The following is a 229,735-nucleotide window of genomic DNA, read 5'->3' as shown; positions in this document are numbered from 1 at the left end:
GCGCCGTAGCCGATCAGCAGCGCGATGTGGTGCACCTCGCGCACGTCACCGGCCTCGACCAGCAGACCCACCTGGGTGCGCTGCTTGGTGCGGATGAGGTGGTGGTGCACGGCGGAGGTGAGCAGCAGCGACGGGATGGGCGCGTGCTCGGCGTCCGAGTGCCGGTCGGACAGGACGATCAGACGGGCGCCGTCCTCGATGGCGGCGTCGGTCTCGGCGCAGATGTCCTCGATCCGGGCCGCGAGGGCGTCGCCGCCGCCGCTGACGCGGTAGAGGCCGGAGAGGGTGGCCGCCTTCATGCCGGGCATGTCGCCGTCGGCGTTGATGTGGATGAGCTTGGCCAGCTCGTCGTTGTCGATCACCGGGAAGGGCAGCGTGACGCTGCGACAGGACGCGGCGGTCGGCTCCAGCAGGTTGCCGGCCGGGCCCAGCGAGGAGCGCAGCGAGGTGACGAGCTCCTCGCGGATGGCGTCCAGCGGCGGGTTGGTGACCTGCGCGAACAGCTGGGTGAAGTAGTCGAAGAGCAGCCGGGGGCGCTCGGACAGGGCCGCGATCGGCGAGTCCGTACCCATGGAGCCGAGCGGCTCGCCGCCCGTCCTGGCCATGGGCGCGAGGATGATGCGCAGCTCTTCCTCGGTGTAGCCGAAGGTCTGCTGGCGGCGGGTGACCGAGGCGTGGGTGTGGACGATGTGCTCGCGCTCGGGGAGGTCCTCGAGCTCGATCTCACCGGCCTCCAGCCACTCCTGGTACGGCAGCTCGGCGGCGAGACCGGCCTTGATCTCGTCGTCCTCGATGATGCGGTGCTCGGCGGTGTCGACGAGGAACATCCGGCCGGGCTGGAGGCGGCCCTTGCGGACGACCTTCGCCGGGTCGATGTCGAGGACGCCGACCTCGGAGGAGAGGACGACGAGTCCGTCGTCCGTCACCCAGTAGCGGCCGGGGCGCAGACCGTTGCGGTCGAGCACGGCGCCGACCTGGGTGCCGTCGGTGAAGGTGACGCAGGCGGGTCCGTCCCAGGGCTCCATCATCGTGGAGTGGTACTGGTAGAACGCGCGCCGGGCGGGGTCCATGGAGTCGTGGTTCTCCCACGCCTCGGGGACCATCATCAGCACGGAGTGCGGCAGCGACCGGCCGCCGAGGTGGAGCAGCTCCAGCACCTCGTCGAAGGACGCGGAGTCGGAGGCGTCCGGGGTGCAGACGGGGAAGATCCGGTCCAGCTGCTCGGCGCCGAAGAGGTCGCTCGCGAGCTGGGACTCACGGGCACGCATCCAGTTGCGGTTGCCCTTGACCGTGTTGATCTCGCCGTTGTGCGCGACGAAGCGGTACGGGTGGGCGAGCGGCCAGCTCGGGAAGGTGTTCGTGGAGAACCGCGAGTGGACGAGCGCGACGGCCGTGGCGAGGCGCCGGTCGGACAGGTCCGGGAAGAAAGGTTCCAGCTGGCCTGTGGTCAGCATGCCCTTGTAGACGATCGTGCGCGCGGAGAGCGACGGGAAGTAGACGCCGGCCTCGCGCTCGGCGCGCTTGCGCAGGACGAAGGCCTTGCGGTCCAGCGCGATGCCCGTGCAGGCACCCTCGCCCTCGGCCGCGTCGGCGACGAAGAGCTGCCGGAAGGCGGGCATGGTGGCGCGGGCGCCGTTGCCGAGCAGATCCGGGGTGACCGGGACGTCACGCCAGCCGAGGACCTTCAGACCCTCTTCGGCGGCGATCGTCTCGATACGTGAGACGGCCTGGGCGTCATCATCGGCCGGGAGGAAGGCGATACCGACGGCGTACGAACCCGCTTCGGGGAGTTCGAATCCGCTGACCTCACGCAGGAAGGCATCGGGAACCTGGAGCAGGATGCCCGCACCGTCACCCGAGTCGGGCTCGGAGCCGGTGGCACCACGGTGCTCGAGGTTGCGCAGTACGGTCAGCGCCTGCTCCACCAGCTCATGGCTGGCCACACCGGTGAGGGTGGCCACGAACCCGACGCCGCACGCGTCGTGTTCGTTACGGGGGTCGTACATCCCCTGGGGGGCGGGGCGACCGTCCATGGGCGACCAGGCGTCGGAACGCATCGGCTCTCCCGTCGTCGTCGTGGCATATGCAAGTACCGAGGGACGACGTTGGCCCTCCGCGAAATTTCGTGCAGGTTACATGATGGAATGGTTCTCGAAAAGTGGATAGCGCATTCCAGCATGCGGACACCGCGCGTAGCGGTCGAGGTGGGTCGCCGTCGGACAGATCGGTATCCGCAGGACCATCGCAGAGCAGGCTTCGTTGCCCGCAGCGCTTTCGGCTCATGCCCGGTGGTTAAGGACTCGAAACCGCCGAGTTACGGCTACTTATGTAGCGCCTTGCATAGTGTCTCACCGGAAGCGGAATCCGCGGTGGGGATGTGCGTCACAGCGAGATGTCTTCCCGGTGGTGTGGGATACCCAGCCTGACACGTCCCGACCCGGATCGACAGGATACAAATCGGTCACGGCGGGTCATTCGGGGCGGCGGGGCGGTCGCGGGCGGGAGAGCCGAGGCAGAGCCGGGAGGGCCCGGCGGGGCGGGAGAGCGAGAACAGCCCTCGCGCAGGGCAGGGCGGGCCCGGGGCGCGGGGCGGGCACCACCCCGCCGGAGACGGGCCGAGGCCGGGCACCACCCCGCCGGAGACGGGCTAGACCGCGGCACCGAACAGCGAGCCCAGGCCGTAGGTGAGCGCCGCCGCGGCCCCGCCGAGCGCCAGCTGCCGCAGGCCGCTGAACCACCAGCCGCGTGCCGTCACGCGGGAGACGACCGCGCCGCAGGCGAAGAGGCCCACCAGCGCCAGCAGGACCGCCGGCCACAGCGCCGTCGCGCCGAGCAGATAGGGCAGCACCGGCAGCAGGGCACCCAGCGCGAACGATCCGAAGGACGAGACGGCGGCGACCGTCGGCGACGGCAGATCGTCCGGGTCGATGCCGAGTTCCTCGCGGGCGTGGATCTCCAGCGCCTGCTCCGGGTCCTTCGACAGCTGCATCGCGACCTCACGGGCGAGTGCGGGCTGGACGCCACGGGCGACATAGAGCGCCGCCAGCTCCTCCATCTCGTCCACCGGGTGCTTACGCAGTTCGCGCCGCTCGACGTCCAGCTCGGCCTGGACGAGCTCGCGCTGGGAGGCGACGGAGGTGTACTCCCCCGCGGCCATCGAGAACGCTCCCGCCGCCAGCCCGGCGAGCCCGGTGATGACGATGGTCTGCTGCGAGACGGCACCACCCGCGACACCGGTCATCAGCGCGAGGTTCGAGACCAGTCCGTCCATCGCGCCGAAGACCGCGGGGCGCAGCCAGCCGCCGTTGACATCACGGTGGGTGTGGTTGTCGCGATGCGCCTCGTGCAGTGTCGCGGCGTTTTCGATGATGGACACAACTCTCCCCTTCAACCTTCTCAGCAGCGGAAACAGCGGGTCCGCTCCCCCTTCGACACTGTCGAACATACGCATCATGTAAGGGGCGCGCCAGCAAGGCAGGCCGTACTTACCTGGGGGTGCGGGATGGCGGTTCGGGTGACAGAGGCGTTTCTCAGACTCGTCCCGGGCCGCGTGTGGCACAGATGCAGGAACCGCCGGTGCACGCGAAAGGGGCCCGCCCCGTGGAGTTGGTTGCATGCGATCCCGCTGATCCCTCCGAGCGCGCGCCCGGTACGGCTCCCGCCGCGCCGGCCGTCCCCGCCTCCGTGCTGCGGGAGCGGGCCCGCGGCGCACTGCTCGGTCTGGCGGTGGGCGACGCGCTGGGCGCGCCCGCGGAGAACATGCGGCCCTCGGAGATCCGCGCCCGGTGGGGCCGTATCGAAGGCTTTGTGAACGACGACCCCGCGGGCACGGACGACACCGAGTACGCGATCTTCTCCGGGCTGCTGCTGGCGCGGCACGGCTCGGCCCTGACCGTCACCCACGTCGAGACCGCGTGGCACCACTGGATCGCCGATCTGGACGAGGGTCCGTTCCGGGGAGCGGGGTTCAGCGAGCGCGGCACCCTGGAGAACCTGCGGCGCGGGCTCGCCGCCCCGATCTCCGCCCAGCACCGGCACGCCTGGAGCGACGGTCTCGCGATGCGGGCGGCTCCCTTCGGGGTCTTCGCCGCGGGGCTGCCGGCCGAAGCGGCCCGGCTCGTGGCGATCGACGGCTCGGTCAGCCACGACGGCGAGGGCATCTACGGCGGGCAGGCCGTGGCCGCGGGGGTCGCGGCGGCGATGACCGGCGCGGGCCCCGCCGGGGTGATCGGCGCCGCGCTCTCGGTGATCCCGATGGATTCCTGGACGGCACGATCCCTGCGCCGCGCGGTGGTGACGGCCCAGCGCAGCCAGGGTGACCCCCTGGCCACGGAACGCGCGGTGCGCTCGGCGGTGGTGATCGGCGGCTACCCGTGGACGGACCTGGCCCCGGAGGCGGTGGGCCTGGCCTTCGGCGCGTTCGCGGCGGCCCGCGGGGACTTCCGCGCCTCGGTGCTGACGGCGGTCAACATGGGCCGCGACGCCGACACGACCGCGGCGGTGGCGGGGGCACTGGCGGGAGCGGTCTCGGGCGCGGCGGCCATCCCCACCGCCTGGGCCTCGGCCATCGGCCCGGTACGGGGCAGCTGTCTCCCGTCGATGAAGGGCCACCACGTACTGGAGATCGCGGACCTCCTCACCCCCGACGACCCGCAGGCGGCGTGATGACACTGACTCCACCGACGAACGACGCGTCGATCCCCGACCCCGATCCGGCCCCTGCGCCCGCGACCCCGCCGGCTCTGCCCCCGGTGGGCGGGACGGTGCTGCCGGCCCATCCGGCCGGTGGGCACGGGTCCCGGCACGCACAGGCCGCGGCACCGGAGGCGGCGGCCACGACCTTCGGTATGGCCGTGCTCGAACATCCGGCCGCGCCGGACACCGGCACGGCCACCGATCCGTATCTGCTCGCCCTCGCGGACGCGCCGGTACCGGCCGCACCCGCGTCGTCCGGCGGCACCGCCGTACTCGACCGCCCGGCCGACGCGCGTCCTCCGCAGGGCCTGTGGAGCGGCGCCACCACGACGGGCGACACCGGCACCCCCACGCCGGGCGGCCGCGACCCCGGTCCGCCCGGCGGGGACAGCGAGCGAGCGCCCGCACCGCACCGGACACGCCGCGTCGCCGTCCGGCCGGTCGAAGGGCTCCTCCTCGGGCTCGCCGCGGGTGACGCGGCCGGTTGGCCCGCGGCGCGGCACCGGGCGGCGCGGATGCCCGAGTGGACCAGGCGGCTCACCCGCGAGCTCGACACCTTCGCCGAGCAGAACTCGACCACCACGCTCCCCGTGCCCATCGCCCTCAACCAGCCCCCCGAGCCCCTTCGTCTCGGTCCGTCCGACGACGCCGAGTGGGCCGCCTTCGCCGCCGAGACCGTGCTCATCGGCTCGGGGCACCTCTTCGCCGGGCTGGCTCCCGGACGCCGGATGCGCGCGGCCGTCGACCTCGCCTGGAACTCCCTCGCCGGCGAGGTGGCGGCCGCCGCCGACCGCGCACCCGAGGTGGAGTCCGCCGTGCTGCCCCTGCGTGCCCGGATCTCCGTACGCGCGGGACTCGGCAACCTCGCCACCGGGCTGCGCCCGCCCGCCACCGGTCACGACAACCCGCACTACTTCGACGACGCCGCGTGTGTACGCGCCGCCGTCCTCGCGGTGGTCCACCCGGGCGATCCGGCGGCGGCCGCCGAGCTCGCCGAGTTCGACGCCCGCTACACCCAGGACGGCGACGGGGTGCACGGCGCCCGTGCCATGGCGGCGGCCATCGCCGTCGCACTCGGCGGCGGCGGGGTCGACAACTGTGTGGACGCCGCGCTCGCGGAACTCCCCGAGTCCACCGAGATCGGCCGCAACGCGCGCCACGCGGTCAAGCTCGCCCGCGACGCGGACGCCGCCTTCGACCTCGTACCGCTGCTGGAGCACCAGATCGTGGACCACGTCTACAGCTACGGCGTCGCCGCGGCCGAGACCGTGCCCGTCGCTCTCGCCGTCGCGACGGCGGCCCGCGGCCGGGTCGCCGAGGCGGTACCCGCCGCGGCCTGCCTGTCGCGGGTGGCCGACTCCGCCCCCGCGCTGGCCGGCGCGCTGACCGGTGCGCTCGGCGGGGGCGACGCCGTGCCGGCCAGCTGGCGGGACGCCTGCCGGACCCTCGCGGGCTGCGCCCTCCCCCGTCTCGCGGGCACCGATCTGGTGGAACTCGCCGGGCTGCTCGCAGACACGGAACTGACGGCCCCGGGTGGACAATTCCGACATGACGACGACACTCGCGACGCTCACACTCGATGACCGGATCACCGGCAGCCTGATCGGCGCGGCCGTGGGCGACGCGCTCGGCGGCCCGGTCGAGGGGTACACGCCCGAGCAGATCACCGAACGGCACGGCGGCCGTGTCCACGGCATCGTCGGCCCCTGGAACGGCGACGACTGGCGCACCGCCCGTCCGATCGCGCCGTACCACAAGGGCGACGGCCACGTCACCGACGACACCCTCATGACGCACGCCCTGATCCGGGTCTACGGCACGGTCCGCGACCATCTCGACGCCTACGCCGTGGCCGACCACCTGGTGCCGGACCTGCTCTCCACTCCCCGCTGGATCCCCGAGCTGGAGGCGGAGGCGCTCCCCCTCCAACGGATCTTCCTCGCCGAGAAGTGGCTCGTGGCCCGCATCCACTACGGGCACCACGACCCCCGCGAGGCTGGCAGCGGCAACATCGTCAACTGCGGTGCGGCGATGTACATGGCACCGGTGGGACTGGTCAACGCGGCCAACCCCGCCGCGGCCTACGCCGAGGCGCTCGACATCGCGGGAGCGCACCAGTCCTCGTACGGACGGGAGGCGGCGGGCGTCTTCGCGGCGGCGGTCGCCGCCGCGTGTCTTCCCGGGGCGACCCCCACGTCCGTCGTCGACGCGGCCCTGGCACTGGCGAAGGACGGCACCCGCTCGGCCATCGAGGCGGTGGCCGAAGTCGCCGCGCGGCACACGGACTTCGAGTCGGCGCTGGCGCCGCTGCGTACGGCGGTCGCTCCCTTCGACACGGTCGGTCCGGACTACCGGGCGCCGTCCCTCGCCGCACGACGTCCCTCCCGGCTGCACTCCATCGAGGAACTCCCCGTCGCCCTGGGCATGCTGCTGGTCGGCGAGGGCGACTACCGCCGTACGGTGCTGGGCTCGGTGAACTACGGCCGCGACTGCGACTCGATCGCCACGATGTCCGGCGCGATCGCGGGCGCTCTCGGCGGCACCGCGGCGGTACCCCATGACTGGGCCAAGACGGTGGCCGAGGCCAGCCGCCTCGATCTGCACGCGCCCGCCCGGGAGCTGACCGCGGTCACCCGGGAGGTCTTCGCCCGCGACACGCGGCGCCGCCGGGCACACGAGTCGGCGTTCGCCGCCCTGACGGACGCCCGATGAGCGACGCCCTCCGACTGACCTGGGTGCAGCCGGAGGATCTGCTCGGCCACGAGCTGCGCCAGGCGGCCGAGGACGGCCGTGACGCGGGAGAGGTCACCGCCGCCTGGCTCGCGGCGGGCGGCTCCCCCGCGCCGCCCGCGGCCGGTGCCTCCGCCGTCCCGGCCTCCCCCGAGCTGCGCACCCTGGCACTCCGGCTGCTGGACGAGCTGTCCGCGGTCCCCAGCCCGCTGGCCGCACAGGAGCCGACCGGCCTCGCGGCCATCAAGGCGGCGTGCCCCAACTGGCCGACGGGCCCCGGGGACCCGCTGCCCACCATGGCGCGTGAGCCGCGCGCCTCCCTCACGACGGGTACGACAGGTACGACAGGTACGACAGGTACGACAGCCACGACAGGGCCCGGCTCCCGGCCTGCCGCACCGGACGACGCTGCCGCCTCGCTGCCCGACACCCCCGCCGCTGTGCACGACCCGCGGCTCCCGGACCGTCTCCACGCGGCCTGGCTCGGCCGCGCGGCCGGCTGTCTGCTGGGCAAGCCGGTCGAGAAGCTCCCCCTCCACGCGATCCGTGCCATCGCCCGCGCCACCGGCAACTGGCCTCTCCGCACCTGGTTCACCGCCAAGGGCCTGCCGGCCGAACTCGCCCGTGCCCACCCCTGGAACCGCCGTTCCGCCACCACCTCACTGGCCGAGAACATCGACGGCATGCCCGAGGACGACGACCTCAACTACCCCCTGCTGAATCTGCTCCTGCTCCAGCGGTACGGCCGCCGCTTCACCACCGCGGACGTCGGCCGGCTCTGGCTCGACGAACTCCCCGCGGGCCGCACCTTCACCGCGGAACGCATCGCCTACCGCAACCTCCTCTCCGGACTCGAACCTCCGCTCACCGCCTGCCACCACAACCCCTTCCGGGAGTGGATCGGCGCCGCCATCCGTGCCGATGTGCACGGCTGGACACACCCCGGCGATCCCGGGGCCGCCGCCGAACAGGCACATCGCGACGCCACGCTCACCCACACCGCGAGCGGCGTCCACGGCGCGATGTTCGTCGCGGCGGCCGTCGCGACCGCCGCCGACGGCGCCGGTGATGTGCACCGTGCGCTCGCCGCCGGGCTGACCGTCGTACCGCCCGCCTCCCGGCTGGCCCACGCCGTCCGCCTCGGTATCGACACCGCCCGCGCCGAACCCGACTTCGCTTCGGTCGTGGACCGGCTCCACACCGCCTACGGCCAGTACCACTGGGTCCATGTGCTGCCCAACGCCGCCCTGCTCGCCGCCGCGCTGACCCATGCGGACGGCGACTTCGGCGGCTCCATCTGCCGTGCTGTCTCCGGAGGTTGGGACACGGACTCCAACGGAGCCACCGCCGGTTCGATCGCCGGTCTCCTCGCCGGCCGGCCCGGTGAACTGCCCGACCGGTGGACCGCCCCGCTCAAGAACCGGCTCTCCACCTCCGTCGCCGGCTTCGACGGGACGGGCTTCGACGCCCTCGCCCACCTCACGCACCAGGAGGCACTCCGCCCATGACCGGCATCGTGGTGCTCGGCAGCACCAACATGGACCTCGTCGCCTATGTCGCCCACGCACCGAAGCGCGGAGAGACCGTCACCGGACGGGAGTTCCGGACGGTCCCCGGCGGCAAGGGCGCCAACCAGGCCGTCGCGGCCGCCCGTGCCGGTGGCGACGTCGCGATGATCGGTGCGGTCGGCTCGGACGACTTCGGCGCGGCCTTGCGGCAGACGCTCGTCGCCTCCGGCGTCGACGTCGATCTGCTGCGCACCTCCGAAGGCCCGTCGGGCACCGCCCATATCGTCGTCGACGACGAAGGCGGCAACGCCATCGTCGTCATCCCCGGCGCCAACGGCACGCTCACCGCCCTCGCCCCCGGCGACGAAGCCCTCATCGCCACCGCCGACGCCCTGCTCCTCCAGCTCGAACTCCCGCTCAGCGCCGTGCTGGAGGGGGCCGAGGCCGCACGCCGGCACGGGGTGCGCACCGTGCTCACCCCCGCCCCCGCCCAGCCGCTGCCTCCCGAACTCCTCGCCGCGACCGACCTGCTGGTACCGAACGAGCACGAGGCGGCCACCCTCACCGGCGTCGCCGACCCGCGCGCCGTGGCAGAAGCGCTCCTGCGCCAGGTCCCCGAGGTGGTGATCACGCTCGGCTCGGCCGGCTGCCTCCACGCAAGCCGCCACTCGCCCCCGCTCGTCGTCCCCGCCCCCGTGGTCACCGCCCTGGACACCACGGCGGCCGGCGACACCTTCGTCGGCGCCCTCGCCGTCGCCCTCGGCGAGGGAAAGCCCGTCGAGCAGGCCCTCACCTGGGCGTCCGCCGCCGCGGCGCTGTGCGTCCAGCGCGCGGGCGCCTCGACCTCCATGCCGTACCGCTCCGAGATCGACGAGGCCTCATGACACCATCGCCCGCACCCTCCCCGATGCCCCTTCAGGGGCTGCGCGTTCTCGATCTGGCCACCCTCTTCGCCGGCCCGCTCGCCGCCACCATGCTCGGTGACTTCGGCGCGGAGGTGATCAAGGTCGAGCACCCCACCCGGCCCGACCCGTCCCGCGGCCACGGCGCCGCCAGAAACGGCGTGGGCCTGTGGTGGAAACTGCTCGGCCGCAACAAGCGCACCATCACCCTGGACCTGTCCACCTCCGGCGGCCGCGAGACCCTGCTGCGCCTCGCCGCCACCGCGGATGTGATCGTCGAGAACTTCCGCCCCGGCACCCTGGAGAAGTGGCAGCTCGGCTGGGAGGAACTCAGCGCGGTCAATCCCCGTCTCGTCCTCACCCGCGTCACCGGCTTCGGCCAGTTCGGCCCCTACTCCCACCGGCCCGGGTTCGGCACCCTCGCCGAAGCGATGAGCGGTTTCGCCTCCATCACCGGTGAGGCCGACGGCCCGCCCACGCTCCCTCCGTTCGGTCTCGCCGATTCCATCGCCGCTCTGGCCACCTCCTTTGCCGTGATGACCGCGCTCACCGCCCGTCAGACCACGGGCCGCGGCCAGGTCGTCGACATGGCGATCATCGAGCCGATCCTGACCGTCCTCGGCCCCCAGCCGCTCTGGTACGACCAGGTCGGCTACGTCCAGACGCGGACCGGCAACCGCTCCGGCAACAACGCGCCCCGCAACACCTATCGCACCGCCGACGGCCACTGGGTGGCCGTCTCCACCTCGGCCCAGTCCATCGCCGAGCGCGTCATGACCCTGGTCGGCCGCCCCGATCTGATCGACGAGCCGTGGTTCACCACCGGAAGCGGCCGCGCCGAGCACGCCGACATCCTCGACGACGCGGTCGGCGGCTGGATCGCCGAGCGCAGCCGGACCGAGACCATGGAAGCCTTCGAGAAGGCCGAGGCCGCCATCGCGCCGATCTACGACATCCGCGATGTCATGGAGGATCCGCAGTACCAGGCGCTGGACACCATCACCGAGGTCCCCGACCCGGAACTCGGTCCGCTCCGGATGCAGAACGTCCTCTTCCGCCTCTCGGAGACACCCGGCTCCATCCGCTGGGCCGGCCGCCCGCACGGCGCCGACACGGACGCGGTCCTCACCGAACTCGGCCTGACCGGGGCCGATATCAGCGCACTCCGCACCCAGGGCGCCCTATGACCCCGCTCACCTATCTCTACGCACCCGGGGACCACCCCGACGTCGTACTGAAAGCTCTCGGCTCCGGCGCCGACGTCGTGATCATCGACCTCGAGGACGCGGTTCCCTCCGACCGCAAGAACTACGCCCTGGCCGCCACGGCCGAACTCCTGGCTCTCCCCCAGCCCCTGCCGGTCCATGTCCGCATCAACTCCCCCCAGGACATCGAGACCCTGACCGGTCTCCCCGGCCTCTGTGCTCTGCGTGTTCCCAAGGTCGCACACGGCACTGACATCCGCCGGATCGCGGACCGCGCACCCGGTGTCCCCCTCCACCCGCTGCTGGAATCCGCCGTCGCGATCGAGCACGCCTACGACATCGCCGCCGCCCATCCGGCCGTCCGAGGCATCTCGCTCGGGGAGGCGGACCTCCGCGCCGACCTCGGCGTACGGGACGGCGCCTCGCTCGACTGGCCCCGCTCGCGCATCGTGGTCGCCGCCCGCGCTGCCGGTCTCCCGCCCCCGTCGCAGTCCGTCTTCCCGGACATCCGGGACCTGGACGCGCTCTACGCCTCCTGCACACACGGCCGTGCGCTCGGCTTCCTCGGCCGGGCGGCCATCCATCCCCGCCAGCTCCCCGTCATCGAGCGGGCCTTCCTGCCCACCCCCGAGGAGATCGAGGCGGCGGAGGAGGTCGTCAAGGCGGCCGCCGGGGACGCGGGGGCGCTGGCCCTGCCGGACGGCCGTTTCGTGGACGCCGCGATCGTGGCGGCCGCCGAGCGCACGCTGTCCATCGCCCGCCGGGAGACGTTCTGACGCCCTGACCCTCTGACGCCCCGACACCGGCGACAACCTTCCGGCATACGACGAGGCCGCCGGGACCCGATCGGTCCCGGCGGCCTCGTCGTATGTCGCTGCGGTCAGCCCTTCTTGGCCGACCCCGCATCCGCGTCGGCGTCCCTGACGGTGTCCCCGGCGTCCGCCGAGTCCTCCGGGGTCGACTCGTCGCCCGGCTCCTTGTTCTCGACGGCCTTCTCGTCGGCCGCGTCCGCGCCGTCCGTGCCCGGCTTCGAGCGGTCCGGCTCGACGATCTCCTCGCGTCCCGGCCGCACCCGCGCCGAGATCACGATGTACGCCACCGCCAGCGCGAAGACGATGATCGCGGTCCACACGTTCAGCCGCAGGCCCAGGACGTGGTGCGCCTCGTCGACGCGCATGTACTCGATCCAGGCGCGGCCCGCGCAGTACGCGGCGACGTAGAGCGCGAACGCCCGCCCGTGGCCGAGCTTGAAGCGCCGGTCGGCCCAGATGACCAGCAGCGCGACACCGATGCACCACAGGGACTCGTACAGGAACGTCGGGTGGTACAGACCCGCCTCGCGGTTCGCACCCTCCGTGATCTTGAGGGCCCAGGGCAGATCGGTCGGCTTGCCGTACAGCTCCTGGTTGAACCAGTTGCCCCAGCGGCCGATCGCCTGCGCGATGGCGATGGCCGGCGCGAGGGCGTCCGCCCAGGCCGGCAGCGGGATCCCGCGACGGCGGCAGCCGATCCAGGCGCCGACCGCGCCCAGCGCGATCGCGCCCCAGATACCGAGGCCGCCCTCCCAGATCTTGAAGGCGTCGACCCAGTTCTCACCGTCGCTGAAGTACAGCTGGTAGTCGGTGATCACATGGTAGAGCCGGCCGCCGACCAGGCCGAAGGGCACCGCCCAGACAGCGATGTCGGCCACGGTGCCGGCTTTGCCGCCTCGGGCGATCCAGCGCTTGTTGCCGTACCAGACGGCCACGAAGACACCGATGATGATGCAGAAGGCGTAGCCGCGCAGCGGGAGCGGTCCGAGATGGATCACTCCGGTCGACGGACTGGGAATGTAGGCAAGTTCCATGGCAGACCCGACGCTACCCTGCCGGGTGGGAGACACGGCAACCCACCCGGCAACGTCCTGATAACGAGCGGCGTGCCGCGGCGCGGCCCCGCCGGGCGGTCAGGACGACGGGCTGGGCGCCGGCGCGGACTGCTGGGTGCCCGGCTTCTTGCCCTTGTTCGCCTCGGTGACCCACTTCTTCAGGTTGGCCGGGGAGATCTGCTCGCTGCCCTTGGCCGGGAAGACCGACTCGCCGTTGAGCAGGACGGTGGGCGTCCCGCGGAAGCCGCCGTTCTGGAAGGCCGTGTTGGACTTGGCGACCCAGCTGTCGTGCTTGCCGTCCTCGACACAGCTGCGGAACCCGGGGGTGTCCAGCCCTTCGACCTTGCCCGCGAGCTCGATCAGCCGGTCGTTGTTGCCGAAGGCGTCGTCCGGCTCCGGCGGCTGGTTCTGGAAGAGCACGTCGTGGTACGGGGCGAAGTCGCCGACATCCTGGGCGCAGGCCGCGGCATTGGCCGCACGCAGGGATCCGCTGCCGCCCATGTTGCCGTCGATGATGGTGGCGAGGTGGTACTCGACCTTGATCTGACCGGCCGCGACGAGCTCGTGGATCGTGTCACGGAAGAGGTTCTCGAACTGCGCGCAGACCGGGCAGCGGAAGTCCTCCCAGATCGTGAGCGTGGAGGGCGCGTCGTCCGCTCCCACCGGGATCGCCAGCCGGTCCTTGCCCTGCACGCCGGCGGGCGCGAGGAGCGGGCCGGCCTGGGAGCCGCTGTCCTTCTTCGTGCCGGAGTTGGCAGCGATCACTCCGACGACGGCCGCGAGTCCCAGCACGGCCACCACCGCCGCCGACACGATCAGCACCCGGCGGCGCTTCTCACGTGCCTTGTGCTGCTCACGTTCCTGCTGGAGCCGCTCGCGCGCGGTCCTCTTCCGGTCCTGGTTCTTCTCACTCACATCCCGCAAACGAACCGGGGAGGCACGTGAGCGCCTCCCCGGTCCAGATCCACTCGTACGAGCGAGCCGTACGAGAGGGATGACCCCGGCTACCCGGCCTGCCCGTCCCTGCGCACGCCCCTGGCCAGCTCCGCTGCCAGCTCACGGACGGACGCGAGGCCGGCGGCGGTGTCGGGGGCGTCGAGGATCCGCTTCACGAACGCGGACCCGACGATCACCCCGTCGGCGAACGCGGCGACCTCGGCGGCCTGCTGTGCGTCGGAGACCCCGAGGCCCACGCAGACCGGCAGTTCGGTGGTGGCCCGGGTGCGGCTCACCAGGTCCTGGGCCTGTGCGCCGACCGACGCGCGGGTGCCCGTGACCCCCATCAGCGAGGCCGCGTACACAAAGCCGGACCCAGCTTCGGTGATCCGCGCGATCCGGGCGTCCTTGCTGCTCGGAGCGACGACGAAGACGGTGGCGAGAGAGTGCTTCTCGGCGTGTTCGCGCCACAGGCCGGACTCCTCGACCGGCAGGTCGGGCAGGATGCAGCCCGCGCCGCCGGCCTCGGCGAGCTCGGCGGTGAAGCGCTCGACGCCGTAGCGGTCGATCGGGTTCCAGTACGTCATCACCAGGACCGGCTTGCCGGTCGCCGCGTGCGCCTCGCGGACCGTGCGCATCACATCGGCGATCTTGACGCCGCCGCGCAGGGCGATGTCGTCGGCGGTCTGGATGACCGGTCCGTCGAGGACGGGATCGCTGTGCGGCAGCCCCACCTCGACGACGTCCGCGCCGCCGTCCAGGACGGCCTTCACGGCCTCGATACCGCCGTCGACGGTCGGGAAGCCGGCCGGGAGGTAGGCGATGAGCGCGGCACGCCCCTCGTCCTTGGCCCGCGCCAGGGTGTCGCTCAACAGCTGGATGTTGCCGCTCACTTCGCGTCCCCCTTGATCTCGCCCTCGCCGTTCTCGGCGGCTGTGTCCGCCTCGACCACGGCGTCCGCCTCACGGTCGTAGAGCCCGAAGTAGCGGGCGGCGGTGTCCATGTCCTTGTCGCCGCGTCCGGACAGATTGACGACGATCAGGCCGTCCTTGCCGAGCTCCCGGCCGAGGTCCAGCGCACCGGCCAGCGCGTGCGCCGACTCGATCGCCGGAATGATGCCCTCGGTGCGGGACAGCAGCCGCAGCGACTGCATCGCGGCGTCGTCGGTGACCGCGCGGTACTCCCCGCGCCCGCTGTCCTTGAGGTACGCGTGCTCGGGACCGATGCCCGGGTAGTCCAGTCCGGCCGAGATCGAGTACGGCTCGGTGATCTGGCCCTCCTCGTCCTGGAGGACGTAGCTGCGCGAGCCGTGCAGGATGCCGGGCTCGCCCGCGGTCAGGGTGGCCGCGTGCTCGCCGGACTCGATGCCGTGCCCGGCGGGCTCACAGCCCACGAGGCGCACACCGGCGTCCGGGATGAAGGCGTGGAACAGCCCGATCGCGTTGGAACCGCCGCCGACGCAGGCGACGGCCGCGTCCGGCAGACGGCCGGCGCGCTCCAGGATCTGGCGCCTGGCCTCCACGCCGATGACCCGGTGGAAGTCGCGCACCATGGCCGGGAAGGGATGGGGGCCCGCGACCGTGCCGAAGAGGTAGTGGGTGCGGTCGACATTGGCGACCCAGTCGCGGAACGCCTCGTTGATGGCGTCCTTCAGGGTCCTGCTGCCGGACTTCACCGGGATGACCTCGGCGCCCAGCATCCGCATCCGGGCGACGTTGAGCGCCTGGCGCTCGGTGTCGATCTCGCCCATGTAGACGGTGCATTCGAGGCCGAACAGGGCGCACGCGGTCGCGGTGGCGACGCCGTGCTGGCCGGCCCCGGTCTCGGCGATGACGCGCGTCTTGCCCATGCGCTTGGTGAGCAGCGCCTGGCCCAGCACGTTGTTGATCTTGTGGGAACCGGTGTGGTTCAGGTCCTCCCGCTTGAGGAAGATCCGCGCACCGCCGGCGTGCTCGGCGAACCGGGGCACCTCGGTCAGCGCGCTGGGGCGGCCCGTGTAGTTGACCATCAGGTCGTTGAGCTCGGCCGCGAACGCCGGGTCCGTCTTGGCCTTGTCGTACTCGACGGCGACCTCGTCGACGGCGGCGACGAGGGCCTCGGGGATGAACTTGCCGCCGAAGGCGCCGAAGTAGCCCTGGGCGCTGGGGACCTGACCCTCGGGGTCCGGGATGAAGAAGTCAGAAGACATCCGACGTACTCCTCAGAAGGGGCTGACGCCCCTGAAGTCTGGGTGTGCAAGGGGACACGTTATGCGCGCGCGCCGCTGTGACCGGGTTCCGCACCGGACCGACGCGCCGCAACCGGCGGTGCGAGGTCAGGACGCAGGGGCCCGTCCGGCGATCGAGGACACCGCGAGAGCCGGGACCGGGGGCTTCACCCCGGGAAACCGGCACCGTCGGACGTCAGTCGCGCGCGCCGTCCCCGCGCCATCGCATCCCGTTGACCTGGCCCGGCTCCGAACCGATGACGTACCGCACGCGCCGGCCGTGCACCCGGCGTGCGGGGGCGCGGCAGCCGCGGGGCTTGCAGCCCCGGGCCAGACGGGCGTACGGGTCACGGGCCGCGGCGAGCGCCGCCCGTGCCGCGCGCACGGCCGCCGTCGACGTCCCGGGACGCGTGGGCGTCCGGTGCGGCGCGGCGGTGGTGCGGGCGGTGGTCATGGCGGGTGTCAGTTCCTGCCGTGCCGCAGCGCCGGGTGGGCGCCCGCGGCGACGAGGTCGGCGACGGCCGCCTTCGGGTCCCGGCCGGTGACCAGGGACTCTCCGACCAGTACGGCGTCGGCACCCGCGTTGGCGTAGGCGATCAGGTCGTGCGGACCGCGCACACCGGACTCGGCGACCTTGACGATGTGGGACGGAATCTCGGGGGCGAGCCGTTCGAAGGTGCCCCGGTCGACCTTGAGCGTCTTCAGATCGCGGGCGTTGACCCCGATGATCTTCGCACCGGCGTCCACCGCGCGCTCGACCTCGTCCTCGTCGTGCACCTCGACCAGCGGCGTGAGCCCGATCGACTCGGCGCGCTCGATGAGGGAGACCAGGGCCTCCTGCTCCAGAGCGGCGACGATCAGCAGGATGACGTCGGCGCCGTAGGCGCGGGCCTCCCACAGCTGGTACGCCGTGACGATGAAGTCCTTGCGCAGCAGAGGTACGTCGACCCGGGCACGGACGGCCTCCAGATCGGCGAGCGAGCCGCCGAAGCGGCGCTCCTCGGTCAGGACGGAGATGAGGGCGGCGCCCCCGGCCTCGTAGTCCGCGGCGAGCGCGGCGGGGTCGGCGATCGCGGCCAGCGCGCCCTTGGAGGGGCTGGAGCGCTTCACCTCGCAGATCACCTGGACGCCCTCGCCGCGCAGTGCGGCGACCCCGTCCTTGGCGGCGGGAGCCTTGGCGGCGCGCTCCTTGAGCTCGTCGAGGCTGACGCGCGCCTGCCGCTCTGCGAGGTCGGCGCGTACGCCTTCGATGATCTCGTCGAGCACACTCACGCGAGCGGCCCCCTTCCGGGACGGTGATGGTTCAGGATCAGCCATGTCGATGGTATCCGCAGGAGGCCCCCGGCCTCGCATCCGGTTGACGCCTGTCCCACTACCTGGGACTTCGGCGGCTCCCCGGCACCGGCCGGGCGGCCCCTCACGGGGCCAGCGCAGAGCCGAACGGCAGGTTCCGCACCACGCTGAAGACCAGCAGTACGGCGCCCAGCGACCACCACCACACGGGGGCGACGGCGATCCGCATCGGCACACCGCGGACGGCGCGAATCAGCCACAGGGCCATCACCACGGCGAAGACGCCGTAGCCGACGACGGCCACGGCGTTGGCCCCGAAGGCCGCCGCCAGATCGCCGTGGGCGAAGGCGTGGGCGCTGCGCAGACCACCGCAGCCCGGACAGAGGATCCCGGTGAGCCGCAGGAGCGGACAGACCGGGTAGTGACCTGGTTCGTTGGGGTCGACCGCGCCGACGTAGGCGAAGGCGGCGGCGACTCCCGCGAGGGAGGCCACGGGGGCGGCGAGACGTCGCGCGAGCGGGGCTGGCCCGGGAGCGCGAGCGGGTGTCGCGGGAGAAGGCATGGCGTCCACCCCGTGATTGTCTCCGTCGGAACGCAAGGGCGCAGCCCGGCCCCGGCCGGTCTGCGCCCTTGTGTCGTGAGGTCCTGGCGGTGTCAGGCGGAGGTCTGCGCCGAGGCGGGCTGCGCGGGGGCGGTGGCCGCCTGCGCACGGGCCCGCTCCGCGGCGGCCTTCTCGGCCTTCGGCATACCGAGACCGGCGGCCCTCATCGCGAGGCCGACCAGACCGCCGGCGACGACGACGCCCATGCCGGCCCAGAAGCCGAGCGGGTTGGCCGCGACCATGAAGACTCCGGCGATGCAGAAGCCGATGAAAGCGATGATGACACCGGTCCAGGCGGCCGGGGTGTGTCCGTGGGCGCTGCCCGCCATGAGTTGCTCCTCGTTGCCGTTGCTCTGTGGTGAGCTGTTGCTCGATGGTGAGCCGGTAGCTCACCCGCCATTGTCCCGTACGCCGTGTCGTGCCCTGTGCCAGGGGTGGCGGTCACGTCTCGGCCCCGGGAGGTCATGTCCCGCGGGTCGGGTCCTCGCCGCGGTCCAGTGCCTTCCAGAGGTCCTCGGGGCGGTCGGGGTCGACGACCGGCGCCTTGCGGGGCCTCGGGGTGCCGTCCCGCTCGTAGCGGCCCGACATGGCGGGCCACTGCCTGCCGTAACGGAGCGCGAGCAGTCCGGCGAGCAGGATCAGCAGACCGCCGGCCGCGGTCACATAGGGCCAGGCGGTATGGGTGAGTGCGCCGACCGTGGCGGCGGTGTCGCCGGTGGTCTTCGCCGCCTTCTCGTCCAGGGCCGCGCTGTCGGACGCGCCCAGGAAGGCGGTGACGGCCGCACCGGCGCCGCTGAGGGCGAGCAGCGCTGCCACCAGGAACCGGCCGGCCCTGCGGACGGCGAAGACCGCGACCAGCGCGGCCAGACCGACGATGGCGAGGGCGGTGGGCACTCCGGTGACGTCGCTGCCGTCGGCGTCGAGCGGCACACTGCCGCCACCGACGGCCGCCGTGCCCTCGGCCCAGATCTGGCCGGAGGCGAGCAGGACGACGGTGGCGCCGGCGGCGCCGAGAACAAGTGCTGCGCCGAGGCTGCGGCGGCTGCTGTCGGCGGACGCGGCGGATGCCGATTCGGCGCGGGGCTGGGGTACAGGTACAGCACTCACGACCCCTACTATCCCTTACCGCCCGGTGTGGCCGTTCAGCCGGTTGGCCGTATGGACGGCGCGAAGCACCGCGGCCGCCTTGTTGCGGCACTCGGTGTCCTCGGCGACCGGATCGGAGTCGGCCACGACACCCGCTCCGGCCTGCACGAATGCGGTTCCGTCGCGCAGCACGGCGGTACGGATGGCGATCGCGGTGTCCGAGTCGCCGGCGAAGTCGAGATAACCGACACATCCGCCGTAGAGCCCGCGCCGGGAGGGTTCGAGCTCGTCGATGATCTGCATCGCGCGGGGCTTCGGCGCTCCGGAGAGGGTGCCGGCGGGGAAGCAGGCGGTGAGCACGTCGAAGGCGGTACTGCCCGCGGCGACCCGGCCGGTCACGGTCGAGACGATGTGCATGACGTGGGAGTACCGCTCGATCGACATGAAGTCGACGACCTCGACGCTGCCCGGCTCGCAGACGCGGCCGAGGTCGTTGCGGCCGAGGTCGACGAGCATCAGGTGCTCGGCGCGCTCCTTGGGGTCGGCGAGCAGTTCGTCGCCGAGCGCCTGGTCCTCCTGCGGGGTCGCGCCGCGCGGCCGGGTGCCCGCGATGGGGTGGACCATGGCGTGCCCGTCCTCGACCTTGACCAGGGCCTCGGGGCTGGATCCGACGACGTCGAAGCCGTCGAAGCGGAAGAGGTACATGTACGGGCTCGGGTTGGTGGCCCGCAGCACCCGGTAGACGTCGAGGGCACTGGCCGCACAGGGGGTCTCGAACCGCTGCGAGGGGACGACCTGGAACGCCTCGCCGGCCCGGATCCGCTCCTTGATGTCCTCGACGGCGGCCTGGTAGTCGGGCCCGCCCCACGGGACGGTGAAGTCGGGGAGCTCGGAGGGCGGCAGTACGGCGGGGGCGGAGGCCAGCGGCCGCGCGAGGTCGGCCTCCATGGCGTCGAGCCGGGCGACGGCGTCCGTGTACGCCTCGTCGACACCGGTGTCGAGGTCATTGTGGTTGATCGCGTTGGCGATCAGCACGACGGTGCCGTCCCAGTGGTCGAGCACGGCGAGGTCCGAGGTGAGGAGCATCGTCAGCTCGGGGAGCTTCAGGTCGTCGCGCTCGCCCGGACCGATCTTCTCCAGCCTGCGGACGATGTCGTAACCGAGGTAGCCGACCATGCCGCCGGTGAAGGGCGGCATGGCGGACGCCGGGTCACTCGTGTGGGTCCCTGCTACGCCGCCAGGCGTAGGGGTGGGGGTCCCTCCCACGCCGCCAGGCGTAGGGGTGGGGGTCCCTCCCACGCCGCCAGGCGTAGGGGTGGGGGTCCCTCCCACGCCGCCAGGCGTAGGGGGAGTGTGCAGGGTCTCGACGGTGGCGCGCAGGGCGGCGAGCGGGTCGCCGTCCGTGGGGACGCCGACGGGCGGGGTGCCGAGCCAGTGCGTGCGGCCGTCCCGCTCGGTGAGGGTGGCGGCGCTGCGGACCCCGACGAAGGAGTAGCGGGACCAGGACCGGCCGTTCTCGGCGGACTCCAGCAGGAAGGTGCCGGGGCGTTCGGCGGCCAGCTTGCGGTAGAGCCCGACCGGGGTGTCGCCGTCGACCAGGAGCCTGCGGCTGACGGGGATGACGCGGCGGTCGGCGGCCAGCTTCCGGAAGGTGTCGAGATCCATGGCGGCTGAGCCTACTTGCCGAGCGGGAGCACGTCGGCGTCGAAGCAGGTGCGGTCGCCGGTGTGGCAGGCGGCCCCGATCTGGTCGACCTTGACGAGGATGGCGTCGGCGTCGCAGTCCAGGGCGACGGACTTGACGTGCTGGACGTGGCCCGACGTGTCGCCCTTGACCCAGTACTCCTGGCGGCTGCGCGACCAGTAGGTGCACCGGCCGGTGGTCAGCGTGCGGTGGAGGGCTTCGTCGTCCATCCAGCCGAGCATCAGCACCTCACCGGTGTCGTACTGCTGGGCGATGGCCGGGAGGAGCCCGCCGGCGTCGCGCTTGAGGCGTTCGGCGACGGCGGGATCGAGGGAGCTGGCGGGGACACTGCTGGTCATACGCCCATTGTGCCGTGTTGCGGGCGCGCGCTGGACGGTATGTCCACTGGGCGGACCGTGTGCCGCCGCCGTAGGCTGGCGGACATGTCGACCCATGCGAAGCGTGAACGACTTCTGCTCGCCGATCTGTTGGAGGCGGCGGGCCCCGATGCCCCCACTCTGTGCGACGGCTGGACGACCCGGGATCTCGCGGCCCACGTGGTGGTGCGTGAGCGGCGGGCCGACGCGGCCGGCGGGATCATGATCCCGCTGCTCAGGAGCCGGCTCGACCGGGTGATGGCCGAGTTCACGGCCAGGCCGTACGACGAGCTGATCCGGCTGATCCGTACGGGACCGCCGCGGATGTCGCCGTACGGGATCAAACAGGTGGACGAGGCCGCGAACACCGTCGAGTTCTTCGTGCACGCCGAGGATGTGCGCCGGGCGCAGCCCGACTGGACCCCGCGCACGCTGGACCGGGTCTTCGAGGACGCGCTGTGGTCGCGGCTGGAGAAGGTGGCCCGGCTGCTGGGCCGCAAGGCCCCGGTGGGCCTGGTGCTGCGGCGGCCGGACGGTCAGACCGCGGTCGGTCATCGCGGCGCGCCGGTGGTCACGGTCACCGGTGAGCCGGGTGAGCTGACAGTCTTCGCCTTCGGCCGGCAGGACGCGGCGCAGGTGGAGCTGGAGGGCGACAAGGACGCGGTGACCCGGCTGCGGGACATGGGCCAGCTCGGGATGTAGCGGGGTTCTCGCGGTCCTCGGGGTTCTCGGGGTGTAGCGGTATCAGCGCACGAGTTCGGCGCGGCGGACGGCCGGGGTGAGGAGCCCGACGGCCGCACCCGTCATGCTGACGGCGCCGAAGGCGAGGAAGACGGGCACGGTGCCGAAGCTGTCGGTCGCGAACCCGAAGAGTGGGTACGCGAGCGGGGCGATGCCCACGCTGCTGAGCGCCATGACCGAGCTGACCCGGCCGAGGTAGGCCGGGTCGGTCGCGCTCTGGATCAGCGCGACCGCCAGTCCCCCGCAGACGCCCGCGAACAGGCCCGTGGCTCCCGCGAGGGCGACGGCCGTGACGAGTCCGGGCGCCAGCGCCAGTGAGCCGAGGGCGGCGCTGCCGACGACGAGGGCCGCGATCTGGACCGCCCCGGCGCGCGGCAGCCGGCGGGCGACGGTGAGCAGCAGGGCGCTCGCTCCGGCGCCCACCCCGAAGGCGCCGACGATCCAGCCGACGCCCGAGGGACCCCAGCCGCGCTCGTCGGCGAGGAGGACGAGACCGACGTTCAGCGGCGGGATGGCTCCGAGTTCGCTGAGGGCTCCGGAGAGAACGAGCGGGCCGATCAGAGGATGGCGGCGGATGTGGCGCAGTCCGCCCCGCAACTGCTGCCAGGGGGTTTCGCCGCGGTCCTCGCCGATGCCCCCGGGCAGCGGTGCGATCCGCACCGCGACGAGCAGGACCAGCGAGAGTGCGAACAGGCCGCCGGCGACACCGAAGGCGGCCCCGGGCCCCCCGGTGCCCATCGCGAATCCGGCGAGGGGCGGGCCGGTGGTGGTGCCGACGCGCTGGACAAGGGCGCGCAGTCCCTGGACGCGTACGAGCTGCCCGGCATCGGTGATGCGGGGCGGCAGAGCGCCGACCGCGGGCATGAACAGGGCGTCGACCGCGCCGAAGACGAGGGCCGCGGCGATCAGCAGCCACAGGCCGGGCGTGGCAAGGGTAAGCGCGCCGGCGACGGCGAGGATCACGGCGCAGCGGACGGCGTCGGAGGTGATGACGACCCGGCGCGGGCCGAAACGGTCGGCGATCACTCCCCCGCCGAGCATGAGGAGCGCTCTGGGCACGGCTCCGGCGGCCATCACCATGCCGACCTGGGCAGGCCCGGCGATCTGGGCGGCGGCCCAGCCGAGTGCGAGGAAGTAGATGCTGTCGCCGACGAGGGAGGCGGCGTAGGCGGCGAGCCAGCGCAGGACGTTGCCGTCGCGGTGGGCGGCGGGGGCCGGTATGCCGGGGCTGGACGTCTCGGTCACGGTCGCGGTCACTCGGGCTCCTTCGGGCAGGCGGACGCCGGTGTCGACACGGGGCGTCAGGGGCGGAAGGGGAATCCGTACATGTGGACCGCGACGTGTTCACGCCCGGCCGTGTCACCGCTCTCCTCGGCGGCGCGCCCCCGGTCGGTCCAACGGCGCATCAGCTCGCCGATCTCGTCGGCCATCTCCTGGAGTTCCGCGGAGGTGAGGCGGGGCACGTATTCAGAGCTGAAGGCGGCGTCGGTCCACTCGTCGGGCCAGGCGGCCAGCTGGTCGAGGTAGGCGGCGTACCGCTCGGTGCGGGTGTCGACGAGCCGGCGGATGACGGTGCCGGCGACCGCCGCACCCTCGGGGCCGTCGAAGTCCGAGGTGCGGAAGGTGAATCCCCGCTCGGTGGAGAGACGCCACCAGCGCTCGCGGCCGTCCTTGCCCGCGTCCGGCGCCTCTTCGATGAACCCGTGCTCGGCCATCTTGCGCAGGTGGTAACTGACCAGCGAGACGGCCTCGTCGACCTGGTCGGCGAGGTGGGAGGCAGTGGCCGTGCGGGCCGTGTAGAGGGCGCGGTAGAGCTTGATGCGCAGCGGGTGTGTGAAGACCTTGAGGGCCTCGACGTCGGTGATGCGCTGGGTCTCGTGGTCGGCCATGACCCGACCGTAGATACGAAAGAGAAGTTGCGCAATAAGATTTGCGCAACTTCTCTTTCGTATCGCAGGCCCTGATGGGTCAGGGGGCCGGTGTCACCAGCGCACCGGCAGCTTCCGTACGCCCCTGATCAGCATCCCCGGCATCCAGGGGAGGTCCGCCACGTCCGCGTCGAGCGCCAGTCCGGGGAAGCGCTCCAGCAGTCCGCGGATCGCGATGCGCCCTTCGAGCCGGGCCAGCGGCGCGCCGAGGCAGTAGTGCAGACCGTGCCCGAAGGCGATGTGGCCGCGAGCGTCGCGGCGAATGTCGAACCGGTCCGGGTCCTTGAAGCGCGCCGGATCACGGTCGGCGTCCGCCATCGCGATCAGCACGGTGGAGCCCGCCGGGATCGTGACGCCCTCCATCTCCACGTCCGCGAGGGCCAGTCGGTCCGTGCAGGCCTCCACCGGGCCGTCGTAGCGGAGCATCTCCTCGATCGCCCCGTCGAGCAGCGAGAAGTCCGCACGCAGCGCGGCGAGTTGGTCCGGATGCGCGAAGAGCGCGCGCATACCGTTGCCGATGAGGTTGACCGTCGTCTCGTGCCCCGCGATGAGCAACAGGACGGACATCCCGATGAGTTCGTCCGGCGAGAGCCGGTCGCCGCCCTCGTCGACGGCGTGGATCATCGCACTGAGCAGATCCTCACCCGGGTCCCGGCGCTTGGCCGCGATCAGCTCCCGGAGGTAGGCCGTCGTCTCCTGGTAGGCCTGCGCCTCCGCCTCCGGACTGGTGCGCGCCACCATCTCGTTGGACCAGCCGCGGAAGGCGTCGCGGTCCATCCCGGGCACGCCCAGCAGCTCACAGATGACGGTCATGGGCAGCGGAAAGGCGAACGAGGCCACCAGGTCGGCCCGCCGCTCCTCCGTCGCCGTCATGGAGTCCAGCAGTTCGTCGGTGATCTGCTGGACGCGCGGGGCGAGCGCCTCGATGCGGCGCGGAGTGAACTCCCGTGCCACCAGCCGCCGCAGGCGGGTGTGGTCCGGCGGGTCGGACATCAGCATGTGCGCGAGCGCCGGCTGGTCCTGGTCCGTGTTCACGATCTGGGTGATGTCACCGGACTTCATCCAGTCCCGGCTCAGCCGGGGATCGGTGAAGGCGGTACGGCACGCCTCGTACCCGACGACGAGCCACAGCTCCTCGCCGTCGGGAGCGCGCACGTGATGGACGGGCCCCTCCGCGCGGAGCCTGGCGTAGACGGGATACGGGTCGCTGACGAAGTGCGGACTGATTTCCGCGAGATCGGCGATGGGCCGGGTCACCATGCTGTTCCCCCTGTTCATCATGGGTCCAACGGCACGCTAACCCGGCCCACAGGAGGGACGGACGCCAGTTTTCGGACAGTTTGTCCTGCGTCTCGGACAGTTCGCCCGACGGCCCAGACCACGGTCCCGGACCGTCGCCCGGCGTCAGCGCACGGGGTGACCGGATCCGCGCAGGGCCTCCTTCACCTCGGAGATCCGCAGATCGCCGAAGTGGAAGACGGAGGCCGCGAGGACGGCGTCCGCGCCGGAGTCGACCGCCGGGGCGAAGTCCGCCAGCCGGCCCGCGCCGCCGCTCGCGATCACAGGCACGGTGACATGCCTGCGCACCGCCGCGATCATCTCGGTGTCGTAGCCGTCCTTGGTGCCGTCGGCGTCCATCGAGTTCAGCAGGATCTCGCCCGCCCCCAACTCGGCGGCCCGGTGCGCCCATTCGACGGCGTCGATACCGGTCCCCTCACGGCCGCCGTGCGTGGTGACCTCGAACGAACCGGACGCGGTACGCCGGGCGTCCACCGACAGCACCAGCACCTGCCGGCCGAAGCGCTCGGCGATCTCACGGATCAGCTCGGGCCGGGCGATCGCCGCCGTGTTGACGCCCACCTTGTCGGCGCCCGCCCGCAGCAGCTTGTCGACGTCCTCCGCCGAGCGGACACCGCCGCCGACGGTGAGCGGGATGAAGACCTGCTCGGCGGTGCGCCGCACCACGTCGTACGTCGTCTCCCGGTTGCCCGAGGAGGCGGTGATGTCGAGGAAGGTGAGCTCGTCGGCGCCCTCGGCGTCGTACAGCTTCGCCATCTCGACGGGGTCGCCGGCATCGCGCAGGTTCTGGAAGTTGATCCCCTTGACGACCCGTCCGTTGTCCACGTCCAGACAGGGGATGACACGGACCGCGAGGCTCATCCGGCACCTCCCCGGTACGCCTCGACCTCCACCTCGACGACCAGGCTCGGGTCGACGAAGCCGGAGACGATGAGCATGGACGCGGCGGGGCGGACCTCGCCGAACAGCTCCTTGTGCGCGCGGCCGACGTCCTCCACGTCACGCGCGTGCGTGAGGTACATCCGCGTCCGCACCACGTGCTCCCGGCCGAGGCCGAGTTCCTTCAGCGCGTCGATGGCGACACCGAACGCGGTGACCGCCTGCTCGTAGGGGCCGCCCGCGGAGATCTGGCCGCCGACGGTCGACGTACAGCCGGAGACGAGGACCAGGCCGGTCGGCAGCTCGACGGCGCGGGAGTAGCCGAAGGACTCCTCCCACGGGTTCTCCGAGGCGAGACGGCGTACGGAATCGGTCATGCCGACACCGCCGCGAGCGCCTCTTCCAGCGTGAACGCCTTGGCGTACAGCGCCTTTCCGACGATCGCGCCCTCGACACCGGCGGGGACCAGCGAGGAGAGGGCCCGCAGATCGTCGAGCGAGGAGACGCCGCCGGAGGCGACGACCGGCTTGTCGGTCGCGGCGCAGACGTTCTTCAGGAGCTCCAGGTTGGGGCCCTGGAGAGTGCCGTCCTTGGCGATGTCGGTGACGACGTACCGCGCGCAGCCCTCGGAGTCGAGGCGGGCCAGCGTCTCGTAGAGGTCGCCGCCGTCGCGCGTCCAGCCGCGGCCGCGCAGGGTCGTGCCCCGGACGTCCAGGCCGACCGCGATCTTGTCGCCGTGCTCGGCGATGACCTTGGCGACCCACTCCGGGGTCTCCAGGGCGGCCGTGCCCAGGTTGACCCGGGTGCAGCCGGTGGCGAGGGCCGCGGCGAGCGAGGCGTCGTCGCGGATGCCGCCGGACAGCTCCACCTTGATGTCCATGGCGCGCGCGACCTCCGCGATCAGCTCGCGGTTGTCGCCGGTGCCGAACGCGGCGTCCAGGTCGACGAGATGCAGCCATTCCGCGCCCGAGCGCTGCCAGGCCAGGGCGGCCTCCAGGGGGGAGCCGTAGGACGTCTCGGTGCCGGACTCGCCGTGCACCAGCCGGACGGCCTGTCCGTCGCGGACGTCGACTGCGGGAAGGAGTTCAAGCTTCGGCATTACAGCGTCTCGATCCAGTTGGTCAGCAGCTGGGCGCCGGCGTCGCCGGACTTCTCGGGGTGGAACTGGGTCGCCCACAGCGCGTTGTTCTCCACGGCGGCCACGAAGCGCTCGCCATGGGTGGCCCAGGTGATCTGGGGGGCGCGGATGGCGGCGTTGGTGACCTCCAGCTCCCACTCGTGCACGGCATAGGAGTGCACGAAGTAGAACCGGGTGTCGTCGTCGGTGCCGGCGAACAGCTTGCTGCCGGCCGGTGCCTCGACGGTGTTCCAGCCCATGTGCGGGACGACGGGCGCCTTGAGCGGGCCGACCGTGCCGGGCCACTCGTCGAGGCCCTCGGTCTCCACACCGTGCTCGATGCCGCGGCCGAACAGGATCTGCATGCCCACGCAGATGCCCATGACGGGGCGGCCGCCGGAGAGCCGGCGGCCGATGATCCAGTCGCCGCGGGCGCGCTTGAGGCCGTCCATGCAGGCGGAGAACGCGCCGACGCCCGGGACGAGGAGTCCGTCGGCGTTCATCGCCGTGTCGAAGTCACGGGTGATCTCGACGTCCGCGCCGACCCGGGCCAGCGCCCGCTCGGCGGAGCGGATGTTGCCGAATCCGTAGTCGAAGACGACGACCTTCTTCGGAGTGCTCATTCCCAGATCCCCTGGATCCGCAGGACACCGGCGACCAGGCACATCGCGGACCCGATACCGAGGAGCACGACGAGGCCCCGGGGCATGTCCTGCTTGATGAAGGAGTACACACCGCCGGCGAGGAAGAGCCCGACGACGATGAGAACGGTGGAGAGGCCGGTCACAGGGCGCCCTTCGTGGACGGGAGGATGCCGGCCGCGCGCGGGTCGCGCTCGGACGCGTAACGCAGGGCGCGGGCCAGCGCCTTGAACTGGCACTCCACGATGTGGTGCGCGTTGCGGCCGTACGGCACGTGCACGTGCAGCGCGATCTGGGCCTGCGCGACGAACGACTCCAGGATGTGCCGGGTCATCGTCGTGTCGTACTCGCCGATCATCGGCGCCATGTTCTCGGGCTCGGTGTGCACGAGGTACGGACGCCCCGACAGGTCCACGGTGACCTGGGCGAGGGACTCGTCCAGCGGCACGGTGCAGTTGCCGAAGCGGTAGATGCCGACCTTGTCGCCGAGCGCCTGCTTGAAGGCGTTGCCGAGCGCGAGTGCGGTGTCCTCGATGGTGTGGTGCGAGTCGATGTGGAGGTCGCCCTCGGTCTTCACGGTGAGGTCGAACAGCCCGTGCCGGCCCAGCTGGTCGAGCATGTGGTCGTAGAAGCCGACCCCGGTCGCGACATCGACCTTCCCGGTGCCGTCGAGGTCGATCTCGACGACGACGGACGTCTCCTTGGTGGTGCGTTCGACCCGTCCTACGCGGCTCATGCGCTCTGCTCCTTCTTGCTGCGTTCCTTCATCAAAGCGCGAACCGCATCGAGGAACGCGTCGTTCTCTTCGGGGGTGCCGGCGGTGACCCGCAGCCATCCGGGTACGCCGTTGTCACGGACCAGGACGCCGTGGTCGAGGATCTGCCGCCAGGCCTCGTGCGCGTCGGGGAACCGTCCGAACTGCACGAAGTTGGCATCGGACTCGGTGACCTCGTACCCGATGGCGAGCAGCTCTGCGACCAGGCGGTCGCGCTCGGTCTTCAACTGCTCGACGTACCCGAGCAGGGTATCGGTGTGTTCGAGGGCGGCGAGCGCGGTGGCCTGGGTGACGGCCGACAGGTGGTACGGCAGGCGGACCAGCTGGACGGCGTCGACCACGGCGGGATCGGCGGCGAGATAGCCCAGGCGCAGTCCGGCGGCGCCGAAGGCCTTGGACATGGTGCGCGACACCACGAGATTCGGCCGGCCCTCGATCAGCGGCAGCAGCGAGGGGCGGTGGCTGAACTCCACGTACGCCTCGTCGACCACGACCAGGGACGGCTTGGCCGCCTGCGCCGCGTCGTACAGGGCGACGACGGTCTCGGCATCGACCGCGGTGCCCGTGGGGTTGTTGGGCGAGGTGATGAAGACGACGTCCGGCCGGTGCTCGGCGACGGCCTCCCGGGCCGCCGCCACGTCGATGGTGAAGTCGGCGTGGCGCGGGCCGGAGATCCAGGCGGTGCCGGTGCCCCGGGAGATCAGACCGTGCATCGAGTACGAGGGCTCGAAGCCGATGGCGACACGGCCCGGCCCGGCGAAGGTCTGGAGCAGTTGCTGGATGACCTCGTTGGAGCCGTTGGCCGCCCAGACGCCCGCGGCGCCCACCTCGTGCCCGGTGGTGCGGGTGAGATAACGGGCGAGCTCGGTGCGCAGCTCGACGGCGTCCCGGTCGGGGTAGCGGTTGAGGCCGCGGGCGGCCTCGCGGACCCGCTCGGTGATCCGGTCGACCAGCGCCTCGGGCAGCGGGTAGGGGTTCTCGTTGGTGTTCAGCCGGACGGGCACGTCCAGCTGGGGCGCGCCGTACGGGGACTTGCCGCGCAGCTCGTCCCTGATGGGGAGATCGTCGATGCCGGTCACTTCTGCGGCACCTTCCAGCCGAAACGCGCCTTCATGGCGGCGCCGTGCGCCGGCAGGTCCTCGGCCTCGGCCAGGGTGACCACGTGATGGGTGACCTCGGCGAGGGCGTCGCGGCTGTAGTCCACGATGTGGATGCCGCGCAGGAACGACTGGACGGACAGTCCCGAGGAGTGGCAGGCGCAGCCGCCGGTCGGCAGCACGTGGTTGGAGCCCGCGCAGTAGTCACCGAGGGATACGGGGGCCCAGGGGCCGACGAAGATCGCTCCGGCGTTGCGGACGCGGGCGGCGACCGCGGCGGCGCCAGTGGTCTGGACCTCCAGGTGCTCGGCCCCGTAGGCGTTGACGACCCGCAGACCCGCCTCGATGTCGTCGACCAGGACGATCGCGGACTGCTTGCCCCCCAGGGCCGGCAGGATCCGGTCGACCACGTGCTTGGTGGCCGCGACCTGCGGCTCCAGCTCCTTCTCGACCGCGTCGGCCAGCTCCGGGGAGTCGGTGACCAGCACCGCGGCGGCCATCGGGTCGTGCTCGGCCTGGCTGATCAGGTCGGCGGCGACGTGCACCGGGTCGGCGGTGTCGTCGGCGAGGACCGCGATCTCGGTCGGGCCGGCCTCGGTGTCGATGCCGATGCGTCCGGTGAAGTAGCGCTTGGCGGCGGCGACCCAGATGTTGCCCGGGCCGGTGACCATGTTGGCGGGGGCGCACCCGTCGGGTCCGGAGGTTCCGTACGCGAACATCGCGACGGCCTGGGCGCCGCCGGCCGCGTACACCTCGTCGATGCCGAGCAGCGCGCACGCGGCCAGGATCGTCGGGTGCGGACGGCCGCCGGCCGGGTCACCGTCGAAGCGGGGCCTCTGCGGAGGGGAGGCGAGCGCGATCGACTCGACGCCCGCTTCCTGCGCCGGCACGACGTTCATGATCACGGAGGAGGGATAGACGGAACGGCCGCCCGGGGCATAGAGCCCGACGCGCTCGACGGGCACCCACTTCTCGGTGACCGTGCCGCCGGGGACGACCTGGGTGATGTGCTCGGCGCGGCGCTGCGCCCGGTGCACGATCCGGGCGCGCCGGATCGACTCCTCCAGCGCGGCCCTGACCTCGGGGTCGAGCTGCTCCAGCGCCTCGGTGAGCGCGGCGCGGGGCACCCGCACCTGCGTCAGCGTGACGCCGTCGAACTTCTCCGCGTAATCGATCAGCGCCGCCGTGCCCCGATGATGCACGTCCTCGCAGATGGGCCGCACCTTCTCCAGGGCGGCTTCCACGTCGAACTCGGCACGGGGCAACAGGTCACGCAGAGCAGCGCCCTCGGGGAGGGCGTCGCCGCGCAGATCGATTCGAGAGATCACGCAGACAATTCTCTCAGACCGGGTCCGGCCTCCGATCGTCCGTATCAATGGCTGATACACGCCACTCTTTTTGACCATGACCACATGCGTTCAGTTGGTTACTCAGCGGGAAGAACAGCTGTACGAGCCAAGGAAGCGGAGGAGCGGCAGTGACCGAGCCGCTGGACGACGGTCCTCCCGACGGGCTGAGCCCGCCCGAGGAACGCATGTGGAACGCCTTCCGGAACGGAAGCACATACGACCTGAGCGATCCCAATCCCCTGTTGAACGACCCCTTCTCGCCACGCCCCTGGGGTCCCGACCGCAGCGTCCGCGCGTCCATCGTCGCCCGGCTGCTGCTGAGCGGACCGACCGCCCGCCCCGGACGGGTCGCCGCGCTGAAGCTGCGCGGGATCCAGATCACCGGCACCCTCAAGCTCGCCGGCGGCAGCATCGCCCCGTACGTCGAGCTGAACGGCTGCCGCTTCGAGAATGAACTGCTCATGCCCGAGGCGCACTTCACCACCGTGCGCATGGTCGGCTGCGCCATCCCGCGGATCGAGGCGGCCCGGCTGCGCACCGAGGGCGATCTGCATCTGCCGCGCTGCCGCGTCGAGCACGGCATCCGGCTCACGGACGCCCAGATCGGCACCGACCTGCTGATCAACCAGATCCATGTACGGCCCGACCGCAGGGGCCGGGCGATCACCGCGGACGGCATGTCGGTCGCGCAGGACTTACAGGCGGAACTGATAGAGACCTACGGCGAGTTCAGCCTGCGCGGCGCGAAGGTCGGCGTCTCGCTCAGCCTGCGCGGCAGCAGACTGCGGGCCGCGGGCGAGCGCCGGGCGCTGAACGCACCCCAGCTCAGCGTGGAGCGGACGCTCTACATGACGGGCGCGTGGGTCAGCGAGGCCACCGGCAACCAGGGCGCCACTCCCCCGTTCGGCACCCCTCGGGGCAGCACCGCGGGGCGCGGGACGAGACTTCAGCCGTTCGAGTGCCGGGGCGGGGTGCGTCTTGATGACGGCCGCTTCGGTGACGCGATCGATCTGAACCGTGCGCGGTTCGTGCTGAACGCGCGCGAGGAGCTGTCACTGCGCCGGATCGTGACACCCGAGCTGCGGTTCAGCGCCGAGCGGCCCGAGGAGGGCCGGGTCGTGCTGAACGGCGCGAAGGTCGTCACCCTGATCGACATGGCGGTCAGCTGGCCGGGCCCGGGAGGACTCGCGATGGGCGGGTTCGTCTACGAGAACCTCGTCCCGTACGAGGAGTTTCCGCTGAGCAGACGGCTGGAATGGGTGGCCTCGGCGACCCCCGAGTACTCCCCCGAGCCGTACGAACGCCTCGCGACCGTGCTGCGCAACAGCGGCGAGGACGAGGACGCCCGGGAAGTGCTGCTCGCCAAGCAGCGCCGGCGCCGCGAGACGCTGCCGCTGGCCGGGAAGCTGTGGGGCCTGCTCCAGGACTGGACGGTGGCGTACGGCTACCGTCCCGGCCGGGCCGCGCTGTGGATGGCGGTGCTGTGGGCGGCCGGCACGATCGCCTTCTCCCAGGTGGAACCGGCACCGATCAAGTCCGGGGAGCATCCCGAATGGAACGCCCCGCTGTACGCGCTGGATCTGCTGGTGCCGGTGATCAATCTCGGCCAGGACGGCTACTGGCTGCTTGACAGCCGCTGGCAGTGGGCCGCCGCCGCGCTGGTGCTGTTGGGGTGGATTCTCGCCACGACGGTCGCGGCCGGCGCGTCCCGTCTTCTGCGGCGCGGCTGAGTCACTTTCTTTACGCTCTCTTGGCTTCCGTCAGGACAACCATCCGGCCGCCACCAAAGCTTCACAGCAATCCTCTGGCGCCGCCCCCACCTGCGGTTTTCAATGGTCCGCACCATGTCATTGCTTCGAGTCCTGATGCGCACCGCACGGAGGGTCCGCACCGCCCCGCGGATCGCCCACGGTCTGCCGCCCGACCAGGCGGTTCTGCTCGACGCGCCCGACGAACGGCTCAGCCCTGCCCTCGTGGCGGCAGCGTTCGGGGAGTGGGAACCGGCCGCCAAACTGCTCGCGACCACACGGGAATCAGCCGATTGGGAGGACCGGGACCGCTACGTTCTGCGGCTCGCCGCCTTCGCCCTGAACCGGGACGAATGGCTCACTTCCTGGCTCGCCGTCGCGCCCCGCGACCCGGACGCGCTGGTCCTCAAGGCGGAGCTGGCCGTCCGCAGGGCCTGGGAGTCACCGGCGCGCGCCGAGCGGCTGCGCGAGGTCGGCCCGCTGCTGGACGCGGCGGCGGAGGCGGACCCGGACGACCCGGTGCCGTGGCGGATCGCCCTGGACCACGCGCGGGGGACCCATGCCACGCACACGGCCTTCGAGTCGCTGTGGGAGCAGGCCGTCCGCCGCTCCTCGCACCACTACGGATGCCACGTCGCGGCCCTGCAGTACCTGTCCGCCCAGTGGTACGGCTCGCACCGCGAGTGCTTCGACTTCGCCGAGCAGGCCGCGGCCGACGCACTGCCCGGGTCCCTGGTGCAGGCCCTGCCGGTGCGGGCGGCCTTCGCGCAACTGCTGAGCGGTGACACCAATTCCGTCCAGGACGACCGGATCGACGCGGCGGCCGATCTCGCGGTCGCCCTCTCGGCGGACTACGAGCCCGGCGACCCATGGCCCGCGGAGGTCCGCAACCTGACGGCGTACGTGCTGGCGGGGCGGCGGCGCTGGGAACCCGCGCTGGAACAGTTCCGGCTCATCGGGCCGTATGCCACATCCTTCCCGTGGAACCACCTCTCGGACGATCCGCTCGGCCGGTTCCTCGACGCACGGGACGCGGTACGGCTGCAGATCGCCTCCTCGAGACCTCTGCGGGCAAGGGCCGGACGAAGCGGGTCCGCGGACCATTAGGCTTGACCGTTGTGACCACCGCACGTCTCCCTCTCTTCCCGCTCAACTCGGTGCTGTTCCCGGGTCTCGTCCTGCCCCTGAACGTGTTCGAGGAGCGCTATCGCGCCCTCATGCGCGAACTGCTGAAGACGGACGAGTCCGAGCCGCGCCGCTTCGCCGTGGTCGCCATCCGCGACGGCCGGGAGGTCGCGCCGACGCTGCCCGGGATGCCGGACCAGACCGCTGTGCCCGAGCGCGGCCCCACGGCGGGCTTCGGCGACGATCCCGTCCAGGCCTTCCACCCCGTGGGCTGCATCGCCGACGCCGCCACCATCCGTGAGCGCGACGACGGCAGCTTCGAGGTGCTCGCCACCGGTACGACCCGGATCCGGCTGCTCTCGGTCGACGCGAGCGGCCCTTTTCTGACGGCCGAGGTGGAGGAGCTCCCGGAAGAGACCGGGGACGGCGCGGGAGCGCTCGCCGAGGGTGTGCTGCGGGCCTTCCGCAGCTACCAGAAGCGGCTGGCGGGGGCCCGCGAGCGCTCGCTGTCCACGGGAGCGGACCTGCCCGACGAGCCGTCGGTGGTGTCCTATCTGGTCGCGGCGGCGGCCGTGCTGGACACCCCCGCGAAGCAGCGGCTCCTGGAGGCGAAGGACACCGCGGCGCGGCTGCGCGAGGAACTGACGCTGCTGCGCGCGGAGACCGCGGTGATCCGGCATCTTCCGTCGCTGCCCGCGGTCGATCTGACGCGGGCGCCGACGAGCCCCAACTGAACAGGAGCCCCTCGACGTGGCGAAGAAGCCCAGGAAACCGGGCGGCACGCCCGCGACGGTCGCGCTGACCGCGGCGGGCACGGAGTTCACCGTGCACGAGTACGCCCACGACCCGGCGTCCGCGTCGTACGGCGAGGAGGCGGCCGAGGCGCTCGGTGTCTCCCCCGACCGGGTCTTCAAGACGCTTGTCGCGGACGTCGACGGCGAACTGACGGTCGCGGTGGTGCCGGTGGCGGGCAAACTGGATCTCAAGGCCCTGGCCACGGCGGTCGGCGGCAAACGCGCGACGATGGCGGACCCGGCGGCTGCGGAACGCACGACGGGGTACGTCCGTGGCGGGATCTCGCCGCTGGGCCAGCGCAAGCGCCTGCCCACCGTGCTGGACGACTCGGCGGCCGGCCACCCCACGATCTGTGTCTCGGCGGGCCGCCGCGGCCTGGAGGTCGAACTCTCCCCGTCGGACCTGGCGGCCCTCACCTCCGCGGTGCTGGCACCGATCGGCCGCGCGTAGGGGCTCGACGGCAGGGGCCTCCTCGACCAGGTCCTGTCCGGGCGATCTTCGAGGATCAGCCTGTGGCGTCAGATGCGGTGCATCGCACGGCGGAGGATCGTCCTCGTACTGGGCGTACTCGGGCGACTCCGACAACACAGCGAGGTGCCGTAGCTGTCGTCACAGGCCCGACAAGATCGCCCGGACAGGGCCTCGGACCATCCGTACGCGGAAGTCCGATGTGGAGGTACATCCTCATGTCCAAACGCACCCGCAAGCGCAAGTGGCGCACCCGTAAGTCCAACCACGGCCACCGCCCGGCGTGACGGTCGCGCCCGTGCCGCGGAGGGTGGCCCTCACGGCCGCCCGCTCGCGGCGCGGGTGCGCTGCGGCTTCCGTGTGACCGACGGCGGATCAGACCCCGGGATCAGGCACCGTGGGCTCCGGCCGGGTCCACGGCCCCGGGTCGGGCCCGCCCGGCGAGGCCGGATAACCGGCCACGCATCAGGCCCCGGTCAGGCGCCGTGCCGCGGACCGGACTGCGGTGCGTGCTGCGCGCCGCCCTCAGGGCCTTACGCGTCCCACTCCGGCTCCACGTCCCGCGGGCCGAACAGTGCCGTCAGCGCCAGGTGGACCACCATCGCCGCCACCGGCCACGCCAGCAGCGCCCCGTGCGCGTTCAGCTCCAGCGGTGCGTCGAAGACGACCCCCTTGCCGACCTCGCGGGCGTGGGCGACCACGTCGTCCGTGGGGCCGAGCCATGTACCGATGCCCCAGGCGAGCAGTGAGCTGAGCAGACCGCCGACGGCGAGCGCCACCACCAGCGCGATTCCGCCACGCCTGCGCAGCAGGAAGAGCACCGCCGCGCTCACCGCGCCGAAGGCGAGCGCGAGCAGGGCAAACGTTCCGTCTGCTCCCATCGCCTCTTCGCCCTCGGTGTCCCGCAGGAACACCGCCTTGCCGTCGGAGATCAGCGGCACCCTGGGCGCCAGCCACAGCCACAGCAGGCCCAGTGCCACACCCGCGACCGCCACCGCGACCAGCACCACGGCGCTGTCCCGCAGATCCGTCCTCAGGTCCGGGTCGTCGGGGTGCGCCCCCTCGTGACCCTCGGCCCCGTGGTGCGGGTACGCGGGTACGGGACCGGTCGGCGGCGTCTGCCACGGATCGTTCGGGGAGGGCTGATGCGGCGGTGTCAGCGGTGCAGTCACACCGCCATCGTGCCAAACGTGTTCGTCCGGCGCCTCACCGGACCGCCGCCCGCCGATAGGCCCACGTCGCGACCGTGAGCGAGACGACGCCCACGAACGCGCAGACCGCGAGGTCGAGCGCCACGACGGCCCAGTCAGGGCTCGCCTCGAAGGTCCTGGCAAGGGCCTCGACGCCGTACGTCGACGGCAGCAGATCACGCGCGTACGAGATCGGCCCCGGCAACCGGTCCGCCGGCAGCACTCCCAGCAGCAGCGCGGCCGACATGCCCAACTGCCCGAGCAGTGTGGCGAATTCCTGGCGCGGTGCGAGCAGGCCGAGCGCCGCACCGAGACCGGCGAGCGCGGCCCCGCTCAGCGGGATCACCGCCACGAGCACCCACAGATGCGTCATGGGCAGCTGGAACAGCACGCTGCCGGTGACGGCGGTGACGATCGTGCCGGGCACGGTGAAGGAGGCGTACGCTCCGGCCGCCCCGAGCACCACGGCCGCGGGCGGCACCGGCAGGGTCGCATAGTGGTCCAGACCACCGGTGGCGCGCAGCTGCCCGAAGTACTGGGCGAGCAGATTCAGCGCGACGAACGCGACGACGAGGACCGAGGAGCCGGCGACGACGGCACGCGCCTCGGCACCGCCGTCCACGACCCCGCGCATCAGGACCATGATCCCGACGGACTGGAACGTCGCCACGAAGAGGAGCGGGATCCTGGCCACCCGTGCCCGCGACAGCTGCGCGCGGTACACGGCACCGAGAGCCGGCAGCAGCCGGGCCCGCGGTGCGAGAGGCGCGGCGGGTTCGGCCGCCGCGCTGTGGACCCTGATCTGTCCGGTTTTCCCGGACACCGCCTCCGCGGGAACGATGCTCACGCTTTGACCAGCCCCTTCGTCGCGTTCCCCCCGAGCGCCAAGTACACGTCCTCCAGGCTGGGCGTCGTCAGCGTGAAGTCGTCGAGTGCGGCGAACGCCGCTCCCCCCGTCACCGCGGCGACCGCGGCCCGCGCCTCGTCGGGCGCCAGTCGCAGCACCCAGCGGCGCCCCGACTGCTGCGCGGAGCCGCGCAGCGCGGCGACCTCGGGCACGTCCAGCGGCGCCCGGTCCCGCCACACCAGCTCGACCCGCACCTCGCCCGCCACCCGTTCCTTCAGCCCGCCCGGGGTGTCGCAGGCGATCACCCGGCCGCGCTCCAGGACGGCGACGCGGTCGAGGACGGTCTCCGCCTCGATCACGTTATGAGTTACGAGCACGACCGTCGTTCCGTTCACGGCCCGGCGCCGGTCGACGGCCGCCCACACCGCGCGGCGCGCGACGGGGTCCATACCGGTCGTCGGCTCGTCCAGGACGAGCAGCGGGCGCTCACCGACCAGCGTGGCGGCGAAGCAGGCCAGCCGGCGCTGCCCGCCGGACAGCTTCTTCAGCGGGCGTCCGGCGAGCGCGGTCAGCCCGAGCTCCTCCAGGACGGAGTCCCGCTCGGCCCGGGCGTCCCGGGTGGTCAGTCCGCGCAGCCGCCCGGTCGTCTCGGCGGCCAGCGCGACGGTCAGCTCGTCCAGCGCGGTGGACTCCTGCCCGAGGTAGCCGATGAGCCGCGCGGCCCTCTCGGGGTGGCGTACGAGATCGTGGCCGAGCACCTCGACGCTGCCCGAGTCGGGCCGCATCAGACCGGTCAGCTGGCGCACGAGGGTGGACTTGCCGGCGCCGTTCGGGCCGAGGAGACCGAAGATCTCACCGCCCCGGACCTCCAGGCTGATCCCGTCCGTCGCCCTCACCTCGGGCGTCGCGGGAACCCCCCGCCGGGCGCGCACGGCGGGGTACGTCTTGACCAGTCGCCGCACCACGCACACCGTACTCACGAGGTACGAGACTACGGGGTCGCCGGGGCTACTCCCCGGCCGGGGCGTGTTCCGCCGCCGCCCGGACGTCGATCTCCCGCCAGAATCCGGCCCGGATCGCATAGCGGTCGTGTTCGTCGATCTGGTCGTCCTTGTGCGCCAGCAGACCGAAACGTGCTGCGTAGCGCAGCAGTTCTCCGTCGATGCGGTGCGGGATCCGCGGGTACATCGTCGACAGCTTCTGCACATGGCCGGCCTCCGGCAGTCGCGCCATCCAGCGCCGGGCGAACACCTGACCGACCTCGAAGGGGTCGCCGCCGACCGTCGTGATGTCCTCCTCGCGATCGGCCCAGCGCTGCTCGGCGCTGGTGAGCTGAGCCAGCGTCGGCAGCGAGGCCGTCTCCGGCGGCTCGCCCAGCGCACCGCCGGCCCGCTCGACCCAGCCCTTGTCGGAGGACCAGCGCAGGGTGGCGTTCGCGGGGTGGTGCGGGGGGTGCGGCCCGGGGGCCCGCAGACTCGCCAGGTCCTTGGGCGTGGGCACGCCCTTGGAGGAGGCGGCGGGGGCGGGAGGGGCCGCGGCGCCGTTGTCGGTGGGCTCGGGCGGCGCGCCGTTGCGCGCGGCCTCGGCGGCCCGCTCCTGGGAGGCGGCGAGCGCCGACTCGGGCAGGGGTGCGGAGAGGATCGCCGCGATCTCCGGCCGCGGGACGGGGGGCGGCGCGCAGACGCCGGTGAGTTCCTTGGCCCGTACGGCCCCGGTGATCCAGGCGCGGTCGAGCACCCGCCGCTCATCGGCTTCGGCGACGAGGTCCTCGGACTGGTTGTAGTCGCCGTCGGCGGCCTGCACCGCCCACAGGTGCACGGCCACGCCGTGCTCCTTGGCGGACATCAGGCCGGGCAGCAGATCCCCGTCGCCGGTCACCAGGACCACGTCGGAGCATGCGCGATTTCTGGCCAGTTCGGTGAGCTCGGCGTGCATGGCCGCATCCACGCCCTTCTGCGCCCAGCGTCCGTCGCTGCGGGTCAGTGCGCCGAGCCGGACCGTCACCCGGGGCATCACCCGCAGCCTGCGGTGTTCGGGCTGCGGCACACGGTCGGGGGCTCCGTCGAACCAGTAGATACGCAACAGGGGGCGCTCGGTATCGGCCTCGGCGAGTTCGCGAAGGCCTTGAATAAGTGCGGAATGGTCGACAGTGATCCGGGAACGCGCCGGTTCCCCGGCAAGCAGGCTCGCGGCGGCGCCCAGCAGATATCCGGCGTCAACCAGGACAACGCAGCGGTCCACGCGTTCCACCTTCTTTCGGGAACTTCGGGAAATTCGGGAACGTCGGAATGCAAGAAGACTCCGGACCGGAAAAAGGTTCCGGACCGGGGATTCTCGCGGGTTTCCTTCGAGTCTGCCCGACCACATGAGGCTTAACGGCCGGAACTCGATCATCGGCGTGGCGGATCCCGTGTCAAGGCCTGTGACATGGGGTCTTTACCCACCGCTATGATCCAAAATGCGGCGTATCGTCCTGTATGTGAGTCTGATCGCGGCCCTGGCCCCTAGATCCCAGTGGAGGCACACCATGGCCAAGAACAAGAATCGCAAGGGCGGCCAACAGGAGCGCGCGGCGTCCCCGGCGGAGCGTGGCAACGAGCAGGCGAAGACCACCGCCTACGAGTCCCAGGCCCGCCCGCAGTCGCAAGGCCAGGGCAGCCCGGCGGACGTTGCCCGTAAACATCAGCGGCGCTTCGGTCACAACTGATCGGCCCGCATCCAGCGGAAGGGGCGCGCCCGTGACGACGGGCGCGCCCCTTCCGGGTGTTCGGGCACGAGGCCCCGGATGCGGTGTCAGCCCGCCAGGCAGGACGGACCGAGCAGCACCTTGAGGTCGCCGAACAGGGCCGGGTCCGGCTGCACACGGTGCCGGTCGAGCCGCAGCACCGTCGTCTTGCGCGGCCCCTGAAGCTTGATCCGTACCTCGGTGTTGCCCTTGTGATGGCTGAGGATCTCGCCGAGCCTGCTCACCATCGGCGGGGTCACCTTCACGGTGGGGATGGTGACGACGACCGGGGCGTTGGTGCCCGCGGACGACAGGTCGGGAACCATCAGTTCCATGGCGACGAGCCGCGGAATGTCCTCACGCTTGTCGAGCCGTCCCTTGACGAAGACGACCGTGTCCTCGACGAGCTGGGTGGACACCAGCTGGTAGGTCGCGGGGAAGAACATGCACTCGATCGAACCGGCCAGGTCCTCGACGGTCGCGATGGCCCAGGCGTTGCCCTGCTTGGTCATCTTGCGCTGGAGGCCCGAGATGATGCCGCCGATGGTGACGACCGCGCCGTCCGCGTGCTCGCCGCCGGTGAGCTGGGAGATCGCCGCGTCCGTCTTGTCGCTGAGGACGTGCTCGATACCGAAGAGCGGGTGGTCCGAGACGTACAGCCCGAGCATCTCGCGCTCCTGGGCGAGCAGATAGGACTTGTCCCACTCGATGTCGGAGAACTCCACGTCGAGACCGAAGCCGGGCTCGGAACTGTCCTCCGCGTCGCCCATGCCGCCGAAGAGGTCGAACTGCCCCTCGGCCTCCTTGCGCTTGACCGCCACCACGTTGTCGATCATCGGCTCGTGGTGGGCGACGAGGCCCTTGCGGGTGTGGCCCATCTCGTCGAAGGCGCCGGCCTTGATGAGGGACTCCACGGTCCGCTTGTTGCAGACGACCGCCTCGACCTTGTCGAGGAAGTCGGGGAAGGTCGTGTACTTCCCCTTGGCCTTGCGGGAACGGATGATCGACTCGACCACGTTCGTACCGACGTTGCGGACGGCGGAGAGGCCGAAGAGGATCACGTCGTCGCCCTGCGCGGCGAAGTTCGACTGGGACTCGTTCACATTGGGCGGCAGCACCTTGATGCCCATGCGGCGGCACTCGTTGAGATAGACCGCGGACTTGTCCTTGTCGTCCTTGACCGAGGTGAGCAGCGCGGCCATGTACTCGGCGGGGTAGTTCGCCTTGAGGTACGCGGTCCAGTAGGTGACCAGGCCGTATGCCGAGGAGTGCGCCTTGTTGAACGCGTATCCGGCGAAGGGGACCAGGACGTCCCACAGTGCCTGGATCGCCTCGTCGGAGTACTTGTTCTTGCGGGCGCCCTCCTGGAACAGGACGAAGTTCTTCGCCAGTTCCTCGGGCTTCTTCTTGCCCATCACACGGCGGAGGATGTCGGCCTCGCCGAGGGAGTATCCGGCGATGATCTGGGCGGCCTTCTGGACCTGCTCCTGATAGACGATCAGGCCGTAGGTGACGCCGAGGACCTCCTTGAGAGGCTCCTCCAACTCCGGGTGGATCGGCGTGATCTCCTGCTGCGCGTTCTTGCGGAGCGCGTAGTTCGTGTGGGAGTTCATGCCCATCGGGCCCGGGCGGTACAGGGCCGAGACGGCGGAGATGTCCTCGAAGTTGTCGGGCTTCATCAGCCGCAGCAGCGAGCGCATCGGGCCGCCGTCGAACTGGAAGACACCCAGCGTGTCACCGCGGCACAGCAGTTCGTACGTCGTGGGGTCGTCCAGCGGGAGGGCGAGCATCTCCAGATCGATGCCCTTGTTGGCCTTCACCATCTTGATGGCGTCGTCCATGATCGTGAGGTTGCGGAGGCCGAGGAAGTCCATCTTCAGCAGACCGAGCGACTCGCACTGCGGGTAGTCCCACTGCGTGATGGTCACACCGTCGGTGTGCCGCACCCAGATCGGGGCGTGGTCCACGATGGGCTCGCTGGACATGATGACGCCGGCGGCGTGCACACCCATCTGCCGGACCAGGCCCTCGACGCCCTTGGCGGTGTCGATGACCTTCTTCACGTCCGGCTCATTCTCGTACATCCCGCGGATCTCGCCGGCCTCGCTGTAGCGGGGGTGCGAGGTGTCGGTGATGCCGGACAGGTCGATGCCCTTGCCGAGGACGTCCGCGGGCATCGCCTTGGTGAGCCGGTCGCCCATCGCGTACGGATAGCCGAGGACCCGGGCGGAGTCCTTGATGGCGTTCTTCGCCTTGATCTTGCCGTAGGTGCCGATCATGGCGACCTTGTCGGCGCCGTACTTCTCGGTCACGTACCGGATCACCTCGACGCGCCTGCGCTCGTCGAAGTCGATGTCGACATCGGGCATGGAGACGCGCTCGGGGTTGAGGAACCGCTCGAAGATCAATCCGTGCTCGATCGGGTCGAGGTCGGTGATGCCCATGGCGTACGCCACGATGGAGCCGGCCGCGGAGCCTCGGCCGGGGCCGACCGCGATGCCGTTGTTCTTGGCCCACATGATGAAGTCGGCGACCACGAGGAAGTACCCGGGGAACCCCATCTGGATGATGACGTCCATCTCGTACTCCGCCTGCTTCTGGCGGTCGGCGGGGACGCCGGAGGGATAGCGGCGCTCCATGCCGCGCCGCACCTCCTCCTGGAACCAGGTGACCTCGGTGAAGCCGTCGGGGATCTCGAACTTCGGCATGAGGTTCTTGGCCTCGAACATGCCGGTCGTGTCGATCTGCTGGGCGACCAGGAGGGTGTTGGCGCACCCTTCCTGCCAGGCGTCCGAGGAGTCCACCGCGTACATCTCGTCGGTGGACTTGAGGTAGTAGCCGGTGCCGTCGAAGCGGAAGCGGTCCGGGTCCGAGAGGTTCTTGCCGGTCTGGATGCACAGCAGCGCGTCGTGCGCCGTCGCCTCGTGGGAGTAGGTGTAGTGCGAGTCGTTGGTGACCAGCGGCGGGATGCCGAGCTTCTTGCCGATCTCCAGCAGGCCGTCACGGACCCGGCGCTCGATCTCGATGCCGTGGTCCATCAGCTCCAGGAAGTACCGGTCCTTGCCGAAGATGTCCTGGTACTCCGCGGCCGACTTCAGCGCCTCGTCGAACTGGCCGAGGCGCAGCCGCGTCTGGAGCTCGCCGGACGGGCAGCCGGTGGAGGCGATCAGCCCCTCCGACCACTGGGCGATGGTCTCCTTGTCCATCCGCGGCCACTTCTGGAGCCAGCCCTCGGCGTACGCGTCGGAGGAGAGGCGGAAGAGGTTGTGCAGTCCGGTCTTGTTCGCCGCCCAGATCGTCTTGTGCGTGTAACCACCGGAACCGGACACGTCGTCGCGCTTCTGGTGCGGCTGGCCCCACTGGATCTTGCGCTTGTTCCGCCGGGACTCCGGGGCCACATAGGCCTCGATCCCGATGATCGGAGTGACCTCGGCCTTCTTCGCCGAGTGGAAGAAGTCGTACGCCCCGTGGAGGTTGCCGTGGTCCGTCATCGCGATGTGCGACATGCCCATTTCGTTGCACGCGTTGAACATGTCCTTCAGCCGCGCGGCACCGTCCAGCAGCGAGTACTGGGTGTGCACATGCAGGTGCGTGAACGGCGGCTTGGTCACGGCGGGGGCCTCCGGGGAACGGCGAGTGGCGGGTAACGGACGGTCTGGGGGGACAGCGTGGAAGTCTACGACTCTCCACTGACAATCGCGGGGCACTCCCGAGTACCTTCGAGCGTTGGAGGGGCGGAAGCACTGTCCCATTTGTCATGCACCAGGAGGCACCCAGCGATGTCGGTACCGCACACCGCCGAGGTCACGGCCGAACAGCGCGGTGAGCAGATCCTCGCCGTATTCGGGACCGCCTTCGGCGAGCTCCTGGCCGCCGATCCGGCCGCCTTCCGGGTCAAGTTCCGGAAGATGGCGGCCTCCGCGTTCGCCTTCTACCGCGGCACCGCCTGCCTCTTCTACCACGACCTCGAGCGGGAGCAGCACGGCGGTCCGTACCTGGACGAGTGCACCGGCAGGGTGTGGATCCACGGTGATCTGCACGCCGAGAACTTCGGCACGTACATGGACGCCAACGGCCGGCTGATCTTCAACGTCAACGACTTCGACGAGGCCTATGTCGGCCCCTTCACCTGGGACCTGAAGCGGCTGGCCGCGTCCCTGGCCCTGATCGGCTACACCAAGGCCCTCAGCGACGAGCAGATCACCGAGCTGGTGCGGATCTACGCCGCCGCCTACCGCGAGCGCATCCACGCCCTGGCCGCCGGCGCCAAGAACGACGAGGTGCCGCCCTTCACGCTGGACACCGCCGAGGGCCCGCTGCTGGACGCGCTGCGCGTGGCCCGCTCGCTGACCCGCTTCGGTCTGCTCGACTCGATGACGGAGATCCGGGACTTCGAGCGCCGCTTCGCCTCCGGCGGGGGCACGATCGAGCTGGACGCGGCGACCCGGTACAAGGTGCTGGCGGCCTTCGACGGCTATCTGGAGACGCTGCCCGAGTCCAGCCTGACCCGCCCCGACTCCTACCGGGTCAAGGACGTGGTCGGCCGGCGCGGCATCGGCATCGGTTCCGCCGGTCTCCCCTCGTACAACATCCTGCTGGAGGGCAACAGCGACGCCCTCGAGAACGACGTCGTGATCTACATGAAGCAGGCGCAGACCCCGGCGGTCTCCCGGCACATCGACGACCCGTCGGTGCGGGAGTACTTCCAGCACGAGGGTCACCGCACGGTGATCTCGCAGCGCGCTCTCCAGGACCACGCCGATCCGTGGCTGGGCTGGACCGAGCTCGACGGCGCCGGCCAGTTGGTCGCCGAGGTCTCGCCGTACGCGGTGGACCTGGACTGGTCGGACATCGACGACCCGGAGGAGATCGCGGCGGTCGTCGCGGACCTCGGCCGGGCCACCGCCACGATGCACGGTGCCGCCGACGACGAGAGCGGTCATTCGCTGGTGCCGTTCTCCACGGAGCGGGCCATCGACGCGGCGATCGCTGCGGACGAGGACGGTTTCGCCGATCTGCTGGTCGACTTCGCGCACGGCTACGGCTCCCGGGCGCGCAAGGACCACCAGATCTTCGTGGACCTGTTCCGCAACGGCCGGATCCCCGGTCTGTAGGGCGCTCCGCCCCGCGACCGGATCCGTTAAGAACCCTCTCAGGGAGCCATGGGAGACTCCCCGGTGATGAATCTGTCGGGTGTGCAGCTCAGGGGGCTGCGGGCAGCGATCTTCACGGCACTGGTCGTGACGCTGTCCGCCGCCTCCCATGTGCTGCTCTCCCGCTCCCCGCTCCCGTGGACGACCCTCGCCGGGATGTCGGCGCTCGTCTTCGGCGTCGCCTATCTGCTGTCCGGGCAGGAGCGCGGCTTCTGGCGGATAGCGGGCCTGCTCGTCCCCCTGGAGCTGGCCGCGGACACCGTCTTCACCGCCGGCCAGGACGTCTGTTACGGCCCGGGCGGCGGACCGGTCGCCGGTTCGCTGCGCACGGTCGGCTTCGACGTGCTCTGCGGCGGCAGTGTGGGCAGCGGGCTGCCGGGGGTGGCCTCGGCCGACCCGGGCGCGGCGAATCTGCTGCACTCCGCCGACCCCGCCGTGCCCTGGCTGCTGCTCGCCGCCCATGTCTCGGTCGGCCTGCTCGCCGCGGCCTGGCTGCGGCGCGGCGAGTCCGCGCTGGCCGGCCTCGTCCGGGCGGTCGGCGCCCTCGCGTTCCGGCCGCTGCTGCTGGCCGTCGCCGCGGTGGGGGCGACGGAGCGCTCCGGGGGCACCGGCGCCCGGCGCGCACCCGTCCGGGCCGCACGGGCCCGCGCGCGGCTGCTGGTGCATTCCGTCGGACGAAGGGGACCACCGGACTCGGCCGCGGTTCTCGCCTGAGCCCACAGTCCCCCTTCCGGTCTCCCGGACTTCCCGTTTCCCGGTATGTCCCGGTTTCCGTGTCCCCGGCGTTTCCCCGTATCCGCGGATACGACATCCCACGGAGTGAAGAACCATGAGTGCACGTAACAGCCAGGCCAACAAGGCGGCGGCCCGCGAGCGGCTGCGCCAGGAGCGCGAGCGCCAGGCCAAGAAGGACAAGACCCGCCGCCAGCTCATCGTCATCGGCTCGACGATCGTGGTCCTCGCGATCGCGGGCGGCGCCGGATACGCCGTGATGCAGGCCAACAAGCCGGATCACTGGGAGTCGGTGAAGGACGAGAAGACCGTCACCGCGCCCAAGAACACCGAGGGCACGAACGGCACGACCGTCGTCATCGGCAAGCCGGCCGCGAAGAAGACGCTGGAGCTGTACGAGGACTCCCGCTGCCCGGTCTGCGCGAGCTTCGAGCAGGCGGTCGGCGAGACGGTCGCCAAGGACGTCGCCGACGGCACGTACAAGCTCAAGTACGTCGGCGCCACCTTCATCGACAACGCCGACCAGGGCGAGGGTTCCAAGAACGCGCTGAGCGCGCTCGGCGCCGCGCTCGATGTCAGCCCCGACGCCTTCACGGCGTACAAGGCCGCTCTGTACTCGGCGAAGTTCCACCCCGAGGAGAGCCAGGACAAGTTCGCCAAGGACTCCTACCTCCTGGAGATCGCCGACTCCGTCCCGGCGCTCAAGTCCAACGCCGAGTTCAAGAAGAACGTCGAGGACGGGACGTTCGACGCGTGGGCGATGAAGATGTCCGCGACGTTCGACAAGAGCGGTGTCGGCGGTACGCCGACGCTGAAGATGGACGGCAAGAAGATCACGGCGGAGGGCACCGACAACCCGCCGATGACCGTGGAGCAGTACCGGACCTCGCTCGACAAGGTGCTGAAGGGCTGATCCGCGCGGCTTCACGGCCCGCCCCGCGGGCCCGGTGACCGAAGTGTCCCGGGCGGCCGGGCGGCCGTTGGGGAACGCGCCGGTGGACCGCTCCGGATGGGCGGGCGCACTTTGACAGTTCGCTCGCCCATTCGCCTTACCGGTCAGTAGTCTGATCGGCCGTGACCAGTCGAACCCCGTCAACTCCCAGCCGCCGCACGGTCGTCAAGGCCGCTGCCGCCACTGCTGTCGTCGCTGCGCCCGCCATAGCGGTCGCCGCCTCCGCCTCCGCCTCCGCGGCCACCGCCGCGCTTGCGCCGGCCTTCCTGCACGGCCTCGCCTCCGGTGACCCCCTGCCCGACGGCGTACTGCTGTGGACACGTATCACCCCCACGCCGGAGTCCCTCCCGGGCTCGGGCAAGGGCCCCGACACCGCGGTCGGTTGGGAGGTCGCGGAGGACAGCGCCTTCACCAAGGTCGTCGCCCGTGGCACCACCACATCGACGGCCGAGACGGACCACACCGTCAGGGCGGACGTCAGGGGCCTGCGCCCGGCGACCGCCTACTGGTTCCGTTTCACCGCCGGCACCACCGTGTCCGCCGTGGGCCGCACCCGTACCGCTCCGGCAACCGAGGCCGCCACGTCCGGGGTGCGCTTCGGCGTGGTCTCCTGCGCCAACTGGGAGGCCGGCTACTTCTCCGCCTACCGGCACCTGGCCGCCCGCGCCGACCTGGACGCGATTCTCCATCTCGGCGACTACATCTACGAGTACGCGGCGGGCGGTTACCCGGACGCGGAGTACGGCGTACGGCAGCACTCCCCCCGGCACGAGATCCTCACGCTCGCCGACTACCGGCTGCGCCACGCCACCTACAAGACGGACCCGGACCTCCAGGCGCTGCACGCCGCGCACCCCGTGGTCGCGATCTGGGACGACCACGAGATCGCCAACGACGCCTGGTCCGGCGGCGCCGAGAACCACACCCCGGGTACCGAGGGGGACTACGCGGCCCGTGCGGCCGCCGCCCGGCGGGCGTACTTCGAGTGGATGCCCGTGCGCGCCTCCACCGAGGGCACGGTCTACCGCAGGCTCCGCTTCGGCAAGCTGGCGGATCTGCATCTGCTGGATCTGCGGTCCTTCCGCTCGCAGCAGTCGTCGATCGGCAACGGCGGTGTGGACGACCCGGACCGCACCATCACCGGCCGTGCCCAGCTGGACTGGCTCAAGGCCGGACTGGCCGGCTCCGACGCCGCGTGGAAGCTGGTCGGCACCTCGGTGATGATCTCGCCGGTCGCCTTCGGAGCGCTGCCGGCCCATCTGCTGGAGCCCATCGCGGAGTTGCTCGGTCTGCCCAAGGGCGGCCTGGCGGTCAACGCCGACCAGTGGGACGGCTACACCGACGACCGCCGGGAGCTGCTGGCGCACCTCACGCAGCGCGGGATCAAGAACACCGTCTTCCTCACCGGTGACATCCACATGGCTTGGGCCAACGACGTTCCGGTCAAGGCCGCGACATACCCGCTGTCCCAGTCCGCCGCGACCGAGTTCGTCGTGACGTCGGTGACCTCGGACAACCTGGACGACATCCTCCATGTCGCACCGGGGACGGTCTCCGTCGTCGCGCAGGCGGCGGTCAGGGCCGCCAACCGCCATGTGAAGTGGCTGGACATGGACAGCCACGGCTACGGCGTCCTCGACGTGACGGCCGAGCGTTCACAGATGGACTACTACGTGCTGTCCGACAAGAAGAAGCGCGAGGCGACCGCCACATGGGCCCGGTCGTACCGGACGCTGAACGGCACGCAGAAGGTCGAGCGGGTGAACCAGCCGGTGCGGTGAGGAACTCGGCCCGCCGGTACCCGCGGCCCGGGAACCTACGGGTGAAGAACGAACCCTGTACGGGTGTGATGACGCAGAGCTGCTCTAACCTGACGCCATGCATGCGCCGGGGGACGTGATCGACGGGCGGTTCGAGCTGATCGAACCGCTGGGCAGTGGCGGTATGGGCACGGTGTGGCGGGCTCGCGACACCGTGCTCCACCGCGAAGTCGCCCTGAAGGCGGTGCGGTCGGAGGCCGGGACGTCCGGCGCCGTGCGGGAGCGGGTGCTCCGCGAGGCCCGGGCACTTGCCCGGCTCAGCCACCCCCACGTGGTGACGATCCATCACATCGTGGACGGCGAACCGCATCCGTGGATCGTGATGGAGCTGGTGCGGGGCACCACGCTCCAGGACCGGCTCGGCCGTGGACCCCTCGCACCCGTGGAGGCGGCGGGCATCGGCCGTCAGGTGCTCTCGGCGCTGCGCGCCGCCCACGCGGCCGGCATTCAGCACCGCGATGTGAAGCCCGCCAATGTGCTGCTGCGGGACGGTCCCGGGGGCGGGGCCGTGCTCACCGACTTCGGTATCGCCGCCCTCCAGGGCTCGGCATCGCTCACGGCCACCGGTGAACTCATCGGCTCCCCCGAGTACATCGCCCCCGAGCGCATCCGCGGCCGGGACGACGACCCGGCCTCCGACCTGTGGTCGCTGGGGCTCGTGCTCTATGTGTCCGTCGAGGGGCTGAGCCCGCTGCGCCGGGGAACGACCCTGGCCACGCTGGCCGCCGTGCTGGACGAGGACGTACCGCCGCCGGTGCGTTCCGGTCCGCTCGCACCGGTGCTGGGGGCACTGCTCGTTCGCGACCCGGCGGGCCGCCCCGACGCGCGGCAACTGGACGCGATGCTGGCGCAGGTGGAGTCCGGCATGCTGCCGCACTGGGCCGGCCCGACCATGACGGCGACCGCGCCTCCCCCGGTGATGCCGGGCCCGGTGCCCCCCGTCCCCACCCAGCTGGACAGTCCCAGGCCGACGGTGCCACAGCCCCCGCCGTTGCCGGACCGGCGAAGCGGCAAGTCACGCGGGGCCGTTGTCGCCGCCGTGATCGCGGTGGCGGTGGCGATCACCGCGGCGACCGCTCTGGTGCTCGTCCTGCGGGACCAGGGCAAGGACGAGGCAGGCGGCCGGGGCGGCCCGACCGGGTCCGCCGTCTCGACGCCGGCAGCGACGACGAGCGATCCACGGCCCACGCCGAGCTCCAGCCCCACCCGGTCACCGTCGTCCACGCCGACGCCCACACCCACACCGACACCGAGCAGCCCCGACGAGTCCTCGGACCCGCCCCGTCCGCCGGCCACCGGCGGCTGGATCGCCCAGCTCTACTCCGAGCCCCTCGGCTCCGGCACCGCCGCACGTGACGTACGCCTCGCGAAGGTCCGCGCCACCGTGCCCGAGGCCGTCTTCGTCCGCAGCGACGACTACGCCTCGCTGCGCCCGGGATTCTGGGTCATCTACGCACCCGGCCCCTTCGCGGACGGCCGGGCGGCGCTGGCGTTCTGCGCCGAACGCGGCAGGACGTCGCCGAACACCTGCATCGGGCGCTATCTGAGCACGAGTTCGGCCGACTACGGCCTCCAGTGCCGCCCCACGGCGGCCGGAGCCTCGGGCCGCTGCACCCGGCCCTGAATCCGCCCCCGCGAGCGGCCGGGCCCCAACATCCGCCCTACGGCGTGCCGTCCAGCGATTCGAGGAAGGCGAGAGCGATCCGCCAGGTCTGCTCGGCGGCCTCCTCGTCGTAGTCGGGCAGGTCCGGGTCGGTGTAGAGATGCCCGGCGCCGGCATAGCGGTAGACCTCGACGTCGGCTCCGGCCCTCCCCATCCCGAGATACCAGGCGGTCAGCCAGTCGTGCGGCTCGAAGGGATCGGGGTCGGCGACGTGCAGCTGTACCGGCAGGTCGTCGACCGCCGCGTTCTCCGCGATGTCGGAGGTGCCGTGCATCATCAGCAGCCCGCGGGCCTTCTCGTCGCCGAGCGCCAGCGTCTGCGCGACGGAGGCGCCGAGCGAGAAGCCGGCGTAGACGAGGCCACGGTCCGAGCGGGGCGCCGCGGCGAGAACAGCCCTTTTGAGAAGTTCGTCCTTTCCGATCCCGTCCTGGAAGGCCATGCCCTCCTCGGTGCTCCCGAAGGTCCTGCCCTCGAAGAGATCCGGGGTCCAGACCGTGTGACCTGCGGCTTCCAGGCGCTCGGCGGCCTGGCGCACACCGTGACGAAGGCCATACGTCGAATGGAAAAGCATGATGTCCATGCCGTCAGGTTACGTTCGTGGGCATGGAGAACGTGCTGCGCCCGTTGATCGTCATCGGTGGCTCGGTCGTCCTCACGCTGTTCGTGGGATGGCTGGTCGACCTGCTGCTGCGCCGAGAGGACACCCGCCACACCGAGACCCCGCTGTGGGGTCTGCTGCGCCGGTGCCGCCTGCCGCTGCAGGTCGTCCTGTGCACGGCGATGCTGAGAGCCACCTACCGCCAGGCGCAGATCGAGAGCATCCGCGAACACCACCGGGGCATCGGCCAGGTGCTGACCCTGGTGCTGATCGGCGCCTCCGCCTGGCTCGTCGTGCGGATCGCGACGGCCATCGTCGAGTCCACCTACACCCGTTACGCCGCGGCCACCCGCGACCCGGCCCGGGTGCGCAGGGTGCGCACCCAGGTGACCCTCATCCAGCGGGTCGTCATCGCCGTCGTCGGCGTGGTGGCCTTCGCGGCGATGCTGCTGACCTTCCCCGCCATGCGTGCCGTGGGGACCTCGATGCTGGCGTCCGCCGGTGTCCTCGGCATCGTCGCCGGTGTGGCCGCCCAGTCGACGCTGGGCAACCTCTTCGCGGGACTCCAGATCGCGTTCGGCGACATGGTGCGCATCGGCGACACCGTGGTGGTGGACGGCGAGTGGGGAACGGTCGAGGAGATCACGCTCACCTTCCTCGCCGTACGGACCTGGGACGAGCGCCGGATCACCATGCCTGTGTCGTACTTCACCAGCAAGCCGTTCGAGAACTGGTCCCGCGGCGGTGTGCAGATGACCGGCACCGTCTTCTTCCATCTCGACCACTCCACACCGGTGCCGGAGATGCGCGACAAGCTCCGTGACGTCCTGCGCGAGTGCCCGGCCTGGGACGGCCGCGACTGGTCGCTCGCCGTCACGGACACCACGCCCTCGACGATCCAGGTACGCGCGGTGATGACCGCGAAGGACGCGGACGACATCTGGACCGTGCGGTGCGCGGTGCGCGAGCAGCTGATCGCCTGGCTGTCCGACCAGCATCCGTACGCGCTGCCGCGGATCGCCACCGCCCACGCCGTGGAGCGGGAGGAGAAGCCGGCCGAGCTCACCCAGGACCAGATCGCGCCGGAGGAGGGCACTCCGCGGACCGGCCGCGGCTGACCCACGGGGTGTCCGGGCACGAGAACCCCGGCTGACATCCGAGCACCCTGCGCCGGGCGTCCCGGCCCTCAGTGCCCGCGCTCGGCGCCACCGTTGACCTGGATGACCTGGGCCGTGATGTGGCCGGCCGCCGACGAGGCGAGCCAGCGCAGGGTCTGCGCCACATCGCCGGGGTGACCGATGCGCCCGGTCGCGGTCTCCGCGACCAGGGCGCTTCGGCGCTCCTCGGGGAAGTCGCCGCCACCGAAGAACTCGGTCTCCTCGACGAACCCCGGTGCGACGACGTTGACCGTGATCCCGCGCGGTCCCAGTTCGCGGGCGAGCTTGAAGGCGTACGGATGCAGCGCGGCCTTGGCCGCCGCGTACGGAGCGAGGCCGGACCCCCGGTACGCCGCGATCGAGCTGAGGAACAGCACCCGGCCCCCGGGGGTGGCCAGATGGCCGCGGGTGGCCTCGGTGAGCAGGGCGGCCGTGAGGGTGTTGAGCCGGAAGTTCACCGTCCAGTCGCGGGCGACGGCCTCCAGCGGGTCGTCGTCGTACGCGGAACGCTGCTCCAGACGTCCGTTGCCGCCCGCGCTGTGCACGAGGACGTCGACGGTGCCGTACTCGCGCTCCGTGAACTCCGCGGCCTCCCGGGCGCCGCGCGGTTCGCTGAGGTCGACCGCGCAGTAGCGGGCGCCGGGGATCTGCTCGGCCGCCCGCGCGAGGACCTCTTCGCGCCGCCCGAGCAGCACCACCTGCTCCCCGTCGGCGGCGAAAGCCTCCGCCGCCGCGAATCCGATTCCCGTCCCGCCGCCACTGATCACCACGGTGCGCGCCATGCTGGGGATCCTACGAGCCCGCGGCGCTCAGCGGAGGCTGCGTACATCCAGGTGGCGCAGCACCCGGTCGACGATCTCGGGATCGGCTCCCGGTTCGTTGCGCGCCGACAGCACTTCGTGGCGGGCCGCCGACATCATCTCCCGCTGGATGCGCTGGACCATCTTCAGCCGGTCGAGCCGCTTGGTGTACCACTCGCGCCGCTCGTCCTCGACGATGTCGGGGCTGATCCGTGCCCCGATCTCGTAGGCCCTGCGCAGCAGCCGCTCGCTGATCTCCTCCGGCAGCTCCTCGCTGTCCTCGATCTCGCGCAGCCGGTGCTTGGCCGCCTTGGCGGCGCGCAGGGCGAGCCCGTGCTCCAGTTCCCGCTCGGCGTCCGAGTCGGACTGCACCCCGAGGCGCTTGACCAGCCAGGGCAGGGTGAGCCCCTGGAACACGAGGGTGGAGATGATCACCGAGAACGCGATGAAGATGATCTGGTCCCGACCGGGGAAGGCCTCGCCGCTGTCCGTGGTGAGCGGGATGGCGAGCGCCAGCGCGACGGTCGCCACTCCCCGCATCCCGGCCCACCACATGACGACGGTCTCGCGCCAGCCGACGGGGATCTCCTCGTCGAGGTCGCGTTTGTCGTGGAGGCGCTTGGCCAGCCAGGTCGCCGGCAGCAGATAGAACAGGCGTACGCCCACGACGACCGCGCTGATCGCGACGCCCCAGCCGAGCATCTCCCACAGCTGCCCCTCGGCCGTGCCGAAGACGTTGTGCAGCTCCAGGCCGATCAGACCGAAGGCGACGCCGGTCACCAGGGTGTCGACGATGTCCCAGAAGGTGTTGCCGGCCAGCCGGCCGGTCACGTCGTCGGCGTCCGCCGTGTGCTCGGCGAGGAACAGCGCCGTCGTGAGGACCGCGAGGACGCCGGAGCCGTGCAGTTCCTCGGCGAGTACGTAACTCGCGAAGGGCACCAGCAGCGACAGACCGATCTGGAGCGTGGCGTCGCCGAGGTAGCTCATCAGCTTGTTGGAGAGCCAGCCGAGCGCGAGCCCGACCGCGACCGCGACGACGGCGGACAGGACGAGCTCCCCGGCGGCCTCGGGCCAGGAGAACGTTCCGGTGACCGCGGCGGCGATCGCCACGTGGTAGAGCACGATCGCGGTGACGTCGTTGAACAGTCCCTCGCCCTCCAGGATGGACACCAGACGGCGGGGCAGCCCCAGCCGGCCGGCGACCGCGGTCGCGGCGACCGGATCGGGCGGGGCGACCAGCGCGCCGAGCGCCACGGCCGCGGCGAGGGGCAGCCCGGGGACGAGTGTGGTCGCTACGGCCGCGACGGCGGCCATCGTCACGAACACCAGGGCCACGGCGAGCAGCATGATCGGCCGGACGTTGGCAGCGAACTGACGCCAGGAGGTGCGCTGCACCGTCGCGTAGAGGAGCGGCGGCAGCACCAGCGGCAGGATGAAGTCGGGCGGGATCTCGACGTTGGGCACGAACGGGATGAAGGCCAGCGCGATGCCCGCCAGCGTCATCAGCACGGGCGCCGGAAGATCGAACTTGTCCCCCAGCGGTACGGTCACCACGGCCCCGAGCAACAGCGCGAGTACCAGCGCCAGTTGGTCCACGGTGCGAGAGCCTCCTGTTCGAGGACGGGAAATCCGGGGCGGCCTACAGCGGGCGGCGCATCGCCCGGTGGCCTATCCCCGCGTCCCAGAACTCCTCGCCGTACGCCACATACCCCAGCCGCTCGTAGAAACCGAGCGCGTGCGTCTGGGAATGCAGGTCCACCGCCACGAGGCCGAGCTCTCGCGCCGCGTCCTCGATGGCGTGTACCAGCGCCACCCCGACGCCCAGGCCCCGGGCCGCGGGTTTCACCGCGAGCCGGCCCAGCGAGCCGACCGACGTGTCGCCGCCGGTCCTGTCCGCGGCGGCCGGCCCGTGCAGCAGCCGGCCGGTGCCGAGCGGGGTCCCGTCGTCGGCCGTGGCCAGCACATGCACGGTGCCGGTGCCGATCTCGTCGAAGCTGTCGTACTCGATGTCGGCGGGGACCCGCTGCTCGACGACGAACACGTCCTTGCGGACCGCGAAGCAGGCCTCACGGTCGGCGGGCCCGTCGGCGACCCGCACCTGGAACCCGGTCGTCATGCGCTCTCCGCCGCGATCTTGTCGAGGGCCTGCTGGAGGTCGTCGGGGTAGGTGCTCTCGAACTCCACCCACTGCCCGTCGGCGGGGTGCTCGAAGCCGAGGCGGACGGCATGCAGCCACTGCCGGGTCAGCCCGAGGCGCTTGGCCATCGTGGGGTCGGCGCCGTAGGTCAGGTCGCCCACGCACGGGTGCCGGTGGGCGGCCATGTGCACCCGGATCTGGTGCGTACGCCCGGTCTCCAGCTTGATGTCGAGCAGGGAGGCGGCCCGGAAGGCCTCCATCAGGTCATAGTGCGTCACCGACGGCTTGCCCTCCGCCGTCACCGCCCACTTGTAGTCGTGGTTCGGGTGGCGCCCGATGGGAGCGTCGATGGTCCCGCTCATCGGGTCCGGGTGTCCCTGCACCAGCGCGTGGTAGCGCTTGTCCACGGTCCGCTCCCGGAACTGCTGCTTGAGCAGGGTGTACGCGCGCTCCGACTTGGCGACGACCATCAGTCCGGAGGTGCCGACGTCCAGCCGGTGCACGATGCCCTGGCGCTCGGCGGCGCCGGAGGTCGAGATCCGGTAGCCGGCGGCCGCGAGACCGCCGATCACGGTCGTCCCGGTCCAGCCGGGGCTCGGGTGGGCGGCGACACCCACGGGCTTCATGATCACGACGATGTCGTCGTCGTCGTGGACGATCTCCATGCCCTCGACCGGTTCGGCCACGATCTGCACGGGCGCGGGCGCCTGCGGCATCTCCACCTCGAGCCACGCCCCGCCGTGCACCCGCTCGGACTTGCCCACCACCGAGCCGTCGACCTGCACCTTTCCGGCAGCGGCGAGCTCGGCCGCCTTGGTGCGGGAAAACCCGAACATCCGGGAGATGGCGGCGTCGACGCGCTCGCCCTCGAGGCCATCGGGTACGGGCAGGGTGCGGATCTCGGGAAGCGTACTCACCCGTCGAGTATGCCTTGTCAGTCCTTGTGGACGGTCCCGTCGGGGTCCAGCCCCCGGAAGGAGAGGATCACGATGAGGATGCCGCCGCAGACGATCGCGGAGTCGGCGAGGTTGAAGACGGCGAAGTGTGCGGGCGCGATGAAGTCCACGACCGCACCCTTGAAGACGCCGGGAGAGCGGAAGATCCGGTCGGTGAGATTGCCGAGCGCACCACCGAGCAGCAGGCCGAGGGCGATGGCCCAGGGCATGCTGTAGAGCTTGCGCGCCAGCCGGGCGATCACGATGATCACCGCGGCCGCGATGACGGTGAAGATCACGGTGAAGGCCTCGCCGATACCGAAGGCCGCGCCCGCGTTCCGTACCGCCTCGAACTTCAGCAGATCACCGATGACCTCGATCGGCTCGTGGTGCTCGAGCTTCGCCACCACGATCATCTTGGTGACGAGGTCGAGCAGATACGCCACCACGGCCACACCGAAGAGCACGGCGATCTTCCGCCCGCGCCGGGGCGGCTCGGCGGGCGCCGCAGCTTCGTCGGCTCCTGCTGAATCCGGCGTACCGATGATGCGCTCCGCCTCTGCCACGTGAGTCCCTCAACCTAGGTGCCTGACTGAGCACGAGGGTACGGCACCGACCTGCCGCGCTCAGACCCGCCGTTCCTGCTTCTGCTTGCACTCCACGCACAGGGTCGCGCGCGGGAACGCCTGCATGCGGGCCTTGCCGATGGGGTTGCCGCAGTTCTCGCAGAGACCGTAGGTGCCGGCGTCGAGCCGCTGGAGCGCGCGCTCGGTCTGTTCCAGCATCTCCCGGGCGTTGGCGGCGAGCGCCAGCTCGTGCTCGCGCGTGATGTTCTTGCTCCCGGTGTCGGCGTCGTCGTCACCGGCGCCGTCCCCGGAGTCCCGCATGAGACCCGCCAGCGCCGCCTCGGACGTGGTCAGCTCGGCGTTCAGCCGGACCACCTCGCCCTCCAGCTCGGCCCGCGCCTCGGCGACCTCATCCGGCGTCCACGGGTCCTCGCCGGCCCGTACGGCCAGCTCTCCGGGCGCGGCCGTCACGGGTGCCCCGGGCACCGCCGTGGCACTGTTGCCGGCTCCCGCCGCGGTCTTCTTCGCTCGCACCGTCCTGGCTCCTGTCTGCTGTGCGGCCTCGGCCGCCCCCTTGGCCGCCGGTGCGGCCTTCTTCGCGGCCTTCGCGGCCATGGCCTTCTTCGCAGGTGCCTTCTTCACCGGCGCCTTCGCCGCCGGTGCGGCGGCCGTCTCCTTCACGGCCTTCGCCTTGTCCGCGGCGGTCTTCCTCGCCGCGGTCCTGCCGCCCGCCGTCTTCGTGGCGGACGTCTTCCCGGCCGCTGCCTCAGCGGCAGCCGCCCTCTTCGTGGCGGAAGCCTTCTTGGCGGGGGCGCTCTTGTCCGCCCCGGCCGATTTCCCGGCCGCCGCCTTCTTCGCGTTCGCCGTCTTCACGGCCGTCCTGTTCGCGTTCGCCGTCTTCTTCCCGGTCGCCTTCTTCGCGGTCGTCCTCTTCGCCGTGGCCTTGTCCTCGGGTGCCGCAGCCTGGTTCATGACGGTGCTCTTCTTCCCGCTCCCGCCCTTGGCCGCCGCCTCAGCGGCGGTGGATCTGCTGGACGCCGGTTTCCTCTCGGCAGTCTTCTTCGCCACCATGGCCGCGGCCCCTTCACATATTGTGATCTTGCACGCGAATCGTGCTGGGACGATAAATCGACCCCAGCTCCGCAGCAAACGGGGCAGACCGCCGCGCGGGCCCGCCCCGGCCTGCGGTGAGACGAACCTGCATCGGTTGTGCCCAGCTCCCCGCCGGGTAATCCGCCGACATCGGGCCGCCGGGAGCCGGTCGGGCGGGAGTGGCCATTCGGGTCACGCGCGGGGCGCCGCGACGGTGCCCTCGAAAACCGGTCGGACGTGCCTCGCGGCGGCCCGTACACTGGGCGGAGCGAAAGGCTTGGATGGGGACGAGTAGCGCCGTACGCAGCCATGAGCGACCCGGGGACGGTGAGAGCCCGGGGGCGAGCGCGATGTGAAGGATCACCCCGGAGCTGCCGGAAGAAAGCCGTGAGGCGAGTAGACCCGGCGTCGCGACCCCAATGAGGGGGCGGTGCGTTCCGCGCCGCCAAGGAGGGTGGTACCGCGGGAGCCCAGCTCTCGTCCCTCCGACGGAAGAGCAACTGTCCGCCGGAGGAGTTCGTAGATGGCACCCCCGCAGTACCGCCAGGTACCCGCCCAGGTCGACCTGCCCGCGCTCGAGCACGCCGTGCTCGACTTCTGGCGCGAGAGCAAGATCTTCGCCAAGAGCCTCGATCAGTCCGAGGGCCGCCCCGAATGGGTGTTCTACGAGGGCCCGCCGACCGCCAACGGCATGCCCGGCGCCCACCACATCGAGGCCCGCGTCTTCAAGGACGTCTTCCCGCGCTTCCGCACCATGCGCGGCTACCACGTCGGCCGCAAGGCCGGCTGGGACTGCCACGGGCTGCCGGTCGAGCTCGCGGTCGAGAAGGAGCTCGGCTTCTCCGGCAAGAAGGACATCGAGGCGTACGGCATCGCCGAGTTCAACGAGAAGTGCCGCGAGTCGGTGACCCGGCACACCGACGCCTTCGCGGAACTGACGAACCGCATGGGCTACTGGGTCGACCTCGACGACGCGTACCGCACGATGGACCCCTCGTACATCGAGTCCGTCTGGTGGTCGCTGAAGGAGATCTTCAACAAGGGCCTGCTGGTCCAGGACCACCGCGTCGCGCCCTGGTGCCCCCGCTGCGGCACCGGCCTGTCCGACCACGAGCTGGCGCAGGGCTACGAGACGGTCGTGGACCCCTCGGTCTTTGTCCGCTTCCCGCTCACCTCGGGCCCCCTCGCCGGCGAGGCGTCGCTGCTGGTGTGGACGACGACCCCCTGGACGCTGGTGTCCAACACGGCGGTCGCCGCGCACCCCGAGGTCACCTATGTGGTGGCCACCGACGGCAACGAGAAGCTGGTCGTCGCCGAGCCGCTGCTGGAGAAGGCGCTCGGCGAAGGCTGGGAGACCACCGGGGCGTCGTTCACCGGCGCCGAGATGGAGCGCTGGACGTATCAGCGCCCCTTCGAGCTGGTCGAGTTCCCGGCACCCGCCCACTACGTCGTGAACGCCGAGTACGTCACGACCGAGGACGGTACGGGTCTGGTCCACCAGTCCCCCGCCTTCGGTGAGGACGACCTCAAGGTCTGCCGCGCGTACGGCCTGCCCGTGGTGAACCCGGTCCGCCCGGACGGCACCTTCGAGGAGGACGTCCCGCTGGTCGGCGGCGTCTTCTTCAAGAAGGCCGACGAGGCGCTGACCGAGGACCTCCAGACGCGCGGCCTGCTCTTCCGGCACGTCCCGTACGAGCACAGCTACCCGCACTGCTGGCGCTGCCACACGGCGCTGCTCTACTACGCGCAGCCGTCCTGGTACATCCGCACCACCGCCATCAAGGACCGGCTGCTCGAGGAGAACGAGAACACCAACTGGTTCCCCGACTCGGTCAAGCAGGGCCGGTTCGGCGACTGGCTCAACAACAACATCGACTGGGCGCTCTCCCGCAACCGCTACTGGGGCACGCCGCTGCCGATCTGGCGCTGCGAGGAGGACCACCTCACGGTCGTCGGCTCGCGTGCCGAGCTGACCGAGCTGACGGGCACCGACCAGTCGGCGCTGGACCCGCACCGCCCGTTCATCGACGCGGTCACCTTCGACTGCCCGCAGTGCTCCGCCACCGCGACGCGGGTGCCCGAGGTCATCGACGCCTGGTACGACTCGGGTTCGATGCCGTTCGCTCAGTGGGGATACCCGTACCGGAACAAGGAGATCTTCGAGAAGCGCTACCCGGCGCAGTTCATCTCGGAGGCGATCGACCAGACCCGCGGGTGGTTCTACACCCTGATGGCGGTCGGCACGCTGGTCTTCGACAAGTCCTCCTACGAGAACGTCGTGTGCCTCGGCCACATCCTCGCCGAGGACGGCCGCAAGATGTCCAAGCACCTGGGGAACATCCTCCAGCCGATCCCGCTCATGGACCAGCACGGCGCGGACGCGGTGCGCTGGTTCATGGCCGCCGGCGGCTCCCCGTGGGCCGCCCGCCGGGTCGGTCACGGCACCATCCAGGAGGTCGTCCGCAAGACGCTCCTCACCTACTGGAACACGGTGGCCTTCCAGGCCCTGTACGCCCGCACGTCCAACTGGGCGCCGTCCGCGGCCGATCCGGCCCCGGCCGAGCGCACGGTGCTGGACCGGTGGCTGCTGAGCGAGCTCAACGCGCTCGTGGACCAGACGACGCAGGCGATGGAGTCGTACGACACCCAGCGCGCCGGCAAGCTGCTGTCCTCGTTCGTCGACGACCTGTCGAACTGGTACGTGCGCCGCTCGCGCCGCCGCTTCTGGCAGGGCGACAAGGCGGCCCTGCGCACGCTCCACGACGTGGTGGAGACGGTGACGCGGCTCATGGCGCCGCTGACCCCGTTCATCACGGAGCGGGTCTGGCAGGACCTGGTGGTCCCGGTGACGGTGGACGCGCCCGAGTCGGTGCACCTGTCCACCTGGCCGGCGGCGGACCTGGACGCGATCGACCCGGTGCTGTCCCAGCAGATGGCGCTGGTACGGCGGCTGGTCGAGCTGGGACGCGCGACGCGGGCCGAGTCGGGCGTCAAGACCCGCCAGCCGCTGTCGCGTGCGCTGGTGGCGGCGACGGGCTTCGAGTCGCTCTCCCCCGAGCTGCGCGCGCAGATCACCGAGGAGCTGAACGTCTCCTCGCTCGCCACCCTCGCCGAGGTCGGCGGCTCGCTCGTCGACACGACGGCGAAGGCCAACTTCCGGGCGCTGGGCAAGCGGTTCGGCAAGGGCGTGCAGGCCGTGGCCAAGGCGGTCGCCGAGGCGGACGCGGCGGCCCTGTCGCTCGCGCTGCGCAACGGCACGGCCACGGTGACGGTCGACGGCGAGACGATCACCCTCTCCCCGGACGAGGTGATCATCACGGAGACCCCGCGCGAGGGCTGGTCGGTGGCGTCCGACGCGGGCGCGACGGTCGCGCTCGACCTGGAGATCACCCCCGAGCTGCGTCTCGCGGGACTCGCACGTGACGCGATCCGCCTGATCCAGGAGGCGCGCAAGAACAGCGGCCTCGATGTGGCGGACCGGATCGCGGTCGTCTGGTCCTCGACGGACCCGTCGACGACGGAGGCGCTCACGGAACACGCCCCGCTGATCGCGGACGAGGTACTGGCGACGTCGTTCACCGCGTCGCCCCCGCCCGCGGACTTCGGCCCGCCCTTCACGGACGAGGGCCTGTCCCTGACGTTCCACCTGCGCAAGCAGTAACGGCCCTACAGGGAGGGGCCCGGGGCTTCGGCCCCGGGCCCCTTCGTGCTGTCGGGGCGACCCGCTGGGGGATGCGCAGCCCCCGGCCAACCGCGAGGCCCGGCGCCCACCGGCCCGAGCGTGCCGGCTCGTCGGCCACATCAAGCCCGGCGAGCGATCGAGACGCAACGGGCCCAGGGGCACGCCCGCACCAGCCCGACTGGGCCGGCTCGCCGGCCCACATCAGGCCGGGTCAGGCGCGAGGCGCGGCCCCGCAACCCCGGTCAGGCGGTACCAACCCGAGCAGGACCGCCGACCGCACCACGTCAAGCCCCGCCGGCGATTGAGGCGCAACGGACCCGGGCCCGCCGCACGGACCGACTCTCCAGCCCCGCCGGCAACTGAGGCGCAACGAGACACCCGCGGCACGCAGCCGGGCTCAGACCAACCACCCCCGGCACAACCACCGGCCCAGCCAACCCGAGCCCCGCCGGCGACTGAGGCGCAACGAGGACCAACGGCAGGCACCCCGGTCGCGACTGACCCCGCACAAGACAAGGGCCGGGCCCGGGACATGGTCCCGGGCCCGGCCCTCAGCCTGCCGACGGCTACGCGCGCTCCGCGCGACCGCCCGTCAGTTGTCGTCCTCGTCGATCAGGAAGCCCCGCATCGGCGACGGCGCCTGCTGCATCGGCTGCGGCGCCTGCGGCCGTACCGGTGCCATCGGCTGGGTCATCGCCGGGGACATCTGCTGCTGGCCACCGTACGAGGGCGGACCGCCCATCGACGGGTTGCCACCCATCGACTGGCCCATGGACGGGTTGCCACCCATGGTGTGACCCATCGAACCCGCGCCGGCCGAAGCCATCGACGGGGACGGCGGCAGCGACGCGGCCGCCGGGGTCCGCGGCGGAGCCAGCGAGTCGTCGGCCTGGGTCTCCAGCTGACGCAGCTGCGACTCCAGGTAGGACTTCAGACGCGTACGGTACTCACGCTCGAAGCCTCGCAGGTCCTCGACCTTGCGCTCCAGCGTGGCGCGGGCCGACTCCAGCGAGCCCATCGCGACGCGGTGCTTCTCCTGTGCGTCCCGCTCGAGCGCGTCCGCCTTGGCGCGGGCGTCCCGCTCCAGGCCCTCGGCGCGCGAACGTGCCTCGCCGACGATCTTGTTGGCCTCGGAACGGGCCTCCGCGATCGCCTGGTCGGCGGTCTGCTGGGCCAGCGAGAGGACACGGGCGGCGCTGTCGCCGCCGGGGCCCTGACCGGGCTGACCCATCTGCGGGCCGTGACCCATCGGGCCGCCCATGGGGCCACCCTGCATCGGACCGCCCATGGGGCCGCCCTGCATGGGACCACCCTGCATCGGGCCGGGGCCGTGCTGGCCCTGCGGGCCGCCGTGGCTGGGACCGGCCGGAAGCTGCGGAGCACCACCGGGCAGCTGGGGCGGGCCCATCTGCGGCGGCTGCTGCTGGACCGGCGGTCCGGATATGGCGGCGGGCACCGGGGCACCCGGGCCTCGGCCCTCCTGCTGCTCCGGCGGCTTGCGCATGCCCTGCTGCTGCTGGTTCTGCGCCGCCGCACGGGTCGCCGCGGCCAGCTTGGCGCGCAGGTCCTCGTTCTCGCGGAGCAGGCGGGTCAGCTCGGACTCGACCTCGTCGAGGAAGGCATCGACCTCGTCCTCGTCATAGCCTTCTCGAAGGCGGACGGTCGTGAACTGCTTGTTCCGCACGTCCTCGGGGGTCAGCGGCATCTCTTCTTCACCTCTACGTAGTCGTCGGCAGTCGGCAAGACCGTATCGCTCACATCAATTCCCCACGCTGTTCACGATGGAGATCAGGATGTAGACGATGATCATCAGAACGAAGAAGGACAGGTCGAGTGCCACGCCCCCGAGACGCAGCGGCGGGATGAACCGCCGCAGAAGCTTGAGCGGTGGATCGGTGACAGTGTAGGTGGCCTCAAGAACGACCACCATCGCCTTGCCGGGTTGCCATGAGCGGGCGAACTGGAAGACGTAGTCCATGACCAGCCGGAAAATCAGCACGATGAGGAAGCACATCAGCACGATGTAGATCACTTGTAGTGCGACGCCCATCCCGCGCTTCCCTCTCCCCTGGCTCTCTCGGTCCGGCCTCGCGGCCGGGTCGTTCCCGTGTCGTGTCTCAGCTCTGGTTGAAGAACCCGCCCTCTGCGATGCGGGCCTTGTCCTCCGCCGTGACATCGACGTTAGCAGGCGACAACAGGAACACCTTCTGCGTCACTCGCTCAATGCTGCCATGCAGACCGAAGACGAGTCCCGCGGCAAAGTCGACAAGTCGCTTCGCATCGGTGTCGTCCATCTCCGTGAGATTCATGATCACCGGGGTGCCCTCGCGGAAGTGTTCCCCGATGGTACGGGCCTCGTTGTAGGTCCGCGGGTGAAGAGTGGTGATGCGGTAGGGCTCCCGCTCGGACACGACCTTGGGCATGATCACCGGTGCGTTCTTCTCCAGGCTCGGACGTTCAGGTGTGATGGATGCCACGGGGGCAATTCGTGCCGGACGTCCACTTTCAGCGGGAAGCGGAACCGGCTCGCGCTGCGCCGGGGGCTGAACTGCCCGCACCGGCTCCTCCCGCTCCACCTGGTGCGGGGGTTGGTGCCGCCGGTGCTCCCGCTCGGGTTCCGGCTCGGGTTCGAAGTCGTCGTCGGGATCGAAACCCCGGCCGTCGTACCCATCGTCCTCCACGAGGCCGAGGTAGACCGCCATCTTGCGCATCGCGCCGGCCATTCTCTGAGTCCTCCGCTCTGTGGTGGATCGGCCTCGTCACCAAGTGCCCGCGATCCACTCGGCCTGCCCGCCATGTGGCGGGAATGACCATATTTTCTGCTGTGGTCCGACTTGCTTCGCGACGTTACCCGAGCCGGGGTCGGACTCCGAGTACCGCGGTGCCGACGCGTACATGTGTCGCTCCGGCCGCCACCGCCTCTTCGAGATCCGCACTCATCCCTGCTGACACCATGTTCGCAGCCGGATGCCCGGCGCGCAGGCTGGATGAGAATTCCATCATCCGCTCGAATGCCGCCCGTTGCCGTCCCGCGAACGGTCCGGCCAGCGGCGCGACGGTCATGAGCCCGTCGAGCCGCAACCCTGGCGCCTCGGCGACCGCGGCCGCCAACTCCTCGATCCCGTCGGGCGCGACGCCGCCCCGGTCACCCCGGGTCCCCGCGTCGGCGTCCAGCGCGACCTGGATCAGACAGCCGAGCTCGCGCCCCGCCTTCACGGCGGCCGACGAGAGTGCGCCGACCAGCTTCAGCCGGTCGACCGACTGCACCACATCGGCATAACTCGCAACAGAACGGACCTTGTTCGTCTGCAACTGACCGACGAAGTGCCACATGAGGTCCAGATCCGAGCAGGCCTCGGCCTTGGGGGCCGCGTCCTGGTCACGGTTTTCGGCCACATGCCGGACTCCGAGTTCGTGGAGCAGGCGCACATCACTGGCGGGGTAGGTCTTGGTGACGACGATGAGCGTCACCTCCTCCCGCTTGCGGCCGGCGGCCGCGCAGGCAGAGGAGATACGTTCCTCCACTGCTGCCAGGTTCGTCGCGAGTTCGTTCCTGCGGTCGGTCATGCGTCTGTCACTCCAGCCAGCCAGACATATCCGGCGAGCCGCCCGGTGGTGCGGTCCCGGCGGTACGAGAAGTGGTCCCGCGACTCCAGTGTGCAGAATCCGGACGCCTGCCGGTCGGCGACACCGAGGGCTTCGAGCTGGGCATGCACTCCGGCGGTCACATCGACGGCCGGGGTCCCCCAGCTCGTCTCCGACCAGGCGGCCGGTTCGGCCGCCGCCACCTCGGCGCGCATCTGCTCGGGTACCTCGTAGCACCGTCCGCAGACCGCCGGACCCGTACGGGCCACGATCCGCTCCGGTTCCGCGCCCAGCGATGTCATCGCCGCCACGGTGGCGGGCACGATCCCCGCGACCATCCCGGGGCGGCCGGCGTGCGCGGCTCCCACCACACCCGCGACCGGGTCGGCGAGCAGGACGGGAGTGCAGTCCGCGGTCAGGACGGCGAGGGCGAGGCCGCGACGGGCGGTGACCACGCCGTCGACCTGCGGGACCGGAGCGTCACCCCACGGCCCGTCGACCACGGCGACGTCCTTGCCGTGGACCTGGTTCATCCAGACGACCACGTCCGGGTCGAGCCCCAGCTCCTCGGCGGCGGCCGCCCGGTTCGCCCGAACGGCGGCGGGGTCGTCACCGACCGCGCCGCCGAGGTTGAGCTCCTCGTACGGAACGGCGCTCACCCCGCCCCACCTGTCGGTGAAGGCGAAATGGGCGCCGCTCGCGTGTATCGCGTCGTGCCGCACGGTCACTTCAAGAAGTCCGGTACATCCAGCTCTTCGGCCTGGGTGTCCGGGTACGGACGGGCCGGCGGGACCTGCGGGGAGGACGACGACGACAGGTCGTTCGCGACCGGGAGCGGCTCGGACTCCTCACGGACCGGAACACTGCCCAGTCCGGAGGACCGGGGCGAGTCGGTACCGCGGGCCGGGGTGGCCGGCGGCTCCTCACGCTTGTTCGAGGCCGACCCGAGAACGTTGTCGCGCTTGGTCGGCGGCTGACCGCCGTCGAAGCCCGCCGCGATGACCGTGACCCGTACCTCGTCGCCGAGCGCGTCGTCGATCACCGCACCGAAGATGATGTTGGCCTCCGGGTGGGCGGCCTCGCTCACCAGCTGCGCGGCCTCGTTGATCTCGAAGAGACCGAGGTCCGAGCCGCCGGAGATGGAGAGCAGCACGCCGCGGGCGCCGTCGATGGACGCCTCGAGCAGCGGCGAGGAGATCGCCATTTCGGCGGCGGCCACCGCGCGGTCGTCGCCGCGCGCCGAGCCGATGCCCATGAGCGCCGAGCCGGCCTCGGACATCACCGACTTGACGTCGGCGAAGTCGAGGTTGATCAGACCCGGGGTGGTGATGAGGTCGGTGATGCCCTGGACACCCGAAAGCAGCACCTGGTCCGCGGACTTGAACGCGTCCAGCACGCTGACCTGGCGGTCCGAGATGGACAGCAGCCGGTCGTTGGGGATGACGATGAGGGTGTCGACCTCTTCGCGGAGCTCGGCGATGCCGTCCTCCGCCTGGTTCGCGCGGCGGCGTCCCTCGAAGGTGAACGGGCGGGTGACCACACCGATCGTGAGGGCGCCGAGCGAGCGTGCGATGTTTGCGACGACGGGTGCGCCGCCGGTGCCGGTACCGCCGCCTTCGCCTGCGGTGACGAAGACCATGTCGGCCCCCTTGAGGACCTCCTCGATCTCCTCACGGTGGTCCTCTGCCGCCTTGCGACCGACTGCCGGATTGGCCCCGGCGCCGAGGCCGCGGGTGAGTTCACGGCCGACGTCGAGCTTGACGTCGGCGTCGCTCATCAACAGAGCCTGTGCGTCTGTGTTGATCGCGATGAACTCGACGCCCTTGAGACCGACCTCGATCATTCGGTTGATGGCATTGACACCACCGCCGCCGACACCGATGACCTTGATGACTGCGAGGTAGTTCTGCGGTGCTGCCACGTCGAAGGCCTCTCGCCTCGAGTTACGTGTCGTCACGGCGCGGTTCTCGTGCCGCGACGACGGATGCCGATGGGACGGTCCGAAACGCCGACCCAAACCCTAACGTTGAAGTTTAGGGTTACCAGTGTGTCCGTTCGCTGGACTCTTCCGAACAGGACACTAAGTCGACAAGTGGCGCACGTTCAATGAACACGCCGAACCTCCCGTTTTTCTTTTCACCCTATGTGATCAGCCGTTGCGATGACCAACCAGGGTGCTGGCCAGCGCAAATGTGCGTCAACTCCCTGACGCCGCAGGGGCGGTGGGCGCGCTCACGTCGAAGTGCCGGGCCGACGGCGCGGCTTTCATCAGCGCGGTGAGCGCGCGCGCCTTCGCCTGGCCGTCCGCGGAGCTCCCCCACACCACGGTGCGGTCGCGACTCAACTCCAGGGAGATGTAGTCGTATGAGCGCACTACAACGGTCCGGGTGTCCGTGGCGACTTTTCCGGGGACTTCGCTTCTGACGCGTACTGCCTCAGCGACAAGCCGGGCGGTCCCGAACCGGCGCAGACTCGGCGACCGCTCGGGCGACAATTGCAGCATGGGAACGGCTTTGGGAGCCTTGTCGACCGTGGCGAACCGAACGCCCTTCGCGTCCACTTCGACGAACTGATCGCCCTTCGCCATGAGCAGGACGGGCTTTCGTTCGGTCACCTTCACCGCGACGCCGTCGGGCCACGAGCGGGACACCTCGACCGAGTCGATCCGGGGAAGTCGCTTCAGCAGCCTGGCTTCAATGCTGCCCGTGTCGACGGAAATCAGCGGCGAGCCCATCGGGACGTCCGCCACGGCGATCACCTCGTCCGGCGAAAGAACGTCCGTGCCCGACGCCTTCACCTGCTCCACGCGCAGCAGATCGGACCCGTAGAGCGCCCAGACCCCGCCGCCGGCGAACAGGACGGCGGCGAGGGCGAGCAGCAGGGCCCGGCCGCTCAGGCGCAGCCGGCGCCTGCGGCGGCGGCCCGGGGGCGGGCCGGACGTCTCGCCCTTGGACTTCCAGGGCTTGCGTGCACCGCGCTCGGCGGTGGTCGGTCCGGCCACGCTCCCGGTCTCCTTCCGGCTGGGGCCCGGGGGTTGACCCGGGACCGGCGCAGGCTCACGCCTGCCGGCGTGCCGCCATCGCCTCGTACACCATGCCGACGAGGAGGTCGTCGGCGTCCCTGCGGCCGAACTCGGCGGCTGCACGGGACATCTCGTACAGCCGGTGCGGATCGGCCAGCACCGGAAGGACATTGCCCTGGACCCACTCGGGGGTCAGTTCCGCGTCGTCGACCAGCAGCCCGCCGCCGGCCTTCACCACGGGCTGGGCGTTGAGCCGCTGTTCGCCGTTGCCGATCGGCAGCGGTACGTACGCGGCAGGGAGCCCGACGGCGGAGAGTTCGGCGACGGTCATCGCGCCCGCGCGGCAGAGCATCATGTCGGCCGCGGCGTACGCGAGGTCCATCCGGTCCACGTACGGTACCGGGATGTAGGGCGGCATTCCGGGCATGTTGTCCACGCGCGGCAGTTCGTTCTTCGGGCCGACCGCGTGGAGGATCTGGATGCCGGAGCGCTGGAGGACGGGGGCGATCTGCTGGACGACCTCGTTGAGGCGGCGGGCGCCCTGCGAGCCGCCGGAGACCAGCAGGGTCGGCAGATTGGGGTCGAGACCGAACGCGGCGCGCGCCTCGGGGCGTACCCGGGCGCGGTCGAGGGTCGCGATGGAGTAGCGCAGCGGGATGCCGATGTAGCGGGCGCCGCGCAGCTTGCTGTCGGGCGTGGCGACGGCGACGCCCGCGGCGTACCGGGAGCCGATCTTGTTGGCCAGGCCGGGCCGGGCGTTGGCCTCGTGGACCACGATCGGGACACCGAGCCGCTTGGCGGCCAGATACGCGGGCAGGGCCACATAGCCGCCGAAGCCGACCACGCAGTCCGCCTTGGTGCGCTCCAGGACCTGCTCGGCGGCCTTGATGGTGCCGCGCAGACGCCCGGGGACGGTGATCAGCTCCGCCGTGGGCCTGCGCGGCAGCGGCACGGCGGGGATGAGCGCCAGCTCATAGCCCCGTTCGGGCACCAGCCTGGTCTCGAGTCCGCGCTCCGTGCCGAGGGCCGTGATCCCCATGGTCGGGTCCTGCCTGCGCAGGGCATCCGCGAGGGCGAGCGCCGGCTCGATGTGGCCGGCGGTCCCCCCACCGGCGAGTACGACATGCACCGAAATTCACCGCTCTCCGGACGGACGCCTCGTGACGCGCCGTCTCATCGTCTTCCATCTCACCCCTGGCCTCCGCACGGCCAGAGCCGCCTTCGCGGCGGGATCCTCTCGCGCGAAGGCGATCAGCAGCCCGACAGCGAACATGGACGGCAGCAGAGCCGACCCTCCGTAGGAGAACAGCGGGAGCGGGACACCGGCGATCGGCAGCAGACCGAGCACCGCACCGATGTTGACCACGGCCTGCGCCGTGATCCAGGTGGTCACACCTCCCGCCGCGTACCTCACGAAGGGTTCCTCCGTGCGTCCGGCAACGCGGATACCCGCATAGCCTAGAGCCGCGAACAGAGCGAGCACCGACAGCGTCCCCGCCAGGCCCAGTTCCTCCCCGGCGATGGCGAAGATGAAGTCGGTGTGAGGTTCGGGGAGTTGGCCCCATTTCTCCACACTTGCACCGAGACCGGATCCGAACCATCCGCCGGAGGCAAGAGCATAGATCCCGTGCACGGCCTGCCAGCACTCGCCCTGGGGTCCGAGGTCGATCGCCCCGATGCAGGAGAGCCGTGACATGCGGTTCTCATTGGTGCGGATCAGCATGAGGCCGACGAATCCGGCGACGCCGAGCACTCCGGCGAACAGCCGCGTGGGCGCCCCGGCCAGCCACAGCAGACCGAAGAGGATCGCGGTGAGGATGATCGCCGTGCCCATGTCGCCGCCGAGCATGATCAGCCCGAGCAGTATGAAGGCGACCGGGACGAGCGGTACGAGCATGTGCTTCCACTGGGTCAGCAGCCGCTTGTCCTGCTTGCGGGCGAGCAGGTCGGCCCCCCACAGGATCAGCGCCAGCTTGCCGAACTCACTGGGCTGGAGCTGGAAGGGGCCGCCGAGGTAGATCCAGTTCTGGTTGCCGTTGACCGCATGCCCTATCCCGGGGATCTGGACCAGCACCATCAGGAAGACGGTGCCCATCAGCAACGGGTAGGCCAGCGCCCGGTGCAGCTTGGACGGCATCCGGGAGGCGAGCAGCAGCAGCCCGGTGCCGATGACGGCGGCGAGGAACTGCTTGCGGAAGAAGTACGAGGCCGGCAGCGAGAGCTCCAGCGCCTTGATCATCGACGCGGAGTAGACCATCACCAGGCCGAGCACGGTGATCAGCAGGGCGCTGCCGAGGATCAGGTAGTACGCGGTCAGCGGCCGGTCCCAGGCCTTGCGTGCCTGTTCGTACAGCCGCCGGACGCCGTTGCCGCCCGGGGGCCGGGGAATGCCCGGCCCGGGGGCTCTGGCGGCGACAGGGCGGCGTGCCTTGGCGGTCCCGCCGCGCAGGGCGACGCCGGCCCTGCTGCGGGCCGCGCTCCGCGCGGCGGGGGCGGTGTCGTCGGCCGGCATGGTCGCTGTCCCCTCCAGTCGTGCCTGACGCGCTGCGAGCCTCCCGGAAGGTGTCCCGGGAGGCACGGCACGGCGCGGGGGTCGGGCCGGTCAGGCGCGCTCGGCGGCGAGTGCGCGGACCGCGTCCGCGAACGCCTCGCCTCGCTTGTTGTAGTTGGCGAACATGTCCATCGAGGCACAGGCCGGGGCCAGGAGAACCGTGTCCCCCGGCCGGGCGAGCTGCGCCGCCTCCCGGACCGCCGCCGACATCGCCCCAGTGTCTGTCCGGTCGAGGTCGACGACCGGGACCTCGGGGGCGTGTCGCGCGAGGGCTTCCCGGATGAGCGCACGGTCCGCTCCGACAAGCACGACTCCGCGCAGCCGCTTGGCCGACTTCTCGACGAGCTCGTCGAAGGTGGCGCCCTTCGCCAGCCCGCCGGCGATCCAGACGATCGGGTCGTAGGAGGCCAGGGACGCTTCCGCGGCATGGGTGTTGGTCGCCTTGGAGTCGTCGATCCAGGCGACCGAGTCGACGTCGGCGACCTTCTCGATGCGGTGCGGGTCGGGCCGGAAGGCGCGCAGTCCGTCACGTACCGCGGCCGCGGGGACGCCGTACGCACGGGCCAGTGCCGCGGCCGCAAGGGCGTTGGCGATGTTGTGCGGCGCCGGCGGGTTCACATCGGCGACCTCGGCGAGCTCCTGGGCCTGCTGCTGCCGGTTGTCGACGAAGGCCCGGTCAACCAGCAGGCCCTCCACGACGCCGAGTTGGGAGGGTCCGGGCGTCCCGAGGGTGAAGCCGATCGCCCGGCAGCCCTCCTCGACGTCCGCCTCGCGGACCAGGTCCTCGGTCGCCTTGTCGGCGACGTTGTAGACGCAGGCCACGGTGTTGCCCTCGTAGACGCGGCCCTTGTCGGCGGCGTACGCCTCCATGGAGCCGTGCCAGTCGATGTGGTCCGGCGCCAGATTGAGCACGACGGCGGAGTGCGCGCGCAGCGAAGGCGCCCAGTGCAGCTGGTAGCTGGAGAGTTCGACGGCGAGGACGTCGTACGTCTCGTCACCCGCGACCGCGTCGAGGAGCGAGACACCGATGTTGCCGACGGCGGCGGTCCTCAGCCCGGCGGCCTCCAGGATCGAGGCGAGCATCCGCACGGTCGTGGTCTTGCCGTTGGTGCCGGTGACCGCGAGCCAGGGAGCCGCGTCCGGGCCGCGCAGACGCCAGGCCAGTTCGACGTCGCCCCAGATCTCCACGCCGGCCGCGGCGGCCGCCAGGAAGAGCGGCTTGTCGGGCTGCCAGCCGGGCGCGGTGACGATCAGTTCGGTGCCCTCGGGCAGGGTCGCCCCGTCGCCGAGGCGCACGGTGATGCCCTGGGCCTCCAGCTCGGCCGCCTGCGTACGGGAACGCTCGTCGTCCCCGTCGTTGACGACCGTCACCACGGCCCCGAGACCGTGCAGCACCTTCGCCGCGGGGATCCCGGAGACCCCCAGACCGGCGACGGTGACGCGCTTGCCCTGCCAGTCGGGCGTGCTCACTTGTCGGCCGCCCAGCCCGCGTAGAAGAGACCGAGGCCGACGATGACGCACATGCCCTGGATGATCCAGAAGCGCACCACGACAAGGACCTCGGACCACCCCTTGAGTTCGAAGTGGTGCTGAAGCGGAGCCATCCGGAAGACGCGCTTGCCGGTCATGCGGAACGAGCCGACCTGGATGACCACGGACATGGTGATCAGGACGAACAGTCCGCCGAGGAGGGCGAGCAGGAGCTCCGTGCGGGAGCAGATCGCCAGACCCGCGAGGGCGCCGCCGAGCGCCAGCGAGCCGGTGTCACCCATGAAGATCTTGGCGGGCGAGGTGTTCCACCACAGGAAGCCGAAGCAGGCGCCCATCAGGGCGGAGGCGACCACGGCGAGGTCGAGTGGATCGCGTACCTCGAAGCAGGCACTGGGGTTGGTCAGCGTCACCGCGTTGGCGCAGGACTCCTGGAACTGCCAGAGGCCGATGAAGGTGTACGCGCCGAAGACCATCACGGACGCGCCGGTGGCCAGGCCGTCCAGACCGTCCGTCAGGTTCACGCCGTTCGACATCGCGAGAATCATGAACAGCGCCCAGACCACGAACAGCACGGGCCCGATCGACCAGCCGAAGTCCGTGATGAACGACAGCTTCGTGGAGGCGGGGGTGTTGTTGCGGGTGTCCGCGAACTGGAGCGAGAGCACGGCGAACGCGATGCCGACGATCAGCTGGCCGGCCATCTTCGCCTTGGCGCGCAGACCGAGCGAACGCTGCTTGACGATCTTGATGTAGTCGTCCAGGAAGCCGACGAGACCCATGCCCGCCATCAGGAAGAGCACCAGCACACCCGAGAACGTCGGGTCCTCGCCGGTGATCACCTTGGCCAGGGCGTACGCGATCAGCGTGGCCAGGATGAAGGAGATGCCGCCCATGGTGGGCGTGCCCTTCTTGCTGCCGTGGCTGCGCGGACCGTCGTCCCGGATGAACTGCCCGTATCCCTTGCGGGCCAGCAGTTTGATCAGCAGGGGTGTACCGATGAGCGTCAGAAAGAGCCCGATGGCTCCCGCGAAGAGGATCTGCCTCATCGGACGGCACCCTGCCCATCCGAGGATCCTGCCGCGTTCTCCAGCAGTGCCTGGGCGACCAGTTCGAGACCGACCGACCTGGAAGCCTTCACCAGCACGACGTCTCCCGGACGCAGTTCACTGCGCAACAGATCGATCGCCGCCTGCGCGTCGGACACGTGCACCGACTCCTCACCCCACGAACCCTCGTTATATGCGCCCAGCTGAAGCCAGGACGCTTCCCTGCCCCCGACTGCGACAAGCTTGCTGACGTTGAGCCGGACGGCGAGCCGTCCGACGGCGTCGTGCTCGGCGAGCGCTTCGTCTCCGAGCTCGGCCATCTGACCGAGCACCGCCCACGTCCTTCCCCCCTGTGCCTGTGCTGCTCCGCCCATGGCGGCCAGCGCGCGCAGCGCGGCCTTCATGGACTCGGGGTTCGCGTTGTAGGCGTCGTTGACGATCGTCACGCCGTCCGGTCGCTCAGTGACCTCCATGCGCCAGCGGGAGAGGGTGCCGGCCTCGGAGAGCGCGAGTGCGATCTCGTCGACGGGCATGCCCAGCTCATGGGCGACGGCGGCCGCGGCGAGCGCGTTCGACACGTGGTGCTCACCGTACAGCCGCATGGTCACGTCACTGCACCCGGTGGGGGTTTGGAGCGTGAAAGCGGGCTGACCTTGGTGGGTGAGCCGGACATTCTCGGCACGGATGTCGGCGCTCTCGGCCTCTCCGAAGAAGACCACCCGGGCCTTCGTCCTCGGGGCCATGGCCCGCACCAGCGGATCGTCGGCGTTGAGCACGGCCACGCCGCCCTCGTCGGCGGACGGAAGGTTCTCGATGATCTCGCCCTTGGCCTGGGCGATCTGCTCGCGGCCCCCGAACTCGCCGATGTGGGCCGAGCCCACGTTCAGTACGAGCCCGAATTTCGGCGGCACCAGGCCGGTGAGGTAGCGGATGTCGCCGATGTAGCGGGCGCCCATTTCGAGGACGAGGTGCTGGGTGCCCTCGTCGGCCCGCAGGGCGGTCAGGGGCAGGCCGATCTCGTTGTTGAGATTGCCCGCGGGGTAGACGGTCGGGCCCTTGCGCTCCAGGAGTTGGGCGATCAGGTCCTTGGTGCTCGTCTTGCCGGCGGAGCCGGTGAGCGCGACGGTCGTGGTCCCGAGGCGTTCGACGACGTGGCGCGCGAGCGCGCCCAGGGCGGCGGTGACGTCGGGCACGACGATCGCGGCTACGCCGACGGGGCGGGTGGCCAGGACGGCCGCGGCACCTGCGCCGACGGCCCGCTCGGCGTAGTCGTGGCCGTCGACCCGCTCACCGGCGAAGGCGGCGAACAGTGCGCCGGGCCCCACCTGGCGGGAGTCGATGACGACGGGACCGGTGATCCGCACCGCCGGATCCGGTATGTCGTGCGGCTGCCCGCCGACGATTTCGGCGATCTCGGCGAGGGAGAGAGCGATCACTTGGTCATCCCCGGGTGCTCTCGTTCCGCCCCGCCCTCGCGGGGCGAGCCCGCGGGAAGGGTGGCGCGGATGGCTGCGCGCAGGACCTCGCGGTCGTCGAAGGCGCGGACGACTCCGGCGATGTCCTGGCCCTGCTCGTGGCCCTTGCCCGCGATCAGCACGGTGTCGCCGGGCTCGGCGCGGCTGACGGCCACCGCGATGGCCGCGGCCCGGTCGGCCTCGATCAGGACGTCGCCGCGCTCGTGGATCGGCACCTCGGCGGCGCCGGCCAGCATGGCGGCGAGGATCGCCAGAGGGTCCTCGGAGCGCGGGTTGTCGGACGTCAGCACGGTGGTGTCGGCGAGACGGGCCGCCGCGGCGCCCATCGGGCCGCGCTTGGTCTTGTCCCGGTCTCCGCCGCAGCCGAGCACGATGTGCACATTGCCCTCGGTGACCTTGCGCAGGGAGCGCAGCACGGACTCGACCGCATCGGTCTTGTGGGCGTAGTCGACGACGGCGAGATACGGCTGGCCCTCGTCCACGCGCTCCAGACGGCCCGGCACACCGGGCACGGCGGCGATGCCGTCCGCGGCGGTCTGCGTGTCGATGCCGGCGACGGCGAGGGTGACGACGGCGGCCAGGGTGTTGGCCACGTTGAACGGTCCCGGCAGCGGGGCCTCGGCGCGGATCCGCTCGCCGCCGGGGCCCACCACCGTGAAGACCGAACCGACGGAGCTGATCTCGACATCCTCGGCATGCCAGTCGGCGTCGGGGTGGCCCTCGGCGGAGAAGGTGGTGACCGGTACGGACGCCTCCTTGATCAGCCTGCGGCCGTACTCGTCGTCGAAGTTCACGACGCCCGTCCTGCTGCGCAGGGGCGTGAAGAGCTGCGCCTTCGCCTGGAAGTAGTCCTCCATGTCGGAGTGGAATTCCATGTGCTCGGGGCTCAGGTTGTTGAAGACGGCGACGTCGAAGACGCAGCCGTCGACCCGGCCGAGCACGAGGGCGTGGCTGGAGACCTCCATGGCGACCGCCTCGACACCGCGCTCGCGCATGACCGCGAACAGCGCCTGGAGGTCGGTGGCCTCGGGGGTGGTGCGTTCGGACTTGATGCGCTCGTCGCCGATGCGCATCTCGACGGTGCCGATCAGGCCCGTGCTGCGGCCGGCCGCCCGCAGGCCGCCCTCGACGAGGTAGGCCGAGGTCGTCTTGCCGGACGTGCCCGTGATGCCGATCTGGAGCAGGTCGTTGCCGGGGTGCCCGTAGATCTCGGTGGCGAGCTCGCCCATCCGGGCCCGGGGGTCGTCGGTGACGAGGACCGGCAGTCCGGTCTGCTCCGCGCGCTCGGCGCCGGCCGGGTCCGTGAGGATCGCGGCGGCGCCCAGATCGGCGGCCTGGGCCGCGAAGTCGGCGCCGTGGAAGCGGGCGCCGGGCAGGGCGGCGTACACGTCACCGGGGCGTACGGCACGCGAGTCGTGCGTGATGCCCGTGACGTCCGCCGGATGCCCTTCGGGGCTCTTCACCCCCAGCCGGGAAGCCAGCTCCCCGAGGGGTGTCGGGTGGAGCCGTTCCGGACGGGGCGCTCCCGGCTGTTTCGCGGTGGCGTCCTGCGGGGTGTTTCGGGACTGATCAGCGTGTGGCACGGCGGTGAGCGTACCGGGCGCACCCTGTCCGGGGCTAAATGAGGGGGTGCCGCTGGCAGCACGGTGCGATGAGGGCGTTGTCACGGGTGGTTCCTCCGGTCATTCGCCGGGCTGGAAGGAGACGGGCAGCCGGGCGGGTTCGTTGCCGGTCGGCGCCACCTGCAGCGTCTTCAGCGCGAACTCCATGACCTGCTGGTAGATCGGGCCGCAGATCTGGCCGCCGAAGTAGCTGCCCTTCGTGGGGTTCTGGATGGCGCAGTAGACCGTGATTCGGGGCTTGTCGGCGGGGGCGAAGCCGGCGAAGGAGGCGGTGTAGCCGCGGTAGCGACCGGTCTCCGGGTCGACGCGGTTGGCGGTGCCCGTCTTGCCCGCGACCCGGTAGCCGGGGATACGGGCCTTGGTGCCGGTGCCCTCCTCGTTGCCGACGACCGACTCCAGCATGGTCGCGAGCGTCTTCGCGGTCTTCTCGCTGACGACCCGGGTCTTCTTGGGTGCCGGAGCCGGTGTGAAGCGCCCGTCGGGGCCCTTGGTGCCGCGGACCATCGTCGGCTCCACACGGACGCCGCCGTTGGCGATGGTCGAGTAGACGGACGCGGCCTGCATGGCATTGATCGAGAGTCCCTGGCCGAAGGGGATCGTGTACTGCTGCGAGGTCGACCACTTGGCGGGAGGCGCGAGGATGCCGGGCGTCTCCCCCGGGTAGTTCAGTCCGCTGGGGCTGCCCAGTCCGAACCTCCGCAGGTAGGAGTGGAGTACGCGGTTGGCCTGCGCCTGCGTCTTGCCGAGCTGGCCGGTCGCCAGGATGGTGCCGATGTTGCTGGACTTGGCGAGCACGCCGTTGAGCGTGAGGTACCAGGTCGGGTGGTCGATGTCGTCCTTGAAGAGCCGGTCCCCGCGGTGCAGCCGGTTGGGCACGACGACATGCGTGCCGGGGACGGCCGCCTCCTCCTCCAGCACGGCGGCCATGGACATGACCTTCGCGGTGGAGCCGGGCTCGTACGCGTCCTGGAGGGCCGCGTTGCCCATGGCGGCCGAATTGGCCTCGGAGAGATCGTTGGGGTCGAAGCCCGGCGCGTTCGCCATGGCAAGGACCTCGCCGGTCTGGGTGTCCTGCACTATCACGTAGCCGCGGTCCGCCGCGGACTTTTTGACCTGCTCGCTGATCGCGCGCTGGGCCGCCCACTGGATGTCCCGGTCGATGGTCAGCTCGATGTCCGAGCCGGGCACGGCCGGGGTCTCGTGGGTGCCGCCGGCGGTGGGCACGCGCCGGCCGCCGGACTGGGCGTAGGTGATCTTTCCGTCCTCGCCGGCGAGGGGCTTGTCGAGCATGGACTCGATACCGCCGCCGCCGTGGCCGTTGGCGTTGACATAACCCAGTATCCCGGCGGCGAGATCACCGTTGGGGTAGACGCGTCGGCTGCTCGGCTCCTGGAACACGCCGCCGAGCACATTGCCCCCGGGTCCGCCCTTGGCCTTGTCGGCCCTGGCCTTCTCGGCGAAGACGCCCTTGAGATCCTTGATCTGGTTCCAGACCTGAGGGGTCTGGCGGCGGGCCAGCACCGTGTAGCGGGACTTGGGTGTCCTGAGCTTCTTGGCGAGCTCGTTGGCGTCCTTGCCGAGGATCGGCGCGAGCAGTCCGGCGGCCTGTTCGGGCGCGTTGGGCGACTTGCTGTCCTCGGGCGTGAACATCTTCGGGTCGGCCGTGATGTCGTACGCGTCGACGCTCGTGGCGAGCGCGACTCCGGCCCGGTCGGTGATCTCTCCGCGCTCGGCGGCGAGCACATGGCTCAGGTAGCGGTTCTTCTCCGCCTTGGCCGCATACGCGCTCGCGTCGACCGCCTGCACCTGGAGAAGGCGTACGACGAAGGCCAGCATCACCAGGGTCAGTCCGAGGCTGACCAGCCTCAGCCGGGGGCGCGGACTGCCGAGCCGGATGGCGCTCGGGCCGGGCTTGGGCGTGCGCGGCCGGGGGCGTGCGGACGGCCGCCTGGAGGGCCCTGGCACCCGGCGGCGCGGTGGTTGCTGAGGAGGCACTGCGTCACCTGCCGGGGGGCGTGGGGGTCGGCTTCGCGGGCGGGTTCGACGGCGTGAGTGCCGCGGGGTCGGGGGCGTCGGGCGCCGTGCGGGGTACGGCTCCGGGCGGCTGCGCCCCGGACACGGGGGCGGAGGAGGCCGTCGCGGTAGACGGGGCCGCTGGGACGGCGACGGGGGACGGCGTGGGCTCGGTCGCCGGCAGCGGGGTCTCGGCGATCTCCAGGGGTGAGGGGGCGGGCGAAGGCCGGGCCGTCGCCTTGCCGGGCACGCCGCGGACCGTGCCGTCCGGATCGATGAAGGCGGGGTTGCCGCCCGGCACCATGCCCAGCTCGCGGGCCCGCCGCTCCAGCGCGTCCGGGGCGGAGTAACTGTCCACGTCCCGCTGGAGCGCCTGCTGCTCGTCGGTGAGCTCGGTGGTCTCCCGCTTGAGCTCGCTCAGCTCGAACGAGCCTTCGTTGAGGGAGGAGTTCAGCAGCAGCAGTGTGATGAGCCCACCGCCGAGGAGCACGACGACCAGCAGGACGAAGGGGGTACGTGCCGCGGTGCTCGGTCCTGCCGGCATCAGCCGGGCCAGCCGGGCGGCGCGTCCCTTCAGCTGCTTGGCCGCTTCGCTCACCGCATCCTCCCGATCGCCTCTCGACCTGTCCGTCCCCTCGGCACGGGCCCGGGGCGTGTTTGAGAAGGAACGCCGTCCGCCCGTAGGGCGGGCCCCGCGGCGTCCGGTGCGTGCCATCGCCGGGCGGAGGAGCACCCTCGTACGAGATGTACTCGGGCGACTCCGACAGCATCGCGCGAGTGCGTGCCGGCATCGCGCGAGTGCGTGCCGGCATCGCGCGAGTGCGTGTCGGCATCGCGCGGGTGCGTGCCGGGCGGCGCGGGACAGGCGGGATTTCGCGAGCACGCCCCAGCGGCCGTGGCCGGCCGGGCAGTCCCGTGCGCCTGCCTCACCGCACGTCCTCCCGGATGCGCTGCGCACCCCTCAGACGCGCGGGCGCGGCGCGGCGGTTCTCGGCGATCTCGTCCTCCGTCGGCAGTTCCGCGCCCCTGGTCAGCAGCTTCAGCCGCGGCTGGTACTCCTCGGGGACGACGGGCAGACCGGCCGGGGCCGTATTGGCCGCGCCGGCCGCGAAGACCTGCTTGACCAGCCGGTCCTCGAGCGAGTGGTACGACAGCACGGCGATCCGGCCGCCGACCGACAACGCCCCGACGGCCGCCGGGATCGCCCGCTCCAGCACGCTGAGCTCGCCGTTCACCTCGATGCGCAGGGCCTGGAAGGTGCGCTTGGCCGGGTTGCCGCCGGTGCGCTTGGCGGCCTGCGGCAGCGCGTCACGGATCAGCTCGACCAGACGGGCGCTGTTGCTGAAGGGCTCCTTCTCACGCTCCCGCACGACCGCGGAGACGATCCGCTTGGCCTGCTTCTCCTCGCCGTACGCCCGCAGGATCCGCACCAGCTCGCCGGCCGGGTAGGTGTTGAGCACCTCGGCGGCGCTCATGCCGGTCGTCTGGTCCATCCGCATGTCGAGCGGTGCGTCCTGGGCGTAGGCGAAGCCGCGGTCGGCCTCGTCGAGCTGCATGGAGGAGACACCGAGGTCGAAGAGGACGCCCTCGACGCGCGGGATGCCGAGGCGGCCCAGCACATCGGGGAGTTCGTCGTAGACGGCGTGGACGAGCGTGGCCCGGTCCCCGAAGGGGGCGAGCCGTTCACCGGAGAGCCGCAGGGCCTCCTTGTCCCGGTCGAGGGCGACGAGGCGCGCCTCGGGGAACCGGGTGAGCAGTGCCTCGCTGTGTCCGCCGAGGCCGAGGGTGCAGTCGACGACGACCGAACCCGGTCGCTCCAGGGCCGGGGCCAACAGGTCCAGGCACCGCTGGAGCATCACCGGGACGTGTCGGGTATTGCTCAAAGCGCCCTCTCAGGTCCGCCGCGGGCCTCGACCGACCGGCGAGCGGAGGGAGGCCGAGCCGTACGTGAATGCCGCACACGCGGGGAGACTCTTGGAAATGTGCAGGGTGTGAACGTGCAGGATGTGTCGGTGAACTGCGCGTCACTTTAGTCCACCGGCCCCTTCGGTCAATCAACCGGCTGGCGCGTCGCGCAGGGGTGACGCACCCGTCGCGCATGACCGCACTTCACCCGAACGGGCCCTTCCGTGTCCCCCCTGTGGGTTAGCTCACAACAAGCCCTGTTGATGTTCTTTGTCCCCTCTCACAGCAGGCCTCGAAGGCCTGTGCCCATTACCGTCATTGTCATGACGACTTCTGCTCACCACTCCGCCGACGCTGCGCGTACGGGTGGGACGGTCACCGATCGTCTCGTCGAAGCGAACCAGCGATACGCAGCCCGTTTCCAGGACCCGGGCATGGACGCCCGCCCCGTGCTCCAGGTGGCCGTCGTCGCGTGCATGGACGCGCGGCTCGATCTGCACGACGCGCTCGGACTGGAACTGGGCGACTGCCACACGATCCGGAACGCCGGCGGCGCGGTGACGGACGACGTCATCCGCTCGCTCACCATCAGCCAGCGGGCCCTCGGCACTCGCAGCGTCATACTCATCCACCACACGGGCTGCGGCCTCGAGTCGCTGACCGAGGACTTCCGGCACGAGCTGGAGGAAGAGGTGGGGCAGCGTCCGCCGTGGGCGGTGGAGGCGTTCCGCGACGTCGACCAGGACGTGCGCCAGTCGATGCAGCGGGTGCGGACCTCCCCCTTCCTGGTGCACACCGACGACGTCCGCGGCTTTGTCTTCGACGTGAAGCAGGGACTGTTGCGGGAGATCGACCCCGCGGTGTGACCGGACGAACACCCGGAGATAACACAGCAGATCCGGCAAATCCCTCCCAGTTGTCCACAGGCGAGTGACACGAAGCGGTAACGCCAACAAGAATGCGTCTGTGACACCCTTCCGGAACTTCCGGAGACCGGTGTTCGTGTTTTTGGTGGGCCGGGCCGTTCCATACGCACCGGCCCGTAGAACGGGCCGAGGAGGGCCGGGTGACGACCTATGACGATCGAGCGAGCCTCACAGATCTGACCACCACCGCGGATCGTGTCCGCAGGTCGGTCGAGGGTGTGATCGAGGGCAAGCCAGAGGTCGTACGGCTTTCGCTGACCGTGCTGCTCGCCGAAGGGCATCTGCTCATCGAAGATGTCCCGGGCGTGGGCAAGACGATGCTGGCCAAGGCGCTGGCGCGATCCATCGACTGTTCCGTGCGGCGTATCCAGTTCACGCCGGACCTGCTGCCGTCGGACATCACCGGTGTGTCGATCTTTGACCAGCAGCAGCGCGACTTCGAGTTCAAACCGGGCGCGATCTTCGCCCAGATCGTGATCGGCGACGAGATCAACCGTGCGTCGCCGAAGACGCAGTCGGCGCTGCTGGAGTCGATGGAGGAGCGCCAGGTCACGATGGACGGCAACACCTATGAACTGCCCAGTCCGTTCATGGTGGTGGCCACGCAGAACCCGGTCGAGATGGAGGGCACCTACCCGCTGCCGGAGGCACAGCGCGACCGTTTCATGGCGCGGGTCTCCATCGGCTATCCGAGCGCGGAGGCCGAGCTGCAGATGCTCGACGTGCACGGCGGTGTCTCCCCGCTGGACGACCTTCAGCCGGTGGCGCACGCGCACGACATCGTGAAGCTGATCGACGCCGTGCGCACCGTGCATGTCGCCGACTCCGTCCGGCGGTACGCGGTGGAGCTGGTCGCGGCCACCCGTAACCACCCGGACCTCAGACTCGGTGCATCGCCGCGTGCCACGCTGCATCTGCTGCGTGCCGCCAAGGCCACGGCCGCGCTCAACGGCCGGGAGTACGCACTGCCGGACGACGTCCAGTCGCTCGTGGTGCAGGTCCTCGCGCACCGTCTGCTGCCCACCGCCCAGGCCCAGTTGAACCGGCGCACCGCGGAGCAGGTCGTGCTGGAGATCCTTCAGCGCACTCCCGTGCCCACGGCCGAGGGCACGGAGACGTCCTACATCGCGGGCCGTCCGGTCCAGCCGCCGCTCTACGGCCAGCAGCCCGGCGCCCGGCGGCTGTGATGCCGGCCGAGGGCCCCGGTGCCACCGAGGGCAATGCCTCGGGCGGGGTGCGTGCGGCCCTGGGCGGGCTGACCACACGCGGCCGCTCGTTCCTCGCGGCCGGCATCGCCGCGGCGATCTGCGCGTACGTCCTCGGGCAGAGCGATCTGCTGCGGGTCGGCCTGCTGCTCGCCGTGCTGCCCCTGGTCTGTGTGGCGGTGCTCTACCGCACCCGCTACCGGGTCGCGGGCAGCAGGCGGCTCTCGCCGTCGCGGGTGCCGGCCGGTTCCGAGGCCCGGGTGCATCTGCGGATGGACAACGTCTCGCGGCTGCCCACCGGACTGCTGATGCTCCAGGACCACGTGCCCTACGTCCTCGGCCCGCGGCCCCGGTTCGTGCTCGACCGCGTGGAGGCCGGCGGACGCCGCGAGGTGTCCTACCGGGTGCGGTCGGACCTGCGCGGGCGCTATCCGCTCGGGCCGCTCCAGCTGCGGCTGAGCGATCCGTTCGGCATGTGCGAACTGACCCGCTCCTTCAGCGCGTTCGACACCCTCACGGTGATCCCGCGGACGGAGTCGCTGCCGCCGGTGCGACTGGCGGGCGAGGCCTCGGGGTACGGCGACGGGCGCCAGCGCTCCCTGGCGCTGGCCGGCGACGACGACGTCATCCCGCGCACCTACCGGCACGGCGACGACCTGCGCCGGGTGCACTGGCGTTCCACCGCGCGCTACGGCGAACTGATGGTGCGCCGTGAGGAGCAGCCCCAGCGGTCGCGCTGCACCGTGCTGCTCGACACCCGGCGCGGCGCCTACCAGGGGGCCGGTCCCGACTCGGCCTTCGAATGGGCCGTCTCGGGCGCCGCGTCCGCGCTGGTCCATATGCTCGAACGGGGCTTCGCGGTGCGGCTGTTGACCGACACCGGCAGTTCGGTGCCGGGCGAGGGCGCGGACGGGTTCGCAGGCTCGACCCAGGAGTCCGCGGACTCCGCGGGTCTGATGATGGACACCCTCGCGGTCGTCGACCACTCCGACGGCGGCGGGCTCTCCCGGGCGTACGACGTGCTGCGCGGCGGGAACGAAGGACTCCTGGTCGCGTTCTTCGGCGACCTCGACGAGGAGCAGGCGACGCTCGCCGCGCGGATGCGCCATCGCAGCGGCGCCGCCGTCGCCTTCGTCCTCGACAGCGGCACCTGGGTGACGAGCGGTGCCGTGGCCGGCGCGATCGACGAGCGGCTGCGGCTGCTGCGGGAGTCCGGCTGGACCGCGCTCGCCGTGGCGCCGGGGGCCCCGCTCGCCGATCTGTGGCAGCAGGCGGGCCATCAGCGCACCGAGTCCAGCAGCACGAACGGCAATTCTGGGGGTTGGACATGAGCGGTCGCGGACGGCTGGCGCTGTGCGCGTTCGCTGCCACAGTGATGGCATCGGGCGCGATCCTGCCGCTGATCGACACGGCCGGCTGGATGGTGCAGGCGGCGTTCCTGCTGGCCGTCCAGAGCGGCGCGGGCGCCCTGACCCGGCGGGTACCGCTGGCCAGGCCGCTCACGGTCCTCGTGCAGGCGCTCGTCGGACTGCTGCTGCTCACGGTGGTCTTCGCCCGGGACCACGCGCTCCTCGGCGTGCTGCCGGGCCCGGAGGCCTTCCAGCACTTCGGCACCCTGCTCTCCGCCGGCGGCGAGGACGTCGGGCGGTACGCGATCCCGGCGCCCGCGACCGACGGCATCCGCCTGATGGTGATCGGCGGGGTCATGGTGATCGGCCTGACGGTGGACGCCCTCGCGGTGACCTTCCGCAGCGCCGCACCCGCCGGTCTGCCGCTCCTCGCGCTCTACTCGGTCGCGGCCGGCCTGGCGGGCGGCGGCGCGAGCTGGCTGTGGTTCCTGCTGGCCGCCTGCGGCTATCTGGTGCTCCTGCTGGCCGAGGGCCGGGACCGGCTCTCGCAGTGGGGTCGGGTCTTCGGCGGAGCCGTGCCCGCACAGGGGCGCAGCGCCCAGGGTTTCGACCCGGCCGGCGGCAATCCGCTCGCCCCGGTGCGCACCGGGCGGCGGATCGGCGCTCTCGCACTGGGCGTGGCGCTCGTGGTCCCGGCGGCGCTGCCGGCCCTGGACGGCGGGCTGCTGGCCTCCACGGGCAACGGCACGGGCGGCGGGGGCGGCGGCACGATCAATGCGGTGAACCCGCTGGTCTCCCTCCAGGACAGCCTGCGGCAGCCCGACAACCGCGAGGTCATCCGCTACCGGACCAACGCACCGGACACCCAGGACCTCTATCTGCGGATCGTGGCGCTGGACCAGTTCGACGGCACGGCGTGGAAGACCTCGCAGCGCGACATCACCGATATCCCGCGCCGCCTTCCGCAGCCGGACGGTCTCAGCCCGTCGGTCGGCGCCACCGAGATCAGGACGAACATCACGGCCGCCGGTTCCTACCGGCAGAGCTGGCTGCCGCTCCCCTACCCGGCGACCGACGTGGACATCAAGGGCCGCTGGCGCTTCGAGCCCGTCGGCCGGACGGTGGTCGGCGACAGCGGCCAGTCGACCCGGGGCGCGAAGTACTCCGTCAGCAGCCTGATGGTGAAGCCGACGGCCGAGCAGCTCGCGAGCGCTCCGCCGGCCCCGGCCTCGCTGGTGCGCGAGTACACCAAGGTGCCCGACGTCCTGCCGGACGTGGTCGAGGACACCGCGAAGAAGGTCACCGAGGGCGCCGCGAACGACTACGAGCGGGCGGTGAAGCTCCAGGACTGGTTCGCCGTCGACGGCGGCTTCACCTACGACACCGAAGTCCAGTCCGGTACGGGCGTCTCCGCGATTTCCCGCTTCCTCCAGCAGAAGCAGGGATTCTGCGTCCACTTCTCGTTCTCCATGGCCGCCATGGCGCGGACGCTCGGCATTCCGGCACGGGTCGCGGTCGGCTTCACGCCGGGCAGTCCGCTGGCCGACGGCAGCATGTCGGTGGGTCTGAAGGAAGCACACGCCTGGCCGGAGCTGTTCTTCGAGGGCGTGGGCTGGACGCGGTTCGAGCCGACCCCGAGCCGGGGCACCGCACCCGAGTACACCCGTTCGGAGTCGCCGTCCGGCGGGCCGAGCAGCCCGACGCAGCCCGAGGCGACCGCCTCCACGGCACCCAGCGTCGCCCCGTCCGCCTCCGATCGCTGCCCGGCCCAGGCCCGGCAGCTCGGTGAGTGCGGTGCGGCGGCGCCGCAGGATCTGACCCCGCCCGGCGATTCGGGCTTCCCGTTGAAGACCACCCTGCTGGTGGGTCTGGCCGTGCTGCTCGGAGTGGGTGTGCCGCTGCTGCCGATGCTGTGGCGGCTGAGAGTCACCGCACGCCGGCTGGGCTCCGGCGGACGCACACCGGCCGACGCCGGGGCGCGGACCCTCGCGGCCTGGCTGGAGGTCACGGACACGGCCTGGGACTTCGGCATCCTGCCGGACGAGTCCCAGACAGCACGCAAGACCGCGGCCCGCATCGTGCGGCTCGGCGGTCTGGAGGGCGAGGCGGCGGACGGGGTGCACCGGATCGCGGGCGCTGTCGAGCAGGTGCTCTATGCCCCGGTGCCCAAGCCGGGCACGGGTCTGAGCGACGACGTGACCCGGATCCGGGAGGGCCTGCGGTCCGGAGCGAGCCGTGGGACCCGGCTGCGGGCACTGCTGCTGCCCCGCTCGACCGTACGAGTGGTCTGGGACCTCTCGGGCCGCTGGTCCTCGCTCACCAGCACCTGGCGCGGCAGCCGCTGGGCCCCTGAGCGGTGGGCGGGGATGCTGCGCCGTCCGTCGCGGCAGCGGGGCTGAGGACGCCCGGGCCGAGGGACAGCGAGAACGGGTGAGGGGCCGACGCTTCGGGCGTCGGCCCCTCACCCGTTCTCGACCCCGACGCATGCGCCGGGGTCATATTCAGGGGGCTGAGCACTCAAAAATCCGGCCCTGCGGGGACGGGATCGGCCGGGGAATTCCGGCACCGAGCCTCCGGCGCACAGGGCGTCCGCATGGCGATCCGGGACTCGTCCATCCGGGAGACGCAGCCGGGACTCAGCAAACGGGGATTCGGAGACGGCGATTCGGAGACGGGGACTCGGGGACGACGGAATTCGGGCCGCACGGACCCGAGGCACGCGAAGGCCGGAAGCACCCGCATCCGGGGCGCATCTGTCCGGCGCACGGGCGGGGGCCTGATCCACACGCCAAGCCCCGGGCCTTGCCGTCCCACCATGGCCGCTCACGCGAACAGTTCACCCGCTCGGTGACGCCCTCCGCGAGGTCCGCGGTGGTTCAGTGGCCCTGCTCGTCGCGGCGGCGCTGCCACCGCTGCTCGATCCGGTCCATCATCGACTTGCGCTGACGGGACTGGCGACGCGCGGTTGCGGGCGCGTCTCCCAGGGTCTGTTGCTCACCCGGTTTCGGCGCCTTGCGCCATCCGGTGACCGCCAGGACCGCACAGCCGAGCATGACGAGAAAACCCACCACGCTGATCCAGATCTGCTGCGCGACCATTCCGGCCATGAGGAGCGCGATACCCACCAGGAAGCCGGCGACCGCTTGGTAGACCCGTCGCCGGGTGTACGTACGCAGCCCGCTTCCCTCAAGCGCTGTAGCGAACTTGGGATCTTCGGCGTACAGCGCTCGCTCCATCTGCTCGAGCATTCGCTGCTCGTGCTCCGAGAGCGGCACGGAGTCCTCCTAGTCGTCGGCCGCGGGGGGCGACCGGTATGCGGCCCTTTCAGGATAGGCAGGGAATCGCCCCCGTGAAACCCGCCCTCTATGCCTGTTCACCGCCCGGGCCGCCATGGCGGCTTGGCTGCTGAGGCGTAGATTCCCCAACCGCCGATCCGTCATGCCGGATGGTGTCCCCCGATCATACGGGGCCGAGCCCACGATCGGGGGGTCTGTGGCGTACTCCATGTGCGGCTGCGCCGCTGATCAGCCGCGCTTCTCGCCCAGTACGTGCAGCTGGGTGGCGACCGAGTGGAAGGCGGGCAGCTCGGCCGCGGCCGCCTCCAGCTTGAGCAGAGCCTCCAGAGCGCGCGGCTCGGTGTCCACCAGGACGCCCGGAACGAGGTCCGCGAAGACGCGCACGCCGTGCACCGCGCCGACCTCCACACCGGCGTCGGAGGCCAGCGTGGTGAGCTGCTCCGCGGTGAAGCGGCGGGGCATCGGGTCCCCGTCGCCCCAGCGGCCCGCGGGGTCCGTCAGCGCCTGCCGGGCCTCGGTGAAGTGCCCCGCGAGCGCCCGGGCCAGGACGGCACCGCCGAGGCCTGCGGCCAGCAGGCTGATGATGCCGTCGGCCCGCAGGGCGGCGACCGTGTTCCGCACGCCTTCCGCCGGGTCGTCCACGTACTCCAGGACGCCGTGGCAGAGGACCGCGTCGTAACCGTCGCGCTCGACGACGTCGAAGAGGCCGTGCACATCCCCCTGGACGCCCTTGATCCGGTCGGCGACTCCGGCCTCCGCGGCCCTGCGCTCCAGCGCGAAGAGGGCGTTCGGGCTGGGGTCGACCACGGTGACGCGGTGGCCCAGCCGGGCGACGGGCACCGCGAAGGAACCGCTGCCGCCGCCGGTGTCCAGGACGTCCAGGCTGTCCGTCCCGGTCACCTTGGCCCGGCGGTCCAGAGCGTCCTTGAGGACCTCCCAGACGACCGAGGTGCGCAGGGCGGAGCGGGGCTGACGCGGTGGGGTCTTCCCACCGGGGGACGGGTCCGGCACGGCAGTTGACTCCTCGGGCGGTGCCGCCCCGGGCTGCTGGAACGCGGGCGGGGCGGGCGGTGAGCGATGACCGACGTCGATGAACGCACGACATCTCCCACCCTATTGCCTCGGCCGGACGTCCCAGCGCTGCGTCTCACCCCGCGGCGCCGGCCCTTTCCGCCTGCCGCTCCGTGGCCGTCTCACCCCGCGGCGTCACCCCTCCCCGGCGGCTCCGTCCGGGGCTGCGGCAGGGCCGGCTGGAGCACCAGCATCCGTTCCACCAGGCGCAGGAACATGGCCGCGTCACGCAGCAGGTCGTCGGCGTCGCGGGTGCTCGCCGCCCCCTGTATGCCCGCCTCGGCGCGTGCCCTGCGGGTGGCGCCCGAGGCGAACAGGATGCTCCACTCCGCCAGTTCGGGCGCTATCTCGGGGAGCACTTCCCAGGCGCTCCTGATCCGCCGGCGTCGTCGCTCGCTCGTCTCCGGGCGGCCCCGCGCGGCGAGCACCGCGGCGGCGGTGCGCAGGGCCGCCAGGTGGGCCGTGGCGTAGCGCTCGTTGGGCGTTTCGAGGGTGGCTGCCTCGTCCAGTCCGGTACGGGCCTGGGCGAGGAGGTCGAGGGCGGCGGGGGGCGCGGTGGCCCGCCGCAGGACGGGGTGCACGTCGCTCGCCGGTCCGGTCAGTGAGGGTGCAGGGCCGGTGGCGCGGCGCCGGGGTGCGGCTGCTGCGTAGGAGTTGGCCATGACGAACCTCCTGTCGTCGTGTGACGGCACTGTGGCCGTATGTGTCCATCGTGGAGGCCCCCACTGACAATCGGCCCTGACCTGCTCCTTTGCTTCGATCGTAGGTTCGGTAGTAGTTTTTGCACTGACTGGTCAGTTCAAAAGTTGAGGGAGGGCACGTGGACAGCCCGCACGGGGCAGCCGTCACTGCCGAGGACTTCGGGCTCGAGGGTCCGCGTGGCTGGGCCTTCCGGTCGGTCACCGTCGACGCGGAGCCCGGCTCGCTCATCGCCGTCGTGGGCCCGTCCGGTTCGGGCCGTACGAGTCTTCTGCTCGCGCTCACCGGCCGTATGCGTCCCACCGAGGGCAGCGCCGAGGTCGCCGGACTGCCGCTGCCCCGGAAGATGGCCGCGGTACGCAGGATCAGCGCGCTCGGCCCCGTACAGGGCGTCAGCGAGCTCGACCCGGCGCTGACCGTCGGCGAGCATCTGCGGGAACGCGCCCTGTTGCAGCGCCGTTTCGACGCCTCGCTGCGCGCCCTGCTGAGGCCGCGCGCCGAGCGGGCGAAGGAGGCACGCGACCGTGTCGACGAAGCGCTGGAGGCCGCCGGGCTGGACACGGCCACGCTCCCCAAGCGGGAACGCACCTCCGTACGCGATCTGGAGCGGCTGGAGGCGCTGCGGCTGTCCGTGGCCCTGGCGCTGATCGGCCGGCCGCGGCTGCTCGCCGTCGACGACGCCGACCTGAAGCTCTCCGACGCCGACCGGGCCGAGGCGTGGCGGCTGCTGCGCTCGGTCGCGGAGTCGGGCACGACCGTGCTGGCCGTGTGCAGCGAGGCGCCCGAGGGCGCCACCGTCGTCGTCGGCACCGGCCGAGGCACGGACAGTCCGGACGACGACGCTCCGGACGACGATGCTCCGGGCGACAGGCAGGACGACGGCATCCAGGACGACGGCAGCACCCACGAGGGGCCCGCCGACGACACCACCGACGGCAGCGCGGACACCCGGCCCACCGACGGCGGGGCCACGGCCGGCACCCACGACGACACCGGCACCGACCATGCCGGCACCCACGACGAGACCACCGTCGTGAACACCACCGAGGAGGGGACGGCCGATGCGCTCGCCGAAACTGGCCGCGCTTGAGCTCAAGCGGTTCGGCAGGGGGAAACTGCCGCGTGCCGCACTGGTCGCCGTGGTGCTGCTGCCGTTGCTGTACGGCGCGCTGTACCTGTGGTCCTTCTGGGACCCGTACGGCCGGCTGGACCGGATCCCCGTCGCGCTCGTCAACGACGACAAGGGCGCCCAGGCCGAGGGCAGGAAGATCTCGGCGGGCGACGAGATCACCAAGGGGCTGCGCGAGAGCGACGTCTTCGAGTGGCACGAGGTGAGCGCGGCCGAGGCCCGCGAGGGTGTCGAGGACGGCGCGTACTACCTCTCGCTCACCATGCCCCGGGACTTCAGTGAGCGCATCGCGTCGAGTTCGGGCAACTCCCCCGAGACCGGCGCCCTTCAGGTCCGCACGAACGACGCCAACAACTACATCGTCGGCCAGATTTCGCGGACGGTCTTCGCCGAGGTGCGCACGGCCGCGTCGACCGACGCGTCCCGCTCGTTCCTGGACCGCATCTTCATCTCCTTCTCGAGCATCCATGACGCGACGGAGAAGGCGGCCAAGGGCGCCGACCAGCTCAAGGGCGGTATCGGCAAGGCCAAGAAGGGCTCCAAGGAGCTCGCCGACGGCCTCGAGGACGCGAAGGACGGCAGCGGCAAGCTCGTCGGCGGTCTGTCGAAGCTCTCCAAGGGCGCGAGCGAGCTCGAGACCGGTTCCCGCAAGGTCGCGGGCGGCACCCAGCAACTCGCCGACAAGGTCAACGCGGTGGCCGCCGGCATCCGCCCGTACGTACGGGACGACGGCAAGTCGATCGGTGACGCGGCCCGTCTGGTCTCCGACTCCTCCCGGACCGTCCGCCACACCCTCGACCATCTGGTGAAGAGCGCCCCGGCCGCGGCCGCCCGCGCGCACAAGTCCGCCGACGAGCTGGAAGCGCTCCACCGCTCGCGCTGCGAGGACGCCCTGCTGCCGGACGCCGGTGCCTGCTCGGCTCTGGAGCGTGCCAGGGACGCTGCGAAGGACGTGGCGAAGGTAGCCGACGACGTCGACGCCGTGGTGAAGGACCACCAGGGTGACCTCAAGAAGCTCGACAGCCGGCTCGCCGATCTCCAGAAGAAGGCCGACGAGATCGCCCGGCGCTCGCCGCGGCTCGACGACGACCTGGAGTCGGCCGTCAAGAAGGTCAACGAGCTCAACTCCGGTGCCAGGAAGGTCGCTCAGGGCGCGGACAAGCTGCACTCGGGCCTGAGCACCGCACGGTCGGGTTCCACCGAGCTGGACACGGGCGTGGGCAGGCTCAAGAAGGGTGCCGGGACGCTGGACGGCGGTCTGTTCAAGCTGGCCGACGGTTCGGACGAGCTCGCGGGCGGGCTGAACGACGGCGTCGACAAGATCCCCGACTACAACAAGAAGGACCGGGACCGCCGTACCGAGGTGATGGCGGACCCCGTGAAGCTGGCGAGCCAGTCCCTGCACAAGGCGCCCAACTACGGCACCGGCTTCGCCCCGTACTTCATCCCGCTCTCCCTGTGGGTGGGCTCGATGGTGGCGTACATGATCATCTCGCCGCTGAACCGGCGGGCGCTCGCCGCGGGCGCCTCCGCCTGGCGGATCGCGGTGGCGGGCTGGCTGCCGGTGGTGGCCCTCGGCCTGGTGCAGGTCGTGGCGCTGATGTCGGTGCTGCACTGGACGGTCGGTCTGCAGATGGTCCACGCGGCCGGCACGGTCGGCTTCCTGGCGCTCGTCATCCTCTGCTTCGCCGCGATCATCCAGTGGCTGAACGCCCGGTTCGGGGCGGCCGGCCGGATCCTCGTCCTGGCGCTGCTGATGCTCCAGCTGACCTCGGCGGGCGGCACCTACCCCGTCCAGACCAGCCCGGCGTTCTTCAACGCGATCCACCCCTTCCTCCCGATGAGTTACGTCGTCGACGCACTGCGCCGGCTCATCACGGGCGGCGGGCTGGGCCCGGTGTGGGAGGCGAGCGCCGTCATGATCGCCTTCACTGCGGGTGCGCTCGCGCTCACCGCGATCTCCGCACGCCGTAAGCAGGTGTGGACGCTCGACCGCCTGCACCCCGAGCTGAGCCTCTGAAGGGGCGGCGGACCTGTGAGAATCGATGTCATGGACAGCAGTAGCACCAGACGCCGGGCGACCCGGGCGAAGCTCTACGAAGCCGCGGTGACGCTCATAGCCGAGCAGGGGTTCTCGGCCACCACGGTGGACGAGATCGCCGAGCGCGCCGGCGTGGCCAAGGGCACGGTCTATTACAACTTCAAGAGCAAGACCGAGCTCTTCGAGGAGCTGCTGCGTTACGGCGTCGGCCTCCTCACGGCATCGCTCCAGTCCGCGGCCGACGAGACGGCGGAGCGCGGCGGCACCAAGGTCGAGGCGCTGGACGCCATGATCCGGGCGGGCCTGGTCTTCATCGACCGCTATCCGGCCTTCACACAGCTGTACGTGGCCGAGCTGTGGCGCACCAACCGCGCCTGGCAGTCGACGCTCCTGGTCGTCCGGCAGCAGGCGGTGGCGGTGGTCGAGACGGTGCTGCGGGAGGCCGTCGAGAACGGCGAACTGAGCGAGGAGATCGACATCTCGCTGACCGCGGCAGCGCTGGTCGGGATGGTGCTGGTGGCCGCGCTGGACTGGCAGTCCTTCCAGCGGGAGCGGTCGATCGACGATGTGCACGCGGCGCTCTCACGGCTGCTGCACGGCCGGGTGAGCGGCCGCTGAGACCTCCCGGGGCCCTGCGGGGCTCGCCGGGAGCCCGATGCGACCGGAGACCGGACGGAATCACGCCTGTCGGGGGGCAGGCGTGATGCGACCGGCCGGTCGACGGGTGCAGGGAAAAGACGCCGGTCCGGCGCGGTTCGGTCTCCCGAGCCGTGCCGGACCGGCGTCCTTGTCCCCCGTGCGTCCCCCGTGTTCCCCCGGTTCCCCCGTGTCCCCGTTCCCCCGAGGCCCCCGTACCCCTGCGTCCCCCCGTGGTGCCGGACAACCCGTGGTCGACGGGTTCTCCGTCCTGCACCCCCCGTTCCGTCAGGGGAGCCGCGCCGTTCCGCCGCCCCGTGTCGGCGGTGCCGGCGCTGCGCCCCTTCCGTGGTCTCCACTCTTCCCTCTGCGCAGGTGGCGCCCCATCCGCCCGCCTACTCATCTCTCCCACTAGGTACGGGTACTCAGTCGTCCGCGCTCATCCCCACCCGCGGCGGCCCGCCTCTGGTTACGATCGCGTCCGTGTCCGTACTCCCTCTCGTCTTCACCAGCGGCTGGGCCAGCGGGATCAACGCCTATGCGGTGATCCTCCTGTTCGGCATCTTCGGCGCCACCGGGGTCTCCGACGAGGTGCCCGAGTCGCTCCAGCGCACCGACGTCCTGATCGTCGCCGGTGTGCTCTTCCTGTGCGAGGCGGTGGCGGACAAGATCCCCTATGTCGACTCGATATGGGACTCGGTGCACACCGTGATCCGCCCCGTGGCGGGTGCGGTCGTGGCCGCGCTGCTGGCCGGGGAGAGCGGGTCGCTGCCGGAGATCGCGGCAGGCGCCATCGGCGGCTCGACCGCCTTGATGAGTCATCTCGTCAAGTCCGGCACCCGGATGGCGATCAACACCTCGCCCGAGCCGTTCAGCAATGTCGCGATGAGCGTCGCCGAGGATCTGGGTGTCGCCGGGATCATCACCTTTGCCGTCTTCAACCCGGTGGCCGCGGCGATCATCGCCGCCACGCTGCTGGTCCTCGGCATCGTCGTCGTGGTGTTCCTGGCTTCCAGGATCCGCAGGTTCCTGCGCCGCAGAGCACAGCGGCGCGAGGAGAAACGACTGGCCGCCACGGTGGCCGGCCACCCACCGGGCTGAGTGTCACAGGCGGCCGATACAGTCCCTGACATGGCACGGATTGCGGTGATCGGCGCCGGGATGGGCGCCATGGCGGCTGCCGCCCGGCTGGCCGTGGCAGGCCACCGGGTGACGGTGTACGAGCGCTCGGCGACCTACGGCGGCGCGCTGGGCGCCTTCGAGCGCGACGGGTTCGTCTTCGACACCGGACCGGGTCTGCTGCATCTGCCCGCCGTCTGGCGGGACTTGTTCCTGAAGACCGGCAAGGAGCCGCTGGAGCGGTGCGTCGGCCTGACCGAGGTCGATCCAGCGAGCCGGCACCTCTTCGCCGACGGCTCCGCGGTGACCCTTCCGAATGCCTCGCGGGCCGGCATCGTCTCCGCGCTGGAGTCGGCGCTGGGCGCCGGGGCGGGTGAGCGGTGGGGCGACTTCCTCGGACGGGCGCGGGACGCCTGGGACCGCTCCCGCCGGCCGCTGCTGGAGGAGCCCCTGTGGGACGACTGGCAGGTGCTGGGCCGCGATCCCTACCCGGCCCTGCGGCAGCGCAGGATGCTGCGCACCCGGCAGGCCACCACCGTCTCCGAGGTCGGCGCCCTGGAGCTGGCCGACCCGAGGCTGGCCGCGCTCTTCGAGGGCTGCGCCCTGGCGTACGGCCTGGACCCCCGGCACGCCCCGGCGAGCGCGGCGCTGCTGCCGTACATGGAGCAGACGTTCGGCAGCTGGTATGTCGCGGGCGGCATGCGGGAGTTGGCCCGTGCGGTGTACGAGCGCTGTCTGGCCCGGAAGGTGGAGTTCGTCTTCGGGTCGGAGGTGACGTCGGTCCTCGTCCGGGACGGTCGCGCGGCCGGTGTCGAGCTCGCCGGGGCCGCGGTCGCCGAGGCCGACCAGGTGGTGGCAGGCGCGGACATCCCGCTTCCGGCCGGGCAGGAGCTGTGGGAGGACGGCGACGTGCGCCCGCAAGCGGGGCCCGGCGCAGGGCAGTTGCCGGGCAGGTTCACCGTTCTGCTGGGGCTGCGCGGGGCACGGCCCGCCGCGGCCGTCCACCGGAGCGTGGTCCACTCCCCCGACACCGGCGCGGAGGCGGCGGCCGTCTTCGGCGGCCGTCTCGCCGAGAGGCCCACGGTCACCGTGCTGCGGCCCGACGACCCGCGCACCCGCCCGGACGACGCGCACGAGGCGGTCACCGTCACCGCGACGGTGACCGGCCACGGCGGCGCAATCGACTGGAGGGACAAGGCCCTGCGCGAGCGCTGCGCGGAAGCGCTGATCGACGCCGCGGGCACAGCCGTCGAGGACCTGCGCGCGCGGGCGCTGTGGCACGAGATCCTGACGCCCGCCGAGACGGGCGGGCTCCCGGCGCCGTCGCTGGCCGGGCTGGGCGGCCGGTATCTGCATCCCGCGAACAGCACCCGGCTGCCCGGGCTCCATCTGGTCGGCGGACGCTCGCACCCGGGCGGCGGACTGGCACACGCCGGCATGTCGGGGGCACTCGTGGCCGGACTCATCGTGGAGGGCGCGGACTTCCGCGGCTCGCGGTAAGGCGCCGCGGACGCCGGGTAGGCAGGAGGCGCCGGCGTACGGCAGGCGGCGCCGGCTCGGAAGGTCCGACTGCCTCAGTAGCGGTACTGCTGCTCGTTGTACTCGTTGTCGTAGCCGTACGGCGACTGCTGTTCCCCGGGCACCTGCTGGTCGGTGTCCCGCTGCTGCGGCACCCACACCCCGCCGGGCGGAGTGTCGCTGTACGACGGCTGCGCGTAGTACGGATCGGTGTACTGCTGCTGCGGGCTGCCGAAGCTGTCGTAGTTCTCGTAGGTGCTGTACTGCTGGCCGCCCACGTAGGGGTCGGAGTACGCGGCGTACTGCTGCTGGCCGGTGCCGTAGTCGTACTGCCCGGTGAAGGCGTCCTGGCCCGTGGGCTGCTGGTCGTAGCCGTAGTACGGGTCGTACTGGCCGTCGGTCCGGCCCGCGGGCTGCCCGTAGTTGTCTGCGTTCTGGGCGTTCTGGTCCTGCTGCATCGCCGCGTAGGCCGCGTCGCTGTAGACGCCGTACTGCCCGGTGTCGTCGGGCAGCGGCTGCGGCTCGTAGACCGGCTCGGGGTCCAGGTCGGGGGCGGCGGGAGCCTCGTAGGCGAGGTCCGACACCTCCAGCGTGGGCTCACGCGTGGCGGCTTCGCCCTGCCGGCCACCGGACTTGCGGCGGCGGCTCGCGCCGGGACTGCCGCCGAGGGCCCACCCGGTGGAGAAGCCGCGGCGGAAGGAGAGCGTCACATAGGTCTGTCCGACGGCGAAGGCGATGGCACCGAGCGCGATCACGACCACGGACGGCAGCAGCACACCGAAGACGACACAGAGGAATCCGCCGAAGGCCAGCAGCCGCCAGCGCAGCCGCGCCTTGTACTGCAGCAGCACCTCGCCGAGCAGCCACAGCGCGACGATTCCGAACGCGACGTAGAGGACCGTCCAGCCCATGCCCGCCCCTCTCCTTCGGCCGCCGCCCCCGGTCGGGTCGGCTACGACCGATCACAACTGCTCGTGCAGTCCGAGATTCTCGTAGATTTCGAGCGTCGCCGTGGAGTTGTTGAGCGTAATGAAGTGCAGTCCGGGGACACCCTCGGAGAGCAGCTCCGCGCAGAACTCCGTTGCGAACTCGATCCCCATGGAGCGTACAGCCGCCGGATCGTCCTTGACCGTGAGGATCCTCTCTTTCAGGTCCTCAGGGATCGATGCGTTGCTGAGCTGGGCAAACCGCTCGAGCTGTTTGACGCTGGTGACGGGCATGATCTCGGGGATGATCGGGGTGGCGCAGTCCGCGGCCGCGACCCGGTCACGCAGCCGCAGATAGTCCTCGGCCCTGAAGAACATCTGGGTGATCGCGTAGTCGGCGCCGGCGCGGCACTTGTCGACGAAGTGCCGGGTGTCGGTCTCCCAGTCGGCGGACCGGGGATGCATCTCCGGGAAGGCCGCCACGCCGACACAGAAATCGCCCGACTCCTTGATCAGGCGCACCAGTTCGGCCGCGTACCGCACGCCGTCGGGGTGCTTGACCCAGTCGCCCATCGGGTCGCCGGGCGGGTCGCCCCGGACGGCGAGGATGTTGCGGATGCCGGCGTCGGCGTACTGGCCGATCATGTTCCGCAGCTCGGCGATCGAGTGGTTGACCGCCGTGAGGTGCGCGACGGGGGTGAGCGTCGTGTCCGCGGCGATCTGCTCGGTGGCCTTGACGGTGCCGGCGCGGGTGGAGCCGCCGGCGCCGTAGGTCACGGAGACGAAGCTGGGGGCGACCGCCTCGACCCGGCGCAGAGCGTTCCAGAGGTTGCGCTCGCCCTTTTCCGTTTTCGGCGCCCAGAACTCGAAGGAGTAGGACGTCCTGCCGGTCGCGAGCAGCTCACGCACCGTCCGTGCGTGGTCCGTCCTGGTGGAAGCTGTTCCGAGGGCCATACTCGCAGGTTATCCACGCCCAGGGGGTGACCCAACCGGAGTCCACCCATCGGACACCGATTGTTCGCCCTTGGCCTACTCTCCGCGCTCGCGTATCCGCTTGGCGAGATGGGCGGCGGCGGCCCCGGGATCGGCCGCCTCGGTGATCGCCCGGACGACGACGACCCGGCGGGCGCCCGCGTCGAGCACCTCGTCCAGATTGCCCGCGTCGATGCCGCCGATCGCGAACCAGGGCCGGTCGGTGCCCAGTGCGGCGGTGGAGCGCACGAGGTCCAGGCCGGGGGCGTGCCGGCCGGGCTTGGTGGGCGTCGGCCAGCAGGGACCGGTGCAGAAGTAGTCCACACCGGGCTCGACCGCCGCCGCGGCGGCCTCGGAGGCGGCGTGTGTGGAACGGCCGATGAGGACGTCGTCGCCGAGGATGGCGCGGGCGGCCGGGACCGGCAGGTCGCCCTGTCCCAGATGCAGGACCGCGGCGCCGATGGCATGCGCGACGTCCGCGCGGTCGTTCACGGCGAGCAGCTTGCCGTGCCGGCGGCAGGCGTCGGCGAAGACCTGGAGGTGTTCCAGCTCCTCGGCCGCTTCCATGCCCTTGTCGCGCAGCTGCACGATGTCGACCCCGGAGGCGAGCACCATGTCCAGGAAAGCGGCGAGGTCGCCCTGCTTCTTGCGGGCGTCCGTGCACAGATAGAGCCGGGCGTCGGACAGCAGAGCGCGAGCCGTGGACATGGCGATTTCCCCCCGGGGCGGGTCGGCGGTGTGCTGGCAGGACCCTTCGGCCCTGCCCGCACACCGCTTGATGGTGTCTTCAGGGCGTCAGACGGCGAGCGCCTGGGCCCGGCGCTTCACCTCCGTGCCGCGATTCTCGCTGAGCGCCTGCGCGGGGGTGCCGGGCAGGGTCGGGTCGGGGGTGAAGAGCCACTCCAGCATCTCTTCGTCGGAGAAGCCGTCGTCCCTCAGGAGCGTCAGGGTGCCGGAGAGGCCCTTGACGACCTTCTCGCCGCTGATGAAGGCGGCGGGAACCTGGAGCACCCGGTTCTCACCTCGGCGCACCGCGATCAGCTGGCCCTCCTTGACCAGCTGCCGGACGCGCGTCACCTCGACATCGAGCATTTCCGCGATGTCGGGGAGGGTGAGCCAGGCGGGGACGAGAGCATCGATCTTTGCGTCAATCTCGGTCACAGGACAAGCCTGCCATCTGGGACTGACAGTGGGTAGCGCTGCCCCGCACACGAACGCCCCGATCAGCCCGGAATCGGGGAGAATGCGCAGGTCAGCGAGGAACTGTCGGGAGAGAGCCTGCTCACAGCGAAGCGGCCTTCAGAGGGACCGAGGGGTCCGCGGCCGCCGTCGGATCCAGCCGTGTGCCCGTCATGACGAGTTTGCGGCCCTGTGCCAGATCGCGCGGCCTGCCCACCGCGAGCAGGGCGACGAGCGCACCGTCCCGCAGCCACAGCACCGACCAGGAGACGCCCGCCGGGTCGCCGCGCCACACCAACGTGTCGGCGACGGCGTGGTGGCCCACGTACTGCACGAACCGGCCGAACTGCTCGGACCAGAAGTACGGGACGGGGTCGTAGATCTGCGCGGGTTCGCCGAGGTCCTCCGCGATGACGTTGGCGGCGACCGTGCGCGGTCCCTGGAGGGCGTTGTCCCAGTGGTGCACGAGCAGCCGCTGCCCGTAGCGGGCGGACGGGAAGGAGGCGCAGTCGCCTACGGCGTACACATCGGGCAGCGAGGTGCGCAGATACTCGTCGGCGGTGATCGCGCCGTCCGGACCGAGCGCGATGCCGGAGCCGGTGAGCCACCGGGTGGCGGGCCGTGCGCCGATGCCGACGACGACGGCCCCGGCGGCGAGCCGTCTGCCGTCCGAGAGAATCACCGTGCCGGGCTCGATCTCCTCCACCCGGGAGCCCGTGAGCAGTTCGATGCCGTACTCCGCGTACCAGTCGGTCATCGCGGCGGCGACCTCGGCGGGCAGTGCGCCGGCGAGCGGGCGGTCCGCGGCCTCGACGACGGTGACCGCACAGCCGGCCTCTCGGGCCGCCGTCGCGAACTCCGCGCCGATCCAGCCCGCGCCGACGACCACGATGTCGTGCTGCCGGGCGAGCACGGGGCGCAGCCGGGCGGCGTCGTCGAGGGTGCGCAGCAGATGGACGCCGGGCACCGAAGCGGCCCCCGGCAGGTGGACGGGCTCGGCGCCGCTGGCGACGACCAGGACGTCGTACGGGACGGGCCCGGCCTCGGTGTCCAGTTCGTGCTCCTGCGGACGGACGCCCATCACCTCGCAGCCGAGCCGCAGCCCGATGCCGAGGGCCTCGAAGTCGACGTCGAAGGCCGATCCTTCCGACTTGCCGAGGAGGACGGCCTTGGACAGCGGGGGACGGTCGTACGGCTGATGGGGTTCGGCGCCGATGAGGGTGACCGGACCGGTGAAGCCCTGTTCGCGCAGGGCGACGGCGGTCTGCACGCCCGCCATCCCGGCTCCGACGATCACCACGCGCCGCGCCTGCTGTGTCTGCTGCTCGCTCACCCGTCAACCTTACGCATCCGGCGACCCCATCTGACAGCTCGTCAGGACAGCGGCTGCTCCACGACGCTCGTCCCGCTGCCCTCCTGCGACTCCCACTCCCAGCTCTCCTCCAGGCGCAGTCTGCCGTCCGGCAGCTCGGCGACCGTCGAGACACAGTGCCCGGACGCGGTACGGCCGTCCGTCTTCAACTGCACATAGCGGAAGTCGATCCGGTCCCCCTGACGGGTGCCCACCAGATGCCCGCGGATCACGTCGCCGCCCGCGTACTCGGCCCAGATGTGCCCGTCCCGCTCGTGGTACGTGAAGCGGGTACGGGTGCCGACCTGACCCGGAGCCTGGTCCGCGACCGGCACCAGAACGACTCCGTCGAGCGATCCCGCCATCGAACACACCTCCTGTACCGCAGGCCTTGGGAAGCCGTCGCTCCCTTAACCCGACACCGGGCCCGGGGTTAGGGTGGACACCGTAAGACACTCGCGGGAGTCCGGACGCACCGGGCTGAGAGGGAGGCTGGACGGCCTCCGACCGTACGAACCTGATCCGGGTCATGCCGGCGAAGGGAGGGGCTGGACGCCCATGTCGCGTATCCCAGGAACGCGCGCCTCAGACGTTCTCGTCGTCGGGGGCGGAATCATCGGACTTGTCACGGCCTGGCGCGCGGCCCAGCGCGGACTGGCCGTCACCGTCGCCGATCCGGAGCCGGGCGGCGGCGCGGCGCAGGTCGCCGCGGGCATGCTCGCGGCCGTCACCGAACTGCACTACGGCGAGCAGACGCTGCTCGCGCTCAACGTCGCGTCCGCACAGCGCTATCCGGCGTTCGTCGCCGAGCTGGAGGAGGCGAGCGGGCAGGGCGTCGGATACCGCGCCTGCGGGACCCTCGCCGTCGCGCTCGACGCCGACGACCGCGCCCATCTGCGGGAACTGCACGCCCTGCAACGGCGTTCCGGACTCGCCTCGGAATGGCTGACCGGCCGTGAGTGCCGGCGCCTGGAGCCGATGCTCGCTCCCGGTGTCCGCGGCGGTCTGCGGGTGGACGGTGACCACCAGGTCGACCCGCGCCGCCTCGCGTCCGCGCTGGTCACGGCGTGCGAGCGGGCGGGGGTGGTCTTCCGCCACGGCTGGGCGGAACGGCTGTCGGTCACGGGCGACCGGGCGGCCGGTGTCGTCCTCGCCGACGGGGAGGAGCTCACCGCCGACCAGGTGGTGCTCGCCGGCGGCAGCCTGAGCGGCAGGCTGAACGGGGTCCCGGCGGATGTGCTGCCTCCCGTCCGTCCGGTGAAGGGCCAGGTCCTGCGGCTGACCGTGCCGCCCGCGTACGCGCCCTTCCTGTCCAGGACCGTCCGTGCGGTGGTCCGCGGCAGCGACGTCTATCTGGTGCCGCGTGAGAACGGCGAGCTGGTCGTCGGCGCGACGAGCGAGGAGCTGGGCTGGGACACCACGGTCACCGCGGGCGGTGTGTACGAGCTGCTGCGCGACGCCCATGAGCTGGTGCCCGGCATCACGGAGCTGCCGCTCACCGAGACCCGCGCCGGGCTGCGCCCCGCCTCCCCCGACAACGCGCCGCTGCTCGGACCGACCGCGCTGCCCGGCCTGCATCTGGCCACCGGTCACCACCGCAACGGGGTTCTCCTGACGCCCGTCACCGGCGATGTGATGGCCGCGGTCCTGGTCTCCGGCTCACTCCCCGACGAGGCCCGCCCCTTCACCCCTCGCCGCTTCTCCGCCGTCTCCCAGGAGCAGCCCGCATGAACGTCTCCGTCAACGGCGAGGCCAGGGTGCTCGCCACCGGAACCACACTCGACACCCTGGTCACGGAGCTGACCCCCGCCCGGTCCGGCGTCGCCGCCGCCGTCAACGAGGCGGTGGTCCCGCGCAGCGCATGGGCGGGCACCCTGCTCGACGACGGCGACCGTGTCGAGGTCCTCACCGCAGTCCAGGGAGGCTGATCAGCCATGGCCGACGACCGTCTCACCATCGGTGACACCACCTTCAACTCCCGGCTGATCATGGGTACCGGCGGTGCGCCCAGCCTCGACGTCCTGGAACGCTCCCTGATCGCGAGCGGCACCGAACTGACCACCGTCGCGATGCGCCGGCTGGACGCGACGGTCCAGGGCTCCGTGCTCTCCGTCCTGGACCGGCTCGGCATCCGCGTCCTGCCCAACACGGCCGGCTGCTTCACCGCGGGCGAGGCCGTCCTGACCGCCCGGCTCGCGCGCGAGGCGCTCGGGACGGACTGGGTGAAGCTCGAGGTCGTCGCGGACGAGCGCACGCTGCTGCCCGATCCGATCGAGCTGCTCGACGCGGCGGAAACCCTGGTCGACGACGGATTCACGGTCCTGCCGTACACCAACGACGACCCGGTGCTCGCGCGGAAGCTGGAGGACGTGGGCTGCGCGGCGATCATGCCGCTGGGCTCCCCCATCGGCTCCGGCCTCGGCATCCGCAACCCGCACAACTTCCAGCTGATCGTCGAGCACGCGCGCGTGCCGGTGATCCTGGACGCGGGCGCGGGCACGGCGTCCGACGCGGCGCTGGCGATGGAGCTGGGCTGCACGGCGGTGATGCTGGCGTCGGCGGTCACCCGGGCGCAGGAGCCGGTCCTGATGGCGGAGGCGATGCGCCACGCGGTGGAGGCGGGCCGCCTGGCCCACCGCGCGGGCCGCATCCCCCGCCGCCACTTCGCCGAGGCATCATCGCCCCAGGAGGGCCGAGCCCACCTGGACCCGGAACGCCCGGCGTTCTGACGCGTACGGGAGGGTCTGTCGGCGGGGCCGCATGAGGCCCCGCCGGGATCGAGGCGGGGGGCGCACCAGGCCCGGGGGCCGCACCGAATCCGGCCGACGGTCGAGGCGGGCGGGGGCCACACCAAACCCGGCCAACGGTCGAGGCACGGGGACACCATCCAGCCCCGCCGGCGATTGAGGCGCGGGGGCCCGGGGGCAGCGCCCCCGCAAGGAGCCGCACCCACCCAGCCCGGCCCCATGCGGCGCAGGCGTCGTCCTCGAACGCCGGCCGGTCCGACATCGCCCTCCCCACGCAGGGCCAAGCTCAGGCCCCGCCGGTGATCGAGGCACAGGGACGACCTCCGGCCCCGCCGCCAATCGAGGCGCAGGGACGATTTCCCGCCGCGCCCGCGATTGAGGCGCGACCCCCCGAACACCGCACCCCCACCGCGCCCCGCCCCCGTCCCCCTCCGCCCGTCCGGCCCGCCGTCCCGCGTCGAAAGCCGGTCGCACCGGAGCGGGCCCGCACAAGCGCGTCTGCTGTCACAGCTCGGCTGCAGTACGGCCCCGGTCCCGCCCCGGGACGTCAGGGGTGTCCGAGGTGACTCGTAGAATCTCCCGCGTGGACACGACCCTCAAGGACCCCCTCGTCGGGCAGCTGCTCGACGGCCGCTACCGCGTCGACGCGCGTATCGCCGTCGGCGGTATGGCCACGGTCTACCGGGCGGTCGACACCAGACTCGACCGGGAACTCGCCCTCAAGGTGATGCACCCCGCCCTCGCGACGGACGCCTCCTTCGTGGAGCGGTTCATCCGTGAGGCCAAGTCCGTCGCCCGGCTCTCCCACCCCAATGTGGTGGGGGTCTTCGACCAGGGCGCCGAAGGTGCGTACGTCTATCTGGCCATGGAGTACGTGGCGGGCTGCACCCTGCGCGACGTCCTGCGCGAGCGCGGAGCGCTCCAGCCGCGGGCCGCGCTGGACATCCTGGAGCCCGTGCTCGCCGCGCTCGGCGCTGCCCACCGGGCCGGGTTCGTCCACCGGGACATGAAGCCGGAGAACGTGCTGATAGGGGACGACGGCCGGGTCAAGGTCGCCGACTTCGGCCTGGTGCGTGCGGTCGGCTCCGTCACCAGCACCACCGGCACCGTCCTCGGCACCGTCTCCTACCTCGCCCCGGAGCAGATCGAGTACGGCACGGCCGACACCCGCGCCGATGTGTACGCCTGCGGTGTCGTCCTGTACGAGATGCTGACCGGCGGCAAGCCGCACTCCGGCGACACCCCGGCCCAGGTGCTCTTTCAGCATCTGAACGAGGACATTCCGGCGCCCTCCGCGCTCGTCCCCGGCCTCGCCGTCGAGCTCGACGAGCTGGTCGCGAGTGCCACCGCCCGCAATCCCGAGATCCGCCCGTACGACGCGGTGGCGCTGCTCGCCCTGGTCCGTGAGGCCCGTGCCGCACTCGGCGACGACCAGCTGGACCTGGTGCCTCCGCAGGCGCTCCAGCAGGAGCCGCAGACGCACGCGACCGGCGCGGACGCGGGCCCCGATGAGCGTACGGACGTCATCCCGCGCGTGCTGCCCGGCGAAGAGCCGCAGGTCAATCACACGGCCCGGATGGCGATGCCGCCCTCCCCTCCGCAGCACCGCCCGGACCGCACCGGCCGCTCCCGTGTGCCGCGGCGCGGTGTGGTCGCGATCCTTGTCGCCGTCTTCCTGGTGCTCGGCGCCGGGGCCGGCGTCTGGTACATCAATTCCGGGCAGTTCACCCGCGTCCCGGCCCTGATCGGCAAGTCCGAGAAGGACGCCCGGCAGGAGCTCAAGGACGCCGGTCTCGATGTGAAGACCGTCAAACGCGACTTCAGCGAGACGGTCGACCGCGGCTCGGTCATCAACAGCGACCCCGGCACCAACGAACGCATCCGCGGCAACGGCTCGGTGACGCTGATCGTCTCGCGCGGCCCGAAGATCGTCAGGGTCCCCGACGTCGGCGGCGACCCCCTCGCCACGGCCGAGAGCAAGCTCAAGAAGGCAGGGCTCGCACCCGGGGTGGTCACCAAGGAGTTCAGCGAGGACGTGCCCCAGGGCCGTGTCGTCAGCACCGAGCCGGCGGCCGGTGCCCGGCGCAGCCCGGACTCCGCGGTCGCGATCGTCGTCAGCAAGGGCTCCCCCGTCGAGGTCCCGGGCGTGATCGGCGACTCCGTCGAGGACGCGACCGGCGAGCTGGAGGATGCCGGCTTCACGGTCAAGGTCGCCCCCGCGCAGGTCAACTCCCCGGAGGAGGCGGGCACCGTCGCCCGCCAGTCGGCGGCCGAGGGGGCCAAGCTGGCCTCAGGCGACACGATCACGCTGACCGTCTCCAAGGGACCGCGCTCGATCGACGTCCCCGATGTCGTCGGGATGAGCGTCGACGAAGCCACCGCCGAGCTGGAGGACGCGGGCTTCGAGGTGGACGTCGAGAAAGCCTTTCCCTTCCTGGGCGACACCGTCGAGAGCCAGTCCCCGGCCGCGGACGGCAAGGCGCCCGAGGGCAGCACGATCACCATCAAGACCAAGGGAATCTAGCCACAGATGCGCAACCCCGTCGGCGGCCACGTCCCCGTGGCCGGCGGACTCGCCAAGGTCGGTCTCGGATACGCGACGGAACTGCGGGCGGAGACCGTCCAGGTCTTCGTCGCCAATCCGCGGGGCTGGGCGACACCGCCGGGCAATCCCGCGCAGAACGAGCTGTTCCGCTCGGAGTGCGCCGCCGCGGACATGCCGGCGTACGTCCATGCTCCGTATCTGATCAACTTCGGTTCCCACACCGAGGCGACCGTCGAGCGGTCCGTGGACTCGTTGCGCCACTCGCTGCGCCGCGCCCGCGAGATAGGCGCCCTGGGCGTCGTCGTGCACACCGGGTCGGCGACGGGCGGGCGGCCGCGGGAGGTGGCGCTGGCGCAGGTGCGTAAGCGGATGCTGCCGCTGCTGGACGAGCTGACGCACGACGACGACCCGTTCCTGCTGCTGGAGTCGACGGCCGGGCAGGGGTTCTCGCTCTGCTCGCGGACCTGGGACTTCGGGCCGTACTTCGCGGCTCTGGACGCCCATCCCAAGCTGGGAGTCTGTCTGGACACCTGCCATCTGTTCGCGGCAGGACACGACCTGGCGGCACCGGGCGGTATGGCGCAGGCACTGGACCTGCTGGTGGAGACGGTCGGCGAAGGGCGCCTCAAGCTGATCCACGCCAACGACTCGAAGGATGTCGCGGGCGCCCACAAGGACCGTCACGAGAACATCGGCGCGGGTCACATCGGCGAGGAGCCGTTCCGGGAGCTCATGCGCCACCCGGCGACCGAGGGCGTACCGCTGATCATCGAGACCCCGGGCGGCAAGGAGGGCCACGCGGCGGACGTGGCCCGGCTCAAAGCACTCCGCGACTGACCGTCCCTGGCGTTCCGGCGCCCTGAACGACGACAGGCCCTGGGGACACGACCCCTAGAGTTCGGGGCCGTCCCCCGGCTCCTCCTGGTAGGAGTAGCGCTGCTCCCGCCAGGGGTCGCCGAGGTTGTGATAACCCCGCTCCTCCCAGAAGCCACGCCGGTCGTCGGTCATGTACTCCACGCCGCGGACCCACTTGGGCCCTTTCCAGGCGTAGAGATGCGGCACGACCAAGCGCAGGGGGAAGCCGTGCTCGGCGGTGAGCAGTTCACCGTCCTTGTGGGTGGCGAAGATCGTGCGCTCCGAGGTGAAGTCGGAGAGCCGCACATTGGCGCTGTAGCCGTACTCGGCCCAGACCATGACATGGGTGACGTTCTCGGCCGGCGGCGCGAGGGCGACCAGTTCGCGGGCGGGAACACCACCCCATTCGGCCCCCAGCATGCTGAACTTCGTCACGCAGTGCAGATCGGCGACGACCGACGAGAAGGGCAGCGCCGAGAACTCCTCGTGGTTCCAGCAGTGTTTGTCGCCGTCGGCCGTGGCGCCGAAAACCCTGAACTCCCAGCGGTCCGGCTTGAACTTGGGTACGGGCCCGTAGTGGGTGACCGGCCAGCCTCGCTGCAGTCGCTGACCCGGCGGAAGCTCGGACTCCTCTGATGCGCGGTATTCCCGGCTTTCCGGCTGACCCATGTCTTCAATGGTGACAGACCGCATGGGGTGGTCATGACCAGGTCTGGCCCGATTCGGGCAACTCCTACTAAGGAGGCACTTACTGGACGGGCTCACGGACGCGATGGAAGGATGCGGCCACTTGCCCCGGTACCAAGCGCGGAAGGAGCCTCTGCGATGCAGGGCGACCCCGAGGTCATCGAGTTCCTCAATGAGCAGCTGACCGCCGAATTGACCGCGATCAACCAGTACTTCCTGCACGCGAAGATGCAGGAGAACTTCGGCTGGACGAAGCTTGCCAAGTACACCCGGTCGGAGTCGTTCGACGAGATGAAGCACGCGGAAGTGCTCACCGACCGGATTCTCTTCCTCGACGGACTTCCGAACTACCAGCGCCTGTTCCACGTGCGCATCGGCCAGACGGTCACCGAGATGTTCCAGGCGGACCGGCAGGTCGAGGTGGAGGCGATCGACCGTCTGCGGCGCGGTATCGACATCATGCGCGCCAAGGGTGATGTCACGTCCGCGAACATCTTCGAGTCGATCCTCGAGGACGAGGAGCACCACATCGACTATCTCGACACGCAGCTGGATCTGATCGAGAAGCTCGGTGAGCCGCTCTACATCGCACAGCTGATCGAGCAGCCCGACAGCTGACGTACGCCGAGGGCCGCGGTCCAGGGCCCTCGCGGGCTCCGCGCGCCCCGGAAAGGCGGCAAGGCTAGGCGGCTTCGTCCAGCTCCGCGAGGCCGGCCGTGAGAGCGGGCTTGCCCTGCTCCAGCAGCTCACGCCGCGGGCACGTGCCGCGGCCGAGGATCGACTGGATCGTCCGCACGCACGAGCCGCAGTCGGTGCCCGCCTTGGAGGCGGAGGCGATCTGACGAGGGGTGCAGGCACCCGCGTCCGCGTGCTCCTTGACCTGCTTCTCGGTGACGCCGAAGCATGAGCATACGTACACGCGGTTCACCTCCAGGCCGGTCGGTCGTCTGCCTCCGATTGCTCGGTGAGGCTAACCTAACCTTACCCGCCGTGGCCAGCCTGGAAAAGCGCTGTGGGGCGCGGATCACATGGATCCGCGCCCCACAGTCGTACGCACAAGATCACTGGTCGCGGTACATCTCCGCGACCAGGAACGCCAGGTCCAGGGACTGGCTGCGGTTGAGTCGCGGGTCGCAGGCCGTCTCGTAGCGCTGGTGCAGATCGTCGACGAAGATCTCGTCGCCGCCGCCCACGCACTCGGTGACGTCGTCACCGGTGAGCTCGACGTGGATGCCGCCCGGGTGCGTGCCCAGGGCCTTGTGGACCTCGAAGAAGCCCTTGACCTCGTCGAGCACGTCGTCGAAGCGCCGGGTCTTGTGGCCGGACGCCGCCTCGAAGGTGTTGCCGTGCATCGGATCGGTCACCCAGGCAACCGTGGCACCGGACGCGGTGACCTTCTCGACCAGCTCGGGGAGCTTGTCGCGGACCTTGTCGGCGCCCATGCGGACGACGAAGGTCAGCCGGCCGGGCTCGCGCTCCGGGTCGAGCTTGTCGATGTACTGCAGGGCGTCGTCGACCGTGGTCGTCGGGCCGAGCTTCACACCCATGGGGTTGCGGATGCGCGAGGCGAACTCGACGTGCGCGCCGTCCAGCTGCCGGGTGCGCTCACCGATCCAGACCATGTGCCCGGAGGTGTTGTAGAGCCGGCCGGTCCGCGAGTCGGTGCGGGTCAGCGCGCCCTCGTAGTCGAGCAGCAGCGCCTCGTGGGAGGAGTAGAACTCGACCGTGCGGAACTCCGCCGGGTCGGTGCCACAGGCCTCCATGAAGTTCAGCGCGTTGTCGATCTCCCGCGCGAGCTGCTCGTAACGCTGACCCGACGGGGACGACTTCACGAAGTCCTGGTTCCAGGCGTGCACCTGGCGCAGATCCGCGTAACCACCGGTGGTGAAGGCGCGCACCAGGTTCAGCGTCGCCGCGGACGCGTTGTACATCCGCTTCAGGCGCTCGGGGTCCGGGATACGGGCCGCTTCGGTGAACTCGAAGCCGTTGACGGAGTCGCCCCGGTAGGTGGGGAGCGTCACGCCGTCGCGGGTCTCGGTCGGCTTGGAACGCGGCTTGGAGTACTGGCCGGCGATACGGCCGACCTTCACCACCGGCACGGAGGCCGCGTAGGTGAGCACCGCTCCCATCTGGAGGAGCGTCTTCAGCTTGTTACGGATGTGGTCGGCGGACACGGCGTCGAAGGCCTCGGCGCAGTCGCCGCCCTGGAGCAGGAACGCCTCGCCCTTGGCGACGGCTCCCATCCGGGCGCGCAGCTGGTCGCACTCGCCCGCGAAGACGAGCGGCGGATACGACTCGAGGTCCGCGATCACATCGCGCAGAGCCTCGGCATCGGGGTACTCGGGCTGCTGCGCCGCGGGCAGGTCTCGCCAGGTGTGGCCACCGGCGGGGGTGGTTTTAGCGTTCACGGTCACACCGCCCACAGTACGGGGTTGCCGCCGGGCCGTTTCCGTCCGCCCAGCAAATGAGACGAGAAGTCCAGCATTTCTCATGCGGTAGGGTTCCGGACATGCTGACGCACTCGATCCAGAACTGGTGGTGGACCGCACATCCGGCGGCCCACTGACTGATCGCGTGCGAGTAGGAATCGCGAAGGCCGCCCGAGGGGCGGCCTTCGGTGTTTCCGGGAATCGGCCGTTCCTCCCACTCGGAAGGAACACCGGATGCCCCTCGCCCGACTGCTGGACGACGACTGCCCTCCCTTCGCCCTGCTCCGCAGGCGCACCCCCGGCCGCGACCACGACACCGTCGAGGTACTGACCGGCTCGGTGCATGAGGCGCAGGCGCTCGCCGACATCCCCGTCACCGACCGCCCCTCGCTCGCTCTCGTGCCGTTCCGGCAGATCCGGGAGCGCGGCTTCGACGTGCGCGACGACGGCACGCCGCTGAGTGTGCTGGTCGCCGACGAGTACACGGAGATGCCGCTCTCCGAGGCGCTGGAGAGACTTCCCGCGCACCCGGTCCGGGTGGAGGGGGGTTCCTTCGACGTGGACGACACGGCGTACGCGGACATCGTCCGGCGGGTCGTCGAGGAGGAGATCGGCAGCGGTGAGGGAGCGAACTTCGTCATCCGCCGCACCTACACCGGCAGCATCCCGGGCTTCGGCCGGGCCGACGCGCTGGCGCTGTTCCGGCGGCTGCTGGCCGGCGAGCGCGGGGCGTACTGGACCTTCGTGGTGCACACCGGCGAGCGCACCCTGGTCGGCGCCAGCCCCGAGGTGCATGTGCGGATGAGCGGCGGGACGGTCGTGATGAATCCGATCAGCGGCACCTTCCGCTATCCCCCCGAGGGTCCGACCCCCGAGGGCCTGCTCCGGTTCCTGGACGACCGCAAGGAGCGCGAGGAGCTCTCCATGGTCGTGGACGAGGAGCTGAAGATGATGTGCACGGTCGGGGACATGGGCGGTGTGGTCGTCGGGCCGCGGCTCAAGGAGATGGCCCATCTCGCGCACACGGAGTACGAGTTGCGCGGTCGGTCCTCGCTCGATGTGCGGGAGGTGCTGCGGGAGACGATGTTCGCGGCGACCGTCACCGGGTCCCCCGTACAGAACGCGTGCCGGGTCATCGAGCGGCACGAGGTGGGCGGCCGCGGCTACTACGCGGGCGCGCTGGCCCTGATCGGTACGGACGCGGGCGGTGCGCAGACGCTCGACTCCCCCATCCTGATCCGCACGGCCGACATCGACTCCCGGGGAGCGCTGCGGGTGCCGGTGGGGGCGACCCTGGTGCGGCACTCCGACCCGGAGGGCGAGGTCGCCGAGACCCATGCGAAGGCAGCCGGTGTGCTGGCCGCGCTGGGGGTACGACCGGGCCGGCCCCCGGAGGACACCGAGCGGCCCCGGCTCGCCGACGACCCCCGGGTGCGCGCCGCGCTGGACGCCCGCCGGGCCGACCTCGCGCCGTTCTGGCTGCGGATGCAGGAGCGCAGCGCCGATCTGACCGGCCACGCGCTGGTGATCGACGCGGAGGACACCTTCACCGCGATGCTGGCGCATCTGCTGCGCTCGACGGGTCTCACCGTGACGGTGCGCCGGTACGACGAGCCCGGCCTCCGGGAGACGGCACTGCGTTACCCGGGCCCGGTGGTGCTCGGCCCCGGTCCCGGCGATCCGTCGGACGCCACCGATCCGAAGATGCGCTTCCTGCGGTCGCTCACAGCCGATCTGCTGCGCGATCACCGCCACGGCCTGCTGGGCGTGTGCCTGGGCCATGAGCTGATGGCGGCGGAACTGGGGCTGGAGATCGTCAGGAAGGACGCGCCGCACCAGGGGGCGCAGGAGCGGATCGACTTCTTCGGGCGGGAGGAGACTGTGGGCTTCTACAACAGCTTCACCGCACGGTGCGACGAGCGGACCGCGGCCGAGCTGGCGATGCACCGCGTCGAGCTGAGCCGGGACGAGGTGAGCGGCGATGTGCACGCGATGCGCGGGCCGGGCTTCGCGGGCCTCCAGTTCCACCCGGAGTCGGTGCTCACGATGGACGGCGCGGCGCTGACGGCGACGATGATCGCGGGCGTGCTGGTGGGCTAGTCCCGTCCGGGGGAGGACGGGAGTCAGGTCGCCGGGGTGGCCGTGCGGTGGGTGCGGAAGGTGCGCCGGTAGATGTCCGGCGGCACCCCGAGGGCGCGATGGAAGTGCCGGCGCAAGGTGGCCGCGGTGCCCATCCCGGTGCGAGCGGCGATGAGTTCGATGCTGTCGTCGGTCGTCTCCAGGAGTTCCTGGGCCCGGTGGATGCGCTGGGTGTGCAGCCAGCGCAAGGGAGTGGTGCCGGTGGCGGCGGTGAAGCGGCGGGTCAGGTTCCGGGTGCTCATGTTCGCCTGACGGGCCAGGTCGGGCACGGTCAACGGCTCGTCCAGCCGCCCGCTCACCCAGTGCAGCAGGTCCGCGAACGCGTGGCCGGTGTCGGCGACCGCCGGCACCGCCACGAACTGCGCCTGACCGCCGGCCCGGCGGGCCGGGACCACCAGCCGGCGTGCCAGCGCGTTGGCGACGGCGGCGCCGTGGTCGGCGGTGACGATGTGCAGGCACAGATCCATGCCGGCGGCCTTGCCGGCCGAGGTCAGCACGGTCCGGTCGTCGATGTAGAGGACGTCCGGGTCGACCTCGATACGGGGATAGCGGGCCGCGAGCGCGGCGGTGTGCTCCCAGTGCGTGGTGGCGCGGCGGCCGTCCAGTACGCCGGCTGCGGCCAGCACGAACGCCCCGGTGCACAGGGACACCAGCCGGGCACCCCGCTCATGGGCGGCGCGCACGGCGTCCACGAGGTCGGCCGGCGGGTCGGCCTCGACGTCGCCGCACGCGGGCACGATGACGGTGTCCGCATCCGCGAGGGCGTCGTAGTCGTACGGTGTGTCGAGCTTCAGCCAGCTGCCCAGCGACGCCTCCGTGGGCCCGCAGACGCGGAAGTCGTACCAGGCGTCGGTGAGTTCGCGGTCGACGCCGAACACCTCGCAGGCAGCGGCGGCCTCGAACAGCATGGCTCCGTCGTAGAGCGCCAGCGCCACGGATCTCATGTCCGAAAGTGTACGCATCTCGTCGTTTCGGCCACTCGTGGTCGGCGTCCGGGCCCGTGACCATGGCCGCATGACCACACATCACCGGACGGTCGCGGTCGTCGGGGCCTACGGACACACCGCCGCCTTCGTCGTAGCGGAACTGAGCCGACGCGGCGTCACCCCTCTCCTCGTCGGCCGGGACGCCGCCAGGCTGGCCGCCGCCGCCAAGGGCCGTCCGGGGACCGTGACCCGGGTCGTGTCCCTCGACGACCCGTCGTCGCTGGACCGCGCGCTGACGGGCGCGGATGCGGTCATCAACTGCGCGGGCCCGTTCGCCGTCACCATGCTCCCCGTCATCGACGCGGCCCTGCGCGCGGGCATCCCGTACCTGGACGTGGCCGCGGAACAGGCCGCGATCCTGGAGGCGTTCCGGCTGCGGGACCGGCGGGCCCGCGAGGCGGGGGTGGTGGTCCTCCCGGCGATGGCGTTCTACGGCGGGCTGGGCGACCTGCTGGCCGGTGCGGCGATCGGCGACTGGCCGGACGCCGACGAGATCACGGTCGCGATCGCCCTCGACAGCTGGTGGCCGACGGAGGGGACACGCAGGACCGCACGGAGCAACGCCGGGCGGAAGCTGGCCTTCACCGGTGGCCGCCTCACCGCGCCCGAGGACCCGCCCCGCTCGTACTCCTGGCGGTTCCCGGAGCCCCTGGGCGTCCAGCAGGTCGTCGAGCTCTCCACGGCCGACCAGGTCACCATCTCCCGCCATCTGCGCGTGCCGGAGATCCGGGTCTGCATCAACGAGGCGCCCCTGCGCGATCTGAGCGACCCGGCGACGCCCCCGCCCACGGCCGTGGACTCCGACGGGCGCTCGGCACAGACCTTCGTCGTCGACGTGGTGGCACGCCGGGGCGGCGCCGCCCGCCGAGCGACGGCGTCCGGCCGGGACATCTACGCGGTGAGTGCCCCCCTGGTCGTCGAGGCCGCGACGCGGATCATGGACGGCCGGGTCGACCGGACCGGGGTGGCCGCCGCGGGGGAACTCTTCGACGCGGCGGCCTTCCTGCGAGCACTCGAACCCACGCATCTGGTCTTCGGCGCACCTGACCAGGTGGAGCAGCCGGGCTAAGGGCTGTCCCGTCATCCCCGGTGGACCAGCGCGCGGCGTCAGATGCGGTGCATCGCCAGGCGGTGGGGGCACCCCCGCCGGAGGCTGGGGGAGGTCGTCCTCGTACCGGTCGTATGCGGGCGATCCGACAACGCAGCGTGGGGGCACCTCCCGTGCCCGAAGGGCTACGGAGGAGGGCCGTGGCTGTCGTCGGGCGCCCGCCGGGGATCGCGGGACAGCCCTCAGGTCGTACCGGGCGGCGCGGCGGGGACCAGGACGTTCTCGTTGCGCCGCCCCGCCGCGTAGTCGTCGACGTTCCGCACCGTCGCCTCGACGATCTGGCCGACGGCGTCCTCGGTGTAGTACGCCTGGTGCGAGGTGACCAGCACATGCGGGAAGGTGACCAGCCGCGCCAGGGTGTCGTCCTGGAGCGGCTCCAGGGACTTGTCGAGGAAGAAGAGCCCGGCCTCCGCCTCGTACACGTCGAGTCCCACGCCCGTGAACCGGCCCTTGCGCAGCTCCGTGACGAGTGCGTCCGTGTCGACGAGTCCGCCGCGGCTGGTGTTGACCAGGATCGCGTCGTCCTTCATCGCCCGCAGCGCGTCCCGGCCGATGAGGTGCTGGGTCGCGGGCAGCAGCGGCAGATGGAGGCTGATCAGGTCGGACGCGGCCAGCAGTTCGTCCTTGTCGACGTACCGCATGCCGAGCTCGACGCAGGCGGGGTTCTCGGCGATGTCCCAGCCGAGGAGGTTCATGCCGAAGCCGTGGGCGATCCTGGTGAACGCCTCACCGATCTTGCCGGTGCCGAGCACTCCTGCCGTACGGCCGCGCAGATCGCGGCCCATCAACCCGTCGAGACGGAAGTCGAATTCGCGGGTACGGCCCGAGGCGCGCACGATGCGCCGGTTGACGGCCATGGCCAGCGTCCAGGCGAACTCCGCGACGGAGTACGGCGAGTAGGAGGAGACCCGGGCCACGGTGAGGCCGAGCTCCTCGGCCACATCGAGGTCGATGTTGTTGAAGCCGGTGGAGCGCTGGGCGATCATCGAGGTGCCGCCGGCGGCCAGCAGTCGGAGCACGCGTGCGTCGAGAATCGCGTTGACGCTGGTGGAGATCGCCTCGTGGCCGGCCGCGATGGGCGCGGTGTCCTCGGTGAGGAAGACATCGAGACAGTGGATGTCGTGGTGTCCCGCGAAGGCCTTCTCCAGGAGTGGCTTCTCGTCGGCCTGCACACCGAAGGCAAGGATCTCCACGGACTCTCCCGGAACGCGTGACATAGGAGCTATGGGCCGGATATGGCGAATATACGGCCCACAGCCCAGCCGTGCCGGTCTGCGCGGGTGATCGAGGTACGGGCCGGACCGTCAGCCGAAGAAGACGCCGACCTCCTCGTAGAGCTTGGGGTCGACCGTCTTCAGCTTGGCGGTGGCCTCCGCGATCGGCACCCGCACGATGTCCGTGCCCTGGAGCGCGACCATCTTGCCGAAGTCACCGTCCCGCACGGCCTCGATGGCGTGCAGTCCGAAGCGGGTGGCCAGCCAGCGGTCGAAGGCGCTCGGGGTGCCACCGCGCTGGACATGGCCGAGGACCGTGGTGCGAGCCTCCTTGCCGGTGCGCCTCTCGATCTCCTTGGCCAGCCATTCGCCGACGCCGGAGAGCCGGACGTGCCCGAAGGAGTCGAGCGAACCGTCCTTGAGCACCGCGTCGCCGTCCTTGGGCATGGCGCCTTCGGCGACCACCACGATGGGGGCGTAACTGGCCTTGAAACGCGAGGTCACCCAGGTGCAGACCTGGTCGACGTCGAAGCGCTGTTCCGGGATGAGAATGACGTTGGCCCCGCCCGCCAGGCCCGAGTGCAGGGCGATCCAGCCGGCGTGCCGGCCCATCACCTCGACGACCAGGACCCGCATGTGCGACTCGGCGGTGGTGTGGAGCCGGTCGATCGCCTCGGTGGCGATGCCGACGGCGGTGTCGAAACCGAAGGTGTAGTCGGTGGCGGACAGGTCGTTGTCGATGGTCTTGGGTACGCCGACGCACTTGATGCCGTACTCGTCGTGCAGCCGGGCGGCGACGCCGAGGGTGTCCTCGCCGCCGATCGCGATCAGTGCGTCGACCTCCGCCTTGGCGAGGTTCTCCTTGATACGGCGGATGCCGTTCTCCGCCTTGAGGGGGTTGGTGCGCGAAGAGCCGAGGATGGTGCCGCCGCGGGGCAGGATGCCGCGCACGGCCGGGATGGCGAGCGGGACCGTGTCACCTTCCAGCGGCCCGCGCCATCCGTCGCGGTAGCCCACGAACTCGTACGCGTACTCCTGAACGCCCTTGCGGACGATGCCACGGATGACCGCATTGAGGCCGGGGCAGTCGCCGCCCCCGGTCAGTACTCCGACGCGCATGGAAAACTTCCCTTCGCCTGATGAGCCCTATGACCGTCACGCTAATGGTGATCCAGGTCACTGCGGGATGGGAGGGAAGGTCAATTCCTGTACGGGATGCGGTGTTTGAGCCGCGCCCCTCGTCCGGTTTCACTCGTACGAGGGTCGCCCCGGCGGCGGTACGTCCGCGTCAGGCGTCGTCGAGCCCTCGCTCGATCGCGTAGCGCACCAACTCGACGCGGTTGTGCAGCTGAAGCTTGCCGAGCGTGTTCTGCACATGGTTCTGCACGGTGCGGTGGGAGATGACGAGCCGCTCGGCGATCTGCTTGTACGACAGCCCCTTGGCGACCAGGCGCAGCACCTCGGTCTCGCGGTCGGTCAGTTGAGGAGCCTTCGGCTCGTCGCCGCCGGAAGCGGGAACGGGTTCGGAGGCGAGCCTGCGGTACTCGCCGAGCACGAGGCCCGCGAGTCCCGGCGTGAAGACCGGGTCGCCGACGGCCGTGCGCCGCACCGCGTCGGTGAGCTCCTCGGTACTGGCCGACTTGAGGAGATAGCCGGTCGCGCCGGACTTCACCGCCTCCAGGACGTCCGCGTGCTCCCCGCTCGCCGACAGCACCAGGACCCGCAGCCCGGGGCGGGCGCCGACTAGCTCCTTGCACACCTGGACACCCGGCATACCGGGAAGGTTGAGGTCAAGGACCAGGACGTCGGGGCCGGCCGCGTGGGCGCGGCGGACCGCCTGCGGGCCGTCGCCCGCCGTCGCCACCACATCGAATCCGGCGGCGGTCAGATCGCGGGCGACCGCGTCCCGCCACATCGGGTGGTCGTCGACGACCATCACCTTGATCGTCTGCTGGTCCGTCTGCTGGTCCGTCATGGGTGTGCCTTCCCCCGTGGAATCTTCAGTTCGACTTCTGTGCCCTGGCCCGGGACCGAGATCAGCTCGGCCGTGCCGCCCAGGTCCCGCAGCCGCCCGCGGATGGAGAGGGCGACACCGAGCCGGCCCTCGCCCTCCGCCTGGGCGAGACGGCCCTCGGGAATGCCCGGGCCGTCGTCCCGGACCGTCACGACGACCTCGTCCGGCCAGTCCTCGACGAGGATCCAGGTCCGGGCGTCCTGACCGGCGTGCTGCCGGACATTGTCCAGGGCGGCACCGACAGCGGCGGCGAGTTCGGTGGCGGAGGCCGCCGGCAGCAGCACCGGAGCGCCCGGCTCGGAGAGCGTGACCCGCGATCCGGCGTGCCGGGCGAGCAGCGACCGCAGATCGTACTCGTCGGGCTGGCTGTCCGGTTCGTCGTCCTCGACGGTGCGCACGACGGCGCCGAGAGAGGCGTCCTCGGAGGCGCGGGTCGCCGGCACCAGACCGCTGGAGACCAGCGTCCGCAGGGCGACTTCCTGCTCCCCCGCCATCCGTCCGAGGTCCGCGGCCTCACCGCCGATGGCGGCGCCGCGCCGCTGCACCATGGCCAGCACCTGGAGCACGCTGTCGTGGATGTCGCGGGCGAGACGTTCGCGTTCCCGCGTCGCTGCCTCGATCTCCAGCGCGCGGGCGAGGGTGCGTTCCGAGGCCCGGGCGACCTCGACGACGTATCCGATGGCGATGGAGGCGATCCAGACCAGGAGGACGTTGTGGAAGGTGTCCCGGCTCGGCTCGCCCCGCTCGATGATGTTGGCGACGGCGACGAAGGAGGACGCGACGGCGGCCCATCGCCAGCCGCCCTTGATGGCGAAGGCGAGGACGGAACCGGCGGTCCATATCGACGGCAGCGTGGGTCCGTCGATCTGCTGCGCATGGGTGTCGGCGAGCGGTGTCAGCAGGATGCCGGTGAGCGCGACAGTGAGGTCGGCGACGAGGAAGGGCTTGGTGCAGCGGGCGGCGCTGGAGACCTGGGGCAGCGTGGCCAGCGTCCAGACGCCCATCACCGTCAGGAACACGATCGCCACCCACGGGCGCTCGAACTTGTCGGGTATGAAGACGAGCAGCAGCACCGCGTAGATCATCGTCAGTACGCGATAGCCGGCGAGCGCACGCCACAGCGGCAGCTCCACCGACATCCGCACGACGCGTTCGCGCTTGACCATGTCCCCCCACCCCTGTCCGGTCCGGACGATGCTCGTCAGTGCCTCGACCGGCAATGTTTGCGCGACAGGGCAAAGCTTGCCGGGAACGGCACTAGGCCGCCGACCGGTCCGTCGTCTCCGCCTGCTGATCGGCCTTCGCCTTCGCCGCCGCCTTCGCCGCCTTCTCCGCGTCCGCGATCTGCCGCTTGGCGGCGGTGGCGTAGATGTCGACGTACTCCTGGCCGGACAGCTTCATGATCTCGTACATGACCTCGTCGGTCAGGGAGCGCAGGATGAAGCGGTCGCTCTCCATGCCGCGGTAGCGGCTGAAGTCGAGCGGTTCGCCGATCCTGATCCCCGGGCGCATCAGCTTGGGGACCACTTTGCCGGGCGGCTGGATCTTCTCGGTGTCGATCATGGCCACCGGGATGACCGGCGCACCGCTGGCGAGCGCCACCCGGGCGAGACCGCCCGGCTTGCCGCGGTAGAGCCTGCCGTCCGGGGAGCGGGTGCCCTCCGGGTAGATGCCGAACAGGCCACCGGCCTCCAGGACGTCGAGACCGGCCTTGATCGCCGCCTCGCCGGCGCCCCGCGCGCCCGAGCGGTCGACCGGGAGCTGGCCGACACCCTTGAAGAAGGCGGCGGTCAGCTTGCCCTTGACCCCGGGCGAGGTGAAGTACTCGGCCTTGGCGATGAAGGTGACCTTGCGGTCGAGCATCGTCGGCAGGAAGAAGGAGTCCGAGAAGGACAGATGGTTGCTCGCGAGGATCGCCGGGCCGTCGACGGGAATGTTCTCGAGGCCCTCCACCCAGGGCCGGAAGGCAAGCTTCAGCGACCCTCCGATGGAGAACTTCATGGCGCCGTAGATCAACTCGAATTCCTCCTGTTGCTGTCGAACAGACCTTAACCCGACGCAGGCCTCGGATCCCCGCGTCGGCGGGCTTACGGGCCTGGTCGGTGTCGGTCCGGTCGCGTACGGTGAGGTACACCCTTCGAGCTTCATGCACAGAACAGGAGACCCCGGTGCCGGTGCTTCCCGGAGCCGAGCCGTACCGCCACGAGGGCGGAGAGGTCGGCGTTCTTCTCTGTCACGGATTCACCGGCTCCCCCCAGTCGCTGCGCCCCTGGGCCGAGTTCCTGGCGGAGCGCGGGCTGACCGTGTCGCTGCCGCTGCTCCCCGGACACGGCACCCGCTGGCAGGACATGCAGCTCACCGGCTGGCAGGACTGGTACGCCGAGGTGGACCGCGAGCTGCGTGAGCTCGCCGGCCGGTGCAGCCATGTCTTCGTCATGGGGCTCTCCATGGGCGGCGCGCTCACCCTGCGGCTCGCCGCCAAGCACGGTGACGCGATCAGCGGTGTCGTCGTGGTGAACCCGGCGAACAAGGTGCATGGCCTCTCCGCCTACGCCCTGCCGGTCGCCCGCCACCTGGTGCGCACGACGAAGGGCCTGACGAACGACATCGCCAAGGAAGGCATGGACGAGGTCGGGTACGACCGGGTGCCGCTGCACGCCGCGCACTCCCTGCGCCGGTTCTTCCGGCTGGTCGACGGTGAGCTGCCGCAGGTGACGCAGCCGATGGTGCTGCTGCACAGCCCGCAGGACCATGTCGTGCCGCCGATGGACTCGGCCAGGATCCTCAGCCGGGTCTCCTCGACCGATGTTCAGGAGATCCTGCTGGAACAGAGCTACCACGTGGCGACGTTGGACCACGATGCGGAGCGGATTTTCGAGGAGAGTTACGCGTTCATCGGCCGGCTCGCTCCGAGTGTCGGGAAGAAAGGGAGCACCACCGGTGGCTGAGCAGCACGACGCGGACCGCGAGCCGCAGCCGATCGACGAGGAAGCGGCGTGGGCCGCCATCGTGGCGGGGTACGGCGACGAGCCGGTGGACCCGCCGGGCGCCAAGCCGTTCAAGTCGGTCGACGACCTCGCTCTGCTGGAGAGCGAGGTGAACGAGACGCCGAAGGCCGCCAAGGCCGAGCGGGAGCCCGATCCCGACCCGGACGCGGACGCGGACCAGCCCGCGCTGGGCAGCTCGGTCACCTTCGCGCCCGGCGTCGGCGGTCCCCGGGACTACGGTCTCGCGGAGGCCAAGGAGGACGACCTCGACGAGAGCGACGAGGGTCACTTCGTGCCGCCGGAGCCGCCGCCGCTGCCCGAGGCGGACGTCACCGCCAAGTTCGCCTGGCTCGCGGTGGTCGGCGGCCCGCTGCTGATGCTGGTCGCGGTGCTGCTCCAGTGGGACATGACCTGGTGGCTGACGACGATCTGCGTGGGCGGTTTCCTGGGCGGCTTCGCCACCCTGGTGGCCCGCATGGCGCACGGCGACGACGAGGACGAGGACGACCCGGGCCGCGGAGCGGTGGTCTGAGCGGTGCGGGTCCTCGCATCCGCGGTCCGAGGTCGTCGTCCCGCCTGACGGACGCGATCGTCAGGCCGGTCCCGTCCGTCAGGCGGGACCCGCCGCCGGGATTCTGAGCGCGGCCAGCACCGGCAGATGATCGGTGGCCGCGCTCAGGTCCGCCGCGGTGACTCCGGGCAGGTCCAGCGGCACACCGCAGCCGAGCACCTCGATCCCCGCACTGGCGAAGATCGCGTCGATCCGCTGGTGCGGACGGTCCGGCGTCGAGGTGTACTCACCGCCCCAGGGTGCGACCGCCCAGGCGTCCTGGAGCTCGCGGGCGAGCCGGGTGAAGCTCCGCCCGGTGGGCCGCTCGTTGATGTCACCGGCCGTGATCGTGTACGGCACGTCCATGGCGGCGAGCCGCTCCAGCAGCATCCCGGTCTGGGCCAGCCGCTCGTCCGTCTGCAGGCTCAGATGGCAGCTGAGCAGACCGACCCGGGCACCGCCGAACCGTACGACCGCGGTGGCGAAACCCCGCCGGTGCAGTCCGGGTGTCAGCGGCAGCAGCACGTCCTCCGTGCGCTCCACGGTCGCGCGCAGTGAGCACATCAGCAGCGGGCCCGCGGCGGTCGCGCCACCGCTGAGCACCACGAGATCGGTCCTGGCCGCGAGCCGCGCGGCGTGCTTGCGCCAGCGGAAGAAGCGCGGCGCCTCCTGGACGAACACGAGGTCGGGTTCGCAGGCCCGGATCACCCGGGCGAGCGCTTCCTCGTCGTCCCGCAGCGAGCGGATGTTGTAGCTGAGCACCCGGATCACGGCCGAACCGTCGGGTTCGGTGCGGGAGTTGGGCAGTGCGGTGATCGCCATGCCAGCACGATACGACGGTGCGGGGGGTGTTCCCGGGCACCGCCGCGAGCTGTGCGCGGCTGTCGCGGGACCGGCCGGCCACTCCGGCCCGTCCCGCGATCAGCAGCGGTGCGAAAGAGGCGGTTCTAGCCCTGTCGGGCCAGGTCCGCCGCGCCCACCAGGCCGGCCTTTCCGCCCAGTTGGGCGGCGAGGACCTGGGCGTGCGGACGCCACTGGCCGCCGATGAGCCAGCGGCGGAACGACTTGCGGATCGGGTCGAGGACCAACTCGCCCTCGTCCGAGACGCCACCGCCGACGATGAACGCCGAGGGGTCGAACAGCGAGGCCAGGTCGGCCAGACCGGCGCCCGCCCAACGGGCCAGTTCGCGGAAGGAGTCGACCGCGACCGCGTCGCCCTGCCGTGCGGCGGCGCTGATGTGCTTGCCCTCGATGCCCTCGATGGTGCCGTCGCCGAGGCCGAGGAGGATCTCCGCGTTCTCCGGTGTGGCGTTGGCGCGCTGCTTGGCGTACCGCACGAGCGCGCGGCCGGAGGCGTACTGCTCCCAGCAGCCCTGGCTGCCGCAGCCGCACAGCAGACCGTCCGGCACCACCCTGATGTGCCCGAATTCCGCGGCGACACCGAAGCGCCCGCGGCGCAGCTTGTTACCGATGATGATGCCGCCGCCGAGACCGGTGCCGAGGGTGATGCAGATGACGTCCTCGTGGCCCTGGCCGGCGCCGAAGCGGTACTCGCCCCAGGCCGCGGCGTTCGCGTCGTTCTCGACGACCACCGGCATGCCGACGCGCTGCTCGACCTTGTCCTTCAGCGGCTCGTGCCGCCAGTGGATGTTGGGCGCGAAGAGGACGGTGGCTCGCTTGTCGTCGACGTAACCGGCCGCCCCGATGCCGACGGCCTCGATGTCGTGCCCCTTGCCGGCTCCGGCGACGGCGGAGGAGATCGCGTCGACGATGCCTTCGGGGGTCGACGGGGTGGGCACCTTGTGCGTCTCGAGAATGGTGCCCTCTTCGTCGACCACGCCCGCCGCGATCTTGGTGCCGCCGATGTCGACGCCGATGGTGAGTCCCATGTGTCCCTCAGTTTTCGGTCGAGCCCCGCTACGGCAACCGTACCCGAGGGCGGGCGCCCGACCGGTCAGTCCAGGTCGATGTGCTCACTCGGTCCGGGCCCGTCGTCACGCGGGTCCTCGGCGTCCTTGGCCGTGCGCGGCTCCTGGGTCCAGCGGCGCTCGTGACCCTCGACCGCGGAGCGGTAGGCGGCCAGCAGCTCACCGCCCGCGGCGGCGAGGTGGTCGAAGATCTGGGGGTTGCGCTCGATCACCGGCTCGACCGCGGCCTTCGCCTGGTCGACCAGCTGCTGCACGGCGCTCTGGGCGGCCATGCCGGGCAGCGAGCTCTGGAACCCGGACACCTTGTCGGCGACGGCGTCCAGGAGGCGGCGCAGTTCCTCGGAGGCGGACCCGGTGGGCTGACCGTAGTGGGCGCGGCGTCGGGCCTTCTCCGCCTCGAGGTCCTCCGCGCACGCGTCGGCCCAGGCGTCGGCGTCGGCATCGACTGCGGGACGCTCGGTGGCATCACTCATGGCGTACTCCTGCACAGGCATGAACCGGCTGACCGGATGCGGGCTCTCGTACGCTCGACGTTACCCGAACGGCGGGTGCCCGTTCAGTGCCCGCGCGGCCACAGCTGCGGGTCCGGCGCGAAGCGGACCCTCAGCACACCGTCCGCGAGGGCCGCGCCCGCCACGGTGCAGCGGCGCAGTACGGACGGCAGCGGCAGGATCCTGCGGAACGGTCCGACGGTCAGCAGCAGTTCATCCCCCCGGCGGACCAGGCCGACGTCTCCCTTGACAGCGCCCGGCAGGTCCAGCGTCCAGACGAGGATTCCGTCGTCGGTACGGCGGTCCTCGATGCGCTGCCCGGGGCTGCCGCGGTCCGCGCCCGCGTCGGCACCGTCCTGCGATCCGCCGCTGTCCGGCAGTGAGAGGTCGCCCAGCAGGGCGAGGTCGGCGAGGCCGCGGGGGTCGCGGCCCGCGTGGGGAACTTCGAGGAGCGCGGTGCCGGGCGGCCACTCCTGCGACCACTCGTGCAGGCACTTCTCCTGCTGGGCCGCGAGGGAGGCGAGCCAGGTGTCGGCGGAGTGCCGCGGCAGGACCCGGTTGGCCAGCAGGGCCTCGACCCGCAGGCCGTGCAGGGCGAGTCCGCTGCGGGCGGTCCGCAGGGCGGCGGCGGCCGCCGGTCCCGGTTCGGCGACCACACGCAGGGCGGTGTCGCCGGACTCGATCACGCTCTGGACGAGGGCCAGTTCGGCGTCCCAGCGCGCGGCGGTCGCGTACAGCCACTGGGCGGGCATCGGGACACCCGCGAGCTGGGCGAGGACCGGGCGCAGGGCGCGGGCGGCCTGGCGTTCCTGCGGCAGCAGCCGGCGCAGATAGCGGCGCAGCTGCTCGGGCAGGACCAGCAGGGCGATCGTCTCGCGCAGCGGCGGCAGGTCGACGACGACCGTGTCCCAGTCACCGGAGGCGGCGACGGTCAGCGCCCGCAGGAGGGCGAACTGTTCGCTGCCGGGGAGTTCGGTGAGCTCCGCCTCTTCGAGCCGTGCGGCGCCGAGCAGGTCGAGCGCGGCCGCGCTGCGCTCCTGGAGCGAGAGGAATTCCGCCCGGAAGTCGGCGCCGGTGTCGACGCGGCCGGCCCAGAGGCCGTCCGTGATCTCCTCGGGCGCATCGGGGCGGCCGGTGACCGGGGTGCCGAGCACCTCGCCGGGGCCGGTGGAGAGGAAGAGCACGCGCTCGTCGCGCTTCGCCGCCGCGTGGGCGGTCGCCGCGGCGACGGTCGTACGGCCCGCGCCGCCGAGGCCGGTGACGAGGACCGTACGCATCAGGCGGTGGGTCCGCTCTCGACGCGCTTCTTCAGACCGGCCAGGGCGCGGTCGATGATGACCTTCTCGGCCTTGCGCTTGATCATGCCGAGCATGGGGATCTTGACGTCGACGGTCAGCTGGTAGGTGACCTCGGTGCGGTCGCCGCCGCCGACGGGGGCGAGCGTGTACGAGCCGTCGATGGCGCGCAGCATCTGGGACTTCACCAGCGTCCAGCTGACCTGGTTGTCGCCGTTCCAGGTGTACGCGAGCGTGTGGTCGTCCTTGATCGCACCGGCGTCCAGCACCAGCCGAACCTGCTCGGCGCGGCCCTTGCCGTCGGTGGCGAGGACTTCCGCCTCCTTCACCTCGCCGGTCCACTCGGGGTAGCGGGCGAAGTCCGAGATCACCCCCATCACATCGGCCGGCGCCGCCTCGATCGTGATGCTCGAGCTGGTGTGTTCCGCCATCGCTGCGGCTCCTCGAAGTGCGGGTACGGACCGGGGGTGGTGTGGTGTGCAGGCTATCGCGCCTCAGCAGGTCGGAATCCCAGGGCCCGTGCTCACCATTCCAGCGTCCAGGGACGGCCGGTCGAGGCGAAGTGCCCGACGTTCACGCACTCGGTCGCGCCGACGCGCATCCGCCGGACGAGCGGCTGGTGCACATGACCGAACAGGGAGTAGCGCGGCCGGGTGCGGTGGATCGCGTCCAGCAGGGCCCGGCTGCCGCGCTCGAAACGGCGGGCGACCGTGTCGTAGGTCAGCTCGGGGACCTCCGGCGGAATGTGCGAGCACAGGACGTCGACCTCGCCGAGCGCCTCGACCTTCGCCGCGTACTCCTCGTCGGAGATCTCGTAGGGCGTGCGCATGGGGGTGCGCAGTCCGCCGCCGACGAAACCGAAGACGAGGCCGCCGATCTCGACGCGTTCGCCGTCGAGGACGGAGACACCCGGGTGCGCGTACTCCGGCCAGAGGGTCGGCATATCGACATTGCCGTAGGTGGCGTACGTCGGGGTGGGGAAGACGGCGAACAGTTCGGCGTACTGGCGCCGTACGGCCGACTCGATGGCGCTCTCGCGATCGGTGGCGAGCTCGGCCCACAGACTCCGCCCCAGGTCACGGGCCTCGTCGAAGCGCCGGGCCGTGCGCAGTTCGACGAGCCGGTGGGCGTTCTCGGCGCCGAACAGGTCCGGGAAGATGCCGCGCGAGTGGTCGGCGTAGTCGAGGAAGAGGACGAGGTCACCGAGGCAGATCAGGGCATCGGCGCCGTCGCCCGCGGTGGCGAGATCAGCGGCGTTGCCGTGCACGTCACTGACCACATTGACTCGCATACCTCGCATGCCGATCACCCTAGGACGCCGCCGCCGTGACTGGGTAGAGGGGGCGGGACCAGCCGTTCTTCCGACCGCGCTCGGGGGTGGACTACTCTGCGCGAAGCACTGCCATACACGTGTGACGCAGGGAACATCTGGCCGGGACCCCCTATCCGGAACCGAGTACTGGTGGGTAACGTCCGGGCAGTCCAGTCGTGCTCACCCCCCAATGAGCACCTGCCCGATCTTGGACCGCAGCCGGTGCATCACACAGAGCCGTGGCGCCGGCGCCCGATGAGGAGCAGCAGTCTTGCGCGAGTTCAGCCTTCCGGCCCTGTACGAGGTCCCTTCGGACGGCAACCTGACGGATCTGATCCGCCGCAATGCCTCTCAGCATCCGGATGTCGCGGTGATGGGCAGAAAGGTGGCGGGAGCCTGGGCGGACGTCACCGCCCGCCAGTTCCTCCACGAGGTGCGCGCCGCCGCCAAGGGCCTGATCGCCGCCGGTGTCCGGCCCGGCGACCGGGTCGCCCTGATGTCCCGCACCCGCTACGAGTGGGTGCAGATGGACTTCGCCATCTGGAGCGCGGGCGCGGTCACCGTGCCGGTGTACGAGACGAGTTCGGCCGAGCAGGTCCAGTGGATCCTCGGCGACTCGGGCGCGGTCGCGGTGATCGTGGAGAGCGAGGCCCACGCGGCCGCCGTCGAGTCCGTACGGGACCGGCTGCCGGGCCTGCGTGACGTCTGGCAGATCGAGGCCGGCGCGGTCGACGCGCTGATCGCCGCGGGTGCCGGGATCTCCGACGAGGCCGTCGACGCGAGCAGCGCGCACGCCAAGGCGGACGACCCCGCGACGATCGTCTACACCTCGGGCACCACCGGCCGCCCCAAGGGCTGTGTGCTCACCCACCGCAGCTTCTTCGCGGAGTGCGGCAACCTCGTGGAGCGCCTCAAGCCCCTGTTCCGTACGGGCGAGAGCTCCGTCCTGCTGTTCCTCCCGGCCGCGCACGTCTTCGGGCGCATGGTCGAGGTCGCGGCCGTGATGGCTCCGATCAAGCTCGGCTGTGTCCCGGACATCAAGAACCTCACCGACGAGCTGGCCTCCTTCCGGCCGACGCTCATCCTCGGTGTGCCGCGGGTCTTCGAGAAGGTCTACAACTCCGCCCGTGCGAAGGCCCAGGCCGACGGCAAGGGCAAGATCTTCGACAAGGCGGCGCAGACGGCGATCTCCTACAGCCGTGCGCTCGGCACCTCCGAAGGCCCCTCGATCGGGCTGAAGTTCAAGCACAAGGTCTTCGACCGGCTCGTCTTCAGCAAGCTGCGGGCGGTGCTCGGCGGCCGCGGCGAATACGCGGTCTCCGGCGGCGCGCCCCTCGGCGAGCGGCTCGGACACTTCTTCCGCGGTATCGGCTTCACCGTGCTGGAGGGCTACGGCCTGACCGAGTCGTGCGCGGCGACGGCGTTCAACCCGTGGGACCGGCAGAAGATCGGCACGGTCGGACAGCCGCTGCCGGGCTCGGTGGTGCGGATCGCGGACGACGGCGAGGTGCTGCTGCACGGAGAGCATCTCTTCCAGGGCTACTGGCAGAACGAGTCGGCGACCGCGGAGGCGCTGGCCGACGGCTGGTTCCACACGGGCGACATCGGCACGCTCGACGAGGACGGCTACCTCGCGATCACCGGCCGCAAGAAGGAGATCCTGGTCACCGCGGGCGGCAAGAACGTCGCTCCCGCGGTCATCGAGGACCGCATCCGCGCGCACGCGCTGGTCGCGGAGTGCATGGTGGTCGGCGACGGACGTCCCTTCGTGGGCGCGCTGGTCACGATCGACGAGGAATTCCTGGGCCGCTGGGCCTCGGACCACGGCAAGCCGGCGGATTCGACGGCTGCCTCGCTGCGCGACGACGCCGAGCTGCTGGCAGAGATCCAGCAGGCGGTGGACGAGGGCAACGCGGCCGTCTCCAAGGCGGAGTCGGTGCGCAAGTTCCGCATCCTGAACGCCCAGTTCACGGAAGAGGCGGGACACATCACGCCGTCGCTGAAGCTGAAGCGGAATGTGGTGGCGAAGGACTTCGCGGACGAGATCGAGGCGATCTACCGCGGCTGAGGCTGTACGGGGGCGGCAGCCCCCGGCCCCGGCGGTCCGGCAGCCCGGGCAGCCGAACTTCCGTCCCCGCAGGCCGTGGCCTGCGGGGACGTCGCGTCTGCGGGGACGGCAGTGCGCCGGTCGGCGCGGCCGCCACCGGTCGGGTCACCCCGGGCGAACTCGGCGCCTGACAACACTGCGGGCGGGTTCTGCGGAGGCGTCGCGATCGGCGCACACGCACTCTGGGCAAGGGGCGAACGTCCCCGCGCGCGGCGGCGATCCGGGGCCATCGCGCCTGGCGGGCGACGTCACCTCCGACAGCGGCAGCCACGACCTCACACCCCCGCGCACGCCTCTCGCAGCGACCGGACGTCACCCGGGACAGACCCAACCGGTCCGTCCCGTCACCGCCGACCGCGGCGGGCCACGACCTCACACCCCCGCGGACGCCTCTCGCAGCGACCGGGCGTCACCGCGGAAGAACCCTGCGACAAGGCACATCAGCGCGCACGCACCCTGCGGAAGGGCGAAACATCATCCCCGCTACAGCAGCGTTCTGAGCTTCTCCGCCAGCAGGTCCCAGCGCCATTTCTCCTCGACCCACTGCCTGCCCCGCTCCCCCATCCGCGTCCGCAGTTCCGGGTCCTCCAGCAGCGTCACGATCCGGTCGGCCGCGTCCTCGGCCGAGCCGCCGCGTACCACCCAGCCCGTTTCGCCGTCGAGCACCGCGTCCGGGGCGCCGCCGGAGTCGCCCGCCACCACCGGCAGGCCCGTCGCCGACGCCTCCAGGTACACGATGCCGAGACCCTCGACGTCCAGGCCGCCCCTGCGCGTGCGGCACGGCATCGCGAAGACGTCGCCGGCGCCGTAGTGGGCGGGCAGTTCGGCCCAGGGCACCGCGCCGGTGAAGCGGACCGATCCCGCGACTCCGGTGTCCTGCGCGAGCTTGCGCAGGTCCTTCTCGTACGGGCCGCCTCCCACGATCAGCAGCACCGCGTCCGGCACCTTCGCCAGGATCGCGGGCATCGCGAGGATCAGGGTGTCCTGGCCCTTGCGGGGCACCAACCGGGAGACACAGACGACCACGGGCCGGTCGGTGAGCCCGAGCCGTTCGCGGACCGCTTCGCCGCCGGAGCCCGGGTGGAAGGTCTTCTCGTCGACGCCCGGCGGCAGTTGGACCATGCGGCCCGCCGCCTCGGGCGTGAGCGCGGCGGCGATGCGCGAGCGCGTGTACTCGCCCAGATACGTGATGGTGTCGGTGCCCTCACCGATCCGCCGCAGCAGTTGCCGGGACGCGGGGAGCTGGGCCCAGCCGGCCTCGTGCCCGTGCGTCGTGGCCACCAGCCGCTTCGCACCCGCCCTGCGCAGGGCGGGACCCATCAGCCCGAGCGGCGCCGCCGCCCCGAACCACACGGACTCGCAGCCGTGTTCCCGCAGGAGTCCGACCGCACGCCGGGTGACCCGCGGGGTCGGCAGCAGCATGGTCGTACGGTCCCGCACGACGGTGAAGGGCTGCTCCGCGTCGAAGGCCGCGGTCGCCTCCGCGCCCTCCTGCCCGCGCTTCCAGGTGGAGGCGTAGACGACGAGCCGTTCGGGGTCCAGCCGCAGCGCCATGTTGTGCAGGAAGGCCTGGATACCGCCGGGCCGGGGCGGGAAGTCGTTGGTCACGATCAAGGTCTTGTGCATCGTCCGCCGACAGTACCGAACGGCCCTGCCTCGTCGCTCCGGCACGGTCCCGCCCGGCATCATGAACATCCCTCATTTCCTTACGAACAGGGACGAGATGCTCATGGCGGACGCGGCCGGCACCCGGCTCCCCCTCGCGGTGTGGATCCTCACCAGGACGGCGCTGCTGCTGTGCGTCTTCAAAGTGGTCACGTTCCCCGGCCCCGACGTCACCACCGACGTCTCGGTGATCTACCAGGGCTGGTACGAGACGCTCACCAGCGGCACCTTCCCGCTGGACGACGTCACCTGGCAGTACCCGCCCGCCGCCGCGCTCACGATCCTCTCCCCCGCCGTGGTGCCCCTCCTCGGCTACGCCTCCGCCTTCTTCGTCCTCGCCGCCCTCTGCGACGCCGTCGTGCTCGCACTGCTGCTCCACGCCGGCGGACGGCCGGGCGCGACCCGGCGAGGTGCCTGGATGTGGGTCGGCGGGGTGGCACTCATCGGACCGACCGCGTACGCGCGCTACGACCTGATGGTCACCGCCGTCGCCGTGGCCGCGCTCGTCGCGGGAGCCCGCCGGCCCCGCATGCTCGGGGTGCTCGCGGGCCTGGGCGCCATGCTCAAGGTCTGGCCGGTCCTGCTGCTGCTGGGGCTGCCGCGCGGACGTGCGACCCGCCTTTCCTGGGCCGCCGCGGCGGCCACGGCGGCCGGCCTCACCCTGCTCTTCGTCGCGGCGATGCCCGGCGCCCTGGCCTTTCTCACCTCCCAGCGCGACCGGGGCACCGAGATCGAGTCGCTGGGGGCGCTCGTCTTCCACGGGGCGCGGCACGTCGGCTGGGACGGCCGGGTGGCGCTGAACTACGGGTCCGTGGAGTTCCTCGGCCCCTACGTCCCGCTCGTCTCCACGCTCGCGATGGTCCTCGGTGCGGGAGCGCTCGGCTGGCTGGTGCTGTGGCGGCTGCGGGCGCGGGAGTTCGGCCCCTCCACCGTGTGCGACGCGGCGTTCACGGCCGTGCTGCTGTTCACCACCACCAGCCGGGTGATCAGCCCGCAGTACATGATCTGGCTGGTCGGACTGGCCGCGGTCTGCCTCACCTTCCGGGCCTGCCGCATGACCCTGCCCGCCTGGCTGGTGCTGGCCGCGTGCGCGATGACGGTGCTGGAGTTCCCCGTCTACTTCGCGCTGGTGGTGGAGAGCGACCCGCTGGGCGTGCTGCTGCTGGCGGTGCGCAACGGTCTGCTGGTCGCGGCGACGGTGACCGCCTGCGTACGGCTGTGGCGGCACACGGTCCACGAGCCCGGCAGCCACGGGAGCCCGCCGCTGCGGCCCGCGCCCGACAAGGAGCTGCTCTCCTCCTGAGGCGCCCCGGAGGGAGCCGCCGTCAGCCCAGGCGCTCCCGCAGATAGCCCCGCCATGTCACCGTGAACTCCTCCGGCGAGGTCCCCAGCACGTCCTGCATCGCCTTCTCGACCGCGCTCGCCCGGTGCTCCTTCTCCCCCACCGCACGGTAGAAGGCGGTCAGCTTCCCCTCGCCCCATCTCTCGGCGATCAGCTCGCACGCCATCCAGCCGCTCTCGTACGCCCGCGCCAGCACATCCGCGTCCCCGCCGAAGGCGAAGTCCTTGTCGTCCGGCAGGGCGGCCGGGGTCTCGCCACCGCGGACCGCGCGCTGGAGTTCGGGCGCGGTCTGTCCGTCCGTGCGGGAGGTGCCGCGGTAGGCGACCCAGTCCGCGAAGCCCTCGGAGAGCCACATGGGAGTGGCCTTCGAGGTGTACGCACGGGTCGCCACGTGCGTCGTCTCGTGCGTGAGCACGACGGTCTGCCCGAAGTCACCGAGCACCCCGTACGCCTCGGGGTTGACGATCACCCGGTCCGCGGGGGCCTTGCCGGACACCCCGGTCTCGCCCGTGGTGACGGCCGCGATGCCGCGGTAGCCGGCCGCGGGCGCGCCCAGCAGGTCACCCATGGCCTCCAGCGAGGACGGCACGAGGACGACGACGCGCCGGGCCCACGGGGACGGCCAGGTGCCCGTGACGGCGGGCACCGCACGGTCGGCGGTCGCCGCGAGCGCCTTCTGCCGGACGGTGTCCTTGTCGACCGCGAGCACCAGGCTGCGGCTGCCGCGTACGACATGCACGTCGCCCTGCTGCCAGAGCTGCTGGGCACTCTTCCCGGCAGGGCGGTCGGCCTTCAGATACCAGCGGCCGTCGCGCCGGGTGAATTCGACAGTGCGGGCGGCGGTGACGGGCGCGGTGTCGTATCCGGCGATGCGGTAGCGGAGTTCGGCGTCGGCGACCGCGGTGGAGCCGTCGCGGCGAACGTCCCCGAGCCGGTACTCCCAGGAGCCGAAGGGGATGTCCGCCATGTTGCGGAACTGTCTGAGCTCGTCGGCCCGCAGGGCGCTCGCCTCGGTGTCCAGCGCACCGAGATAGGCGTTCTCGTCGTGCCCGAGGACGGCGGCGGCGCGGCCGTCGAGGGTGCGCTGGATCTCCCGGACGGTGCTGTCGGACGCCCCGGGACCGGCGCAGCCGGAGGTCAGCAGAGCGACGGCGAGGCCGAGCCCCGCCGCCATCCGTATCGCCCGGCGCCCGACGCGCCCGTGACCTGCCACCCTGTCGATCGTACGGAACGCGGAGCGGAAGCGGACGGGCCAGGACGCGGTCCGCGCCCCGGCGAGGAGCCGGCCCACCCGCGAAGTCGCCGCGGACGCGGCCGCCCCGGACGCCGGACCGGGCCCGGACGGCCGGCCGGGGCCCGGAGCGGGACCGGGCTCAGACGCGGGTGACCGACGAGACGGGCATCATGCCGACCGGGTCGTAGCGCACCGGGGCGCCGGGATAGGGCGCGTGCACCACCTGCCCGTTGCCCATGTACATCGCGATGTGGCTGGCGTCGCTGCGGTACGCCACCAGGTCACCGGGGCGGGCCTCGGAGAGGGAGACCTGGCGGCCGGCGTAGCGCTGCGCCTGCGAGGTGCGCGGCAGTCCGACGCCGGCCTGGGCGTACGACCACTGGGTGAGCCCCGAACAGTCGAATCCCGAGGGCCCGTTGGCACCCCAGACGTAGGGGCGGCCCACCGCGTTGCGGGCGGCCATCACCGCGGCGGCGGCCCGGGCCGAGGAGGGGGCGAGGCCGGAGAGCTCGGGCAGTGTGCCGCGTCCCGAGCGGGAGGCGCGGTCGAAGTCGGCGCGGTCCTCGGAGGACAGCGAGTTGAGCAGGCGCCGGGCCTCTCCCAGCTTGCGTTCGACGGTGCGCTTGTGACGAGCGACGGCCGCCTGGCTGCGCTCCAGTTCGACGAGGTCGCGAGCGGCTTCCGCACGCTCCTGGCCGAGTCTTCGCTGGGCCTGCTGGAGATCCCGCAGGGCGGTGGCCTGACGCTCGCTGATGCGGTCCAGCGTCGCGGCCTTCTCCAGATAGGTGTCGGGGTTCCCGGAGAGGAGCAGTTCGAGCGCCGGGTCCATGCCGCCGGAGCGGTACTGCGCCCCCGCGACCGAACCGAGCGCGCCACGCATCCGGTTGATGCGCTCCTGGCCCCGGGCGACGCTGTCCTGCGCGTGGCTCACGTCTTCGCGCAGCCGGTCGGCCTTCTCACCGGCCTTGTTGAACTGCTCGGTGGCCTTCTCGGCCTCCTCGAAGAGCCGGTCGACCGTGGCGCGCGAGGAGTCCGGCCCGTCGCCGGGATCGGCGACGGCCGCCGGTGCGGCCCCGAGCGCCGCAGCGGCCGTTGCCGCCGCGGCGGACAGTACGGTGACCCGGGCGCTGTGAGTGAGACCGGGCTGTGAGGACCGTCGATGGGACGCCACGAACCGCGCTCCCTTCCGCTGGACGAGGTGCACGAGGGATGGTGCGCGGCAGACAGTAGCCGGGCGATCACGCAGCGGCCAACGACCGTATCGTGCACAGACAGTGACGCCCCACCGGAGACCACAGGTCACCGGCGGGGCGCAGCGTCAGCAGGAGGTGCGGGAAATCGCCCGATTGGGCGTCAGATGCGCACGCCGAACTGGAAGGGCATGTTGTTGATGGACTCGTAGCGCACGTTGGCTCCGCTCCGCGGCGCGTGCAGCACCTGGCCGTTGCCCGCGTAGAAGCCGACGTGGTGCAGGTCGCCGTAGAAGATCACCAGGTCGCCCTGCTTGAGGGCGCTCTGGGAGTAGATCCGGGTGCCGGCGTTGGCCTGCGACTGCGAGGTGCGCGGTATGCCGACACCGGCCTGGGCGAACGCCCAGGAGGTGAGGCCGGAGCAGTCGAAGGAGTTGGGGCCGGAGGCGCCGTAGACGTACGGCGTACCGATCTTGCTCTGGGCGGCGGCGAACGCGGCGGACGCGCGCTGCGAGGCGGGCACCGCAGCACCGAGGTTCACACGCTCGCTCGCGCGGTCGGCGCGGGTCTCGTCGGCGGCGAGGGAGGCACGCTCCTGCGCGCTCAGGGAGTTCAGCAGCTTCTGCGCGGACGCGAGCTTGGACTGGACTTCCTTCTTCTTCGTGCCGAGCTGCTTGCGCGTGTCGGCCAGGTCGCCGAGCTTACTCTGGGCTTCCTTGCGCTGCTGCGCGAGGGTGCGCTGCTTCGTCTGGATCTCGGTGAGCGCCTCGGTCTGCTTGGCGCCGAGCTGGTCCAGCGCGGAGGCCTTGTCGAGGTAGCTGTCCGGGTCGGAGGAGAGGAAGAGCTGTACGGCCGGGTCGATGCCGCCGGAGCGGTACTGGGCGCTGGCCACCGAACCGAGGCCGTCCCGCAGGGTGTTGAGCTCGTCCTGACCGCGGGCGACCTTGTCCTGGATGGCGTCGACCTGCTTCTGGAGCTTGTCCTGCTGCTCCTTGGCGCCGTTGTACTTCTCGGTGGCCTTCTCGGCCTCTTCGTAGAGCTTGTCGACCTTTTCCTTGACGTCGCTCTTGCTCGGCTTCGGATCAGCCTGGGCGGCCTGGGAAGTGAGGGCGACGGCCGCTGCCGCGGTCGCGGTGAGCACGGTCACGCGGGTGCGGCTCGGCTGCTTGGGACGACGGTGGGACGCCACGCGGGCGAGCTCCTTCTTCCTCAGCCGCCTACCGGGCAGTGGGGGGTGAACCCCGGCTCCGCGCACACAGCTCCCCCGGGAAAAAGCTGACGTGCACAGAAGTGGCGGTTCCTTCGCTGTCACCCCGGATGGGTGATCAACCGCGCGAAGGTTCGAGGCCTGACCTTAGTGACCTTCTTGTGATCACTTCAAATCCTGTCGGGAAAAATGTTTGGCGCGGAGGGCATTCTTTACTCACATCACACGCGTTGTGATTGCCACTTGACGCAACGTTCCGCCGAGAGTGGAGCGAATCGGCGCAAGGGGTACGCAAGTTGCTCAGACGCGCGAAAGCCGCTTCAGCAACAAAACGGACGCGACCGGCCGGGCCCCCGCCTTCGCCACACCGTCGGCGACCTCGCGGTCGGTGGAGACCACCACGACGGGCCGGCCGGGCGGCTCCGCGCGCACCAGCTGGCGGATCAGCTCGTCGGCCGTCACACCCGGCTTGGAGAACAGCACGCGCACACCTCGCGGCGGTGCCAGCAGCACCGGGGCGGCCAGCTCGGCCCCGTCGAAGACACAGGTGATCTCGGCCCCGGTCTGCGCCGCGAGCATGGAGAGCCCGCCGAGCAGCCGCAGTCGCTGCTTCTCCAGCGGCATCGTCGGATAGCCGGTCTTGGTGACGTTGTAGCCGTCGACGACGAGATGCGCCTGCGGCAGTGCGAGCAGTTGGTCGAGCAGCGCGGGGTCGGTCTCAGACAGGGCCCGGGCCGCGATGTCCTTGGGCGACATCCGTCCGGGCTCGACCGCGTCGACCGTGTCCGCGGGATGCACGGACGCGGGCGGCAGGGCGAGTTCGCGGCGCAGCCCCTGCGCGGACTCCAACACGGTGTCCAGCAGCAGCCGCAGGCGCATGTCCTCGACGGAGCGCCCCTCACGGGCGGCACGGCGTCCGGCCTCGACCGCGGCCTCCGCCTCGCCGAGACGGGCCTTGAGACGTCTGCTCTCGCTCTCGGCGGCCGAGACCTGGGCCGCGGCCTCGGACCTGATGGTGTCGATCTCGGCGTTCACCCGGCGCAGCGCGGCCTCGCCGCGCTTGACGTCGCTCTGGGCGCTGCGCAGCTTGCGGCGAAGCGATTCGGCTTCCTTGCGGGCCGTCTCCAGCTCGGTGCGCAGCCGTTCGGTCTCGCTCTTGGTCAGACCGCGCGCCTCGACGAGTTCCTCACGCAGCCGCTCCAGTTCGCGCCGGCCGGCCTCGTCCGCACGCTCGGCGTCGGCGCGCTGCGCCTCCTCGCCGGCGGCGGCGACAAGTTTCACCCATCCGGTGGGCCGCAGAACGTAGGCGGCGGCCGCCACGTCGAGTGGATCGGCCGCCGCGGGCGGCGATCCCGCCGTCAACGCCCCGCACAGTTCGGGCTGCGCCTGGGTGAGCCGTTCCGCGATGCGCTGCCGGAAGACGGGGTCGCCCTCCAGGGCCGCGGCCATCGCGTTGCCAGCGAACTTGGCGCGGCGGGAGGGGGTGAAACGGGCGTACTGCCGCAACTGGGTGGGCAGTTCCGCGACGGTGAGCCCGCCGAAGGCGTCCGAGACCAGCGCCACGACCCGGCGCCGCACACCTTCCGGCAACGGCCGGTCGAGCGCCTCTGCGGCGTCACCGGCCGCACCGGCCGGCTCGGCGCCGCTGTCAGGCTGCTCCACGATCCGTCACCCCACTACCCGTTCGGGCCACTCCCTCAGGAGGCGGCGCCCGGCCTGTCCACCAGCTCGATCTTGTCCACCGCGTTGCACCAGCGGCAGCGCACCGACTCGATGGTCTCACTGACCACGTCACGCTCTTCGACGGTCGGCTCTCCGGCCAGGTCCAGATGGACGTACTCCACGACCTTCGACGAGCGCGTGACGTCGAAGCGGGTGAGGTTCCCGCAGAGCGTGCAGCGCCAGCGGGTCTGGTCCGTCGGCGAGGGAACCGTCGTCATCGTTCCGTCCTCGTTTCGTCGTGCGGATGCGGGTGCCGCGGTGCGCCGTCGAACTGCGGATGTACTCCCTGTAACCCTACGGCCTCGCGGGTACCCCGCGGCACGGCGAGGCACTCTGTACCGTTCCGGCCCGCTACGCCATGATCTGTCCATGATCGGTTGGCGGAGGGTGCGGGGCGCGGTGACCAGGCCCTCGGTGACGTACGGCCTGATCGCCGTCTGCTGCGTGGTCTTCCTCATCAGCCCGGTCTCGGGGCTGAACCCGTCGTACGGCACGGGTGACGCGTGGCTCGCGGCGCAGAGCGTGTACTTCGAGCGGTGGGGCGTGATCCCGGGCCGGCTGATGACCGGCTCCCCGGACACGCTGCTCACCCCGTTCACCGCGCTCTTCGTGCACGGGAACTGGCTGCACCTGCTCGGCAACATGCTCTTCCTCTACGTCTTCGGCGCGATGGTGGAGGAGCGCATGGGGCCGCTGGAGTTCGCCCTGTTCTACCTGGGCACCGGCGCCCTCGCCCTGCTCGCCTACGCGGCGGCCAACGCCGAGTCCGAGCAGACCCTGGTGGGAGCGTCCGGGGCGATCTCGGGGGTGCTCGGCGCCTTCCTTCTCCTCTTCCCGAAGGCCCGGGTCACCAGTCTCTTCCCTTTCCTCTTCTTCCTGCCGCTGCGTTTCCCCGCCTGGATCGTGCTGATCTTCTGGTTCGTCCTCCAGTGGCTGGCCGCGTCGGGGGCCGGCGAGGGCGGGCCCGGCGTCGCCTACCTCGCGCACGTGGTGGGCTTCGGTACCGGGTTCCTCTATGCCTGGGGGCGGTTCCGGCGTCCGGCTAGAGTGAAGGCCCCAGCAGCGGCCACCGAGGGAGAAAGCCAGCCGTGATCACTGCGATCGTGCTCATCAAGACCAGCGTGGACCGCATTCCCGAGATCGCCGAGTCCATCGCGGCGCTGGACAGCGTCAGCGAGGTCTTCTCCGTCACGGGCACCTACGACCTGATCGCCATGGTCCGCGTGGCGAAGCACGACGACCTGGCGGACGTGATCCCCGGCCGCATCAGCAAGATCCAGGGTGTCGAGGGCACGGACACGCACGTCGCGTTCCGTACGTACTCGCAGCACGACCTGGAGGCGGCGTTCGCGATCGGTCTGGACTCCTAGAGGCCATCGGTCCAGGCGCCCGGGGACGGGCCCCGGCACACGAAGAAGCCCGCGCCGTCCGGCGCGGGCTTCTTGCATGGTCGGTCGCTCAGACGGCGGGCACGCAGCGGCCGTCCTCGGTGCGGTACTGCCACTTCGCGCCCTCGCGCACCAGTTCCTTCACCGCACCGACGAAGCGCTCCACGTGCTCGTCGGGCGTCCCGGCGCCGAAGCTCACCCGGATCGCGTTCAAGGACGCCTCACCCGGCTGGGCCTCGGGGGCGCCGCACTCGCCCGGGTCCTGCGGGGCGCTGCCCAGCAGGGTGCGCACCAGCGGGTGGGCGCAGAACAGTCCGTCGCGTACGCCGATGCCGTACTCCGCCGACAGGGCAGCCGCGAAGTGGGAGCTGTTCCAGCCCTCCACCACGAAGGAGATGACACCCACCCGCGTGGGGGCCTCCCCTGCGGAACGCGAGGGGGACTCATCACCGAACAGCGACAGCACCTTGACCTCCGGCACCGTGGCCAGGCCCTCCAGGACCCTGTCGACCAGGTGCTGCTCACGGGCGACGAGGTTCTCGAAGCCGGCCTCGGTGAGCGCCTTGCAGGCCGAGGCGATGGAGTAGACGCCGATGACGTTGGGCGAGCCGGCCTCGTGGCGCGCGGGCGTCGTGTGCCACTCGACGTCCACACCGCCGTCGGCACGCCGTGCCACCTTGCGCGACGCACCGCCGCCCGCGAGGTACGGCTCCGCCTCCTGCAGCCAGTCCGCCCGGCCCGCGAGCACACCCGAGCCGAACGGCGCGTACAGCTTGTGTCCGGAGAACGCCACCCAGTCGACGTCCAGGTCCCGCACCGAGACGGCGTGGTGCGGGGCGAGCTGCGCCGCGTCCAGGACGATCCGCGCCCCGTGGGCGTGCGCCACTTCCGTGAGCTCCTTCACCGGCCACAGCTCACCCGTCACATTGGACGCTCCGGTCACACAGACCAGCGCCGGGCCGATGGGGTCGCGGCCGGCGAGCGCCTCCTCCAGCGTCCGCACCGCCTCGGCGTGGGTGCGCGGCGCGTTCAGATACGTCACCCGGGCATCGCCCCAGGGCAGCAGCGAGGCGTGGTGCTCGGTCTCGAAGACGAAGACGCGGCAGTCCGCCGGCAGCGCGGACGCCAGCAGGTTCAGCGAGTCGGTGGTGGACCGAGTGAAGACGACCTGGTCGCCCTCGCGGCAGTCGAGGAAGTCGGCGACCGTGACGCGGCTGTTCTCGAAGAGGTCGGTGGACAGCTGCGAGAGGTACCCGGCGCCGCGGTGGACGCTGCCGTAGTAGGGGGCGTACGCGGCCACGTCGTCCCACACGCGCTGAAGGGCCGGTGCGCTGGCCGCGTAGTCGAGGGCCGCGTAGGTGACCTCACCGCCGGTCACGAGCGGCACGGTCACGTCACGGCCGAGGACCGGCAGCGGCTCGGCACAGCAGGGGTCGGACCCGGCAGCGGCGACGGCCACGTCCGGGGAGAGGGCGGTGGCGGCAGGAGCGGTGGCGGTGTTCAGGCGTGCGGACATGGCGGTATCTCCCGGCAGGAAAGGCGAAATCGGCTTCAAGAACCCGGCGGTGCGGGGACCTCGACACACGGCGGACGCCGTGCGGAGGGTGTGCTGAAGAAGGGGCTGTACGCCCTATCGCATTCGCTTGCTCACGAGACTGCTCCCTTGAGGACCAGGACCCCAGGGTGTGCAGGGGTCCGCGCTTGCCACAGACCTCGCTGCCTGCGGCCTGGTCTTCACCCGGGGCACCCCGCCACGGACGGAGGGTTGCCGGACAGCGGGCCGGGGCCGTAATCGCTGTCACTCATGACCTTGGAGAGCATCCTGCCATACGACGCGGACACCGCAAGGGCGCGGTCCACCATCCGGACCGCGCCCTCGCGCGACGCATAACCGGTACTGCCGGCCCCGCCGGATCAGCCCACGTCGTTGGTGGCGGCCACCCAGCGCTGGAGCGCGTCGTTCGCCGCCCCCGAGTCGATGGCCCGGGCGGCCTGGGCGACCCCGGCCGCCAGTTGTTCGTTCAGCGTGCCGTCCGTCGGATCCAGCGCGACCAGGGCGGCCGCCGAGTTCAGCAGGACGGCGTCCCGCACCGGCCCGGTCTCCCCGCCGAGCAGCCGTCTCGCCACATCGGCGTTGTACGAGGCGTCGGCACCGCGCAGCGCCTCCACCGGGACCAGGTCGATGCCGATGTCCCGCGGGTCGAACGCCTCCTCGCGCACCGCGCCGTCCCGTACGACCCACACCCGTGAGGTGGCGGTCGTCGTCAGTTCGTCCAGGCCGTCGTCGCCGCGGAAGACCAGTGCCGACGAGCCGCGCTCGGCGAGCACCCCGGCCATGATGGGCGCCATCCGCGCGTCCGCGACCCCGGTGGCCTGCGCCCTGACCTGCGCCGGATTGGTCAGCGGGCCGAGGAAGTTGAAGGTGGTGCGGATGCCCAGTTCCTTGCGCGCCGCGGCCACATGCCGCAGGGCGGGGTGGAACTTCACCGCGAAGCAGAAGGTGATGCCCGCCTCCTCCGCGACCTCGGCCACCCGCTGCGGGGTGAGCTGGAGGTTGACGCCGAGCTTCTCCAGCACGTCGGACGCGCCGCTCGCGGACGAGGCCGCGCGGTTTCCGTGCTTGACGACCTTGGCCCCGGTGCCCGCCACGACGATGGCCGACATCGTGGAGATGTTCACCGTCTTGGCCCCGTCGCCGCCCGTGCCGACGATGTCGACGCTGCGGCCGGGCACCTGGATCAGGTTCGCGTGCTCGTACATGGTGCGTACGAGGCCGGAGATCTCCTCGACCGTCTCGCCCTTCGCCCGCAGCGCCACCGCGAACCCGGCGATCTGGGCGTTCGTCGCCTCACCGCTGAGGATGCGGTCCATCGCCCAGGCGGTGGCGTCGGCGCTCTGGTCGCGGTTGTCGAGCAGCGCGTTCAGCACACTCGGCCAGGAGTGAGCCGCCACGCTGTCGCCGCCGACCGGGGTCACAACGTTCATGGTCCACTCCTGGGTCCACAGCCGATAAGGGGATGCGTCCACCCTATCCAGCCCCGGAGACGGTGAAGGGCCCCGTCCGACGATTGGACGGGGCCCTTCACCTGCTACTGCCGGGAGGTGCCTTTGGCGCTGTGGCGGCGATGCACTCGCTTCAGGCGGTCAGTGGTGGCCGTGGCCGCTGCTGATCTCCCTGAACTCCTCGGGCGTCGGCTTGGGAATCTGGCTTTCCTCGCCGTAGTACGACTTGCTGAGCTTGACCCGCATCCGCTGGGCCGGGGTGACCTTGCGGCGGACCCCGTTCTCGTCCGTCTCCGGACCAAGCTCTTCGGGCTTGTACTGCTCGTGCGCGGTGAGCGCGTGCAGGTCGCCCTGGCTGAGCGGCTCGTGGACCTCGACGAACTCACCGTGCGGCAGGCGCTTGATGATGCCGGACTCGCGTCCGTGCAGCACCTTGTCCCGGTCGCGACGCTGAAGACCCAGACAGATCCGCTTCGTGACGATGAAGGCGATGACCGGTCCGGCGAAGAAGAAGATCCGGACGAACCAGGTGATCGCGTTGATCGACAGATGGAAGTGGGTCGCCCAGAGGTCGTTGCCGCCACCGATCAGCAGCACGAAGTAGACGGTCAGCCACGCCACACCGAAGGCCGTTCGGGTCGGGGCGTTGCGCGGGCGGTCCAGGATGTGGTGCTCGCGCTTGTCGCCGGTGACCCAGGACTCGATGAACGGGTAGACGGCGATCGCGACCAGCACCAGCGGGAAGATCACCAGCGGGATGAACACACCCAGGACGAGCGTGTGGCCCCAGGCGTTGATCTCCCAGCCTGGCATCACACGGATCAGACCCTCGGAGAATCCCATGTACCAGTCGGGCTGTGCGCCGGTGGAGACCTGGTCCGGCCGGTAGGGACCGAGTGCCCAGATCGGGTTGATCGAGGCGACCGCGGCCATAACCGAGATGACACCGAAGACCAGGAAGAAGAAGCCTCCGGCCTTGGCCATGTAGACCGGCAGCAGCGGCATGCCCACGACGTTGTTGTTCGTCCGGCCGGGGCCCGCGAACTGCGTGTGCTTGTGGTAGAAGACCAGGATCAGATGGCCCACCAGCAGACCGAGCATGATGCCCGGCAACAGCAGGATGTGGACCGAGTAGAACCTGGCCACGAAGTCGCCGCCGGGGAACTCCCCGCCGAACAGGAACATCGACAGGTACGTGCCGACGACCGGCACGGACAGGATCGCACCCTGCATGAACCGCACACCGGTGCCCGACAACAAGTCGTCCGGCAGCGAGTAACCGGTGAAGCCGGTGAACATGCCGAGGACGAACAGCAGGAAGCCGAACATCCAGTTGACTTCGCGCGGCTTGCGGAACGCGCCCGTGAAGAAGACGCGCATCATGTGCACCAGCATGCCGGCGAGGAACACCAGCGCGGCCCAGTGGTGGATCTGCCGGATCAGCAGACCGCCGCGGACGTCGAAGCTGATGTCCAGCGTCGAGGCGTACGCCTCCGACATCCGCACACCCTGCATCGGGATGTAGCTGCCGTGGTACTCCACCTCGTTCATCGACGGGTGGAAGAACAGCGTCAGATACACACCCGTGAGGATGATGATGATGAAGCTGTAGAGGCAGATCTCACCGAGCATGAAGGACCAGTGGTCCGGGAAGATCTTGCGCATGTTGGCCTTGGCCAGGGAGTAGATCCCCAGCCGGCCGTCCGCCCAGTCGGCAACCTTCTCGCCGGCCGGTGCCTTGCGCTTGGACTCTGCTTTGGTACTCATCCGCGCTCCCAGAAGGCAGGACCGACAGGCTCGTCGAAGTCGCCGAGCGCCTCGAGGTGGCCCTCGGCGTTCACACCGATCCGCAGCTGCGGAAGGGCGTGACCGGCGGGACCGAAGATGACACGGGCGCCGTCGGCGAGGTCGAAGGTGGACTGGTGGCACGGGCACAGCACGTGGTGCGTCTGCTGCTCGTAGAGGCTGATCGGGCAGCCGACGTGCGTGCAGATCTTCGAGAAGGCCACGATGCCCTCGTGCGACCACTCGAGCTCGCGCTTGTCCTTGATGTCCTCCGGCTGGATACGGACGATCATCAGGGCCGCCTTCGCGATCTCCTTCTGGAAATCGTGGCTGTCCTCCTCCAGGCCCTCGGGCATGGCGAAGGTCAGCGAACCGACGGCGACGTCCTCGGGACGCAGCGGCTCATTCGTGTTCATGTTGATGAGCTGCTTGCCCTTGGCCCACAGCGTCGAGCGCAGCTTCTTCTCGGGCAGCGGACCGAGGTCGCGCAGCAGCACCACACCGGAGAGCGGCAGCAGCGTCAGCGCACCGAACATCGTGTTGCGGATGAGCTTGCGCCGGCCGATCGCGGACTCCTTGGCGCCCGCCGCGAAGTCGGCCATGACCTTGGCGCGGACCTCGGGCCGTGCGGCGACGGGGTGCCGCTCGTCGACCATCTCCACGTCCGACATCAGGGTGCGGGCCCAGTGGACCGCGCCCGCGCCGATGCAGAAGAGGGCGACACCGAGCGTCATACCCAGCGCGAAGTTCAGCGCGCTGATGTGGCCGAGCGGCCAGATGTAGACGATCTTGTTGACCGGGAAGATGACGAACGACGCGATGAACGCGACCGTTGCCAGCATCGACAGCAGGAACAGGAAGGCAACCGTGCGCTCGGAGCGCTTGGCGGCCCTCTCGTCGATGTCCTGGATACGCGGCTTGTGGGCCGGCAGTCCCGGGTCGGCGAAGGGATCGGCGTCGTGCTTGACGACGGTGGTGCCCTCGTGTCCCGCGCCGTGCGCGGCGGCCTGCTCTGCGGGCAGGTTCTCTTCTGGATTCTCTTGGCTACTCATGACTTCTTGGCCTTAGCGGTGTGGGCCGCGACCCAGATGGCGACTGCGATCAGCGCACCCAGACCGAAGATCCAGCCGAACAGTCCCTCACTGACGGGGCCGAGGCCACCCAGGTTGAGGCCGCCGGGGCTCTCGGACTCCTCGCCGTTCACATTCTTGATGTAAGCGATGATGTCCCGCTTCTCCTGCTCCGGCATCGTCGTGTCGGGGAAGGAGGGCATGTTCTGCGGGCCGGTCTGCATGGCCTCGTAGATGTGCTTCGGGCTCACGCCTTCCAGGCTCGGGGCGTACTTGCCGTTGGTCAGCGCACCGCCCTCACCCGTGAAGTTGTGGCACTGGGCGCAGTTGGTGCGGAACAGGTCGCCACCCTTGGCGATGTCGGCACCCGCGGGGTTGTACTGCTTCTCGGTCGGCGTGATCGGACCGGCGCCGAGCGAGGCGATGTACGCCGCCAGCTGGTCGATCTCGGCCTGCGAGTAGATGACCTTCTTCTTCGGCACCTGGGCGCCCGGCTGCTGGGCCGGCATACGGCCGGTGCCGACCTGGAAGTCGACGGCTGCGGAGCCCACGCCGACCAGGCTCGGGCCGTCAGAGGTGCCCTGACCGCCGGTACCGTGGCAGCTGGCGCAGCCGACGGTGTAGAGCTTCTTGCCCTCCTCGATGGCGAGGGACTGGGCGGTTTCATCGGCCTGCGCCTTGTCCGCGGGTGCGAACGCGGCGTACAGCCCCCCAGTTGCCGCCAGCGCGAGGAGTAGGACGACGACCGCCGCCAGCGGATGGCGTCGTCGTGCGGAGAGCTTTTTCACGGATTACCCCGGTGTCAGGATCTTCTGCGTCGATGCTTCTGGACTGTGTCTGCTTCAGGCAGCGTGTGCCTGCGCCGTTTACTTGATCATGTAGATCGTGGCGAAGAGGCCGATCCAGACGACATCGACGAAGTGCCAGTAGTAGGACACGACGATGGCGGCGGTTGCCTGCTCGTGGGTGAACCTCCTGGCTGCGTACGTTCTGCCGAGAACCAGCAGGAAGGCAATGAGTCCGCCCGTCACGTGCAGACCATGGAAGCCGGTGGTCAGGTAGAACACCGAGCCGTACGGGTCCGACGAGAGCGAGAGGCCCTCGTGCTTGACCAGCTCGGTGTACTCGAACACCTGGCCGCCGATGAAGATCGCACCCATCACGAACGTGATCACGAACCATGAGCGGAGCTTCTTCACGTCACCGCGCTCGGCGGCAAAGACGCCGAGCTGGCAGGTGAGGGAGGAGAGCACCAGGATCGTGGTGTTGGTCGCCGAGAACGGGAAGTTCAGGGTCGAAGCCTTCTCCGACCAGAACTCGGCCCCCGTCACCGATCGCAGGGTGAAGTACATCGCGAAGAGGGCCGCGAAGAACATCAGCTCGGAACTCAGCCAGATGATGGTTCCGACGCTGGTGAGGTTCGGTCGATTGACCGACGGGTGCGCGTGCCCGGTTTCTACTGTCGTTGCTGTCGCCACGACCGACATTATGTCGGTCGCTTATCCCGCCCTCACTCCGGGGGGTGCCGTTCGGTGTGTCAGTGGCTCCCGTCCAGCCCGAACGGCCCATCGAAGCGGTGTCCGAACGGCTGTTGACCGGCTGTGGGACCGAGTAGCATCCGGCCCATCGGTTCCTGAGCCGAGCCGCCGTCGAATCGGAGGAAGAATGCAGCCGACCGCCACCGTGCTGGTCTACAGCGACGACGCCAACACCCGCGAGCAGGTGCGGCTGGCGACCGGACGCAGGCCCGCGACCGACGTTCCGCCGGTCGAGTTCATCGAGTGCGCCACGCTGCCCGCCGTACTGAAGCAGCTGGACCAGGGCGGCGTCGATGTCTGCGTGCTGGACGGCGAGACGGTTCCCGCGGGCGGTATGGGCGTGTGCCGGCAGATCAAGGACGAGATCTTCGACTGCCCGCCCGTGCTGCTGCTGATCGGCCGCCCGCAGGACGCCTGGCTGGCCACCTGGAGCCGCGCGGAGGCCGCTGTGACCCTTCCGGTGGACCCGGTGGAGTTCGCGGACGCACTGGCGGCCCTGCTGCGCGGCAGGCTGGCCGTGGAGGCCTGACGAGCCTGCCGCGTGCCGGTCAGACCTGGGGACGCAGCCGTGCCGTGTCGACGGGGTTCGTGACGGCACCGGTGCCACCACCGGCCACCAGGGCGCTGCCCGTGCGCCACTTGTCCCAGTCCAGGTTCCAGTCGCCGAAACCGTTGCCGAACGGGTCCATCTCGTTTCCGGCACTGTTGACGACCTTCACCACGTCGCCCTCGCGGACGGTATTGAAGAACCACTGGGCATTGCTGGTCGACATGCCCGTGCAGCCGTGGCTGACGTTCGCGGCGCCCTGCGATCCGACGGACCACGGGGCGGCGTGCACGTACTCACCGCTCCAGGTGACGCGTGTGGCGTAGTACACAGGCAGGTCGTACGACTCCGAACTGCCCTCGGCGATGCCGATGCTGGTGCCGCGCATCCGGACGAAGTACTCCTTGGCGAGCACGACCTTGATGCCGTTGCGGGTGGAGAAGCCGGGCTTGCCGGTGGTCACCGGAATGGTGTTGATCACTTCTCCGTTGCGCAGGACCGTCATCTGGTGCGAGGCCGCGTCGGTGATGGCTTCGATCCGGTCGCCGATGGTGAGCTTCAGGCCCTTCGAGGAGCCTCCGTAGAGCTTGTTGGAGACCTTGACGCCCTGGAGGTTGCTGGAGGCGCTCACGGTCGCTCCGGAGGGCCAGTACTCCTTCGGGCGGAAGTGCAGCTTCTTGTCGTCGACCCAGTGCCAGGCGCCCTCCACCGAGGGCTGGGAGTCGACCTTGAGCGCACGTTCGACGACTTGCCGGGCGGCCTTGTCCTTGACGGGGAGGCTGAGGTCGGCCGTGATGGGCTGACCGACGCCGTACGTGCCCGCCTTCGGGCCGAAGGCGACCGTCAGGAGCCGCTTGGCCGGGGCGGTCTCGAAGGTGAGGGTGCGGCTGCCGGGTGAGCCGTCGGAGTCCTCCGTGGAGACCTTGACGGTGTACTTCGCACCGGCCGAGAGCGGGGCGGTGGAGCGCCAGCGGCTGCCGTCCGCGGAGAGTTCGCCGGCGAGGAAGTGCCCCGAGCTGTCGATGACGGTCACATCGGTGATGCGGCCGCTGTCACCCTTGGTGGTGACTTCGAGTGGCTTGTCGGGGTCGACCTTCTTCCCACTGGAGTGGGGCGTGTTGAAGGATATCTGCTCCGCCGCGTCGAACGGTGCGGCGGAGAGCGGATGGGTGTCGGGTTCGCCGCACGCGGTCGCTACCGCCCCGAGGGACACGACCAGCAAGGTGCAGCTCAGAATGGTGCGAAACCGAGGCGTCTGACTCATAAGCACACGTTATGAAGATCAGTCGGTAGCGGCGCGCCGAGAGGCTGCAAATGGGCGGACCCGGGTCCCCCTCGCGAGTGAAGGGGATCCGGGTCCGCCCGTGCGTTGCTGACGCGGTGTTACTGGTTCTGGCTCTCACCGCGGTAGTACTCGAACACCCAGCCGAAGAGTCCGACGAGGATCAGCGGCGCCGAGAAGTACAGCAGCCACCAGCCCATCGCGACGGCGAGGAAGGCGAGCGCACCACCGACGGCCAGCGAGAGCGGCTGCCAGCTGTGCGGGGAGAAGAACCCCACCTCGCCGGCCTCGTCCGCGACGTCGGCCTCCTTGTTGTCCTGCGCCATCGCGTCGACCCGCCGGGCCGTGAAGGCCAGGTAGAAGCCGATCATGATGCTCAGGCCGAAGGCCAGGAAGAGCGCGGTCGTACCGGCCGGATCCTTCGACCACACGCCGTACAGGATGGCGACGGCGAGGATGAAGAAGCTCAGCCACAGGAACATCTTGCCCTGGATCTTCACTTCCCGACCTCCTTGCCGCCGAACATCTTGGTGTCCTTCTGGCCGGCGTTCTCGAGGGTCTCGAGAGCCGCGACCTCAGGGTGGTGGAGGTCGAAGGCCGGGGATTCGGAACGGATCCGCGGCAGGGTGATGAAGTTGTGCCGGGGCGGCGGGCAGGACGTGGCCCATTCGAGTGAACGGCCGTAGCCCCACGGGTCGTCGACCTCGACCTTCTTGCCGTACTTCGCGGTCTTCCACACGTTGTAGAAGAACGGCAGGACCGAGAGGCCCAGGACGAACGAGCTGATCGTGGAGATGGTGTTCAGCGCGGTGAAGCCGTCGGCGGCGAGGTAGTCCGCGTACCGCCGCGGCATGCCCTCGGCGCCCAGCCAGTGCTGGACCAGGAAGGTGCCGTGGAAGCCGATGAACAGCGTCCAGAAGGTCATCTTGCCGAGCCGCTCGTCCAGCATCTTGCCGGTGAACTTCGGCCACCAGAAGTGGAAGCCGGCGAACATCGCGAACACCACGGTGCCGAACACGACGTAGTGGAAGTGCGCGACCACGAAGTACGAGTCGGAGACGTGGAAGTCCATCGGCGGCGAGGCCAGGATGACGCCCGTCAGACCACCGAAGGTGAAGGTGACCAGGAAGCCGATCGTCCACAGCATCGGTGTCTCGAAGGACAGTGAGCCCTTCCACATCGTGCCGATCCAGTTGAAGAACTTCACACCGGTCGGCACCGCGATCAAGAACGTCATGAATGAGAAGAACGGTAGGAGTACCCCGCCCGTCACATACATGTGGTGCGCCCAGACCGTCACCGACAGACCCGCGATCGCGATCGTCGCACCGATCAGACCGATGTAACCGAACATCGGCTTACGGCTGAAGACCGGGATCACTTCGGAGACGATCCCGAAGAACGGCAAGGCGATGATGTACACCTCTGGATGGCCGAAGAACCAGAAGAGGTGTTGCCACAGCAGTGCTCCGCCGTTGGCCGCGTCGAAGACATGGGCGCCGAACTTGCGATCCGCCTCCAGCGCGAAGAGCGCGGCGGCGAGAACCGGGAAGGCGAGCAGGACCAGCACACCGGTCAGCAGCACGTTCCAGGTGAAGATCGGCATCCGGAACATCGTCATGCCGGGTGCGCGCATGCAGATGATCGTGGTGATGAAGTTGACCGAGCCGAGGATCGTGCCGAAGCCGGAGAAGGCCAGACCCATGATCCACATGTCGGCGCCGATACCCGGCGAGCGGACGGCGTCCGACAGCGGGGAGTAGGCGAACCAGCCGAAGTCGGCCGCACCGTTCGGCGTGATGAAGCCCGCGACGGCGATGATCGAGCCGAAGAGGTACAGCCAGTACGCGAACATGTTCAGCCGCGGGAACGCCACGTCGGGCGCGCCGATCTGCAGCGGCATGATCCAGTTCGCGAAGCCGGCGAACAGCGGCGTCGCGAACATCAGCAGCATGATCGTGCCGTGCATCGTGAACGCCTGGTTGAACTGCTCGTTCGACATGATCTGCGTGCCCGGCCGGGCCAGCTCGGCGCGCATGAAGAGCGCCATCACTCCGCCGATGCAGAAGAAGACGAACGACGTGACCAGGTAGAGCGTGCCGATGGTCTTGTGGTCGGTGGTGGTCAGCCACTTCACCACCACATTGCCGGGCTGCTTGCGCCGTACCGGCAGCTCGTTCTCGTACGAGTCGTCAGCTGCTGCGGCGGCACCCTGGGGTTCGTTGAGGATGCTCACAGTTGGTTCTTCTCCGCATTCCTGGCCGGGTCCGTCTGCTCAATGCCCGACGGGATGTAGCCGGTCTGCCCCTTCTCCGCCAGCTCCTTCAGGTGCTGCTGGTAGCGCTCCGGAGAGACCACCTTGACGTTGAAGAGCATCCGGGAGTGGTCGACGCCGCAGAGCTCGGCGCACTTGCCCATGAAGGTGCCCTCCTGGGTCGGAGTCACCTCGAAGGAGTTGGTGTGGCCGGGGATGACGTCCTGCTTCATCAGGAAGGGAACCACCCAGAAGGAGTGGATCACGTCACGAGAGGTCAGGACGAACCGGACCTTCTCACCCATGGGCAGCCACAGCGTCGGACCCGGGTTGCCGTTCTGCGGGTTCCGCGTACCGGGGATACCGGCGTCGTAGACACCGCCGGCGTTGGCCGGGAAGTCGTCGCGGAACCTGTCGGGGATGGCCTGCAGGTCCGCGGACGTCTTCGCGTTGCCTTCGGAGCCCGGGACGTTCTCGATGTAGTTGAAGCCCCAGCTCCACTGGTACCCGACCACGTTGATCGTGTGGGCGGGCTTGTCGGCCAGGGAGAGAAGCTTGGACTCGTCACGCGCGGTGAAGTAGAAGAGCACCGAGACGATGATGAGCGGAACGACCGTGTACAGGGCCTCGATGGGCATGTTGTACCGGGTCTGCGGAGGAACCTCCACCTTGGTGCGGCTGCGCCGGTGGAAGATGACACTCCACACGATCAGGCCCCACACCAGGACGCCCGTGGCGAGCGCTGCCGCCCACGAGCCCTGCCAGAGGGACAGGATCCGCGGCGCCTCCTCCGTGACCGGGGTGGGCATACCAAGGCGGGGGAAATCCTTGTAGGTGCAACCTGTGGCGGTTGCCAGGATCAGGCCCGCAGTCAGCAGCTGCGTCAGCTTCCGCCGCATCGGGCGCCGCGACATGGGGGTACCGCCCGCGCCCCCCAGGGCGTGGGGGAGGTCGGAGCCGTTGGGACTCACGTAGCGCCTTCCCGAGAGTCTCGGCCCGCGCGGCATGCCGCGGCCGTCTCGCTGGTCGGTCGCCGGCCCTGACGCGGGCAGGGGTTTGGATGTTTATGCGGACCAAACCCTACTGGACGCTATTTGGGGTCGCGCGGGGAGGGTGCCCAACGCGCCGTCCGACACCCCGAAGGGATGGAAAGCGTCCGGAATGCCTGCCTCCGGCGGGCATCTGACGCTCCTTCCGGGCCCTGGGGTTAGCGTGGCGACGTGCCCTACTTCGATACCGCGTCCTCCGCTCCCCTGCACCCGGTTGCCCGCCAGGCCCTGCAGGCCTCCCTGGACGAGGGGTGGGCCGATCCCTCGCGGCTGTACCGCGAAGGGCGGCGGGCCAGACTGCTGCTGGACGCGGCGCGGGCGGCGGCGGCGGAGGCCGTGGGGTGCCGCCCGGACGAGCTCGTGTTCACTCCTTCGGGGACGCGCGCGGTTCACCTCGGGGTTTCCGGGGCGCTCGCGGGCCGTCGGCGTGTCGGACGGCATGTGGTGGTCTCGTCGGTGGAGCACTCCTCCGTTCTGCACGCGGCCGGCGACACCGCGACCGAGGTGCCGGTGGACCGGGCGGGCCGGGTGGACCCCGCGGCGTACGCGGCCGCGCTGCGCGAGGACACCGCGCTGGCCTGTCTGCAGTCCGCCAACCACGAGGTCGGCACGGAACAGCCGGTGGACCGGGTCGCCGAGGTCTGCCGTGCCGCCGGGGTGCCCCTGCTGGTGGACGCCGCCCAGTCGCTCGCGTGGGGGCCGGTCGGCGGGGACTGGTCGCTGCTCGCCGCCAGCGCGCACAAGTGGGGCGGTCCCGCGGGGGCCGGGCTGCTCGTCGTGCGCAAGGGCGTCCGGTTCGCTCCCCAGGAGCCCGCCGACGAGCGGGAGTCGGGCCGGTCCGCGGGCTTCGAGAACCTCCCCGCGATCGTCGCGGCGGCCGCCTCGCTGCGGGCGGTACGCGCCGAGGCCGCGGAGGAGGCGGTACGGCTGCGGGCCCTGGTGGACCGTATCCGCGCCCGGGTGCCGGAACTGGTCCCGGACGTCGAGGTGGTGGGCGATCCGGTGCACCGGCTGCCCCATCTCGTCACCTTCTCCTGTCTCTATGTCGATGGAGAGACTCTGCTGCACGAACTGGACCGGGAGGGCTTCTCGGTCTCCTCGGGGTCCTCGTGCACGTCGAGCACCCTGACGCCGAGCCATGTGCTGCGGGCGATGGGGGTGCTGAGCGAGGGCAATGTGCGCGTGTCGCTGCCGCTCGGCACGACCGGGGAGGACGTGGACCGGTTCCTGGAGGTGCTGCCGTCGGTGGTGTCCGCGGTACGGGAACGGCTCGGCGCGCCGACCGCCACGGAGAGCACCGGGCAGGAGCCGTCCCTCGTGGTGGACGCGCTCGGGAAGCGGTGCCCGATCCCGGTGATCGAGCTGGCGAAGGTGATCGGCGACGTACCGCTGGGCGGCACGGTGACGGTGCTGTCGGACGACGAGGCGGCGCGGCTGGACATCCCGGCGTGGTGCGTGATGCGGGACCAGGAGTACGTGGGCGAGGAGACGGCGGAGCGCGGGACGGCGTACGTGGTGCGGCGACTGGTGTAGCGGCGCTTCGGCGGCGGTCGGCGCCGGCGGCCTGGCGGGACCCGGAGCCCCGGCCGGGCTTCGCCGTTCGGGCGCGGCGGCGCGGATTCCGACGGGCGAGCGGACCGGCGGGGCGGCGTGGGGGCCGGGCGAGCGGACCGGGCCGGGGCGGTGCTGTTTCGGCGGGCGCTCGGGAAACCGGTGTTCCGGAGAAACGGCGCTCCCCCCGGACCGCCGTCCGGGGGGAGCTCGACGTACTGACGTAACAGGGGACGGTTCAGCCCAGGTGGCCGCGGACCTCGGCCGCCGCCTCGTGGCCGTACGCCTTGGTGAAGCGGTCCATGAAGTGCGCCCGCCGCAGTGTGTACTCCTGCGTGCCCAGCGTCTCGATCACCAGTGTCGCGAGCATGCAGCCGACCTGTGCCGCGCGCTCCAGGCCCACGTCCCAGGTCAGGCCCGAGAGGAAGCCCGCGCGGAAGGCGTCGCCCACGCCCGTCGGGTCGACCTTGGCCTCCTCCTCGGCGCAGCCGACCTCGATCGGCTCGTGGCCGGCGCGCTCGATGCGCACGCCGTTCGCGCCGAGGGTGGTGACCCGGTGGCCGACGCGGCCCAGGATCTCCTCGTCGGTCCAGCCGGTCTTGGACTCGATGAGTCCCTTCTCGTACTCGTTGGAGAAGAGGTAGGTGGCGCCGTCGAGCAGTATCCGGATCTCGTCACCGTTCATCCGGGCGATCTGCTGCGAGAAGTCGGCCGCGAAGGGGATCTGCCGCGAACGGCACTCCTCGGTGTGCCGCAGCATCGCCTCCGGGTCGTCCGCGCCGATCAGCACCAGGTCCAGGCCGCCGACCCGGTCCGCGACCGACTTCAGCTCGATCTGGCGGGCCTCGCTCATGGCGCCGGTGTAGAAGGAGCCGATCTGGTTGTGGTCGGCGTCGGTGGTGCAGACGAAGCGTGCGGTGTGAAGGACCTCGGAGATCCTGACGGACCCGGTGTCCACGCCGTGGCGGTCGAGCCAGGCGCGGTACTCGTCGAAGTCCGATCCGGCCGCTCCGACCAGGATCGGCCTGGTGCCCAGCTGGCCCATGCCGAAGCAGATGTTCGCGCCGACACCGCCCCTGCGCACATCGAGGTTGTCGACCAGGAAGGAGAGGGAGACCGTGTGCAGCTGGTCCGCGACGAGTTGGTCCGCGAAACGGCCGGGGAAGGTCATGAGGTGATCGGTGGCGATGGAACCGGTGACTGCGATTCGCACGGCGATGCGCTCCAGGGGCGGGGGCGGATGACGCTTCACGCTACCGGTTGTCAGGCCGGGGCTGAAGGGCAGAAACTACCCGATAGTAGGGCTTTTTTCGCGGACCTCCCGATGCGTACGGTGCGGATATGACAAAGTCCATCGCCTCCCCCGCGCCGCTCGAGTCCGAGATCTCCCTGGCCCAGCTGCGCGGCGACTGCGCACGGATGGCTCCCCACTGGGTGGTGCCGGCCGCCAAGGCGGCCGCTCCGGTGTCGCCGTCCCGTATCCATGGTGTCGTCGTACCCGCCTCATCGGCACGGCTCCTGGACGCCATGTCTGAATACGGCGACTGAGTCCGGAGCACTCACCGCACGGCCCGTCGAGGGCGCAAGAGTCAACTCCGGGCGCTCCGGGGAACCGTGCGCGCCCCCGCTCCGTCTCATCGGTGCCCCCGTATCCCGGGGACACACGACAAGGAGCGATGCGGTGAGCAGCACGGAGAACACTCACGACAGCTCACGCCGCCGGCGTTCCCCGCTCGCTGTCGCCTCGGTGGCGGCGGCAGTACTGATCGCGGGTGGCGGCAGTGCGTACTTCGCGACGGCCGGCTTCGGCAGCGGCGACGACGGTGCGGACGCCAGAAGCGGTGCGTCCGGCAATGACGCGAAACCGCCGTTGCTCTCGCTGGACACTCCCCGGGACTCGGGCCCCGGGATCGCCCCGGGTGAGCCCGACCCGGGCGGCGGCACCGTCTACCGGGCCGAGGGCAAGCTCCCGGACGGCCCGGAGGAAGCGGCCGTGCACCGGGCGCGGGGTGCGGTCACCGCGGACGAGGTGACGCGCCTGGCGAAGGCGCTCGGCATCCCGGGCACACCCCGGCTCGTCGGGCCCGCCTGGAAGATCGGCGCGGACAAGGACGGCTCCGGCCGGATGCTGGAGGTGAACAAGCAGGCGCCGGGCACCTGGACCTTCTCCGCCTTCGGCACCGCGCCGAGCGGCGACAACTGCCTGAAGGGCAAGGCCTGTCCGTCCGGCGGCGATGCCGACACCGGACGGACCACCCCCGCCGGCAAGCCGGTGAGCGAGGCGGCCGCGAAGAAGGCCGCCGCGCCGGTACTCGCGGCGCTCGGTCAGAGCGATGCCGCCCTGGACGCACGCCAGTTGATGGGTGCGGTCCGCGTGGTGAACGCCGATCCGAAGGTCGGCGGACTGCCCACCTACGGCTGGACGACGGGTGTGCAGATCGGTGCGGACGGCCAGGTCGTGGGCGGTGGCGGGCAGTTGAAGAAGCCCGCGAAGAGCGCCTCGTACCCGGTGCTCTCCGCCGACGACGCCCTGAAGCAGCTGAACAAGGACGCCCGCGGCGACGGCACGGTCGGTATCGGGGGTTGCGCGACACCGGCACCGGTGGAGGGTGAGCAGAAGCCGGCGGCCCCGTGCGAGCCGAAGAGCGCGAAGCCTGCCACGCCGCAGCAACTGGCGATCGGCAAGGCGGTGTTCGGACTGGCCGCGCAGTACGTGGACGGTCAGCAGGCGCTGGTCCCGTCGTGGCTGTTCGCAGTGGAACCGGCCGGCGGCACAAGGACGTTCACGATCGCCCAGCCGGCGGTGGCACCGAAGTATCTGAAGCCGGCCGAGCCGCCGTCGTCGGCCAAGCCGCCGCAGCAGGACATCGAGCCGACCGCGCCGCCGAAGACAACGGCTCCGCAGTCCGAGCGCCGGGTCCAGTCGTACGCCGTGGACGGGCGGACACTGACGGTCACCTTCTGGGGCGGGGTGTGCAGCGACTACGCGGCGACGGCGACCGAGAAGGGCGGCGAGGTCACGGTACGGATCACCGAGTCCAAGCCGAACCCGGACCGGGTCTGCATCGCGATCGCCAAGGAGCTCACGGAGAAGGTCACGCTGGACAAGCCGCTCGGCGACCGGAAGGTCCTGGACGCGGACACGGGCAAGGCGGTGCCGCTCCAGGGGCGGTGACCGCCCCGCGCGGACACACGCCCTCGCGGACGTGGTGAGCGTGGCACGGCGGACATGACGAAGGCGGCGACCCTGGTGGGGTCGCCGCCTTTCGCATGGCTCAGCAGGCCGGGCTCCCGGGGCTCACGCCCAGGGACGCGTCGGTCCTAGCTGAAGGAGTCGCCGCAGGCGCAGGAGCCGGTCGCGTTCGGGTTGTCGATCGTGAAGCCCTGCTTCTCGATGGTGTCGACGAAGTCGATCGAGGCGCCGCCCAGGTACGGGGCGCTCATGCGGTCGGTAACGACCTTGACGCCGCCGAAGTCCTTGACGACATCGCCGTCGAGCGCACGCTCGTCGAAGAACAGCTGGTACCGCAGGCCGGAGCAGCCACCGGGCTGAACCGCGACGCGCAGCGCCAGGTCCTCCCGGCCTTCCTGGTCCAGCAGGGCCTTGACCTTGGCCGCGGCGGCGTCGGAAAGGAGGATGCCGTCGCTCACGGTGGTGGTCTCGTCCGATACGGACATCTGCTTCATCACTCCCGGGATGGGGTCTCCCCGCCGGAGGCAGGGGTACGGAGACTGCTTGCCGACGATTGCAACCGGCGCGGCCGCGGATTCATTCCGGACCGATGGACGTGTTTTGCCCTTTCATGCTCGCACACCGACGCACGGGCGGGCACGGGTCCGGGGTGAGGGGGTGCGTCACATCGACGCTATCGGCATCGTCAAAGTGACGTGAAGCAGTTATGATAGATAGCGTCAAACAGACGAGAAGGTCTTCCGGTGGCAGCCCAGGCTCCACTGGAGCGGCCATCGCCGCGCTCAACGCCCAAGAAGAAAGGGTGCGTGTCGTGACCACCGCCCAAGCCCGTACGGAACTCGACGTCCAGCCGACGCCGCTCGCCCTGCTGCTGCTCGGCCGAGAGGCCGACCCCCGGAGCGAACGCGGTGTGGAGTGCCCCGGTGACCTGCCCTCCCCGTCCGACCCGGACCTGGTGGAACGCGCCCGCGCGGCCAAGGAGAAGCTCGGCGAGAAGGTCTTCGTCCTCGGCCACCACTACCAGCGTGACGAGGTCATCCAGTTCGCCGACGTCACCGGCGACTCCTTCAAGCTGGCCAAGGACGCGGCGGCGCGGCCGGAGGCCGAGTACATCGTCTTCTGCGGTGTGCACTTCATGGCCGAGTCCGCGGACATCCTCACCACCGACGACCAGATGGTCGTCCTGCCCGACCTGGCCGCCGGCTGCTCGATGGCCGACATGGCGACGGCCGAGCAGGTCGCGGAGTGCTGGGACGTACTGACCGAGGCCGGCATAGCCGAGCAGGTCGTGCCCGTCTCGTACATGAACTCCTCCGCGGACATCAAGGCCTTCACCGGCAAGCACGGCGGCACGATCTGCACCTCGTCCAACGCCAAGCGGGCGCTGGACTGGGCGTTCGAGCAGGGGGAGAAGGTGCTGTTCCTCCCCGACCAGCACCTCGGGCGCAACACCGCCGTACGGGACATGGGGATGTCGCTGGAGGACTGCGTCCTCTACAACCCGCACAAGCCGAACGGCGGGCTGACCGCAGAGCAGCTGCGGGACGCCAAGATGATCCTGTGGCGCGGGCACTGCTCCGTGCACGGCCGCTTCTCGCTGGACTCCGTCGAGGACGTCCGCGCGCGGATTCCCGGCGTCAACGTGCTGGTGCACCCCGAGTGCAAGCACGAGGTCGTCGCGGCCGCGGACTACGTCGGCTCGACGGAGTACATCATCAAGACGCTGGAGGCGGCCCCGGCCGGTTCCAAGTGGGCCATCGGCACCGAGCTCAATCTGGTCCGCCGGGTCGCGAACGCGCACCCCGACAAGGAGATCGTCTTCCTCGACAAGACGGTCTGCTTCTGCTCGACGATGAACCGCATCGACCTTCCGCACCTGGTGTGGACGCTGGAGTCGCTGGCCGAGGGCAATCTGGTCAACCGGATCCAGGTCGACAAGGAGACGGAGAGCTTCGCGAAGCTGGCGCTGGAGCGGATGCTCGCCCTGCCGTAGGCGTGGGCCTGCACCGCGATCGCCGCAGGACGGCCACCGAGGGGGAAGGAGGCGCCCCGGTCACCGCGACCGGGGCGCCTCCGTGCCGTTGCAGATCAGCTCGGTGAGCTCCACCGGGCGGCTCAGCGCCACGAGGTGGCCGCCCGGCAGGTCCTCGACGGGCACTCCCGGCAGGCGCTCCGCGGCGATCCGCAGCTGGAACCCGAGCGGGAAGAACCGGTCGTCGCGGCCCTGGAGGATGCGGGTGGGGACGTCCGGCCAGGCCCGCAGCGGCCAGGGTTCGGCGAACAGCGCCTCCGAGGGGCCGGACGCCTCGCCGGACATCGCCTCATCGGTGGCGTCCTGGGGCACGTCGTGGAAGAAGTCGACGATCAGGTCGAATCCCGCGTCCGGGTCGCGCCCCTCTTCCGCCGCGAAGGCGCGTGCGGCCGCGTCCCGGCCGGTGTTGTCCCACCACTCCCCCGCGGTCTCACCGGGGGTCGGGATCATCGGATTGACCAGGATGAGCTGCTGGACGGGGATGCGCTCGCACACCAGGGGGGCGATGACGGCCGCGAGGGACTGGGCGACCAGGACCGGCCCGTCGTCGCCGGTGTCGCGGTCGCCGATCGCGTTCACGACGGCCGTGACATGCTCGGCGAGACCGGCGTCGAGGCCGCTCGGCAGATCGACGGCGACGGCGTCGTGCCCCCGCTCGCGCAGCATCGGCACGACCCGGTGCCAGTACCAGGCGCGGCCGTCGGCACCGGGGATGAGCACATACGTCGTCATGCGGAGCTCCTAGATCGTGTCCGCAGCGCCTGACAGCAGGCCGGCAGGACCATCGTGGCGTCTGTATACCCTGACCCGCATGTCCACGCTCTTCCTTTCCCCCATGCGGTTCTCGCCGCGGGAGATCTCCGAGGTGGTGGATCTCTACGCGAGCAACCCGGAGTACTGGCGGGAGGCCGGCGAGTACGACGCCGGGAACATCCCCGCCGATCGGGTCGAGACCGATCTGCGGGCGGAGGCCACTGCCGAGGGCGCCGAGATCCTGCTCGCCCGCGACCCGCAGGGCCGGCTCAGCGGGATGCTCTGCCTGCTCGGCCGCCATCCGGTGGACGGTCTGCCGTGGATCGGCCTGCTGATGATCCACGGGGACCTGCACCGCCGGGGCGTCGGCGGCGCGCTCGCCGACATGGCGGAGCAGCGGTTCGCCGACGACGGCCGCGAGGGCCTGCGGCTGGCCGTGCTGGAGTCCAACGAGCCGGCGCTGCGGTTCTGGGAGTCCCGCGGCTGGCAGGAGTGCGACCGCCGGCCGGACCTCGCGCACGGCCGGCCGTGCGTCGTGCTGCACAAGACGCTGCGCGCGTGACGGCCGGCCCGCCCGCGGCCGGCATCAGTCCCTGACCCGGGCCCGGAAAACGAGCCACCCGGCCCGGTCCCTCGCGGGGGCCGGGCCGGGGTGGCCGTGGTGAGGTGTTACGCGTTCGCCGGAGCCGGCTCGTCGGAGTTCTTGGCGTTCTTGGCGTCCTTCGCGTCCTTCGCGTCCTTCGCGTCCTTCAGCCATCCGGGAGGGCACACCCGTAGGCCCCAGGTCCCGACGATCCGCTTCACTCCACCCTTGGACGGACCAGACCCGATTCGTAGGCGATGACGACGAGCTGGGCCCGGTCGCGGGCGCCGAGCTTGGCCATGGCCCGGTTCACGTGCGTTTTCACCGTCAGCGGGCTGACGGCGAGGCGGGTGGCGATCTCGTCGTTGGAGTGGCCTCCGCCGACCAGGACGAGGACCTCGCGCTCCCGCACAGTGAGGGCCGCGAGCCGTTCCGAGTACGCCTCGGAATCCGGGCCGTCGTCCGAAGGGCCGCCCTGCGCGAGGAACTTGGCGATCAGGCCCTTGGTCGCGACGGGCGAGAGCAGCGCCTCACCGGCCGCAGCGATGCGGATGGCATTGAGCAGTTCGTCCGGTTCGGCGCCCTTGCCGAGGAAGCCGGAGGCGCCGGCCCGCAGCGACTGCACGACGTACTCGTCCACCTCGAAGGTGGTCAGCATGACGACCCGTACATGCGACAGTCCGGGGTCCGCGCTGATCATGCGGGTCGCCGCGAGACCGTCGGTGCCGGGCATCCGGATGTCCATCAGGACGACATCGGCCTTCTCCGACCGGGCGAGCGTGACCGCCTCGGCGCCGTCGGCGGCCTCCCCGACGACCAGCATGTCGGGCTCGGAGTCCACGAGGACCCGGAACGCGCTGCGCAGCAGGGTCTGGTCGTCGGCCAGCAGCACCCTGATCGTCATGTGTCCTCCCCCGTGCGGGCCTTGAAGGGCAGTATCGCCTGGACACGGAATCCGCCGCCGTAGCGAGGGCCCGCGCTGAGCGCGCCGCCGAGTGCGGTGACCCGCTCGCGCATGCCGAGCAGACCGTGACCGCCGCCGTCCGTCCGGCCGTCGGGCTCGTTGCCGTTGTCCAGCACCGTGACCTCCAGGGTCGGGCCGACACGGATCACGCTCACCTCGGCCTTGGCGTCCGGGCCCGCGTGCTTCTGCACATTGGTCAGCGCCTCCTGGATGATCCGGTACGCGGCGAGGTCGACGGCCGCGGGGGCCCGGTCGCCGTCGTCGGCACGGGCGACCTCGACGGGGAGGCCCGCCTGCCGGAAGGTGGTGACCAGCTCATCGAGCACATCGAGCCCCGGCGCGGGTTCGGTGGGCGCCTCCGGGTCGCCGGACTGGCGCAGCAGGCCGACGGTGGCCCGCAGTTCGTTGAGGGCCGAGCGGCTGGCCTCGCGCACATGCGCGAGCGCTTCCTTGGCCTGGTCGGGGCGCTTGTCCATGACATGCGCGGCAACGCCGGCCTGCACATTGACCAGGGCGATGTGGTGCGCGACCACGTCGTGGAGGTCGCGGGCGATCCGCAGCCGCTCCTCGGCGACCCGGCGCCGGGCCTCCTCCTCGCGGGTCCGCTCGGCGCGCTCGGCCCGTTCCCGTATGGCGTCGACGAAGGCCCGGCGGCTGCGCACGGCGTCGCCGGCGGCGGCCGCCATGCCGGTCCAGGCGAAGATGCCGACGTTCTCCTGCGTGTACCAGGGCGTCGAGCCGAACAGCATGGCCGAACCGGTGAGCACCCCCATGGTGAGCAGGCCGACCCGCCAGGTCGTGGGGCGGTCGGTGCGGGACGCGACGGTGTAGAGGGCGATCACGGCGCTCATCGCGACGGGGGCCGCGGGGTCCCCGAGGACGAGCTCGACGACGGACACCGCGGCGGTGAAGATCAGGACGCCCATGGAGTTGCGGCGGCGGAAGACCAGCGCGGCGGAGACCAGCACCATCAGCACCACGCTGCGCACCTCGGGGGTGCGGCCGCCGAACTTCGGGCCGTGCTCCCCGTTCGGGTCCGCGAACGAGCCGACGACCATGCACACCAGCACCGCGGCGGCCAGCGCTCCGTCGAACGCCAGAGGGTGCTCGCGGAGCCAGCGCTGGGTGCGGGCGAACCCGGTGGCGAGTGAGGTCACGTCGGGCAACGTTACGGCCCCTTGCGCGGGCGGTGTACGCCCCGGTGGGGCGGAGGGCCGAGGAGGGTCGCGGACGCGGTGCCGCGGCGGTCCGGCCCCCCGTGGCGCCGCGGCGGTCCGGCCTCCCGCGGCGCCGCGGGAGGCCGGCCTGCCGCACCCCCGCCGCGGGACGCGCAGACGGCACTGCCCCCCGGAGACCGGGGGGCAGTGCCGCTGTCGGAGTGCGCAGGACGGCCGGAGGCCGGACCGTCCGTCAGCCGGGGATCAGACCGTCGTCGCGGAGCAGCTTCCGTACGTCCTCGAGCGTCGCGTCGGGCGCCGGGAGAATCAGCTCGGACGGCTCCAGGGAGTCGTCCGGCAGAGGCTCGCCGAGCTCGCGGATTCTCTCCAGGAGCGCGTGGAGCGTGCGCCGGAAGCCGGGGCCGTCCCCGCTCTGCATCTCGGCGAGCAGTTCGTCGTCCAGCCTGTTGAGCTCGGCGAGGTGGCTGTCCGCCACGCTCACCTGGCCCTCCCCCATGATCCGTACGATCATGACGAGTCCCTACTGCTTGTCGAACTTCGGGGTGTTCTGCTGCGGAGCGGCGTCCTGCCGGCCGTCGCCGCCCTCGATGGCCTGCTGCGAGGAGGAGCCGCCGGCGAGCTCGGCCTTCATCCGCTGCAGCTCCAGCTCCACATCCGTACCACCGGAGATGCGGTCCAGCTCGGCGGCGATGTCGTCCTTCGCCATACCGGTCGGATCGTCGAGCGCGCCGGAGGCGAGGAGCTCGTCGATCGCACCGGCGCGGGCCTGGAGCTGCGCGGTCTTGTCCTCGGCCCGCTGGATCGCCTGGCCGACGTCGCCCATCTCCTCGGAGATGCCGGAGAAGGCCTCGCCGATCCGGGTCTGTGCCTGGGCGGCCGTGTACGTGGCCTTGATGGTCTCCTTCTTCGTACGGAAGGCGTCGACCTTGGCCTGCAGACGCTGGGCCGCGAGGGTGAGCTTCTCCTCCTCGCCCTGCAGCGTCTGGTGCTGCGTCTCCAGGTCCGTGACCTGCTGCTGGAGCGCGGCACGGCGGGAGAGCGCCTCGCGGGCCAGGTCCTCCCGGCCGAGCGCCAGCGCCTTGCGGCCCTGGTCCTCCAGCTTGGTGGACTGCCCCTGGAGCTGGTTCAGCTGCAGTTCCAGGCGCTTGCGGGAGGTCGCCACATCGGCGACTCCGCGACGCACCTTCTGCAGCAGCTCCAGCTGCTTCTGGTAGGAGTAATCGAGGGTCTCGCGCGGATCCTCGGCCCTGTCGAGGGCCTTGTTTGCCTTCGCGCGGAAGATCATCCCCATACGCTTCATGACACCGCTCATGGGCTTCGCGCGCCCCCTTCTGACGGACTAAAGCTCCAGCACTCCAACAGAACCCACAGTACGGGCCCTGCATCCATTACCGCACTGTTCAGGCGCGGATGCGCTCATCCCCAAGGACGACTGCTTCCCGGTCCGATCCGGCGCAAGGAGTAGGTGGCCATCAGGGAAACCTCGGGCAACGTCCGCTCTGTCCGGCTTGTCACCGGCTTCTGTCCCCTACAGACGCGCGGCGTTGCGGGATCGTTCCCCACCGGCGTTGGGTCCCTGCTCCGCACCCCGTACCCTTGGGCTTTGTGTTCCGTAGCCGTGCCAAGGAAGAGAAGGCCCCCACCGACAAGGTGACGGCGGACCTCTCCAAGCAGCCCCGCAGCCCCGAGGCCCCGAAGGGCCGCCCCACGCCCAAGCGCAGTGAGGCCCAGTCCCAGCGCCGCCGTGCCTCCACGGCGCCGGCCGACCGCAAGGAGGCCATGAAGCGCCAGCGGGAAGCCCGCCGCGCCGACCTGGCCAAGCAGCGCGAGGCCCTCGCGAGTGGTGACGAGCGGTATCTGCCCGTCCGCGACAAGGGGCCCGTGCGCCGCTTCGTCCGCGACTTCGTCGACTCCCGCTTCTGCATCGCCGAGTTCTTCCTGCCGCTCGCGGTGGTCATCCTCGTGCTGAGCATGGTCCGCGTGGGCCAGCTCCAGAACATCTCGCTGCTGCTCTGGCTCGGCGTGATCGTGATGATCATCATCGACTCGATCGGCCTGGTCTTCCGGCTCCGCAAGCAGCTCGCCGAGCGCTTCCCGGACGAGCCCAAGCGCGGCGCCGTCGCGTACGGCCTGATGCGCACGCTCCAGATGCGCCGCCTGCGCCTGCCCAAGCCTCAGGTCAAGCGCGGAGAGCGGCCCTGAGCACGGTCGGTTTCGAGGGAGGGGCGACCGCCTGGCTGAACGGCCTCAGCGGTCTGCGGAACATCGTGCGGCAGGAACTGGTCGCACGGCAGCTGGACGAGCAGATAGCCGGCCGCTTCCCGGTGGGACAGCGGCTGCGGATCCTCGACGTCGGGATGGGCCAGGGCACGCAGGCCCTGCGCCTCGCACGGGCCGGACACTCGGTGACCGGTCTGGAGTCCGACGCCGAGATGGTCGCCATGGCGCGGCAGACGCTCGCGACCGAGCCCGAGGGCATCCGTGAGCGGTTCCGCCTGATCGAGGGCGACGGCCGCGAGACGGGGGCGCACTTCCTGCCCGGCGCGTTCGACGTGGTGCTCTGCCACGGGGTGCTGATGTACGTGCAGGAGCCCGACGCCATGCTTGCCGGGCTCGCCCGGGTGCTGGCACCCGGCGGACTGCTCTCCCTGCTGGTGCGCAACGCCGACGCCCTGGCCATGCGCCCGGGGCTGGCCGGAGACTTTCCCGCCGCGCTGGCCGCCTTCGGCTCGGACTCCTACACCAACCGGCTGGGGCTGCCCGGACGGGCCGACCGGCTCGGCGCGCTGACCGCGACGCTGGCCGGGATCGCGGCGCCGCTGCACGCCTGGTACGGCGTGCGGGTCTTCACCGACGGGGCGGACAACGACGCGGACCTGCCGGCCCCCGAGGACCTGGACCGGCTGCTGGCCGCCGAGGACCGGGCCGGGCGGACCGAACCGTACAAGCGGGTCGCGGCGCTGCTGCACCTGTGCGGCGTACGCGGCTGAGCGGCTGAGAGCCGGCGCGGTGGGGTCGGGTGACCGTGCCGCGCGTCAGCCCGCGTCAGGAGCGGCACGCAGGTCAGGTCCGGGGGCCGTTTTCGCGTCCCCCCTTCTGTGACCACCGCAGAGACCACCGGCCCCATGACCGGTAAGCCCGCCCGGAGTTCGACCGGAACGTCCGACGACAAGCCCCCCGTGAAGCTTCCCGCCCGCCAGACCTGGCGGGCGCTGTACACCCACTTCCGCCCGCACCGCTGGACCGTCGCGCTCGGGGCGTCGTTCACGCTCGTCGGTACGGTCGGCGGGCTGGCCCAGCCGCTCGCGGCCAAGACACTGGTCGACCGGCTCGGCGAGGACGAGTCGATCACCGCGATCCTGCTGCTGCTCACCGGCCTGGTGGTCGTCGGCACCGCGATCGAGGCCGTCGGCGCGTACATCCTGGAACGCACCGCCGAGTCCGTGGTGCTGGCCGCCCGCCGCACCCTGATCGGGCGGCTGCTGCGGCTGCGGCTCCCGGAGGTGGAGCGCACCCAGCCAGGCGATCTGATGTCCCGGGTCACCTCGGACACCACCCTGCTGCGCGCCGTGACCACCCAGTCGATCGTCTCGGCGGCGACCGGCGGACTCGCCTTCGTCGCCACCATCGTGATGATGGGCGTGATGGACCCGGTGCTGCTCGGCGTCACCCTCGGGGTCATCGTGCTGATCGGCGGCTGCGTGGCCCTGGTGATGCCGAAGATCGCGCAGGCGACACGGCGTTCGCAGGAGGCGGTCGGAGAGATCTCGACCGTCCTGGAGCGGGCCTTCGGGGCCTTTCGCACACTGAAGGCCTCCGGCGCCGAGGAGCGCGAGACGGAGATCGTGGCGAAGGCGGCGCGGGAGGCGTGGCGGCACGGCATCCGGTCCGCGAAGTGGCAGTCGGTGGCGTGGTCGTCGGTGGGTCTCGCGGTGCAGGTGTCGTTCCTCGCGGTGCTCGGCATCGGCGGGGCGCGGGTCGCCTCGGGCGCGATCTCGGTGTCGACGCTGGTGGCGTTCCTGCTGTTCCTCTTCTATCTGATCGACCCGGTGTCCCGGCTGGTGGAGGCGGCCTCCCAGTACCAGGTGGGATCGGCGGCCATCGCGCGGATCGTGGAGGCGGAGCGGCTGGAGACGGAGGAGCTGGAGACGGAGGAGCTGGGGAAGGCGCCGACGGCCGCGGCCGTGGCCACCACCGGCCCGGCGTCCGTGGTCTTCGAGGACGTGACCTTCCGGTACCGCGACGAGCTCCCCTACGTCCATCACGGTGTCTCCTTCGCCGTGCCGGGCGCGGGCATGACCGCGTTCGTCGGCCCGTCGGGCGCCGGCAAGACGACCGTCTTCGGCCTGATCGAGCGCTTCTACGAGCCGACCGGCGGCCGCGTGTTCCTCGACGGACGGGATGTCCGGGACTGGCCGCTGACCCAGCTGCGCGCCGCGATCGGCTATGTCGAGCAGGACGCCCCGGTGCTGGCCGGAACGCTGCGGGAGAACCTGGTCTTCGCCGCGCCCGACGCGACCGAGGAGCAGATTCAGGACGTGCTCGTACGGGCCAGGCTGGACGCCCTCGTACGGCGGCTGCCCGACGGGCTGGAGACACTCGTCGGCCATCGCGGCTCCAAGCTGTCGGGCGGCGAGCGGCAGCGGGTGGCGATCGCGCGTGCGCTGCTGCGCCGGCCGCGGCTGCTTCTGCTCGACGAGGCGACCTCGCAGCTGGACGCGGTCAACGAGATGGCGCTGCGGGACGTGGTCACCGAGGTGTCCCGCGAGGTCACGGTGCTGGTGGTGGCCCACCGGCTGTCCACCGTGACGCTGGCGGACCGGATCGTGGTGATGGACGCGGGCAGGGTGCGGGCGGTGGGCACGCACGCGGAGCTCGTGGCGGGCGATCCGCTCTACGGCGAACTGGCGGCGACGCAGTTCCTGGCGTCGGCCCCGGGGGCCCCCTGATCGGCGGCGCACAGCGAGCTGCCCCGCAGCGGCAAAAGGGATACTCCGGACATGGATGCCTCCCCTCGCCGCCCCGGCCCCGCGCGCCGGCTGATGCTCCTGCTGACCGTCGTCGTGTGTGCGGCGGCGGCCGGCGGCTGCATGGCCATGTCCTCCTCGCAGCCGGAGAGCACCACGCGCGCGATGGCCCAACGCGACGGGGAGGACCTGCAGAGCGACTACCAGTCGGTGATCAGGGATTCACTGCCGTCGGTCGTGCAGATCCAGGCGGGCGACAGCCTGGGGTCCGGCGTCGTCTACGACACCAAGGGCCATGTGGTCACCAACGCCCATGTGGTGGGCGACGCGAAGTCGCTCCGCGTCACCATCGCGACGGGTGAGCAGACGCTGACGGCGAAGCTCGTCTCGTCCTATCCGCAGCAGGACCTGGCCGTGATCAAGCTGGATCCGGTGCCGGAGGGCCTGAAGCCGGCCACGTTCGGCGACTCGTCGAAGGTGGAGGTCGGGCACATCGTGCTGGCGATGGGCTCGCCGCTCGGTCTGTCGAGCAGTGTCACCCAGGGCATCGTCTCGGCGGTCGGCCGCACGGTCAGCGAGAGCGGTACGGGCGGGACCACCGGCGCGACGCTCGCCAACATGGTGCAGACGTCGGCGGCGATCAATCCGGGCAACAGCGGGGGCGCGCTGGTGAACCTGGACAGCGAGGTGATCGGGATCCCGACGCTGGCGGCCGTGGACCCGCAGCAGGGCGAGGGTGCGGCCCCGGGCATCGGATTCGCGATCCCCGCCTCCATGGTGAAGACGGTCGCCGACCAGATCATCGCGAACGGCAAGGTGACCGACTCCGGCCGCGCGGCGCTGGGCATCACGGCCCGGACGGTGCTCGACGACAACTACGAGCCCTCGGGGGCGGCGGTGGTGGAGGTCGTGAAGGGGGGCCCGGCGGAGCAGGCGGGCCTGCGCGTCGGGGACATCATCACCAAGGTGGGTTCGACCGAGATCACGACGGTGACGTCCCTGGCGGAGGCGCTGGCCTCGATGAACCCGGGCGACAAGGTGGTGGTGGGGTACCTGCGGGACGGTGACTCCCGCACGGCACAGGTCACGCTGGGGGAGGTCTAGCGACACGGCCCGGGGCCCCGCACGGGCGCCCCCCGGAGTGCGGGAGGCGCCCTCGGCGGCCGGAGGGCCGCCGGCGGTCAGTCGTTCGCGTGGAGGCTCATCGGCCCGTAGATCTTGGTGGTGTCCTCCGAGAGCACCACCTGGTCCGCGCCGCCCTCCCGGAGTTCCTTCCAGTACTCACCGATCCACGACTCCGCGTCCCCCTGCGTCGTGAACTCCTCCGGCTGCACCGCCGGCTGGACCTCCGTTCCGTCGGACTTCTCGAACCGCCACGTCCACGCCATGTCCGCCTCCCAGGGCCCATCAGTGATCTCTATCCTGCCCGCAGCGTAGCCGGGCGCGCACGCCCCGCGGTGACACGGGAGGATCAGAGGCGTGGAACTGACTCTGCTCGGCACCGGCGCGCCCGCCGGACTCCCCCGGCCCGACTGCCCGTGCGCCGTGTGCGCCACCGCGCGCGGGGCTCGCGCGCGGGCCGCGACCGCGCTGCTCGTGGACGGGGCCCTGCTGCTCGACCTCACCCCGGGCGCCGCGCTCGCCGCCGCACGTGCGGGGCATTCGCTCGTCGGCGTACGGCAGGTGCTGCTCACGCACCCCCATGACGGGCCCGCGGTCGATCTGCCCGCCGGGCTGCCCACGGCCGGGCGGGTGCCCGACGGCCGGGAGCTGACGCTGATCAGCGGGCACCGGGTGCGCGCCGTGCCGATGGACCACCCCGGCACCGGGTACGAGGTGACCTCGCCGGAGGGCGAACGCCTGCTGTATCTGCCGCCGTCCGGCGGTCCCGCCGGACTCGCCGAGGGGCTCGCCGCGTACGAGATGGTCGTCGCGGATGTCATCGGACGCCCCGACGCGATCGCCCGGCTGCGCGCCTCCGGGGCGATCGGCGCGACGACCGACGTCATCGCGGTCCACATCGACCACGACGTGCCCGGTGGTCCCGAGCTGGACCGCCGGCTCGCCGCCGCCGGCGCCCGGACCGTGCCCGACGGGACGACGCTGATCGTCGGCGAGTACCACGCCGTGCCGGACCTGCCCCGCCGCACGCTGGTGACCGGCGGTGCGCGCTCGGGGAAGTCGGTCGAGGCCGAGCGCAGGCTGGAGACGTTCCCCGACGTGGTGTACGTGGCCACCGGCGGGACCCGCGAGGGGGACACCGAGTGGGCGTCGAGGGTCGCCCAGCACCGGGACCGCCGCCCGGGAGCCTGGCGTACGGCGGAGACCTGCGATCTGGCGCCCCTGCTGAGGGAGGAGGGTCCGCCGCTGCTGATCGACTGTCTGTCGCTCTGGCTGACCGATGCGATGGACCGGGTCGGCGCGTGGGACGACGAGACCTGGCGGGAGAGCGGCGAGCGGGCGCTGCGCGAACGGGTCACCGAACTCGTCGCCGCCGTACGGGAAACGCCCCGTACCGTCGTCGCGGTGACGAACGAGGTGGGCTCCGGTGTCGTCCCCGCCACCCCGGCCGGCCGCCGGTTCCGCGACGAACTGGGCCGACTCAACGCCGCCTTCGCCGCCGAGTGCGAGCATCTGCTGCTCGTCGTCGCAGGCCAGGCCCTGGTGCTCCGCAGCTGACACCCACGAGCGGGAGACCCGCCGGACCGGAACCGGCGGGGGCCCCGGCCCGCCGCCGACGCGGCGGCGGGTGTCTGTACTGTTCGGCGAATGAGCAGGCTGAATCTCGATGACTTCTCCGACCTGATCGAGCGACCCGACAGCGGCATGCGGCGCGAGGCCGAGGAACGCAGGGAGCGGCTGATCGTCCCGCCCGGCGCTCTGGGCCGGCTCGACGAGCTGGGTGAGTGGCTCTCCGCCGCGCAGGGCTCCGTCCCGGTCAAGGCCGTGGCGCAGCCGCGCGTGGTGCTGTTCGCGGGTGATCACGGGGTCGCCGAACTGGGCGTCTCCGGGCGGGAGTCCGGGTCCGCGCACCGGCTGGTGCGTGCCGTGCTGGACGGCGCGAGCCCGGTCGCGGTGCTGGCACGCGGGGCCGGGGTCCCGGTGCGGATCGTGGACGCGGGCCTGGACTGCGACCCGGAGCTGCTGCCCGAGGACGTCGTACGCCACCGGGTGCGGCGCGGCAGCGGGCGGATCGACGTCGAGGACGCGCTGACGGCCGAGGAGGCCGAGCAGGCCGTCCGGCTGGGCATGGCGATCGCCGACGAGGAGGCCGACTCCGGCACCGATCTGGTGGTGCTGGGCGATCTGAGCGTCGGCGGCACCACGCCCGCCGCGACGCTGATCGCCGCGCTGTGCGGCACGGACGCCTCCGTGGTCACCGGCCGGGGCGGTGCGGGGATCGACGATCTGGCCTGGATGCGCAAGTGTGCGGCGGTCCGTGACGCGCTGCGGCGCGCCCGGCCGGTGCTCGGCGACCAGTTGGAGCTGCTGGCGGCGGTGGGCGGTGCGGATCTGGCCGCGACCACCGGGTTCCTGCTGCAGAGCGCGGTGCGCCGGATGCCGGTGATCCTGGACGGTGTGGTGTCGGCGGCCTGTGCGCTGGTGGGCCAGCGTGCGGCGTTCCGCGCGCCGGACTGGTGGCTCGCCGGCCAGGTGAGCGGCGAGCCGGCGCAGAGCAAGGCGCTGGACCGGATGGCTCTCAACCCGCTGCTCGACCAGGGCGTCACTGTGGGGGAAGGAACCGGGGCACTGCTCGCACTCCCCCTCGTCCGGGCCGCTGCCGCCCTCGCGGCCGAACTGCCGGAGCGTACGGAGCCGGTGGGGAGCGACACGGACTGATGCGTCGGTACGGCCGTCCCCGACCGGGCGGCCGTACCTCGCCCACCATGACCCGCGATGCCCCATATCATCGCGTTTCATGGGAGAGGTCCGTTTGTCCAGCGAAGAGGCGAACCGCGGCACGAGCCGGGGCGCCGACCGCTCCCGGCGGAGCGCGGCGTTCGCGGTCTGGTACCTGAGGGCGGTGACCTTCGTCAATGTGCTGAGCGCGGTCTGGGTCTCGCTCGGGCAGGACGTCCGCCGGCACAACGTCGACGACTACTTCACGCCCTATCTGCTGACCGCGGGCTTCGCGTCCGGCGCGTTCGCGCTGTTCCTGGCGGTCACCATGCGGCGCCGCAAGCGGGCCGCGTGGATTCTCAACCTCGCCCTGGCGGGCTCCTTCCTGCTGCTCCTCGCCCTGGCCGTCGCCGTCGACGCGGGTATCCGGGAGCATGCGCAGAACTGGGTCTCGCTCGCTCTCACCGCCGGCTTCGTCCTCGCGCTGCTGCTCGGCCGCGGGGAGTTCTACGCGAAGGGCGACCGCACCAACCCCCGTCTCGCCGCGGCCGTCGCGGCCGGCGGGCTCCTCGTCACCTCACTGCTGGCCGCCGCCCTCGTCACCGTCACCAATACGGCGGGCGGCGGATCCACCTTCCTGGAGCGCTGGCGCTACGGCACCATGCGGCTCGTCTCCCTGGCCGCCGACGACGCGCGTTTCCCGGAGATCGCCACGCCCGGCTGGGTCGATGTCACCGTCAACGTGCTGTCCACGCTGCTGCTCCTCGCCGTGCTGTACGCGGCGTTCCGCTCCCGCCGGGCCGTCGACCCGCTGACCGGCGAGGACGAGGAACGGCTGCGCGCGCTGCTGGAGCGCCAGGGCGACCGGGACTCACTGGGCTATTTCTCCCTGCGCCGCGAGAAGAGCGTGGTCTGGTCCCCCACCGGGAAGGCCGCCGTCGCCTACCGGGTCGTCGGCGGGGTCTCCCTCGCGTCCGGCGACCCGATCGGGGATCCGGAGGCCTGGCCGGGCGCGATCGCCCCCTGGCTCGCCGAGGCACGCGAACACGGCTGGATCCCGGCCGTGATGGGCGCGAGCGAGGAGGCGGGGACCATCTATGCCCGGCACGGCCTGGACGCCCTGGAGCTCGGCGACGAGGCGATCGTGGAGACTTCCGACTTCACCCTCGACGGCCGCGCGATGCGGACGGTGCGCCAGGCGTACCACCGGGTCGGGCGCGCCGGGTACTCCGTGCGCATCCGCCGCCACGAGGAGATCCCCGCCGAGGAGATGGACACCCTGCTCGCCCGCGCCGACGACTGGCGCGACGGCGCCACCGAACGCGGCTTCTCGATGGCGCTCGGACGGCTCGGCGACCCGGGCGACGGCCGGTGCGTGATGCTCGAATGCACCGACGGCCAGGGCGAGTTGCGCGCGGTCCTCAGCTTTGTGCCGTGGGGCCCGAAGGGGCTCTCCCTCGATCTGATGCGGCGCGACCGGGACTGCGAGAACGGCCTGATGGAGTTCATGGTCATCGAACTCCTCCGGAGCGCCGGTGACATCGGGATCGCCCAGGTCTCGCTGAACTTCGCGATGTTCCGGTCCGTCTTCGAGCGCGGCGCGAAGCTCGGCGCGGGACCCGTACTGCGGCTGTGGCGCTCGCTGCTGAGCTTCTTCTCCCGCTGGTGGCAGATCGAGTCCCTGTACCGGGCGAACGCCAAGTACCGGCCCATCTGGGAACCGCGCTTCCTGCTCTTCGAGAAGAGCGCCGACCTCCTGCGCATCGGCATCGCCGCGGCTCGCGCCGAGGGCTTCCTGGAGGCACCCGGACTGCCCCGGTGGATGCACCGCAGCCATCTCGGAACCGGGCGCCGATGACGGTCCGGGCGTTCGCCCGCCGGGAGTGGGGGTTGCTGTACGCGACGGTCCGGGAGGCGCTCGTCACCCGTAAGTGGCGGGCGGTTCCCCTGACCCTCGGGGCGGTGTGCCTCACGGCGGTCCTCCAGCTGGTGCAGCAGCAGTCTTGGGGCTACGGCCCGGTCCGCACGATCGGTTTCGTCCGGGCGGAGGACCCTGTGTGGGTGGCGCTGCTGCGCACCCCCCTGTCGCTGTTCGTGCCCGCGCTGGACCTTCCGGTGTGGGGTGCGCTCGGCCAGATCCTGCTGGTCTTCGGGGTCGCGGAGATCTGTCTGGGCCGGTGGCGGACGCTGGTCGTCGCGTACGTCTCCACGCTGGCCGGTACGACATACGCGCGCATCGGCATCGCACTCGGTCCCGACCACCTCGGCGGCGCCATCGGGCTGCCCGCCTCCGACGCCCAGGTCGTCGACACCGGCCCCTCGGCCGCCGTCGTCGGTCTCGCGGTCGTCGTCTGCGTGCGCTTCCAGGCCTGGTTCACGGCCGCCCTGGTGGTGCTCGCGATGATCGCCGAGGTGCTGGTCAAGAACAATCTCGCGGGCAAGGAGCATCTGGCCGCGATCGCCGCCGTCCTGGTGCTGTGCGCCGTCTCTGCGCTGCGCCGGCGCCGGGCCCGTCAGCGCTCGGTGATGGCGGGCCGGTCGGGAGCGCCCCCGATGAGGTCCTGCATCTTCCGGCGGGGCCGGTCCCAGCGGCGGTCGTGGCGGTAGGAGCGCAGTGTGGCCTTCGCCCGCGCCTTGGGCCGCTTCCGGTAGAAGCGGCGGGCCCACGGCGAGTTGGGTCTCGCCAGGCGGATCGCGCCGAAGATGGCCACGAACGGCACCAGGACGCTGAGGACGGCCATCCGCGCCTTGCCCTTGAACAGCGTGATGAGGACCAGCAGGAAGTTGATCACCAGGGTGGTGATCAACGACAGGCGGTCCTGGCGTTCGTCGGCGCTCATGTCGTTGACGCCGAGCGGTGAGAAGCCGCTGAGGATCAGCACGGCCAGGGACGCGACGAGGACGACCACCTCCACGCTCTGGCGTCCCTGCTCGCTCCAGTAGACGTCGTCGAGATGGAGGATCAGCGCGAACTCGTCGAGCACCAGCCCCGCGCCCATGCCGAAGACGACGGCCCAGATGTAGGCGCCCGCGCCGTACCGACTGCTGCCGACGGCGCCGAAGCCGCCGATCACCATGAGGATGACGCCGGGCACCACATGGTGGATGTGCATGCCGCCCGGCCGGACGTTGCGGAACGGCCCCTTCCCCGCCCGGATCATCCGCGTGATCACCCGGGTGATCAGAAAGGTCAGGATGAAGGAGGCCAGGGCGAGGAACATGGGCAGCTTCCCCGGCTCGACGATGTTGCGGTAAAACCAGTGACCCATGCCACCCGCTCCCGATTTGTGAGATATGCGCAATTTACCGTCTGTCGGGCCGGGCTACCCTTCGCCGGTGAACGATCTGGCCGGCCCGCGCTTCGCCCTCGGCACCCTGACCGTGTTCCCGGTGCGCGTCACGCGCTGGGACCGGGAGGCCGCCCGCGCCGGGATGCTCTGGGCCCCGGGGGCGGGCCTCGCCGTGGGCCTGCTCGCCGCCGCGGCCGGCGGACTGCTGTCCCTGCTCGGCTCCGGGCCGCTGCTCGCGGCGGTGGCCACGGTCGCCGTCCCCGCGGTCCTCACCCGCGGACTGCATCTGGACGGGCTGGCCGACACCGCCGACGGCCTCGGCAGCGGCAAGCCCGCCGACGACGCGCTGCGCATCATGAAGCAGTCCGACATCGGGCCGTTCGGGGTCATCACCCTGCTGCTCGTCCTGCTCGCGCAGGTCGCCGCCGTGTCCGCGCTGTACGGCGAGGGCTGGGCGTACGGCGCGCTCGGCGCTGCCGTGTCCGCCGTCACCGCCCGTCTCGCCCTCACCCTCGCCGCGCGCACCGGCGTCCCGGCGGCCCGCCCCGAGGGCCTGGGCGCGGCGGTCGCCGGGGTGGTGCCCGTACGCGGCGCCCTGGCCCTGGCGGCCGCGGTCACCGCGGTGTGCGCGGCGGCGGGTGCGGTGTTCGGTGTGACGGGAGTACTGCACCACGCGCTCGGGGTCCTGGCCGGCCTCGCGGGCGCCGAGCTGCTGCTGCGTCACTGCGTGCGCCGGTTCGGCGGGGTGACGGGTGATGTGTTCGGGGCGCTCGCGGAGACGGCGGCGACGGTGTCGCTGGTCGTGCTGGTGCTCGGCTGACGCAGCCGGGCAGCCGGCACAGCAGCCTCAGCAGGCGGGGGCCGGGCACCACGGCCTCAGCAGGCGCGGCGCCAGACACCCAGTTCGTACTTCTTCAGCATCGAGCTGAGCCTCAGCCGGCGGGCGTCCGGGCAGAAGTCACGGGTCGGCAGTTCGTACTCCACGTGGAAGACCGCCTTGCCCGCCCGTACGAACGGTGTCAGCAGGTCGCACTCGTCGTGCTCCGCGCACTGCTCGTTGACCGCGAAGTCGAAGTCCCCCACCAGCTCGGGAATCTGGTCGAGGTCGTTCTTCAGGCCGACGGCGAGTCCGCGGTCGTGGGCGAGACGGGCGATCAGACGGTTGTAGCGCAGCTGGTCGGCGGCGGTGAGGGGAAAGCCGGTGGCGTTGGCGTAGGCGTCCATGTTGTCGGGCTCGACCGCGTCGAAGCCCTTTTTCCGGCACATGTCCATGCGTTCGGCCATCAGGGGTCCGAGGACGTCCGTACGGCGGATGTCGAGCCAGCGCTCGCCCTCCCAGCCGTTGCCGCGGCCGAGTACGGACTTCGGGAATCTGCCCGCGTCGGGACGGAAGTCCTCCCAGGCGCCGGTCGAGAGGTAGCAGATGACCTTACGGCCGCGCCGGTGCAGGTCGGCGACCGCGGAGGCGGGGTGGTCGAAGCCGTCGATGTCGTACACCGGCACGTCCACGGCCGGGTCGAGCCGTCCACTGAGCTGCCACTGCCAGGCAAGGCCCGGCTCAGGCCGCCAGTGCCCGCCGGAGGGCCGGCCGTCCGGGTTCTCCGGGGCGTCCGGGGTGCTGGTGCAGCCGGCCAGGACGAGCAGCAGCATCACCAGAAGCAGGGCGGTACGTCTCACCGGGCCGGCTCCAGCGCGTACGGGAGGGTGCCCCAGGGGTGGGCGCCCGTGCCGGGGACGACGCAGTGCACCGCCGCGCTCGCGCGGGCGCCGGGCGGCGCGCCGTACACCAGATGGCAGAAGCGATCGGGCGGATGGCCCTCCGTCCAGGCCGGGACGTCGAGGGCGCGGTAGGAATCCCACGGGCCCTCGAAGGTGACGAGGAGATCGGCGAGATCGGCGTAGCCCGGGTCGGGGTGCACGCCGTGGTTGAGGACGAGGGAGGCCGAGCCGGCCGCGCGGGCGGCGACGGCCAGGCGCCGGTAGTGGGGCAGCGCCCCCGGGTCCGCGGACACCTGGTCGAGGAACGCGCCGTCGGTGCCGTACCAGTCGCGGTGGCGCAACAGGTCCCGGACGACCTCGGCGTGCGGGCGTCGGGCGTAGTCGGTGTCGGCGTAGCCGAGGACCCGCACGCCGGCCTCCCGCAGCCGCAGCGCGGCGGCGGCGAACGCCGCGTCGGGCGCCTCGCCGGGCCCGGACGCCGGGTTGAGCACCACGCCGTGCAGCCGCGGTGCTGCCGCGACCAACGCGTCCCAGGCGCCGGGCTGTTCGGCGGGATGCTCGTAGTACGGCACCAGCAGCGTTTTCACGACACCTCGTCCCTCATACGCGATGGGCGGTGGCCCGCCCCAGCAGAACACAGACGAGCCCGGCGAGGAGCGCCGCCGTGCCACCCGCGACGGCGAGGCCCACGACCTGCGGGCTGCCGAGGCCGGCGAGGAGCGCGACCGTCTGGGCAGCCGCGGCCGCGCAGCACACCGCGGCCGCCGCGACGACGGCCCCGAAGGACTGCATCAGCAGCCCCGTCCACAGCACGGTGCCGATGAGCAGCAGGGTGCTGAGGCGGGCTCCGGACAGCGCCGGCGCGTCGGGCCACAGCAGGGTCACCACGAGCGCGAGGACGAACAGCACGGCCAGGAACGCGGCGAGGCACTCGGCGAGGACGGCCGCGGCGCGGCGCCGGAAGGCGTGCGCCGTGGTGCTGGCGCGCAGTCCGGCGACGGCCCGTCCGCGGAAGCGGTGCAGAAGCCATTCGGCGGGCCCCATGCTGAGGGTCAGCGCGACGGCTGAGGGTGCGGCGACGACGGCGCCGGGGCCCTCGGCGAGGACGTCCCCGAGCGCGGTGTAGAGGACGAGCACGCCGGTACCGAGCCCGAAGAGTCCGTACGGTACGGACGCGCCGAGGCGCGGTCCGACGGGACGCGCGGGCCGCTCCACGGGCCGTCGCACGGGCGCCGGCAGGGCGGCACCGGCGCCGGGCATCACGAGGACGTCGGCACCGGGTCCGGTGTTCCCGGCCACCGGCCCGGCCGGACGCGCGCCGGTGCGGGCGAACGGCGGCCGCCACCAGGGCACCCCGTCGCCACGGCGGGACTCCGGTCGCGGGCGTCGCGGCCGCAGCAGGGCGGCCCACACGCGCGGGCCGCTCCCACCAGGAACCGGTGTCCGCGGTGTGCGGGCCAGGGCGACGGCCGCCAGAGCGACCGCCGCGGCCAGCGAGCACAGCAGCAGCGCCGTGCGCAGCGCGACCGGCAGATCGGAACGCATCGCCCAGACCGCGCCCGCCGTCATCGGCAACAGCGCGCACAGCAGGGCCCGTTCACGGCCGAGGACCAGCAGCACCGTCGCCGCCGACAGATACAGCGCCTGGGCGGCGGCGAAGGCGGCCGCCTGCCACTGGCCCGGCGACGCCGTCGCCACCGCCGCGCCCAGCAGCGCGCCTGCCGGGGCACCGAGCATCAGGGACCGTGCGGCCGCGCCCCGGTCCCCGAGACCGAGCCAGGAATAGGCCCGGTGCGAGAGCGCCTGGTTCCACACCCAGCCGGTCAGCGCACCGGCCAGCAGCGGCGCCAGGCTCGCTCCCCGCAGCAGCGGTGCGCCCAGGACGTACGCGAGGCCCGGCAGCGCGAAGACCAGTCCGCGCAGCAGACAGCCGAGCAGGCCCGCGTGCCACACGCCGGCCGCTTCCCGAGGTGGTTCGGGGAAGCTGCGCGGCACCCGGTCGTAGAGCTCCTCGGCGATCGCGAAGGAGTCCGGACGGCCGTAGGTGAGGCGGATGTGGTCGTCCGTCATGCCGTCGGACTCGAGGACGGCGGCGATCTCGTCGGGGTGCACCGCCCCGGCGATGACCTCCTCGAACCGTTCGGCCAGGTCGTCGAGCGGGTCCGCCGCGTGCGAACCGTTCCTGCGGGGCAGCAGGAGCGGAAGCGTGTCGGTGTGCTGTCCGGGCCCCTGCCACAGCGGCCCGCTCATCCGAGGGCCCGCCGGGCGCCGACCAGGTCGCGGGTGCCGGGCTGTTCGGCCGCTCCGGCCAGTTCGCGGTAGATGCGTCGGAAGCCGTCCACCGAGCGGCGCAGGGTGAACCGGTCGACGACCCGCTGCCGTGCCTGCCGTCCCAGCTCGGCGCGCCGTTCCGCGTCGCGCAGCAGCCCGAGCGTCGCGTTCGCCATCACCGCGGGCTCGCGCGGCGGTACGACGATCCCGGTGTCCCCGACGGCCTCCCGCACCCCGCCGACATCCGTCGACACCGTGGCGCGCCCGCACGACATCGCCTCGATGAGCGAGAAGGGGAACCCTTCGCTGATGCTGGAGAGCAGGACGACGCTGCCGGCCGCGTACGCGCGTGCCACATCGGTGACCCGGCCCTCCCAGGAGATGCCGTCCACGACGCCCAGTTCGGCGGCGAGCTTCTCCAGCCGGGTGCGGTACGCCTCACCGCCCGCGGGCACTCCGCCGAACAACCGCAGCCGCACGTCCGGGAGTTCGGCGCGCACCATGGCGTAGGCCCGGATGAGCGTCTCCAGGTCCTTGATGGGGTCGATCCGCCCGGCCCAGGAGATGGTGGGCACATCGGGCTCGGGGCCGCCCTGGGGAAAGGCGTGCGGGTCGACGCCGTTGTAGACGGTGCGGATGCGGTCCGCGGGCGCTCCGCCCCGCTCCTCCCACCGCCGGTTGTACTGGTTGCACGGGGTGATCAGGTCCGCCCGCCGGTACCCGAGGGTGTTGAGCTCCCGGTAGAAGCCGAGCATCAGGGCCTTCACGGGGGCGTGCTGGGCCTGGACCCGGTAGCCGAGGTAGCGCTCGCGCAGATAGATGCCGTGCTCGGTGAGCAGGAAGGGCACCCCGTCGTACAGCTGGGCGGCCAGGGCCGGCAGGGTGGCCAGCCCCGCGCTGACCGCGTGGGCGACCGAGTCGCCGGGTATCCGGACCGACAGCGGCCGCAGCGCGTGTTCCAGCAGGTCGGTGGCGGTCAGCGCGTCGTGCACGCTCGGCCGCGAGGCGGATATCTCCAGATGCGGCATGGTCCAGATCCACATCAGCGAGCGCAGGGCGGACTCCGAACGCAGTGCGGCCGAGAGCCGGCCCGCCCGGGCGTACGCGGTCAGCTCGTCGAGACTCTCGCCGAAGTCGCAGCCCGCGGAGGGGTCGAGCACCGAGAGCAGAAAGCGTTCGTGGACGTCGGTGAAGCGGCGGCGGTCGCGGCCGATGAGCCGCCGTCCGCCGGGCAGCGGCCCCCACAGCGGGAAGGCCGCGTGCCGGTAGACATTGGGCGGCAGTTCCCAGGTGACCGGCTCACGGCCGGTGCCGGTGAGGGCGACGACCCGGAAGTCCACCTCGGGCATGCCGCGCACGAGCTGGTCGCACCAGGTGGACACACCCCCGTGAACGTGCGGATAGGTGCCTTCGGTGAGCATGGTGACATGTCGGCCGCGGCTCGGCATGCGTGTGTCCCCCCAGTACTGCGGTCGTTCGGATGTGGCCGTGGTCCTGCGTCGGGCGGCCGCCGGTCGGTCCGGGCGGCCGCCCGTGGGTGATGGCTCGCGGATCAGGCGGTCGGCAGCTTCAGGGTGACGGCCGACTGGAGCAGCTCGGGCGCGGTCCAGGCGGAGCGCGTCCCCGCGTAGGCGGCGCCGAACACTCCTGTCCCCAGCACGAGTTGCTTGCGCGTGCCCTCGGGCGCGGTGATCGGCGCGGTCACTCCGGACGGCGCCTTGACGGTGACGGTGTCGCCGATGCGGTACGCGGTGACCTTGCCGTCGGCGACCGCCTTGTCCCAGGCGGCCCGGCGCTGGAGCTCGACGCCGACGTCACGCTGACGCGGGTTCACCAGCGGGGCGTTGTCCGCGTACAGGGCGCGGTAGTCGGCGAGGATCTTGTCGATGACCGGGTAGAGCAGGCGCTCCTCGGCCAGGTTCGACTGGTGCACGTAGTGCGGCCGCGGATCGCCGGCGACGACATGGCCGAGTGCGATGCGTGCCTCCTGCGGCACGATGTAGTCCGCGTAGCCGGTGGCCGTGTCGAGCGGCTCGGCCAGGCAGGTGGACGCGGGGTTGGTCTCGCAGACCCCGCTGCCGCCGTCGGCCTGTGATGCGTAGATCCAGTTGTACTCGTCGGCCATCTCGGCGGCCGTGCCGACGTTGTAGTACACGTTCATCGGGTGGCGCGGCACGGTGAGTGCGGATCCGACCGAACGCTGTGACGGCTCACGGGAGTTGTCGCTCGCGATCCACTTGACGCCGTTGTCGGCGAGCGCCCCGGCGAGGTTGGGGTTGTCCTGAGCCTGCTGCGGCAGGGTCTTCAGCCCGGAGTGCTCGCCCGTGACCAGCTCGGTGCGGTCGTAGGAGATGCCCTTGCGGGTGGCCCAGGTGTTGTTGTCGCGGATCTGCGCGGAGATCTCGGCGCGGCTCGTCCAGCGGATCGTGCCGGCGGCGTCCTTGGAGCACTGCCAGGGCACCACCGAGACGTCCTGCACGCAGCCGAGGAAGGGGTGCGTGTAGGTGTGGTTGATCCAGCGGTACTGGGCCCGGTCGGCGAGCAGTTGGGCGGTGAGCGCGTCGGTGCCGCCGTTCTCCGCCTTCCACTCCTCGCCCGCGCCGGCGTTGTAGACCATGTCGAGGGTGAAGCCGCTGGAGCGCTGCCACTGGGCGGCGTACTGCGCGTCGGCGGCGGTCATCCGGATGTCCGGGGTCTGCTCGCCCGCGCCGGTGCAGTCGATGTCGCCGGGGGTGCAGTTGCGCGCGGAGTCCCAGCGCGCGTCGGGCGCGAAGACGTCGTCGACGTGGACGGAGAAGTAACTGCGGCTCTGTCCGAGGTGGATGCCCTGGGTGAGCCAGTCGACCATGCCGCGGGCGAGAGCGCGGTACTGCTTCTGGTAGCGGTTGTAGGCGAAGGTCACCACCAGTTCGCGCCGGCCGTCGTGGGCGTACTCGCCGAGCAGGCTGCCGCGTGCGCCGCCGTCGCCGACAGCGGTGTCGAGATAGCTGGTGTAGCCCGCCCGCGGCTTGCCGGCCGCGCCGTAACTCTCCGGCACGAGCGGGGAGTTGTCCTCGAACGTGAGCGGTCCGTCGAGGTAGCCGAACGGTCCGGTGGAGCGTCCGGCCGCGGTCACCGAGGTCTGCACGCCGTCCAGGACGCCGACCCACCCGCCGTTGTCGGTGTACTCCAGACCCACCCCCGGGTGTGACCAGGTGTAGGCGTCGATCTGGCGGATGCCGAAGGCCGTCTCGTACGCGAAGAGCGCGGCGTTCTCGGCGGCTCCGGCGGTGGTGGTGGCCCCGAACGGGTCCTCGTCGGGGACGACGACGCCCTGGAACTTGGCGCGCGGCCTGCCACTGACGGTGTCACTGAGGAACGCGGCGTTGACGGTGGGCCGGTTCGGGTCGTCCAGGCGCAGCGTGCGGTAGGGCACGCCGGTCTCCTCGAGCTCCGAGACGATGGCCTCGACCGCGCCGCCCCCGTCGTCCACGACGAGCACCGTCAGATCGATCCGCGGCACCGGTGCGGCGACGGCCCCCGCCGCCGGAAGTGCCGTCACCAGCAGGCCGGCCGTGAGCAGCGCCGCGGCGGCTCTGCTTGCGCGCAGTCCAGTAGTGGCCATGTTTCTCCCCCCTCGCACGGTCGTCCGCCCATCCGAAATATGCGGAGAACCTGTGGAGATGATGCAAAGGAACCCCGCGCTCCCTTGCCTGAATGCAGCGAGTGTGACTGAGGTCTCGAAGCCTCGGGCCCAAACGTGAAACAGACGCCACGGATGAGTGAACTACTGCCGCCGTGAGCGATACATGTGACCGCGCGTAGGCTCTTGTCGGGCTGGGATGTCGACCCGTCCCTCTCTACGGCCGCTACGGCTCTGGATCTCAACGGAAGCGAGAAATCACCACCGTGACTGCTCTCACTCTCAGCACTGCCGGCGCTGCGACGCTGCGCGCCGACGCGCTCGTCGTCGGTGTCGCGAAGGGCGCCAAGGGCCCGGTCGTCGCGCCGGGCGCCGAGGCCGTGGACAAGGCGTTCGACGGAAAGCTCGCCGCCGTCCTGGAGACCCTCGGCGCCACCGGTGCCGAGGGCGAGGTGACCAAGCTCCCCGCGCCGTCCGGCCTCAAGACGCCGGTCGTCCTCGCGGTCGGGCTCGGCTCCGTCCCGGAGAAGGACGGGTCGTTCTCCGCCGAGTCGCTGCGCCGCGCGGCGGGTACCGCCGCCCGCGCCCTGTCCGGCTCGAAGAAGGCCGCCTTCGCCCTGCCCGTCGAGGCGTCGGAGGACGCCGAGGCCGTCGCCGAGGGCGCCCTGCTCGGCGCCTACGCCTTCACCGCCTACCAGGGTGGCGACAGCGACGCCAAGGACGGCAGGAGCGGCGTGAAGCAGCCGCTCGCCGAGATCGCCCTGCTCGGCGCCAAGCCGCGCGACAAGGCGTTCAAGGCCGCGGCCGAGCGTGCCATCGCGCTCACCGAGGAGATCAACCGCGCCCGCGACCTGGTCAACACCCCGCCGAACGACCTCACCCCCGAGGCCTTCGCCGCCGTCGCCACGGCGGCCGGCAAGGAGAACGGCGTCAAGGTCCAGGTCCTCGACGAGAAGGCGCTCGTCAAGGGCGGCTTCGGCGGCATCCTCGGCGTCGGCCAGGGTTCGCAGAACCCGCCCCGCCTGGTGAAGCTCTCCTACACCCACTCCAAGGCGGCCAAGACGCTCGCCCTGGTCGGCAAGGGCATCACCTACGACTCGGGCGGCATCTCGCTCAAGCCGGCCGGCCACAACGAGACGATGAAGTGCGACATGAGCGGCGCCGCCGCGGTGTTCGCCGCCGTCGTCACGGCCGCCCGTCTGAAGCTCGCCGTCAACGTCACGGCCTACCTCGCCCTCGCGGAGAACATGCCGTCGGGCTCGGCCACCCGTCCCGGTGACGTGCTGCGCATGTACAGCGGCAAGACGGTCGAGGTGCTCAACACCGACGCCGAGGGCCGTCTGGTGCTCGCCGACGCGCTGTGGAAGGCCTCTGAGGAGAAGCCGGACGCCATCGTGGACGTCGCGACGCTGACCGGCGCGATGGTGCTCGCCCTCGGCAACCGCACCTTCGGGATCATGTCCAACGACGACGCCTTCCGTACCTCGATCCACGAGATCGCGGAGGAGGTCGGCGAGCAGTCCTGGCCGATGCCGATGCCCGCCGAGCTGCGCAAGGGCATGGACTCCCCGACCGCCGACATCGCCAACATGGGCGAGCGGATGGGCGGCGGCCTGGTCGCCGGTCTGTTCCTGAAGGAGTTCGTCGGCGAGGGCATCACCTGGGCCCACCTCGACATCGCGGGCCCCGCCTTCCACGAGGGCGCGCCGTTCGGCTACACCCCGAAGGGCGGCACGGGCTCCTCGGTCCGCACCCTGGTGAAGCTGGCGGAGCGGGTCGCCGCCGGTGACCTCGGCTGACGTGACCTGACACGACGGACGCCGGCGGGGCTCCCCGGAGCTCCACCGGCGTCCGCGGCTGTGTGCCCGGCGAGGGCCCGCCGGTGTGCCCCCCGTAACACGGCCCCGGGTCCCGCCTTGCGGCAACAAGTGCGAAGATGGGTTCTCGGCAGGACAGGGCCCCCACCACAGGGCCGAAGAATCAAGCGGCCGCACACCAGCCGACCGGCCGGTCGTCCCCGGGAAGGGGAGACCCGGCGACCGGCACACATGCATGGAGGACGTGACGTGGCGAACGACGCCAGCACCGTTTTCGACCTAGTGATCCTCGGCGGTGGCAGTGGCGGTTACGCCGCGGCCCTGCGTGGGGCTCAGCTGGGCCTGGACGTCGCCCTGATCGAGAAGGACAAGCTCGGCGGCACCTGCCTGCACCGTGGCTGCATCCCCACCAAGGCTCTGCTGCACGCCGGTGAGATCGCCGACCAGGCTCGCGAGAGCGAGCAGTTCGGCGTCAAGGCCACCTTCGAGGGCATCGACGTCCCGGCTGTGCACAAGTACAAGGACGACGTGGTCAGCGGACTCTACAAGGGTCTGCAGGGGCTCATCGCCTCCCGCAAGGTCACCTACATCGAGGGTGAGGGCAAGCTGTCCTCCCCCACCTCCGTCGACGTCAACGGCCAGCGTGTCCAGGGCCGCCACATCCTCCTCGCGACCGGCTCCGTGCCGAAGTCGCTGCCGGGTCTGGAGATCGACGGCAACCGCATCATCTCCTCCGACCACGCGCTGGTCCTGGACCGGGTCCCCCAGTCCGCGATCGTGCTCGGCGGCGGCGTCATCGGCGTGGAGTTCGCCTCCGCGTGGAAGTCCTTCGGCTCCGACGTCACCGTCATCGAGGGCCTCAAGCACCTCGTTCCGGTCGAGGACGAGAACAGCTCCAAGCTTCTTGAGCGCGCGTTCCGCAAGCGCGGCATCAAGTTCAACCTGGGCACCTTCTTCGAGAAGGCCGAGTACACCCAGGACGGCGTCCGCGTGACACTCGCGGACGGCAAGACGTTCGACGCCGAGGTGCTGCTGGTCGCGGTCGGCCGCGGCCCGGTCTCCGCCGGTCTCGGGTACGAGGAGCAGGGCGTCGCGATGGACCGCGGCTTCGTCCTCGTCGACGAGTACATGCAGACGAACGTCCCGACGATCTCCGCGGTCGGTGACCTGGTCCCGACCCTCCAGCTCGCGCACGTCGGCTTCGCCGAGGGCATCCTGGTAGCGGAGCGTCTGGCCGGTCTGAAGACCGTTCCGGTCGACTACGACGGTGTACCCCGGGTGACGTACTGCCACCCCGAGGTCGCGTCCGTCGGCATCACCGAGGCCAAGGCCAAGGAGATCTACGGTGCGGACAAGGTTGTCGCTCTGAAGTACAACCTCGCGGGCAACGGCAAGAGCAAGATCCTCAAGACCGCGGGCGAGATCAAGCTCGTCCAGGTCAAGGACGGTGCCGTGGTCGGCGTCCACATGGTCGGTGACCGTATGGGCGAGCAGGTCGGCGAGGCGCAGCTGATCTACAACTGGGAGGCTCTGCCGGCGGAGGTCGCTCAGCTCATCCACGCCCACCCGACGCAGAACGAGGCGATGGGCGAGGCGCACCTGGCGCTCGCGGGCAAGCCGCTGCACTCGCATGACTGAGCTGTCCGTGCTGCCTGAGCCGTCCGCGCAGTCCGCGGACACCGGGCGCGACGACCACTTCCGCACGTCCCCTCGCTCGGCGCTCCGCGCGGGCCGGGGATACCCCATCGTTAGGAGCAACTGAAACCATGTCGGTTTCCGTAACCCTTCCGGCGCTCGGTGAGAGCGTCACCGAGGGCACCGTCACCCGCTGGCTGAAGGCCGAGGGCGAGCGCGTCGAGGCCGACGAGCCGCTGCTCGAGGTGTCGACCGACAAGGTCGACACCGAGATCCCCGCCCCCGCGTCCGGCGTCCTGGCCTCCATCAAGGTCGCCGAGGACGAGACCGTCGAGGTCGGCGCCGAGCTCGCCGTCATCGACGACGGCTCCGGCGCCCCCGCCGCCGCCGAGGCCCCCGCGGCCGAGGAGAAGCAGGCCGAGGCCCCGGCTCCCGAGCCGGAGCAGCCCGCGCAGGCCGCCCCGTCCACCGAGACCTCCGCCCCCGCCCCGGCGCCGACCGCCGAGGCCTCGTCCGGCGGTGGCTCGGCCGAGGGCACCGACGTGGTCCTCCCGGCGCTCGGCGAGAGCGTCACCGAGGGCACCGTCACCCGCTGGCTCAAGGAGGTCGGCGATTCCGTCGAGGCCGACGAGCCGCTGCTCGAGGTCTCCACGGACAAGGTCGACACCGAGATCCCCGCCCCGGCCTCCGGCGTACTGCTGGAGATCACCGTCGCCGAGGACGAGACCGCCGAGGTCGGTGCCAAGCTCGCCGTCATCGGTGCTCCCGGTGCCGCCCCGCAGGCCGCCGCCCCGGCGCAGCCCGCCCCGGCCCAGGAGGCTCCGAAGCAGGAGGCTCCGAAGCAGGAGGCTCCCAAGCAGGAAGCCCCGAAGCAGGAGGCCGCGCCCGCACCGGCGGCCCCCGCCGCTCCGGCGCAGCCCGCCCCGGCTCCCGCCGCGCCCGCTCAGCCGGCTCCGGCCCAGGCCGCGCCCGCCCAGGCGGCTCCGGCTCCCGTCACCCCGGCTCCGGCTGCTCCGGCCGCCCCCGCCGCCGGTGCCGCGAGCGACGCCTACGTGACCCCGCTGGTCCGTAAGCTCGCCGCCGAGAACGGCGTCGACCTGTCCTCGGTCAAGGGCACCGGCGTCGGTGGCCGTATCCGCAAGCAGGACGTCATCGCCGCCGCGGAGGCCGCCAAGGCCGCCGCCCCGGCGCCGGCCACCGCCGCTCCGGCCGCCTCCCGGGCGCCGAAGCTGGAGACGTCCCCGCTGCGTGGTCAGACCGTCAAGATGACCCGCATGCGCAAGGTCATCGGCGACAACATGATGAAGGCGCTGCACGGCCAGGCCCAGCTGACCTCGGTCGTCGAGGTCGACATCACCAAGCTGATGAAGCTGCGCGCCCTGGCCAAGGACTCCTTCGCCGCCCGCGAGGGCGTCAAGCTGTCCCCGATGCCGTTCTTCGTCAAGGCCGCGGCCCAGGCGCTGAAGGCCCACCCGGTCGTCAACGCCCGGATCAACGAGGACGAAGGCACCATCACGTACTTCGACTCGGAGAACATCGGCATCGCCGTGGACTCCGAGAAGGGCCTGATGACCCCGGTCATCAAGAGTGCGGGAGACCTGAACCTCGCCGGTATCGCCAAGCGGACCGCGGAGCTCGCGGGCGCCGTGCGCGCCAGCAAGATCACCCCGGACGACCTGGCCGGTGCGACGTTCACCATCAGCAACACCGGCTCGCGCGGTGCGCTGTTCGACACGATCATCGTGCCGCCGAACCAGGTCGCCATCCTGGGCATCGGCGCCACCGTCAAGCGCCCGGTGGTCATCAACCACCCGGACCTCGGCGAGACGATCGCGATCCGCGACATGACCTACGTCGCGCTCTCCTACGACCACCGTCTGGTGGACGGCGCGGACGCCGCCCGCTACCTGACGACGGTCAAGGCGATCCTGGAGGCCGGCGAGTTCGAGGTCGAGCTCGGTCTCTGACGCGAGCCCGCGCAGGCCGCCACAGGTCGGCGCAGGTCAGCAGTGACGAACGGCGCCCCGCCCGGAGAGATCCGGGCGGGGCGCCGTCGCGTTGTCCGAAGGCGCGGTCGCGTCGTCCGAAGGCGCCGTCGCGTCGTCCGAAGGCGCCGTCGCGTCGTCCGGGGGCGCGGTCAGAGGGCGCCGCGCTTGACGGCGCTCACGAAGGACGCCCAGCGGGCGTGCGCGAAGACGAGGGCGGGGCCGTCGGGGTTCTTGCTGTCGCGGACGGGGGTGACGTGGGTGAAGCCGTCGGCGACCTCGACACATGCCCCGCCCTCCCCGTTGCTGTAGGACGACGTCCGCCATATGGCTGTGCTCAGATCGGGGCTCATGGTGTCGTGTAGTCCTTCGCCGCCGAAGCGATCAGGGAGAGGGACGCCTTCGGCGACAGCGCGGCGGCCCGGACGAGATCGTATGACTTCTGGAACTTGGTCACCAGCGCCGGTTCGTCGATGAGTTGGCCGCTGTGCGCACTCTCGGTGTAGACGACGGCCGGAGAGTCGGCGAAGGTCATCACGATGGCCGTGCCGTGCGTCAGCGGGGGCGGGCCGGCCGCGAAGGGCAGCACCTGCACCATCACCCGGTGATGGTCACGGGCCTGTTCGGCGAGCTGCTCCAGCTGTTCACGCATCACGGACGGCTCGTCCACCACCACATGCAGAGCGGCCTCGTGGACGATGGCCCAGAGCTCCGGACCCGACGGATCGTCCAGGCGGCGCGCCCGTTCCAGCCGTACGGTGACGTGCCGCTCCACCACGTCGTCTGCGGCGAAGGGCTGCGTGGCGCGGGTGATGCCGCGGGCGTACGCCTCGGTCTGGAGCAGACCCGGGATCAGCAGCGGAGCGTACTCACTGATCGTCAGGGCCTCCTTCTCCAGCTCCGCGGCATCGGCGAAGTACTCGGGGTGCTTCGACTCCTGCGCCAGCCGGCACAGCCGCTGAAGGTGCTCCCCCGACCCCAGCACCCCGTCCAGCAGTCGCGACATGTCCTGCTGCGGTCGACGCTTCGCGGCCTCGAACTGGCCGATGTACGCGCCCGAGCAGAAGACCCGCTCCCCCAACTGCTCCTGCGACAACCGGTTCTCCTCGCGCAAGCGGCGAAGTTCCGCTCCGTAGAAGCTCCTTGGTGAGACGTACGGGTCCACATCCTTGGCCTGCGTCATGCCGGAAAGGCTAGCCATGAGCCGTCACTGTGCGCGTGCGTTCCCTGACAATGCGTCCGTACGGGAAGCCATGAGGTTCCGCTCCGGTAACCTCGGCCCCGGCCACCCATGAGGAGTTTCCATGACCCCGCCCGTCGTCCACTCGCTGCGCGAACAGATCCGCGAGCACATCGTGGAGGGGATCGTCAGCGGGCGCTGGAAGCCGGGCGAGCGCATCGTCGAGCGGCGGATCGCGACCGAGCTGGAGGTCTCCCAGACGCCGGTCCGTGAGGCACTGCGGGAGCTGGAGAGCCTGCGGCTGATCGAGTCCGCGCCGAACAAGGGCGTACGGGTCCGCAATCTCACCGCCGCGGACCTGGAGGAGAGCTACCCCGTGCGGGCGGGCCTGGAGCAGATCGCGGCCGAGCTCGCGGCCGAGCGGCTGGCCGACGACTGCTCGTGCCTGGAACCGCATGTGGCCGGGCTGTACGCTGCCGACCTGGCCGCCGACTCGGCCGCGCAGGTGCGGCACACGGTCGCCTTCCACCGGGAGCTGGTGCGGGCGGCGGGCAACGGTGTCCTGCTGCACACCTGGGAAGGGCTCGGCATCGAGGTGTTCACGGCGCTGTCGATCCGCTGGCTGGGGACGGTCCAGAAGTCCTACGCCGAGGAGCACGAGGCGCTCGTGGCGGCCTTCAAGCGCCGCGATCCACAGATCGGGACGCTCGTGAAGGCCCATGTGCTGGGCTGCGCACCGCGCGCCTGAGGGCTGTCCCGTCATCGCCGTTTGATCAGCGCGTGGCGTCGGATGCGGGTGCATCGCAACGCGACGGGGTCGTGGAGGGGTCGTCCTCGTACCGGTCGTATCCGGGCGATCCGCCAGCGCGGCGGTCCCCCTGCTCGAAGAGCTTGAGGGAGTGCCGTCGCTGTCGTCGTGCGCCCGCCGGGGACTGCGGGACAGCCCTTGACCCAGCCGAACGCGGTCGAAGTGTCTGAAATATCACCTTCCTGAGCGGCACAGCGTGCCCACTTTTGCGGCACCGGATGCCAATTTGGCCCGAAGCTTTGATCGATCATCGATCAGCGACTTACAGTTCACCTCGGGTCCACCGACCCTCCCCCTGACTTCGTCGGGGGACCCCAGGCCCCGTCCTGCCAGACAAGGCCCCTTTCTCCACCCCCCTCCTGTCCGGAAGGCGGCGATCATGTCCGACCCCGTAGGCAAGCTTCCGAGCGAGCTCGACCAGCTCCCGGACCGCGACGCCGAGGAGACCGCCGAGTGGGCGGCCTCCCTCGACGCCGTCACCGAGCACGCCGGCCCCCACCGGGCCGCGTACCTGATGCGCCGCACCCTCCAGCACGCCGAGACGGCCGGGGTTCCCGTGCCGCGGCTGCTGGAGACGGACTACGTCAACACCATCCCCACCTCCGCCGAGCCCGCCTTCGACGGCGACGAGGAGCTGGAATCCCGGATCACCGCCTGGAACCGCTGGAACGCGGCCGCCATGGTGACCCGGGGCTCCCGCCACGGCGTCGGCGGCCACATCGCCACCTTCGCCTCCGCGGCCTGGCTCTACGAGACCGGCTTCAACCACTTCTTCCGCGGCAAGGAGGGTGACGGCAGCGGCGACCAGCTCTACATCCAGGGCCACGCCTCCCCCGGCATCTACGCCCGCGCCTTCCTCGACGGCCGGCTGTCCGAGCAGCAGCTCGACCTCTTCCGCCAGGAGTCCGGCGGCAACGGTCTGCCGTCGTACCCGCACCCCCGCCGCCTGCCGTGGCTGTGGGAGTTCCCCACCGTCTCCATGGGCCTCGGCCCGCTCTCCGCGATCTACCAGGCGCGCTTCAACCGCTATCTGCACAACCGCGGGATCAAGGACACGGCGAACTCGCACGTGTGGGCGTTCCTCGGCGACGGCGAGATGGACGAGCCCGAGTCGACCGCGGCCCTCGCGCTCGCGTCCCGTGAGCAGCTCGACAACCTGACCTTCGTCATCAACTGCAATCTGCAGCGCCTCGACGGACCGGTCCGCGCCAACTTCAAGATCGTGCAGGAGCTGGAGGCCCAGTTCCGCGGCGCCGGCTGGAACGTCATCAAGTCGCTGTGGGGCTCCGCCTGGGACGAGCTGTTCGCCCTCGACACCACGGGTGCGCTCGTGCGCCGTCTGCGCGAGGTGCCGGACGCCCAGTTCCAGACGTACGCCACCCGGGACGCGGCCTACATCCGCGAGCACTTCTTCGGCGCCGAGCCCGCGCTCGTCGAGCTTTCGAAGCTGATCACCGACGACAAGATCGCCGAACTCTTCTTCACCTCCCGCGGCGGCCACGAGGCCCGCAAGGTGTACGCGGCGTACCGCGCGGCCGTCGAGCACAAGGGCGCGCCGACCGTGATCCTGGCGCAGACGGTCAAGGGCTACACGCTCGGCAAGGGCTTCGAGTCCAAGAACGCCAACCACCAGATGAAGAAGCTGACGACGGACGAGTTCAAGGGCATGCGGGACCTGCTCGGTCTCCCCATCCCGGACAGCGCGTTCGCCGACGGTCTGGTGCCCTACGGCCACCCCGGCGCCGACTCCCCCGAGGTCCGCTACCTCCAGGAGCGCCGCGCGGCCCTCGGCGGCCCCGCCCCGGCCCGCCGGGTGCGGGCCGTGGCACTGCCCGCCCCCGAGGAGCGCGGCTTCAAGGCGCTCGAAAAGGGTTCCGGCAAGCAGGAGATGGCCACCACCATGGCCTTCGTCCGGCTGGTGAAGGACCTCATGCGGGACAAGGAGACCGGCAGGCGCTGGGTCCCGATCGTCCCCGACGAGGCCCGCACCTTCGGTATGGAGTCGCTCTTCCCGTCGGCCGGCATCTACTCGCCGATGGGGCAGACGTACGAGCCGGTCGACCGCGACCAGCTGATGTACTACAAGGAGGCCAAGGACGGCCAGATCCTCAACGAGGGGATCACCGAGGCCGGGTCCATGGCCGACTTCATCGCCGCCTCCACGTCGTACGCGACGCACGGCGAGCCGATGATCCCGTTCTACATCTTCTACTCGATGTTCGGCTGGCAGCGCACGGCCGACCAGATGTGGCAGCTCGCCGACCAGCTCGGCAAGGGCTTCATCGTGGGCGCCACCGCCGGACGTACGACGCTGACCGGTGAGGGCCTCCAGCACGCGGACGGCCACTCGCATCTGATCGCGTCCACCAACCCGGCGTCGCTCAACTACGACCCGGCGTTCGCGTACGAGATCTCGGTGATCGTCAAGGACGGTCTGCGCCGGATGTACGGGCGGGATGCCGACGAGAACGAGAACGTCTTCTACTACCTGACGGTCTACAACGAGCCCAAGGTGCAGCCCGCGATGCCCGAGGGCGTCGAGGAAGGCATCCTGCGCGGTCTGTACCGCTTCAAGGAAGGCGTGCCGGCCTCCGCGGACGCGCCGCGGCTCCAGCTGCTGGCCTCCGGCACGGCGATCCACTGGGCCCTGGAGGCGCAGGAACTGCTGGCCGCCGACTGGGGCGTCACGGCCGATGTATGGTCCGCGACCTCGTGGGGCGAGCTGCGCCGGGACGCGCTGGAGGCCGACGAGGCCCTGCTCCGCGGCGAACAGCGCACCCCGTACGTCGCCCAGGCGCTGGAGGGCGCTCCGGGCCCGGTCCTCGCGGTCAGCGACTGGATGCGCCAGGTCCCGGACCAGATCAGCCAGTGGGTCGAGCAGGACTGGTCCTCGCTCGGCACGGACGGCTTCGGCCTCTCGGACACCCGCGAGGCGGCCCGCCGGCACTTCGGCGTGGACGCGCAGTCGATCACCGTCGCGGCTCTGGCCCAGCTCGCCAAGCGCGGCGAGGTACCGGCCTCCGCCGTGAAGGAGGCGCGGGAGCGCTACGGCCTGTAGCTCCCTGAGGCGTGTGCGTGCGAGGACCCCGGCGGAGCCACCCCCGCCGGGGTCCTCGTCCGTCCGCACGGGCGATGCTTGACCCTGACACCGTGTGAAGGCGTGCAGTGGGAGGCGTCATGTTCACCATCGGAGACTTCGCCAGGCACGGCCGTGTGTCGGCCCGCATGCTGCGTCACTACGACGCGATCGGGCTGCTGCGTCCCGCCCACACCGACCTGTACAGCGGCTACCGCTACTACACGGCCGCCCAGCTCGCCCGCCTCAACCGTGTCATCGCCCTCAAGGATCTCGGCTTCACCCTGCAACAGGTGCAGGAGATCCTGGAGGACAAGGTGGGCACGGAGGAACTGCGCGGGATGCTCGTGCTGCGACGGGCGGAGCTGGAGGAGGCGATGGCCGCGGCGGCCGCACGGCTGGCGCAGGTCGAGGCGAGGCTCCGGTCGATCGAGAGCGAGGGTTTCATGCCCACCGACGACGTCATCGTGAAGAGCATCCCCGCCGTGCGGGTGGCCGAGCTGACCGCCACCGCCGCGAGCTACGGACCCGAGGACATCGGGCCCGTCATCTCTCCCCTGTACGAGGAACTGTTCCGCCGCGTGGAGGCGTCCGGTGTGACGCCGACCGGACCCGGTATCGCCTACTACGAGGACGCTCCGGAGGGGAACGGCGCCGTGGTCGTGCACGCGGGTGTCACCGTCTCCGAGGCCCACCGGCCGGACCTGGACTTCGCGATCGTGGAGCTGCCGGCCGTCGAACGGGCGGCGACCATCGTGCACCGCGGCTCGATGCAGGGCGTCCTGCCGACCGCGCAGACACTGGCCCGCTGGATCGAGTCGGGGGGCCACATCTCGGCCGGCTACGCCCGCGAAGTGTCCCTGGAATGCCCGCCCGGCGACTTCGACGGGTGGGTGACGGAACTCCAGGAGCCGCTCGCCTGAGCTGGGCCATGATGGGGGCATGCGTGCTGCCCGGCTGATCAAGATGGTGCTGCTCCTCCAGGCCAGGCCCTCCATGACCGGCGCCGAGCTGGCCGAGGAACTGGAGGTCTCGGAGCGCACCATCACCCGTGACGCACTCGCGCTCTCGGAGGCCGGGGTCCCGGTCTACGCGGACCGCGGGCGGGCCGGCGGGTACCGGCTGATCGGCGGCTACCGCACCCGGCTGACGGGCCTCGGCCGCAGCGAGGCCGAGGCCCTGTTCCTCTCCGGGCTGCCGGGCGCGCTCAGGGACATGGGTCTGGAGGACGCGGCGTCCGCGGCCCGGCTGAAGGTGTCCGCGGCGCTGCTGCCCTCGGTGAGCAACGCCTCCGAGAGCGCGGCGCAGCGCTTCCATCTCGACGCCCCCGGCTGGTACCAGGAGCCCCGCACACCGCAGCTGCTCCCGGCGATCGCGGAGGCGGTCTGGGAGGACCGCCGCGTCCGGGCGGCGTACCGCCGTCAGGACGCCGAGGTGGAGCGGGAGTTGGAGCCGTACGGCCTCGTGCTGAAGGCGGGTGTCTGGTACCTCTGCGCTCGCGCGGACGGCACGTTCCGGGTGTACCGGATCGACCGGTTCTCCTCGGTGGAGGCGGACGGCTCGTTCTTCGAACGCGACGAGGACTTCGATCTGCCGGGGTTCTGGGAGAAGCGCGCGGCGCAGTTCGCGCGCTCCATCCTGCGGGCGGAGGTGGTGCTCCGGGTGACGGAACGCGGCGCCGCGCGCTTGCCGTACCTCACCGACCGGGCGGCGGCCGGTGAGGCGCTGGAGTCGGCCGGTCCCCCGGACGCGGAGGGCCGGCTGACCCTCACGCTGCCGGTGGAGAGCCATCAGGTCGCATTCGGCCAGCTGTTCGCACTGGGCCCGGAGGTGGAGATCCTGGAGCCGCCGGAGCTGCGGGAACAGTTCGCGGAGACGGCGGAGCGGACGGCCCGGCTGTACCGGTAGACCGCCCCGGCCGACGGGCGGACCGCCACCGCCCTCAGGACTCCTGCCGGTGGTCGTCTACCGGTAGTCGTCGATCGACGGCTTTCCGCCCGCCTGCTCCGCCAGCATGTAGCCCCACACGTCCGGCCGGCTCCCGTCCGCGTCCGTGAACCCGTACTCCCTCGCCAGCTTCCCGCTGTCGAGCGACATCCCGTTCCAGCGGGCCCTCTCCGGGTCCGCGGCCAGCGCCGCCACCCCGCGGCCGAGGTACAGCGGCGACTCCGACAGCGCCCAGTGCTCCTGCTTGTCGATCCCGTCCCGCCAGGTCTCCTCGGTGAGGCCGAAGATGTCGAGCATCTCCTCGGAACGGAGGAAGCCGGGCGTGACCGCCACGGCCGAGCACCCGACGCTCTTCAGCTCCTCGCCCAGGATGAAGGCCATCCGGATCGGCGTGTTCTTGGCCAGGTCGTAGAAGAAGTTCTCGCGGAAACCCTTGTTGGTCTCGGCGGTGCCGTCGGTCACCTCGACGACCAGGCCGCCGGGCTCGCGCACCAGCAGGGGCAGCGCGATGCTGCTGGTGATGATGTGACTGCGGGTGCCGAGGTCCAGCATCCGCAGACCGCGGTCCAGGTCGACGTCCCACATCCTGGTGTTGAAGTCGAGCAGGAAGTTCCCGCCCCAGACGTCGTTCACCAGGATGTCGAGGCGCCCGTGGTCGCGGTCGATGCGTTCGGTCAGCGCCCGTACCTGATCCGCCTCGAGGTGGTCGGTCGGCACCGCGATGCCGGTACCGCCCGCGGCGGACACCAGGTCCGCCGTCTGCTCGATGGTCTCGCCGGCCCGGCCCACCTCACTGACCTGCGTACGCGTGGTGCGGCCGGTCACGTACACGGTCGCCCCGGCGGCGCCGAGCTGTTCGGCGATGGCCCGGCCCGCGCCCCGTGTGGCCCCCGCGACCAGGGCGATCTTCCCGGCAAGTGTCTTCTGCGTCGTCATGATGCGACCGTCGCACGAATACCCGACACCTTCTGTCCGCCATTCAAAAGAGTCGGCATTTCGTGGCTCCGCGTGCGCAGCCCCCCGCCAACCACGATGCTGGACCCGTGATGGACGAGACGGAGTTCTGGGAGATCGTCGACAGCACCCGCGAACGCGCCGAGGGTGACCCCGAGGACCATGCCGATCTGCTGGTCGAGCGGCTGCTGCAGCTCGACCCGGACTCCGTGCTGGATTTCGCCCGGCACTTCGAGGCCCGCTACAACCGCGCCTACACCTGGGACCTGTGGGGCGCGGCTGCCGTGCTCCTCGGCGGCGCCAGCGACGACGCGTTCGACTACTTCCGCTGCTGGCTCATCGGCCAGGGCCGGGAGATCTTCGAAGCGGCGGTGCACGATCCGGACTCGCTCGCCGAGCTGCTGGAGGAGTTCGACGAGGACATCGACGGGGACGGTGAGGAGCTCGGATACGCGGCGGACGAGGCGTACGAGCAGCTCACCGGAGTCGTCGCACCGGACCTGGGGATCGCGCCGCAGACCGCGGAGCCCGCGGGCACCCCCTTCGACTTCGACGACGACTCCGCGCTGGCCGGGCGCTTCCCCAAACTCTGGGACCGCTTCGGCGACCTGTGAGAACCAGCCGCGGGCAGCGCTCTCCGGCCGGTCTCAGCGGAGGGAGCGGCCCATCATGACGTCGTCGGCATAGCGGCCGTCCAGCCAGAACTCCCCCGGCAGCACACCCTCGACCGCGAACCCCTCGGCCTCGTACAGGGCCCGGGCCGGCTTGTTGTGCCCGAGCACCCGCAGCGTGATGCGTACGGCGCCCTGCCGGCGTGCCAGCTCGCACGCCGCACGCACCAGGGCCCGCCCGGTCCCCCGGCCGCGGGCCCGGGCAGCGACAGCGAGGCCCTGTATCTGGCGCACGTGCTGGTTGCAGGCGAGCGGCGTGGGAGGGACGAGGCGGATGAAGCCGATGAGCGTGCCGTCGGCGTCCTCGGCGACGAGGAAGTCGCCGGGCCGGTGCTGGGCGTCGAAGAACGGTGCGTACGGAGGCATCGGTCGCGGCGTGACGGCGTGGAGCGTCGACCAGGTGTCCCGGTCGAGCCGGCCGAGAGCCTCCTCGTCGGTACGCAGCGCGGGGCGTATGTGCGACTCGGGCATGGAGGCAACTGTGTCACGGGGGTCGGCCGGGGCAGGATGAGGCCATGCGGATCGCGGTCACCGGCTCCACCGGACTCATCGGTACGGCACTTGTGCGCTCACTGCGCTCCGACGGGCACGAGGTGGTGCGCCTCGTGCGGCGGCCCGCGCGGAGCGGGGACGAGGTCGAATGGGACCCGCACCGGCAGTACGTCGACGCGGCGGGCCTGGTGGGCTGCGAGGCCGTGGTGCATCTCGCCGGAGCGGGGGTCGGGGCGCGCCGCTGGACGGACGCGTACCGCAAGGAGATCCGTGACAGCCGGGTGCTGGGCACGGCGGCCGTCGCGGAGGCACTGGCCTCTCTGGACACCCCGCCGCGGGTGCTCGTCTGCGGCAGCGCGGTCGGCTTCTACGGCGACACCGGGGACCGCGCGGTGGACGAGGAGGCCCCGCCGGGGGACGGTTTTCTGCCGAATCTGTGCGTGGAGTGGGAGGAGGCGGCGGCCCCTGCGGCCGAGGCCGGCGTACGGACCGCCTTCGCCCGGACCGGTCTGGTGGTCTCCCGCAAGGGCGGGGCGTGGGGACGGCTGTTCCCGCTGTTCAAGGCGGGTCTCGGCGGCCGGCTCGGCGACGGCCGGCAGTACTGGAGCTTCATCTCGCTGCATGACGAGGTCGCGGCGCTGCGGCACATCCTGGACACGGAGTCCCTGTCGGGTCCGGTGAACCTCACGTCCCCGCAGCCGGTCACCAACCGGGAGGTGACCGCCGCGATGGGGCGGGCGCTGCACCGGCCGACGGTCTTCACGGTGCCGTCGGCCGCGCTGAAGATCGCGCTCGGTGACATGGCGGGTGACGTGCTGGGCAGTCAGCGGGTGCTGCCGCGACGGCTGCTGGACTCGGGGTTCACGTTCGCGTTCCCCGGCATCGACGAAGCGGTCGGCGCGGCACTGAGGTAACGGCCCGCGGCGCGCCCGGAGTCCGAGCCCGGGGCCGCGGTGACGGCCCGTCGCGCCCCCCGGCGTCCGGGCGCGGGACCCGGCGCGCGACCTCCGCGGACGCGCGCCCCCCGCGCTACGGTGCCCCGCCGCATGCGCGAGCCGCGGTTCGGCCACCGCTGCCTACTCTCGACCGAACTCGGGTATCCCGGGAGCCTGTTGGGGGCATGAGCCTCCCACCAGCCGCGCCGACCTCGGGGAGGGGCACGTGCTCATCAGCACCGCTCACCATGCGGACGTCATCATTGTCGGGGCCGGTACAGCCGGCCTCTCGGCGGCTCATCAGCTCATCGCGGCAGGCCTCAGCGTCACCGTGCTGGAAGCCGCCGCCAGGCCGGGCGGCCGCATGGCCACCGAGGAGATCGACGGCTTCCGGCTCGACCGCGCGGGCCAGTTGCTCAACACCTCGTACCCCGAGCTGCATCGCACGGCCGGCCTCGGAGAGGTGGTCCTGCGGCCGTTCGCACCGGGAGTCCTCGTGCACAGCGGGGGGCGGCTTCAGCGGACCGGCGAGACGGTCCACCGGGCGTCGGAGCCGGGGAGTGCGGGACGGGGGTCGCTGCGGGCGGTACGGAGCGGGGCGGCTCAGGGGGCTCGGGGCACGGCGTGGGGGCCGCCGCACGCCCTCCGGGGCATAGGGGGCGCGTTCACGGTCGCGCGCGCCCTCGCCGGCGCCCCCAGGCCGCTGGACGAGGCCCGGCTCGGCGCGTCCCTGGCCCGGCTCGCGGGCACCTCCGTGGAACGCCTGATGGCCCGTCCGGAACGGACCACGGCCCAGTCGCTGGCCGCGCGCGGCCTCCCCGCCCGTACGGTCCAGGGCTTCCTGCGCCCGCTGCTGTCCGCGCTGCTCTGCGACCCGGAGCTGACGACGTCGAGCCGGTGCGCCGACCTGGCGCTGCGGGGCTTCGCCCGGGGGCGGATGTGCGTCCCGGAGGGCGGCGCGGCGACGCTGCCGGAGCGACTGGCCGCCGCACTGCCGCAGGGCACGGTGCTCACGGGCGTGCGGGTCAAGGACGCGTCGATCAACAGGGTCAGCACCGAGGACTACGGCGAACTGACCTGCCGCGCGCTGGTGCTGGCGACGGGGGCGCGGGAGGCGGCCGAACTGCTGCCGGGGCTGCGGGTGCCGGCGTTCCATCCGGTGACGGTGCTGCACCACACGGCGCCGTGCGCACCGCCCACGGGCTCGGCGCTGGTCCTCGACGCGGAGCGTGAAGGTCCCGTCTCGCACACCGCGGTGATGAGCGAGGTCGACCCGACACGGGCGCCGCGGGGCCGGGTGCTGATCTCCTCGACGGTGCTGGGCACGCCGCCGCCGTATCTGGACCGGCAGGTCCGCACGCATCTGGCGAAGCTGTACGGGACGCCGACGGCGGACTGGTCGCTGCTGGCGGTCCACCACGACCCGGCAGCGGTCCCGGCGATGCCGCCACCGCACGACGTCCGCCGCCCGGTACGTCTGCTGGCGGGCCTGTACGTGTGCGGGGACCACCGGGACACGAGCACGGTGCAGGGGGCGCTGCACTCGGGCCGGAGGGCGGCGGAGGCGGTGCTGCGGGACATGGGCGTCCGCGCGCCGGAACGGGCCCCGCTCCGCTCGGCGGCGTAGCAGCTGTCCCGCACGGTGTTGCTGGGTGCCACGATCACTGACGTGGACCTGCCGCGAGACACGGGAGATGGTCCCCGGTCGGCGCATGGGGACCATCTCGGCGCGGGAAGCGACGCTGGCTACGTGACCTTGAGCGTGAAGGTGTGGCTCGCGCCCAGCGGTGGAGAGAAGCTGTCCTTGATCGTGACGGTGACGTCGTAGTCACGCGCCGTATCGGGCAGCGTGCCGGTGATCTTGCCGGTCTTCGCGTCGCCGGCGAGCGACGGCGGCAGGCCGGAGAATTCCCAGACGGCCGGCTTGTTGTACGCCTCGGTCCCCCCGGAACCGGTGGGCTGCCACGCGAAGGGCGTGCCTTTGGGTTGCGAAGGCGGCGTCTTCGTCGTATCCAGAGTGGGCGGATGCTCCTCCGCCATAGCGGCAGGTATGCCGATCAGTCCGTTGGCCGCCGCCACCGCGACCCCGTCCACGACGGCCAGCACACCGTAGGCGTAGTTGACCTGCGGTTCGGCCCCGAAGAACCACCGGACGACGGCTCGGAAGAACTGGACGATGTCCGGTGTGTTCTGGAGTACCGCGCTGGCAAGCGCGCACTGCGCCAGCTGCTCGTTGGCGGGAGGATGTTTCTGGACGGCCGCAACACCGCAGCCGAGGCTGACCGAACCCACCAGGAGGTGAGCGATCGAGCCCTCGAAGATGTGGTGGGCCTTGTTGAGCACCGTCCCGAGGTTCTTGAGCAGCGTCGACCGGTACCCGATCTTCTCGATGAGATGACCGACCACGGTCAGACCCAAGTCCACGACGAGCCGGGCTGTCTGGACTCCCCAGGCGGCGGCCCCTTCCTTGTTCTCCCACTTGTAGTCGCCCATGATGGGAGGAATCGTGTAGACGAGTGACGCCAGCGTGAACACATCGGTCGCGGCGTTGATCAGCGCGACGGTGGAGATGACCGACTTCGGTGGCACAGGGTTGTCGGGTGCCGCGTACACAGGCATGTAGTAGTCGCTCACGCCTACGGTCAGCCCTTGCCCGACCATGCAGACGATCCCGAATCCGGCCTGAAGCCTGACCATCTGGGCGTTGAATTCCCAGTCGTCCTCCGCGGGGGTACTCGAGGCGTCGTAGCGCGGATCCCAGGGGGGCAGCGGGATCTCGGGGAAGTCGCCGCCTGGGAACGGCGGGTTGTCGACGCCGTGGATCAGTTTGTGGACGACCGTGTAGAAGAACGCGGCGATGAGGCAGACCAGCTTTCCGAGCGTCAGGTCGCCTGTGGGCTCCGTTCCGGTCGCCATCTTGCCCACCCACTTGTACAGGGTGTTCAACAGGGCACCCACGACAGTCGGGATGGGCAGGTCGAGGAGGTCCCAGAATTTCGCGCTGAGTTTCGACGAGACCTCGAGGAACTTGTCGGCAAGGTCCGACAGTGCGTGGATGGCCTTTTTGACCAGTGAGCGAACCGCTTCGACGACTTCCTCGAAGGCGGACCTGCCGGCGCCACTGCCGGAGTCGACTTCGCAGAATTTGTCGATCGCGTCGTAGAGCAGTTTGCCCTGCTCGATGAGGCTTTCCAGACTCGGCGAACCGAGGAGGGAGCTGAGCAGATCATTGATATCCGCGAGAGTGTCCTCGTCCTGCGGCCGCATCGGCGGGTCCCAGAGCGCCTTGAGTCCCGGATTCGCGGACGAGAACGTCTTGTTGTACATCCACGTGGCCTGCGGTGTACTCAGTTTGTCCTTCTCAAGAGGTGTGCCGGTGGGCGCCGTGGCTGGTGGGACCTTGTTCTGGAAGTCGTCCATGCGGGCGCCCTTGTACTCCGCCAGCAGGGAATCGAGCAGGGCGTCGAACCGGGCCTCCTTGTCCGCGAACCATCCGCGCGCCTGCGGGCGGAGATGGTCGATCGTCGAGACGGCGATCGGACCGAGGGACTTGAACGCTTTCTCGAGTGCTTGCGCGGTGTCCCAGATGTCCTTCAGAGCGAACAAGGACTTCAGCCAGTCGATGGCTCGCTGGACCGCGTCGGCGATCGCCTGGAACACCGCTTCCACGGCGCGCGCGGCCTGCTCCACCGTCTCCACGATGAATTCCCCGAGGGAGACGATGGCGTCGCCGACCCAGATGGCGAGCTTCACGACGGCATCGACGAAGATCTCGGCGATCTGCGTGGCGCCGGTCTTGATTCCCTCCCACACGTCACTCACCCAGCTCGTGACGTCGTCCCACCAGCCACCGTAGGACGGGTGGCTGTCGCGGTAGGCGTGGTAATCGTCGATCTGCTCCTGGGTGCGGAAGATCTGGAACGCCGGCCTGGAGGGATCCCAGAACTGAATGACGTAGCCCTTGACCTCCTGCGGTGCCCGGAAGCCCGCTACGGACATGCGGGGCAGCTTCTCGTCTCCCGTGGCCATGCCGTAGACAGCCTTGCAGTGCTCGACGACGGTCTGCGGTTCGAGCTGGTACTTGTCCTTGATCTTGTTCCAGTCGGCCACGAGCGGCTGTTGCTCCCCTCGGGCGTTCGTGACCTGGGCGTTGCGCAGCTCGTCCGCGTTCAATAGGCCGCGTTGCGAGGGGAGGGTGCCCTTGCCGGCCAGGTAGTCGCTGACGGGGGCGGAGAAGTCGATCGAGGTGTCGTTCGCGACACCCTCGGCATTGAGCACGATGACGGCGGGCGTGAGTCCGCGAGCCGCGACGGAGATGGAGGCCTTCCCCGTGGGCCCGGTCATGGACCGGGCGCTGCGTCCGGGCCCCACGAGGTACGAACGGCTGTCGATCTGCACCTCGACGAGAGTGTCTGCGGAGACGTCGACGGGCTGGTTGGGTACGGCGAACCCCGTCCCGTCGACCAGCGTGACGTCGGCGACGTAGTGGCTGACCAGGTGCGGGTGTTCGGTGGATGTCAGCCGCACCCGGTCCATGGCCCACTCACCGTTGACCAGGTCCTGCGTACAGATGCAGAAGGACTCGGACGGAAGCATTCCCTCCATGGTGATGAGCTCGTTGGGCCGGTAGTCCGGGTACGGGTCCAGGTGATAGGCCGCGACCTTGGCATGCAGGCCCACGGAGACGGTGGTGGCAGCGCCGGAGGTCGCGCGGGCCTCGGTCCACCGCAGACGCAGCGCGTCACCGTCCTGGACATATGCCTGCTGATGGATCACCTGCAGCGTGTTACGACTGTCGAGGCCGAAGACGTGCAGGGAGTTGTCGGCGTCCTGCCAGATCTGCGCGCGTACCAGTTGGACGGGGAGCGAGCCCGCTTCGACGCGGCTGTTGGGGGTCCAGTAGGTGAAGTGCAGCGACCCGTTGGGGTCGAGCCACGCCACACCCACATCACTTTGCTGGTTCATCTGCGGGAGCGCCGGGGCGTTCCAAGTGCCGCAGAACTTGCCGTAGATCGAGGTGTCCGGCTGCTGCCCCTGCGTGCCGGAGAAGCTCACGCGGATGGTGCGTTCCGCCGAGCCGCGGATGTCGCGCAGGTAGACGACGTGGAAGGGCTTGCCCTTTGTCGAGCGGGTGCTGACGAACCCTCCGCCGGCGATGGAGATGGTGTCGGGGGGCACGTTGGGCACGGTGCGTGTGACCGCCGTCCAGCCGTTGATCCCGTCGGAGCCCGGGGTCAGGAACGAGGCTGAGACGATGCCGATGACCAACTGCCTGTCCGTGCCGGATGTTTCGATGTGACCGGATATCAGCGTGGGTCCGGCATCGGGTGAGTAGCTCACGGCCAGGCCGAGTTCGCTGCGCGGCAGGTCGTTCAGCACGCCGGCCTCACGCACCCAGGCGCAGATGGGCTCGCCCTTGTCGGTCCGGCCCTTCTGGACGAGACGCAGAAAGAGCCAGTCGTCGGCGGCCCATGTAGGTACGCACGCCGCCCAGACGGTTCCGTCGGGGTGGACCACGGTCACGACTTCGTCGCACAGCGCCGGCTCGTCGGCAACCACGACCTGCTGCTGCTTCCAGCCGGTTTCGGAGGCGGCCGTGCGCGCGAGGTACGTGAGGTGGCCCTCGTCGTCGATGATGAGCGCTTCCTCACTCCCTTTGTTGAAGGGATTGGCGAAGAGCGCCTGCTGGTTGCGGCCGTCGCGCATGCTCACCGCACTGGCGACCACGGCATCTTCCATCAATTGCGTACTGACGGTGAAGCTGTTCGGCGTCTGCGCGGCGGCGGCAGGGTCGGACCGCTTCGAAGAAGAGGAGAGAAACGTTTCTACGCTCATGGCGTGCAGCTTCCGTGGAGTCGGCCCCAACCGGGCCGTGCAGGTAGAGCTGCCGGGCAATGCCCGGCCGGGGCCACAGAGGGCCGCTGGTCATCGGGACGGCCGGAATCGGTCGTCCAGCGCGCGTCGGCGACATACACACAGAAGGCACGCCATGCACCTGTTGCTCAGCAATGAGAGTGCTTGGTGCGCGAATCGCGGTATAGGACCGGTAGGTCCTTTTGTTCTAAATGACGGCCACTGGCGTGCGCAACCATTAACGCCCAGAAGTTCGAATATGCCGCCATTTCGCCATGGCGCTTTACTTTCAGATACATATTTACTGATTCACGAGTGGCAAAAGGCGCAAAAAGATAGAAAATGACCGAGGTGCGGCCGGAGCCGGTGAAGTCGTCGCCCCCGCTCCGCCGCCGGGGCTCCGCCCCGAACCCCGTGCCTCAAACGCCGGCGAGGCTGAACCTGCCCGACCACAAGCCCGTCCGGCGATTGAGGACACGTCCGCAGGACGTGCGGGCACACACCGACGCGCAGCCCCGTGCCGGGCCCCACCCCACATGCCGCGCCTTCACAAGGACGGCAACCCAGCCCGTCCGGCGATTGAGGACACGGCCACAGGACGTGCGGGCACACACCGACGCGCGACCCCGTGGCGGGGCTCCGCCCCGAACCCCGCGCCTCAAACGCCGGCGAGGCTGAGTTTGCCCGCACACCCGACGAAACAAGGGCAGGCGGCAACCCCAGCCGTGCCGCTACCCCAGTGTCGAGACCCGGTCCCGGTACCCCCGCACCGGCGCCGCGTCCCGGTACGGCTCCAGTCGGCGCTCGAAGTCGCGTACGTACTCCACCGCCCTCGCCGACCGCATCTCCGACGCCTGGAGCGCCGCCTCCGCGCCCAGCGCGCACGCCTGGTCCAGTTCGCCCAGGCCCAGCCGTGCCGACGCCAGCACCACCCGGCAGAACAGGCGGCTGCGCGCGAATCCCGGGGCGCGGAGCTGGAGTGAGCGTTCCGCGTGCTGGATCGCCGGGCGGTACTGCTGGAGGTCCCGGTGGCAGTGGCCCATCTCGTCGGCCAGCTGTGCCTCGTCGAAGGTCCGCGCCCAGTGCGGCACCTCGTCCCCCGGCCGCGCCGTCTCCAGCGCCCTCTCCGCCCGGACCAGCGCCGCCGTGCATGCGCGGACCTCGCCCAGGACCCCGTGCCCCCGCGCCTCCACCGAGTGCAGCATCGCCTGCACCAGCGGCGGCGCCGCCGACCCCATGCCCTGCTGGGCGACCCGGGTGAGCTGCACGGCCTCGCGCCCGTGGCCGAGGTAGACCGCCTGGCGGCTCATGGTGACCAGCACATAGGAGCCGTAGGCCCGGTCCCCCGCCGCCTGGGCGAGCCGCAGCGCCTGGACGAAGTAGCGCTGGGCCAGTCCGTGCGCCGCGATGTCGTACGAGGTCCACCCGGCCAGCCGGGTCAGATCGGCGACCGCGGCGAACAGGCGCCGCCCGGTCGTCTCGCCGTACGAGCCGCGCAGCATCGGCTCGGCCTCGTGCTCCAGGTAGCGCACCAGCGCCTGCCGGGCGTGCCCACCGCCGTACGCGTGGTCGAGCGTGCGGAACAGCTCGCCCACCGAGCGCAGCGCCGCGATGTCGCCGCCGGACACCCGCTGGCCGGGCCCGCGGTCGGCGGTGCCGCGCTGCCGCGGTACGGCGGACGTGCCGCCCTGGGCGGGCACCCTGGCGCCCGTCCCGTCGCCCCGCCCCACACGCTCGTCGGCCCGCCCGATCAGCCAGTCCCGGCTCGGCACGACCAGCCCCGCGGGCGTGAACGCGATCTTCCGCAGTTCCGCGTGGCTGCCGGAGTCCTTGCGCCACAGACCGCCGACGATGTCCACGGCCTCCTCGGGGGTCGCGGCGAACTCCAGACCCGCGTACACCGGCGCACAGGCGTCCAGGCCCAGGTCCTGGGCGGACAGCCGGCGCCCGAGGCGGCGGGTGAACACCTCGGCGATGAGCGCGGGCGTCGTCCCGCGCGGCTGCTGACCGCGGAGCCAGCGCGTCACGGACGTCTTGTCGTAGCGCAGGTCCAGGCCGTGCTCGAGTCCCAGCTGGTCCACCCTGCGGGCAAGTCCTGCGTTGGAGAATCCGGCTTCTGCGATGAGCGCGGCGAGCTGGCGGTTGGGGATGCGCTGCGATGGTCGTTCCGTCATCAGCTGTGCGGTCTCCTGCCTTCCGGGCCGGTCGCCAGCCCTCATGGAACGGCGTGAATTTAGCGGCCCATCGCGCCCGGACCGCCACCTTCGCCCCACATTCATCCGATCGTGTGAGGATTGGCGTCGATGCTGACAAGCACTGACGGCAGGCACCCCCGGGCGGCATTTCCGCGAGCCGCCGTACAGTGGCTGGGGCGCACATATGTGCACGGTGAAGGTTCTAGGGAGGCACTGCCGTGAGTGAGCTGCGGTTCGTCCGGCTGGGGTTCGGCGAGGACGCCGTCGAGTACCAGGAGGCATGGCAGAAGCAGCGCGAGGTCCATGCCGCCCGGTTCCAGGACGAGATCCCGGACACCTGTCTGCTGCTGGAGCACCCGCCCGTGTACACGGCGGGACGGCGTACGGCCGACAGTGAGCGCCCCCTGGACGGCACGCCCGTGGTCGACGTCGACCGCGGCGGCAAGATCACCTGGCACGGACCCGGCCAGCTGGTGGGCTACCCGATCCTGAAGCTGCCGCGTCCCGTCGACGTCGTCGCGCATGTGCGCCGGCTGGAGGACGCGCTGATCCGCGCGTGCGCGGAGTTCGGGGTGGAGACCAGCCGCGTCGAGGGCCGCAGCGGCGTGTGGGTGCTCGGCGACCCGGTGGAGCAGCGCCCTTCGCTCGGCGGTCTGTCGCTCGACTTCGACCCGCGGCTCGAGGACGAGGAGTTCGATCCCCGGCTGAACGGGCCCGAGTACGCCCCGTCCAACGCCGGCCAGCGCCGCGAGGACCGCAAGCTCGCCGCCATCGGCATCCGTATCGCCAAGGGCGTCTCGATGCACGGTTTCGCGCTCAACGTGAACCCGGACAACACCTGGTTCGACCGGATCGTGCCGTGCGGCATCCGGGACGCCGGAGTCACCTCCCTGGCCAATGAGCTCGGCCGGGATGTGACCATGGAGGAGGTGCTCCCCGTCGTGGAGAAGCACCTCCGGGCCGTGCTGGAGAACGCGGAGCTGCGGCCGAGGATCGTGGACGCCGCCCCGGATGTGACCGTGGAAGCCGCCGTATAGGGAATGCACCCCTGGGTCCGCGGGTTGGCCGGACGTAGGGCCGAACAATTGACGGGCGTACCCTGGTGTGCGCCGCAGAATCGAATGCCGCGCGATCGCAGAAAGGGGCGCCGACGTGTCCGCTGTCGCACCCGACGGACGCAAGATGCTGCGCCTGGAGGTCCGGAACAGCCAGACCCCCATCGAGCGCAAGCCCGAGTGGATCAAGACCCGGGCGAAGATGGGCCCCGAGTACACGCAGATGCAGAAACTCGTCAAGAGCGAGGGACTGCACACCGTGTGCCAGGAGGCGGGCTGTCCCAACATCTACGAATGCTGGGAGGACCGCGAGGCGACCTTCCTCATCGGTGGCGACCAGTGCACCCGGCGCTGTGACTTCTGCCAGATCGACACGGGCAAGCCGCAGGCCCTCGACCGTGACGAGCCGCGCCGGGTGGGCGAGTCCGTCGTCACGATGGACCTGAACTACGCCACCATCACCGGCGTCGCCCGCGACGACCTGGACGACGGCGGCGCCTGGCTGTACGCGGAGACCGTGCGCCAGATCCACACGATGACCGCGGAGCGCGAGGGCGGCCACACCAAGGTCGAGCTCCTCATCCCCGACTTCAACGCGGTGCCCGAGCAGCTGGCCGAGGTCTTCTCCTCGCGCCCCGAGGTGCTCGCGCACAACGTCGAGACCGTGCCGCGGATCTTCAAGCGGATCCGCCCCGGCTTCCGTTACGAGCGCTCCCTGGAAGTGATCACCCGCGCCCGCGAGGCGGGGCTGGTCACCAAGTCGAACCTCATCCTGGGCATGGGCGAGACCCGTGAGGAGGTCAGCGAGGCACTGCGGCACCTGCACGAGGCCGGCTGCGAGCTGATCACCATCACGCAGTACCTCCGCCCCTCCGTGCGCCACCACCCGGTCGAGCGCTGGGTGAAGCCGCACGAGTTCGTGGAGCTGAAGGACGAGGCCGAGGAGATCGGCTTCTCCGGTGTCATGTCGGGTCCGCTGGTGCGCTCGTCGTACCGCGCGGGCCGGCTGTTCGGGCAGGCCATGGAGCGCCGCAGCGCGGTCGCCGCCGGAAAGACGGGCTGACGGACCGGCCTCCGACGACGCCCGGACCGTGTGAAATCGGGCACAAGTGACTACCGCCGAGTAACGGCGAGTTCGACGCGGCTCGTACGCCCCCCGCAGGTCGGGACGGGTGTACGGGCCGCGTCAGTGTCCGCGGGCGGGGCGTAAAGGTTTCATCGGTGTTTGACCCGTCAGTCATGCGCTGGTAACACCAATCAGTGACTCTGGCTTTACGCACCGCACTCGGCGCTCCCCGGACAGCTCCCCGCATCCGGTCAGGGCGAGTCGCCCACCGCACCGCGCCGAGCACACCCGCACTCCGTCGTCACCCACCCCGAGGGGGACCGTCACCATGCAGGCCGCGCCAGTACGTCCCGTAAGCGCAACCGCCATCCCGTCCGTCACCGACGCCCTGCGCGCCATGGAGTCACTGCTCCTCGGCAGCGGGCAGCGCACCGCCCGGCGCAACGCCTGGACATCGGTCCTGGAGGACCGCCGCCGGGCCAAGGACCGCGTCGAGGCCCAGCACGTACTCGAGGCCGTGGCCGGACGCACTTCCTAGGCCACGTAAACTTCCCGGTATGGCGAGGAAGGCAAACTCTGACAGCGGCGAGTCCGCTGAGAACCCCGGGCGGCTCAAGCAGATCGCCCTGACGTACAAGATGACCCGGAAGGCCGACCCGAAGATCGGTCTGATCCTCGCGGGTGTGGGAATCGTCACCTTCGGTGTCCTCCTCGCGATCGGTTACCTGATCGGTCATCCCATCTATCTCGGAATCCTGGGCTTCCTGCTCGCCTTCCTCGCGATGGCGATCATCTTCGGGCGCCGGGCCGAGAGGGCGGCGTTCGGACAGATGGAGGGCCAGCCGGGTGCGGCGGCCGCCGTCCTGCAGAACGTGGGCCGCGGCTGGACGACGACTCCCGCCGTCGCGATGAACCGCAGCCAGGACGTCGTTCACCGGGCCGTCGGCAAGGCCGGCATCGTCCTGGTGGCCGAGGGCAACCCGAACCGGCTGAAGTCGCTGCTCGCGGCCGAGAAGAAGCGCATGGCGCGGATCGTGGTGGACGTGCCGGTGCACGACATCGTGGTGGGCGAAGGCGAGGGCCAGGTGCCGCTGAAGAAGCTGCGCACCACGATGCTCAAGCTCCCCCGCGTACTCACCGGACCGCAGGTCACGGCTGCCAACGACCGGCTGCGGGCGCTGGGCGACCTGATGAGCAACATGCCGCTGCCGAAGGGGCCGATGCCGAAGGGCATGCGGATGCCGCGCGGTGGCAAGATGCGCTGACGCGCACACGCGCGACGAACACGCAGAAGGGCGGCCGGGACATGTGTCCCGGCCGCCCTTCTTGCCTGCTCTGCTGTGTGCCGTGCTCGGCGTGCGTGCTCGGTGTGCCGTGCTCGGTGTGCCGTGCTCGGTGTGCGCTCTCTAGATGCGGACCTGCACGGCGCGGGCCAGGCGGTCGTGCAGTCCGCGGCCGTCCCGGTCCCAGATGAGGGCCGGGATCGCGAGGCAGAGCAGTACGGTCCGCACGGCGACCCGGACGAAGCCCAGCCGGCCGCCCTCCTCGGACACGACGCGCAGCCCGAGCAGCCGCTTGCCCGGGGTGAAACCGACCGTGCCCACGGTCAGCAGCCCCAGGGCGAGGAAGATGCCGAGAGCCCAGTTGCCGGCCGCCTGCCGGTCACCCTGGGCGAAGAGCCCGTATGCGATCAGGAGGCAGAGCCCCCAGTCGACGAAAAGGGCGCCGAAGCGCCGCCCGAGCGGGGCGATGGAACCCGGCCCCGACTCCGGCAGACCGAGCCGCCGGCCCCGGTGACCGAACTCGGCGCCCATGTCCTCGGCCGCCGCGCGGGGGCCGGACAGCCACGATCCGATTGCTTGCCTGTTGTCCACCCGTCCACGGTACTGCGCCCGCATTCGCGCCCTTCCGCCCGGGCCCCCGGCCGTTCCTCGCGGGCATGTCACTCTCTCGATCCACCCCGCCCGGTTAACTTGGGCGAAACAAATGGGTCATGCTGGAGAAATCCCGTCTGCCTAAGGTCGGGTCCCAGCGTGTGCCACCGCACTGGCCGCACAACCGAGCTGCAACCCCGCCCCTCCCGGGTCGGGAGTAGGAGGAGTTGGATGTTCCAGAACGCCGACGACGCGAAGAAGTTCATCGCTGACGAAGATGTCAAGTTCATCGATGTCCGGTTCTGCGACCTGCCGGGCGTGATGCAGCACTTCACGATCCCCGCAGCGGCGTTCGACCCGGACGACGAGCTTGCATTCGACGGCTCGTCGATCCGCGGCTTCCAGGCCATCCACGAGTCCGACATGGCGCTCCGCGCGGACCTGTCGACCGCCCGGGTCGACCCCTTCCGCCGCGACAAGACCGTCAACATCAACTTCTTCATCCACGACCCGATCACGGGCGAGCAGTACAGCCGCGACCCGCGCAACATCGCCAAGAAGGCCGAGGCCTACCTCGCGTCGACCGGCATCGCGGACACCGCGTACTTCGGCCCGGAGGCCGAGTTCTACGTCTTCGACAACGTCCGCTTCCAGACGTCGGCGAATGAGAGCTTCTACCACATCGACTCCGAGGCCGGCGCCTGGAACACCGGTGCGCTCGAGAACAACCGCGGCTACAAGGTCCGCTACAAGGGCGGCTACTTCCCGGCCCCGCCGGTCGACCACTTCGCCGACCTGCGTGCCGAGATCTCCCTGGAGCTGGACAAGAACGGCCTCCAGGTCGAGCGCCAGCACCACGAGGTGGGCACGGCCGGCCAGGCCGAGATCAACTACAAGTTCAACACGCTGCTGGCCGCGGCCGACGACCTGATGCTCTTCAAGTACATCGTGAAGAACGTCGCCTGGCGCAACGGCAAGACCGCGACCTTCATGCCGAAGCCGATCTTCGGCGACAACGGCTCGGGCATGCACGTCCACCAGTCGCTGTGGCAGGGCGGCGTGCCGCTGTTCTACGACGAGCAGGGCTACGCGGGCCTGTCCGACACCGCCCGGTACTACATCGGCGGCATCCTCAAGCACGCGCCGTCGCTGCTGGCCTTCACCAACCCGACGGTGAACTCCTACCACCGCCTGGTCCCGGGCTTCGAGGCGCCGGTCAACCTGGTGTACTCGCAGCGCAACCGCTCGGCTGCGATGCGTATCCCGATCACGGGCTCGAACCCGAAGGCCAAGCGCGTCGAGTTCCGCGCCCCGGACCCGTCGTCGAACCCGTACCTGGCGTTCTCGGCGCTGCTGCTCGCGGGCCTGGACGGCGTCAAGAACAAGATCGAGCCGGCGGAGCCGATCGACAAGGACCTCTACGAGCTGGCCCCCGAGGAGCACGCGGGCGTCCCGCAGGTCCCGACCTCGCTCCCGGCGGTGCTGGACGCGCTGGAGGCGGACAACGAGTACCTCCAGGCGGGTGGCGTGTTCACGTCCGACCTGATCGAGACGTGGATCGACTACAAGCGGACGAACGAGATCGCCCCGATCCAGCTGCGGCCGCACCCGCACGAGTTCGAGCTGTACTTCGACATCTAAGAACGCCGCAGGTCAGAGCGGGCTTCTGCTCTCCTGTGCGGTCTGTGGGCCGTCGGCCGCGCTTCCCTTGCGGGGAGGCGCGGCCGGCGGCCTTTTGCTTGCGACCAGGCGGTTGCAGCCCGGCCCGTTCGGCTTCACGGCGAAGGACCAGGCCATTCCAGCCCCGCCGGCGATTGAGGCGCGGGGACCGGGGCGGAGCCCCGCAACCGGGCCGCGCCTCGAACCCGACCCACCGCCCGGACTGTCCCGCATGCCCTGCGGGCATGTCCTCAATCGCCGGACGGGCTTGATGTGCGGCCCCTCGCCGGGCCATTCCAGCCCCGCCGGCGATTGAGGCGCGGGGACCGGGGCGGAGCCCCGCAACCGGGCCGCGCCTCGAACCCGACCCACCGCCGGGACCGTCCCGCATGCCCTGCGGGCATGTCCTCAATCGCCGGACGGGCTTGATGTGCGGCCCCTCGCCGGGCCATTCCAGCCCCGCCGGCGATTGAGGCGCGGGGACCGGGGCGGAGCCCCGCAACCGGGCCGCGCCTCGAACCCGGCCCCCCGCCGGGACCGTCCCGCATGCCCTGCGGGCATGTCCTCAATCGCCGGACGGGCTTGATGTGCGGCCCCTCGCCGGGCCATTCCAGCCCCGCCGGCGATTGAGGCGCGGGGACCGGGGCGGAGCCCCGCAACCGGGCCGCGCCTCGAACCCGACCCACCGCCGGGACCGTCCCGCATGCCCTGCGGGCATGTCCTCAATCGCCGGACGGGCTTGATGTGCGGCCCCTTGCCAAGGAGGCAAGCCGGGCCATTCCAGCCCCGCCGGCGATGGAGGCGCGGCCCCCTACCGGCTGGGGGTGCCGTCCGCCAGCAGACCCCTCAGTTCCGTCACCACCCCCCGCAGCTCCTCCGCGAAGCTCTCCATCTGGTCCGCCACCGCCAGGGGTGTGCTCAGGTAGAGGTTGAAGCGCTCCGGGAGCAGCACGTACGCGATGCCGATGCAGCGGCTGCTTGTCGAGCCGAAGCCGAAGTACTGGATGTTGGCCGAGGGTGCCGAGCTCGTGCTCAGGTAGTCGTCGCGCATCGTCAGCCAGCCCGGGGTGCGGTACAGCGCGGGCTGTTCCAGTACGCCCAGTTCCGCGCCCCGGCGGCGCTGGATCAGTTCCAGCTCCCACAGGTGCTGCTCGGGGACCTGGCCCGCCTGGGACTCCTTCGCGCGGGTCACATGCGCGCGGGCCGCGGCGTGGAAGGCGGCGCGACGGGTCTCCGTGTCCGTCGACGGGTCCTCCATCGTGTCCGTGAACGTGACCATCTCGGGAGTGACGACCCGCATCGCCTCGGTGCGCCCGTACCGGTACTGCCGGGTGGCGATCGACTCGTACGTGGCGCCCAGGTGCCCCTTCGCGCGCCGGTGGGCGAGCTGGTAGGCGACCTGGACGAAGGCGTCCGGCGACACCCCGAGAGCCTTCGCCGCGCTGCTGCCGAAGTCCTCGAAGGACACGGTCCTGGTGGCCGTTGCGGCCCCGTACGCGGCGAACGCCTCGGCGGCCGCCCGGGCCCGGTCGCGCTGTGCCTCGTCCAGTTCGAAGACGATGGGCTCCAGGGCCGGCAGGCCCTGCGGGCGGGCGCCGGACCGCCGGGACTGTTCCTCCGCCGGGGTGTTCAGCAGCGCGTCGACGAAGCTGAGGATGGTCGTCCCGTCGAGCTCGCAGTGCTCCACGTTGATACCGGCCCGGCCGTCCGCGAACACGATCAGGGACACGGCCTTGTCGAACCAGCGGTTGCCGCGGTCGCCGTACAGCAGCTCGTCACAGGCCTCCTGGATGTCCGCCGGGGCGAAGTCCTCGAGAGCGACGCAGAACAGCGCGGTCTCGATGTCGTCGAGGGCCGCCGCGTTGACGGGGTGGCCGGCGATCAGGGATTCGCGGGTGGCCGCCCACTCCGCGCGGGCCATGGTGGTGAAGTGACCCGCCGAGGTGTCGGCGTCGGGCTCGCCCCCGGCCTTCATGACGGCACACAGGCCCGCCTCGAGGTCCTCCAGGCTGTGCGGCGCACCGTCCGGCCCGAGCACCTCCAGCCGGAACATCGCGCCGCGGAAGAAGACGACGATGTGCCGGGCCGCGGACGGCCCCGGCCAGGCGTCGGTGTACGGGGCGCGGACGGAGTCCAGCTGCGCCCCGGGAATGCGGGTGGTGGAGAACAGGAAGGCGTTCTGCACCATCGACTGGGGCACACCCCGCTGCACCACCGGCTCGATCAGCCCCTGGTCGAGCTGCCTCTTGTAGTCGAGGGCCCCGGCGATGAGCCCGGCCGCGCGTTCCACCTGCGGCTTGTCGGAGTCCTGGAAGAGGAAGAAGAAGTTGGCGTTGAGGGCGATCCGGTCCCGGCGGCCCAGGTAGCGGTACGGCCAGAAGGTGTCGAGCCAGCTGTGCACGCCCTCGGCGGCGTCGTACTCCTCCAGGGCGCCGTGCAGGACCCGGCCGGGGCCGTCCGGGCGGAGGAACTCGGCCACCTCCGCCCGGGTCGCCTCCAGTTCGCCGGCGGACAGCAGCGGCGCGCACCAGGTGAGGAACCGCTCGCAGCTCGCCTCGAGGGCGGGCAGCGGTACCTGCGGCAGGCTCTCCTCCTGGGCGAAGGTCGCATTGCCTGCTGCTTCCTGACTGATCTTCACTTCTGTACTCGATTCAGATCGTGGTGGGCACGGGTGGTGTGTCCTGCGGCCGGGAGAGATAGAGCTGTGCGTGGAGCCAGCCTTCCGCCTCCAGGCCCCGCGCATCCACCCCCGCGGCCGACATGCCGTCGAGGACGAGAGCCTGCTCCTCCGGGGAGGCGAAACGGCGCTGTTTGAAGACCTCGTCGACGAGGATCGTCCGGTAGCCGAGGCCGTCCAGCGCGCGTTCGACGGAGTCGAAGGGGAACATCCGCAGCACGAAGTGGGCCATCCACGGCCGGCCGCCCTCCTGCGCCTCGACGACACGCAGCAGGGTGCGCTCGGTGACGTAGCCGAGGCAGCCGGTCGAGATCACCAGGTCGGTCCCGGCGAACTGGGCGCGCTGGCGGGGGGTCGGCTCGTTCCGTTCGAGGTCGGCGTGGACGGCATCGTCGAGGAAGCCGGACTCCCGGGCGTAGTCGAGCGCGGGCGCCGAGGTGTCGAGTCCGACCACGCGCAGGCCGTTGGCGGGCCGCCGCGACCGGGACAGCCCGCGGTCCCGTGCCACGAGTTCCTCCCGCGACCGCGTGTCCTCCTCGGCGGCGTCCCGCTCCTCGTCGCCGCAGTAGCGGGCGTACAACTCGTCCATGGTGGCGTCGTACTTGAGCAGCGCGGCGTTGATCCCGTACGAGCAGCCGATGTCCAGGACCTGGGGCACCTCGACGTTGCGGGCTTCTCGGTACTCCTTGATCAGCTTCTCGAAATAGGGCTTGGCCTGCTGGGGAACGCAGTAGCCGAGCGGGCGCAGCACGCTGAAGTAGGCGCGCGGATCCGGCTGTGTGTAGATGTGGTCGAGCGTGACTTTTCCGGTCGCGTCGAAACGCACAGGCATGACTCCTCGATGGGTCGCCAGGGGGAAATGCGCCGGGAAACGGCGGCGGTTCACCGCCCGCCGGGGGGGGCCGTACGCCGGCCGATCGGCCGATCGGCCGGCATCCGGGCCGTACGTCAGTCGAGCAGCCGGTCGCCGCGGACCGCCCGCCCCTCCGCCTCGATGTGCTCGGGCAGCACCCGGCCGAAGAGCTGGCGGGTCCTCGCCACGCTCCCGATGACGCCGGGCCGCTCGCTGTACGCGAAGATCGCCGAGTGGCGGGCGAGGTCGCCGCGCACGGGGCTGACGCGGTGCAGCGAGTAGCGCCCCTTGAACAGCTGGAGGTCGCCGGGCTGCAGCGGCAGCCGGCGGACGAGCCGCTCACCACGCCCCTGAAGCACGTCCCGTACGTCGTCGAAGCGTTCGTCCTCGGCGGACCTGATGCCGGGGCAGTACTCGAAGACGCCGCCCGCCTCCGCCTGCTGGGTCAGCATGCTCACGGTGAACTCGTTCGTGTCGAAGTGCCAGGGGTGTTCCATACCGGGCTCGACGACATTGAGCACGAGACCGGACAGCGGGTCCGCCAATTCGTGCAGTTCGGGGAGGCCGAAGCAGCGGGCGACGAAGGACTGGACGTCGGGATGGGTGTACAGCCGGCTGATGAGGGAGGCTTCGGGGACCCGGTCGCGGGCGACGAAGGCGTTGCCCCGCCGGAACGTGGTCCGGCCGGGATGCCCCTCCGGGAGGTCGGAGTCGACGGCGATGTTGTAGACGTTGACGGTCTCGACGTCGAAGTGGGCGCGGGGGGCGATGTCCGCGGACTCCTGCCGTAGCACGTCGCGCAGGTCGGCGCGGATGAAGTCCGTCAGGACGGTGCAGCCGGTGGTGGCGAGTTCGCGACGCGCGCGGGACACCACGGCCTGTCCTTCGGCGCCTTCGAGGTCGGACAGGGGGTAGCGGGCGGTGTCGACCACATGGCCGAGTGGCAGGGCTTCCAGGGTGCTCATTCGATCAGTCCCTCATCCTTGGTCCCAACTCACCTGAAGAGCAGCAGAGTTGAAGCTCCCACAGCACCGGCGGGTTGTCTGTGACTCGTCACACTGCGCAGAGGGGTGTGGCCGGGCGGTGAACGTGCCGGGAGTCGGCCGGGAGTGGAACGATCGTCGAGCGGGACGCTCTATGGTGGTCCGCATGTCTGCGCCTGACCTCATCCGTATCGTCTCCCGTTCCTCGCCCATGGCTCTGGCCCAGGTCGAGCGCGTCCGCGCCGAACTGACCGCGCTGCACCCCGGAATCCGTACGGAGGTCGTGCCCGTCACCACGTCCGGGGACCGCTGGATGGGGGACCTGGCCAAGCTTGGCGGAAAGGGCGCGTTCACCAAGGAGGTGGATGCGGCGCTGATCGCCGGGGAGGCGGATCTGGCGGTGCACTGCGTCAAGGACGTGCCCGCGGACCGGCCGCTGCCGGCCGGGACGACCTTCGCCGCCTTCCTGGAGCGGGACGACATCCGGGACGCCCTGATCCATCCCGAGGGGCTCACCCTGGACGAGCTGCCGGCCGGGACCCGGATCGGTACGTCCTCGGTGCGCAGGATCGCGCAACTGGCCGCCTCGCACCCGGAGCTGGAGTGCGTGCCGATGCGGGGCAACGCCAACCGGCGGCTGGAGAAGCTCGCGGCCGGGGACGCGGACGCGCTGCTGCTCGCGGTGTCCGGTCTGGAGCGCATCGGGCGTACGGACGTGATCAGCGAGGTCCTGTCGGTCGAGACGATGTGCCCGCCGATCGGTGCGGGAATCCTGGCGCTCCAGTGCCGTGAGGACGACGCCGCGACGATCGACGCGGTGAGCGGGCTCGGCGATCCGGCGGCGTACCGGGAGGCGACGGCCGAGCGGATGTTCCTCCATGTCCTTCAGGGCCACTGCAATTCGCCGATCGCGGGGTATGCGCGGGCGGAGCGCTCCGGGGACCTGTCGCTGCGGGCGCGGGTCTTCACCCCCGACGGCAAGCGGGTGCTGAACGCACACGAGTGGGCGGGCCCGCTGGACCCGGCGACGCTCGGGACGTCGGTGGCGGTCGCGCTGCTGCGGCAGGGTGCACGAGAGCTGATCGACGGGATCGCGCACTGAGGTCCCACCGGGGCGCGTGACGCAGGCGTACGCGCGGGGCCCGGCGCCCCGGCACGTACGGTGCCGGGCGCCCCCGCCCTCGTACGGCCGCGGCTCAGGCGTCGGCCGCGTACCGCCAGAACTCGCGCATCAGGGCCGGCGGGGTCGGCCCGCCCATCTCCCGCTGGGTGAGCAGGATCGAGACCGTACCGGTGGACGGCGTGATGTGCGCCGCCGTCCCGGTGCCGCCGACCCAGCCGTAGCGGCCCGGCACGTTCCAGGGATCGACCGGTGCGACGTCGACCGAGCCACCGAACCCCCAGCCCTGGCCTTCCAGGAACAGGTGGCTGTCCGCGCGCTGGGACGCCGTCAGATGGTCGGTGGTCATCTGCCGTACGGACGCGGCCGACAGCAGCCTGCGGCCGTCGGCGGTCCCTCCGGCGAGGAGCATGCGGCCGAAGGCGAGCCAGTCGTCGGCGGTCGAGACCAGTCCGCCCGCACCGGAGGGGAACGCTGGCGGGGTGCTCCACTGCCCGTCGGGGGCGTCGATCAGGTCGAGGCCGCCCGACTGCCCCTCCCGGTAGGCGGAGGTGAAGCGGCCGCGTTCGCCGGCCGGGACGGCGAAGGCGGTGTCGGTCATGCCGAGCGGGTCGAACAGCCGCGCCTGGAGGAACTCGGGCAGCGGCCGTCCGGCGGCGCGGGCGATCAGTACACCGAGGATGTCGGAGCAGGTGTTGTACAGCCAGGTGTCGCCCGGCTGGTGCAGCATCGGGATACGGGACAGGGCCGCCATCCACGCGTCGGGCCCGGCGACGGTCTGCGGCTGCGGCGGGCCCTGCTTGAGATCGCCGAACAGCGGGGCGACCGCGGGCAGGGAGAAGTCGGACGGGAAGCCGTATCCGGCACGGAAGGTGAGCAGGTCGAAGAGGGTGATCGGCCGGGCGGCGGGGACCACGTCGTCGACCGGGGCGTCCGGGGTACGCACGACGACCGGTGACGCCAGCTCCGGGAGCCAGGTACTGACCGGCTCGTCGAGTGCGACGACGCCGTCGTCGACGAGCATCATGGCCGCGGCCGCGACGACGGGCTTGGTGATCGAGGCGATGCGGAAGATCGAGTCCCGGGCCATCGGAGCGGTGCCCTCGGCGTCGACGGACCCGGCGGTCTCCACCTCGACCCGGTCACCGCGGGCCACCAGGGCCACGACTCCGGGCACCGATCCCTTGTCGACCTGGTCCTTCAGGATGTCGTGCAGGCTGGTCATCGCTCCGCCTTCTGTTCGCCGGGTGCCGTCGCAGAGACAGACTTCCATCGGGGCGGGGAATCATCGGGACACGTCGGAACACCCTTCCGCATTTTGCACTAGTGCGATCGCATGTTGCGGCTAGTACAAAATCCGGCTAGCGTCGGTGCGCATGCCTGCCACGATGCCCGCGCCCGTCACGCTGACCGGCCACCACGTACGCCTCGAAGCCCTCACCACGGCCCACCTCCCTGATCTGTTCGCCGCGGGTGGCGGTGACGACGAGGTCTGGCGCTGGCAGGGCGGGCCGACACCGCACACCCAGGACGCACTGGGCGAGAAGCTCGGCGCTCTGCTCGACAGCGCCGCGCGCGGCACGTACATCCCCTTCGCGGTCATCCACCGCCCCACCGGCCGGGCGGTCGGCTGGACCACGTACATGGACATCGACGTGGAGAACGAGCGTCTGGAGATCGGCTGGACCTGGTACGGCCGCGCCTTCTGGCGTACGGCGGTCAACACCGAGACGAAGCTGCTGCTCCTGGCCCACGCCTTCGAGGAACTGGGCATGGGCCGCGTCCAGTTGAAGACCGACCACATGAACCTCCGCTCCCAGAAGGCGATCGCGCGCCTCGGGGCCCAGCGGGAGGGAGTCCTGCGCCGTCACCGGCTGCGCCCGGACGGCACCTGGCGGGACACGGTCTACTTCTCGATCCTGGCCGACGAGTGGCCGGCGGTGAGAAAGGGGCTCGCGGCCCGCCTCTGAATCGATCGAAGGACGCCCGGAGACGACGAAGGGCAAGGAGAGTCCGACTCCTTGCCACTCTCAACATATAGCGCACCGGGGGGCTTGCGGCAAGGCCCCGGTCGTCCCGCAGAATGATCCGCCGAAGCCAGGACCTGCGGAAACAGCAGATGCGCGTGAGGCGCGCGGACGGCCGGAATCCAGTCTCGTTGAATGGGCGTTTCGATGATTGACGTGATCGTGGTCGGCGGCGGACCGACCGGTTTGATGCTGGCCTGCGAGTTGCGGCTGCACGGCGTGCAGGTGGTCGTGCTGGAGAAGCTGACCGAGCGCACCGGGGAGTCGCGCGGGCAAGGTCTGCACGCGCGCAGTGTCGAGGTGATGGATCAGCGCGGCCTGCTGGACCGGTTCCTCGCGGTCAGCGAGAAGTTCCGGGTCGGCGGTCTCTTCGGCGGCATCGTGAAGCCGTGGCCGGAGCGGCTGGACACGGCGCACCCGTACGGCGTCGCCACCCCGCAGCCGGTCACCGAGCGGCTGCTGGAGGAGCGCGCCGTCGAACTCGGCACCGACATCCGGCGCGGGTGCGAGGTCGTCGGGCTGAGCCAGGACGAGCACGGGGTGAGTGTCCAGCTGGCGCGTGAGGGCGCTCCCGCCCCTGAGGGTGCGGCCGAAGGGGGAGGCACGCACCTGCGCTCGCGCTATGTCGTCGGGTGCGACGGCGGGCGCAGCGCCGTGCGCAAGCTGCTCGGTGTCGGTTTCCCCGGTGAGCCCGCGACGGTCGAGACGCTGCTGGGTGAGATGGAGGTGACCGAGGATCCGGCGACGGTCGCCGCCGTCGTCGAGGAAGTCCGCAAGACCCACCTGCGGTTCGGCGTCGCCGCCCCGGACAAGGACGGGGTGTGCCGTGTCGTCGTGCCCGCCGACGGGGTGGCCGAGGACCGTGCGTCCGCGCCGACCCTCGACGAGTTCAAGAAGCAGCTGCGGGCCTTCGCGGGCACCGACTTCGGCGTGCACTCGCCGCGCTGGCTGTCCCGCTTCGGCGACGCCACCCGGCAGGCCGAGCGCTATCGCGTCGGCCGGGTGCTGCTGGCCGGCGACGCGGCGCACATCCACCCGCCGACCGGGGGGCAGGGGCTCAACCTGGGTGTGCAGGACGCGTTCAACCTCGGCTGGAAGCTGGCCGCGGCGGTCGACGGCTGGGCACCGGAGGGTCTGCTGGACAGCTACCACTCCGAACGGCACCCGGTGGGCGCGCGCGTGCTGGACAACACCCGGGCGCAGATGACGATGCTGGGGAGCGATCCGCGTGCGACCGCGCTGCGGGAACTGCTCGGGAGGCTGATGGACTTCGAGGAGGTGAACCGGTACGTGACCGGGATGGTCACCGCGGTCGAGGTCCGCTACGACTTCGGCGAGGGCCATGACCTGCTCGGCAGCCGGCTGCGGGACGTACAGCTGAAGCGCGGCCGCCTCTACGGGCTGATGCACGAGGGGCGCGGCCTGCTGCTCGACCAGACCGGCCGCCTCTCGGTGGAGGGCTGGTCGGACCGGATCGACCATGTCGTCGACGTCAGCGAGGAACTGGAAGCGCCCGCGGTCCTGCTGCGACCGGACGGCCATGTGGCGTGGGTGGGTGAGGACCAGCGGGATCTGGTGGACCGGCTGCCGCGGTGGTTCGGCGCGGCGGCGGGCTGACCGCGAGCCGCCGGCGGGGGCCTCGACTCGGCTCACGCCCCCGTGCCCCCGGTCGCGCGGCGGACCGAACGGGCTGACGCTGATTCCATGAGTGAGCCGAACGCGTGGCGGCAGTGGGACGGACCTCAGCACGCGGCACCACCGCCGGCTCCGCCCCGGAGACGGCGCCGATGGCCGTGGGTGGTCCTGGTGATCGTCCTGCTGCTGGGCGGCGGCTGTGCCGCATTCGCCGGCCTCTTCGTGAACAGCGTCTCCGACGAGGTCTCGAAGACCGTCCGCGTCACCTACGAGGTCACCGGCGACGCGAAGGACGCCGCCATCTCGTACACCACCTGGCGCGACGGGGACATGCTGACCAGCGAGGAGAGTTCCCGCGACCTGCCGTGGCGGAAGGTCGTCACGACCGAGGGGTTCATCAAGGGCGGCTCACTCAGCGTCACACTCGGCGCGGACGGCGGGCGTGCGACCTGTTCCGTGACCGTGGACGACGGGACACCCAGAACCGCGACGGCGTCCGGGCCCTTCGCGACCGCCTCGTGCGAGGGGTTCTGACGCCTGCGCCGCTTCCGTCCGGGCGGGCCTGCGCGCCGCGTGGACCGCGACCTCGATCGCCACCTCCGGGTCCGCTCCCCCGGGCCTCGCCCGTACGATCGGACAGCATGGGGATCACTGTGCAGAAACTGACGTACTACCCGGTCAAGGGCTGTGCCGGGACGGACGTCGAGTCCTCCCGGGTCGGGGATACGGGACTGGAGCACGACCGTACGTTCATGGCCGTCGACGCCGTCGCCGGGTCCTTCCGCAGTCAGCGGACGCTGCCGGCGATGGCCGCCGTCCGGCCCGAGATCGTCGACGGCGGCGGTGTGCTGCGGCTGTCGGCCGACGGGGTCGAGAGTCTGCTGCTGGACGTCGACCACGACGGTGAGCGGCGGCCGGTGAGCATGTTCGGGCGGGACATCGGGGAGGGCGCCGATCAGGGGGACGCCGTGGCCGAGTGGTTGTCCGAGGTGCTGGGGGCGAAGTCGCGGCTGGTGCGGGTGCCGCCGGGGTTCGACCGGGACGGGTGGGGCGAGACGCCCGGCAAGGTGGGGTTCGCCGACGCGCATGCCGTCCTCGTCGCCTCGCAGGCTTCGCTGGACGGTCTCAACGCACGGATCGAGGCCGCCGGAGCCGCCGCCGTTCCGATGGACCGCTTCCGGCCGAACATCGTGCTCGCCGGCTGCGACGCCCCGCACGCCGAGGACGACATGCGGCAGCTGGACATCGGAACGGCCCGACTCGCCTACGCCGTACGGGCGGTGCGGTGCGCGGTGCCGATGGTGGACCAGCTCACCGGGCTGCGGGCCGGTCCCGAACCGATCCGTACGCTCGCCGGGTACCGGCGTGAGCCCGCGTACGACAACAAGGTGAGCTTCGGCATGAAGGCGGCGGTCGTACGGCACGGCACGCTCGCCCTGGGCGACACCGTGGTGGCGACGACGACGGCGTCCGGCCCGGCTGCCTGACCTCACCCTGCTCCCACCGGCGTCAGCAGCGCGGCACCGGTTTGCTGTAGGTCGTGTTGCTGGCGTTGGACACGTAGTAGTCGGAGACGTAGCGGCCGTTCTCCGTACGGTTCCACACCGATGTCGTGCCGACGGCCGAGCCTGCCCGCTGGCAGTACACCCAGGCCAGTGACCCGTTCGCGAGGACCGCTCCGGCCGGGAACGACGTGCCGGGGCCGGTGCGTTCGGCGACACCCGTGGTCGTCTGGAACGGGTACGTGCACAGCGGCAGCGGGCGGCTGTAGCCGGTGTTCGACGGGGTGCTCACATAGCGGTCGGTGACGTAGGTGCCGTCGGAGAGCTTGTCCCACACCGGGGAGCCGCCGACAGCCGGACCGGGCGTCTGGCACACCACCCTCACCGTGGTCCCCGGCGGGTAGGACTTCGCCGCCGGATAGGTCGTGGACGGGCCGGTCCGGGCGTTCAGCGCGGTGGTGCTGGTGACGGAGTAGGGGTACGCCACGGTGGCGACGGGCGAGTCGAGCCGGTCGGTGTCGATGTTGATCGTGACACCGCCGTACGTCTCGTTGTGGCCGCCCTTGAACTGCTTGGCCCGCTGGTGCAGCGGCCACCGCACATCGGGGATGTTCGTCCAGCCCTTGAGCGAGTCGACCGAGTCGTAGCGGGCGATCCACAGCGCGTCGGGACGGGCGTACGAGGTGGACGTGTAGACGTCGGAGAGCTGCTTGGCCCCGAAGTTGAGGTTCATGTACACGCCCGAGACATAGCCGAGCCGGTGCAGCTCCTTCGTCCAGGCGGACACGAAGGCCAGCACACCGGTCCGGCAGGTGGCGTCGGTCTGGGTGTAGTGCTCGATGTCGTTGTAGACGGCGCTGCCGGGGACCATACCGAGCGCCTTCGCCTTGGCGACGGCGTCGGCCGCCGCCGCGGTGCCCTGGCCCCGGGCGGTCGCCGCGGCACGGCTGATCTTGGCGTCGGTGGGCTTGCCGCCGCACGGCGGCTGAAGTCCCTTGTAGATGGGCAGCAGACGCCATTGGAGCGCCGACACGGAGGCCACCCATGGAGCGGTGAGCTGCGGTTGGGCGCAGGTGCGGGTGATGCCCCCGATGTAGACGCCGACGGCGCGGTACGGGGAGGCCGTCCAGGCCTGGATGGCCGACAGCGGCGGTGCGGTGCAGGTGTCGAAGGCGAGTCCGGAGTAGCGCGTCGCGCTCGCGCCCGCCGGATAGGCGGCGGGCGTGGCCGGTTCTGCGGCTGCGGACGGGGCGAAGGCGAGGACGGTGCCGGCGACGAGTGCGCCGGCGGTCGGCAGGACGCAGAGTCTTCGGATTCCGGGAAGTCGGGGAAGGATGCGGGACGGGTGCGGCATGGCGGCCCCCCTGAACGGTTCGAACCGAGTGGCATCAGCATGCGCCGCGAGCCGCCAACTGTGCCCTCAGCTGCGCGCTTTGTTGCGGTAACCGGACAAACCGCCCTTGTGGGGCGGGAAAGAGCCCCGCCGTCGTCACCGGAGCGACGACGGCGGGGCCTTGGGGGTGGGCAGTGGTCGTGACGGACGTGACAGCCGTGGCGGTCAGCGTCCGTAGCGGATCAGCGCACGCACCATCCGGCACGTCGTGTCCGAGGGCTGGTGTACTCCGATCTGCTCCGCCGTCGCTCGTATCCTCGTGTTGTCCGCGGTCGCCGGGTGGTAGATGCCCGAGTCCAGCAGGGCGATCGTCAGCCGCATGGCCTTCAGGCGGCGGTTGTGCGTCACGTACCACTCGCGCGGCTGTCCGGCCGGCAGCGGCTTCCTCGTCGCCTGCGGGAACTCGGTGTCGGCGGGCTTCCTCATGAGTCTGGCTACAGCCATCGGCAACCTCCTGGCACGGTGGCGGGACCATCCCGAACTACTGTTCATTCTACTGGCCGCCACTGACAATCCCCCCTGGCCAGACGGTGTTTGAGGGGCTGGTGAGCGGTACCGTGGCGGGATGGAGATCTGGATCAATCCCGCCTGTTCCAAGTGCCGCAGCGCGGTGAATCTGCTCGACGCGGAAGGCGCTTCGTACACCGTCCGCCGCTACCTCGACGAGGTGCCCAGCGAGGACGAGATCCGCGCGGTCCTCGGCCGGCTCGGGCTCGAACCGTGGGACATCACCCGGACGCAGGAGGCGGAGGCGAAGGAGCTCGGGCTCAAGGAGTGGGCGCGGGAGGAGAGTTCGCGCGACCGGTGGATCGAGGCGCTGGCGCGGCATCCGAAGCTGATCCAGCGGCCGATCATCACGGCGGACGACGGGACGGCCGTCGTCGCGCGGACGGACGAGGCGGTACGGGACGCGCTGGGGCGCCACGGCTGAGAGCCGGTCGCGCACGGGCCCCGCGCCGCACGGCCGCGGGGCCGATCCGGGCGGCCAGGGCGCCCGTTCCACCCCCGGGCCCGCCGCACGGCCGAAGTCGCCCTCCGCGTACTGCCGTGGACCCTCCACACAACGGAACACCCCTCCGTACCGCCGAAGGCCCCTCTGCACCGCCTGAGGGCCCCTCCGTGGTCAGCGTTCGTCCGTGCCCGCCACCTTCCCCGTCGCCAGCGCGATCCGGTTCCATGTGTTGATGGTGAAGATCAGCGCCAGCAGCTGAGCCAGTTCCCGCTCCTCGAAGTGCTCGGCCGCCCGGGCGTACACCGCGTCCGGGACCCCGCCGTCGGCGACCAGCGTGACCGACTCCGTGAGCGCCAGCGCCGCCTGCTCCTTCGGCGTGAAGAAGTGCGCGGCCTCCCGCCACACGGCCGTCATGTGCAGGCGCTCCTCGCTCTCGCCGGCCTTGCGGGCGTCACCGGTGTGCATGTGGAGGCAGTAGGCGCAGTGGTTGAGCTGCGAGGAGCGGATCTGCACCAGCTCCACCAGCGTCGGATCCAGTCCCTCGCGTGCCGCCGCGTCGAGGCCGATCACGGCGCGGAACGCCTTCGGGGCCAGCTTGGCGAAGTTGATGCGGGAGGCGCTGCGGTTGATCTCTGTCGTCGTCATGTGTACGAATCTAGTGAGACAGAAGACCGGTGACAGGGTGCATTTTCATGGCAGATTCATGGGTCAATCCGGCGGAGATCCTGGGTGCCGACCTGCATCTGGAGCTCACCGGCGGTGGCAGCCGTCGTGCGGCCCTGATGCGTGCGCTGCGGGACGCGATCCGGACCGGGCGGCTCGCGCCGGGCACCCGGCTGCCGCCGTACCGCTCGCTCGCAGCCGATCTCGGTATCGCCCGCAACACCGTGGCCGACGCCTACGCCGAGCTGGTCGCGGAGGGCTGGCTCACCGCGCGACAGGGCTCGGGGACCCGCGTCGCGCATCGCACGGAACCGACCACGCCCGTACGCAGACCGCGCACCGCGACACCCGAACACCGGCCGGTGTACGACCTCATACAGGGCCGTCCCGATCCGTCCGCCTTCCCCCGCGCCGCCTGGCTGGCATCCGCGCGCCGGGCGCTGACCGCCGCACCGCACGACACGTTCGGGCCCGGTGATCCGCGGGGACGGCCGGAGCTGCGCGAGGCGCTGGCGGAGTATCTGGGCCGGGTGCGCGGAGTGCGGACCGACCCCAGCCGGATCGTCGTGTGCTCGGGTGCCGCGCACGCGCTGCGGCTTCTCGCGCAGGTGGTGGGCGGGCGGTGGGGCGTCGAGGAGTACGGACTGCCCTTCCACCACGCGCTGCTGACCGACAGCGGTGTGCGGACCGTCTCCCTGCCGGTCGACGAACACGGCGCGGACATCGCCCTGTTGGGCGGGGAACGGGCCGTCCTGCTCACTCCGGCCCATCAGTTCCCGACCGGCGGCCCGCTGCACGCCGAACGGCGCTCGGCCCTCGTGGACTGGGCACGGTCGTCGGGCGGTCTGGTCCTGGAGGACGACTACGACGGCGAGTTCCGCTACGACCGCCGGCCCGTGGGCGCCGTGCAGGGCTTGGATCCGGACCGGGTGGTGCTGATGGGGTCCGTGAGCAAGAGCCTCTCCCCCACCCTGCGGATCGGCTGGATGGTGCTGCCGCCGCAGCTGCTGGACGATGTCCTGGCGGCCAAGGGCGAGCGCGAGCAGTACTCCAGCGCCACCGAACAGCTCACGCTCGCGGACTTCGTCCGGTGCGGGGCGTACGACCGTCATGTCCGCAGGATGCGGCTGCGGTACCGCCGCCGGCGCGACCGGCTCGTCGCGCTGCTGACCGAACGGGCGCCGCAGGTACGGGTGACGGGGATCGCGGCCGGGCTGCACGCCGTACTGGAGCTGCCGCCGGGGACGGAGCGGGCCGTGGTGAAGGCGGCGGCCTGGCAGGGGCTCGCCGTCGAAGGGCTGGCCGACTTCCGCCGGCCCGGCGGGCCGGGTGAGGGGGCGGACGGGCTCCGGGACGGCCTGGTCGTCGGGTACGCCACCCCGCCCGAGCATCTGTACACGGAAGCCCTGGACGCCCTGTGCCGCGCGCTCCCGCCGGCCTGACGCGCGCTGCCGCCGGTGTGACGTGCGGCGGCAGGAACACCCCTCCCACCTGGCTCAACCTTAAGAAAAGTTAAGGAAGTTGCGGGTGAGGACCTTGAGTCGGACCGCCCGCCTACTCGTACGTAGGGGCACACGGAACCGACCCGACAGGAGTCCCACGTGTCCCGCAAGAAGACCCTCACCGGTAAGAAGAAGATCGCTCTGCTCGTCGGCGCAGCAACCGTCGTCGGCGGTGGGGCTTTCGCAATGACCGGCACCAGCCAGGCATCGGTCGCCTGCGACGGGCTCGTCACGGCCCTGCAGAACAACGAGCGGTTCATCGCCGACCAGCGCGCCACTCCGGACGCGCAGTCCGAGGCGCGTATCGCCAACCGGCAGGCCGTCATCGAGGAGATCAAACGAAAGCAGGCCGCCTCGGGTTGTGAAGTCGGCACAGGGGGCGGCGAGGCGGCCCAGCCGCCCGCGCAGCAGCCCCCGGCGCAGGAGCAGCCGCCCGCCGAACCGCCGGCGCAGGCCCCGCCGGCCGAGGAGCAGCCGCCCGCCGAAGGCGGCGGCGAGGAGGCCGGCGGCGGTGACGCCGGAGCCGTGGGCGAGGTCGTCTGCGCCGGTTCGACCGTGACGCTGTCCGGCGAGGCCGGCGAGCCCGCCGCCTCCAGCAACCAGTTCCCGATCGGCACCACGCTCAAGGTGACCAACCTCGACAACAACAAGTCGACGACGGTGAAGGTCGCGTCCCCCTCCGGCAGTTGCGCGCTGCTGAACAACGCCGCCTTCGAGCAGGTGCGGGAGCCGGGCAAGTTCCTGATCCGCAAGGCGCGCATCGAGCGCGTGGGCTGACCCGGCGCAGTCCGGGCCGGTGCCCGTCCGTCCTCCGGAGCTCTCCCCCGAAGCGTCCACGCGCTCCGGGTGACCGGAAGACCTGTTCCGCACTCATACGGTGGGGCGCTGCCCGCCCCCGCCTCCGGGAGTAGCGCCCGTGCGGAACGGGACAGGCGGACGCGGCACCGCCCGGGCCGGCGCGCGGGGTGACCCGAGGCGCCCACCGGACGAGCCGCGGTTCGCCACCCCCGACGAGCCGCGGCTCCCCACCCGTCAGGTCCCCTCACGGGAGCCGCGGTTCCCCCTCACGGGCCGGCAGCTGTGCCTCGGCCTCGGCGAGGATCTCGGTCAGCCGCAGCCCGAAGGCCAGGTCACAGCTGTGCGGCCGTCCCGTGCGCGCCGACTCCACCAGCGCGTCCAGCGCGGCCCGGAACGATCCGACCGCGTCCCCCCACTCCGGCAGCGAGGCCGTCCCCGGCTCGCCCACGAGATCGATGGTCACGCCCGACGCGCTCACCGGCGCGCTCAGCCCCAGAGTCGCCGTGCTCGAAGCGCCCGACGCGTGCCGCAGCACCAGGTGCACGGTGTCCTCGGGGCCTCGGGCCGCCGTCACCCGGGTCACGTCGCCGAGCACCGGGATCAGCACGGACAGCACATGCGGGCCGACGTCCCACAGCCCGCCCTTCTCGCGCCGCCAGGGCGAGGCGGCGTACGGGCTGTCGCTGTCGTGCGCGAACAGCGAACCGAGCCACCGCGCATGGGCCGTGTACCAGCCCTTCGCCGCGGCCCGGTCCTCGATCCAGGCCGCGGTCTCGGCGGCGAACCGCAGCGTGCAGAACACCACGGACGCCACCCCGGCCCGCTCGGCCGCGTCCGCCGTGGCCCGGGCTGTGGCCACATCCGTCGCCACCGGCTTGTCCAGCAGCAGATGGCAGCCGGCCGCGGCGGCCCGCGCGGCGAGCGGCGCCTGGATGTCCGGCGGCAGGGCGAAGGCCGCGATGTCGCAGGAGGCGAGCAGCTCGTCGGCGCCGTCCTCCCCCGTGTACGCGGCCGTGCCGTGCGCCCTGGCGATCACCTCGGCGGCCTCGGGCCGCCTGGCCCACACCCCCGCGAACTCGACACCGGGATGGGCGGCAAGGGCGGGCGCCTGGGTGCGCTCGGCCCACGGGCCGGCGCCGAAGAGTCCGATACGCAGCTGCTTCGCGGGGGTCGTCATGCGGCCCAGTGTGCCCGGCGGAGAGAAATTCCGGGGGAACGGAGTGGGAGCGGTGTTACGTTTCCGGTGCCGGCCGCGGGACTCCGGTGCGACTTCCGAGACATGCTTCTGACGCAGTGATTTCGCCGTTCGCATCCCCATTCCCCGGCCGGCTCCAGTGCTGGCGGGACCCGGGGGGAGACCATGGCGGACGCCGCCGAGACATCCGCCGATCTGGTCGCGGCCGAGGACGTACTGCTCTTCGTGAACGCGGCGATCACGGCGACCGGACAGCGGGAGTTCCGCTCGTCGGCCGGCGAGCAGCAGCTCTCCCTGTCCTTTCTGCACGAGTACGTGTGCACCAACTACCGGACCGTGTACGCGGCGGCGCTCGCTCTGGACATCAACGACCACAACGCGGCCTCGATCATCGAGCGACTGCTGCGCACGGCGGATGACGCCGACCGCCCCCAGAAGCTCGCCGAGGGCAGGCTGATCGCCGCGCGGCTGGCCTCGCTGCCGCCGCAGCGCGTGTACCGGCTGTTCCGCGCACTGCGCACCGCCAGGGTCAACAACCGCCGCACCCGGGCGATCCAGCGCGACTGGCTGCGGGCCCGCCCCGATCTCGGCCATGACGCGGTGAAGTACCGCAGCGGGCTGAGAGCGGCCGCACGGCACACGCATCTCTCCTTCGGGGCAGGCCCCCTGGACGAGGAGTACGGCGATTTCCTCTTCCGTCCCGGCCGGCGGATCCGGTACGAGGACGCCTTCCTGGACGCGTACCGGCGCGCCCACTACGAACGGGAGGCGGTCTACGAGCTGCCGTTCACCGTGGCCGAGGGCTTCGCCGCCCGGCACGGGATCCCCCGCGGGGTGTTCCTGGAGCGGATCGCGCCGCGGATGACACGGCTGGAGCGGCTGCGTACGCAGAGCTCCGGCACGACGGCGGATCTCGGCGTCATGCCGCTCACCCGGCTGTGCCTCTACGTCCTGTCGCTCACCCGGCAGGAGCGCGTGGACCGGCGGGCGGAGCTGACGGGTGCCCTGCGGGCGGCGGCGCTGCGGGCCGCGGGTCCGCACGCCGGTACCTGGGGCAGGGTGGCCGCCGTGCTGGACGACAGCTACTCGTCGTACGGCTCGGGGGTGAAGCGCCGCCGGCCGCTCGCCGTGGCGCTCGGATCGCACTTCCTGCTGGAGGCGCTGGCCGGGTCGTACCGCGCGCACTGGACCTCTGGTGCCGGAGATCCGCTTCTGGTGCGCCCGTGGGGGCCGAGCCCGGTCGGCACCCGCGTCCTCGACGCACTGGAGCACTCCCCCGACCGTCTGGTGATCGTTTCGGACGGCTGGGACAACGCGCCGCCCGGGCTGGCGGGCGAGGTGCTGCGCGTCTGGCGGACCCGCCTCGATCCGGACCGGCGCACAAGTGTCGTGCACGTGAACCCTGTATACGACGCGGACGGGTTCGACGTCCGCCGGCTCGCACCGGGCGTGCCGACGGCGGGCATCCGCGACGCGGAGGATCTGGCGGCGCTGGTGGAGATCGCGCAGTTCGCCGAGGGCCGCACACGGCTGGGCGAACTCCAGGCCTATCTCGACCGCCGCTGCGGCCAGTTCCTTCAGCGGCATCAGGAGGGGGCACGATGACCAAGCTGGACATGACCGGCCTGACCGCGGCGCCCGGCCAGACGTGGGGCGGCATCCGCCTGGTGCCCCTGCTGCGCGACAAGCCCGTGGACGGGCTGCGGCTGCGCCACGAGGTCTACGGCCCCGGATACGGCGCGGTGGAGACCGGGCCCCGGACGTCCTACCTCTCCTACGTCCCGCACGGCTTCGTCGCCGACTGGTCGGGCGACGGCAGCCGGTCGGCCACGTACGGCACCCAGCTGGGCGACGGCTGCCCGGTGACCATCCCCGTCCGCCCGTCACCACCGGCTCGCCAAGCGGCGTTCGGTGAAGGGCGTCAGCGAGCGGCGGCTGCGCTTCCTGCCGCTCCACCTCGCTCTGGACGGCTATCTGGCACTGCACTTCAACGGGCCGTCCGTCGTCTGGGACGAGTGGTCCCAGCAGGCCGTGCGCCGGGGGCTCTCCCCGCGCGCGGAAGCGGCCTGGGCCGGATGGCAGGTGCGTGGTCTCGCGGAAGCGCTGCGGCTCTTCGAGATCCACCCGGACCAGTGCGGCGTGCTGGTCTACGCGGCGGACTCGCTCGCCGCGGCCTTCGTCGTGCCGCACCCCGAGGACTACCGCGCCCTGCATCCGTCGCTGATCGAGGATCTGTACGGCGAGCTGGTGCACCAGTACGCCTTCTTCGGCGCCGCGGTGCCCGCCTTCGAGGCCAGGATCCGCGACAGCCGCCACCTCACGACGCTCGCCGATCTGCGGGCGGCCGCGCTGGCACAGGAGCGCAGCTGGACCGCGGCCCACGCCACCCTGTTCGCGAACCGGCTGCTCGACCCGTCGTACCTCTACGAACGGGGTTACCGGATGGAGTCGTTCGCGCTGTGGCGCTTCCTGCCCTCCTTCAGCCGCGGCGAGGCGGAGCAGCACATCGGCGAGGTCATCACGGACCACAAGGGCCGGGTCGCCTATCTGAAGACCTTTCGTCTGTCCGAGGCACAGATCCGCCGCGGCCACCTGCTGAACCGGCTGCACGACCACGACTGGCATCTGGGCCGAACGGCGCAGTCACTCGGCACCACCGAGGCCGATCTGGTGCGCAGAATCCGTGACGCGGGCTTCTCGTCCCTGCTCAAGCACGGGGTCGAGAGGGTGGCCAGGAGCTAAAATCCGGGCTCCACGGGGGGCGGCGCGCACGGGCGGCGCCCGCGGCAGGTGAGCGGCAGGAGCAGCCCGCATGACGCGCGTGTTCATAGCTTCGTCGACGGAGGGCCGGCCGTTCGCGCAGGCCGTGGCGGCCGTGCTGGCGCGGCAGGGGGTGGAGCCGCTGCTCTGGTGGAGCCAGCAGTGTTTTCCGCCCGGGATGACCCTGCTCGATTCCCTGCTGCGGCTGCTGAACGAGGCGGACGGCGCGCTGATCATCGCCACTCCGGACGACCGGACCACCCGGCGCGGGGCGACGAGCTACGCCCCCGCCAGCAACGTCCTGCTGGAGTACGGGCTGTTCACCGGTCGGCTCGGGCAGGCGCGCGTGGCGATCGTGACGGTGGGGGATCCCGATCTGCCCTCCGACCTCGGCGGAGTCGTCCATCTGCGGCTCGGCCCGCCGGACGCGCACCAGGACCCCTCGGTGTACGAATCGGTGGAGATCGAGCCGCGGATCGTGCCGTGGCTGCGCACCCTGGACGCGGTGAGCAGCAACGGCGCGCGGATCGCCGGTCTGCTCACCCGCCTCGCCCCGCAGGCCAAACCACGGGACCGGGTACGGCTCAAGGCACGGGTGCTGTGCGACCAGCTGGACTCGCGGGCCTTCCCCAAACTGCCCGAGCCGCAGGTCCTCGACATCCTGCGGCGCTACGCCCTCTCGTACGGGCGCGAAGAGCGAGTCGGGCATACGGTGAAAACGCCGGTGGCGGGCTATCTCGATCTGACGCGCGTCGCTCCGGAATCGCTCGACCAGCGGGTCCTGGCAGGCCACCTGGCCTACCATGTGGCCGAACTGGTCAGCCGAAAGGTCATGCGACCGACACTGCTCGCCGTTTCCAAGGTGGCGGCCACCGGTATTTTGAGCGCGGCAGCCGACTTGCTACCCTTCCCAGCCGTCTACGTAAGTCCCTACGGCCCGAACCGTGACAACCCCGTCGAGGGTTTTTACGAGAATGGCGATCGTGCTGTCCTGTTGCACGATGTGGCCCTGAGTGGACATCATCTGGTCGATTGCATGACCGCCCTGAGGTCAGCAGGCATCAATGCCCGACACATTGTTGCGCTCGCCGAACACGACGGTCAGAACGAGGCGCTCGATTCATTGCTCGAAGAAAACGGGATCATGATGCACACCGCCGTGAAGTTCACCCCAGGCACCGGACGCGGCCCGCAGGCGGTGGAGACCATCCAGCCCCTCGGCATCACCGGTGCCCCGGACGCGGAGACCACCCCGCCGTGCCTGTTGTGCGATGTGCTGCACGACGCCGACACCACGCCGTTCCGCGGCCTGTTCGAGCGTGCGGAGCTGCCGCGCGAGCTGCTGGCGGAGGCCGACGGCTTCGTGGTCGTCGCCGACGTCGCCCCGCTGACCCGGGGGCATGTGCTCATCGTCCCGGATGAGCACGCCCTGTCGATGTCCGCCCTGCCGGCCGCGTCGCTCGCGACGCTGGAAATGCTGCGCAGGCACGTCACCTCGGTCATCCGCGAGGGGTACGCGTCGGAAGTGGTCGCATTCGAGCACGGAATGTGCGACCCCACGGTGCGTTCCTCCTGTGGAATCGACCATGCGCATCTGCATGTCCTGCCGCTGG

General features: G+C 71.1%; 206 protein-coding genes, 1 pseudogene and 2 riboswitches (2 of these 209 running past the window's edge). Of the genes and pseudogenes, 85 read left to right on the top strand and 122 right to left on the bottom strand.

Going from position 1 to position 229,735, the window contains the following annotated elements; translation table 11 throughout:
* Together gltB and RPQ07_RS27710 are read right to left on the bottom strand one after the other, a co-directional pair.
* Positions 1-2,057: the 5' portion of a glutamate synthase large subunit gene (gltB, locus tag RPQ07_RS27715; protein ID WP_313946928.1), read on the bottom strand. It extends 2,518 nt beyond the left edge of the window; only the first 2,057 of its 4,575 coding nucleotides appear in the window; its start codon is at positions 2,055-2,057; its stop codon lies beyond the left edge, outside the window.
* A 590-nt stretch (positions 2,058-2,647) separates the two neighbouring features.
* A complete protein-coding gene (locus RPQ07_RS27710) occupies positions 2,648-3,376 on the bottom strand; it encodes a VIT1/CCC1 transporter family protein (protein WP_313946927.1) in 729 nt (242 codons plus the stop codon).
* Between the two features lie 224 nt (positions 3,377-3,600).
* Here RPQ07_RS27710 and RPQ07_RS27705 point away from each other — a divergent pair, with 224 nt between their 5' ends.
* From RPQ07_RS27705 to RPQ07_RS27675, 7 genes are read left to right on the top strand one after another with little or no spacing between them, the layout of a single operon-like run.
* Positions 3,601-4,665 (top strand): ADP-ribosylglycohydrolase family protein, encoded by a 1,065-nt coding sequence (locus RPQ07_RS27705; RefSeq protein WP_391839356.1) that lies wholly within the window; start codon positions 3,601-3,603, stop codon positions 4,663-4,665.
* Complete coding sequence (locus tag RPQ07_RS27700; RefSeq protein WP_313946926.1) at positions 4,665-6,278, top strand: ADP-ribosylglycohydrolase family protein; 1,614 nt, start codon at positions 4,665-4,667, stop codon at positions 6,276-6,278. Before RPQ07_RS27705 ends, RPQ07_RS27700 begins: the two co-directional genes overlap by 1 nt.
* On the top strand, positions 6,244-7,407 hold the full coding sequence (locus RPQ07_RS27695) for an ADP-ribosylglycohydrolase family protein (RefSeq protein ID WP_313946925.1): 1,164 nt from the start codon (positions 6,244-6,246) through the stop codon (positions 7,405-7,407). Before RPQ07_RS27700 ends, RPQ07_RS27695 begins: the two co-directional genes overlap by 35 nt.
* On the top strand, positions 7,404-8,933 hold the full coding sequence (locus RPQ07_RS27690) for an ADP-ribosylglycohydrolase family protein (RefSeq protein WP_313946924.1): 1,530 nt from the start codon (positions 7,404-7,406) through the stop codon (positions 8,931-8,933). Before RPQ07_RS27695 ends, RPQ07_RS27690 begins: the two co-directional genes overlap by 4 nt.
* Positions 8,930-9,817, top strand: a complete 888-nt coding sequence (rbsK, locus tag RPQ07_RS27685) for a ribokinase (RefSeq protein ID WP_313946923.1) — start codon at positions 8,930-8,932, stop codon at positions 9,815-9,817. Before RPQ07_RS27690 ends, rbsK begins: the two co-directional genes overlap by 4 nt.
* Positions 9,814-11,022, top strand: a complete 1,209-nt coding sequence (locus tag RPQ07_RS27680; RefSeq protein WP_313946922.1) for a CoA transferase — start codon at positions 9,814-9,816, stop codon at positions 11,020-11,022. Before rbsK ends, RPQ07_RS27680 begins: the two co-directional genes overlap by 4 nt.
* A complete protein-coding gene (locus RPQ07_RS27675) occupies positions 11,019-11,816 on the top strand; it encodes an HpcH/HpaI aldolase/citrate lyase family protein (protein WP_313946921.1) in 798 nt (265 codons plus the stop codon). The genes RPQ07_RS27680 and RPQ07_RS27675 overlap by 4 nt, the downstream gene beginning before the upstream one ends.
* Before the next feature lie 104 nt (positions 11,817-11,920).
* Here RPQ07_RS27675 and lgt read toward each other — a convergent pair whose 3' ends face one another.
* From lgt to hisI, 11 genes are all read right to left on the bottom strand, one after another.
* A complete protein-coding gene (gene lgt, locus RPQ07_RS27670) occupies positions 11,921-12,886 on the bottom strand; it encodes a prolipoprotein diacylglyceryl transferase (RefSeq protein ID WP_313946920.1) in 966 nt (321 codons plus the stop codon).
* Positions 12,887-12,985: 99 nt separating this feature from the next.
* On the bottom strand, positions 12,986-13,822 hold the full coding sequence (locus tag RPQ07_RS27665; protein ID WP_313946919.1) for a DsbA family protein: 837 nt from the start codon (positions 13,820-13,822) through the stop codon (positions 12,986-12,988).
* An 89-nt stretch (positions 13,823-13,911) separates the two neighbouring features.
* Positions 13,912-14,736 (bottom strand): tryptophan synthase subunit alpha, encoded by an 825-nt coding sequence (trpA, locus tag RPQ07_RS27660; RefSeq protein ID WP_313946918.1) that lies wholly within the window; start codon positions 14,734-14,736, stop codon positions 13,912-13,914.
* Positions 14,733-16,031: a tryptophan synthase subunit beta gene (trpB, locus tag RPQ07_RS27655; RefSeq protein WP_313946917.1), complete on the bottom strand. Its 1,299-nt coding sequence runs from the start codon at positions 16,029-16,031 to the stop codon at positions 14,733-14,735. Before trpB ends, trpA begins: the two co-directional genes overlap by 4 nt.
* Before the next feature lie 214 nt (positions 16,032-16,245).
* Complete coding sequence (trpM, locus tag RPQ07_RS27650; protein ID WP_413777785.1) at positions 16,246-16,503, bottom strand: tryptophan biosynthesis modulator TrpM; 258 nt, start codon at positions 16,501-16,503, stop codon at positions 16,246-16,248.
* An 8-nt stretch (positions 16,504-16,511) separates the two neighbouring features.
* Complete coding sequence (gene trpC / locus RPQ07_RS27645) at positions 16,512-17,321, bottom strand: indole-3-glycerol phosphate synthase TrpC (protein WP_313946916.1); 810 nt, start codon at positions 17,319-17,321, stop codon at positions 16,512-16,514.
* Between the two features lie 145 nt (positions 17,322-17,466).
* Positions 17,467-17,904, bottom strand: a complete 438-nt coding sequence (locus tag RPQ07_RS27640; RefSeq protein ID WP_313946915.1) for a DUF2752 domain-containing protein — start codon at positions 17,902-17,904, stop codon at positions 17,467-17,469.
* Between the two features lie 92 nt (positions 17,905-17,996).
* Complete coding sequence (locus tag RPQ07_RS27635; RefSeq protein ID WP_313946914.1) at positions 17,997-18,272, bottom strand: HGxxPAAW family protein; 276 nt, start codon at positions 18,270-18,272, stop codon at positions 17,997-17,999.
* A 133-nt stretch (positions 18,273-18,405) separates the two neighbouring features.
* Positions 18,406-19,050, bottom strand: coding sequence for a TIGR02234 family membrane protein (locus RPQ07_RS27630; RefSeq protein WP_313946913.1), 645 nt, complete (start codon positions 19,048-19,050; stop codon positions 18,406-18,408).
* Positions 19,051-19,065: 15 nt separating this feature from the next.
* Complete coding sequence (trpE, locus tag RPQ07_RS27625) at positions 19,066-20,694, bottom strand: anthranilate synthase component I (protein WP_313946912.1); 1,629 nt, start codon at positions 20,692-20,694, stop codon at positions 19,066-19,068.
* An 11-nt stretch (positions 20,695-20,705) separates the two neighbouring features.
* Complete coding sequence (gene hisI, locus RPQ07_RS27620; RefSeq protein ID WP_313946911.1) at positions 20,706-21,071, bottom strand: phosphoribosyl-AMP cyclohydrolase; 366 nt, start codon at positions 21,069-21,071, stop codon at positions 20,706-20,708.
* Positions 21,072-21,155: 84 nt separating this feature from the next.
* On the opposite strand from hisI, the gene RPQ07_RS27615 reads away from it, so the two are divergent.
* Positions 21,156-21,791 (top strand): TIGR03085 family metal-binding protein, encoded by a 636-nt coding sequence (locus tag RPQ07_RS27615; protein ID WP_313946910.1) that lies wholly within the window; start codon positions 21,156-21,158, stop codon positions 21,789-21,791.
* Positions 21,792-21,833: 42 nt separating this feature from the next.
* Here RPQ07_RS27615 and RPQ07_RS27610 read toward each other — a convergent pair whose 3' ends face one another.
* The 11 genes from RPQ07_RS27610 to hisD form a co-directional block, all read right to left on the bottom strand.
* On the bottom strand, positions 21,834-23,087 hold the full coding sequence (locus tag RPQ07_RS27610; protein WP_313946909.1) for an MFS transporter: 1,254 nt from the start codon (positions 23,085-23,087) through the stop codon (positions 21,834-21,836).
* A gap of 44 nt (positions 23,088-23,131) precedes the next feature.
* A complete protein-coding gene (locus RPQ07_RS27605; RefSeq protein WP_313946908.1) occupies positions 23,132-23,719 on the bottom strand; it encodes a helix-turn-helix domain-containing protein in 588 nt (195 codons plus the stop codon).
* A 93-nt stretch (positions 23,720-23,812) separates the two neighbouring features.
* Positions 23,813-25,018 (bottom strand): cytochrome P450, encoded by a 1,206-nt coding sequence (locus RPQ07_RS27600; protein WP_313946907.1) that lies wholly within the window; start codon positions 25,016-25,018, stop codon positions 23,813-23,815.
* 144 nt (positions 25,019-25,162) lie between these two features.
* Positions 25,163-25,918, bottom strand: a complete 756-nt coding sequence (hisF, locus tag RPQ07_RS27595; protein ID WP_313946906.1) for an imidazole glycerol phosphate synthase subunit HisF — start codon at positions 25,916-25,918, stop codon at positions 25,163-25,165.
* Positions 25,915-26,313 carry a RidA family protein gene (locus RPQ07_RS27590; protein ID WP_313946905.1) on the bottom strand — a complete coding sequence of 133 codons (399 nt, stop codon included), beginning with the start codon at positions 26,311-26,313 and terminating at the stop codon, positions 25,915-25,917. Before RPQ07_RS27590 ends, hisF begins: the two co-directional genes overlap by 4 nt.
* A complete protein-coding gene (gene priA / locus RPQ07_RS27585) occupies positions 26,310-27,035 on the bottom strand; it encodes a bifunctional 1-(5-phosphoribosyl)-5-((5-phosphoribosylamino)methylideneamino)imidazole-4-carboxamide isomerase/phosphoribosylanthranilate isomerase PriA (protein ID WP_313946904.1) in 726 nt (241 codons plus the stop codon). Before priA ends, RPQ07_RS27590 begins: the two co-directional genes overlap by 4 nt.
* On the bottom strand, positions 27,035-27,676 hold the full coding sequence (hisH, locus tag RPQ07_RS27580) for an imidazole glycerol phosphate synthase subunit HisH (RefSeq protein ID WP_313946903.1): 642 nt from the start codon (positions 27,674-27,676) through the stop codon (positions 27,035-27,037). Before hisH ends, priA begins: the two co-directional genes overlap by 1 nt.
* On the bottom strand, positions 27,673-27,840 hold the full coding sequence (locus tag RPQ07_RS27575) for a hypothetical protein (RefSeq protein ID WP_313946902.1): 168 nt from the start codon (positions 27,838-27,840) through the stop codon (positions 27,673-27,675). Before RPQ07_RS27575 ends, hisH begins: the two co-directional genes overlap by 4 nt.
* Positions 27,837-28,430 carry an imidazoleglycerol-phosphate dehydratase HisB gene (gene hisB / locus RPQ07_RS27570; protein WP_313946901.1) on the bottom strand — a complete coding sequence of 198 codons (594 nt, stop codon included), beginning with the start codon at positions 28,428-28,430 and terminating at the stop codon, positions 27,837-27,839. Before hisB ends, RPQ07_RS27575 begins: the two co-directional genes overlap by 4 nt.
* Positions 28,427-29,548, bottom strand: a complete 1,122-nt coding sequence (locus tag RPQ07_RS27565; protein ID WP_313946900.1) for a histidinol-phosphate transaminase — start codon at positions 29,546-29,548, stop codon at positions 28,427-28,429. Before RPQ07_RS27565 ends, hisB begins: the two co-directional genes overlap by 4 nt.
* Complete coding sequence (hisD, locus tag RPQ07_RS27560; RefSeq protein WP_313946899.1) at positions 29,545-30,894, bottom strand: histidinol dehydrogenase; 1,350 nt, start codon at positions 30,892-30,894, stop codon at positions 29,545-29,547. The genes RPQ07_RS27565 and hisD overlap by 4 nt, the downstream gene beginning before the upstream one ends.
* A gap of 149 nt (positions 30,895-31,043) precedes the next feature.
* Here hisD and RPQ07_RS27555 point away from each other — a divergent pair, with 149 nt between their 5' ends.
* The 4 genes from RPQ07_RS27555 to ybaK all read left to right on the top strand — a co-directional run bounded on the left by RPQ07_RS27555 (position 31,044) and on the right by ybaK (position 35,033).
* Positions 31,044-32,645 carry an oxidoreductase gene (locus RPQ07_RS27555; protein WP_313946898.1) on the top strand — a complete coding sequence of 534 codons (1,602 nt, stop codon included), beginning with the start codon at positions 31,044-31,046 and terminating at the stop codon, positions 32,643-32,645.
* A 102-nt stretch (positions 32,646-32,747) separates the two neighbouring features.
* Positions 32,748-33,770, top strand: coding sequence for a hypothetical protein (locus tag RPQ07_RS27550; RefSeq protein WP_313946897.1), 1,023 nt, complete (start codon positions 32,748-32,750; stop codon positions 33,768-33,770).
* Between the two features lie 11 nt (positions 33,771-33,781).
* Positions 33,782-34,522 (top strand): LON peptidase substrate-binding domain-containing protein, encoded by a 741-nt coding sequence (locus RPQ07_RS27545; RefSeq protein WP_313946896.1) that lies wholly within the window; start codon positions 33,782-33,784, stop codon positions 34,520-34,522.
* A 16-nt stretch (positions 34,523-34,538) separates the two neighbouring features.
* Positions 34,539-35,033 carry a Cys-tRNA(Pro) deacylase gene (ybaK, locus tag RPQ07_RS27540; protein ID WP_313946894.1) on the top strand — a complete coding sequence of 165 codons (495 nt, stop codon included), beginning with the start codon at positions 34,539-34,541 and terminating at the stop codon, positions 35,031-35,033.
* A gap of 551 nt (positions 35,034-35,584) precedes the next feature.
* Here the strand turns inward: ybaK and RPQ07_RS27535 are convergent.
* From RPQ07_RS27535 to RPQ07_RS27520, 4 genes are read right to left on the bottom strand one after another with little or no spacing between them, the layout of a single operon-like run.
* Positions 35,585-36,223: a DUF2567 domain-containing protein gene (locus RPQ07_RS27535; RefSeq protein ID WP_413777784.1), complete on the bottom strand. Its 639-nt coding sequence runs from the start codon at positions 36,221-36,223 to the stop codon at positions 35,585-35,587.
* 34 nt (positions 36,224-36,257) lie between these two features.
* Positions 36,258-37,088: an ABC transporter permease gene (locus RPQ07_RS27530; RefSeq protein ID WP_413777783.1), complete on the bottom strand. Its 831-nt coding sequence runs from the start codon at positions 37,086-37,088 to the stop codon at positions 36,258-36,260.
* The gene (locus RPQ07_RS27525; protein ID WP_313949042.1) at positions 37,085-38,059 is read right to left on the bottom strand and encodes an ABC transporter ATP-binding protein; all 975 of its coding nucleotides are present in this window, start codon (positions 38,057-38,059) and stop codon (positions 37,085-37,087) included. Before RPQ07_RS27525 ends, RPQ07_RS27530 begins: the two co-directional genes overlap by 4 nt.
* A 37-nt stretch (positions 38,060-38,096) precedes the next feature.
* A complete protein-coding gene (locus tag RPQ07_RS27520; RefSeq protein ID WP_313946893.1) occupies positions 38,097-39,329 on the bottom strand; it encodes an NYN domain-containing protein in 1,233 nt (410 codons plus the stop codon).
* 286 nt (positions 39,330-39,615) lie between these two features.
* Between RPQ07_RS27520 and RPQ07_RS27515 the strand changes: the two genes are divergently transcribed.
* Positions 39,616-39,795: a hypothetical protein gene (locus tag RPQ07_RS27515; protein ID WP_313946892.1), complete on the top strand. Its 180-nt coding sequence runs from the start codon at positions 39,616-39,618 to the stop codon at positions 39,793-39,795.
* Between the two features lie 86 nt (positions 39,796-39,881).
* Here RPQ07_RS27515 and dnaE read toward each other — a convergent pair whose 3' ends face one another.
* Positions 39,882-43,424, bottom strand: coding sequence for a DNA polymerase III subunit alpha (dnaE, locus tag RPQ07_RS27510; protein WP_313946891.1), 3,543 nt, complete (start codon positions 43,422-43,424; stop codon positions 39,882-39,884).
* A 168-nt stretch (positions 43,425-43,592) separates the two neighbouring features.
* Between dnaE and RPQ07_RS27505 the strand changes: the two genes are divergently transcribed.
* The 5 genes from RPQ07_RS27505 to RPQ07_RS27485 all read left to right on the top strand — a co-directional run bounded on the left by RPQ07_RS27505 (position 43,593) and on the right by RPQ07_RS27485 (position 50,094).
* Positions 43,593-44,927 (top strand): DUF2252 domain-containing protein, encoded by a 1,335-nt coding sequence (locus RPQ07_RS27505; RefSeq protein WP_313946890.1) that lies wholly within the window; start codon positions 43,593-43,595, stop codon positions 44,925-44,927.
* Positions 44,928-44,993: 66 nt separating this feature from the next.
* Complete coding sequence (locus RPQ07_RS27500) at positions 44,994-45,680, top strand: hypothetical protein (protein WP_313949041.1); 687 nt, start codon at positions 44,994-44,996, stop codon at positions 45,678-45,680.
* A 115-nt stretch (positions 45,681-45,795) separates the two neighbouring features.
* Entirely contained in the window at positions 45,796-46,611 is an 816-nt protein-coding gene (locus RPQ07_RS27495) for a DsbA family protein (RefSeq protein WP_313946889.1), read from the top strand.
* A gap of 161 nt (positions 46,612-46,772) precedes the next feature.
* A complete protein-coding gene (locus RPQ07_RS27490; RefSeq protein ID WP_313946888.1) occupies positions 46,773-48,431 on the top strand; it encodes an alkaline phosphatase D family protein in 1,659 nt (552 codons plus the stop codon).
* A gap of 97 nt (positions 48,432-48,528) precedes the next feature.
* Entirely contained in the window at positions 48,529-50,094 is a 1,566-nt protein-coding gene (locus RPQ07_RS27485) for a serine/threonine-protein kinase (RefSeq protein ID WP_313946887.1), read from the top strand.
* Positions 50,095-50,131: 37 nt separating this feature from the next.
* Here the strand turns inward: RPQ07_RS27485 and RPQ07_RS27480 are convergent, their stop codons facing one another.
* Entirely contained in the window at positions 50,132-50,713 is a 582-nt protein-coding gene (locus tag RPQ07_RS27480) for a dienelactone hydrolase family protein (protein ID WP_313946886.1), read from the bottom strand.
* A gap of 23 nt (positions 50,714-50,736) precedes the next feature.
* On the opposite strand from RPQ07_RS27480, the gene RPQ07_RS27475 reads away from it, so the two are divergent.
* A complete protein-coding gene (locus tag RPQ07_RS27475) occupies positions 50,737-51,849 on the top strand; it encodes a mechanosensitive ion channel family protein (RefSeq protein ID WP_313946885.1) in 1,113 nt (370 codons plus the stop codon).
* A gap of 68 nt (positions 51,850-51,917) precedes the next feature.
* Here RPQ07_RS27475 and RPQ07_RS27470 read toward each other — a convergent pair whose 3' ends face one another.
* From RPQ07_RS27470 to RPQ07_RS27445, 6 genes are read right to left on the bottom strand one after another with little or no spacing between them, the layout of a single operon-like run.
* Positions 51,918-52,670 (bottom strand): SDR family NAD(P)-dependent oxidoreductase, encoded by a 753-nt coding sequence (locus tag RPQ07_RS27470; RefSeq protein WP_313946884.1) that lies wholly within the window; start codon positions 52,668-52,670, stop codon positions 51,918-51,920.
* Positions 52,671-52,697: 27 nt separating this feature from the next.
* The gene (locus RPQ07_RS27465; protein ID WP_313946883.1) at positions 52,698-54,284 is read right to left on the bottom strand and encodes a Na+/H+ antiporter; all 1,587 of its coding nucleotides are present in this window, start codon (positions 54,282-54,284) and stop codon (positions 52,698-52,700) included.
* Positions 54,285-54,327: 43 nt separating this feature from the next.
* A complete protein-coding gene (locus tag RPQ07_RS27460; RefSeq protein ID WP_313946882.1) occupies positions 54,328-54,804 on the bottom strand; it encodes a GNAT family N-acetyltransferase in 477 nt (158 codons plus the stop codon).
* Positions 54,801-55,742 (bottom strand): RluA family pseudouridine synthase, encoded by a 942-nt coding sequence (locus RPQ07_RS27455; protein WP_313946881.1) that lies wholly within the window; start codon positions 55,740-55,742, stop codon positions 54,801-54,803. Before RPQ07_RS27455 ends, RPQ07_RS27460 begins: the two co-directional genes overlap by 4 nt.
* 17 nt (positions 55,743-55,759) lie before the next feature.
* Complete coding sequence (gene lspA / locus RPQ07_RS27450; protein ID WP_313946880.1) at positions 55,760-56,326, bottom strand: signal peptidase II; 567 nt, start codon at positions 56,324-56,326, stop codon at positions 55,760-55,762.
* Between the two features lie 60 nt (positions 56,327-56,386).
* On the bottom strand, positions 56,387-57,397 hold the full coding sequence (locus RPQ07_RS27445) for a TraR/DksA family transcriptional regulator (protein ID WP_313946879.1): 1,011 nt from the start codon (positions 57,395-57,397) through the stop codon (positions 56,387-56,389).
* Positions 57,398-57,941: 544 nt separating this feature from the next.
* Between RPQ07_RS27445 and ileS the strand changes: the two genes are divergently transcribed.
* A complete protein-coding gene (ileS, locus tag RPQ07_RS27440; protein WP_313946878.1) occupies positions 57,942-61,079 on the top strand; it encodes an isoleucine--tRNA ligase in 3,138 nt (1,045 codons plus the stop codon).
* A gap of 613 nt (positions 61,080-61,692) precedes the next feature.
* On the opposite strand, the gene RPQ07_RS27435 is transcribed toward ileS, so the two are convergent.
* The 16 genes from RPQ07_RS27435 to rsmH form a co-directional block, all read right to left on the bottom strand.
* Positions 61,693-62,805 carry a DivIVA domain-containing protein gene (locus RPQ07_RS27435; RefSeq protein WP_313946877.1) on the bottom strand — a complete coding sequence of 371 codons (1,113 nt, stop codon included), beginning with the start codon at positions 62,803-62,805 and terminating at the stop codon, positions 61,693-61,695.
* A gap of 54 nt (positions 62,806-62,859) precedes the next feature.
* Positions 62,860-63,150 (bottom strand): YggT family protein, encoded by a 291-nt coding sequence (locus tag RPQ07_RS27430; protein WP_313946876.1) that lies wholly within the window; start codon positions 63,148-63,150, stop codon positions 62,860-62,862.
* 67 nt (positions 63,151-63,217) lie between these two features.
* A complete protein-coding gene (locus RPQ07_RS27425; RefSeq protein ID WP_313946875.1) occupies positions 63,218-63,823 on the bottom strand; it encodes a cell division protein SepF in 606 nt (201 codons plus the stop codon).
* A 124-nt stretch (positions 63,824-63,947) separates the two neighbouring features.
* Positions 63,948-64,667, bottom strand: coding sequence for a YggS family pyridoxal phosphate-dependent enzyme (locus RPQ07_RS27420; RefSeq protein ID WP_313946874.1), 720 nt, complete (start codon positions 64,665-64,667; stop codon positions 63,948-63,950).
* Positions 64,664-65,413, bottom strand: a complete 750-nt coding sequence (gene pgeF / locus RPQ07_RS27415; RefSeq protein WP_313946873.1) for a peptidoglycan editing factor PgeF — start codon at positions 65,411-65,413, stop codon at positions 64,664-64,666. The genes RPQ07_RS27420 and pgeF overlap by 4 nt, the downstream gene beginning before the upstream one ends.
* The gene (gene ftsZ / locus RPQ07_RS27410) at positions 65,410-66,606 is read right to left on the bottom strand and encodes a cell division protein FtsZ (protein ID WP_313946872.1); all 1,197 of its coding nucleotides are present in this window, start codon (positions 66,604-66,606) and stop codon (positions 65,410-65,412) included. Before ftsZ ends, pgeF begins: the two co-directional genes overlap by 4 nt.
* A 276-nt stretch (positions 66,607-66,882) precedes the next feature.
* Complete coding sequence (locus RPQ07_RS27405) at positions 66,883-67,686, bottom strand: cell division protein FtsQ/DivIB (RefSeq protein ID WP_313946871.1); 804 nt, start codon at positions 67,684-67,686, stop codon at positions 66,883-66,885.
* Between the two features lie 55 nt (positions 67,687-67,741).
* A complete protein-coding gene (gene murG, locus RPQ07_RS27400) occupies positions 67,742-68,836 on the bottom strand; it encodes an undecaprenyldiphospho-muramoylpentapeptide beta-N-acetylglucosaminyltransferase (protein WP_313946870.1) in 1,095 nt (364 codons plus the stop codon).
* Between the two features lie 6 nt (positions 68,837-68,842).
* Positions 68,843-70,219: a putative lipid II flippase FtsW gene (gene ftsW / locus RPQ07_RS27395; RefSeq protein WP_313946869.1), complete on the bottom strand. Its 1,377-nt coding sequence runs from the start codon at positions 70,217-70,219 to the stop codon at positions 68,843-68,845.
* Positions 70,220-70,309: 90 nt separating this feature from the next.
* Complete coding sequence (murD, locus tag RPQ07_RS27390; RefSeq protein WP_313946868.1) at positions 70,310-71,728, bottom strand: UDP-N-acetylmuramoyl-L-alanine--D-glutamate ligase; 1,419 nt, start codon at positions 71,726-71,728, stop codon at positions 70,310-70,312.
* Positions 71,725-72,795 (bottom strand): phospho-N-acetylmuramoyl-pentapeptide-transferase, encoded by a 1,071-nt coding sequence (gene mraY, locus RPQ07_RS27385; RefSeq protein ID WP_313946867.1) that lies wholly within the window; start codon positions 72,793-72,795, stop codon positions 71,725-71,727. The genes murD and mraY overlap by 4 nt, the downstream gene beginning before the upstream one ends.
* Positions 72,792-74,231 (bottom strand): UDP-N-acetylmuramoyl-tripeptide--D-alanyl-D-alanine ligase, encoded by a 1,440-nt coding sequence (locus tag RPQ07_RS27380; RefSeq protein ID WP_313946866.1) that lies wholly within the window; start codon positions 74,229-74,231, stop codon positions 72,792-72,794. The genes mraY and RPQ07_RS27380 overlap by 4 nt, the downstream gene beginning before the upstream one ends.
* Positions 74,228-75,853, bottom strand: a complete 1,626-nt coding sequence (locus tag RPQ07_RS27375; RefSeq protein ID WP_313946865.1) for a UDP-N-acetylmuramoyl-L-alanyl-D-glutamate--2,6-diaminopimelate ligase — start codon at positions 75,851-75,853, stop codon at positions 74,228-74,230. The genes RPQ07_RS27380 and RPQ07_RS27375 overlap by 4 nt, the downstream gene beginning before the upstream one ends.
* 99 nt (positions 75,854-75,952) lie before the next feature.
* The gene (locus RPQ07_RS27370; protein WP_313946864.1) at positions 75,953-77,887 is read right to left on the bottom strand and encodes a penicillin-binding protein 2; all 1,935 of its coding nucleotides are present in this window, start codon (positions 77,885-77,887) and stop codon (positions 75,953-75,955) included.
* Positions 77,888-77,891: 4 nt separating this feature from the next.
* Positions 77,892-78,503, bottom strand: coding sequence for an FtsB family cell division protein (locus RPQ07_RS27365; RefSeq protein WP_313946863.1), 612 nt, complete (start codon positions 78,501-78,503; stop codon positions 77,892-77,894).
* Positions 78,504-78,831: 328 nt separating this feature from the next.
* Positions 78,832-79,788, bottom strand: coding sequence for a 16S rRNA (cytosine(1402)-N(4))-methyltransferase RsmH (gene rsmH / locus RPQ07_RS27360; protein WP_313946862.1), 957 nt, complete (start codon positions 79,786-79,788; stop codon positions 78,832-78,834).
* Positions 79,789-80,133: 345 nt separating this feature from the next.
* Between rsmH and RPQ07_RS27355 the strand changes: the two genes are divergently transcribed.
* From RPQ07_RS27355 to RPQ07_RS27340, 4 genes are all read left to right on the top strand, one after another.
* The gene (locus RPQ07_RS27355; protein ID WP_313946861.1) at positions 80,134-80,676 is read left to right on the top strand and encodes a carbonic anhydrase; all 543 of its coding nucleotides are present in this window, start codon (positions 80,134-80,136) and stop codon (positions 80,674-80,676) included.
* 200 nt (positions 80,677-80,876) lie between these two features.
* The gene (locus RPQ07_RS27350; RefSeq protein WP_313946860.1) at positions 80,877-81,923 is read left to right on the top strand and encodes a MoxR family ATPase; all 1,047 of its coding nucleotides are present in this window, start codon (positions 80,877-80,879) and stop codon (positions 81,921-81,923) included.
* Positions 81,923-83,272 (top strand): DUF58 domain-containing protein, encoded by a 1,350-nt coding sequence (locus tag RPQ07_RS27345; protein WP_313946859.1) that lies wholly within the window; start codon positions 81,923-81,925, stop codon positions 83,270-83,272. The genes RPQ07_RS27350 and RPQ07_RS27345 overlap by 1 nt, the downstream gene beginning before the upstream one ends.
* On the top strand, positions 83,269-85,689 hold the full coding sequence (locus tag RPQ07_RS27340) for a DUF3488 and transglutaminase-like domain-containing protein (RefSeq protein WP_313946858.1): 2,421 nt from the start codon (positions 83,269-83,271) through the stop codon (positions 85,687-85,689). Before RPQ07_RS27345 ends, RPQ07_RS27340 begins: the two co-directional genes overlap by 4 nt.
* A gap of 477 nt (positions 85,690-86,166) precedes the next feature.
* Here the strand turns inward: RPQ07_RS27340 and RPQ07_RS27335 are convergent, their stop codons facing one another.
* From RPQ07_RS27335 to RPQ07_RS27325, 3 genes are all read right to left on the bottom strand, one after another.
* On the bottom strand, positions 86,167-86,565 hold the full coding sequence (locus tag RPQ07_RS27335; protein ID WP_313946857.1) for a DUF3040 domain-containing protein: 399 nt from the start codon (positions 86,563-86,565) through the stop codon (positions 86,167-86,169).
* Between the two features lie 249 nt (positions 86,566-86,814).
* Positions 86,815-87,597, bottom strand: a complete 783-nt coding sequence (locus RPQ07_RS27330; RefSeq protein WP_313946856.1) for a class I SAM-dependent methyltransferase — start codon at positions 87,595-87,597, stop codon at positions 86,815-86,817.
* Between the two features lie 182 nt (positions 87,598-87,779).
* Positions 87,780-88,319 (bottom strand): SAV_6107 family HEPN domain-containing protein, encoded by a 540-nt coding sequence (locus RPQ07_RS27325; protein ID WP_313946855.1) that lies wholly within the window; start codon positions 88,317-88,319, stop codon positions 87,780-87,782.
* Positions 88,320-88,477: 158 nt separating this feature from the next.
* On the opposite strand from RPQ07_RS27325, the gene RPQ07_RS27320 reads away from it, so the two are divergent.
* From RPQ07_RS27320 to RPQ07_RS27300, 5 genes are all read left to right on the top strand, one after another.
* A complete protein-coding gene (locus RPQ07_RS27320) occupies positions 88,478-89,446 on the top strand; it encodes an ATP-binding cassette domain-containing protein (RefSeq protein ID WP_313946853.1) in 969 nt (322 codons plus the stop codon).
* Entirely contained in the window at positions 89,418-91,505 is a 2,088-nt protein-coding gene (locus RPQ07_RS27315) for a YhgE/Pip domain-containing protein (protein WP_313946852.1), read from the top strand. The genes RPQ07_RS27320 and RPQ07_RS27315 overlap by 29 nt, the downstream gene beginning before the upstream one ends.
* 30 nt (positions 91,506-91,535) lie before the next feature.
* Positions 91,536-92,144 carry a TetR/AcrR family transcriptional regulator gene (locus RPQ07_RS27310; protein WP_313946851.1) on the top strand — a complete coding sequence of 203 codons (609 nt, stop codon included), beginning with the start codon at positions 91,536-91,538 and terminating at the stop codon, positions 92,142-92,144.
* 501 nt (positions 92,145-92,645) lie between these two features.
* Positions 92,646-93,263: a DUF4126 domain-containing protein gene (locus tag RPQ07_RS27305; protein WP_313946850.1), complete on the top strand. Its 618-nt coding sequence runs from the start codon at positions 92,646-92,648 to the stop codon at positions 93,261-93,263.
* Between the two features lie 30 nt (positions 93,264-93,293).
* A complete protein-coding gene (locus RPQ07_RS27300) occupies positions 93,294-94,781 on the top strand; it encodes an NAD(P)/FAD-dependent oxidoreductase (protein WP_313946849.1) in 1,488 nt (495 codons plus the stop codon).
* 74 nt (positions 94,782-94,855) lie between these two features.
* On the opposite strand, the gene RPQ07_RS27295 is transcribed toward RPQ07_RS27300, so the two are convergent.
* The 6 genes from RPQ07_RS27295 to RPQ07_RS27270 all read right to left on the bottom strand — a co-directional run bounded on the left by RPQ07_RS27295 (position 94,856) and on the right by RPQ07_RS27270 (position 99,592).
* On the bottom strand, positions 94,856-95,710 hold the full coding sequence (locus tag RPQ07_RS27295; RefSeq protein ID WP_313946848.1) for a hypothetical protein: 855 nt from the start codon (positions 95,708-95,710) through the stop codon (positions 94,856-94,858).
* Between the two features lie 51 nt (positions 95,711-95,761).
* On the bottom strand, positions 95,762-96,679 hold the full coding sequence (gene metF / locus RPQ07_RS27290; RefSeq protein ID WP_313946847.1) for a methylenetetrahydrofolate reductase [NAD(P)H]: 918 nt from the start codon (positions 96,677-96,679) through the stop codon (positions 95,762-95,764).
* A gap of 75 nt (positions 96,680-96,754) precedes the next feature.
* Entirely contained in the window at positions 96,755-97,405 is a 651-nt protein-coding gene (gene thiE / locus RPQ07_RS27285) for a thiamine phosphate synthase (protein ID WP_313946846.1), read from the bottom strand.
* A gap of 87 nt (positions 97,406-97,492) precedes the next feature.
* A complete protein-coding gene (locus RPQ07_RS27280; protein WP_313946845.1) occupies positions 97,493-97,858 on the bottom strand; it encodes an Rv2175c family DNA-binding protein in 366 nt (121 codons plus the stop codon).
* 121 nt (positions 97,859-97,979) lie between these two features.
* Positions 97,980-99,209 carry an FAD-dependent oxidoreductase gene (locus RPQ07_RS27275; RefSeq protein WP_313946844.1) on the bottom strand — a complete coding sequence of 410 codons (1,230 nt, stop codon included), beginning with the start codon at positions 99,207-99,209 and terminating at the stop codon, positions 97,980-97,982.
* Between the two features lie 41 nt (positions 99,210-99,250).
* Positions 99,251-99,592 (bottom strand): hypothetical protein, encoded by a 342-nt coding sequence (locus RPQ07_RS27270; protein ID WP_313946843.1) that lies wholly within the window; start codon positions 99,590-99,592, stop codon positions 99,251-99,253.
* A gap of 83 nt (positions 99,593-99,675) precedes the next feature.
* A riboswitch (TPP riboswitch) is annotated at positions 99,676-99,788 on the top strand.
* Here RPQ07_RS27270 and thiO point away from each other — a divergent pair.
* The 5 genes from thiO to RPQ07_RS27245 all read left to right on the top strand — a co-directional run bounded on the left by thiO (position 99,786) and on the right by RPQ07_RS27245 (position 105,356).
* A complete protein-coding gene (gene thiO / locus RPQ07_RS27265; protein WP_313946842.1) occupies positions 99,786-100,958 on the top strand; it encodes a glycine oxidase ThiO in 1,173 nt (390 codons plus the stop codon). (Overlaps the previous riboswitch by 3 nt.)
* A complete protein-coding gene (thiS, locus tag RPQ07_RS27260; protein ID WP_313946841.1) occupies positions 100,955-101,155 on the top strand; it encodes a sulfur carrier protein ThiS in 201 nt (66 codons plus the stop codon). Before thiO ends, thiS begins: the two co-directional genes overlap by 4 nt.
* A gap of 6 nt (positions 101,156-101,161) precedes the next feature.
* Positions 101,162-101,956: a thiazole synthase gene (locus tag RPQ07_RS27255; protein WP_313946840.1), complete on the top strand. Its 795-nt coding sequence runs from the start codon at positions 101,162-101,164 to the stop codon at positions 101,954-101,956.
* 601 nt (positions 101,957-102,557) lie between these two features.
* Positions 102,558-104,498, top strand: coding sequence for a Stk1 family PASTA domain-containing Ser/Thr kinase (pknB, locus tag RPQ07_RS27250; RefSeq protein ID WP_313946839.1), 1,941 nt, complete (start codon positions 102,558-102,560; stop codon positions 104,496-104,498).
* A 6-nt stretch (positions 104,499-104,504) separates the two neighbouring features.
* Complete coding sequence (locus tag RPQ07_RS27245; RefSeq protein WP_313946838.1) at positions 104,505-105,356, top strand: deoxyribonuclease IV; 852 nt, start codon at positions 104,505-104,507, stop codon at positions 105,354-105,356.
* A 54-nt stretch (positions 105,357-105,410) separates the two neighbouring features.
* Here RPQ07_RS27245 and RPQ07_RS27240 read toward each other — a convergent pair whose 3' ends face one another.
* On the bottom strand, positions 105,411-106,043 hold the full coding sequence (locus RPQ07_RS27240; protein ID WP_313946837.1) for a sulfite oxidase-like oxidoreductase: 633 nt from the start codon (positions 106,041-106,043) through the stop codon (positions 105,411-105,413).
* Between the two features lie 156 nt (positions 106,044-106,199).
* Between RPQ07_RS27240 and bfr the strand changes: the two genes are divergently transcribed.
* Positions 106,200-106,679, top strand: coding sequence for a bacterioferritin (bfr, locus tag RPQ07_RS27235; RefSeq protein WP_313946836.1), 480 nt, complete (start codon positions 106,200-106,202; stop codon positions 106,677-106,679).
* Between the two features lie 64 nt (positions 106,680-106,743).
* Here bfr and RPQ07_RS27230 read toward each other — a convergent pair whose 3' ends face one another.
* Together RPQ07_RS27230 and RPQ07_RS27225 are read right to left on the bottom strand one after the other, a co-directional pair.
* Positions 106,744-106,989: a (2Fe-2S)-binding protein gene (locus RPQ07_RS27230; protein ID WP_313946835.1), complete on the bottom strand. Its 246-nt coding sequence runs from the start codon at positions 106,987-106,989 to the stop codon at positions 106,744-106,746.
* A gap of 133 nt (positions 106,990-107,122) precedes the next feature.
* A complete protein-coding gene (locus tag RPQ07_RS27225; protein ID WP_313946834.1) occupies positions 107,123-108,475 on the bottom strand; it encodes a class II 3-deoxy-7-phosphoheptulonate synthase in 1,353 nt (450 codons plus the stop codon).
* Between the two features lie 50 nt (positions 108,476-108,525).
* Between RPQ07_RS27225 and RPQ07_RS37825 the strand changes: the two genes are divergently transcribed.
* The gene (locus RPQ07_RS37825) at positions 108,526-108,627 is read left to right on the top strand and encodes a trp operon leader peptide (protein WP_365938861.1); all 102 of its coding nucleotides are present in this window, start codon (positions 108,526-108,528) and stop codon (positions 108,625-108,627) included.
* A 97-nt stretch (positions 108,628-108,724) separates the two neighbouring features.
* Positions 108,725-110,590, top strand: a complete 1,866-nt coding sequence (locus tag RPQ07_RS27220) for an anthranilate synthase family protein (protein WP_313946833.1) — start codon at positions 108,725-108,727, stop codon at positions 110,588-110,590.
* A gap of 23 nt (positions 110,591-110,613) precedes the next feature.
* Here RPQ07_RS27220 and RPQ07_RS27215 read toward each other — a convergent pair whose 3' ends face one another.
* On the bottom strand, positions 110,614-111,573 hold the full coding sequence (locus RPQ07_RS27215) for a helix-turn-helix domain-containing protein (protein ID WP_313946832.1): 960 nt from the start codon (positions 111,571-111,573) through the stop codon (positions 110,614-110,616).
* 70 nt (positions 111,574-111,643) lie between these two features.
* Between RPQ07_RS27215 and RPQ07_RS27210 the strand changes: the two genes are divergently transcribed.
* Entirely contained in the window at positions 111,644-112,684 is a 1,041-nt protein-coding gene (locus RPQ07_RS27210; protein WP_313946831.1) for a saccharopine dehydrogenase family protein, read from the top strand.
* Between the two features lie 221 nt (positions 112,685-112,905).
* On the opposite strand, the gene RPQ07_RS27205 is transcribed toward RPQ07_RS27210, so the two are convergent.
* The 5 genes from RPQ07_RS27205 to RPQ07_RS27185 form a co-directional block, all read right to left on the bottom strand.
* The gene (locus RPQ07_RS27205; protein ID WP_313946830.1) at positions 112,906-113,916 is read right to left on the bottom strand and encodes a 2-hydroxyacid dehydrogenase; all 1,011 of its coding nucleotides are present in this window, start codon (positions 113,914-113,916) and stop codon (positions 112,906-112,908) included.
* Between the two features lie 111 nt (positions 113,917-114,027).
* On the bottom strand, positions 114,028-115,056 hold the full coding sequence (locus RPQ07_RS27200) for a 6-phosphofructokinase (RefSeq protein WP_313946829.1): 1,029 nt from the start codon (positions 115,054-115,056) through the stop codon (positions 114,028-114,030).
* A 169-nt stretch (positions 115,057-115,225) separates the two neighbouring features.
* The gene (locus RPQ07_RS27195) at positions 115,226-115,912 is read right to left on the bottom strand and encodes a response regulator transcription factor (RefSeq protein WP_313946828.1); all 687 of its coding nucleotides are present in this window, start codon (positions 115,910-115,912) and stop codon (positions 115,226-115,228) included.
* A complete protein-coding gene (gene macS / locus RPQ07_RS27190) occupies positions 115,909-117,117 on the bottom strand; it encodes a MacS family sensor histidine kinase (protein WP_313946827.1) in 1,209 nt (402 codons plus the stop codon). The genes RPQ07_RS27195 and macS overlap by 4 nt, the downstream gene beginning before the upstream one ends.
* Before the next feature lie 91 nt (positions 117,118-117,208).
* Positions 117,209-117,967 carry a lysophospholipid acyltransferase family protein gene (locus RPQ07_RS27185; RefSeq protein WP_313946826.1) on the bottom strand — a complete coding sequence of 253 codons (759 nt, stop codon included), beginning with the start codon at positions 117,965-117,967 and terminating at the stop codon, positions 117,209-117,211.
* Between the two features lie 152 nt (positions 117,968-118,119).
* On the opposite strand from RPQ07_RS27185, the gene RPQ07_RS27180 reads away from it, so the two are divergent.
* Both RPQ07_RS27180 and RPQ07_RS27175 read left to right on the top strand, forming a co-directional pair.
* On the top strand, positions 118,120-118,899 hold the full coding sequence (locus tag RPQ07_RS27180) for an alpha/beta hydrolase (protein ID WP_313946825.1): 780 nt from the start codon (positions 118,120-118,122) through the stop codon (positions 118,897-118,899).
* The gene (locus tag RPQ07_RS27175) at positions 118,892-119,470 is read left to right on the top strand and encodes a hypothetical protein (RefSeq protein ID WP_313946824.1); all 579 of its coding nucleotides are present in this window, start codon (positions 118,892-118,894) and stop codon (positions 119,468-119,470) included. Before RPQ07_RS27180 ends, RPQ07_RS27175 begins: the two co-directional genes overlap by 8 nt.
* Positions 119,471-119,548: 78 nt before the next feature.
* Here RPQ07_RS27175 and RPQ07_RS27170 read toward each other — a convergent pair whose 3' ends face one another.
* From RPQ07_RS27170 to RPQ07_RS27145, 6 genes are all read right to left on the bottom strand, one after another.
* A complete protein-coding gene (locus RPQ07_RS27170) occupies positions 119,549-120,310 on the bottom strand; it encodes an endonuclease/exonuclease/phosphatase family protein (RefSeq protein ID WP_313946823.1) in 762 nt (253 codons plus the stop codon).
* Between the two features lie 125 nt (positions 120,311-120,435).
* Positions 120,436-121,377 carry an ROK family glucokinase gene (locus RPQ07_RS27165; protein ID WP_313946822.1) on the bottom strand — a complete coding sequence of 314 codons (942 nt, stop codon included), beginning with the start codon at positions 121,375-121,377 and terminating at the stop codon, positions 120,436-120,438.
* A 65-nt stretch (positions 121,378-121,442) separates the two neighbouring features.
* Positions 121,443-121,889: a DUF5304 domain-containing protein gene (locus RPQ07_RS27160; protein WP_313946821.1), complete on the bottom strand. Its 447-nt coding sequence runs from the start codon at positions 121,887-121,889 to the stop codon at positions 121,443-121,445.
* 83 nt (positions 121,890-121,972) lie between these two features.
* Positions 121,973-123,184 carry an ArsA family ATPase gene (locus RPQ07_RS27155; RefSeq protein WP_313946820.1) on the bottom strand — a complete coding sequence of 404 codons (1,212 nt, stop codon included), beginning with the start codon at positions 123,182-123,184 and terminating at the stop codon, positions 121,973-121,975.
* Positions 123,184-123,633 (bottom strand): SRPBCC family protein, encoded by a 450-nt coding sequence (locus RPQ07_RS27150; RefSeq protein WP_313946819.1) that lies wholly within the window; start codon positions 123,631-123,633, stop codon positions 123,184-123,186. Before RPQ07_RS27150 ends, RPQ07_RS27155 begins: the two co-directional genes overlap by 1 nt.
* A gap of 92 nt (positions 123,634-123,725) precedes the next feature.
* Entirely contained in the window at positions 123,726-124,493 is a 768-nt protein-coding gene (locus RPQ07_RS27145; protein WP_313949040.1) for a metallophosphoesterase family protein, read from the bottom strand.
* A 292-nt stretch (positions 124,494-124,785) separates the two neighbouring features.
* On the opposite strand from RPQ07_RS27145, the gene RPQ07_RS27140 reads away from it, so the two are divergent.
* A complete protein-coding gene (locus RPQ07_RS27140; protein ID WP_313946818.1) occupies positions 124,786-126,582 on the top strand; it encodes an AMP-dependent synthetase/ligase in 1,797 nt (598 codons plus the stop codon).
* A gap of 522 nt (positions 126,583-127,104) precedes the next feature.
* On the opposite strand, the gene RPQ07_RS27135 is transcribed toward RPQ07_RS27140, so the two are convergent.
* Entirely contained in the window at positions 127,105-128,247 is a 1,143-nt protein-coding gene (locus RPQ07_RS27135; RefSeq protein WP_313946817.1) for a glycosyltransferase family 4 protein, read from the bottom strand.
* 97 nt (positions 128,248-128,344) lie between these two features.
* Here RPQ07_RS27135 and RPQ07_RS27130 point away from each other — a divergent pair, with 97 nt between their 5' ends.
* Positions 128,345-129,589, top strand: a complete 1,245-nt coding sequence (locus tag RPQ07_RS27130) for a glycosyltransferase 87 family protein (RefSeq protein ID WP_313949039.1) — start codon at positions 128,345-128,347, stop codon at positions 129,587-129,589.
* Positions 129,590-129,611: 22 nt separating this feature from the next.
* Here the strand turns inward: RPQ07_RS27130 and RPQ07_RS27125 are convergent, their stop codons facing one another.
* The 5 genes from RPQ07_RS27125 to RPQ07_RS27105 form a co-directional block, all read right to left on the bottom strand.
* A complete protein-coding gene (locus RPQ07_RS27125; protein ID WP_313949038.1) occupies positions 129,612-130,802 on the bottom strand; it encodes a hypothetical protein in 1,191 nt (396 codons plus the stop codon).
* 199 nt (positions 130,803-131,001) lie between these two features.
* Positions 131,002-132,033 (bottom strand): NlpC/P60 family protein, encoded by a 1,032-nt coding sequence (locus RPQ07_RS27120; RefSeq protein ID WP_313946816.1) that lies wholly within the window; start codon positions 132,031-132,033, stop codon positions 131,002-131,004.
* A gap of 182 nt (positions 132,034-132,215) precedes the next feature.
* Positions 132,216-133,241 (bottom strand): NlpC/P60 family protein, encoded by a 1,026-nt coding sequence (locus tag RPQ07_RS27115; RefSeq protein ID WP_313946815.1) that lies wholly within the window; start codon positions 133,239-133,241, stop codon positions 132,216-132,218.
* 318 nt (positions 133,242-133,559) lie between these two features.
* Positions 133,560-134,921 (bottom strand): NYN domain-containing protein, encoded by a 1,362-nt coding sequence (locus tag RPQ07_RS27110; protein ID WP_313946814.1) that lies wholly within the window; start codon positions 134,919-134,921, stop codon positions 133,560-133,562.
* Positions 134,922-134,956: 35 nt separating this feature from the next.
* Positions 134,957-135,199 carry a hypothetical protein gene (locus tag RPQ07_RS27105; protein ID WP_313946813.1) on the bottom strand — a complete coding sequence of 81 codons (243 nt, stop codon included), beginning with the start codon at positions 135,197-135,199 and terminating at the stop codon, positions 134,957-134,959.
* 151 nt (positions 135,200-135,350) lie between these two features.
* Here RPQ07_RS27105 and RPQ07_RS27100 point away from each other — a divergent pair, with 151 nt between their 5' ends.
* Positions 135,351-136,073, top strand: a complete 723-nt coding sequence (locus RPQ07_RS27100) for a rhomboid family intramembrane serine protease (protein ID WP_313946812.1) — start codon at positions 135,351-135,353, stop codon at positions 136,071-136,073.
* Positions 136,070-136,351 (top strand): Lrp/AsnC family transcriptional regulator, encoded by a 282-nt coding sequence (locus tag RPQ07_RS27095; protein WP_307663983.1) that lies wholly within the window; start codon positions 136,070-136,072, stop codon positions 136,349-136,351. Before RPQ07_RS27100 ends, RPQ07_RS27095 begins: the two co-directional genes overlap by 4 nt.
* Before the next feature lie 88 nt (positions 136,352-136,439).
* Here the strand turns inward: RPQ07_RS27095 and RPQ07_RS27090 are convergent, their stop codons facing one another.
* The 6 genes from RPQ07_RS27090 to RPQ07_RS27065 all read right to left on the bottom strand — a co-directional run bounded on the left by RPQ07_RS27090 (position 136,440) and on the right by RPQ07_RS27065 (position 143,714).
* Complete coding sequence (locus RPQ07_RS27090; protein ID WP_313946811.1) at positions 136,440-137,885, bottom strand: aminotransferase class V-fold PLP-dependent enzyme; 1,446 nt, start codon at positions 137,883-137,885, stop codon at positions 136,440-136,442.
* Positions 137,886-138,061: 176 nt separating this feature from the next.
* A riboswitch (SAM riboswitch) is annotated at positions 138,062-138,179 on the bottom strand.
* 104 nt (positions 138,180-138,283) lie between these two features.
* Positions 138,284-139,354 (bottom strand): anthranilate phosphoribosyltransferase, encoded by a 1,071-nt coding sequence (gene trpD / locus RPQ07_RS27085; RefSeq protein WP_313946810.1) that lies wholly within the window; start codon positions 139,352-139,354, stop codon positions 138,284-138,286.
* 159 nt (positions 139,355-139,513) lie between these two features.
* Entirely contained in the window at positions 139,514-141,139 is a 1,626-nt protein-coding gene (locus RPQ07_RS27080) for a cytochrome b (protein ID WP_313946809.1), read from the bottom strand.
* Positions 141,136-142,209 (bottom strand): ubiquinol-cytochrome c reductase iron-sulfur subunit, encoded by a 1,074-nt coding sequence (locus tag RPQ07_RS27075; protein WP_313946808.1) that lies wholly within the window; start codon positions 142,207-142,209, stop codon positions 141,136-141,138. The genes RPQ07_RS27080 and RPQ07_RS27075 overlap by 4 nt, the downstream gene beginning before the upstream one ends.
* Positions 142,206-143,015, bottom strand: coding sequence for a c-type cytochrome (locus tag RPQ07_RS27070; RefSeq protein WP_313946807.1), 810 nt, complete (start codon positions 143,013-143,015; stop codon positions 142,206-142,208). The genes RPQ07_RS27075 and RPQ07_RS27070 overlap by 4 nt, the downstream gene beginning before the upstream one ends.
* A gap of 78 nt (positions 143,016-143,093) precedes the next feature.
* Positions 143,094-143,714 carry a heme-copper oxidase subunit III gene (locus RPQ07_RS27065; protein WP_313946806.1) on the bottom strand — a complete coding sequence of 207 codons (621 nt, stop codon included), beginning with the start codon at positions 143,712-143,714 and terminating at the stop codon, positions 143,094-143,096.
* 178 nt (positions 143,715-143,892) lie between these two features.
* Between RPQ07_RS27065 and RPQ07_RS27060 the strand changes: the two genes are divergently transcribed.
* The gene (locus tag RPQ07_RS27060; protein WP_313946805.1) at positions 143,893-144,294 is read left to right on the top strand and encodes a hypothetical protein; all 402 of its coding nucleotides are present in this window, start codon (positions 143,893-143,895) and stop codon (positions 144,292-144,294) included.
* A gap of 19 nt (positions 144,295-144,313) precedes the next feature.
* On the opposite strand, the gene RPQ07_RS27055 is transcribed toward RPQ07_RS27060, so the two are convergent.
* From RPQ07_RS27055 to coxB, 4 genes are all read right to left on the bottom strand, one after another.
* Positions 144,314-145,576 (bottom strand): L,D-transpeptidase, encoded by a 1,263-nt coding sequence (locus RPQ07_RS27055; RefSeq protein WP_313946804.1) that lies wholly within the window; start codon positions 145,574-145,576, stop codon positions 144,314-144,316.
* A 119-nt stretch (positions 145,577-145,695) separates the two neighbouring features.
* Positions 145,696-146,094, bottom strand: coding sequence for a cytochrome c oxidase subunit 4 (locus RPQ07_RS27050; RefSeq protein WP_313946803.1), 399 nt, complete (start codon positions 146,092-146,094; stop codon positions 145,696-145,698).
* The gene (gene ctaD / locus RPQ07_RS27045; protein WP_313946802.1) at positions 146,091-147,830 is read right to left on the bottom strand and encodes a cytochrome c oxidase subunit I; all 1,740 of its coding nucleotides are present in this window, start codon (positions 147,828-147,830) and stop codon (positions 146,091-146,093) included. The genes RPQ07_RS27050 and ctaD overlap by 4 nt, the downstream gene beginning before the upstream one ends.
* Complete coding sequence (gene coxB, locus RPQ07_RS27040) at positions 147,827-148,819, bottom strand: cytochrome c oxidase subunit II (protein WP_391839220.1); 993 nt, start codon at positions 148,817-148,819, stop codon at positions 147,827-147,829. Before coxB ends, ctaD begins: the two co-directional genes overlap by 4 nt.
* 249 nt (positions 148,820-149,068) lie before the next feature.
* Here coxB and RPQ07_RS27035 point away from each other — a divergent pair, with 249 nt between their 5' ends.
* Positions 149,069-150,430 carry a cysteine desulfurase/sulfurtransferase TusA family protein gene (locus RPQ07_RS27035; RefSeq protein WP_313946801.1) on the top strand — a complete coding sequence of 454 codons (1,362 nt, stop codon included), beginning with the start codon at positions 149,069-149,071 and terminating at the stop codon, positions 150,428-150,430.
* A 256-nt stretch (positions 150,431-150,686) separates the two neighbouring features.
* Here RPQ07_RS27035 and RPQ07_RS27030 read toward each other — a convergent pair whose 3' ends face one another.
* The gene (locus RPQ07_RS27030) at positions 150,687-151,661 is read right to left on the bottom strand and encodes a carbohydrate kinase family protein (protein WP_313946800.1); all 975 of its coding nucleotides are present in this window, start codon (positions 151,659-151,661) and stop codon (positions 150,687-150,689) included.
* A 128-nt stretch (positions 151,662-151,789) separates the two neighbouring features.
* Between RPQ07_RS27030 and RPQ07_RS27025 the strand changes: the two genes are divergently transcribed.
* A complete protein-coding gene (locus RPQ07_RS27025; protein WP_313946799.1) occupies positions 151,790-151,996 on the top strand; it encodes a hypothetical protein in 207 nt (68 codons plus the stop codon).
* A 133-nt stretch (positions 151,997-152,129) separates the two neighbouring features.
* A complete protein-coding gene (locus RPQ07_RS27020) occupies positions 152,130-153,623 on the top strand; it encodes a hypothetical protein (protein ID WP_313946798.1) in 1,494 nt (497 codons plus the stop codon).
* A gap of 146 nt (positions 153,624-153,769) precedes the next feature.
* On the opposite strand, the gene RPQ07_RS27015 is transcribed toward RPQ07_RS27020, so the two are convergent.
* Positions 153,770-154,126, bottom strand: a complete 357-nt coding sequence (locus RPQ07_RS27015) for an iron-sulfur cluster assembly accessory protein (RefSeq protein WP_313946797.1) — start codon at positions 154,124-154,126, stop codon at positions 153,770-153,772.
* 326 nt (positions 154,127-154,452) lie between these two features.
* Here RPQ07_RS27015 and nadA point away from each other — a divergent pair, with 326 nt between their 5' ends.
* Complete coding sequence (nadA, locus tag RPQ07_RS27010; protein ID WP_313946796.1) at positions 154,453-155,634, top strand: quinolinate synthase NadA; 1,182 nt, start codon at positions 154,453-154,455, stop codon at positions 155,632-155,634.
* A gap of 60 nt (positions 155,635-155,694) precedes the next feature.
* Here nadA and RPQ07_RS27005 read toward each other — a convergent pair whose 3' ends face one another.
* Positions 155,695-156,405 carry an alpha/beta hydrolase gene (locus tag RPQ07_RS27005; RefSeq protein ID WP_313946795.1) on the bottom strand — a complete coding sequence of 237 codons (711 nt, stop codon included), beginning with the start codon at positions 156,403-156,405 and terminating at the stop codon, positions 155,695-155,697.
* Positions 156,406-156,484: 79 nt separating this feature from the next.
* Between RPQ07_RS27005 and RPQ07_RS27000 the strand changes: the two genes are divergently transcribed.
* On the top strand, positions 156,485-156,988 hold the full coding sequence (locus RPQ07_RS27000) for a GNAT family N-acetyltransferase (RefSeq protein ID WP_313946794.1): 504 nt from the start codon (positions 156,485-156,487) through the stop codon (positions 156,986-156,988).
* Positions 156,989-157,095: 107 nt separating this feature from the next.
* Here RPQ07_RS27000 and RPQ07_RS26995 read toward each other — a convergent pair whose 3' ends face one another.
* The 5 genes from RPQ07_RS26995 to RPQ07_RS26975 form a co-directional block, all read right to left on the bottom strand.
* Positions 157,096-157,230 carry a hypothetical protein gene (locus tag RPQ07_RS26995; protein WP_313946793.1) on the bottom strand — a complete coding sequence of 45 codons (135 nt, stop codon included), beginning with the start codon at positions 157,228-157,230 and terminating at the stop codon, positions 157,096-157,098.
* The gene (locus RPQ07_RS26990; RefSeq protein WP_313946792.1) at positions 157,227-157,913 is read right to left on the bottom strand and encodes a response regulator transcription factor; all 687 of its coding nucleotides are present in this window, start codon (positions 157,911-157,913) and stop codon (positions 157,227-157,229) included. Before RPQ07_RS26990 ends, RPQ07_RS26995 begins: the two co-directional genes overlap by 4 nt.
* Complete coding sequence (locus RPQ07_RS26985; RefSeq protein WP_313946791.1) at positions 157,910-159,130, bottom strand: sensor histidine kinase; 1,221 nt, start codon at positions 159,128-159,130, stop codon at positions 157,910-157,912. The genes RPQ07_RS26990 and RPQ07_RS26985 overlap by 4 nt, the downstream gene beginning before the upstream one ends.
* A 253-nt stretch (positions 159,131-159,383) precedes the next feature.
* Positions 159,384-159,662, bottom strand: coding sequence for a PspA-associated protein PspAA (pspAA, locus tag RPQ07_RS26980; protein WP_313946790.1), 279 nt, complete (start codon positions 159,660-159,662; stop codon positions 159,384-159,386).
* Between the two features lie 9 nt (positions 159,663-159,671).
* Positions 159,672-160,463 carry a PspA/IM30 family protein gene (locus RPQ07_RS26975; RefSeq protein ID WP_313946789.1) on the bottom strand — a complete coding sequence of 264 codons (792 nt, stop codon included), beginning with the start codon at positions 160,461-160,463 and terminating at the stop codon, positions 159,672-159,674.
* 293 nt (positions 160,464-160,756) lie between these two features.
* Between RPQ07_RS26975 and RPQ07_RS26970 the strand changes: the two genes are divergently transcribed.
* The 4 genes from RPQ07_RS26970 (at position 160,757) to RPQ07_RS26955 (ending at position 165,222) form a co-directional block, all read left to right on the top strand.
* Positions 160,757-161,353 (top strand): DUF3043 domain-containing protein, encoded by a 597-nt coding sequence (locus RPQ07_RS26970; RefSeq protein WP_313946788.1) that lies wholly within the window; start codon positions 160,757-160,759, stop codon positions 161,351-161,353.
* Positions 161,354-161,418: 65 nt separating this feature from the next.
* Positions 161,419-162,141 carry a methyltransferase domain-containing protein gene (locus RPQ07_RS26965; protein ID WP_313946787.1) on the top strand — a complete coding sequence of 241 codons (723 nt, stop codon included), beginning with the start codon at positions 161,419-161,421 and terminating at the stop codon, positions 162,139-162,141.
* Positions 162,142-162,276: 135 nt separating this feature from the next.
* A complete protein-coding gene (locus RPQ07_RS26960) occupies positions 162,277-164,100 on the top strand; it encodes an ABC transporter ATP-binding protein (RefSeq protein ID WP_313946786.1) in 1,824 nt (607 codons plus the stop codon).
* 51 nt (positions 164,101-164,151) lie between these two features.
* Positions 164,152-165,222, top strand: coding sequence for a S1C family serine protease (locus tag RPQ07_RS26955; protein WP_313946785.1), 1,071 nt, complete (start codon positions 164,152-164,154; stop codon positions 165,220-165,222).
* Between the two features lie 77 nt (positions 165,223-165,299).
* On the opposite strand, the gene RPQ07_RS26950 is transcribed toward RPQ07_RS26955, so the two are convergent.
* Positions 165,300-165,506 (bottom strand): hypothetical protein, encoded by a 207-nt coding sequence (locus RPQ07_RS26950; RefSeq protein WP_313946784.1) that lies wholly within the window; start codon positions 165,504-165,506, stop codon positions 165,300-165,302.
* A 91-nt stretch (positions 165,507-165,597) separates the two neighbouring features.
* On the opposite strand from RPQ07_RS26950, the gene RPQ07_RS26945 reads away from it, so the two are divergent.
* From RPQ07_RS26945 to RPQ07_RS26930, 4 genes are all read left to right on the top strand, one after another.
* Positions 165,598-166,797 carry a bifunctional adenosylcobinamide kinase/adenosylcobinamide-phosphate guanylyltransferase gene (locus tag RPQ07_RS26945; protein WP_313946783.1) on the top strand — a complete coding sequence of 400 codons (1,200 nt, stop codon included), beginning with the start codon at positions 165,598-165,600 and terminating at the stop codon, positions 166,795-166,797.
* Between the two features lie 90 nt (positions 166,798-166,887).
* On the top strand, positions 166,888-167,958 hold the full coding sequence (gene cobT / locus RPQ07_RS26940; protein ID WP_313946782.1) for a nicotinate-nucleotide--dimethylbenzimidazole phosphoribosyltransferase: 1,071 nt from the start codon (positions 166,888-166,890) through the stop codon (positions 167,956-167,958).
* A 79-nt stretch (positions 167,959-168,037) separates the two neighbouring features.
* Entirely contained in the window at positions 168,038-169,816 is a 1,779-nt protein-coding gene (locus RPQ07_RS26935) for a phosphatidylglycerol lysyltransferase domain-containing protein (RefSeq protein WP_313946781.1), read from the top strand.
* Positions 169,813-170,565 (top strand): hypothetical protein, encoded by a 753-nt coding sequence (locus RPQ07_RS26930; RefSeq protein WP_313946780.1) that lies wholly within the window; start codon positions 169,813-169,815, stop codon positions 170,563-170,565. The genes RPQ07_RS26935 and RPQ07_RS26930 overlap by 4 nt, the downstream gene beginning before the upstream one ends.
* On the opposite strand, the gene RPQ07_RS26925 is transcribed toward RPQ07_RS26930, so the two are convergent.
* Positions 170,472-171,227, bottom strand: coding sequence for a hypothetical protein (locus RPQ07_RS26925; RefSeq protein ID WP_313946779.1), 756 nt, complete (start codon positions 171,225-171,227; stop codon positions 170,472-170,474). The genes RPQ07_RS26930 and RPQ07_RS26925 overlap by 94 nt on opposite strands.
* 25 nt (positions 171,228-171,252) lie before the next feature.
* Here RPQ07_RS26925 and RPQ07_RS26920 point away from each other — a divergent pair, with 25 nt between their 5' ends.
* Positions 171,253-172,068, top strand: a complete 816-nt coding sequence (locus RPQ07_RS26920; RefSeq protein ID WP_313946778.1) for an adenosylcobinamide-GDP ribazoletransferase — start codon at positions 171,253-171,255, stop codon at positions 172,066-172,068.
* Between the two features lie 56 nt (positions 172,069-172,124).
* On the opposite strand, the gene RPQ07_RS26915 is transcribed toward RPQ07_RS26920, so the two are convergent.
* The 5 genes from RPQ07_RS26915 to RPQ07_RS26895 all read right to left on the bottom strand — a co-directional run bounded on the left by RPQ07_RS26915 (position 172,125) and on the right by RPQ07_RS26895 (position 178,842).
* Positions 172,125-172,925 carry an endo alpha-1,4 polygalactosaminidase gene (locus tag RPQ07_RS26915; RefSeq protein ID WP_313946777.1) on the bottom strand — a complete coding sequence of 267 codons (801 nt, stop codon included), beginning with the start codon at positions 172,923-172,925 and terminating at the stop codon, positions 172,125-172,127.
* A complete protein-coding gene (locus RPQ07_RS26910; RefSeq protein ID WP_313946776.1) occupies positions 172,922-173,554 on the bottom strand; it encodes a spherulation-specific family 4 protein in 633 nt (210 codons plus the stop codon). The genes RPQ07_RS26915 and RPQ07_RS26910 overlap by 4 nt, the downstream gene beginning before the upstream one ends.
* A 13-nt stretch (positions 173,555-173,567) precedes the next feature.
* Positions 173,568-175,217 carry a hypothetical protein gene (locus RPQ07_RS26905; protein WP_313946775.1) on the bottom strand — a complete coding sequence of 550 codons (1,650 nt, stop codon included), beginning with the start codon at positions 175,215-175,217 and terminating at the stop codon, positions 173,568-173,570.
* The gene (pelF, locus tag RPQ07_RS26900) at positions 175,214-176,686 is read right to left on the bottom strand and encodes a GT4 family glycosyltransferase PelF (RefSeq protein ID WP_313946774.1); all 1,473 of its coding nucleotides are present in this window, start codon (positions 176,684-176,686) and stop codon (positions 175,214-175,216) included. The genes RPQ07_RS26905 and pelF overlap by 4 nt, the downstream gene beginning before the upstream one ends.
* 104 nt (positions 176,687-176,790) lie before the next feature.
* On the bottom strand, positions 176,791-178,842 hold the full coding sequence (locus tag RPQ07_RS26895; protein WP_313946773.1) for a hypothetical protein: 2,052 nt from the start codon (positions 178,840-178,842) through the stop codon (positions 176,791-176,793).
* Between the two features lie 284 nt (positions 178,843-179,126).
* On the opposite strand from RPQ07_RS26895, the gene RPQ07_RS26890 reads away from it, so the two are divergent.
* The 3 genes from RPQ07_RS26890 to sucB all read left to right on the top strand — a co-directional run bounded on the left by RPQ07_RS26890 (position 179,127) and on the right by sucB (position 184,279).
* A complete protein-coding gene (locus tag RPQ07_RS26890) occupies positions 179,127-180,659 on the top strand; it encodes a leucyl aminopeptidase (RefSeq protein ID WP_313946772.1) in 1,533 nt (510 codons plus the stop codon).
* A gap of 267 nt (positions 180,660-180,926) precedes the next feature.
* Positions 180,927-182,315, top strand: a complete 1,389-nt coding sequence (gene lpdA / locus RPQ07_RS26885; protein ID WP_313946771.1) for a dihydrolipoyl dehydrogenase — start codon at positions 180,927-180,929, stop codon at positions 182,313-182,315.
* 128 nt (positions 182,316-182,443) lie between these two features.
* Complete coding sequence (sucB, locus tag RPQ07_RS26880; protein ID WP_313946770.1) at positions 182,444-184,279, top strand: 2-oxoglutarate dehydrogenase, E2 component, dihydrolipoamide succinyltransferase; 1,836 nt, start codon at positions 182,444-182,446, stop codon at positions 184,277-184,279.
* A gap of 170 nt (positions 184,280-184,449) precedes the next feature.
* On the opposite strand, the gene RPQ07_RS26875 is transcribed toward sucB, so the two are convergent.
* Complete coding sequence (locus RPQ07_RS26875) at positions 184,450-184,650, bottom strand: DUF397 domain-containing protein (protein ID WP_313946769.1); 201 nt, start codon at positions 184,648-184,650, stop codon at positions 184,450-184,452.
* Positions 184,647-185,480 carry a helix-turn-helix transcriptional regulator gene (locus tag RPQ07_RS26870; protein ID WP_313946768.1) on the bottom strand — a complete coding sequence of 278 codons (834 nt, stop codon included), beginning with the start codon at positions 185,478-185,480 and terminating at the stop codon, positions 184,647-184,649. The genes RPQ07_RS26875 and RPQ07_RS26870 overlap by 4 nt, the downstream gene beginning before the upstream one ends.
* Before the next feature lie 121 nt (positions 185,481-185,601).
* Between RPQ07_RS26870 and RPQ07_RS26865 the strand changes: the two genes are divergently transcribed.
* The 4 genes from RPQ07_RS26865 to RPQ07_RS26850 all read left to right on the top strand — a co-directional run bounded on the left by RPQ07_RS26865 (position 185,602) and on the right by RPQ07_RS26850 (position 191,269).
* Entirely contained in the window at positions 185,602-186,225 is a 624-nt protein-coding gene (locus RPQ07_RS26865) for a GntR family transcriptional regulator (protein WP_313946767.1), read from the top strand.
* Positions 186,226-186,664: 439 nt separating this feature from the next.
* On the top strand, positions 186,665-189,343 hold the full coding sequence (gene aceE / locus RPQ07_RS26860; protein WP_313946766.1) for a pyruvate dehydrogenase (acetyl-transferring), homodimeric type: 2,679 nt from the start codon (positions 186,665-186,667) through the stop codon (positions 189,341-189,343).
* A 119-nt stretch (positions 189,344-189,462) separates the two neighbouring features.
* The gene (locus tag RPQ07_RS26855) at positions 189,463-190,284 is read left to right on the top strand and encodes a MerR family transcriptional regulator (protein WP_313946765.1); all 822 of its coding nucleotides are present in this window, start codon (positions 189,463-189,465) and stop codon (positions 190,282-190,284) included.
* Positions 190,285-190,303: 19 nt separating this feature from the next.
* Positions 190,304-191,269, top strand: coding sequence for a helix-turn-helix transcriptional regulator (locus RPQ07_RS26850; protein WP_313946764.1), 966 nt, complete (start codon positions 190,304-190,306; stop codon positions 191,267-191,269).
* A 57-nt stretch (positions 191,270-191,326) separates the two neighbouring features.
* Here RPQ07_RS26850 and RPQ07_RS26845 read toward each other — a convergent pair whose 3' ends face one another.
* Positions 191,327-192,244, bottom strand: coding sequence for an SDR family oxidoreductase (locus RPQ07_RS26845; protein WP_313946763.1), 918 nt, complete (start codon positions 192,242-192,244; stop codon positions 191,327-191,329).
* A 110-nt stretch (positions 192,245-192,354) separates the two neighbouring features.
* Between RPQ07_RS26845 and RPQ07_RS26840 the strand changes: the two genes are divergently transcribed.
* A complete protein-coding gene (locus RPQ07_RS26840) occupies positions 192,355-192,876 on the top strand; it encodes a DUF4240 domain-containing protein (protein WP_313949036.1) in 522 nt (173 codons plus the stop codon).
* A 33-nt stretch (positions 192,877-192,909) separates the two neighbouring features.
* On the opposite strand, the gene RPQ07_RS26835 is transcribed toward RPQ07_RS26840, so the two are convergent.
* Entirely contained in the window at positions 192,910-193,404 is a 495-nt protein-coding gene (locus RPQ07_RS26835) for a GNAT family N-acetyltransferase (RefSeq protein WP_313946762.1), read from the bottom strand.
* Positions 193,405-193,448: 44 nt separating this feature from the next.
* Here RPQ07_RS26835 and RPQ07_RS26830 point away from each other — a divergent pair, with 44 nt between their 5' ends.
* Both RPQ07_RS26830 and RPQ07_RS26825 read left to right on the top strand, forming a co-directional pair.
* The gene (locus RPQ07_RS26830; protein ID WP_313946761.1) at positions 193,449-194,339 is read left to right on the top strand and encodes a TIGR01777 family oxidoreductase; all 891 of its coding nucleotides are present in this window, start codon (positions 193,449-193,451) and stop codon (positions 194,337-194,339) included.
* A 247-nt stretch (positions 194,340-194,586) separates the two neighbouring features.
* On the top strand, positions 194,587-195,987 hold the full coding sequence (locus RPQ07_RS26825) for an NAD(P)/FAD-dependent oxidoreductase (protein ID WP_313946760.1): 1,401 nt from the start codon (positions 194,587-194,589) through the stop codon (positions 195,985-195,987).
* 119 nt (positions 195,988-196,106) lie between these two features.
* On the opposite strand, the gene RPQ07_RS26820 is transcribed toward RPQ07_RS26825, so the two are convergent.
* Together RPQ07_RS26820 and RPQ07_RS26815 are read right to left on the bottom strand one after the other, a co-directional pair.
* A complete protein-coding gene (locus RPQ07_RS26820) occupies positions 196,107-200,195 on the bottom strand; it encodes an Ig domain-containing protein (protein ID WP_313946759.1) in 4,089 nt (1,362 codons plus the stop codon).
* Between the two features lie 749 nt (positions 200,196-200,944).
* Positions 200,945-202,387 (bottom strand): regulator, encoded by a 1,443-nt coding sequence (locus tag RPQ07_RS26815; protein WP_313946758.1) that lies wholly within the window; start codon positions 202,385-202,387, stop codon positions 200,945-200,947.
* Positions 202,388-202,626: 239 nt separating this feature from the next.
* Between RPQ07_RS26815 and lipB the strand changes: the two genes are divergently transcribed.
* The 4 genes from lipB (at position 202,627) to RPQ07_RS26795 (ending at position 205,794) form a co-directional block, all read left to right on the top strand.
* Entirely contained in the window at positions 202,627-203,445 is an 819-nt protein-coding gene (lipB, locus tag RPQ07_RS26810; protein ID WP_313946757.1) for a lipoyl(octanoyl) transferase LipB, read from the top strand.
* A gap of 115 nt (positions 203,446-203,560) precedes the next feature.
* Positions 203,561-204,526: a lipoyl synthase gene (gene lipA / locus RPQ07_RS26805; protein ID WP_313946756.1), complete on the top strand. Its 966-nt coding sequence runs from the start codon at positions 203,561-203,563 to the stop codon at positions 204,524-204,526.
* A gap of 331 nt (positions 204,527-204,857) precedes the next feature.
* Entirely contained in the window at positions 204,858-205,067 is a 210-nt protein-coding gene (locus RPQ07_RS26800; RefSeq protein ID WP_313946755.1) for a hypothetical protein, read from the top strand.
* 19 nt (positions 205,068-205,086) lie between these two features.
* On the top strand, positions 205,087-205,794 hold the full coding sequence (locus RPQ07_RS26795) for a DUF4191 domain-containing protein (protein ID WP_313946754.1): 708 nt from the start codon (positions 205,087-205,089) through the stop codon (positions 205,792-205,794).
* A gap of 141 nt (positions 205,795-205,935) precedes the next feature.
* Here RPQ07_RS26795 and RPQ07_RS26790 read toward each other — a convergent pair whose 3' ends face one another.
* Entirely contained in the window at positions 205,936-206,403 is a 468-nt protein-coding gene (locus tag RPQ07_RS26790) for an RDD family protein (protein WP_313946753.1), read from the bottom strand.
* A gap of 231 nt (positions 206,404-206,634) precedes the next feature.
* On the opposite strand from RPQ07_RS26790, the gene glnA reads away from it, so the two are divergent.
* Positions 206,635-208,044, top strand: coding sequence for a type I glutamate--ammonia ligase (gene glnA, locus RPQ07_RS26785; RefSeq protein ID WP_313946752.1), 1,410 nt, complete (start codon positions 206,635-206,637; stop codon positions 208,042-208,044).
* 829 nt (positions 208,045-208,873) lie between these two features.
* On the opposite strand, the gene RPQ07_RS26780 is transcribed toward glnA, so the two are convergent.
* From RPQ07_RS26780 to RPQ07_RS26770, 3 genes are all read right to left on the bottom strand, one after another.
* Complete coding sequence (locus RPQ07_RS26780) at positions 208,874-210,700, bottom strand: choline/carnitine O-acyltransferase (RefSeq protein ID WP_313946751.1); 1,827 nt, start codon at positions 210,698-210,700, stop codon at positions 208,874-208,876.
* A gap of 13 nt (positions 210,701-210,713) precedes the next feature.
* Positions 210,714-211,571 carry a class I SAM-dependent methyltransferase gene (locus tag RPQ07_RS26775; RefSeq protein ID WP_313946750.1) on the bottom strand — a complete coding sequence of 286 codons (858 nt, stop codon included), beginning with the start codon at positions 211,569-211,571 and terminating at the stop codon, positions 210,714-210,716.
* Between the two features lie 116 nt (positions 211,572-211,687).
* Positions 211,688-212,557 carry an arpA protein gene (locus RPQ07_RS26770; RefSeq protein ID WP_313946749.1) on the bottom strand — a complete coding sequence of 290 codons (870 nt, stop codon included), beginning with the start codon at positions 212,555-212,557 and terminating at the stop codon, positions 211,688-211,690.
* A 184-nt stretch (positions 212,558-212,741) separates the two neighbouring features.
* Between RPQ07_RS26770 and hemC the strand changes: the two genes are divergently transcribed.
* Entirely contained in the window at positions 212,742-213,677 is a 936-nt protein-coding gene (gene hemC / locus RPQ07_RS26765) for a hydroxymethylbilane synthase (RefSeq protein WP_313946748.1), read from the top strand.
* A 94-nt stretch (positions 213,678-213,771) separates the two neighbouring features.
* On the opposite strand, the gene RPQ07_RS26760 is transcribed toward hemC, so the two are convergent.
* The gene (locus RPQ07_RS26760; RefSeq protein ID WP_313946747.1) at positions 213,772-214,920 is read right to left on the bottom strand and encodes a serine hydrolase domain-containing protein; all 1,149 of its coding nucleotides are present in this window, start codon (positions 214,918-214,920) and stop codon (positions 213,772-213,774) included.
* A 151-nt stretch (positions 214,921-215,071) separates the two neighbouring features.
* Between RPQ07_RS26760 and RPQ07_RS26755 the strand changes: the two genes are divergently transcribed.
* From RPQ07_RS26755 to RPQ07_RS26740, 4 genes are all read left to right on the top strand, one after another.
* Positions 215,072-215,665: a GNAT family protein gene (locus RPQ07_RS26755; RefSeq protein ID WP_313946746.1), complete on the top strand. Its 594-nt coding sequence runs from the start codon at positions 215,072-215,074 to the stop codon at positions 215,663-215,665.
* A 204-nt stretch (positions 215,666-215,869) separates the two neighbouring features.
* Positions 215,870-217,339, top strand: a complete 1,470-nt coding sequence (rox, locus tag RPQ07_RS26750) for a rifampin monooxygenase (RefSeq protein ID WP_313946745.1) — start codon at positions 215,870-215,872, stop codon at positions 217,337-217,339.
* A gap of 87 nt (positions 217,340-217,426) precedes the next feature.
* The gene (locus RPQ07_RS26745) at positions 217,427-217,891 is read left to right on the top strand and encodes a hypothetical protein (RefSeq protein WP_313946744.1); all 465 of its coding nucleotides are present in this window, start codon (positions 217,427-217,429) and stop codon (positions 217,889-217,891) included.
* 107 nt (positions 217,892-217,998) lie between these two features.
* On the top strand, positions 217,999-218,844 hold the full coding sequence (locus RPQ07_RS26740; RefSeq protein ID WP_313946743.1) for an MOSC domain-containing protein: 846 nt from the start codon (positions 217,999-218,001) through the stop codon (positions 218,842-218,844).
* A 22-nt stretch (positions 218,845-218,866) separates the two neighbouring features.
* Here the strand turns inward: RPQ07_RS26740 and RPQ07_RS26735 are convergent, their stop codons facing one another.
* Positions 218,867-220,213, bottom strand: coding sequence for a glycoside hydrolase domain-containing protein (locus tag RPQ07_RS26735; protein ID WP_313946741.1), 1,347 nt, complete (start codon positions 220,211-220,213; stop codon positions 218,867-218,869).
* Between the two features lie 204 nt (positions 220,214-220,417).
* On the bottom strand, positions 220,418-220,696 hold the full coding sequence (locus tag RPQ07_RS26730) for a hypothetical protein (protein WP_413777782.1): 279 nt from the start codon (positions 220,694-220,696) through the stop codon (positions 220,418-220,420).
* Positions 220,697-220,817: 121 nt separating this feature from the next.
* On the opposite strand from RPQ07_RS26730, the gene RPQ07_RS26725 reads away from it, so the two are divergent.
* Positions 220,818-221,183, top strand: coding sequence for an arsenate reductase family protein (locus RPQ07_RS26725; protein ID WP_313946740.1), 366 nt, complete (start codon positions 220,818-220,820; stop codon positions 221,181-221,183).
* Positions 221,184-221,375: 192 nt separating this feature from the next.
* On the opposite strand, the gene RPQ07_RS26720 is transcribed toward RPQ07_RS26725, so the two are convergent.
* Positions 221,376-221,849 carry a carboxymuconolactone decarboxylase family protein gene (locus RPQ07_RS26720; RefSeq protein ID WP_313946739.1) on the bottom strand — a complete coding sequence of 158 codons (474 nt, stop codon included), beginning with the start codon at positions 221,847-221,849 and terminating at the stop codon, positions 221,376-221,378.
* 47 nt (positions 221,850-221,896) lie between these two features.
* Between RPQ07_RS26720 and RPQ07_RS26715 the strand changes: the two genes are divergently transcribed.
* Entirely contained in the window at positions 221,897-223,309 is a 1,413-nt protein-coding gene (locus RPQ07_RS26715) for a PLP-dependent aminotransferase family protein (RefSeq protein WP_313946738.1), read from the top strand.
* Positions 223,310-223,468: 159 nt separating this feature from the next.
* Positions 223,469-224,146: a hypothetical protein gene (locus RPQ07_RS26710; RefSeq protein ID WP_313946737.1), complete on the top strand. Its 678-nt coding sequence runs from the start codon at positions 223,469-223,471 to the stop codon at positions 224,144-224,146.
* A 265-nt stretch (positions 224,147-224,411) separates the two neighbouring features.
* Here RPQ07_RS26710 and RPQ07_RS26705 read toward each other — a convergent pair whose 3' ends face one another.
* Positions 224,412-225,344: a Gfo/Idh/MocA family protein gene (locus RPQ07_RS26705; RefSeq protein WP_313946736.1), complete on the bottom strand. Its 933-nt coding sequence runs from the start codon at positions 225,342-225,344 to the stop codon at positions 224,412-224,414.
* Positions 225,345-225,527: 183 nt separating this feature from the next.
* Between RPQ07_RS26705 and RPQ07_RS26700 the strand changes: the two genes are divergently transcribed.
* The 3 genes and pseudogenes from RPQ07_RS26700 to RPQ07_RS26690 form a co-directional block, all read left to right on the top strand.
* The gene (locus RPQ07_RS26700) at positions 225,528-226,967 is read left to right on the top strand and encodes a hypothetical protein (protein ID WP_313946735.1); all 1,440 of its coding nucleotides are present in this window, start codon (positions 225,528-225,530) and stop codon (positions 226,965-226,967) included.
* A pseudogene (locus RPQ07_RS26695) lies at positions 226,964-228,104 on the top strand (ARPP-2 domain-containing protein). Before RPQ07_RS26700 ends, RPQ07_RS26695 begins: the two are co-directional and overlap by 4 nt.
* Before the next feature lie 70 nt (positions 228,105-228,174).
* A protein-coding gene (locus RPQ07_RS26690) for a TIR domain-containing protein (RefSeq protein WP_313946734.1) crosses the window boundary here: on the top strand, positions 228,175-229,735 show its 5' portion. Its footprint extends 305 nt past the window's final position; 1,561 of the gene's 1,866 nt are visible here — the first part of the coding sequence; its start codon is at positions 228,175-228,177; the stop codon falls past the right edge of the window.

Source organism: Streptomyces sp. AM8-1-1, assembly GCF_032229325.1.
GTDB lineage: Bacteria > Actinomycetota > Actinomycetes > Streptomycetales > Streptomycetaceae > Streptomyces > Streptomyces achmelvichensis.
The sequence above is the reverse complement of the archived record's forward strand: the minus strand, read 5'-3'. Positions and strand labels throughout refer to the sequence as shown.

Coding starts and splice junctions, on each gene's coding strand:
- RPQ07_RS27605 (WP_313946908.1), bottom strand. CDS start 23,719: ATGGCCGACCACGAGACCCAGCGCATCACCGACGTCGAGGCCCTCAAG.
- RPQ07_RS27105 (WP_313946813.1), bottom strand. CDS start 135,199: ATGACGACGGTTCCCTCGCCGACGGACCAGACCCGCTGGCGCTGCACG.
- RPQ07_RS26920 (WP_313946778.1), top strand. CDS start 171,253: ATGCGCAATTTACCGTCTGTCGGGCCGGGCTACCCTTCGCCGGTGAAC.
- RPQ07_RS27130 (WP_313949039.1), top strand. CDS start 128,345: ATGCTCATGGCGGACGCGGCCGGCACCCGGCTCCCCCTCGCGGTGTGG.
- RPQ07_RS27325 (WP_313946855.1), bottom strand. CDS start 88,319: ATGGCCAACTCCTACGCAGCAGCCGCACCCCGGCGCCGCGCCACCGGC.
- aceE (WP_313946766.1), top strand. CDS start 186,665: ATGTCCGACCCCGTAGGCAAGCTTCCGAGCGAGCTCGACCAGCTCCCG.
- RPQ07_RS27500 (WP_313949041.1), top strand. CDS start 44,994: ATGAATCTGTCGGGTGTGCAGCTCAGGGGGCTGCGGGCAGCGATCTTC.
- RPQ07_RS26845 (WP_313946763.1), bottom strand. CDS start 192,244: ATGACGACGCAGAAGACACTTGCCGGGAAGATCGCCCTGGTCGCGGGG.
- RPQ07_RS27005 (WP_313946795.1), bottom strand. CDS start 156,405: ATGACGACGTATGTGCTCATCCCCGGTGCCGACGGCCGCGCCTGGTAC.
- RPQ07_RS27600 (WP_313946907.1), bottom strand. CDS start 25,018: ATGGTGACCCGGCCCATCGCCGATCTCGCGGAAATCAGTCCGCACTTC.
- RPQ07_RS27435 (WP_313946877.1), bottom strand. CDS start 62,805: ATGCCGCTGACCCCCGAGGACGTGCGGAACAAGCAGTTCACGACCGTC.
- cobT (WP_313946782.1), top strand. CDS start 166,888: ATGAGCAGGCTGAATCTCGATGACTTCTCCGACCTGATCGAGCGACCC.
- RPQ07_RS27200 (WP_313946829.1), bottom strand. CDS start 115,056: ATGCGCGTCGGAGTACTGACCGGGGGCGGCGACTGCCCCGGCCTCAAT.
- RPQ07_RS26705 (WP_313946736.1), bottom strand. CDS start 225,344: ATGACGACCCCCGCGAAGCAGCTGCGTATCGGACTCTTCGGCGCCGGC.
- hisI (WP_313946911.1), bottom strand. CDS start 21,071: ATGACCAGCAGTGTCCCCGCCAGCTCCCTCGATCCCGCCGTCGCCGAA.
- RPQ07_RS26755 (WP_313946746.1), top strand. CDS start 215,072: ATGCCTGCCACGATGCCCGCGCCCGTCACGCTGACCGGCCACCACGTA.
- RPQ07_RS27255 (WP_313946840.1), top strand. CDS start 101,162: ATGGCCGACGACCGTCTCACCATCGGTGACACCACCTTCAACTCCCGG.
- macS (WP_313946827.1), bottom strand. CDS start 117,117: ATGGTCAAGCGCGAACGCGTCGTGCGGATGTCGGTGGAGCTGCCGCTG.
- RPQ07_RS26800 (WP_313946755.1), top strand. CDS start 204,858: ATGCAGGCCGCGCCAGTACGTCCCGTAAGCGCAACCGCCATCCCGTCC.
- RPQ07_RS27445 (WP_313946879.1), bottom strand. CDS start 57,397: ATGGTGGCGAAGAAGACTGCCGAGAGGAAACCGGCGTCCAGCAGATCC.
- RPQ07_RS27240 (WP_313946837.1), bottom strand. CDS start 106,043: ATGGGTCAGCCGGAAAGCCGGGAATACCGCGCATCAGAGGAGTCCGAG.
- RPQ07_RS27055 (WP_313946804.1), bottom strand. CDS start 145,576: ATGAGTCAGACGCCTCGGTTTCGCACCATTCTGAGCTGCACCTTGCTG.
- thiE (WP_313946846.1), bottom strand. CDS start 97,405: ATGTCCACGGCTCGCGCTCTGCTGTCCGACGCCCGGCTCTATCTGTGC.
- pelF (WP_313946774.1), bottom strand. CDS start 176,686: ATGCCGAGCCGCGGCCGACATGTCACCATGCTCACCGAAGGCACCTAT.
- trpD (WP_313946810.1), bottom strand. CDS start 139,354: ATGAACGTTGTGACCCCGGTCGGCGGCGACAGCGTGGCGGCTCACTCC.
- RPQ07_RS27495 (WP_313946889.1), top strand. CDS start 45,796: ATGAGTGCACGTAACAGCCAGGCCAACAAGGCGGCGGCCCGCGAGCGG.
- glnA (WP_313946752.1), top strand. CDS start 206,635: ATGTTCCAGAACGCCGACGACGCGAAGAAGTTCATCGCTGACGAAGAT.
- lgt (WP_313946920.1), bottom strand. CDS start 12,886: ATGGAACTTGCCTACATTCCCAGTCCGTCGACCGGAGTGATCCATCTC.
- RPQ07_RS26820 (WP_313946759.1), bottom strand. CDS start 200,195: ATGAGCGTAGAAACGTTTCTCTCCTCTTCTTCGAAGCGGTCCGACCCT.
- RPQ07_RS26955 (WP_313946785.1), top strand. CDS start 164,152: ATGGATGCCTCCCCTCGCCGCCCCGGCCCCGCGCGCCGGCTGATGCTC.
- RPQ07_RS26775 (WP_313946750.1), bottom strand. CDS start 211,571: ATGCCTGTGCGTTTCGACGCGACCGGAAAAGTCACGCTCGACCACATC.
- RPQ07_RS27640 (WP_313946915.1), bottom strand. CDS start 17,904: ATGCCTTCTCCCGCGACACCCGCTCGCGCTCCCGGGCCAGCCCCGCTC.
- RPQ07_RS26740 (WP_313946743.1), top strand. CDS start 217,999: ATGGGGATCACTGTGCAGAAACTGACGTACTACCCGGTCAAGGGCTGT.
- hemC (WP_313946748.1), top strand. CDS start 212,742: ATGTCTGCGCCTGACCTCATCCGTATCGTCTCCCGTTCCTCGCCCATG.
- RPQ07_RS27015 (WP_313946797.1), bottom strand. CDS start 154,126: ATGTCCGTATCGGACGAGACCACCACCGTGAGCGACGGCATCCTCCTT.
- RPQ07_RS27690 (WP_313946924.1), top strand. CDS start 7,404: ATGAGCGACGCCCTCCGACTGACCTGGGTGCAGCCGGAGGATCTGCTC.
- sucB (WP_313946770.1), top strand. CDS start 182,444: ATGTCGGTTTCCGTAACCCTTCCGGCGCTCGGTGAGAGCGTCACCGAG.
- RPQ07_RS26950 (WP_313946784.1), bottom strand. CDS start 165,506: ATGGCGTGGACGTGGCGGTTCGAGAAGTCCGACGGAACGGAGGTCCAG.
- RPQ07_RS27635 (WP_313946914.1), bottom strand. CDS start 18,272: ATGGCGGGCAGCGCCCACGGACACACCCCGGCCGCCTGGACCGGTGTC.
- RPQ07_RS27160 (WP_313946821.1), bottom strand. CDS start 121,889: ATGAGTGATGCCACCGAGCGTCCCGCAGTCGATGCCGACGCCGACGCC.
- RPQ07_RS26935 (WP_313946781.1), top strand. CDS start 168,038: ATGGGAGAGGTCCGTTTGTCCAGCGAAGAGGCGAACCGCGGCACGAGC.
- RPQ07_RS26835 (WP_313946762.1), bottom strand. CDS start 193,404: ATGCCCGAGTCGCACATACGCCCCGCGCTGCGTACCGACGAGGAGGCT.
- pspAA (WP_313946790.1), bottom strand. CDS start 159,662: ATGATCGTACGGATCATGGGGGAGGGCCAGGTGAGCGTGGCGGACAGC.
- RPQ07_RS27150 (WP_313946819.1), bottom strand. CDS start 123,633: ATGGCGGAACACACCAGCTCGAGCATCACGATCGAGGCGGCGCCGGCC.
- thiS (WP_313946841.1), top strand. CDS start 100,955: ATGAACGTCTCCGTCAACGGCGAGGCCAGGGTGCTCGCCACCGGAACC.
- RPQ07_RS27210 (WP_313946831.1), top strand. CDS start 111,644: ATGACCACACATCACCGGACGGTCGCGGTCGTCGGGGCCTACGGACAC.
- RPQ07_RS26830 (WP_313946761.1), top strand. CDS start 193,449: ATGCGGATCGCGGTCACCGGCTCCACCGGACTCATCGGTACGGCACTT.
- RPQ07_RS27425 (WP_313946875.1), bottom strand. CDS start 63,823: ATGGCCGGCGCGATGCGCAAGATGGCGGTCTACCTCGGCCTCGTGGAG.
- trpE (WP_313946912.1), bottom strand. CDS start 20,694: ATGGATCTCGACACCTTCCGGAAGCTGGCCGCCGACCGCCGCGTCATC.
- RPQ07_RS27345 (WP_313946859.1), top strand. CDS start 81,923: ATGCCGGCCGAGGGCCCCGGTGCCACCGAGGGCAATGCCTCGGGCGGG.
- RPQ07_RS27090 (WP_313946811.1), bottom strand. CDS start 137,885: ATGTCCGCACGCCTGAACACCGCCACCGCTCCTGCCGCCACCGCCCTC.
- trpM (WP_413777785.1), bottom strand. CDS start 16,503: ATGACCACCGCCCGCACCACCGCCGCGCCGCACCGGACGCCCACGCGT.
- RPQ07_RS27550 (WP_313946897.1), top strand. CDS start 32,748: ATGGTCCGCACCATGTCATTGCTTCGAGTCCTGATGCGCACCGCACGG.
- RPQ07_RS27075 (WP_313946808.1), bottom strand. CDS start 142,209: ATGAGTAGCCAAGAGAATCCAGAAGAGAACCTGCCCGCAGAGCAGGCC.
- RPQ07_RS37825 (WP_365938861.1), top strand. CDS start 108,526: ATGAGACGAGAAGTCCAGCATTTCTCATGCGGTAGGGTTCCGGACATG.
- trpB (WP_313946917.1), bottom strand. CDS start 16,031: ATGTCTTCTGACTTCTTCATCCCGGACCCCGAGGGTCAGGTCCCCAGC.
- RPQ07_RS27680 (WP_313946922.1), top strand. CDS start 9,814: ATGACACCATCGCCCGCACCCTCCCCGATGCCCCTTCAGGGGCTGCGC.
- RPQ07_RS27470 (WP_313946884.1), bottom strand. CDS start 52,670: ATGGCGCGCACCGTGGTGATCAGTGGCGGCGGGACGGGAATCGGATTC.
- RPQ07_RS27270 (WP_313946843.1), bottom strand. CDS start 99,592: ATGGCGGGATCGCTCGACGGAGTCGTTCTGGTGCCGGTCGCGGACCAG.
- RPQ07_RS27300 (WP_313946849.1), top strand. CDS start 93,294: ATGGCACGGATTGCGGTGATCGGCGCCGGGATGGGCGCCATGGCGGCT.
- RPQ07_RS26770 (WP_313946749.1), bottom strand. CDS start 212,557: ATGAGCACCCTGGAAGCCCTGCCACTCGGCCATGTGGTCGACACCGCC.
- RPQ07_RS26990 (WP_313946792.1), bottom strand. CDS start 157,913: ATGACGATCAGGGTGCTGCTGGCCGACGACCAGACCCTGCTGCGCAGC.
- RPQ07_RS26745 (WP_313946744.1), top strand. CDS start 217,427: ATGAGTGAGCCGAACGCGTGGCGGCAGTGGGACGGACCTCAGCACGCG.
- RPQ07_RS27215 (WP_313946832.1), bottom strand. CDS start 111,573: ATGAGATCCGTGGCGCTGGCGCTCTACGACGGAGCCATGCTGTTCGAG.
- RPQ07_RS26730 (WP_413777782.1), bottom strand. CDS start 220,696: ATGGCTGTAGCCAGACTCATGAGGAAGCCCGCCGACACCGAGTTCCCG.
- RPQ07_RS27220 (WP_313946833.1), top strand. CDS start 108,725: ATGCCCCTCGCCCGACTGCTGGACGACGACTGCCCTCCCTTCGCCCTG.
- RPQ07_RS27000 (WP_313946794.1), top strand. CDS start 156,485: ATGTCCACGCTCTTCCTTTCCCCCATGCGGTTCTCGCCGCGGGAGATC.
- RPQ07_RS27420 (WP_313946874.1), bottom strand. CDS start 64,667: ATGACCGACCGCAGGAACGAACTCGCGACGAACCTGGCAGCAGTGGAG.
- priA (WP_313946904.1), bottom strand. CDS start 27,035: ATGCCGAAGCTTGAACTCCTTCCCGCAGTCGACGTCCGCGACGGACAG.
- RPQ07_RS26895 (WP_313946773.1), bottom strand. CDS start 178,842: ATGGCCACTACTGGACTGCGCGCAAGCAGAGCCGCCGCGGCGCTGCTC.
- RPQ07_RS27590 (WP_313946905.1), bottom strand. CDS start 26,313: ATGACCGATTCCGTACGCCGTCTCGCCTCGGAGAACCCGTGGGAGGAG.
- RPQ07_RS26905 (WP_313946775.1), bottom strand. CDS start 175,217: ATGAGCGGGCCGCTGTGGCAGGGGCCCGGACAGCACACCGACACGCTT.
- RPQ07_RS27675 (WP_313946921.1), top strand. CDS start 11,019: ATGACCCCGCTCACCTATCTCTACGCACCCGGGGACCACCCCGACGTC.
- RPQ07_RS26720 (WP_313946739.1), bottom strand. CDS start 221,849: ATGACGACGACAGAGATCAACCGCAGCGCCTCCCGCATCAACTTCGCC.
- RPQ07_RS27145 (WP_313949040.1), bottom strand. CDS start 124,493: ATGCGAGTCAATGTGGTCAGTGACGTGCACGGCAACGCCGCTGATCTC.
- RPQ07_RS27080 (WP_313946809.1), bottom strand. CDS start 141,139: ATGAGTACCAAAGCAGAGTCCAAGCGCAAGGCACCGGCCGGCGAGAAG.
- hisF (WP_313946906.1), bottom strand. CDS start 25,918: ATGAGCCTCGCGGTCCGTGTCATCCCCTGTCTGGACGTGGACAACGGA.
- RPQ07_RS27430 (WP_313946876.1), bottom strand. CDS start 63,150: ATGGGCGTCGCACTACAAGTGATCTACATCGTGCTGATGTGCTTCCTC.
- thiO (WP_313946842.1), top strand. CDS start 99,786: ATGTCGCGTATCCCAGGAACGCGCGCCTCAGACGTTCTCGTCGTCGGG.
- RPQ07_RS26875 (WP_313946769.1), bottom strand. CDS start 184,650: ATGAGCCCCGATCTGAGCACAGCCATATGGCGGACGTCGTCCTACAGC.
- RPQ07_RS26840 (WP_313949036.1), top strand. CDS start 192,355: ATGGACGAGACGGAGTTCTGGGAGATCGTCGACAGCACCCGCGAACGC.
- RPQ07_RS27695 (WP_313946925.1), top strand. CDS start 6,244: ATGACGACGACACTCGCGACGCTCACACTCGATGACCGGATCACCGGC.
- RPQ07_RS27195 (WP_313946828.1), bottom strand. CDS start 115,912: ATGACGGACCAGCAGACGGACCAGCAGACGATCAAGGTGATGGTCGTC.
- RPQ07_RS27475 (WP_313946885.1), top strand. CDS start 50,737: ATGGAGAACGTGCTGCGCCCGTTGATCGTCATCGGTGGCTCGGTCGTC.
- RPQ07_RS26960 (WP_313946786.1), top strand. CDS start 162,277: ATGACCGGTAAGCCCGCCCGGAGTTCGACCGGAACGTCCGACGACAAG.
- RPQ07_RS26925 (WP_313946779.1), bottom strand. CDS start 171,227: ATGGGTCACTGGTTTTACCGCAACATCGTCGAGCCGGGGAAGCTGCCC.
- hisB (WP_313946901.1), bottom strand. CDS start 28,430: ATGAGCCGCGTAGGACGGGTCGAACGCACCACCAAGGAGACGTCCGTC.
- ftsW (WP_313946869.1), bottom strand. CDS start 70,219: ATGCCGGCCGACGACACCGCCCCCGCCGCGCGGAGCGCGGCCCGCAGC.
- metF (WP_313946847.1), bottom strand. CDS start 96,679: ATGGCCCTCGGAACAGCTTCCACCAGGACGGACCACGCACGGACGGTG.
- RPQ07_RS27245 (WP_313946838.1), top strand. CDS start 104,505: ATGCGCAACCCCGTCGGCGGCCACGTCCCCGTGGCCGGCGGACTCGCC.
- RPQ07_RS26855 (WP_313946765.1), top strand. CDS start 189,463: ATGTTCACCATCGGAGACTTCGCCAGGCACGGCCGTGTGTCGGCCCGC.
- RPQ07_RS27700 (WP_313946926.1), top strand. CDS start 4,665: ATGACACTGACTCCACCGACGAACGACGCGTCGATCCCCGACCCCGAT.
- RPQ07_RS27295 (WP_313946848.1), bottom strand. CDS start 95,710: ATGGGCTGGACGGTCCTCTACGTCGCGTTCGGAATCGTCGCGCTGTGG.
- RPQ07_RS27125 (WP_313949038.1), bottom strand. CDS start 130,802: ATGGCGGCGGGGCTCGGCCTCGCCGTCGCTCTGCTGACCTCCGGCTGC.
- RPQ07_RS26865 (WP_313946767.1), top strand. CDS start 185,602: ATGACCCCGCCCGTCGTCCACTCGCTGCGCGAACAGATCCGCGAGCAC.
- RPQ07_RS27135 (WP_313946817.1), bottom strand. CDS start 128,247: ATGCACAAGACCTTGATCGTGACCAACGACTTCCCGCCCCGGCCCGGC.
- rbsK (WP_313946923.1), top strand. CDS start 8,930: ATGACCGGCATCGTGGTGCTCGGCAGCACCAACATGGACCTCGTCGCC.
- RPQ07_RS27025 (WP_313946799.1), top strand. CDS start 151,790: ATGACAAAGTCCATCGCCTCCCCCGCGCCGCTCGAGTCCGAGATCTCC.
- RPQ07_RS26870 (WP_313946768.1), bottom strand. CDS start 185,480: ATGACGCAGGCCAAGGATGTGGACCCGTACGTCTCACCAAGGAGCTTC.
- RPQ07_RS26735 (WP_313946741.1), bottom strand. CDS start 220,213: ATGCCGCACCCGTCCCGCATCCTTCCCCGACTTCCCGGAATCCGAAGA.
- RPQ07_RS27170 (WP_313946823.1), bottom strand. CDS start 120,310: ATGGCGATCACCGCACTGCCCAACTCCCGCACCGAACCCGACGGTTCG.
- RPQ07_RS26715 (WP_313946738.1), top strand. CDS start 221,897: ATGGCAGATTCATGGGTCAATCCGGCGGAGATCCTGGGTGCCGACCTG.
- RPQ07_RS26815 (WP_313946758.1), bottom strand. CDS start 202,387: ATGACGGAACGACCATCGCAGCGCATCCCCAACCGCCAGCTCGCCGCG.
- RPQ07_RS27315 (WP_313946852.1), top strand. CDS start 89,418: ATGCGCTCGCCGAAACTGGCCGCGCTTGAGCTCAAGCGGTTCGGCAGG.
- RPQ07_RS27480 (WP_313946886.1), bottom strand. CDS start 50,713: ATGGACATCATGCTTTTCCATTCGACGTATGGCCTTCGTCACGGTGTG.
- RPQ07_RS26930 (WP_313946780.1), top strand. CDS start 169,813: ATGACGGTCCGGGCGTTCGCCCGCCGGGAGTGGGGGTTGCTGTACGCG.
- RPQ07_RS27340 (WP_313946858.1), top strand. CDS start 83,269: ATGAGCGGTCGCGGACGGCTGGCGCTGTGCGCGTTCGCTGCCACAGTG.
- RPQ07_RS27100 (WP_313946812.1), top strand. CDS start 135,351: ATGATCGGTTGGCGGAGGGTGCGGGGCGCGGTGACCAGGCCCTCGGTG.
- ileS (WP_313946878.1), top strand. CDS start 57,942: ATGGCACCCCCGCAGTACCGCCAGGTACCCGCCCAGGTCGACCTGCCC.
- RPQ07_RS27155 (WP_313946820.1), bottom strand. CDS start 123,184: ATGCGTACGGTCCTCGTCACCGGCCTCGGCGGCGCGGGCCGTACGACC.
- RPQ07_RS27065 (WP_313946806.1), bottom strand. CDS start 143,714: ATGTCGGTCGTGGCGACAGCAACGACAGTAGAAACCGGGCACGCGCAC.
- RPQ07_RS26700 (WP_313946735.1), top strand. CDS start 225,528: ATGGCGGACGCCGCCGAGACATCCGCCGATCTGGTCGCGGCCGAGGAC.
- RPQ07_RS27505 (WP_313946890.1), top strand. CDS start 43,593: ATGTCGGTACCGCACACCGCCGAGGTCACGGCCGAACAGCGCGGTGAG.
- rox (WP_313946745.1), top strand. CDS start 215,870: ATGATTGACGTGATCGTGGTCGGCGGCGGACCGACCGGTTTGATGCTG.
- bfr (WP_313946836.1), top strand. CDS start 106,200: ATGCAGGGCGACCCCGAGGTCATCGAGTTCCTCAATGAGCAGCTGACC.
- RPQ07_RS27460 (WP_313946882.1), bottom strand. CDS start 54,804: ATGACGACCGGGTTCCAGGTGCGGGTCGCCGACGGGCCCGCCGACCGT.
- RPQ07_RS27165 (WP_313946822.1), bottom strand. CDS start 121,377: ATGGGACTCACCATCGGCGTCGACATCGGCGGCACCAAGATCGCGGCG.
- RPQ07_RS26760 (WP_313946747.1), bottom strand. CDS start 214,920: ATGACCAGCCTGCACGACATCCTGAAGGACCAGGTCGACAAGGGATCG.
- RPQ07_RS26795 (WP_313946754.1), top strand. CDS start 205,087: ATGGCGAGGAAGGCAAACTCTGACAGCGGCGAGTCCGCTGAGAACCCC.
- RPQ07_RS27355 (WP_313946861.1), top strand. CDS start 80,134: ATGACGACTTCTGCTCACCACTCCGCCGACGCTGCGCGTACGGGTGGG.
- RPQ07_RS27060 (WP_313946805.1), top strand. CDS start 143,893: ATGCAGCCGACCGCCACCGTGCTGGTCTACAGCGACGACGCCAACACC.
- RPQ07_RS26975 (WP_313946789.1), bottom strand. CDS start 160,463: ATGAGCGGTGTCATGAAGCGTATGGGGATGATCTTCCGCGCGAAGGCA.
- RPQ07_RS27485 (WP_313946887.1), top strand. CDS start 48,529: ATGCATGCGCCGGGGGACGTGATCGACGGGCGGTTCGAGCTGATCGAA.
- mraY (WP_313946867.1), bottom strand. CDS start 72,795: ATGAGGCAGATCCTCTTCGCGGGAGCCATCGGGCTCTTTCTGACGCTC.
- RPQ07_RS27310 (WP_313946851.1), top strand. CDS start 91,536: ATGGACAGCAGTAGCACCAGACGCCGGGCGACCCGGGCGAAGCTCTAC.
- RPQ07_RS27515 (WP_313946892.1), top strand. CDS start 39,616: ATGGCCAAGAACAAGAATCGCAAGGGCGGCCAACAGGAGCGCGCGGCG.
- hisH (WP_313946903.1), bottom strand. CDS start 27,676: ATGAGCACTCCGAAGAAGGTCGTCGTCTTCGACTACGGATTCGGCAAC.
- RPQ07_RS26850 (WP_313946764.1), top strand. CDS start 190,304: ATGCGTGCTGCCCGGCTGATCAAGATGGTGCTGCTCCTCCAGGCCAGG.
- RPQ07_RS26725 (WP_313946740.1), top strand. CDS start 220,818: ATGGAGATCTGGATCAATCCCGCCTGTTCCAAGTGCCGCAGCGCGGTG.
- RPQ07_RS27615 (WP_313946910.1), top strand. CDS start 21,156: ATGTCGACCCATGCGAAGCGTGAACGACTTCTGCTCGCCGATCTGTTG.